We start from the raw sequence: 188,079 nt of genomic DNA, 5'->3' as shown, positions 1-188,079 counted from the left end.
TAGTTTAGTTGTTATTAGTACAAAGCTGACGCGCGCGATCTCTATTATTCCAATATCCCTCTCACATTACCACCCTCACAACTCCCACTATCCCTTATCAATAAATATCACTCCAATACTTGTAATTCAGCCTAACAGATATTAGATTACATAATTTTATTTAAATGGAACATAATTAACAGTGAACAAATAATACTTATATAAACACCTCTCAATCATTTAACAATGATTATAATCTTTCAAAAATTTCTCAATCCTTCGATTAACATGCAAATAATCATGCTTATCTTTATCATAGATAATATAACCTCCTACAAGGCCAATAAACTCTTTTAAAACACCAAAATTTACCCTTACCTGTTGGGGGGGGACTACTAGCACCTCTTAGGGTGTCTAAACCTTTATCTATTTTTCAAACACACCCCTTGCACTACTCAATCCATCTTCTTCCTTTAATATATCACTCTTCATATTAGCTATTACACCCTCTAATCTACCAAGATGGTTATTATATAAACCTTTGAAATATATCTACTCTCTTTAATCTTCTTAATTAATTGATTCGCAATTTGCTATACACCACAATTATACAAACTTCCTGTCTTGACAGAACCAAATTCTTTTCCAAAACCATTAATTAATTTATATACCACACCTCTCACTTCTTTTTTAATCACCTTCTCCATCATAGACTTTTCATCATTAATCCTAGATTCTACAAAATCCAATGTTGACAATGCGTCGGCGAAACTCTTATTGAATTCATTAAGCTGTGCTAAAGTAGATTCTATTTCACACTCTTAATTTTATTAATCTCGAACTCTTGCTCAGAAAACCCCTTCTCTTGATCTTGACCCATTGCATATAAAAATGGGTTAATAAGAATCTGCTTTGTCTGTGCTTCGTTTACAATGTAATCCTTACTAGATTGTATTTTTGTACTTACACATTTTATTGCTTCTATAAAATGTGTATTTATAGTTTTGTATTTATATGACATATTTATTAACAATGAATTTTCTTAAATATATTATACTTGACTGTTAACTTATTATCAAAGGTCTAAATATTAGATTTAACAGTATCAATTTGGTTATCAAGGTCTATACTTTTACAAAAGAAAGGTATTGAGCTAGTTGTTATAAGGAATATATCCGAAAGTATGACAGAGTTACAGTTTGTGTTTCGAGATAATGCAGTATTAACTCAAGAGCAAAAGGAAACTTTTGTTGTTCTAGAGGTTGTTGAGTCTGATGTTTCAAATTCAGAGTCTGATTTGGAAAGTGTAAAAAATTCTTCTGAAGGTGGTATTTCTACAACGGTTAATTAGCAACCTTTGGAACAGCAGACTGAAGATGGTAGTAAAAGTATTGAAATGGGACAACAAAAGAATGAGGAGACAAGACCTATAAGTGAGATAGAGTTACGGTCTGATGAATCTCAATCTAATGCGTTAACACAAGAGCAAGATCCTACTGATCATTTAGTTGTTCAAGTTAAAGCTACAGCCGATATTCCTGATCAAAATGGAATGAAAGTCGACTACATTCTTTATCCGAAAGAAGATAGAGAGCCTACTTATTTTAATAGAAGTTAAATATCATAAGAATAGGGAAAAAATTGAAAATTATTTTAAGCAATTAAAACTTAAATTGAAAAAGTTGAAACGAAATTGTATACAGGATTTAAAGAAGGGTTTACTAGAGATATCAATAATATTGGTAATCATGGTAATGGAAATATTCAGATTTTTTGCACATTAGATTCTAAAATTCAAGAAATTAAAAATCTTATTAAAATAAGCTATGACAATAAATTCCAAAAATATAAAAAATAACTTTCATAATCACTAATTTTAATAAATCAATATAATTTAATGATTACAAGGTAATATATTAAATATATCAATGAAGTTATGACCTACACTCAATGTAATGATGAATAAATGGATTGATTTCAATATCCTCCCCATTAACTTCTAGCCTAAGAATCCAAATTTATTCTCAAATGCTTATTTTAAGCTATCTCTCCAAATTATTTTAATTTATCCCCCAACACTACATTATGCTCAAAATCAAATAATTTTTATTTTAAAATAAAAATTATTTATTATATGATATCAAACTATTGTCATTATTTAAATTATTAAATATAATAACTCAAGTGAGATATACTAGATTAATATCAAATACATGTCTATTCATTCTTCTACTTACATTTACAGCTTGTGTATCTATAAATCAAGATCCACAAAAAGCACAATTAAGAGTAAAAAAATGGGAAGATGAACTTAATCAGTTAAAGGCCGATCCAAAATTTTTAAAAGAAGTTGAGCGAGTTAAATCTTTACCTGAAAGGTTTGTATCTGCATATGATGAAGATTATGAGCCAACTTTTAGATCCTACTCTGAAGTCACCTTTGTTACAGGGCTCTGCCATAGTCCAGGCGATTCTTTTGGAAGTCTTGAGCCTTTATTTGAAAAAACATATGCTTTTTTTAAAACCCTTAAGAATAAAGATCCAGCAAGAGTAGTACATCTCATACAAAAAATGAAAAAACTAACTTCATCCTTTGCACAAGTGGGTGAGTTTAATGATATATTGTCGCATAGGTACGAAAGAAAAACTTATTATAGATACAAAGATGCTCTTAACAAACTTTACGAATTAAATAACAAAAATAAAGAAGCATACTTCACGGCAATCAAAATGTTTGATCCTAATGATATAGATAATAGTATTTATGAATTAGAAGATATCCAATCTTCATCTGAAGCTACACACAAAAAACAAAAAGATATATACCACAAATACGTAAATCCAGAATATACAAAGAAAGAAACTAAATGGCAAGAAAATTTTAAATACTTACAAAAATATTCATATTTTTTAGAAGAAATAAACTTAATCAAATCCTTAAGTAAGGATGAACTTAAATCCTATATGAGGAAAACCTTTGTTAAAGATAACATTTACCCATTAAAGCCATCTTTAGAAGAAGACTTATTTAAAAATTTATATCCATTTATTGATGCTCTTAGAGATAAAAACCCAGACCAAGCAGCATATCTTGTACATGAAATGGTAGAGATATCTTCTCTATTTCCTGAAACACAAAATTTTACACAAGATCTTGAAGAACAATTAAGTAACAACACTTTTTACAACCATTTGAAAGAAAAGGAAGAGATACACAATAAATACAAAAATATGGTTGAACAATTTATAAAATCACATGATTCAATCAAAAAAGACTACCTAAAAGCAATAAAGGCATTAGAGCCTAATAATATAGATGAAAATTTTTCCAAATTCATGAATAAATTCATAAAAATTCGCAGTTCAATTCTCAATACAAGCAAGGAAGCATTCAAATCAAATAAAGATTACAAACGCGAAATATTTCGTGCAAATCAAGCCTATATTCAAAACTTATCTGATAATGATTTTAAATCTTACTTTAAACAAGTGTTCATTACAAAAAATGCCAATCCATCAAATTCTTTAGAAAAAGATCCTTTATTTCAAAAAGCATATAAAGCTATCAATGCCATGAAAGATAAAAACCCAAATCTAGCATGCTCATTCGTAAACAAAATGACAGATATGGTTTTTTCCTTAATTAAGGCACAAAAATTTATAGAAGAGTTTACTGATATATTAAATAATAAAAATTTCCATCTTAACCCTCTAGCAAAGCGCAAACTTTATACAAAATACAAAAACACACCAGAAATAATTAAAAACTTATATCAATCAATAGAAAAAAAATATTTAGCAATACTAAACAAATTGAATCCTAATGATGCAGATGATAGCCATCGAACACTGAGTTTCAATCTTTCGGATCTTCACCATTCAATTGACGACATCAATATCGATATAAATTGCATAAAGAGATCATATAAAAGAGATATATATAAATTACACAAATCCATGGACATTTAAAATAATGTTATTACATTATCTACCTTAACTAAATTACTACCCTTTATAGTATTACTAGTACTATCCAAAATGATATCATACTTGTGCTATTTACTTATAACCTAGATGATTTATACTATTAAAATCACTCACATAAGTTACAACAATAAAAACAATTGACACAGACCTATCTTGTACAAACTGATAGCTAAAAATTACAAAAATTCATAACTCAATTATCAGTATATAAAATCAAATCATGGTTTTTAGATAACAAATCTAACCAAATATTAAATCCCACAAATTTTCATAAACTCATAGCTGCCTCATATATCTCATCAACAGTAGGATAACTAAACGCCTCTTTTAACCGCAAGTCATACTCAGAAGGAGAATTGTTGTCTACTGTTTTTGTTGAAACAGAAAGCAAATGGTTTATTATCTCATCAAGCTTAGCAGCACCCAACTGGCTTAATAAAATATAAAATTCCTCAAGAGAATAGGTTTTAGAATTTTCCATATCAATAGGATTAGTTAATACCGAAATGAAACGTCCATATATCGCTTCGTCTTGAAATTCAACCAACCTACTTTTTAATGCTCCTTCTAAAGTTTCACCTTTTAAAACATTAAGAACCCGGTTGCGTAGCTCAGTAATCTTACCGATATAATCAACACTATAAAATATATCGGTATAAACCGTATACAACGCTTCTCGTAAATTTGTTGCATAATCATTATAGCAATGATCAAACTCAATCCTGAAATTTTCCTTTAAGCTTTCTGTAGAAATATTATTAAATGCTTCTTTAAATTTTTTTATCTCTTCTAAAAATCTGCAACTAATATGCATAATTCTCATAACTTCACGTAAATATGAATTATTTAACCAAATAAAAACTGTATCATCAGACCCAACATGATCATTAGATTCAATATTATTAATACCATTTGATACCTTGAGCATAAATCTCAATGCTTCTAACTCTTCAGCTGATAAATCCTTATATATCTTGATAAATTTTAAAAATTCAGCAATCTTTTTATCCACACCAGCCAAATATTTTTCAAATTCAGCTATTTGCTCATCACTGGTAAGGCTATCATACACACCTTGAGAATCGGCAGCATTAAATGAGTTTTTTAAAAAAAATAAATATGTCTTGCTACAAAAATCAAGAGAATTTTGCAATACTTCTCTTGCAATTGTATTCTCAATATTATCAATAATAACTTGTCTTTCTTTTTGTTTGCCAATAAAATCTAAACAAAGTCGTACTATCTTATAAAAACTCAATGCCCCCAGGTCACTTAGCAACTTATAAAAAGCATTATGAAAATACTCCTTATACTGACTCTCAAAAGAAGAATCTGTTACTAAATTCCTTATAGAATCAAACTCTACAACTTCATCACTTGATAAGTTTGAATAAAGTTTATCAAACTCTACACCCCAAATAAGATCTACTTTAAGCTTATTAAACTCATCTGCATATTTACTATTATGAAAATCATAACTCATAATGTTAGCATATACATCATCAGGTTCAGAGAGAGAGAAAAGTTTCTTTAAAATCAATTTATATTCTCTCATCAGAGAGTCAAACCGCACTTGCAAACCTAATACTGGGTTATCATTAGGATCATGTTCAATTAAAGAAGCAAATCGAGCTTGCAAATCTAATACTTTGCGACGATTCATATCATAAAATATATTTTCAATTGCAAATATTGGGTTTAAGATATCTGCAAAATGTTCTAAAATTTCTTTAACCCTTAAATCACCCAATTTCACTAGCAGCAGATTAAAATCATCAGGCAAATACGTCCTACAATCATTATCCCCAATACTAAGATCAGTTACTATCCTTTTAAGATACCCAATTATTGCTCTCTCATTATCAGATAAAGTTTTATGTAAACCTTTACCATCCAAATCTAATGCGTCATCAATATCTTCCTTAAGTTTATTAAGCCTAGACTTATGAACCTTATCATAAGCTGTAACTTGATTATAGATCTCATCGACATTAGTACTACTAAATCTTTTCTTTAAATCCAAGCTATAATCTAATATTATAGAATAAAACTTCATTCCGAATTCATATTCTGATCTAAATTTCTCAACATCTTTAATAGCCAATTCAACCTCTGATAGTAGTTTAAAAATCTCTAAATGAACCTTTACAATTTCTTTAACCCTATCATATCCTAAATCACTCAATAAGTTCCTAAATTCATCAACAGAATACGCTCTATAACCTTGCTCAAAACCAATAATCAAATTACATACCACAAGTTGCATTAAATTAATTACTTCCCTTACCCCACCAATACCTGAATGCTCTAATTTATATATCATATCACCAAATGTTAAAGTCCTATTAATTCCTTTAGGTGTACTAGAACTACCCTCTAGTTTCTTAAACCTAATAAAATTGCTGAAAGCTTTGCTAAAAGGCTTTCCCCTAATCATATTATCTTGTTGCGGAGATTTTAAATTGCAACTTATAATTAATAACCAATGAATTATCACAAATAAAATTAATAACAAATTCTTCATATTTACATTCACACCCAATAATATTTTTTCAATCACAATTTAAATTGAAAATATTATTTCATTATACAATAATATATGATCCTTTTTATAAAAATTATTATTAATTATTAATATTTATTATAATTTAAACGATTTTTAACCTTTCGCTTGACACTACTCTTATTCTTGGCAAATTCTATACGATCACTATTATTCTTTAAGCTTGACATCAACACCAACTATTTAAGCTTAAATTATTAGCTCCTTACTAAACAATAGCCTACGCATACTTTCTTCTTTTTGCACTCTGACTTTTTTTTTAAGTTCATCAACAATATCCACCCTATCTTTTTATTACAATTAAAGACATTAGTTATAGTAAAAGTCTTAATTTACTTCAATTCATTATTATTTTTATCTTCATAACTCATATTTAATGAAATATAGATCGGGTAAAATAAAATACTTATGATAAATAATTCAATTATGTCAATGTTATTTCGAGTTTTATTAAGTTTAAATAACAATAACTATTTATTTTTTAAAACATATTAAGTCTTCTTAATATACGGTTATTGCTACATAAACTTATTTTAAAGAGAATTTAAAACATTTTTTTTATTTTTCTAGAATTAATTAATAAGATGCTATATATTTATGCAATAAAAATAAAATAAGGAGACTGAATACAATGAATAAGACAAAGTATTTAAGCTTAAGTTTGCTTTTAAGTTTCATCAGTTGTGATTTAATACTTAATGACGAACTTAAAGATAAATCCGTGGATTTACTTGATCAAATACATACTGTACTGGATGCCAAAAATGATAATAATATTCAGAAAAATGGTGTCCTTAAAAAATTTAAAAAAATAATATATATAAAAACAGACCAATTAAAACAAGAAATAAAAAATGAAATTAATTCAAGTTTTATTAGCAGCAATCAAACTGAAACTCAAGCAGGCTCTAACAATCAAAATGAGATTCCAATTCCTGCAGGAGGATATAGTATAAGTGGTTTCGCTGGAGGTGGACCTCTTAAAGGAGAAGAGGGAGAAACACGCTACACAAGTCTTACTGGAACAGACTCAACTCCAATAGTATCAGGCTCATATTCTGACATTACTACAGTAATAGAAGAAAACTCATTTACACCAATCGTATTAGGTGCTCACTCAGAACCTAATACAATAATAGAAGAAGAGCAAGTAGTACCAGATCCACAATCTGAGATTGCAAAAGAAACAGAAGACGAAAAATATAAAAAATTATTATCTTCTGTTATATATGATATGCAAGACACATTTCATTGGATCAAGAAAATAAAAGAATCTCCATCAAAATTCTATACAGAAAGGTTTATACTCCAAAGTAGCGCTATTAGTGTACAAATAAATTACAACAAATATTACAACGCTACTCATCAAGATTCCCAAAATAATGATGATGCTAATAAAGCAAAAGAATACTTAGAAGAAGCTTCCGTAAAAGTAAGAAAGATGGGTCGCTCATATAAATATGATGCAAATGATCTATCAACATTGGAAGAAAATTTCCAAAAAACAAAAGAATTACTAGAAAAACTTATGGCTAGTCACTCAAAAAGGTAACATTAATCAAATAGGCTACAATATTGTAGTCTATTTTTATAAGCTATTTCCTAGTTTATATCCCAATTTAAAACACACAAACAATATTCCTGTGTATCTTACATCTGCTCTTTCACCAAATAGTTTTAAAGCTTCCTCTTTTGTCTTTACATGTCTTGGTATTCCTTTTATATTACTGATTTTACATAATACATACCCCTACTAGCATCAATCATATATTGCCACAAAGCATAAAGCAAGACTCACCCAATAACCCTTTTATACAAAATAAGTAACATTTAATATCAACACCAAAAATCATAAATTATTAGAGCTTTACAACTAAATATCTCCTTATTCAAATTACACTATATAGTAATCATCAAATTAACATATTTATTCAACTTATTAATATTTTAATATCAATGTTAAACTTAAATATTTCTTTAAAGATGATCTGCAAGACAACTAATTGATAACTAATTACCAATCTTCAACAGACAACTCTTGTAAGTGACCTTATGAGTACAAACTTTCAAACTTGACAATACTCTTAGCACTGTTTTTAAGAATACCAAAATTATAAGCATCCCCCATATGCATAGCATAATAATAAGCAATATCAGGAATAGGACTATTGAATTTCAATTTTAAATAATATGGATAACCCAATATCTCGTACTGATTAAAATTACGCTTAAGTGTCTCTCTTAGTGAAGCTCTCTTAATCTTATTTATAGCATCACGTGCTTCTGGCAAATCCTCATGCCTGGCTCTAAGATCATTGAAATAAACTTCTATAATATCCCTTAACTTAAACTTACCTAAAGCACAAATCAAGTCATAAAACTCAAGATCAGTATATGTATTAATACCCTCACCACTCCCAATATAAGGACTAGTTACTATATTTCGCATATCCATAACTGCTTCCCTATCCTCATTAAATATCTCAAATACGTCCAATAAATTATTAAATTTATAATCCATATCCTCTTTTGAATTTCTCCTTATACCTTTGCTCATTCCACTTTCAGATACTTCTCCCTTTCCAGCCAAGCCCCTTACAAGTTCTTCTGAGGATTTAAAATTATAACTTATTAGTAGCAATATTAGTAGCAATAATAATATTAACACCATTAACAAACTCAAACGCTTCATTTTAACAAATCAGTATCTCCCCTTTTAAGCAAACATTATGAAATTTAATTAATATTATTTAAATAAAATTTTTAAATAAATTTGACTGTATATTTAATTGATCTGATTAAAATTTAATCCTTAAACTTAAATATTTAAGGATTAATATTTTTTAAGTATTCCTAAAATTACCCAAAAGACTACCTATCATAACTGCTCTATTTCCAAATGGAAGAAGCATCACTTGTGATCTTCTCAAAACGAGCTGAATAATCAAGACTCATAACAGCTCTATAAACATCATTAGGAGTAAGTTTAAAAAAGGCCTCTTTTAGCGCACGTGAGTAAGAAGTAAGTTCCGAACTTAACCCATCCTTCAAGTCCCTTTGCAACTTTGCAAATCTAACACTCTCTATAGCCACTTTAGCAGCATCAATTGCCATAAAAGTTTTTTGAGCATTAATTACAATTTCCCTTACCTTATCAACTCCTAATCTGCTCAAAAAGTCATAAAACTTAATATAATTATATGTTGCTTTATCCTTATCATCAACAAGAGGACCAGTTACTGCAAGTCGTATACTATCAAGTACTTCAAGCTCAGAAGAAGATAAATGGGCTGAATATTGATCTTCACCTAATTTAACAGCTAAAGCCTCATCTCTAATATCAGTAAAATTCTTAGCATAATCACTATCCATAATATTACGATAAACATCATCAAGAGTAGCCCCACCAAATAAGCCCTTCAAATAAGAAGGATACTCATTATCATAAGCATACAGTTCTTTCATTAAAGGTTTTTTTGCCTCTTCTCTTTTAATGTCCATTATAGCTGTTAGGGCCTCTCTTCTTGTTTGAAAAGTCATTAAAGAAACGTTTATAATATCTTTTAATTTGTCATGACCTAATTGCCTTAATAAGTCATAAAACTCAATTTTACTATACTCTTTGTAAACTGTACCACTAAGAATATTAGGATTAGTTAATACATTACGCATATATGCAACTATGTCAAGCTCCTTTTCTGATAACTTTCCGGCATAAAGCGTCCCGTCTTCTATAATACCAATAACTTCATTTTTGATCCCAATAAAATTACTATCACTACTCTTTATAAATTTATTATAAACATCCTTAGACCTAGGAGCATCAAATAACGATTTCAAATAAACTGAATAATATTTTTCGTAATTAATAAAAGCCTTCTTAACACGTTGCCTTAAACCTTCATTAATTCCTGAAAGCATTTTGGAAACTTCTGCTCGAGCATCTTCTTTTAAATTAATAATTTTTAAATGAAATGCTATAATTTCCCTCAACCTATTACTACCTAAATCTGTCAATAAAGTATAAAATTTATCATCATCATATGTTGCATAACCCTCCTTTTTACCAATAGATTCATCAGCTAATACAAGCCGTATATACTGAACCGCTTCGATCTCTTGCTCAGACAACTCAAATGTACTTAACAGAGTATCAATTTTAATATCAATATCAATATCAATATCATCACTCACATCCATTTGAGAAGAACTATGTATAACACTACCGTCTGGGATTACTACAGGAATACTTACAACAGGTTTTTCAATCCCCTTTTTAACCAAATTCCCTCCAACCGAAGTATCTCTCTTGGATTCTACATCACAACATATTATTAAACATAATGGTAGTATTAAAAACGAACTAATATAACTTACCTGCACACCACTTAACATCTCCTTTAAAAATTAAATGAATCCATCATCATTTACATAAATATATTATTACAACCTCTACACACTATCACGTGAATATTTATCAATAATTTTTAATCCACCTGCATACCTACCCACACAAATCAACAGCCTTAGATATGTGGAGGTTAAGGTATGTTTTTATGCAAATATGTTTGCTATTTTACTAATAACTAATGTTATAAATTGAATAATCGGTGGGAGCATCACAGGACTTAAGATGGCCACCATTATTCCAAAAATCCACATACCAAATTTTACTGTCAAATCAAATTTTGATAATAAAACATCAAATTTGGAAAATATCTCATCTCTTGTACGTTCAAGTTTATCATTAAATCGTTCCTCAGACTTAATAAGTCTCTCATCAACAGATTTAATATATTTAGAAAGTTCAGGTGGTGTTGTATTATTAAGTCTATCGCTAAAACATTTGTCTATAGCTTCAAGCTTATCGTTAAATCGCTTCTCAGATTCAACAGACTTAACATCGCTTAATTCTATATTCTTATTGATGCTATATTCTAATTCCTTAAGCCTAGCTATTAACTTATCTTCCAAAGACTTAATATCATCCGCATTAAGAGTGGTCTTATAAATATTTGTAAGGTAAGATGAAATATCGCTCTTCATACCAAGTCTCAATAGTTCATCTAAAACCTGTTTATAAGTAATACTAGGCAAATGCTTGACTTTAACTATTTGCATAAATTTCTCTTAAATCAATTATATATTAATTTAAATTAAATTAATATATAATTGATTGTCTTCAATTTACTTATTATGATCAACTACTCTAAAAATAATAAGTTAAATAAAAAAAACAATAAAATTAATGAATTACGATATCTAATCATTAGCTAAGAAGTAAAGCTTTGTATAAATATATATATAGCTTACTCCTATCTCCTTATACTGATTTTCTTTAAATGTGCTTTAAATTTTTAAATTCCAGTGCTTATAACTAATACCAATACCATTAAGTACTAACTTCGGTATTAACAACTGCTTCTTTTTCAGAAACGGCTTTAGCAGCATCTTTAATAGACATAAAACTCTCTAAATGATCAATACCTATAATTGATTTATAAATTTCATCAAAATTTAACTTATTGATTGTTGATTTTAAAGCCAATACATAAGAACACTGCTTATCTTTCAACCTAAATAAAAATTCTTTTCTTAATTTTTCGTCTTTAATACCATTTATAGCTGCTAAAGCATCACTTTGGACTTTAAGAGTTATCTTAACATGGTTTATAACTTTATCCAACTTAGCCTTACCTAAGTTAGAAAGCAATTTATAAAACTCATTATCACTATATGTTCTGTAACTTTCAGGACTACCAATACCAGAATCAGTTACTACACGATGCACATATTCAATTACAGATCTTTTATCACTAGGTAACCTTGCATATAAATCTTTACCCCTTATAACACTGTTAATTTCATCTCTCAGCTCAATAAACCTAGCTACAGATGGACTATTCATAAACCTATCATATATCTCATCAGAAGTAACCCCGCTGAATAATTTTTTCACATGCAATGGATAAAAATTTTTGTACTTATTAAACCTAATAAGCGAGTCCTTTTTTAATTTCTCTTCCTTAATACCCTCTATAACTGCTAAAACATCCTTTTGAGCTTTAATACTTTTTAAATGAATTTCCATAATTTTTTTCAACTTAAGAGCACCTAGACTAACAAGCAAGTTATAAAAGTCATTACCATTATAAGTTATATAATCCTTAGAACGACCAATACTAGAATCAGTTAATATGCCTTGCATATAAGCAACTATTGCCCTCTCATTATCTGATAAACCAAATTTTAAAATAAGCTTATCAAGCTTGATATTAAGATTTTCACCTGAACTACCCACTTCAGCATCACTCTTAACATTACTCTTGCCTAATTCTTTAACATCGCCTTTTACCACATCCGTTTTAGATGGTGATTTATAAGACAAATCGTCGCTTTTAGCCGAATTTCCTAATGATTTATTTTTAAGAGCTTTCTTTCTAAGCGTCTTATTTCTAAATGAACTACTTCTAAACGAAGAACTACTTCCCAAAGAACTATAACTACTTCCAAAAGAGCTATAACTATCGCCAAGAGAACTAGTTCCCAAAAAACTATAACTATCTCCAAAAGAACTATTTGTCAATTTGGAATTTGCTTGAGAGTTAACATCACAACTTATTACTAGCAATATAAAAATTAAGAATAGTACTAAAAACGAATTAGCATATCTTACCTTAACCATTAAATTCTCCTTTAAGACTAAATCGATTAACTAATCATATTAAATACATCATTAAATTATGACATGTTACTCTATCACTATATTATCAATATACATTTTTTATACATACATCTTATTATAACCATCTAACATCATTATTGAAATATTTATTAGCAAATTTTATTGACTTTAGTAAACTAAAAACCTTAGCTTAAAAAGCTAATCACATACCTAAGGCTTAACTTCAAGGTAGGATCTTACTGATGACGCTCTGCATTTAAGACAGCCTTCTCAAGATCTTCTAACCTAATTAAAAGCTCAGTATGCTCAATAGCTGCATACACATCATCAGGAACATAAAAATCAAACATTGACTTTATAACAACTCTAAACCTACGCTCTTCAGCATTAAATTTACTCTCTAACTCTCATCTTAATCTCTTATCAACAACATCATTAATAAGCCCTGGCAGACTTCTTATTATGGTGCGAATCTTACCAAAAAACTTTATAATTTCACTAAGCTGATGACGATTGAAACGAGCAAATAAAAGATTAAACTCATAACGCTCATACGTTTTATAATGTGTATTACTATCTCTGTCATAAATATTAGGATCTTTTAATATATGGTATAAATAATCAATGACTATCTTCTGCACACCAGATAATTCTGCAAGTACTTGTTGAAAATTTACAAAATATTCAGCTTCAGTCAAAATTCTCCCAAGCCTAAGGATAATTCTCTTATGACTCTTAAGAAGATCAAATCTAATATCAGGATAAGGATAAGACGCATCAAATAAACGTTGCAAAAATAATGCAAAAGAATTTCTGTGATCATAAAGCTCACTTCTTAATTTAAGCCTAAAGTCCCTATCATTAATCTTGGCAATACAATTTGCTGTCTTTTTTTGCATGTCCACAAACTCCAATACAGGCAAATCAAGAACTTGTCCCAACCTAGAGACACCCAAATGACCTAGCACAAGATCAAACATATAATATTTACAGGTCCCATGATTATAGCTATAATCTAAAATTAAATTTCTAAAACCCTTAAGATATTCGTTAGTACCACTTAAATTTGCGAATTGCTCCTCACCTCTTATAATGTCCTCAACCATATCTCTAATCATAGGAAGGTATAAAATAATTATTATTCTTCATAACCCGTCTATACAAATAATCAGAAGACTTACTAAAGAAACTCTTTAACCTTGCTTGATATCGGGACTTGTAGGGAAAGAAAACATTTCTCAATTGGTTTCTTGATTCCTCTTTCTTGACTTTCTCAATCAGTACTTCAATTTCTGGCATTATTGCATTAGTAGATAAATGAAATTTAATAATGTCTCTAATCTTATGAATGTCTAAACCACCCAACAAGAGATCAAACTGACGGGCATTAATAGTTCCCCTGTGTCTGCCAATATCGGGATTAGTTACTATAAGTCGTATATTATCAATTATTTCAGACTCATCTTCTGAAAGCTCATCATTGTATAAGAGTTCAATATTTTCAAAATTTCTAGCAGTATCTTTAAGTCTAATAAAATTACTAGAATAAATATCACCTATAGCTTGAACATAAACCCTATTAAGCTTTTCCTCATCAAATTCCCCAAGTATATTAAATCTTGCCTTTATTCCAGAATAATAATCATCATAATATTTATCAAATTCCTTTTGCAATGTCTCTCTTTCGTCGTAGTTTTTAACATCTTGAATAGCTAATTGGGCTTCATTTAGTCTGTTCAGAATGTCTAAATGGACTTTAATCATTTCCTTAACCCTATCACACCCCAAACCAACTAACAACTTATCAAATTCGTAACTATTATAAGTTCTATAAGGAATATCACCAGTATCAAGAGCAGTTGCTGAACTTCTAAGTTTATCAATTATGCTCTTCTCTTCGGGTAACAACCCTGTCAACAGATTTTCAACATCTAAAACTCTTATAGCCCTATTTTTAACCTTCATAAAATCTGGCTCATAGTCTTTCTGACGAGCTGCTATGTTAACACCAGTAAGATCGTTAATATACTCATCCTTAAAGAGATATTTTAAACTCTCTTTATACCTAAAAGACACAGATTCAAACTCATTTATCAATTCTTCTCTGAATTTATTTAACCTAATTTTCTCAATAATCGATTGAATCTCTGCTTGCATCATGATATTTACCTGAATATTGCTTATAACAATCTTCAAATGGAAAAGGCTAGTGCTATTCAACAAATTATAAAATTCAGAATCATTATATGTTTTACTACGTGCAGGCTCGAGAGTAGGATCGGTTAAAAACCCTAACATATATACAACTACTTTCTTCTCATCATCAAGTAACCCAAAGTCCTCAAGTAACTTTTTAAGTTTAACATCCATGCCCTCACCTGTAAGCATTTTAAAAAACTATCAGATACACCTTGTTTTCCTGAAAGAATGTCAACTGTAGATTTAAGACTACTTATAGAAGATTTTGACCCCAACTGATTTTCTTTGCTCTTTCTAAGTAGATTGGCTTTAAACTGGTCTACACTACCAACCTTAGGTTTAAGTACAGGCTCTTTTTGTGGATTACAACTCATTACTAGCAATAATAATATTAAGATCAATGCTAGTAAAGAACTGATATATCTTACCTTAACCATCAAATCCTACTTCAATTTTAAAACTAATTCATGATCATATTAAATACGCTACTATAACAGTCAGAAAGTATTACTTATATGTTTAGTACTCGGTTATTTATTTTTTAAATTTAACTATATTATTTATTATAACTATCAAATATCATTAATTATATATTTATAAGTATTTAATTATTTATTTTTTAATTTAACTATTATTAACTATACAAAATAAAAGCCTTAGATGCTAGCATCTAAGGCTCAATTTAATTAACTAATTTGTAGTATGGCACGCATCTCTTTTAATGTCTTGAAAATGCGTTGATCAATCATTACAATTAATCCATAAAACCACACTAGAATCAGTATGCTCAAATAGTGATGTTACATAATATCCACATAGTCATAAACCTTACTATCCAAACGATACCTTAAGTTTTTTTGCCATTCCTTATTCTTAAGAGAATTAATGTCTCTTAAAATTTTATCTTGGCATGATAAAACCCCTCTAATAGTCTTTATCATTTGCTCAAGCCGATCAGCCATTAAAACACCTAACTATTTCAAAGCAATAATCAGTGTGCCTTATATCAGCCATAAATTTGTCACGAAAATCACGATCAACTAACATAGAGCATAAATAATGCATAATCCTATTACCATTAAGATCTAGGGTTTTCATCACTTGATTCATTATGCTCTCCCACCAGCTTTAACAGCGGCTTCTATTATTTTAAGAAACTCTTTTACAACGTCTTCATTATTAACATCTGCAATAATATCATTGCCGCTTTTCTTATCACCACGAATATAGTCACTTGCATGATTTGTAAGCAATTCTCTTATTAACTTAGCAGAACCAAGCTTACAATCTTTCAACCTATCTTCCAACTTTTGTCTTTTTTCAGAATCAGAAACACTTGCAACAGCCGCTTGGGCTTGTTCTCTTACATCGAAAAAGTTTTTTAAATTCACTGTTCTAAGTTTTTTCATACGCTCAAGACCGTAATTACCCAAGACATAATCATAATAATAATGGTCGTCAAAAGGATCAGCAGGATCATCAAGAGCCTTATCAACTATTAAATCTCGAACATCATCAATCAGTCTTTTATCATTACCGCTTAATCCCTCGTATATAGTTTCACCTTGTACAACCTTTTGAGCCGTACTTAAAGTATTACCAAACCCGTCTTTTACTTCCTCAAGAACCCTTTTATAGCGCTCAAACTCAGTAGCATTATTGCAAAGATTCTTTAAAGCGTTTGGATATAGCTCATTGCGACTCCTATTAAATAAACCCTGAATCTCCTCTCGTGAAATATCTAACTTAATCTTGCCAATCTCTACTGATGTGTCATTTTTCATAGATTTGACCGCCCTATAAATTTTAACAACTTCGCCAAGCTGATGAGAATCTAAACCTTGCCAAAAGATAGCAAAACCAACATCACTAAGCACAGGAAGGCTAGGATCACCAAGATCGGACCTAATTACTATTTCTTTAATCGCATTAAGTGCTTCACGGGTATCTGCATCAAGATCCTCTATTCTTATATTTGACGTGCTAGCTAGATCTCTAATACTAATAAAATTACCCGTATAACGATCTTTAAGAAGATTAAGACTTCCAAGGAAATCCTCAGCAAAAGAAGGAATACCTACTTGAAGTTTCAAGTCCTTTTTAAATCGGAGTTCTACATCATTAAACTCATTTCTGAAGCTATCTTTTAATTTAGGTCGACTCACTCCATTAATAGCCTGATCAGCTGCTGTTTGTGTTCCTAAAACTGCCCTAACAGTATCTATCATGCCCCTCAAATCATTACTATTAGCCCTCTCAAGTTGCTCCAAATAGGCAGTCTCTGCACGTGAATCAACACCATCAACCTTTAAATCACTGTCATCTTCTACAATACTCAACACATATGTAATTATCCCCCCATCTTCTTCAGGTAATTTCAATGTGCTCATTAACCTTGAAATTCTCTCATTAATACTTAGAGATCCTGTAAGACTACTATCTTGAGACTCTGTACCCCCATCTTTAGATCGACTCCCTGCATGATCTGTAACTTCAAGACCTCCTTCAGGCCTTACTACAACAGGAGGTTCTTCTTCAGGCGCTGCAGGCTTTACTACAACAGGAGTTGCGGGCACTGCAGGCCTTCCTGGAAGGCTATTAAAACCAAATGCAAAACCTCTGCTATCATCCCTCCTATTCCTAATGAGAGTTGATGTTCCAGGTGGTTTACGACTACCAACATGAGGATCTCGTTTTGAATCACAACTTATTACTGGTAACATCAACATTAACAATAATAATACTAATAATGCATTTAATGCATTGGCATATTTTCCTATCATAAAATATCTCCTTTTTTAAAATAAATTAATCTATTAAATAGATTATAAAATTACAATTCTAAACAAATAATTACTAAACACTTTTATTTGCAAATTGCATTTACATAACTTACCAAGTATTTACTTGCATAAATTAAAAACTTTAGATGCTTGAGGGTACTAAGGTATACATTTTAAGTACCAAATGTTCTTCTTAAACGTAACAAAGCTCACTTGCAATAAATGCAACATTATAATGAATAACCTTATCAACAACATCATAAGTAGGCTCATTTAATGAGTCTATTAAATGCCATCTCTTTAGACTATCAAAAAACTATCAAAAGCAAGCAGCAACACTAACCTTGCTTGAGTTGTTTACTTAATTCATCATAATTGCTTGTGCTTCGTGTACATCTAAAACACTCAAAGGAATTTTTATAATCTTCTTCAACCTAAAACTACCTAAGCCACCAAACAAATTACAAGTCCATGATTATCATAAGTCTTAAAACTTACATAAATCAGAGGTAGCAAATCAATGCATGCACCTCTCGCATCCATCAATTTATTTGCTTTATATTTTATCAAGCATCCCAAATATGCAAAAAAACTTTAACCATAATAAATCATCTCAACGCTCCTCCCTATTTTAAACATTTTAAAAATACTGCTTATATTCTTAACTCCTTTTCACCACTTTTATTAAGCTCACTTAAAGCAAATCTGCCCTAAAGGCTATAATCTTTAGGCTTGTAAATTACAGCCTATTACTAAAAATAATAGACATACCGACATAAAAGTAATACCAGTAATAAACTGGTATCTCTATCTACTACCAGACATCAGCCCCCTATGAAACTTAATCTATTATCAAACCATTACATTTAAATAAAATTATTATTTTGTAATGAGATAATCAATGTAATACATTAGCACAATCTTAAAGACTATGCAATATTTACTAAAACATACTTTTTTATTGAATAAATATTTAAAAGCATATCTATGCGCATAGATATCAATTACGAGCCTTAAATCTTCTGATCTAAGGCTTAAATTTATTTACTATTTTAAACTATTCTTAATTTAAAGCCTAACTTCAAAGCTTCTTCAAAGCAAAGCTTAAATATAGCACTACCTTAGGTACTGCTTACTGCAGTACCCCTTGGCAATACTTAAATTTTTTTGCCATTCCTTATTCTTAAGAGAATTAATGTCTCTTAGAATTTTATCTTGGAATGATAAAACCCCTCTAATAGTCTTTATCATTTGCTCAAGCCGATCAGCCATCAAAACACCCAACATGATTTTAAAGCAATAATCAGTGTGCCTTATATCAGTCATAAATTTGTCATGAAAATCACGATCAACTAACATAGAGCATAGATAATACACAATCCTATTACCATTAAGATCTAGGGTTTTCATCACTTGATTCATTATGCTCCCCCACCAGCTTTATCAGCGGCTTCTTTGAGTTTATAAAATTCTGCTATAACTTTTCTACCAGAATCAGTTGCAACCATACCATTATTCTTCAAACGGAAATCAAAATAGGGATTATCCCTTCGAACTTCCTCTCTCATAAACAATGCAGCATCAGACTCAAGAGTTCTCAACTTATCCTCCAACTTGAGTCTTTTTTTAGAATCAGAAACTCTTTCAACAGCTTTTTGGGCTTGTTCTCTTATATCGAAAAAGTCTTTTAAATTCACTGTTCTAAGTTTTTTCATATGCTCAAGACCGTAATGACCCAATAGAAGATCATACTCATAATGCTCGTCAAATCTTACACGAGGAACATCATACTTCCTAAGCACTATGAAATCCCGCACATCATCAACCAATTTTCTATCCGCATAGTTTAATTCGCTGTATATCTTTTCACCCTTTACAACAATCTCAGGTATCATTTCAAAACCTTTAAACTGTGATAAGAACTTATTGATCTTTTCTTGAGCCTCATCAAAATTAGTAGAATTATTGCAGATCTCCTTTAAAACCGATGGATATAGATTATCAGAAGCCCTTTTAAATTCTTTGTCAATATCAATTCGTGACATATATCCCCTAACTTGATCAATCTGTCCTGGCATTCGTGCTTTTATAGCTTGGATCTCCTCATGGAACCTAACAAGCTCGCTAAGCTCATGAGAACTTAATCCTTTCCAAAATGTATCAAAACTAACATCATCAAGCGTAGGAAGAATACGAGCACCAGCATTAGGATTAGTTACTAAAACTTTAATCGCTCCAAGTGCTCTACTGATCCTTCCATCAAGATGATTTATATTCGTATCTGAATTATCAGCTAGGTTTTTAATAATAATAAAACCACTCTTATAATGTTGTTCACGGACATCCTTAGAAAAGGGATTACCACCTACTTTAAGTTTCAACTCCTTTTTAAATTGGAGTTCTACACTATTAAGATCATCTCTGAAGTTCTTTTTTAATTCAGGTTGACTAACTCTATTAACAGATTCATTAGCTTCTGCTTTTGCTCCTAAAACTCTACTAACACTAGCTATCATATCCTTCACATCATCACTATTAGCCCTCTCAAGTATATCCAAAGAGGCAGACACGTCACTTGAATCATCACCTTCAAACCTTAAATCACTATTATTTGTTAAAGCAGCCAATACATATCTGATAGTCACATTATGCTCAGATAAGCTCAATTTGTTAAGTAAACTTGAAATTCTCTCATCAATACTTAGAGCTTCTTTAGCACCATCACCTTTATTTGCAGGTTTCCCATCACGCGTTATATCTGCAGGCGCCCCAATAACATCACCTACAAAATCATGTACATCTCTTCTATGCCTCCCTTTAGCTTCTGCTTGTAATGTTTCAACATGACCAACACGGGGATCCCGTTTTGAATCACAACCTATTACTGGTAACATCAACATTAACAACAATAATACTAATAATGCATTTAATGCATTGGTATATTTTCCTATCATAAAATATCTCCTTTTTTAAAATAAATTAATCTATTAAATAGATCATTAAATTACAATCTTAAATAAATAATTATTAAATAATTTTATTTGCAAATTTCATTTACGTAATTTACCAAGTATTTACTTGAATAAATTAGAAACTTTAGACGCTTGAGGGTACTAAGGTATACATTTTAAGTACTAAATGTTCTTCTTAAACGTAACAAAACTCACTTGCAATAAATGCAACATTATAATGAATACCCTTATCAACAACATCATAAGTAGGCCCATTAAATGAGTCTATTAAATGCCATCTCTTTAAACTATCAAAAGCAAGTAGCAATACTAACCTTGCTTGAGTTGTTTACTTAATTCATCATAATTGCTTGTGCTTCGTATACATCTAAAACACTTAAAGGAACTTTTATAATCTTCTTCAACCTAAAACCACCTAAGCCACCAAACAAATCATTAAATCCATGATTATCATAAGTCTTAAAACTTACATAAATCAGAGATAGTAAATTAATGAATAAAGCTCTCACCCATCAATTATTTGCTTTATATTTCATCAAGCATCTCAAATATGCAAAAAACCTTTAACCATAATAAATCATCTCAACTCTCCTCCCTGTTTTAAACATTTTAAAAATACTGCTTATATTCTTCACTCCTCCTTACTACTTTTATTAAGCTCACTTAAAGCAAATCTGATCCAAAGGCTATATATCCTTAGGCTTGTAAATTACAGCCTATTACTAAAAATAATAGCCATACCGACATAAAAGTAATACCAGTAATAAACCAGTATCTCTACTTACCATCAAACATCAGCTTCTCCATAAAACTTAATCTAATATTAGACCATTACATTTAAATAAAATTATTATTTTATAATGGTATAATTAATATGACACATTATCACAATCTTAAAAATTATGCAATAATTAAAAAATATTTTTTATTGAATAAATGTTTGAAAGTACATCTATTTATGCGCATAGATATCAATTACAAGCCTTAAATCTTATGATTTAAAGCTTAAATTTATATTTACTATTTTAAATTATTCTTAATTTTAAGCTTAACTTTAAAGCTTTCTTCAAAGCAAAGCTTAAATATAGCACTACCTTAGGTACTGCTTACTGCAGTACCCTTGGCAATACTTAAGTTTTTTTGCCACCCCTTATTCTTAAGAGAATTAATATCAATTAATATCTCTTAGAATTTCATCTTGGTATGACAAAACCCCTATTAATAACCTTTATCAGCGGCTTCTGTTTTGATTGCAAGAAACTCTTTTACAACGTCTTCATTAGAAATATTTGCAATCATATTATTAGTATTCTCAAGGGAATCAAAATAGGTACTACCCCTTTCAACTGCCTTTCTCATAAACGATACAGCACGAGGCTCAAGATCTTTCAACCTACCTTCCAACTTCTGTCTTTTTTCAGAATCAGAAACACTTGCAACAGCGATTTGGGCTTGTTTTCGTACATCGAAAAACTCTCTTAAAGCATCTGTTCTAAGTTTTTTCATCACCTCAAGACCGTAAAAACCTAACAGAAAATCATATTCATAATGGAATTTAAAAGGCTTATCAGGATCATCATAAACATCATACTTCACATTCACTATGAAATCCCGCACATCATCAATCAGTCTTCTATCATCATCTCTTAATTCGCGGTATATAGTTTCACCGCTTACAACAGCCTTAAATATATTTAAAACACCATTGAACTTTGCTTTAGACTCTGCAAGCTCATTTTTATAGTACTCAAAATTAATGAAATTACTGCATAGCTTTTTTAAACCGATTGGATATAGCTCGTTGCGCACCCTATCAAATAAACCATTAAGCTCCTTTAGTGAAATCTTTTCATTAACCTGGTTAACCACTACTGGCATTCCCAATATTATAGATTCAATCTCATGACATAATGCAACAACTTCGCTAAGCTGATGAGCATTTAATCTTTTCCAAAAAATATCAAAACTAACATCACTAAGCACAGGCAGATTAGGCCCACCATCATTAGGCTTAGTTACTATATCTCTAATCGAACGAAGTACTTTACCGATCGTTCCATCAAGATCTTCTATGTTCCTATTTGCATTACTAGCTTGGCTTTTAATACTAGCAAAATCATCCATATAACTCTTTTTAAGCAAATCAAGCTTTGCAAGGAAATCCTCAGGCCAAGAAAGCGGACCTACTTGAAGTTTCAATTCCCTTTTAAATTGGAGCTCTCTACGATTAAGATCATCTCTGAAGCTCTTTTTTAACTCAGGTTGACTAACTCCATTAATAGCCCCATCAGCTTCTGTTTTTGCTACTAAAACTGCCCTAACAGTATCTATCATGCCCCTCAAATCATTGCTCTTAGCACTCTCAAGTTGCTCCAAAGAGGAAATCTCGTCACGCACCTCAGCACCTATAGACATTAAATCACGATCATCTGTTAAAACATCCAATACATATATAATGAGCGACACATCATGATCAGGTAAGCCCAAGCTGTGAACTAATCTTGAAATTCTCTCTTCAATAATTGGAGCTTTTTTAGGCCTTTTATTTGGAGTCTCTGTATGAATTACATCTGTAGTCCCTCCTTTAAGGACATTAAAACCAACTACACCGTTGACTGGCTCCCTCCTCCTATTCCTAATGAGAGTTGATGTTCCAGGTGGTTTACGACCACCAACATGGGGATCCCGTTTTGAATCGCAACTTATTACTGGTAACATCAACATTAACAATAATAATACTAATAATGCATTTAATGCATTGGTATATTTTCCTATCATAAAATATCTCCTTTTTCAAAATAAATTAATCTATTAAATAGATCATCAAATTACAACCTTAAATAAATAATTATTAAATAATTTTATTTAATAATTGTATTTAAATAATATATCAAATATTCATTTGCATAAATTAAAAACTTTAGATGCTTGAGGGTACCCAAGGTATACATTTCAAGAACGAAATGTTCTTCTTAAACGTAACAAAAATCACTAGCAATAAATGCAACATTATAATGAATACCCTTAAATTCAACAACATCATAAGTAGACTCATTACATGAGTCTATTAATGCCATCTCTTTAAACTATCAAAAAACTATCAAAAGCAAGTAGCAATACTAAACTTTCTTACTCTTTTTACTTAATTCATCATAATTGCTTGTGCTTCGTCTACATCTAAAACACTTAAAGGAATTTTTATAATCTTCTTCAACCTAAGCCACCAAACAAATTATTAAACCTATGATCATCATAAGTCTTCAAACTTACATAAATCAGAGATAGTAAATTAATGAATAAAGCTCTTATCCATCAATTATTTACTTTATGCTTCTCCAAGCATCTCAAATATGCAAAAAAACCTTTAACCATAATAAATCATCTCAACGCTCCTCCCTGTTTTAAACATTTTAAAAATACTGCTTATATTCTTAACTCCTTTTCACCACTTTTATTAAGCTCACTTAAAGCAAACCTGCCCTAAAGGCTATAATCTTTAGGCTTGTAAATTACAGCCTATTACTAAAAATAATAGCCAAACCAAACATACAGCGACATAAAAGTAATACCAATAATAAACTAGCATCTCTTATTACTACCAGACAGCAGCCCACCTCTGCAACTTAATATATTATTAGACCATTACATGGTAATACGATTATTATTTTATAATGGGATAATCAATGTAATACATTAGCACAATCTTAAAGACTATGCAATATTGACTAAAATATACTTTTTTATTGAATAAATATTTAAAAGCATATCTATGCGTATACACAAATATCAATTACAAGCCTTAGATCATAAGATCTAAGGCTTAAATTTATTTACTATTTTAAACTATATTAATATATTTAATTTAAAGCTTAACTTAAATATAGCACTACCTTAGGTACTACCTACTGCAGTACCCTTGGCAATATATTCAGCACTACATTCAGTACCATATTCATAGTACCCTCAGTACTCTCCCCCGCATTCTCTAAAGAACTACCTTCAACACTATCTTCTATATCATCTTCAATGCCACCCTCACCACTATCTGCATCACTATCTACAGTACTAGATTCAATACCATCTTCACCACTATCTACATAACTATCCATTCCATTTGCTAGCCTAGGATCTAAAGCAGTTTTTCTAATGCTATTAAATTCTTTAACATACTTAATATCAGTCAATTGCTCATAAAACACATCAGGATCCATACTCTCAAAGCACTCTTTTGAATACTCAATATAATGATTATTAAGCTCTATAAACTGATTTTGCAAATCTTGTTTTTTAGTAGAATCAGAAACTGACTTTAAAGCTTCACTCGCATTTCTTATTGCTTTAAGCACATTTAAATACGAAGTTATAATGTTTTTAATCTTAGAAACATCCAAGTAACTTAACAAGATCTTAAAATCTAACTCAGAACATTTTATCAAATTATCTTGTATATCATTAAGTACAACCATTTCCTCAGGCAATAACAAGCCAGATAATTCTTCGAACTTTTGAATTTCTCTAATACAATCTCTTACAAAAACCAACATAAGCGGATCAGCTTGTACAAGGTGTTGATACACAGAATCAGGATCAGACTTACTGAAAAACTCTTTTAAATTTACCTTATAAAAATTATATTCCTCATCAAGTTTTACTTGCAATGCTGACCTCAAGCTTTCAGTCTTAATACTTTTAATATCTATTGCAACATTTGCGTAATCTGCCTCACGAAGCTGCACATTTACTAAATAAGACTCTATCATTTCTTTAACCTTAAGAGCACCTAAGGTATCTAATAAATCATAAAAAGCAAGATCAGTATATGTATTATAACCTTCAGCAACACCAATATTAGGATTAGTTACTATAGCTCTAATCCCATCAATTACCTTTTTCTCAGCATCATTGAGCTGTAAATATACATCTTTTTCACTTACAACATCTTCCGTTTTAACTTTAACCTCAGCTCCATCTTCAGCTTCTCCTTCAACTTTAACTTGAGGTTCAACTTCTACTTCAGCTTCTCCTTCAACTTTAACTTGAGGTTCAACTTCTACTTCAGCTTCAACTTCTACTTCAGCTTTAACTTTAACCTCAGCCTCTGTTTCAGCTTTAAGTTGAGTTAATTTATCAGTTACTTGAACCGTCATCTGACGAACATAATTCTCATCAGCAATTTTACCAGCAACACCCTTATTAAATAATTCCTTTAAATTTAAAACATAAATAACTTTATTAGCATTAAATTTATTCTGCAATTGCTCTTTTACGTAAGGGTTACTAACACCATTTAAAGCCTTCTCAACACCTCTTTGAGCCTCATTGAATTTTAAATAACTCTTTACAACGCCTTTAACCTTTAAAGCCCCTAGAGTATTTAATAAATTATAAAACTCAAGATCGCTATACGTTTTATAACCTTCTACCTTACCAATATTAGGATTAGCCAATATCCCTTTGATCTCATCAATTGCACCTCTCTCATCGTCACTCAATCCAAATTTACGCAAAATCTCATTAATCTTAACCTCTATGTTTTCTCTACCACCAGTCTCAAAGTCAACACCTGATGCCCCTTGTGTAATACCTCCATTTGATGAATTACTCTGATCACAACTCATAACTAAGAATAACAATGACTCTAATAACAACAATAAATGAAAATGTTTTGTTCGCATCATAATCAAATATCCCCTTTTGCAAACTAAATTAAACTCATTATTAAATAAACCTATAAAATAATTAAGTTATAATATTATAAGACAATTATGTGCCTTCAATGTCACAATTTCCTAGCGCTATTATTTACACACATTAATTATACATTATTTATCTATTATAAATAGATAAATAATTTGTTTATACAATTTAATAAAAAATAATTAACATCTATAAAAAATAGAAACCTTAAATCTATTGATCTAAGGCTTAGCTAAAGTTAATTTATTTATATTCTTATTTATATTCTTAATTTAAGCATCACTAAAAGCACTTCCTAAATGCCTTACGCATTATAATACCTACTTACTTGGAACGTGACTTAAGATGTCTGCTTGAAGCTTATCAAACTTCTTAACATAGTCAGTACTACCCTTTAATTGGACAAAATTAGTATACATTGTATACCCACTAACCTTATCGAAACATTTTTTTAAACTTGCATTGTATTCTTTTTTATAGTCCTCAAAATCATTTTTAAACTGCTCTATTACAGATCCTGCAACATTATGATCCTCAGCTCTCTTAATAGCATCTGCAACACGAGTGCGTGCTTCTTTAACATTTCTACAAAAATCTGCAATTTCTATAATAATCTTAACACCCAAAACACTTAGCTGTTGCTTAAAATCTATATCAGAGTACGTTAACACACTATGTATACCATCAATAGCAGAGCGCTGCTCAAGTGACAGTACTCTGTATATAGCCTCAAAACTTAAAAGACAGTCAATTGAGAAACCAACTTCCTCAAAGTCAACAATATGGAAGTCATCACCTATCATGTTTTCATACACTTCATCAGGAGGGGGAAAACCATTAGGCATACCTCTAAGGAGCCCCTCTCTAACACTCTCCGGCTTACTAGGATTAATCTTGGTGAATGACCCCTTTATATCAACCCTGTAATCATTATATTCCTTATCAACTTCTGCTCTCATTGCGGATTGAAAACGTTCACTATCAAAACGATCAATCTTCTTCTCCCATTTTACACGCTCACTATTTCGAATTTTCCTACGCTCTATTTCCTTTTTTAGCATTTTTTTAACCTTAACTTGTCCCAAAGTCTCTAACAAATTAATAAACTCAGCCTCAGTATATACCTTGTAGTGACCCTCAGCCTTACCAATATCAGGATCAGTTACTATCCCTTTAATATCATTAATTATAGCTTGCTCATCGTCTTGTAACCCAAACTTGTTAAAAAGGTCACCAAGTCTAGAGCCTGTCTTAGCTTCTGTATTATTTGGATTATCTGTTTCTAATGAATTCATGAATCTACAACTCATTATCAATGATAATATTAACACAATTAATAAACTGCAATATTTTACTAACATAATATATATATCTCCTTTACTTAAAATAAGTTAAAAATTTATTAAACTAATTCAATTATTGAGTGATAATGTTATATTATTATAATAAGTATATTACCATAATAATATACTTATCTAGCACTATTTTTACATATTTATTAATGCATTTATAAAAATAAAATCTTCATTATAAGCACTTGTAAACATCTAAGTAGATATCTATAGATTAAAATTAAAATCATTAAATTTTAAGATACTAAGCTTAAATATATTAAGTATAATTTAAACTTAAATTTAATATTTATTTTTTATTGACTATTCTTAATTACAGTGGTAACTAAATTATCACTTAGGGCATTTGCTTAAATATTTCCTGAGATATTGGCTTTAGTATTGATTTAGATATAACCCGTTTTTTTTGATTAGCAAGCCTTAAATACTTATATCTAAGGCTTGCTTAACTTATGTTTAAACTAATACCTAATAAACTAAATATCTAATAAAATATTAATAAATTAATTTTAATACTTGTTTTATTTATCTATCCCTAATTCAAATAATACTACGTACTACCTGCGCCATTGCCTGGAGGAGCAGCTGAGGGAGTAGCCGGGAAATCAACTGGGGTACTACTACTTGGGGTACTGCCTGAAGGAGCAGCTGAGGGAGTAGCCGGGAAATCAACTGAGGTAGTACTACTTGGGGTACTGCCTGCTTTTCGTGCTGGAGTAAGAATTGTTAAAGCAGTTCTCTTAAGCCCATTAAGCTGCATAAGATAAGACTCTCCATCTTTTTTGAATTTTTTATAAATCTCTTTAGAATCATCACCAGCAAGAAATATTTTTAATTTAGGATCATAACCCTCCACATAATTATTAAACAACCTGCTAATACGTTCTTTTGCCTTATCATCAAGAGAATTATCTAAAGTGTCACTAATAAATTTTTTTGTTTCCATAAACCTAACATGAATATCCATAATCTCGCCAACTTCAAGAGCTTTTAATCCACCTAATAAAAGCTTAAACTTAAACTCAGAAGATTTATCATGAGTTTGTATATATAAAACTTGCATATAAAGAAGTGCTTCTCTTTGAGCCGGTGAAAGATCTTTCTCTATACGTTCAAAATTTATAATATCTTGGACTGCTTTTTCAACACTACCAAAAACAGGTTCGTATACATCATTTGCAACTTGCTGATATATAGCATCAGAATCAGGCTCAGGAATATCAATAAATTTAGAGGCACTAAAATACCCTTTTAACTTCTCATTTATAAAGTCCAAGACACTCTTAAGCCTTTTCTTCAATTCCTCTTTTAAACTCAAAGTAGCAACCTTAGTATCAATCAAGCCCTCAACACGCGCGTAATCATTATCCTTAAGTTTTCTGCGTTTCAGCTCACCTGATATCATTTGTTTAACCTTATCAATACCTAAAGTACCTAGTAAATCATTAAACTGAGAAACAGTATATGTCTTATAACCTTTACCCAAAGCAATAGAAGAATTAGTTACTATATTTTTAATCTCATCAATTACCTTTCTACCCTCATCATCAAGCTGCAAGTATACATTCCTAACATCTCCAGTAGCATCTATAGCACTGCCAGTAGCTGTGACACCTGTAGCTTTAAGCTCATCTAACAAAGCTTCTGCCTCACTAACAGCCTTATCAACATACTTACCACTAGTAATTGCATCATAAACAACATTAGCATTATCATGACTGAAGCACTTCTTTAACTTCAATGCATAACTAGAAATGTAAGCATCAAGCTTTTTTTGTAATCGCTCTTTTAAAGAAGCTTCAGTGGCATTATTTATAGCTTGATTAAATGCACTTGTAACCTCATTTTGACGTTTATCAACTTTTAAATAATTCCTTATAATTTCCTTAACCTTAAGAGTTCCTAAAGTGCTTAGTAAATTATCAAAAGCAGAATCACTATATGTTTTATAACCTTCAGACTTACCAATATTAGGATTAGTTAATATTTTTTTTATACTATCAATTACAGCTTGTTCATCAGCAAGTAACTTTAATTGACCAATAAGCTCCTTGCCTTCATTTCCTACAGGTTCTTCTGAAGCGCCTGGAGCACAACTTATTAATAGTAGTAATGATACTAATACTATTAATAAACTACGAGGTTTAACTCTTCTCATATAACTATCTCCTTTTTCAAACTAATTTAAACACATTAATAAATAAACGTCATTATCAAATGAATATTATTATTAAATAATTCTGATTATTATATAAATACAATTATTAAATAATAACATTATAACATTGTTATGTAATAATGTTACCATAAATTTTTTAACACCTACAGACATAAACTGTAAGCCTTAGATTTTATGATCTAAGGCTTAACTTATATTTAAACTAATATTTAAATCTATTTTTAATTTAAAACACTATTTAAGGGTAGTACTTGGGGAACTACCTGGTTTAGAACCTGCTCCATTTTTTAAAGAAAGATCTAAAACCTCTTTTTTAATAGCATCAAATGAGTCAGCATAATCCTTAGTATCCATCATGTGACGAATAAATTTAGAATCACCCCTACCATAATTAAAGCTCTCTTTTAAATGATCATAGTAACTTTTAAGAGTATCATCAAACTCTGTTTTCAAATCTTGTTTTTCAGGAAAATCGGAAGACTCTTCTAAAACTTTACTAATAGCACCTATTGCCTGACTAATCCTAACCTGAAATTTTACAACATATTCAAAATCATCAGTATACAAGCCTCCCAATATGGGATATATGGAAAACCCAGTATTTTTTTCAGCCTTAGTGTCTATATCTCTTAATGCTTCCTTTAATACTTCCCTTTTATCTTCTGTTAAATCTTTTATTAAATCTTCTAAATTCCTTTCATAAATCAACATGAAATAGCTATCCATTCTAATATTCCCCAAAGCAGAATCATAAACAGATCGTACCATTCCTGCATGCACATAATTAGGATCAGGAAGAGCAGCAAGATCAGCAATACCATCAGCACCAAATTTAGTAAAGAACTTTCTTCTCTCAAGCTTTAAACTTTCTTTAGCACTCTCAAGCCTTTTTTCAAATTCAGACTTGTATTTGGTATCCTTAAGTTTCTCAATATCACGCTTCATTATTTCGTAGTCTTCTGCATATGTATTATAAGCTCTTACTATTTCCTTAACCCTCACAACACCCAAAGCACTTATTAAAGAATCAAAATCTTTAACAGTATATGTTTTATAATCTTGACTAGGAGAAGTTACTAGATCTCTAAGTTCACCAATTACCTTGCTTTCCCCATCATCAAGTTTTAAGTATATAGCTACTGCATTCTCAATATGTTTCAAAACTCCAGAATGCCCATAATCTATCCTTACAAATCTATTTAACTGATCATCTATCTCACGAGTAGCTTCGGCAACATAATTCTTAATAATTGCATCATAAACATAATTAGCATTATCATTACTGAAGTACTTCTTTAACTCCAACACATACTTATAATTATAAGTACCAAGATCACTTTGTAATCGCTCTTTTAAATAAGGTGCAGGAACATTATTTATAGCTTGATTGAACTCTTCTTTACCACTCTCTTGATGATTATCAACTTTTAAACACTCTACTATAATTTCCTTAACCTTAAGAGCACCTAAATCTTTTAATAAATTATAAAATTTAAGATCATCATATGTCTTATAGCCCCCAGCCTTACCAATATCAGGATTAGTTACTACTTCTTGTATCTTATGCACTATTTGCCTCTCTGCATCTGATAACTTAAATTTTATAAGAAGATCCTTAAGTTTGACCTTTAAATCTCCCTTATTATCCTGATCACCTACATTTGTCAGTACAGGGTCATCTTTTCCCCCACCTGTGCCACCACTTTTTGCATTACTGCCTTGATTACAGTTTGTTAATGCTAATATTATCATTAACAAACTGCACCGTTTTATTCTTATCATATTAAATATCTCCTTTTTCAAACTAATTTAAACACATTACAAATTAAATATCATTATTAAATAAAAATAATTACTCTATTACAATAATATTACCATAAATCTTCTAACACCCACAGACATAAACTGTAAGCCTTAGATTTTATGATCTAAGGCTTGGTTTATATTTAAACTGACTTTAAAACTATTTTTCACTTAAAATAATACTTAGGGAGTACTTGGGGTACTACCTGGTTTAGAAACTGCTTCATTTTCTCTAGCTATCTTATAAGCTTCGTGTGCAAGATAAGACAATTTCTCAGCATATCTCTCTCTTCTAACCCCCATCATTGCCTCATAAAAATTACTAAGATGCTCATGCCTAGAGCTTGCTTTTAAACCATTATGGTAATCTTCAATATAACCATCAAACTCTGTTTTAAACTTTTCCTTGTCCTCTACACCATCAGGGATCTTATTTATAGCTACAAAAGCAACGCCTTTTTCTTGAAGAATCCTAGCATTAAATTCTGCAATCTCTTTAAACCGAATATCACTTAAGCTCCCCAAAAAGGAATACACATCAAACAAAAGATCTTCTTCAACCTGAGCGGTTACATATTTTAATGCCATCTTCTCATCAGGGTCTTTTAAAGATTTTTCCTTATCTCTATAAGCTTTCATGATGTCAATATTCCTTCTTAAATCTGCAAAAACAGACTTATCAAAAGGCTCCCTCATTGAGAAATAAATACTATCAGAGACAGGAAGAGCAGAAGGATCAGCAACATCAGATTTAATAAAAAGAATTCTTATATAATTATCTCTAAAATTTTTATCATCATCAAACTGTATTTGCAATTGATCCCTACATCTCTCATCCTCAATTTGACTAATATCTGTCTGTATTGCTTTGTACTCTTCTAAACGTTGATTATAAACTCTTGCTATTTCCCTAACTTTCACGACACCCAAATCACTCATTAAAGAATCAAATTCCTGCATATCATATGTTTTACGATTTGGACTTGGACTAGAATCAATTACTAGCTCTTTAAGTTTATCAATTGCCCCTTTTTCCTCATCATCAAGCTTTAAGTATATATCTGCAACACTCTTAGGAGCACCTCCAGAATCTGTAAAAACTCTAAAACCTACAAAATCCCCAGAATCTGTAAAAACTCCAGTACCTGTAGAACCACCCTTAGGGACACCACCAGCTTCTATCATTCTAATTTCATTTAACTGAGCATCTATCGCACTAATAGCTTGGGCAACATAATTCTTAGTAATTGCATTATAAACATCATTAGGATTATCACCTTTAAATGACTCCTTTAACCGCAATACATAACTAGACCAGCAAGCATCAAGCTCACTTTGTAATCGCTCTTTTAAAGGAGCTTCAGTGGCATTATCTATAGCTTGATTAAATGCACTTGCAACATTCGCATGACGCGAATCGACTATTAAATAATTTTTTATAATATCCTTAACCTTAAGTCCACCTACATTTTCTAAGAACTTATAAAATTTAAGATCATCATATGTATCGTAACCCTCAACTTTGCCAATATCAGGATTAGTTACTACTTCTTGTATCTTATAAACTATTTGCTTCTCTTCATCTGATAACCCAAATTTTAAAAGAAGATCATTAAGTTTTCTCTTTAAATCTCCATTATCCTGACTACCGGTACTTGTCATTGTATGGGCACCTTTTTTTCCAACAGTACCACCGCTCTTTATATCACTGCTCTGATTACAACCTATTACTAATAACAGTGCTATTAATACTATCATTAATAAAGCACACCATTTTATTCTTATCATATTAAATATCTCCTTTTTCAAACCGATTTAAACACATTATTAAATAAATTACATTATCAAATACATATAATTACTTTGTTATAAAGGTATAACAAAGTAATTAAGTAAATATTAACATAAGTTTTCTAACACATACAAGTGCTAAATTTAAAAGTCTTAAATATAAATATTTAAGGCCTGGGCTACATTTAATGTTAACGCTTTTTATTTACTATTTTTAACCTAGGTACTACGTTTCGTAGCACCTAGGTTAATATCTAATAAAATCTGAGCTAAAACCTGCTCTATTTCCTCTAGCAAGCGTTGAAACTAAGTCTTTAATATTATTTATTTAATATCATCAAAACTACAAGCATATCTTTAAATAAACATCATGTGATTATAAAGTTTAGAACTATCCCTATACCTGCAGGACCTCCAATATATTCAGGAACTACAACAGCAGTAGAACTTTTCCAATATATTTAGGACCTGCAGGGCCTTCTCCTCTAGAACCCCGCAGCACCTACAGTATATTTAGGCCTTGGCAGGACTTCTAGCTACAACCAGCACCTTCAGTACCTGGATCATCACTACCTGCATCATCACCTTTAGTATCTTGAGAACCTACAGGAACATCAGGCTTTTTAAGTGTACCAAAACGCCCAAAACTTATAGCACCATCCATTCTAAACTCCTGTAACTTAGTACCTATTGCACTAGTAGCGTACTCAAGATAACCACCCTTCTTACTAGTCATTACACTATGAACCAAAAGAGGACTAACATGAGCAAAGGCCTTCTTTACATGAAACACATAACTATAATCATAATCTTCAAGCTCCTTTTGTAATCGCTTTTTTGAAGAATCTTCAGTAGCATTTCTAATAGCTTCATCAAACAAATCTTTACCATACCTGTAATACTGATCAACTATTAAATAGTTCTTTATAATATCCTTAACCTTAAGAGCACTTAAATTTTCTAAGAACTTATAAAATGTACGATCATTATATGTCTTGTAATTCTCATACTTAGCAATATCAGGATTATATACTACTTCTTGTATCTCACGAACTACTTGCTTCTCTTCATCTGATAACTCAAATGCTACAAGAATATTATTAATCTTGACCTTTAAATCTGCATTACCATCTCCCTTAGTGAGATCTTCTTTCCCAACAGTACCCGTATCACGAGGCTTTCTAATAAGCCCTGCACTTTCTACTGTATGGTCGCCTGTTGCCCTATCTGTGCCATCCCTCTTTGCAGATCTGTCTTGATTACAACTTATCACTAATAATAGTGCTATTAATGATAATATTATCATGAACAAACTGCACTGTTTTATTTTTATCATATTAAATATCTCCTTTTTCAAAATAAATTAAACGCATTATCAAATGAATCCAATTATTAAATGAATTTCATTATCAAATGCACATAATTACTTTATTATAATATTATTATATAATAATAACATAAGTCCTCTAACACATACAAGCATAAACTTTAAATGCCTTAAATATTAATATCTAAAGCTCGTTTATATTTAATATTTTTTTTACTATTCCTAACTTAACACTACCTAGGTGGTAACTGGACTAATCTCCGGTTTAGAACCTGCTCCATTTTTTGAAGATAGATTTAAAACTTTTTCTTTGATACTATTAAAATTATTAACATATGCTCTAACCATCATATAAGCATAAAATGCATGAGAAGATTTGCTTTTGTAATGAGAGTTTTTTAAATAACGATGGTAATTTTCAAGCTCACCAACAAACTGAGATTCGAAAAATCTCTTTGTCTTAACATTGGGAGCATCAACTAAAGCTTTGCTAGTAGCGTCTTTTGCTTGAATAGTCTCCTGATGCAAGTTTGCAACCTCTGCAAGCTTAGCAAAACTTAAACCACCTAACAAGAAATATATACAAAACCCAGGCTCTGTAATTCTATCGTTTATATATCGGAACGTGCTCTTTTGAGACTCCGTTAACTTCCCTTCCATCTCTTTATACTTTACGCTGTTTGCAAGATACTGCTCAACACGTTTAAAATTACAAAAACGACCCAGATTTAACATGTCGTGATATACACTATCAGAATTAGGAAGAGCATGAAGGTCATGCCTATCAGTAGAATAATTAAATTGACTAAAGGACATTCTTATATAACTCTCTGAACAAATTTTCGTGCTTTTAAACTCGTTTTGCAATTTGGGCCAGCAGTAGATATCATTAATTTTTGAACTAAGCTTACTTTTCATTGTTTCACACTCTGCTACATGTTCATTATAAATTTTTACCACTTCCTTAGTATTCAAAACACCCCAAGCACCGATTAAACCATCAAACTCAGAATCATTATATGTTTTATAATCTTGACTAGGGGAAGTTACTAACTTTCTAATTGCACTAATTCCCCTCTTCTCCTCATCATCAAACTCTAAGCGTACAACTTGAGTCTCGGCAAAATTTTCAGAACCTTCAGAATTTTCAGGGCTATTAGAACCACCAGTATCCGCAATATCTGCAGGATTTTTAGGGATTACAGCAACACCAACACCATTAGAACCAACAGTAACTAAAATACCTTCTGCAGACTCAGTAACTGTAGCACCTGTAGCAGCACCTATAGATCCACCGACACCTAAAGCTTTAAATTCATTTATAAGTTCATTTAACTGAACATCTATCTCACGAATAGCTTTCACAACATAATTATTAGCAGTAAATGCACCATAAACAGCATTAGAATCATCATCCTTAAATAACTCCTTTAGTTGCAATGCATAACCATCTTGATAAGAAGAAAGCTCACTTTGCAATCGCTCTTTTAAAGAACCCTCCTCAGGGGCATTATTTATAGCTTGACTAAATGCATTTTTAACCTCATTTTGACGCTTATCAACCTTTAAATAATTTCCTACAATTTCTTTAACCTTACGTTCACCTAAATCTTTTAATAAATTATAAAATTTAAGATCATCATATGTCTTGTAACCTTCAGTATTCCCAATATTAGGATTAGTTACTATTTTTTGCATCTTATAAACTATTTGTTTCTCTTCATCTGATAACCTAAATTTTACAAGAAGCTCTTTAAGATTGACCTTTAAAGCCCCATTATAAACACCCTTAGTGGGCTCTTCTTGCACACGGGCACCTTCTCCTGTTCCATTACGCTTTGAATCACTGCTTTGACGACAACTTATTACTAATAATAGTGCTATTAATGATAATATTATCATTAACAAACCGCACCGTTTTATTCTCATCATATTAAATATCTCCTTTTAAAAAACAAATTAAATACATTATTAAATGAATTTAATTATCAAATACATATAATTACTTCATTATAATGATATTGCATAATATTACAATTACAACATTAGTCCCTAACAACATTGTAATAAGTCTTTTAACACCTACAAATATAAACTTTAAGCCTTAAATTTTTTGATCTAAGGCTTGGTTTATTATTTAATATCTATGTTTATTATGTACTATTTTTAACTTAAACACTACCTAAGGTAGTACCTGGGTTATGACATACTTCCTTTTTCTAGGAAGATTGGAAGCTTGATATTCAATCCCACGAAAACTATCAATAAAACTATTTACATGTTCTCCCTTCACCATGTGATCATAAAATTGCTTAGGATTAGCACGTTTATACTTAGATGCATTTAAATAATTATGATAATCTAAAAGCTCAAGACTAAACCGTGTTTCACAATCTTTCTTTCCCTTAACATCAAGAGCCTCTGCTAAAGCTTTACTAGCAGCATCTTGTGCTTCAATAATCCTAGAATGCAAGTTTGCAATCTCTTTAAGCTGAGTAACATTTAAAATACCTAACAAGAAATATATACAAAACTTAGGATCTGTCATTTTATCGTTTATATATCGGAACGTGCCCTTTTGAGACTCCGTTAACTCCCCCTCCATCTCTTTATACTTTACACTGTTTGCAAGATACTCTTTAAAACGTGCAAAAAAATATTCACTATTCAAATATAGCATGCTTGCATACACACGATTAGGATCAGGAATAACATCAAGAGCAGTACCATCACCATTAAATTTAGTAAAGGCCGATCTTATAGCAAATTCTGCACGTTTTTTAGCATCATCAAGCTCTGCTTGCAATTTAGGACTGATTTCAACATCATTAATTTTTGCATCAAGTTCTTCCTGCAATCTTTTCCGCTCTGCTGCATATGCATTATAAGCTATTGCAATTTTCTTAGCCTTCAAAACACCCAAATCACTTATTAAACCATCAAACTCAGAATCATTATATGTTTTATAATCTTGACTAGGAGAAGTTACTAGCTTCCTAAGTTCACCAATTCCCTCTATTTCTTCAGCCTCAAGCTTTAGGTGTATACTTCCAAAACCTGCAGGACCTCCAATATATTCAGTAACTACAACATCGGTAGAATCTCCAATATATTTAGGACCTGCAGGGTCTCTAGCATCATCGACACCTACAGTACCTGCCAGACTTACATTAACCTCCTCAACACCACCAGCAGAACCATCAGTACCTAAAGTACCTTCTGCAGGTTCAGTAACTGGAGCATCTCTATCAACTCTAGTAACTTGAGAACTTGCAGGAATTGCAGGCTCTTTAATAACCTCAGAATTTGCAGGAACTTCAGCACCAGCAGAACCATCAGTACCTAAAGTACCTTCTGCAGGTTCAGTAACTGGAGCATTTTCATCAACTCTAGTCGCTTGAGAACTTGCAGGAACTGTAGGCTCTTTAATAACCTCAGAATTTGCAGGAACTTCAGCACCAGCAGAACCACCAGCACCTAAAGTACCTTCTGCAGGTTCAGTAACTGGAGCATTTTCATCAACTCTAGTCGCTTGAGAACTTGCAGGAACTGTAGGCTCTTTAATAACCTCAGAATTTGCAGGAACTTCAGCACCAGCAGAACCACCAGCACCTAAAGTACCTTCTGCAGGTTCAGTAACTGGAGCATTTTCATCAACTCTAGTCGCTTGAGAACTTGCAGGAACTGTAGGCTCTTTAATAACCTCAGAATTTGCAGGAACTTCAGCACCAGCAGAACCACCAGCACCTTTAGTACCTCCTGAACCTTCAGCAACCATCCTTCTAACTTTAGATAAATGCTCATCTATCTTACTAATAGCTTCCTTAATATAACCCTTAGTGACTACACCATAAACAGCAGAAGGATTAACATGACCGAAAAACTGCTTTAACCTAAACAAATAATTATAATTATAAGCATCAAGCTCACTTTGCAATCGCTTTTTTAAAGGACCATCAAGGGCAGAATCATTCATAAATTGACTAAATACCTTTTTACCATCCTCGTAATGCTCATAAACTTTTAAATAATCTCTTATAATCTCCCTAATTTTAAAGTCGTCTAAACTTCCTAAGAAAGTATAAAATTTAAGATCATTATATGTACTATAACCCTCAGCCTTACCAATATCAGGATTAGTTACTATTTCTTGTATCTTACGAATTATTTGAACCTCTTTATCTGATAATCTAAACTTTAAAAGACGCTCATCAATCTTGACCTTTAAATCTTCATTATCATCGCCCTTAGTGGGATCTTGTTTCACACCGACACCTTTGCCCACATCTGTGTCACTACTCTTTGCAGAACGACCTTGATTACAACTTATGACCAATAATAGCGCTATTGATAATATTATTACTATGAATAAACCATACTGTTTGATTCTTATCATATTAAATATCCCCTTTTTCACAATAAATTAAACAAATTATTAAATAAATGTAATTATCAAATTAATATGATTATTATATTGTAAAAATTATAACATTATATTGAAATAATATTATAATAAGTCTTTTGACACATACAGATATAAATTTTAAAAGCCTTAAATATTGCTATCTAAGGCTAAGTTTACATTTAATATTTTTTTATTTACTATTCTTAACTTAAACACTACCTAGGTAGTACTACCTGGCTTAACATCTGAGTTAATATCTGGGTTAGTAGTACCCGATTCAGTTTTTGGAGATAACTTAGAAGCTCTTTTTATAATGTCATTAAAGTTATCAACATAAGTACTTGTCATGATGATTTTAGCATAAAATTGCTGAGGGTCATTAGTTTCATAACCAGATGCTAGTACATACTTCTCGTAAGCGTGCTTACAATCCTCAAACTGCTTTCTTAAATCTTCCTTCCCAGCAACACCATCACTGATCTGCTCTACAGCTTCATCAGCAGCATTTCTAACGTCAATAACTTGGACATACAATTTTACAAACTCTGTAAGCTGAGTCAACTCTAAGCCACCTAAAAAGAAAGATGCACAAACACTAGGATCTGACAGGACAACTGCAGAGTCGAAAATAGCCACTGCTGACCATTGAAAGTCTCTTAAATTCTTCATCATCTCTTTATACTTTATACTGTTTGCAAGATACTGTCCAACAAGTTTAAAATCAGAAAAATTCCCTAAATTTAACATGTCGCGATACAAATCATCAGGAGCAGGAGGAACATCAGGATCAATAGTACCAGTAGAGTCATTAATTACAGTAAAGCAGCTTCTTATATAATTATCTAAATCTTCTTTAGCATTAGAAAGTTTTGTGATCAATGAACCCAAGCAGGAGACATCAGATCTTGACTTAAAATCTCCATCAAGTCTTTCGTACTCTGCCACAACTTCATTATAAGCTCTTACCATTTGCTTAACCTTCAAATCACCCAAAGCCTCCAATAAACCATTAAACTCAGAATCAGTATATGTTTTATAACCTTGACTAGGAGAAGTTACTATATTTCTAAGTTCAATAATTCTCTTGCTGTGATTACTCTCTAAGTACATAGCTAGTTCATTTAAATAAGGTTCTGTCTCACGAGTAACTTGGTCAACATAATCATTAGCAATAAATGCAGCATAAACAGCATTAGCATCAGCATCCTTAAATAACCTCTTTAACTGCAATGCATAACTAGACTTGTAATTATCAAAATTATTTTGTAATTTCCCTTTAAAATAAAAAACAATGGCATTCTTTATAGCTTGACTGAATTCATTTTTAGCACTCTCGTAAAGCTCATCAACTTTTAAATAATTTTCTACAATTTCTTTAACCCTACGATCACCTAAATCTTTTAATAAATTATAAAACTCAAGATCACCATATGTCTTAACATCCTCACCACTCCCAATATCAGGATCATATAATACTTCTTGTATCTTATAAACTATTTGTTTCTCTTTATCTGATAACCCAAATTTTAAAATAAGCTCATTAAGCTTGACATTTAAATCTCTATTATCAGGGCCCTTAGTAGGATCTTCTTTCACACGGGCACCTTTTCCCACATCTGCACCACCACTCTTTACAGAACGACCTTGATTACAACTTATTACTAATAATAGTGCTATTAATGCTAATATTATCATTAATAAACTGCACTTTTTGATTCTTATCATATTAAATATCCCCTTTTTCACACTAAATTAAACAAATTATTAAATAAATGTAATTATTAATTAATAATATTGTACTAAGTATTCTAACACATACAGATATAAATTTTAAAAGCCTTAAATATCGCTATCCAAGGCTAAGTTTACATTTAATATTTTTTTTATTTACTATTCTTAACTTAAACACTACCTAGGTAGTACTACCTGGCTTAACATCTGAGTTAATATCTGGGTTAGTAGTACCCGATTCAGTTTTTGGAGATAACCCAGAAGCTTTTTCTGTAATACGATTAAAGTCATTAGCATAAGTACCTGTAACGATTGCATTATAAAATGTCTGAGAATCCTTATGCTTAAAGCATGCGACTAAATGTTTATGATACTCCTCAACAGTATCTCTAAAGGCCTCCATCAAAGGTTCTTTTTCCCTATCGTCAGTAACATTCATTCTAGCTTCTTGAGCAGCAGATTTTGCTTTAAGAATCTTGGCATGAAATTGTACAATAGCTTTAACCTGAGCAGCATCCAACTTGCCTAACAAGACAACAAAATCAAAATCAGACTTACCACCCTTACCTTGTATATACGAAAGTACTTGCCTTTCTTCTCTTAAAAGACTGCCCTCTATATTTTTATACCTTACAATGGACTCCGTATACTCTTTAATATCTGTAAAAAGAGACCTATAAACAGCATGTGTCATTTTTTCATACACATACTCAGGTTCAGGAATAACAGAAAGGGCCTTGCCATCATCATATTTAGTAAATATATCCCTTATATTATTACGATATGAACTATAAGTCATAACAGCCATATCTTCCAACGCTGCTTTGAAGGTTTCATCCTTAACCTCTTCTTTAATCATTGTAATAATTTCATTATAATCTGCTTCCTGGAGTGCCTCATATTTTTGGTAAATATCTACAATTTTTATAACCCTAAAGAATCCCAACCTATTTAATAAATCATAAAACTCATCATAAGTATATATCCTACCATGATCAATCTCACTATCAACTAATATTTCTCCAATTTGCGCAATTGCGCAGCCCTCAGCACCATCAAGATGTAAGAAAATATCTTGATCTCCTACAACTCCTTCTATCTCAGGTTCAAGTTTAGCTATCTGATCATTTGTCTTAACAGTTGTTTGAACAACATAATCATCATAAGAAAGTTTAGCCGAAACAACATCATTAAATAGCTCCTTTAACGCAAACCCATAGCTAGAATTACAAACCTTAAGTTTACTTTGTAGGCGATCCTTTAAATCAGTATCACTAACAGTATTTATAGTTCTCTCAACATTATTTTGGAATTTGGCAAACTCTAAATAATTTTTTATAATTCCTTTAACCCTAAGAGCACCTAAAGTTTTAAGTAAATCATAAAATTCAAGACTACCATATGTCTTATAACCTTCAGTATTACCAATATCAGGATTAGTAACTATTTTTTGTAACTTGCCAATTGCCTCTTGCTCATAAGAGAGTAACCCAAATGCATTTAAAAGCTTATTAAGTTTGGCATTAATATTCTCCGCATTACTTCCCCCAACACCACCTGATGTACTATATGTCCCATCATGTCCTGATGAATCGCTTGAATTACAACTTATTACTAATAATAACAGCAATATTAATACCAATATTATTAAGAAAATGCGATATTTCACTTTTATCATATACATATCTCCTTATTCAAACCAACTTAAACGCATTACCAAATAAATCTGGTTATTAAATAATTTATATTATTAAATAATAATATTGTAATATTGTAACATAATAATATTATTATAAACCTTATCACCATTATTTGCACATTTATTAATACATGTATTCAATAATATGTTTATTACTTATAATTATTTATTATATTTGCAAATCATCTCAAATGGCTATGATATACAAACTTTAAGCCTTAAATATTGATACCTAAGGCTTAAATCTATATTTAAATTTATATTTAAGATTTTCAATATTAATTTAAAATCTTAATACCTATCTTAACTTGTTTGAACATTTGTTTTCATTTACTACTCCTAACTTAAATACTACCTAAACAGCTACCTAGGTATACCTGGTTTAGAACCTGCCTTATTTTCTTCGATGATCTTTAAAGCTGCTTTTCTAAGCATCTTAAAGTTCTCAGCATATGTACCTGTCATGATTTGATCATAAAATGTCTTAGGATCTTTATGCTTAGCACAAGATATTAAATGTCCATGATACCCTCTAACATAACTATCAAACTGATGTTGCACAGCTTTCTTGTCCTCAATACCATCACGGATATTATTTATAACTTTAAGAGTAGCCTCTTTTTCTTCAATAACACTAGAATTAAAAGTTGAAATGGCTTTGAACTGCTCCTTATTTAACTTACCTAGCAAAACCACAAAGTTAAATACCAATCCTCCATCACTATCTTCCATACCACTTTCATCTTTAATATATGAAAATGGATACCTCTCTTGAGATGAAAGATCAACAACCATTATATTTACATAATTCATAATGGAAACAACATCCCCTCGAGCACCTTTAAAAATAGAGCTATCAACTTGCCTCATGCTCTGATACACATAATTAGGATCAGGAAGAGCAGCAAGGTCAGCAGTACCATCATCATTAAATTTAGTAAAGAACTTTCTTATAGCAATCTTTAAACTTTCTTCTGCATCACTAAGGCTGATGCTTAACATTTCTTGTACATAGTCCCAAGGAATATTCCTATCAATCAACCCCTTAATTCCGTTGTACTCTGATTCATATGCACCATAAGTTTTTACCATATCTTTAACCTTAGAATCACCCAAAGCTCTTATTAAACCATCAAATTCCTGCACAGTATATGTCTTATAATATTCACTAGGAATAACTACCAACTTTCTAAGTTTATCAATTACCCTTTTCGCCTCATCATTAAACTCTAAGTATATACCCTCAATATCTTCAGTACCGTCAGGCTCCTTAACAACTACAAGACCCAAAGCACCTGTAGTATCCTCAGCACCACCATCGCCCCCAGAACCACCAATACCTAAAGTGCCTTTCGCAGGTTCAGTAACTGTAACATCCTCATCAACTCTAGTACCTTCAACTCTAGTAAATTGAGAACTTGCAGGAATTTCAGCACCAGCAGAACCATCAACATCTCCAGGACCTACAGCACTTCCAGAACCCCCATCAACTCTAGTACCTTCAGGATTTTTAAAGACTTCAGCAACTACAAGACTCATAACTTTAAGTTCATTTAAATGAGATTCTATCTCACTAATAGCTGGAACAATATAATCATCAGCAGTAAATGCAGCATAAACAGCATTAGCATTATCATCCTTAAATAACTTCTTTAACCGTAATGCATAACCATCTTGATAATCATCAAGCTTATTTTGTAACCTCTCTTTTAAAGGACCTTCAGCGGCATTATTTATAGCTTGACTAAATGCATTTTTAACCTCATTTTGACGCCTATCAACCTTTAAATAATGCCCTACAATTTCTTTAACCTTAAGAGCACCTAAAGTGTCTAATAAATTATAAAATTTAAGATCATCATATGTCTTGTAACCCCCAGCCTTATCATCCTTACCAATATCAGGATTAGTTACTATTTTTTGTATCTTATAAACTATTTGCTTCCCTTCATCTGATAACCCAAATTTTACAAGAAGTTCTTTAATCTTGACTTTTAAATCTCCCTTATCATGCCGCCTAGTGACAGCTGTTTTCACAGGAGCACCTGCCCCTTGACTGCCATCACTCTTTGTATCACTGATTTGATTACAACTTATTACTGATAATAGCAGTAACATTAATACTAATCTCATTAATAAACTGCACCGTTTTATTCTTATCATATTCAATATCTCCTTGTTCAAACTGAACTAAACACATTATTAAATGAACTTCATTATCAAATGGATATAATTATTGCATTATAATATTTAGTATATGGTAATGCAATAATATTAACATAGACTCTTATAAAATATATGAGAATAAAATTTAAGCCTTAGATTTTTTGATTTAAGGCTTAGTTTACATTTAAGTTTAATTTAATATTTATTTACTATTCTTAACTTAATTACTACCTAAAGTTAAACACTACCCAAGGTCTACCTAGGTAGTACCGGAGTTAATACCTGGAGCGTACTGGTTGCTTTGCTCCAACAAGACTTAAAGCCTTGTTTTCAATCCAAGCAAAGTCCTTATCATATGTACAACTCATAATTTCATCATAAAACGCATAAGGATCGCCATGCAAGAAGCATAATTTTAAATGCTTATGATAAGCTGCAACACACTCATCAAATCGACTTTGTAAACCTGCCTTTTCCCTAACATCATTAACATTATTTAAAGCAACAGCTGCATTTAAAGCAGCTGTTGCTGCCTCTTTTGCCTTAATAATCCGAAAATGAATTTCTACAATCCCTTTAACCTTATTATTATCTAGGGAACCCAACATAAGCTGCATATTAAAATCAGACTGCTCAGCATGCTCTTGTATATAAGCAAGTGTTTGCATATAAACTTTTAAAAACTTGCTTTTTATCTTTTCATAATTCACAATCTTTGCAACTTCGTCTTTAATAGAATTAAATATAACAGTATAAACAGCATGAATTACATTGTCATACACATAATCAGGATCAGGCAAGTCATCAAGAATATTATCATTATCATCAAATTTGGTAAAAGCCTTTTTTATCTGAAACTCGTAGCTTCCACGAGCATTAGCAAGCTTAATTTGCAATATTAGTTTTGAATTGAAATCAGTAATACCTTTAATGCTTTTACCAATTTCCACATACTTTGACTCTTTAAATACCTTGTATTTACTATAAACTCTTATTATCTCCTTAACCCTAACAACACCTAAAGCAAACAGTAAATCATTAAACTCTTCCTCGGTACGCAACTTATAATCAGAACTTGGCACAACAAAAGAACGTTTAGTTACTATATTTCTAATTTCCTCAATTATATTTTGTTCCTCAGAGTCAAATAGTGAGTAGAAATCCTTATTATCTGTAGTATCTGTAATCTCAGTCTTAAGTATAGTACTATAATTATGTGCCTGAGCAATTGTTTGAGTAACATAATCATCATAACTAATTTTGCCAGAAACAACTTCATTAAATAACTTCTTCATACCCAACATATAATCAATTTTATAATTATTAAGTCTACGATACAATTCCACTTTTAAATTGGAGTTCAAAACAAAACCTATGGATTTGTCAAAATCTTTTTGAAGGACATCAACTTCTAAATGATTTTTTATAATTTCTTTAATATCAAGAAGACCTAGTCTAATTACTAAATCATCAAACTCCTGCTTAGTATATGTCTCATAATCTTTAGGATCACCAATATTAGGATTAGTTACTATTTCTTTAATGTGATCAATTATGTTTCTCTCCCCAGAATCAAGCTGTAAATATATACTCTTAGCATCTCCAATATCTAAAACAACACCTAAAGATGCAAGTTCATCCATCTGTTCCGTTACCTGAGTAGTTGTCCGTATAATGTAATCATTAATAACATTCCCATAAATAACATCATCATTATCATAATTAAATAAGCTCTTTAACTGTAATGCATAACTAGAGTTATAATTATTAAGCTTAGTTTGTAATTGCTTTTTCAAATCAGAATCAGCAATATTCTTTATAGCTTTCTTAAATGTTCTTTGAGCATCAAATTGAATTTTACAAGCTTGTAAATAATTTTTTATAATTTCCTTAACTTTAACATCACCTAAAGTTTCTAATAAATTATAAAATTGAAGCTCACTATATGTCTTGTAAGATTCAGTATCACCAATATTAGGATCAGTTACTATTCTTTTTATCTTATCAATTGCTTGTAGCTGCTTATTTAGCAATCCAAATTTACTAAGAAGCTCTTTAAGCTTGAATTTAACATCCTTTTTCATATGATTACGGGGTCTTGCTATCCCATGGGCTTTTTTCACCCTAGGTGTGCCCCCAAATTTTGACATACTATTTAGATCACAACTTATTACTAATAGTATTATTACTAATAATAGCGATACTAATATTATTAATAAACTGCGATGTTTTACTCTTATCATATAAATATCTCCTTATTCAAATTACTTAAACAACTTAAATAAATCACTAAATGAACATTATTATAAGAATTGCAATATTGTGATGAGATAATATTATCATAAATATTTTAAAATCTATAGGTATAGCCTTAAAGGCTTTAATTTCAAAATTCAAGGCTTAAATATTATTTTAAGTGATATTCAAAATAATATTTAATATTTTTAATTTAAATTAAAATCTAGGTATTACATAAGACATTGCCCAAGATATTGCATACACTATCTTTAACACGCATTAACCACAACTCCAAATACCACAAACAAGTAACAAAGTTTACTCTAAAATCACTTCCCAAATACAGTCTTTTTGCAAGATGAAAATAAAAACCGTTTTTAAAGCTAACTTGATCATTTCTTATGCTTTAATCACATTATAATGAAAGTCTAAAACCCCTTTACCATCATAGTAACAAATTTATTTATTATTATTTATTAAATTAATAAATACCCCTTAATATACAACTTATACTTAAGAGGCAATCTAATAAAGTTCTCAGAATACCCTAATACTCATAATTACCAATTTTATCAATTAAAGCCCTCTCAACCTTATCAAGCTTTAGCCTTCATACATCTATAAAAATACCAGTACTTGGTCCATTGTAGCCCAAAGCTTAGATATACTCAAATATGTCTGACAAAATATCCGGTCAATAAGTGTAGAAACTGACATCCCTGCAGAATCAAAGGAAATAAATAAGTCCTTTAATACCAACTCATAATCATTTTTAGTAGACTTAAACCTAGAAAGAAGCATTTCTCGAAAATCAGCATCGTTAATCTTATCCTTCACAATACTATAAACTCTTCTGTATGTACTATAAAAGTTTGCAATTTTTGTTGTAACTGCTCTAACGCGGTTATAACACAAATCTCTCATTATATCAAGAGCATCAGAATCAGTATATATTTTATACTTATCACGCTTACCAATATTAGGATTAGTTAAAATATTACAAATCCTACGTACCCTACGTGAATTCAAATAATAGTTCTCAACAACATCATCTTCAACATTAACAAACTCATCATAAATGGTGTCATAAGTGTAAGCTTGATCACCAGCTGGTAAATCCAACACATTAACAAACTTATCAGCAGGCCCTGTTGCGCTCTCTGTGCCATCATCCTTTGATGAACCACTTGAATCACAACTTATTACTGATAATAGCAGTAACATTAATACTAATATCATTAATAAAATTGCAATATTTTATTCTTGCCATATAAAAATCCCCCTTTATTTCAAAAATATTAAATTAATTAATTTGTATAAAGATAAATAAATTATTTAATTGTCTCAAATTAATTATCAAATGAACATAATAAATTAAATTATAATATTATACTGTGATTCAATTGCTAATAAACATAATATTAGCATAAATCTTATAAGGTATATAGGAATAAATTTAAAGCCTTAAATATTAATATCTAAGGCTTAGTTTATATTTAATATTCTTAATTTAATTACTACCTAAGATTAATTACCACCTAAAGTAGTATCCGAGTCAACACCTGAATCAGTACCTGCTTCATTTTTTTAAGAAAGATCCAAAGCCTTGCTCTTAATACTATTAAAGCGAGCAGAATATGCACCACTCATAATTTTATTATAAAATGTAGTAAAATCCGCTTTTCCCTGCTTAAAGCACAATTCTAAATAATCATGATAATCCTTAACACACTGCTCAAAGAGAACTTGTAAAGCTTCCTTTTTCTTAATATCAGCAACACTTGCTAAAGCCTTTTTAGCAGTGTCTTCTGATTCAATAATCTCAGTATGAAAGTTTGCAATCTCTTTAAGTTTAGGAACATCTAAATTACTTAATAGGATCTTAGCATATAACTCAGACTGCCTAATATTACTGATCATATACGCAAGTGCTCGCACCTGAAAATTTTTTAACTCTCTTGCCATAGCATCGTAATTCAGAATAGCTTGAATTTCTTTTTTAATATTATCAAATATAGAAGTATATGAAGCCTGCTTCACACTTTCATATACATCATCAGCATTAGGTGAACCATCAGTAACTTTACCCCCCATAACCTTCGTAAAGGCACCTCTTATATCAACTTCGTAAGTTTCATGGCTATACTTAAGATCCTGTTGCAATACGCTTCTTAAACCTGCACCATCAACACGTTCAATGCTTTTACTAATTTCTTTATACCCTTCCTCTCTAAAGACTTCATAGGCCCTATAAACACTTGCTATTTCTTTAACCTTAGAAACACCCAACTGATTTAATAAATAAAAAAACTCCTGCACAGTACGCAACTTATAAGGCTTCCTTATCTTAGCAACAGAAGATGGAGTTACTAACTTTCTAATTCTATCAATTACCCCTCTCTCCTCAGGATCAAGACCGAAGTATAGATCCATCATATCTCTAAGTTCATTTAAATGGTCTTTTGTCTCACGAGTAACTTGAGCAACATAATTACCATTAGTAACTGCATCATAAACAACATTAGCATTATCATCCTTAAATAACTTCTTTAACTGCAATGCATAACCATCTTGATAAGAAGCAAGCTTACTTTGAAAGTACGCTTTTAAATCAGGATCAGCAATATTATTGATAGCTTGATTGAATGCATTTTTAACCTCATTTTGAAGGTCACTAACTTTTAAATAATTATCTACAATCCCTTTAATCTTAAGAGCACCTAACTTTTCTAATAACTTATAAAACTCAGGATCAGTATATGTCTTAATATCCTCACCACTCCCAATATCAGGATTAGTTAATACTTCTTGTATCTTATAAACTATTTGCTTCTCTTCATCTGATAACCCAAATCCAATAAGAAGCGCCTTAAGTTTGCCCTTTAAAGCGTCCTTATCATTCTGAGCAGCTCTCTCTCTTTTCACACCAATGCCTGCCCCACGCATGCCATTATCCTTTAACTTACTGGTTGGATTACAACTAATTACTAATAATAGTGACATTAATACTAATATTATTAATAAACTGTAATGTCGTATTTTGATCATATAAATATCTCCTTTTTTTCACACTACTAAACAAATTTTTAAATTAATATAATTATCAAATTATAACATTTGTATGTAATAATACAATAATATTAGCATAAATCTTATAAGGTATATAGGAATAAATTTAAAGCCTTAAATATTAATATCTAAGGCTTAGTTTATACTCTTACTTTCTTTAGTTTCTATTTAAATTTAATATGTTTAAATTTATTGCTTCTGCAATTTAAAAATTGCCCAAAATAGCCCCTAGGGTAGTACTTAAGCTAGTACCTGCTCTACATACTCCTACATACTCCATTTACTTAAGCAATGCTAATGTGTCTGCTTTAACCTTCTTAAAGTTCTTCATATGCATCTCCTCTATAACCTGATCATAAAACCTATCAGGATCATTATACGCTAAGCACAATCTTAAATGCTTATGGTAATCCTCAACATACTGATCAAATTGCGCTTGCAAAGCTTCTTTTTTCTTAACATCTTTCACACTATTTAAAGTTTTCCTAGCTTGGTCTTCTGCTGTAATAACCTTGACATGAAAATCTAAAATCTCTCTAGCCTTAGAAAAACCTAAGCGACCTAACATCCACTTCAAATTAAACTCAGAATGCCCAGAATTATCTGACATATATGCAAGTGCCACCATTTGAGAAATTGATAAATTTCCCTCTATCTCTTCATACTTTCTAATATCTTGAACTTGATATTTAACAAAATCAAATATAGACCTATAAACAGGCTGCGTCATACCCTCATAAACATCATTAGGCTCAGGCAAATCATCAAGAATATTATTCTCATCATCAAATTTAGTAAAAACCCTTTTTATATGGAAATCATAAAATAAATGCGCATTATCAAGCTCTTTACCCAATTCTTCTTTTGACTCTACCTCAGTAACAAGTTCAATGCTTTTATTAATTTCTTCGTACTCTGCATCTTTAAAGTCTTCATACTCCTTATAAGATTTTACTATTTCCTTAACCTTATCAACATCCAAAGTATTTAATAAACCATAAAACTCCTGCACAGTACGCAACTTATATGTGGAATCTGATATAAACTTAGAAGGTGTAGTTACTATTGTTCTAACTTGATCAATTATCCTTTGCTCTCCAGAATCAAGCTGTAAGTATACATTCCCAGCTTTAAGTTTATCTAACCGAGCATTCGTCTTAATAACAGCTTGATCAACATAATTACCATTAGTAATTGCACCATAAACAAAATTAGCATCACTGTAACTAAATAATCCCTTTAACTGTACCTCATGACTAGAGTTATAAGCATTAAGCTTGTCATCTACCCGCTCTTTTAAAGCCACGCTACTACCACTAGTTAAAGCTTGCTTGAATACCTCTTGAACATTATCTTTAAGATCATCAACCCTCAAATAATTTTCTACAATTTTTTTAACCCTGAAAGAACCTAAAGTTTTAAGTAAATTATAAAACTCAAGATCATTATATGTCCTGTAACCCTCATCTTTACCAATATTAGGATTAGTTACTATGCTCTTTATCTTATCAACTACTTGTTTCTCTTCATCTGATAACTCAAATTCGACAAAAAGATCTTTAAGTTTGACCTTTATATCACGATCACTTCGCTGATCACTAACCCTTATTGACCTAGGAGTGCCACCACTCTTTAACTCGCGCTTTAACTCACTGTTTGGATCACAACTTATTACTAATAATATTAACAATATTAATAAACTGTGATACTTAAATCTCATCATATAAATATCTCCTTATTCAAAAAACTAAATAAATTAAACAAATTACTAAATAAACATGGTTATAAAAAAATATATTGCTATGAAATAATATTATCTCAATTTTGCTAAGAATCTAGAGATATAAATTTAAAGCCTTAAATATTTATATTTAATTCATATCTAAGGCTTAGATCACATTTAAACTTATATTTAATATTTTTAACATTAATTTTAAATATTAATATTTGTTTTATTTACTACTCTTAATTTAAGTACGACCTTGCACAGTACCTACATCGGTACCTGGATTAGTGGTACCGCCTTTTTGTGATTGAGTAGGATTTAAAGCTTCTTGTTCAATTCTATTAAAATAATTAATATACTGAGCATCAATCATTTTATCATAAACCCTATCAGCATCTGTAGGTTTAAAGGCATCTGCTAAATATTGATCATAACCTATGACATAACGCTTAAACCGCATATCTAAATCTTTTTTTCTCTCAAGGTCAGTAATATTATTTATAGCTCTACTAGCCCTTCCCTTTGCACTACAAACATCCAAATAAAAATGTATTATGCGCCTAACCCTTTGTTCACCCAATTCACCTAATAAAACATTAAATCTAAAACTAGTACGGGTTGTATCACACATTTGCATATAAGCAACCGCATCTAACTCATGCTGCAAAAGACCCTTAAATAGCTCTATAAATATTTTAATAAATTGCGTATCCCTTTGAACATCAGCAAATACAGAAACATACTTATTATGTACAGCTCTTTTATACACAACATCAGGATCAGGATTATCAATAGAGTTGTGAAATAATTCCTTCAATTCCTCCTTATAAAGACCATTTTTATAATTTAAAGATTGTTGCAATGCTTGTTTTAAGCCTAAATCCGTAACTTCTTCAATGCTTGCATTAGTATTTGCATAATCTAAATCCCTAAATTCTTTGCGGTCTAGAATACCTCGTACCATTTCTTTAACCTTAAGATCACCTAAAGTGTTAAGTAAATTATAAAACTCAAGATCATTATATGTCTTGCCACCTCTATGTGCACCAATAGTAGGATTCGTTACTATTGCTTTAACTTCATTAATTACTTGTCTTTCAGTCTCTGATAATCCAAATATGCTACAAAGCTTATCAAGCCTAACAAGTATATTCTCCTCACTAATATCCTCCTCAATGATTGTCAAATTCTTCCCCGAATTTCGATCGTATGCGGCAAACAATTTACAACTTATTACTAAAAATAATAATGACAATAATATAAGTAACATTAATAAACTACGATGTTTTATTTTTATCATATAAACATTTTTTTTATTCAAAAAATTTCCCTTTTTCAAAATAAACTAAACACCTTATTAAATAAATAATAATAAATACACATTAATTAAATAATGATATTATAGTATTCAAACACAATTACAATACCACAATATCATCATAGATATAAATTAAAACCTTAAATTATAAAAACTTAAGATCTACCCCTCATATCTTTATATTATAAATAATTATTATTTAATTATTCATTTAAATTAATTTAAAGATTACCTGAAACCTTATTACCTGTAAATGTTTAATCAACCTTTAGCTTACTCACCTTTTTGGGTAAAGTTTTAGTGAGGCTTCCGCTTGCACTTGTATAAAACTCTTCATATATTTATCATCAAACATCCTATTATAAACATCTTGATAACTAACAGCATTGTAAAAGCACTGTTTTAAATACGAATCATAACCAAGCACAAGCTTATCAAAATGTTTTTCTATAATCTGTTTTACCTCGCTTACAGGGACTTGCATAAGTATTGAGCGAGCAGTGTCTCTTGCCTGTAATGTTTTTAAATGAACATCAAGAATCTCTTTAACCTTAGACAAACCTAAGCCACCTAACACAATTTTAAAGCTTATATTACAAGGTCTTGACCCAATATTTTGACGATAGTTAAGATTAATATTTTGCATATATCTAACTGCGTTTTTTTCAATAATTGATAATTTCTTGTATATCTCTTCAAATACTTTAACATACTCAATACAATTATAAATATCAACAAACACAGAATCACGATTTTCCTTTAACACCTTAAACACAAGGTCAAGATTAAAATCACTGAATGCCCCTTTTAAAGATACCTGGTAAATACGCGATACATAAGCAAGATGTTGTTGTAATTCTGACCTAATATCTAAGTCCTCAATGCTCTCTAGCTCTGCTTTAATATCTGAATAATCTATAGCCCTAATTCTTAAATACCTTTCATAAAGTATTATAAGTTCAGTAACATTGGAAATGCCCATGGTATTTAATAAATCATAAAACTGAGACTCAGTATATGTCTTATAACCATCATAACTAGCAATATAAGGATTAGTTACTATGCCTTTAATTTCATCAATTACATTTTGCTCATGAAATGAAAGCCGTAAATATACATCTCCATCCTCAACAACACCTCTAACCTGAGATCTAAGTTTAGCTAAACCAACAGCTGTATGCTCAACTGCCTGCTTAACATAATTATCATCAGCAATTTTAACATATACACTATAAACATCCTCATCACTAAATAACTGCTTTAATCGCAACGAACAACTATTTTTTTGCTCATCAAGCTGTATTTGCAATTGCTCTCTTTTATCTAAATCATAAATACTATATAAAGACTCCTCAAATGCATCTTGAAGCTCGCGTTGTCTTTTATCAACTTTTAAATAATTCCTAATAACTTTCTTAGCATCCAAAACTCCAAGAGTCTTTAAAAAATCATAAAATTCAAAGACACTATATGTCTTATAACCTTTAGAAGCACCAATCTCAGGACTAGTTACTATGCTTCGTATCTTATCCAAAGCAGCTTGCTCTTCATTCATTAACGCAAATGTGTTAATAAGCATCTTAAGCTGAAGCTCATTATAATCCTCGCCAACGTTTACTCCCATTTCGTTTAAATTACCCCTCAACTCACTATTTGGATTACAACTTATTAATAACAATAACAATAACAATGATATAAATATTAATGCTACTAATAAATTGAAACGTTTAAACCCTAACATATAAATGTCTCCTTTTTAAAATCAATTAAATAAATTATCAAAAAAACTAATTATAAGAAAAAAACTAATTACAAGGCTGAGATGCTACAACACAATCATACTACCATAATATCATAAATGATAAAGCATTATTAGCGACACATACATTCATATATTTAACCTATACATATTTTTTATCAATTTAATTATTTATAAATATATCTAAGGCTAGATATTAGACCTAAATTAACTCATTAACTTATAAGATCTAAAACTTATCTTGACAAATCCTCAAGGCTACATTACTTAATACTATACTTTAAAAGTATCCACAAAACTTACCTAAAGAAGTCTGAATTTACTTGAATTACTTTAATAAAGATTTAAAACGGTTTCTTCAATTTTATTAAAGTCACGAATATATTTACTACTAGCAGTTAGCTTATCAATCTCATTAGCATAACCAGCACCTTGAAAACACTTTTTTAAATACAAATGATAATCATACTCAAGTTCATTAAACTGCTTTTCTAAGGCTATTTTTGACGGAAAAGAAGAAGTATTTGCTAAAGCTGCTTTAGCACTTTCTTTTGCTAGAAAAACTTCTGCATGAAAGCTCATAATCTCTTTAACCTTAAGAGCACCTAAATTAGCTACAATGATCTTAAAATTTAAAATAAGAGAAGATGGTAGACCAATATTTTGAATATATTCAAGTACCGATTTTTGATCATCTAAGAGATTTTCGAATATAGCTTCAAATCTATTAACAGTACGAGCAATGTTAATAGCATTAATAAACTTAGCATCATAGTTAAGATCCAATAATTTTTGACATATAGATTCACTATTTTCCTTACTATCATTAAATATCGATTTTATAACCACCTTGTAATGATCATAAAAATGCTTCATAATTACTAACAATCTTTGCCTAACCTCTACACTCTCAAGACTCTCAACAGCTGCCTTAGCTACTGCATAATCTGAATCTAGAATTTTTACCTGCCTCACATAAGCTTTGATCATTCTCTTCACCTTAAAGATATCTAACAAATTTAATAAATCATAAAATTCAGAATCAGTATATGTCTTGTAATTATATCCATCAGCAACAGAACGGTCAGTTACTATTCTCTTAATAGCATCAATTGCATCTTGCTCACTAACCGAGAGCTGTAAATATACATCATTAGCATCAGCATCACCTCTAATATAAAGTCTAAGTCTAGATATCTGAACAGTTGCCCGCTCAATCATCCGAGCAATATTATCCTCATCAACAATTTGAGCATAAACATCATCAGCACTAAAGTAATTAAATAACTTCTTTACTTGCAACAAATAATTATCTATATTAGTATTAAGCACAGCCTGTAATTGTCCTACTTTTTTGATATTAATCATATTATTTAAAACTCGCTCAAATGCATCTTGAAGCTCACGTTGTCTTTTATCAACTTCACAATAATTTTCAATCATTTCTTTAAGCCTAATAGGTCCTAAAACATTGAGCAAATTATAAAATTCAAGATCATTATATGTCCTATAACCCTCATCAACGCCAATATTAGGATCAGTCACTATTTTTTTTATATTATCAACTACAACTTGATCATCAAGTGGTAAGCCAAACTTGTCAAAAAGCTCCTTAAACTTAAATTCATGACCATCCTCCTTTCCAAGGCCCAATAAATCCTTGCTTTTGTTATCATGCATCGATGAAATGTTTGGATTACAACTTATTAGTAGCAGCAATAACATTAATATTAATGCTATTAATAAACTGAAACGTTTTGCTCCTAACATATAAACATCTCCCTTTTTAAAATGAATAAAAAATTAACATATTATTAAATTATTAAATAATTGGACAACACTATGATACCATTATATTATCATATAATCATGATCTTAAAAAACTATTATTTACATATGTATGTTAATATATTTACTTTGTATTTATTTGTTATTTGATGTTTTTAAATTTTTATTTAATTTTTATCAATAAACACCTATCAAAATACCTTTAGACATTTGTATATAAATACTAAGCCTTAAATCTTATGATCCAAGGCTTAACTTATATTAATTTATATTTAGTCTTTTAACTTAAGGATTACTGGTAGTAGTAGCATCTGGAGTTGCACTTGGCATACTTGATGCATTACCTGCTTGGTTTCCCGCAGCAGGACTATCAGATTTTCTAAGCATCTTAAAATTATCAGCATATTTACTATTTATAAATTTATTGTAAATTTCATCAACATCAGCACCCTTAAAGCACGATTCTAGATGTGGAATATAATCATTAACATAATCTGCAAATTGTGACTTCAAATCGTCTTTTTTATCCCCTTTAGGCAAATCTTTTAAGAACTTCTCAGTACTCTTTTGTTCTTTAAGAACATCTAAATGAATCTCTACAATTTTTTTAAGCCTATCAACACCTAACTCACCTAACAAAATTTTGAAATCCAACTCACCAGCCTCTTGAACCTCTTCTTCCATATATCTAATTACATCCTGCTCATACTCTAAGAGATCTGCGAATGTCTCTTCAAACCTTATAAATCCTTGGACTCCTTTTAAAAGCAAATTAAAGTAATGAGGATAATAAATCCGCCTTACAACTCCTTGATATATAGAATCAGTATTAGGAGCATGAAACAAGGCTTTTAAAGCCAACGTATACTTATTATTTATGTCATCAAGCTCTTGTTGAAATCTTTCCTTGAATACTAAATCTTCAATATCTTTAATAGCCTTACTAACTTTTGCATAATCTACAGCTCTAAGTTGCTCATATCTTAGATAAGCCTCTATCATTGTCTTTAATTTAACATCACCTAAAGTTCCCAGTAACTTATAAAAGATCTCCAAAGTATATTTATCATAACCTTTATACTTACCAATTTTAGGATCAAGTAATATATCTTTAATCTCATTAAGTGCTAATTGCTCCTCTAATGCAAAATGTAAATATATATATTTATCTTGCAGAACACCTTTAATTTCTCTTTCAAGTAAAGCTATCTGATCATCTACCTGCTTAGCCATTCCAGAAATATAATCATCACTTATAACGCTACCCGGAGCACTCTTACTAAATAACTTTTTCAAATACAACGCATAACTAGCTCTATTATCATTAAGCTTCTTACGCAATTGATCCTTTTCATTAGCGTCATGAAACTCATCTATAGATTTCTCAAAATTTTTCTGAACATTACTAACTCTTAAATAATTCTCTACAATTTTTTTAACTCTAAGAGCACCTAAAGTTTTAAGTAAATCAAAAAACCCCTGCACGGTATATATCTTATAACCTTCAGACTTACCAATATTAGGATCAAGTAATATACCTTGAATCTCGCCAACTGCTACTTGCTCATCAGCTAATAAATTAAATGTATCAAGAAACTGCTTAAGCTCTACACCCTCATCTTTCATATCTTTAACATCAGGCTTTGACACATCAGGCTCTGGCATAGTGGCGTCTGAACTGCAGCCTATTAGTAATAATAATGACATTAACATTAATACCACCAATAAACTGAAATGTTTAACTCTCATCATATAAATATCTCCTTTTTAAACTCAATTAAATCATTAAATACATCATTCAATTAAATAACATTATAAAATTACTATTATAATGTTACTATATTAAAGTAATATCTAACCATTTTAAAAACCACTACTTACGCATCCATTGAGATAATTAACATATTTAATGATTATCTATTTTTAATTTAATAATCAGCAAACAACACATATATTCAATGTAATCCACGGATATACATAAGTAGGAGTCAAGCCTTATACTCTTAACTCCTAAGGCTTACTTTAAAAGGCTTAACCTAATCGATTACCTTATTTTAATATTTATTTTTATTTATTATCCTTAATATGAAGATCACCATCAGCATTACCCACCTCATTTACTGGGGTGAGTTTTAAAGCCTCTTCTTTAATCTTAGTAAAATTACTAGCATATTTACTATTCTTGATTCTATTATAAGGATTACTATCCTGAAAGCACCATTCTAAATGGAGGTCATAATTATAAACATATCTTTCAAATTGCTGTACCAAATCTTCCTTTTCATCCCCTTTAGGAACATTGCCTAAAACTGATTTAGCAGCTTCTTTTTCTTGAAGAACATTTAAATGAAAGGCTATAATCTCGCTAATCGCCTTGGAACCCAAACGACCCAACAATGCCTTAAATTTTAACTTAGAGCGCTCTGTATCATTACTTCTTATATCCTCAATTAAAGCTTGCTCGTCACTTGAAAGCCCTTTATATATATCTTCAAAATTTTTAATGCCTGCAATATCGTCTCTAAAATCACCAAAAAGAGGAATATAATCACCATGCACAACTTCTTGATATATAAAATCAGAGTTAGAGCTATTGAAGATCCTCTTTAAAGTTACCTTGTAAAGGTCATGCTTATCATCAAGTAGTTTTTGCAATTTTTCTCTTAAAACACTATCTTCAATACTATCAATAATGCTCTTAACCTCTGCGTACTTCTCAGCTCTCTTTCTTGCTTCTCTTAGATAAGCTTCTATCATTTCCCTAACTTTAAGAATATCTAGAGTATTTAATAAATCATAAAACTTAGAATCAGTAGATGTCTCATAATCGTAATCCTTAGCAACAGCAGGATTAGTTACTATGCCTTTAATATCATCAATTACATCTTGCTCATTGGCTGAAAGTTGCAGATATACATCCTTATCATTAGCAACACCTCTAACATGCGATCTAAGCTGAGATAGCTGAGCATTTGCATTAGCTATTACTTGAGACATATAAGTATTATTTGCAATCTTAGCATACACATCATCAACACTACGCTCATTAAATAATTCTTTTAAATTCAAATTATAACCATCTTTAATATCATTAAGCTTACTCTGCAAGCTCAATTTTTTCTTATCATCATAAATATTATTTAAAGCTTTCTCAAATGCCTTCTGGACATTACTTTGAATTTTAGAAGCTTCTAAATAACTTTTTATAATGCTTTTAACCCTAAGCTCACCTAAAATATTGATTAAATCATAAAACTGAGAATCAGTATATGTCTTATAATTTTTATCCTTCCCAATATTAGGATTAGTTACTACTCCTTGTATCTTAAGCATTACCTGTCTATCATCATATGATAAACCAAATATATCGAAAACATTATGAAACTTAACTTCACGCTTTTCACTATAAGCCTGCATTCTAATGTTTGATACCATGTCTACGGTATCTTTCTTTAAGTCAGTACTTGAATTACAACTTATTAGTAGCAATAATAATGGCATTAATATTAATACTATTAATAAACTGAGATGTTTAACCTTCATCATATAAATATCTCCTTTTTCAGAATTAAATAAAACATATTATTAAATTAAACCTAATATTAAACTAAATTAATTATTAAATTGACATAGTATTACTTTGTAATATATATTAATATTAACACAAGATCATAAACTTGCTAGCATTATCTAGCATAATTATTAAAGATATTAATAAAATCGATCTTGCTAATAAATTCTTATTATTATGTATGCTTAATACATGTTATTAAATAATAAATTTTATTTATCAAATACTAATCAGTATCTCCTTATACCTTTTGGTATAAAATAAAAGCCTTAAATCCTAAGATTTAAGGCTTACTTTATCTTTGCCATTATTTTCTTTATTATTTCTTTATTATTATTAAGCTTAAGGCTTACACATGGATATCACCTGTGGTATTACCTACTCTATCATTTGGAATGTACCTGTTGAGATTTAATTTCAATATTCCTAATTTAATGCTGCACAAGGCATCAATATGAATTGCAAAGCTTTTACTTGAATCTCACCAAAGTTATTAACATATTTATCATTTATAAATTTACGATATGCATCATCATGACTAAAAGCCCCAAAGCACTCTTTTAAATACGGCTTATACCCTTTATCAAATTGATCAAACCGGGTATTGCAAACCTCTTACATAATTCTCACAATCTGGATGCTTTAAAACTTCTACAATAACTTTAATAGCATTTTCTCTTGCCCTTAGAACATTCAAATGCAAATTTATAATTTCTTTGACCTTAAAATCTTCTAGCTTATTTAATAAATAATAAAACTCAAGATCAGTAGATGTCTTATAATTTTTATCCCCAGCAATACTAGCATCAGTTAATACACCTTTAATCTCATTAATTAGAGCTTGCTAATTACCTACAAGCTGCAAATATACATAATCCTTACCTAAAATATCTCCAAGTTGAGATAGCTAAGTAGTAGCACAAGAGATATAATCACCGCTCATCACCTTTTCATAAATAGAATTTTCATAAATAGAATTAGCAACGCCACCACTAAATAACCCTTTTAAATATAAATCATAATTATCTCCATTGCCATAAAACTTAACTCTTAATCGTTCTCTTTTCTCACCATCATTAACACTATCTATAACCCCATTAAAAGCTTTTTGGAAATTATCAACTTTGAAACAATGTTTTATAATATCCTTAATCTTAAAATTACCTAAAATTTTAAGTAACTTAAAAAACTCTTCTACCTTATATGTTTTGTAACCCTCAGCCTTACCAATATCAGGATTAGTTACTACTTCTTGTATATAATCAACCACTTGCCTCTCACTATCTGTTCAAGCAAATTGCTCAAGTAGCTTATCAATCTGAACCTTTATACTATCTGGTTTAATACCTACCACTTCCTGCATAATATTAGGTTTGTCTTTAAGCTTTTTTGCAACTTCTAAGTTACAACTTATTAATAGAAATAATAATGACTCCAATAATATTAATAATGTTAATAAAGTTAAATATTGTACTCGCATCATACCAAACAATTCTCCTTTTAAAAATCAAAACATTATTTATTATTAAATGATACTTAATATAAAATGATCACATTCTTATATTAAAAGATTATCATTATATCACAATAACCAAAGTCAACATAAAATAAGCCTTAATATATTGCTTTAAGGCTTATTTTTAATAAATATTATTTAACAGTATTATTTAATACTATTAATATTTCTTATCTCTATTATCTCTATTTTTAAATCTTAAAGGTGCCTAAAATTCATCTATAATATCGGCTATGGTACTACTTGGGTCACTTATTGGAATGAGCTTTAAAGCGGCTTCTTGAATATTAGTAAAATTGTCAGCATACCTACTATTAATGACTCTATTATATACTCTATTAGAATCATTACCTTTAAAACACCATCTCAAATGCGCATTGTATTTAATCGCAAAATCATTGAACTTTTCTCGCAATTCTTCTTTGTCATTTCCAGAAGGAAGATTAGATATAACTTCCCTAGCATCTTTGCTTGCCCTTAGAACATTTAAATGAAAATTTATAATGTCTTGAACATCACTAGCACCTAAGTCACCTAACAAAGAGTTAAAACTAAAATCAGAATGCTCTACGATATTATTTCGTATATCATTAAGTAAATTTTGATCACGCTTTGAGAGATTTGCGTACATCTTTTCATAATTTAAAATATTTTGAGCATTTCTTTGGGCACTTTCAAATACAAAACGATATTTACTATGTGCAACTTTGCGATACACATGCTCAGGATCAGAATCAAGATCAGAATCAAGATCAGAATCAAGATCAGAATCAAGATCAGATTTATGGAATAACTCTTTTAAATATACATTGTAGGCATCCTGTGCATTACTTAGCAATTTTTGCAATTCTTCTTCTAATCTTCGATCCTTAACTTTTCCAATCATATCTCTAGTCTTAATATAATCTGCATCCCTAAGTTTTTTACGTTCTAGATGTGCCCGTATCATTTCCTTAACCTTAAGAGTTCCTAGAGAATTTAATAAATCATAAAACTCAAAAGCAGTATAAGTCTTATAACCTGTAGAAGCACCAATAGCAGCATTAGTTATTATTCCTTGTATCTCATCAATTGCTGCTTTCTCACCACCTGCAAGCTGCAAGTATATATACTCCCTACCTAAAGCACTTCTGATCTTCTCTTCAAGTTGAGCTATTTGAATACCCTCCCGAGCAATCATCTGAGCAACATAATTATCAAGCATCATCTCACCAAAAGCACTATTACTAAATAATTTTTTTAAATACAACGCATAACTAGCTCTATTATCATTAAGCTTACTTTGCAAGTCTCCTCTTTCATCCTCACTAAGAATATTATTTAACGAATTCTCAAAATCTTCTTGGAAATTATTAACTTTTAAATAACTCTTTGCAATTTTTTTAACCCTAGACGCACCCAAATTATTTAGTAAGTCATAAAACTCAAGATCAGTATATGTCTTATACCCTGTAGAAGCGCCAATCTCAGGATTAATTAATACACTTCTAATCTCATCAATTACCCTTAGATCCTTATCTGGTAATCCAAACTCGATAAGAAGATTATTAAGTTTAAAATCTATACTCTGACTAGGCTCCTCTACAATATTTACTTCCATATTTTTAACATCACGCTTTCGTGGAATGTTTGGATTACAACTTATTAATATCAATAATAATATTAACGATAGTAACACTAAGACTATTAATAAATTAAACTTTTTTTCCCTTAACATATAAATGTCTCTCCCTTTTAAAACTAAAGTCGACAAATTATTCAATAAATATAATTAATTTATTATTAAGTTATGATCTTAAAAATAATTATATTGCTAAAATATTTTAAAACACGTAAAATACGAAGTTAAGCCCTAAATATTAGATATTTAAGGCTTTATTTATATTTATTATTTCTTTATTTACTATTTTTAAATTTAAAGACTAATCTTAAATATCCCCTGCTACAACAACAAGAGCACCAGTACCACCTTCAGTATCACCATCTACATGTGTAGTAACACTTTGAGTGCCATCACCCCTAGCAGCATCAGTGCCACCTTCAGTATCGCCATCTACAGGAGCAGTAACACGTTGAGTATCATCATCCTTAGCAGCATCATCACCACTTCCAGCAGCATCAGTAATTTCAACTACAGGAGCACCAGTACCACCTTCAGTATCACCATCTACATGTGTAGTAACACCTTGAGTACCATCACCCCTAGCAGCATCAGTGCCACCTTCAGTATCACCATCTACAAGAGCAGTAACACGTTGAGTATCATCATCCTTAGCAGCATCATCACCACTTCCAGCAGCATCAGTACTTTCAACTACAGGAGCACCAGTACCACCTTCAGTATCACCATCTACATGTGTAGTAACACCTTGAGTACCATCACCCCTAGCAGCATCAGTGCCACCTTCAGTATCACCATCTACAGGAGCAGTAACACGTTGAGTATCATCATCCTTAGCAGCATCATCACCACTTCCAGCAGCATCAGTACTTTCAACTACAGGAGCACCAGTACCACCTTCAGTATCACCATCTACATGTGTAGTAACACTTTGAGTACCATCACCCCTAGCAGCATCAGTGCCACCTTCAGTATCACCATCTACAGGAGCAGTAACACTTTGAGTACCATCACCCCTAGCAGCATCAGTACCACGTTCTTTTTCTTCTTGACGTTTTGCCTCTTCTGCTTTACGTTCTGCCTCTTCTTCTGCTGCTTTAAGTCTTGCTTCTTCTGCTTGACGATTTGCTTCTTCTTCAAGTTCTTCTGCCGCACGTTTTGCCGCTGCTTTAAGTCTTGCTTCTTTTGCTTGACGATTTGCTTCTTCTTCAAGTTCTTCTGCCGCACGTTTTGCCGCTGCTTTAAGTCTTGCTTCTTTTGCTTGACGATTTGCTTCTTCTTCAAGTTCTTCTGCCGCACGTTTTGCCGCTGATTCAAGTTCTTTTTCATATAGGCATTTTAAAGCTCTCTCTTTTATATTAACTAATTCATTAATATATTCACTGTTCTTAAAGTTCTCATAAACCTTTTCAGGAGTCTCAGCGCTTAGGTAATCTGTTAAAGTTTTATGATAATTAATGCTACGAAACTCGGTTGACAACTGATTACGTTCCTTCTCGTCTAAGATCTTACTTATAGCTGCTTCTGTAGCCTTCATTTCATCCTCGAAACTTAAATGGAAATTTGCAATGCATTCAATCTGCCTATAAGATAAGTTACTGAGGAAAATAGCAAAATCCACACTCTTATCTTGCGTAGTAGATTGAGATAAAGGCTCAAATATAAAACGTATATAGTTAAGTGCACCTCTTTGCGCAGCTGAGAGACCTTGCTTCATCCCGTCAAACCTAACAATATCCTTAACTCTCTTTTTAATATCAGCAAACATATCCCGATGAACAGTCTCCATCATTTTTTCATACACATACTCAGGATCAGGAATATCATCAAGAACATCGCCATTATCACTAAACTTAGTAAAGACCTGTTTTATCTCTAAACAATCCTCACATTTTTCATCAAATTGTGCTTGTAACTTCCATCTTAAGCCTGTATCACCAATCTTGTTAATAAGATCCTCAATTTCCGTGCAGTGTACCTGACGATTTGCTATGTATTCTCGATAAGTTGTTATAATTTCCTTCAATTTATCATTACCTAAAGCAACCAGTAAACCATCAAACTCTCTATTAGTGTATGTCTTATAATCTTTGACCTTACCAATAGGAGGCTCATCTAATAACATATCCTTAATTTCACTAACTGTTACTTGATCTTGGTCTGAGAGTTGTAAGCCTACATTCACAGGCCTCATAAGATCACTAGATAAATCCTCTCTAAGTTTAGCTATCTGCCCATTTGACTTAGCAATCATTTGAGAAACAAAAGTATCAATTGTAGTTTTACCCTCAATACGATCATTAAATAATTTCTTTACATCCAACAAATAAACAACAATATTAGCATCAAGGTTACTCTTAAGTAGCACTCTATCAGCAACACTTGAAACATTATTTATCTTTTTTGCAAAATCTTTGCGGACATTAGTAAACCTTAAATAACTTCCTATAACTTTCTTAGCCCTAAAATCACCCAAAGCATTTAATAAATCATAAAACTTAGAACCATTATATGTACTATAACCTTTATCTCTTCCAATATCAGGATCGGTTATTACTTTGTACATCTCATTAGTTACATTTATCTCATCACGTGATAATCTAAATTTATTAAAAAGCTCAGCAAGCTTAGCTTGTATAATATCGTTTTCATTCCCGTCTGTAAAGCCTGGCACCTTCTGCGTGATGCCTTCTTTTGATACATTGCTCTGATCGCAACTCGTTACTAACAACAATAGCGACTTCAACAATACTAAAAAGCTATGTCTTTTGACTTTTGCCATATCATATTCTCCTTTTTAAAACTAAGTTACATTTTTAAATTAACATACAATTAACATACATATTTAACAAGTATGTCTTTCTAATTTAATCATCATACTAATCATAAATATTTTATAATTGAATAATTATACTATCACAATACCTTAAAAATCTCCTAATTTTAAAACACGATTACCTACACATAAGCCTACAGACAAGCTAATACATTATAGCTTATATATTATATCTACTTAAATACATCTTGTTTATTTATAAGTATTTGTAAGCACATCCATAGATACAAATATAATATCACAATATTTTAACATCACTTATTTAACATATTTATATACTTATTAATGATATATATATATATATTCTTACTCAAGGAGTACTTCTTGAACATATCAATAGATAGTCATAAAAATAAACTAATAACTTTAAATTTTAATTGAAGGCTTAACTGACATGTAAACTTACATTTGATCATATTTAATATCCATCTTAATCCACAATACCTAATTTGATTATACCTAATTTGAAATTAACTAAAGCATACATAAACATTTCATGTAAAAATTACATGTAGGGAGCATCAAAAATACGTGTTTCAGTTAATGCAAGACGTAAAGCACCATTTTTAATCCAAGTAAACCTTTTAACATACGTACTCTTCATAACTCTATTATATGCCTCATAAGGCTCAAACCCATCAAAACACCATTTTAAATGCAACTCATAACCACGATCAGAATCATTAAATTGTGTTTGCAAATCTCTTTTTGCCATAACATCAGGAGCATTCTCTAAAGCCACTCTAGCAGCTTCTCTTTCTTTAAGAACATTTAAATGAAACGTTATAATATCTTTAAGTTGAGCAACATTTAACCAACTCAACAAAAATCTAAAATTCAAATCCGAATGTCCTACACCACTCTTTTGTATATCTATAATTGCGTCTTTCTGAACATCTGTAAGATTCTTATATAACTCCTCAAACCTTATAATGCCTTTAGCAATTTTGTTAATATTAATAAATCTAGCCGTATAAGGGCCATAACCAACACCTTGACATACATAATTAAGATCAGACTTACTAAGTAATAGCTTGAAGCGTAACTTATAGTCATGCTCTATAGCATCAAGTTGTGCTTGAAGTTCCTCTCTTAATGCTAAATCCTCAACAGTATCAATAACTACCTTTATCTCTTCACAACATTCTTCTCTAAATTCTTTATGATCCAGATAATTTGCCACCATCTCTTTAGTTCTATCAGCACCTAAATCATTCAATAACCCATAAAAATCATAATCAGTATATGTCTTGTAATCCCTTTCACTACCAATATCGGGATCAATTAATATACTCCTAATCTCATCAATTACAGCTTTCTCTTCATCTAATAACCCAAAGCTGTCAAGAAGTTCACTAAATCTAACTTCAATATTCTCCTCAAATTTATCTGAAGTGGGACTTGGGCTACAACTTACTACTAGCAATAATAACAATAATATTAATACTATTAATAAACTGAGATGCCTCCCTATTGTCATATTAATATCTCCTTTTGCAAGTTAAATTGAACCTATTATTAAATAATTTTAATTATAAAATAATTAAAGTATGATCTTGTAATTTAAACTATTATCATAATATTATAACCTTAAAGAATTATTATTTACAGACAATGAATATACCTATTATACATAAGCAATTAGTACATAATTAACTAAAAACTGATAAGTACCTACAATATACTCACAAGGTTTACAAACATAAATTAAAAGTTTTAAATCTTTTAATGTAAGACTTATTCTTATCACTTGTTTTCAAACATTACTTAATACACATATTACTTTCATATATTACTATTAACTAAAGGATTACCAGGAATTAATACATCACAAATTTACATATTTACTTTCTTATCTGAATGCATCACATGATTGCATGATATTTTATTGAATGATATTCAATCATTTGGTTATAAAAATTTAAATAATAATATTTATACTTACATATCTATCTTAATGCTAGCTTAATTCACATTTCTCACACTTTAGATAATCACCAGATAAATCATTAAATAAAATTTATTATCTTAATCTCTACTCTCTTACCCAAAGCTCATTATAATCTTAAACTTATGTTAAACTCATCTATTTTGGGCCAGACATCTTGGATAAACATAATGTAGCTACACAAACTATACATAATGTAATTAATGCCTGATAGATGATTGATATATGTATAATATACACATTATATATAATATAATTAAAGATTAGTTAATTTTAAAATTAAGGAGATATTTTGAAAGCAAACTTATATATCAAATCCATATCTACTATATTTATAACCTTAGGTTTTCTTGCTTGTAATCTACATCGCAAAAAATCTCAAGATGATCAAAGCTTAGATATTAGAAATGACATATGCTCTCCCCTAAATCCAAAACATTACAAAGTTCCTAGAAAACTAAAATACGGATTATTCGATGATTTATTAATACTTAAAGGCGATGAGGGTAAACAGGAAAACTATCATTCAAAGTACTATGTTAAAGAATATGATGTTAATTTCGATCTATTAATGACTCACAAATTTTATAAGATAATAAAACCCAACACGGTTAGTCGAGGGTATCAACACTCTGGAAAATTAAAAAAAATTAAACTATTATTCCCCCAAGAGCTCATGGTTGGTCCTAGAGCCAATAATTTATCTGAACTTGAGGATCATTATGTAGAATGTATAAGCTTGTGCCTACAATTTGAAAGCCAAAATGGGGATATTATAGATATAGTCTTTAGAGCCATTAGAGATGATATAAAGGCATTTGCAAAATCACTAGAGGAAGGTGCAGAAGACATAAAGCAAAAATTCTCAATCGAATTATTCATAAATAAAAAATCTGCATCAGACAAGGGCTATTACTTTTATCAAACAAAAGTACATGATGACTCTCAAGATTTCATAAACAATGAAAGCTCTTATCAAAGCTCTGATGAAATCTTGAGGCTTACAAATAAAACGGGAATAGAAAAGCTTAAAAAAATTGTTAACAAACTATCAAGCTTAGAACATTTAAGAAAATTTATTACAAGCAAGCATTTTTGCGAAAAAGAAATTAAAATAGATTAAATATCAATTAAAAAAATTGAATTTTCTCTAAATTAATCGAATTGTCAAATGCCTATATGGTGTTTGACTTTTATTTTTAATTTTATAACTTACATTATAACTACACATTAATTTATCACAAAAAACACTCTTAAAAAGGCTAAATATACAAAATAATAAATCATAAATAGGGTACTAAATTAAAGAAATTAAAGCCAAGATGTTAAATACATAAAATAATAAAGAGAAGTTCTAAACTTAAAACTCTAGACTTTCAAAATATATTTTGATAATATTGAATCATACTGAGTATAAAAATATATTTAGTATAATTTTAAGATAAAGGATAAAAGATGAAAAAATACATTTTTATGTTTCTACTAACAATGATGATGATTTCTTGTGAATCTTTAGATGAAGAAACTGAGCAGAACGACTATTACCAGGATGGATACAAACGAGACAGCAAATGGTAAAAATTTATGTAAAGATTTACACAGGAAAGCAAAAATACAGCTTAAAAGCTTTAATAGCTCTTAAAAAAGATCACTCTTTTTTATAGATATTATTCTTAAAAGCTTTACACATTGATATAGCCATTAGCAAATAGCTAGTGGTTTAAATTTATTTAAGCAAAATTAATCATAAAAAAATCTCTTAAAATAGTTTTTTAGATCATTATATTACTAATTAGTTGTAAACAAATCTTTTATAGGCCAGATAACTACTTATCTTATCTAAAGATAAGAACAAATTTCTTATAAATCAAAAATTCACAAGATAAAAATTTCAAACATTTAGGGCTTATAAAGAATAAAAAATTATTTTTTAAAAAACTATCAAATTTTTATACTTTTATTATTGCAGATCATTAATTAAAAATGTATAATACAAATACGAAATGGAAATACGAGTATAAGGTTAAAGTGTCGTAAAGTGTATAAAACAATATTATCTTCATTTATTCTCTTAAGGTTCTCACAAGGTACCCTTATAAAACTAGGGTACCCCAGGGAATCTAAATTTAAAAAAATTAAAAAGGCCAAGTATATATTAAAAGACAAGGGATAACTTAAAGTCTAAGTATAACTTGTTCGAGTTTAAAAAGTTAAAGTAATGAAAGATGGAATTTTATTTAAAAATACCAACGAATCTCATTTTTATATTCTTCTCACCTTGGAGACTCTTTAAATTAAAGAGTCTCTTTTTTACTATAGAAAAAAACTAAAATCTAGTATCTTGTTAATATAAACAAAGTTAAACATAAAAATAAGATTAGAAATTTTATAAAAAAAGATTGACTTTTATATTAAAAAATATTTAAATAATGTAAAGGCAAATAAATATTTCGAGACTATACGAAAAAGATGATACTATGAGACCCAAGTTTTAACTTGAGTCTTTTTCTTTATTAGACAAATAATAAAACAACATTATTTTAAATTTTTAACAAAAATGATATAAAAACGTATTATTTTTGCTAAATATGCTATAATCAATTCCTAAGGCAGTTAAAAATGGATATTAAAATAGATAATGAATTTAATCTAATTTTTGATAACGATTTAAAAATAGCAGAAGGCATTGACGAGCAAAAACAAAAATTATTCTTATACCTCAAAACACCCGTTGGTAAGCTTTTTAATAAAGATTATGGGCTTAATTCCAATTTTCTACTAAAACTTTTAAAGATGCAAAAGGAAGAAGATATTAAAACCTTTTTTGCCAATACTTTAAAAAGCCTAAACATCGACATACTAAACATCAAAACAAAAAAAGAAAATAAAAAAATAATATTACAATTCTTCCTAGCCGGAGATACATTAAGCATGGAATACAATTTATGAAAATAATATTTGATCAAGAACTTGGAATTCTTACAAAATCAATAGAAGATATACAAAACGCAAAAAAAGAAATACTTAAAAAAGAATATAATATTTTAATAAAAGAAAATTCAATATTTGACATAATAAATTACCCAAGTTCTGCTATCGATATGGAAATCATTCAAGTTGTAAACGAATTATTTGAGACCCTTAAAGAGGAGGGCACATACTTTAAAAGTTTACAAAAATCTTTAAGCATACCTAAAAGTTCAACTTATGAAGCTATAAAACAAACACTATTAGCAATTCCACATGTAGAGTATGCAAACATCATAAGTTCATCAGGAATAATTAAAATTTATATAATATTTACACCTGAATACATTAAAGATGGAATTATTGATAATGAAACACAAAAAAATATTTGGCAAGCAATATACTATACTGCTCCAAGTGGAACAAAATTCCAAGGAAAAATACAACTTGATTTTTTAAACAACAATGGACAAAAAAAGATATACAAGTTTAGCCTAGGAACAACCAAATACGCATATTTAAAAATATTATACGAAACTGAATCAGAAACACCATACAAAGAAGTAGACGGACAAATAAGAGAAATTTACACAAAAATGATACAAAATAAATACAAAGACATGGGTATTTCGTTTAGGCACCAAGATTTCTTAAATCCTGTAAGTCTAATTCAAGGAATCAAAAAAATGCGAATTGGTATTTGCATAAAAGATGACTTAGAAACCAAAATAACACAAATTAAAGAAAATGAGTTTAATTTTAATACCGATGTTGAAATTCAAGAAAATGCACTGATCTCTTTTGATACAAATTTAAGACTAATAATTGACAGAGAATAAGGTAATGAAAACACTACCACAATTTTTACAAAATACACAGATTGCAAAGATCACACAAAGCGAAATTAGTTTTAAAAAACAACTACTAGGAGAACTTAAAGACCTACGTAACAACTTTAAGACAATTGATATAGAAGAAAATATCAATTCAAGATACATTGCATTGATGATGCTATCACTATTTAATGCATTTCACCTAAAAAAAGGACTAAAAAAAGATCTCATTAATTCGCTTAAAGCATTAATATTTGCAATAAAATCAATAGGCACAGATGAGAGTTTTCATTTACTATTTAAAGCATTTTTGCATGCAAGAGTTGAGGTAAACGTTAATCCAGAAATACCTGGTGAGATTATTATCAAATTGATTGACAATATTAGATCACCTATTAAATTTAAAATAGCTGGTAAAAATAATGGGAAATTAAAAATTATTATAGTTAAACACAAAGGAAAATTTAGAAAACTTGCATCCAATTATATCCCAAAAGACTTTACAAACTCAGTATATGGATTTATTAAATCTTTAATTCCTGCTGGAAGAACTATTAAAATTTTTGACACTTATGATAAAGAAATAAAATAAATTTTTATAGCTGTAGATTAAAATAATAGATTAAAAATAAGGAGGTTATATGGACTATGAAGATGCAACTACAGAAGAAACCATACAAATAAAAGATTTTAACAGAAAAATTAAAGTCAATGCAAACGATCTAATCCCCATTGATGATATTGTGGAAGAAACTTACGCAATTACATATAAAAACTTACTTGAGCAAATTAAAAAAGACACATTCTACGAGGGATTTGATTATTTTAAAAAAGTTATAAGGGAAATAATATCAAAAGAGCTGATAGAATATGAATCTTACATAGAAAAAATGTATTTAAAGATAATCTCCAGGCTAATAGAAGTAAACCCAGAATCACAAAATATTAATTTAAATACTTTAATGCAAAAACTTAAGATAAAAGCACTGGAAGATTTAAATAGAGACGCACTTACTACTAAAGGACACAAAATATCAATCTACAATGAAAGCAAAAAAGAATTCGAATTAATTGAATTTGACACATTAATAAATGACTTAAAAGACTCTTTTATACAAAACGCCCAATTAGAACAAGCTAAAGAGAGCGCAAACAGAACTTTTGTACAAATAGATGATTTTGAGAGAATCTATAAATCAATAAGTAATACTTATCTAAAAAAGAGTAATATCATACAAGAATTCGAAGCAAATGTACCACTTATTACGCAACAACTTCACGATTCTACAGATTATGAACTTCTTGCATACAAGCCATCTCAAAACTTACTAATCAGATTAGCAACAATCTCTTACCTACAAGGAATTCCTGATAATTTTCAATTCTGGGGAGTAAACCCATTATCTGATTCTTTTTACTCTTACAGTGAATTTGCTACAAAAACGTTAATAACAAACATTGTGGGTGGTAGAGTAGAATTAAAATTCCCAAGAAACTTAAAAGGCACTGATCTTTACCTTAACATAATCCTTCATATAAGAGGTACTAGAAAGTCCAGTTATATTGGGACAAAAGATATTGTACTTAGATTTTCAGAAAATCAAAATAAAGAACAAGGTTCACTTTTATATTTTTATAGCGGTTACGAACACAATGTAGTACACCCACTGCTTCAAGGGTGGTATAAATTAGTGTCTGCCATAGAAGACGGTGATTCAAAAAAGGATATTCCAATTCTTCTAAAATTATAGTTTTTGCACATTTTATTTTTGATAAATTTATGTTACCATATAAATATAACAAAAACAAACGGTTTATCTTTCAAATATAAAATAATACATCTAATATACATTTAAAATGGAGGACAACATGAATACAATATTTGACTTCTTAGCAAATATTGCAGAGATAAAACTTATAATAATTGGAGGTATTGTATTGCTCATACTCATACCTTTAACGCTACTCTTAAGACCTGTTATCAATGAAGTAATTAAAATAATTAAGCATTTTCTTGACAAAGAAAATTAAAAATTTAAGGAATAATTTATGTTAAACAAAAACAATATTCATCTAGGAATCATCTTTCTTCAAAATCTAGTAGAATTTTTAGGATATAGTAAAACTCCAAATGATGAAATTTTCAAAACAGGAATACAAAAAGCAATTGACATTTACAAATACATGAATAAGCTTTACCTAGCTTCACTTAAAAAAATGGAACATAAAGAATGCAAACAAATTATCCTAGAACTTGAAACCATACTTAACAAGATCACAAACCTTATTAATGCAATCAAAAGTGATGCTGATCCTGCTTTAATTGAAGAATTACGACTTGAACGCAATACTCTTATGCAAGATAAGACCAAATTTTTTAAAGAAGAACTAGATAAAGAGGATCAAAAATGAACAAAAAATTAATTTTAAGTCTAACTATTTTATTGCAACTCATTATTAGTTGCACCTCCATAGCCTCAGTGCCATCAGAGCCTCAAGAACCTATTGAGGTTACACTTAAGGACTTAAGTATATATGAAGCACAGCTTACAAGCTATGCATTGTACCTCGAAACATTTTTAATAAGAACTAAGCATAAGTTTAAACATCCCAATTTTCCACCATTTACGCTACTAGATCCCAATATTTTAAAATCAGAGCATACAATAGAAGCAATGCAAGACAATATCAAGCACTTAAAACGTTACATAAATAAAACAAAACCTATAGTCATTGATGTATACAAAAAATACAGCAAATTAAAAAAGTAAATTTAAAAAAGTAACCAACATCTTCACCACTTTATAAAAAAGTCCCTATTTGGGACTTTTAAGTTTGTTTAAACTTCCTTAAATTTCTAGCTTTATCATATATCTTGATAAAAAGACACATTTTAGGAAAATTTCAACAAAAAATAAAAAACAAACAAAAAATATTGCAAGACTAAAAAAGAGTCACATGACTTGCCTTAACAAGGCTCGTCCATTTCTAATTAATTTTAAATAAAATTAGTAGCACTTACTTGCTCTTAATATAAGTGTTTATTTTTATAATATAGCAAAAACATAAGTTTGTAAAGTATCTAGACTAGAAATAAAACATAAGAAAAAACGCAATATTTAACCCTATAAAACAACAAATTAATATTTTAATATTTATTTTCATATTTGCTAAAACAAGTATTTACTTTTAAGATGAATTGTATTATTAATTAACTTAAGATTTATAAATACTTATATTAGGAGTAAACAGTGAAAATCAAAAGTATAAAGGGTAAGACCAATAGATACCAATACAACTTAATTGTGCTTATATCCACAATTAATTTCATGAATTTAAAACTCAAGCAATACACACAAAATAACATTTTATATTTTTTCAATGGCAACTTAAGAAGAAACGAGCAAAAAACAGTCAAGATCAAAACATTGCAGAATTATCTGTACGCACTTGAAAAAAAGTTTAAAATTACACTTAACTACTGCAAACACTTAGGTAAAAAGTGCGGAAGTGAAGTTTATTATACTCTACAATATCCAAAGAAAGAATGTCATGCAAAGATAAACTCATATTTCAAGAGCACAAAGCAAGAAAAGATAGACAAGTTTAAAGAAAGAGTTGCTACTTATGAGAGAGAAAATGGGAGTCCAAAATGGGAGTGTATTAATAATATTAATAATAAAAAAGAAGAAGAAATACTCAGCAAATACATAAACAAATGCAATTTCAAAATAGATCTTCCCTTCATCCTATTGAGATCAAACATAGAAAAAGCAGTAAAGATAGAACTTATAAAAGAGATTAAGAAGCACGAGAGGGACCTTGAGGTATTACCAAGCAAGGATTTAGCTTTAATAGGCATAGAACTTGAAAAAGGAAAAATAGGATGCGTTAAGAACTTCTTAGAGAAAAATGGATATTTAAATCAAAAGCTTAAGATCAAAAGTAGTAAGCAAGAGAATAAGATATACAAACTTAAAGAAATATTGTCGACAAAAGAGACAGAACTTAAAAAACAAAATTACGATGAAGCAGTGTTAAAAGAGAAGATTAGTAAAATATATGAAACTTACAAGAAAAAACCTCACTTTATAATAGAACAAGACAAATATGAGGATTTAGATCGTTTAATTAGAAGAATAAAAATCAATACCAAAATTTGCAAAAAGTCGGAAAGCAATGCAAATGATATAAAAAACAACATTTTTAGTATATTATTAGAACAGTTGAGGCATAAAGTAGACATAGGTATATTAATACCGGCTCTGAAAAAGCTTGTCAACACCAAAGATGAATTAAGGTATAGCAAGGTGGTTGATAATACGTATTACTACGAACTGCTTAAGATGATAAAGTGATAACTTAAGCTATACCAAGGAAAAGGAAGGAAGGTGGCTTTACTAGAGTTATTGAAGCAAAAGAAAAAGGAAATATATCCTAAGAATAGAAAAAAGGGTAAAAGCAATATCTTCTCTAAAGTAGAGGAGATTAATAACCGTAAGATATATCATACTAAGATATTCAATGATTTTTATACTTTTGGAATAAGCAAGAACGAGCCAACCAAGTTTTTCATTTCCCTTAGAGGAATTTTTAACATAGAAGATATAAGCATGTTTCATTTATTCTCTATAAGAGATAATGATGATTTTTTGGGTATTTATTATGGTATTAAAAAATTAGATAAAGCGTTTTTAGTAAAGAACTTTAATAAGAGAGAGACTTATACTTTAAGAAAATGCGAGTACATAGAATTTAGATTTAAAAAAGGTGGGGTTTTTTGTTATTTAAGTGGGCTGCATAATTTATTAAAAAAAGATAAGGTTGGAAGTTCCTATTATCAAACTTTACTAAGTATACTCCTAGAATTAGAAAGGGAACTTTATGCATTTTATGGAAAAAAATTACCGGAAGGGGGTATTATTCCAAGATGGATACAAAAGAGACAAAGGTAATTACAGTAGCATCAATCAAGGGAGGAGTTGGTAAGAGTACTACAAGCTTAATATTTGCAACACTTTTATCACAATCTTTTAAAGTATTAATTATAGATATAGATACTCAAGCATCAACAACAAGTTATTATTTTAAGTTTATAAAAGAGAGTGGAGTAGATTTATTTACTAGGAATATATATGAAGTTTTAATATCCAATCTGCATATTGATAGTGCTGTTGTAAAGATTAATAGCAATTTAGATTTGATACCAAGTTATTTAACTTTACACAAATTTAATTCAGAAGCCATCCCATATAAGGAATTTAGATTAAAAGAACAGCTTAGGTTATTAAGTTTTGAGTATGATTACATAATACTTGATACTAACCCTAGCTTAGATTTTACTCTAACTAATGCTTTGGTGTGTAGTGATTATATTATAGTGCCAATTACGGCAGAGAAATGGGCAGTAGAAAGCTTAGATTTATTTAATTTTTTTATAGAAAAATTATCTATAAAAGCTCCTATTTATTTGCTTAATACTAAGTTTAAAAAAAATAATACGCACAGGGAATTACTGAGTATCTTAAAAGAGAATGATAATTTTTTAGGTACAATCTCTGAGAGAGAAGATTTGAATAGAAAGATAGCAAGAAACGATGTTTTTGATTTAAATAAGGATTATATAAAAGAGTATCAAGATACACTGTTAACTTTGATGAATAAGATAAGCATGATGGCTTAAGCTGAGATTATAATTTACGTACACTAAGTGTATGTAAAGATCAAAGGAGGGTTAGAAATGGGAATAGAGGTTAATAAGAGGAATTTAAATAAAGAACTTACACCTGATGAACAGATATCTATTCACTATAATAAGCTTAAGGAAAGATTAAAGATTAATTTTCAAAAAGAGATTTTTTGTAAAATTGAAGCAATGAAAGTGTTAAAAGAAATTAAAGATAATGAATATTACAAACTTGATAATTATGCTACTTTCGATGATTTTGCTAAAGATTACAGACTTGCAAGGACCCAGACTTATAAGTATTTAAAGATCGCTACTGCTATTGAAGAGGGAATTGTTGAAGAGAAGTATGTTATTAATAATGGGATTAATAATACCATGTTCTTGCTTAGAAATAAAGAGGGTGTTAATATAAAAAAATCAAAGCAAAACCCATTAAGACCTTTAAGGTTTCAGCTTAAATGTCCAGATGCTTATGCATTTTATAAGGGAAATGCCAAGCTTACAAGCTTTCTTTTAGAGAAGGTTTTCTCTGATGAAAAAGATTTTTTAACAAAAATAATAACTCAATTTGAGTCTTTAAAAAGGGGGAAGAGATAAGGTAGTAAGTTTATGCTTTAGATTGATTTCTAAGTATTTTTTGTACATAAGCTCATCATATGGAGAGGTCAAAGATTTTAGAAATGAACCTAATACAAGTTAAGCAAAAACTTTAATATTTAGATCATGGTATTTTTGTATAATTATAAATGTTTGTTTAAAATTATCTAGTTTTTGTTTGTTTTGATAAGTTGGTAGGCTTTAAGATAAACAATCATAGATAGCAAAATAACTGATTTTGTAATTTTTTCTAAAAATTTTCTAATTTTTTTCAAAAAAGTTTAGAAAAAATTTGCAAAATGTTTGAAATTGTTATATATTATAGTTAGTACAGATTGACATGCAATGTGTCACTCTTAATATAAGGACCTGTTACCTTAAAGGGTTTATTAGGGATTTTGGGGCCAGAGTTCCTAATAAACCCTTTAGTTTTAGTAGGCTAATAGCAGTATTTTTTCATAAATTCTCTTTTTAGGGCATAAGGCCCTAGCTTGGAAGGGTAGAGATATAGAAATTTTAAAGTATTTGTTTAATTTTGATGTTTTACTTGTTAATTTAAGCTATAAAATTATGAATTTTTATAAGATAATGGGAATTATTATTTATAATATTATGTTTGATTTATCTGTTTTAAACTTATTTTTTATGTTAAAATCATAATTAATATTAAAGTTTATAGGTTTACACGTAAGGCTTAATTTTAAATAATTTTTTAATGATACTTTTCTCCTTTTTGTAGATATTGGGTTTCATCCAATATCTATTTATATTAGATAAATTTACTTTCAAATAAGTTGGTTGTATTTTTATGGTAATTTAATTAATTTGTGTCAATTTCAATATTGAATTTTTGTAAAAACTCATTTACAATTTAAATAAATGATATTTAAAAATAGAAAATCCAGATATAATATCTTGTTTAAATCAAATCTAAGTACAGCCGATATCGCAAAGGTTTTAGGCGTTAGAGAATCTACTGTTTTAAGAGTTAAGTCTAGTTTTTTAGGTGAGCTTGCAAGTGATTTGGATACTGATACTGTTTTTAAGTCTTGTAATAATGTTGATCTGGATGCTCTTGCCAGAGATGTAACATGTGATGCTTATAAGCTTGAGCAAGAGCGTGACAGCTTTTATAAGGCATTTTATAGGATTGCAAATTCTTATGTAAATTCTCATTTTAAAAATAAAAAACTTACTTTGCAATCTGCTTTTAGAAAACTAATTGATGTTAATGAAGATATTTTAAGCTTAGAGAGAGAGATTGTTAATAGTGATGATAAGAATTTGTGCAAAAAACTTAAGTTAAATTTAAAGCACAAAATTTATAAGAGGGATAGAATATCTAGAGAGATTGTTATGAATGGGATGAGAGAAGATCATGAGTGTTTAATTAGATTAAAAGAGATTTTTGATAAAAGTCTTAAATTGGAGTAATCTTGGAATTACATGGTTTGTCAGTTTTTATTAAATTGCAGAAAAGATTTAAACAAAAATTTAATATTGATATTGCTAGATTTTCACAAAATAAGAAAAGAGAAATTGATTTTAATTTATTTGAAAAAAGATATTTAACTTTTAAGCAGAAAAAAGTATTAGAAGAGCTAGATAATAATTTTTGTTCCAAAATAATTTTTAATGGTGGAATATCTAGTGGTAAGACATTCTTAGCATCATATTTGCTTATTAAATTTTTAATTCAAAATAAACATTATTATTGCAAGGATACTAATAATTTTATTGTGGGAAGTTCAATTGGGGCATTGCTTACCAATACGCTTAAGCAGATAGAAAAGATATGTAATCTTTTAAATGTGGAGTATGTTTTAAAGGTTTCTCGTAGTGTTTCATGTACTATTGCAGGACTTACACTTAATGTTTATGGTGGTAAGAATAGTGATTCTTTTTTTAAGATTAGAGGTAGTAATTCTGCTTTGGTATATGTAAATGAAGCAACTTTAATGCATAAAGAGACTTTGCTTGAGATAATGAAAAGGCTTAGACAAAAACCAGCCATCATTATTTTTGATACTAATCCTGATCATCCTGCACATTATTTTAAGACTGATTATATTGATAGGGAGGAGGTTTATAGGACCTATAATTTTAGTATTTATGATAATCCTTTAAATTCGCAAAATTTTATTGAAACTCAAGAGCTAATTTACAAAGATTTGCATGCTTACAAGGCTAGGGTACTTCTTGGGGAATGGACTGCTAGTGCTGATACGTGTTTTAATGAGGTTGTTTTAAATGAAGATTATGAATTTAAAAGTCCAATCATGTATGTTGATCCTGCATTTTCTGTTGGTATGGATAATACCGCCATTTGTGTCCTTGAGAGACTGGGTGATAAGTATTATTCTTATATCTACCAAGATAGAAAACCTATAAGTCATGCATCTATGCTTAATGCAATCAGTGTTCTTGCCGAGAACTTTAATATCAATACTCTTTATATTGAAGATCGGGATAATACAAATGGGTATGGATTTTTAACTAAAACTATGATATCTATTAGGCAAAGTATAAATCATTATTTTAAGATATTAGCAGTTAAGCCTTTAAGTAATAAGTTTGTAAGGATATGTACTTTAATTCCTCTATTTAATGCTCGCAAGATAGAGTTTTTAAAAATTACAAATAAAAATGTTATTAATGATATTTATAGTTATAGCGGTGTTTTTAAAGGCCAAGATGATGCTCTTGATGCTTTGAGTGCTTGTTATTTGCTCTTAAGTCTTGAACATAGATCTCAGCTTAAATATTTTGTCAAAAGTCAATATATATAAGCTGAGTGGATTTAATAAAGGAGATTGTAAATGGGAAGCCACAGTTTCAAAACTGCAGCTTACTCAATTCTTCAAGTCCATTTAATGGTTCAACCATTATAAATGTGACTATAAGCAAGTATAGTGCAATTTTTCAGTATACACATATATTTCTTAAAAATTGTGTCTAAATTTGACTGTTTATTTTTAACGGTTTAAAGTTGTACTTTCGAGTTTGAAAATACTTTCAAAAAAAATTTAAATAAAAATGATTTTGCTTTAAATTGTGCATTCCTATTACATGCAGTATTATTTTTGTATGTTTTTAGATTTAAGAGTGTTATTTATGAGATTTAAAGGTATAAGCATTGAGTGAGTGGCAATCTTTAATAAGCGCACCTATATACTTAATTTTTATTGTATGATATTTATCTGCAAATAAATAGCTTGCAATAATCTTGCAACTTTTGATTTTGTAAAGGGAGTAATTCTATTTTTAAATAGAAGTTTGTTAATTATATTTTGGGTATATTATTAGCGCAAATAGCTTGTGTATACCTTTTTTTTATATATTATTATAATAAGTAATTTTTAAGATATGAGGAGAGGATATTAAAAAATGTTGATATTTAAAAATTTTAAGGTCCTGTCAGTTTTTTTATTATTTTTATATCTTCAAGTTTGCTTTTCTAGCTTTGCTATGTGGCAGGATTGGGTTTTAGATTTTCAAACTGATCAAGCAGGAAGGTTTGTATTTTATAAAGAGGATGCTAATGCGGATTTAGTAGGTATGAGCAGTAAATTGGCAACCTTAAATTTGGATTTTGCAAGTAGTGGGGTAAGAAACTTTGAAAATACATTTGGAGATGTTGATTTCAATATGAGTCATGGTCATTCTTTTAAGAATCGGAAAGAATGGCCAGAAGATATAATGGAACAATTAAAAGGTCCAGCCGTTTCATTTGATGTAGAGAAATTGTTAGATCCTTTTAACAACTTGGATGTATATTTTAGTTTTTTCAAAATACTTTTTACTCATAATGTTAAAGATGGACAAATAGAACCTGGCAGTGATAAAAGTAAAGTTATAACAAAAATAGTAGATGCAAAATTGAAGAGAATAACTATTTTAATTTCAGATGCTGTTAAAGAGATCCTTGGTGCAGATTATTTGCCTGACATTTTACGTGGGATGAGGATGAGAGGATTTAGACCAAGACATTTATTGGTAATACTTTTAGGATTTAAAACTAAGACTGGGGAAGAGGTTAATTTGGAGATGAATTTTGATCACTTCAATATTTTAGAACAGGCTTTAGCGAACAAAGATAAGTTGATTAATGTTGTCAATAAGAATGTTAATGCATTAAAAATAAATTTTGTATTTAAGTCTGGCAAACGTGATAAATTATTTTTGCCAGGAGAAGTTAAATACGATAGTTCTACTTCTAAAATGATATTTCGAAATGAAGGTGAGCAAGATTACAATCAAAATTCTTCAGCAGTAATGCAAAAAGTTGAGGTTATTAGGCTTTCTGTAGGTTATTTTGATGTACTAAAAAATCTTATGACTGTAAATAAGTTAAGAGATTTCCTTGATAGGAATAGGGATGCTATTTTAAAATTGGCAAAACAATGATTAGTTTTTAAATTTAATATATGAAGATTATAATATGTGGGTTTAGTCAAATTTTAATTTTAATCGGTGATATTCATCATTGCTATTAATTCATTTGTGAATCTAAGGATGATAAGTGTGGACTTGTAAGAAAATAGTCTAGATTAACATTGTGATTTTTAAGTATTAAAGATTGTATCTTTGATATTGTCTTTTTCTTGAAATATTGTTTCAAGTATTACTGATTTGAAGTTGTAGTGATAATGAGTATAACAAAAAAATGCGCTTGTATTAAAGCGCATTTTTATTAATCATTTACAGTGATCTAGTCTGATTGTAAAGGTTAAATAACTTGATTTAACACCTTACAATCTTCCCTTAAGAGAAGGACTTATTGTACTAGAGCGTCCATGAAAGTTTTTCTAACTTTGGCATAAGAACCATCTTTGTTCTCGTCACCTTCTGCGAAGCCTAAGTCTTTTAGTACTTGTAAGAACTCTTTTTCAATTTCAGCTGGATTTGCATTTTTATTTTCTTTAGCAGTTTCCATACTCTTTCTTGCATTTAGTGCTTTTAAGAATTTAGTTTCATCAGCATTAATAGCTTGGAATGCAGCGTCAAGTTTAGTCTCTGTGTATGTCTTGCCTGTTGGTGCTGCAGGTAAAAGCTTTCTAATATCATCAAAATTCTTAGTAAGAGGTTTGAGATTTGCGACATCCTTAACAACTTTTATATAATTGGTTCCGCTTCCTGTTCCGGCCAATGATGGGTCATTTTTATCAGTATCGCCACAGCTTAATAAGGTGAATAGTGCCACCATAGTAAATAAAATAATTTTTTTCATTAAACATTCTCCTTCTTATCGTATATCCTTTACACGATAACATAATATATTTATTACAATCATGTTATCATTTTTATTTAAAAAGTACAAGAGCATTATATATTAGTATGAGTTATTAAGTGATAAAATAATTTATTTATGATATTAAAATGATAACTTTAAAATTGTAAGTATTGAGTGATATTCTTTTAATAAGCTTTAATTTTGCTTCTTAAGCTTAAGTTTATTTATTTTAATTTATATATTTATATTTTAATTGTTTTAAATTTTACCTATTTTTAATAGGTATTATTAATTTTGATTGAGACTTAATTTATAATTTATTTTTGTTTAGTTTGTTAAATAATATTGTGTCAATTTATGTATTGATATGTTTATTATTAACAGTAATGATAGCAATTAGGTATTATACTATTTTAATAAAAATATTAAGATATGAAATTTGTTTTATTTTTTGCTATCTTTTTTGTATTTTTTATAGAGTGTAAATAAAAAAACTGAATTACTAAAAGAGATAGAATAATTTTAAGTTATAAAAGTTATAATTGGCATTGTTGTAGTTAGGTCTATTAAACTACATAATAATTGTCTTTTTTGAGAGTTTTTATGAGCTTTAATTTTGCTTCTTAAGCTTTGATTATCCAATGGTAGGTGGTATACCTTTAATAGGTATATTATTGAATATTGTTTTTATTTGTAAAATGTTTAATATTATATATGAACTATATATTAACTTTAAGTATGTCATTATTATTGAAGCTTTTTATTGCTTTACTTAATGATATATATAATTAATATAGTTTTTAGTCTCTTAGGTATATAAAGAACGTCTAAGTGGCAGCTGTGCTTAATTGCTAAGCGAGCGTTGTTATGATACAAGATCCTACACCATAACCTTTAAAGATATGGTGTAGAATTTTATGTTTTTGATATGCATTTATCAAGCTTAATAAAGCTTGAAGTCAGTTGCTGTTTCTTTGATTTCTGGGTATCTGAGTAGTGTGTCTTTTATTAATTTAATCAAATATGAGCTATCAAGTAATATATTGTATGTAGTAATAGTTTGATTTTTGTGGTTTTTAACCTGTATTTGAGCTTCTATGTGTGAAAAATGTGTGAGTGCTGGTATTACTTCTTTATTTTGACCTGGTATCCAAAATGGGTTTGCAGTATCATATCCATCTTCGCCTGATTTTTCTGTTTTATCTGGAGTATATTTTATACCTAGAAATAGGTAGTATGCTCTTGTATTGAAATCTAATTTAGGCTTTCTTGGTAGATTAAAACTTATGACTTCCAGGTGAGAACCAAGATCTTTGACTGTCTCAAATAGTACAATGGGCATAGTGTATGCATTGAACTTATCGTCTTTTTTAATAGGGGATATTGAATAAGAATATCTAAGTTTGTCTTTAAGTGCCTCTATAGGTTTGTTATCTAGATCTTTAATACTTATTGCTGCATTTTTAACCCATGTAACAGTAGACTGAGGAAATGATAGTTTCTTAGAACCTTCTAACACGTTGTATGGTTCGTTTAATTTTGGTTTAAATAGGCTTGCTAGTTCCTCATAAGAGTCATCTGTTCTATTTGTTGGCATTATGTAATTATCAAATTTCATTGAATCTTGTTCAAAGCCTGTCTCCCCAGTTCCTTTATTATTGCATTGTGTGTAAAATATTGCTCCAGGTATTAATAATAAAATCTTCATATCCATAAAATATTACTCCTTAAATTGTTTCATGCTTTTTATTTTAAATACACTTAAGTTGTATTTTGCATGAATCTTAATTATCTCATAAGTTTAAAATTTTATCATCTTAATTAATATTTTAATATTAAAATTAAACTTATTTAATATTAAATCTAATTTTTAATATATTGCTTTTTAAGAATAGTTGTTTATTTGCTTATTTAGTGAGTAGCAATAGGTATAAAATATTACATAAATTATTATATAAATATTGTAAAAGTGTGAGTGATGTCTTAAACTTAATACTTAAGTGATTATGTTATTAAATATTATTTTGATATCAACGTTTTTAATTTTTAGTTGTTCACGTCCATCTTTACCTTTAGAAGATGTTGAGCTTTATCATGATGTTAATGAAGGCGAGCTTAGTGTAAAGAGGATTTTAAGAAATGATTCAGGTTATGTTCGTATGACTTACCCCTTTAATGGTAAGGATAATAAATATTTTGTTTTAGATTTTAATATTGCTACTAAGACTCCTCTTAATCTTTTAAAGGTTTCTTTAAATGGTATTGAAGTTCCTCATGAACAGTTGTATTCGTATTTTGAGCAACCTTTAGAATTGAAAGGGCAAGAGTATATTTTGGATTTTGATGATTCAATAGACTTGTCAGGATTTTATATTTACTTAAATTCCGATTTGGGTGAACATTTAAAATTAATGGAAATTGCAAAAAATGAAGGTCTTAAACTTGAAGTGGAATGTGTTGAGCGTAACAGTGGTGTTAATCGGAAACTTTCTTTTAATTTAAATGTAAATGATGCACAGCAATTATTTGATTTTATTGATCTTATTGATAAGTCTAAAACTCGTTAAAGTTTTTGCTTGGCATTTTTAATAAGATGTGTTTGGTGGAGCATGCATGAGTAAGATTAAGTCACTTTTATTTAAAATATATATTTTGTTTCTTGTATGTTTTTGTACATTTATAATATTGTTTCTTGTTATGTATTTGAAAGACATACGTTTTGATGATGTGTTTGATTTAAAAGAGCGTTACAATACAAATATGTATGATGGTATGATACATCGTCATACTTATTTTAAAGAATTTGACTTGAATAGTAAGATAGAAAATATTTTTTTTAAAGCATCGCATGTTGATCTAAGCTCTGAAGTTTTTAATTCTTTAGACGAGCTAAAGAGAGAAAATATAATCGCGTCTTATCCGTCTTTTACTCTGCGTTTTACAATAGTTGATAAAGGCCGTTTAATGACATTTAAAGATGTGATATTTGATGGAGTTAATGCTAAATTTTATAATTATAAAATAACTAAGCCCGAGTTTACCACATCGGATGAGCCGTATTTCCAAATTATTACTAATGATGCTTTGGATCAGAAATACTTAGGAGAATATCCAGTTAGGGTTGTTAATAAATTTGTCATTACATTTAATGAGGCATTATTTAAGGTTTTACGTGAGCAAGTGAAATTAAAAATTACTCTAGTTGCTCATGATGATGTTGAATATGTGCTTGAGACTTCTAACTTCTTATCTGAAAAGCATTTTAATATTTCACATTAGATTAAAATATCTCTACGTTTTTATTTTTAAAACCCTCTATCTTTTAATTTAATCTTTAGTTATATACTCTTCTTTTTTAAGATTTTTAATAAAAGTTTAAAAATTAAAAGAATTTTTTTGTTTTTTTAATATATTGCTATATATTAGCTTAATATTCAAAAATGAATGATCAAAATTAAACTTTAAATATCAAGAGTTTAAAATTAGATGTTTAAATTTATAGGAATAGGAGATAAAAAATAAAAGAATACTTATGAAAAATTTTTATATTGTTGTTTTATTTTTAGCTATATTAATGTTTAGCTGTAATTTTAGTGATGACATTCTTAAAAATGCTAAGTCATCTAATTTTTCTATGCGCCTAGGTACTGATGTGGGCTTAAATAATATGTTGTCTGATGATATGTTTTATTTGTTTTTTAATGGAATTGCTTCTATTAGTGACAAGATAAAATCAATAGGAAAATCTGATAATCCAGGAATAAAAGACGTTTTTGATGTTAAAAATTCAGAGGCAGTTGTTAGTTCTGGTCTTACTGCTAGTGAGAGCTTAGTAGATAAAGTTACTGAGACTTTTAATGAGATTAAGAATCCAAAGGTAGAGGGTATTGCCTTTAAAGATATGGAAGCTGGTAACTTTAAGCTCCAAGGGCAAATAACAACTACAACAAGTACAAAGTATAGTGTTTTAAATACTAGTAATTTAAACGATGCTAAATTCTTTGAAATACTGTTAGATGATAATTTTAAGGCATTCTTTCAATGGTTAAACAGAAATCAAGATAAGAAAAAATTGATTGATTTGATGAAGAAGTTAGATGAGAGGATAGAGAAGAGTAAGCATAATGATCATTTATTAATGGATAATCTTCAAAAATGGTCAAATTTAAATATTCTTAACATAGATTGCAATACGGAAAATGATATTGTAAGCAGTGATGAGAATGCTCGTCATACTGGTGATGGAGCAGCTTTTGTATACGAATATCTTAAAGACTCTAAAACTAAGAGATATTCTTTAATTTTGTTATTAGAAGGATTATTTAAATCGTTAGATTATTTGGGTCATATTAATGCTTTAAGTGTTAATGTTGGTGAACGTGATGGGGTTAATAAAAAAATCGTAGAGTGGGTGACAAATTGCTTTAGCTCGCTTATTAATGAAATAGACAAAGTAGAAAAAATAAAAGATCCTGTTGTGAAGCCACGCTAAGCATTAATGTGTTAATTGATATACCCTAAAGTTTCCAGGAACTTTAGGGTATTTTATTTAGTTTAAGTTTGTTTAGTTTAGTTACTCCATTTACTCTTAGTAGTTGTCATAAGTTTATATAGATTGTGTAGAGAAGTGATGTTTATATTCGAATATGATTTTTGATTTTTTTAAGAGGTTTTTCTTTAAATTTGAATTTTTTGCTATACACTTTGATTTCAATATTTTAGTTTATGGATTTTGTAAGGAAAATGAATGTGAAGAGTTTTAGTGTTTTCATTTTATTTTTAAGTACCTTTACATTAAGTTGCAAATTCTATGATACTGCTAATGCAAGTGATTTGCAGGCGGATGGAGATAAATTTAGTCAGGGATTTAGTTCTTTTAATGATATACTGCCATTTAGTGATTTAAAAATAAACAAAGATGTTTCTACAGGTTCTCTTAAGGCCCAAGGGACTTCTAGCATCAAAGGTGATGAAAAGAAAGGCAAGGGGACTTCTAAAGATCCTATTAAAGACCAAGAGGCTTCTGGTCTTAAAGGGGTAGGAGTTGCTGGTGCTGGTGCAAAATCATTTGGTGATGATGGAAAAAAAGAGGAAGTTGTTTCTAAAGATTCTCTTAAAAATGAAGGGACTTCTGGTACTGCTGAAGTATTAAAAGTTTCTAAAGAGGTGGAAGTTGCTGGTGTTGATACTGCAAAACCAGCTGGTGGTAATGGAGAGGAAGTAGCTTCTATTTCTGAAAATTATCTTCAAAATCAAGAGACTCTTGTTGCCCAAGGTGCAGGAGTTGGTTCTGTTGGTGATGCAATTGGTGATAGAAGTTTATTTTTTAAGAATACAGATTCTAATAATGCAGAACAAGTAGTTGCTACAGAAGATCTTTTAGTAGGTGCTAGTGAGGGAGTCAATACTTCTGATTTAGGTTTGAAAGTTGCCATACCTACTGATCATGTAAGAGGAGATGTTGTTGCTACTGAAACACAAAATGCGGAAAAAAAGGGTGATAAAACACAAAATACTGAGCTTGCTTCTCTAGATATTAAAGATAATATTACAGTTAATGTTGTTGATGGAACTAAAATTAATATTAATAAGAATAGTAGTAATACTAATGAAAGTATTAATGTAACTAAGGATGGAGTTAATACTGTCATTAAAGGCGTAGAAACTTCTATTAAAACTGCTGATGGGAAAGTTGTAGTAAAAAAACGTACATTGAAGAAAGGTTTAAAAAAGAAAAATTCCAAAAAGCAAGCTTCTAAAAGTAAAACTCCAGAAGCTGCTGTTGTAGGTAACAAGAAAAATGTGGACACTAATATGTCTTCTGTTATAGGCTTGGATTCTGAAGCTTTAGGTAAAGATAAGAATATAGATTTAGATTCAAAATCTGATGAGACTTATGTAATTGAGCGTGTTGAAAAATTAGCAAAATATCTTCAAAGTGCTATTAAGATTAATGGTAAGAAGGTTGAAGAGCAAGACAAATTAGAAGCTGGACGTCAAAAGTTTTTTGAATGGCTCAGTAAGAATGATACTGATCTCTTGAAAAGGAAAGCATTAGTGCAAGATCTTCAAAAGATATATGATCTAATGAAAGATAAAATTGCAGATTCAACAGAGTTGCAGGATTGGTTTCAAATTGTTTCAGATGACATTGGCGATGAAGAGACTAACATTATTGATGTTGAGAGCTATTATGAGCTAAGTAGTGATACAGAGATAGACTTTTTATTGGAACGTACTCTTGAGGATGAGAATTATAGTGGGTTTTCTATAAGCTTATTTATGCAAGCATTGGCAGATACTCTTTATGATATTCAAAATGATAGTCATAAAAGTGGTGAGGAAATATTACAAGAGCTAAAGAGAGTATTTGATGATACTTTTTATAAAATTAGAGGGTTTGAGGAGTTTAAATCTCAAATTGCAGCTGAAGATTAAAAATAATGATGTTAGGAATTTACCCTAGTTTTATAAAAGCTTGAAGGTAAGTTTTTATTTATTTAATAATTGTTTAGGTTTGTTATATTTATGAATGATAGTGGATTTTAAAAATTGTTATTGTGTGCAAGTTGACTTGTACGTTCATTTATATCGTCTTTTATCTTACTATGCTTTGTTTTGATAAAAGCTTGAATTATTACATTAAGTTTAAATTTTATGATGTATATTGGTTTTGATATTTAAAAATAATGATATTTAAAAATGTGAATAAATAATATTTAGGATTGAATAAGGAGGGGAGATATGAAACTTTTTAAAGTTTTATCTATATTCCTAAGTGTCTTGGTATTTAGTTGTAATTTAAGTGATTTCTTTAATAAGGATGATCTTGATGGTAATGCGCAAGGTATGAGAGCGCTTCTTCAAAATGGTTTAAGGGCTCTTATTAATGGTGCGAATTCTTTAGAAGATGAGTTTGAAGATGATGAGGATTATGAGTATTATATTGATGAAGATGGTAATATCGTCTATGTAGAGTATGAGACTGTTGAAGATGATGAGCTATCTGTTATAGAGACTCAGGGTGGAGCTGATGTAGCAGCTGCTAGTGGAGTAGTTATTGCTGGTGCAAGCCAAGGTGCTGTTACTACTCAAGTTGCAGGAGCTATTAATGAAGCTACTAAATTAGAGATTGGGAAAGTTGGGCCTGCTCTGCAACCTGTTGCTCAAACTATGACTGCTTCTGTTGTTGCTCAACCTGCTTTTAAGCCTGTTATAAAATCTGTTCCTGAGCCTGTTTCTAAACCTGCTGTTACTAAGGTTGTTGCTCAACCTTCTGTTCAAAATAATTATAGATCTTCTTATCAATATATTCCTCGTAGATCTGTTAGTCAGCCTCAACACAAAGCAGCTGAGAGAAAAGTTATTAGACAGACTGTTGTTTGCATGGCACACAATAAACGTAGAGGAGATGGAGAGCAAGTAGTAATCAGTGATGATGAGAAAAGAAAACTCGATCGCCTAGAGGAGTACCTTAAAGATGTTATTAAGGTTAGTGGTAAACAAAGTAAATGTGAGACTGCACACCAAAAATTCTTTACTTGGTTGAGAACAAAAGACATTGCTTGTGGTGCTAGAAGAATATTCTTAGCAAGAGATATGAAAAAGGTATATGATCTTATAAAATTAAATGCCAGTCGTTCTTCAGAAATTCAAACTTTGGTTTCTTATGGTGTTAATGGCAATAGTGAGATTTTAAGAGAAGCTGGGATTAGGTCTGCTAGTGACATTAAGAGCGATGCTCATGTAGAAGCTTTGATTAAATGTGCTGTTAGTTCTAAAGAGTGTGCTGGGACTGCTCTAAGTTTATTTTTCCAAAGTCTAGCAAATTCTTTTGACAATTGCTATGATGACAGTGATAGTTCTTTTGAGCGTATACATAAAAAGCTTGAAAATTTATTTAATAAGACTTCTTATACATCAGGTGGTTTTGAGGAGTTACAGTCTAAGATTAGTAATTAAAATTAATAAGAAATCAATAAAATCTATTTAAATACCAATTCATGTTTTACCCTAAAGTTTTACAAACTTTAGGGTAAATTTATTTTTACCCATTTTGTTTAATTTATTTAGTTTTACAAGACAACTTTTGATGCTTGATTTGCATATTTAAAGTTTAGATTAAATAGTTTTTGAGGTTTTATTATTCTAAAGGTTGATTAATACTTGCTTTAGGTATAGACTTTGAGATATATTAATACGCTTAATATGTTTAAGAAATTAATTAATAATTAATCTATTAAATCGATAAAAAATTTCAATGGGAGAGTATTTAACTTATGTTAGACAGGAAACTCTTTTTAAAATTATTAAAACTATTATTTGTGGTTAGTTTGTTTATATTTTTTAATTCTTGTACTAAAGAATCTCAAGATTTGAGGGTATCTTATCATAGCAATAAACCTGATGAAGGTGGCATAATGACGTTGAGTTTAACTAATAGCGATAATTTGTTTGAAATCAACTACCACTTTTCTAGCAACCTTTGTGGTTTACACCTTATGCTTAAAAATGATAGTGACATTACAATTAAGAATGTTAAATTAAAAGAAGATGATATCTGTATGTATGACAGTATTACTGATGAGAAGTTACTTAATAGGTCTGATGATGAGAAATGGCATGCTTATTATGATGTTGATTTTGATAGTTGCAAGGCTAAGTGGAAAGAATTGATTGAGGGTGCTAAAGGTGGAGACTTAAAATTTAGTGTTATTGCCTCAGAAGTAGAGAGTGGTCATGAGAAGACTTACGAATTTAGGGTTAGTGAGGCAAATATGCGTCAATTAGTTGCTTTAATAGAACAGACTTTAGTAGAACGGATATCTTCTATATTACAGCAGCAATAGTTATTTATTTAAGTGTTTTGTTCTTAAGGAGGCATAATTTGTATATAAGGTTTATTTCAGTAATACGTAGTGTGTTTTTATTTTGTGTGTTATGTGTATTTTTGTTATCATTCAAATTTGAAACTTATTGTGAACAGAATGTTTTCTGTTATAGGAAGTATTCTGAAGAATTTGGGTCTGGAGATGTAAGTAGTATTTCTTTTTGGGAGCAGGATTTGACGCCTGATGCTAGAGAAAATGTAAATGCAATACCTGATGATGAGGAAGGGGGTGTTACTACTTACAAAAGTTCAATACAATATGGTTTTCCAGCCTATTTTTTAGAGTTTGTAATAGCCAGTGAGCCTAGAGGAATGAATTTTAAAGATGTCATTTTTGATGGCGTAGAAGCAGAGGTCTCAATATTTGACCTTTATGAACCTAGTGCGCAGCTTGTAGAGATTAAAGATTTCCAGATAGGTCCTCCTGATGTTAATGCAGAATTTAGAGAACGTATGTTTCCAATGCCAGTGCATAATATTTTTACTATTAGTCTTAGAAGAGGACTTGTTGATAAACTTAAAGGTCAGAAGCGAATTAAGATTACTTTAATATCTACTGATGGTAAGGAATTTGTTTTAGATACTGAAAATTTTATAAGTAAGTATGATTTTTAAGGTTTCCTTTAAACTTAATAAGTTTAAGAAGACATTAGTATTTGATTAATGCATATCAATTTAAATGTAATTTTGGAATGTGTTCACTTTATTAGGAAAGGAAACCCTTTTTAAAATTATGTTTTGTACCTAGTTTAATTGTATTTGTGATTTTTTTGCTAAAGAGCTTGTAGTGTCTAGTTTAAGCAAGTACTATTATTTGATAATAATTAAATTGCTTTTGATTAATGACTATAATTTGCTTGCAAGCTAGTATGGCCCTTATAGCGCTCTTTTGTTATATATCTTGTTTTTAAATGTTGCCTTTAAAGGTAAACGTTTAATTGATTTTTAAGACGATTTAATAGAGTCTCTTTAAGAGCATATCTATATAATAAAGATTTAAGCTATATTGATTGCAATTTTTGTGGTAGGTCAAATAAGTTTTTCCTTTTGGAATTAAAACGAAGGGGTATTGTCCATTTTAGTTTTAATCTTTGATACTCAGAGTGATAAGAGTCTGTTGGTAACAAGTGTAGACTTAAAATTTAGGGTTTTTTGCATATAAGTAGACGGTAGTCTTTAGTAAAACTTATAAGGTTAAAGTTAGTGCAGGCAGATTTTAAGTCTTTAAGTTGGTATTTTCAATCTATTATATAGTGGTTATTGGTGTTTGTTGTTTTTAAGTAAACCTTAAAGCATGTTATGTTCGTATTATAAAAGGGTGTATTATATATTGATAAGGGTTAAGGAGGTATGATATGTGTATAAGGTCTATTTTAATCAGATGTCGTGTATTCGTATTTTGTGGATTAGGTGTCTTTTTGCTCTCAGCAAAATTTGAGTCTTATTGTGACAAGATGTATTTTTGTTATAAAAAGTATACTTGCGAATTTAAGTCTGGCAGTATAGCTAGTATTTCTCTTAAGAGAGAGGATATGACAGATTTTTATAGGGATTCTTTGTTAGGTTACGGTGGTAAGAGTTATGTAAAATCAGCTGAAGCAGATTATCCAGATTATACTTTAAGTTTTGTAATATTGAATCCTAGAGCTATTAATATTAAAAATGTAATTTTTGATGGAGTAGAAGCAGAGCCATCAATATTTGAGCTTGATTATTTTACTAAGCGACTTTTAGGAGTTAAGGATTTTCAGATGGAGCCTCCTCATGTCAATTTAAAGTTTACAGAAATTGTCTTTCCAGTGCCAGTGCGTAGTGTTTTTACTATGAAGTTTAGAAAGCCATTTGTTGATAAACTTAAGGCTAAAGATAAACTTAAAGTTACTCTAATATCTACTTATGATGAAGAGTTTGTTGTATCGACAGATAATTTTATAAAGAAATATGATTTCTAGACAATTTTAATAAAGGGACTAGTAAATAGATTATTAATAAGTATCAGTAGATATTGATTAAAATTTAATTTTTAGGAGTATTTAATTTGTGGGGGAAGGAGGTTAGATTTAAAATTATTTTTTCTAGCTAGTTTACTTATATGAAATTAACTTATATGGAATTAACTTTAATAATTGCACAATTAGGTGGGTAAAATTGAGCGATTATGTTAGGGTGTATTTAAATTTAGGATTTTTAGTACGCAAAGACTGACATTGAAAAGAATTATAGGTTTAGTTTGTGCTGTAAATTTAAGTTTGTTAGCTAAGGCTATAGTTGGTCTTTAAAGAGATGGTAATTTTATATTAAGGTGTTTTTTAGGAGGTATGATGTGTGTATAAGGTTTATTTTAGTAATACGTAGTGTATTTTTATTTTGTGTGTTGGGTGTATTTTTGCTCTCAGCAGATTTTAAGGTTTATTCTGATCCAGATGGGTTTTTTTATAAAAAGTATACTTGCGAATTTGATTCTGGTAGTATAGCTAGTATTTCCTTTAAAAAGGAAGAGATGACTGATGTTTATAAGAAGAAGTTGGCAAAGAGCAAGGATGATAAGTATGTAAATGCATTTGCGGCAGGTTTTCCAAATTATACTTTAAGTTTTGTAATAGTTGGTGAGCATAGAGGTGTGAATATTAAGGAAGTCATTTTTGATGGCGTAGAAGCAAAGCCATCAATATTCCATTTGGGTAAAAAATCTGATCTTAGGTTTAAAGACATTAAAGATTTTCATATAGGTCTTCCTGATTCCAATGCAAAATTTATAGAACTTGTCTTTCCAGTGCCAGTGCATAATGTTTTTAATATAACGCTTAGGAAACGGTTTGTTGATAAACTTAAGGCTCAAGATAAGCTTAAAATTACTCTAATATCTACTTATGGTAAAGAGTTTGTCTTAGAGACTGAGAATTTTATAAGAAAATATGATTTTTAAAATTTGCTTTAGTTAATAGACTAATTATCCCTTAATAAAGGGAGTAAATAAATAGATTATTATAAGTATCAATGGATATTGATTAAAATTTGATTTTAGGGAGTATTTGATTTATGGGAGGAAAGCGATTAATTTTAAGCTTATTTTTTGTAGCTATTTTTTTTATATTGTCTGAGAGTTGTAATGCTAGCCAGTCACAGGAATTTGCAACGGATGTGTATATAGGCAATGATGTATCCTCAGGTGCCGGTTTTAGGTTGCGTTTGAAGAATAGTGATAGAGAACTTGGAATTTATTGTCGTGCTTCTAATAACATGCCTATATATCTATATTTTATACTGAATTCTGAGCATCGAGTTAAAATAAAGAGTATTAAATTAAATGGAGAGGATGTTTGTATAAATGGTTCGCTTTCTACCCCAACGTATCTTGGCGATCGTTTCGGGTATGGTCTTAAGTTTAATGATTGCAAGACTAAGTGGAAAGAATTGATTCGGGACGCTAAGGGTGGGGACTTAACATTTACTCTGCTTGTTATGCAATCAGAGACTAGAGTTGAAGAGACTTATGAATTTATAGTTAGTGCAGAAAATTTAAGTTTGTTAATTGATCTAATAGAGAAGGTATATGTAGGGAAATGGTAATCTTTTATATTAGGGTTTAAAGGGGGTTTGATATGTGTACAAGGTTTATTTTAAGAATGCGCCGAGTATTTTTATTATGTGTGTTAGGTGTCTTTTTGCTCTCAGCAGAATTTAAGACTTATTCTGATAATGGGCATTACTTTTATAAAAAGTATACTTGCGAGTTTAAGTCTGGGAGTATAACTAGTATTTCTTTTACAAAAAAGGAGATGACAGATGTTGCTATTGAGAGGTTGTCAAGATACTATAGTAATGCTGAGCATATAAAAAGAGTTGAAGCAGTTTATCCAGATTATACTTTAAGTTTTGTAATAGATGGTGAGCATAGAGTTGTTAATATTAAGAGTGTAATTTTTGATGGTATTGAGGCAAAGCCATCAATATTTGAGATTCATTATTCTGAATTGCAACTTGGAGAGATTCGAGATTTTCAGATAGACCCTCCGTATGTCAATTTAAAGCTTGCAGAAATTATCTTTCCAATGCCAGTGCGTAGTGTTTTTAATGTGAGACTTAGGAAGGGACTTGTTGATAAGCTTAAGGCTAAAGATAAGATTAAAATTACTTTAATATCTATTTATGATAAAGAATTTGTTTTAGAAACTGATAATTTTATAAAGAAATATGATTTTTAGATAATTTTGATAAAGGGTTTTTAAAGTTTGCTTTAATTTGATTTTAACTTAGTAAATATTGATGTTGTAATTACTTATTAAAATTTAATTTTAGGGAGTGTTTGATTGATGAGAGTTAGGATGTTATTTTTTAGATTATTTTTTGTAGCTATTTTTTTTATATTGTCTGAGAGTTGTAATGCTAGCCAGTCACAGGAATTTACAACGGACACCTATGTAGGCAATTATGAACCCTCAGGTGGTTTTGGGTTACATTTGAGGAATGGTGATAGAGAATTTGTAATTCATTATGGTGCTTCTCATTACAGTCCTGTAAGTCTATATTTTGTACTGAATTCTGAGCATCAAGTTAAAATAAATAGTGTTAAATTAAATGGAGAGAATGCTTGTGTGTCTGGTTTTAGTAGGTATGAGCTAATGCTTGTAGAGCGTAACAGTTATGGGATTAAATTTAATGAGTGCAAGGCAATATGGAAGAAATTGATTCGGGATGCTAAGGGTGGGGACTTAACATTTAGTCTTCTTGGTGTACAAAAAGAGACTGGGATTAAGGAGACTTATGAATTTAGGGTTAGTGCAGAAAATTTAAGTTTGTTAGTTGATCTAATAGAGAAGGTATATGTAGGGAAGTAGTAATCTTTTATATTAGGGTTTAAAGGGAGTTTGATATGTGTACAAGGTTTATTTTAATAATACGTAGTTTGTTTTTATTTTGTGTGTTAGGTGTTTTTTTGCTCTCAGCAGAATTTAAGACTTATTGTGATAAGAAGCATTACTGTTATAAAAAGTATACTTGCGAGTTTAAGTCTGGGAGTATAACTAGTATTTCTTTTACAAAAAAGGAGATGACAGATGTTGCTATTGAGAGGTTGGCAAGAGGCCGTGATTTTAATGCGGAATATGCAAAAAAAGTTGAAGCATTTTATCCAGATTACTCTTTAAGTTTTGTAATAGATGGTGAGCATAGAGCTGTTAATATTAAAAATGTAATTTTTGATGGTATTGAGGCAAAGCCATCAATATCTGTGTTTCATTATCCTGGTAAGCAACTTGGAGAGATTAAAGATTTTCAGATAGAGCCTCCGTATGTCAATTTAAAACTTGCAGAGATTATCTTTCCAATGCCAGTGCGTAGTGTTTTTAATATGAAACTTAGTAAGGGACTTGTTGATAAGCTTAAGGCTAAAGATAAGATTAAAATTACTTTAATATCTATTTATGATAAAGAGTTTGTTGTAGAGACAGATAATTTTATAAAGAAATATGATTTTTAGATAATTTTGATAAGGGATTTTTAAAGTTTGTTTTAAGTTGATTTTAACTTAATAAATATTAATTTAGTCATTACTTATTAAAATTTGATTTTAGGGGGATTGTTTGATTTATGGAAGTGAGAGAGTTAATTTTAAAATTATGTTTTTTATTTGGTTTGCTTATATCTTTTGAGTGTTGTAAGGCTCGAGAATCAGAGGAAGTAGTAGTAAGTACTTATTTTAGCAATAATTGGGGTTCAGGCCATTTTATGTTGTATTTGAAAAATAATGATGATAGTTTCTCAATTGGTTATGGTTCATACCATCGGCACGAGCCTGTAACCATATATCTTACACTTAAAAATGAACATAAAGTTGTAATAAAAAATATTAAGTTAAATGACGAAGAGCTCTATTTCTATAATGATGAGTTTTCAAATCGTCCATTAAATGAGGTGAAGGATATTGAATATAGGCTTGATGTTAAGAATTACACTTATAAATGGAAAAAGTTGATTGAGGATGCTAAGGGTGGAGACTTAAAATTTAGGGTTACTTGCATGAGAGTAGAGACTGACGTTGATAAGACTTATGAATTTAGAGTTAGTGCAAAAAATTTAAGTTTATTAGCTGAGATGATAGATGATTATCATCTAAAATTTATAAGATAGTGTTTAGATAGGTGGTAATTTTTTGTATCTTAAGGTCCTTTTAAAGGGGTATGATATGTGTATAAGGACTGTTTTAGTAATGTGTCGTGTATTTTTATTGTGTGTGTTAGATGTATTTTTGTTATCAGCAAAATTTGAGTCTTATTGTGATAAGCAGCATTACTGTTATAAAAAGTATACTTTCGACTTTAAGTCTGGTAGTATATCTAGTATTTCTATTAAGAGAGAGGATATAACAGATATTCATAGGGAAGATGCGTTAGACTTCACTTATGGGGGGGATTATTTAAAATTAGTTGAGAAAGCTTATCCAGACTACTCTTTAAGTTTTGTAATAGATGGTGAGCATAGAGCTATTGATATTAAAAGTGTAGTTTTTGATGGTCTGGGAGTAGAGCCATTAATATTTGAGGTTCGTGGCCAGCCATGGGAACTTGCAGAGATTAAAGATTTCCAGATGGAGCCTCCTGATGTCAATTTAAAGTTTACAGAAGTTATCTTTCCAGTTTCAGTGCGTAATGTTGTTAATATGAGGCTTAAAAAGCTTTTTGTTGATAAACTTAAGGCTAATGGTAAGATTAAAATTACTTTAATATCTGCTTATAATACTACTTATGCTAAAGAGTTTGTTTTAGCGCCTTCTAATTTTAAAAGGCAATATGTTATGAGGCAATATGATTTTGATAAAGGATTAATTTTTTAGAGTTTTTCTTTAATTTTAATTTAATAAGTAGTGATGTTGTAATTAGTTATAAAAATTTAATTTTAGGGGAGTATTTGATTTATGAGAGTGAGGCGGTTAATTTTTAAATTATGTTTTGTTGTTGGGTTATTTATACTTGTTGCAAGTTGTAAGGCTCGAGAATCTGAAGTATTAACAGTGGACACTTATTTTAGTAATTATATGCATTCAGGCAGTTTTACATTGCGTTTGAATAATGATTATGGTAGTTTTGTGATTTTGTATTGTATGTCTCCTTATCAGGTAAAGGTACATCTTAAACTTAAAAATCAAGATAATATTACAATAAAGAACATTAAATTCAATGGAGAAGATATTTGTATATATGGCGATTTTGATGAGCCATTCATCATGGAAGAAGGTCATTTTGAGTATGAGCTTGATATTGAAGATTGTAATACTAGGTGGAAAAAATTGATTGAGGAGGCTAATGGAGGCGAGTTAAAATTTAGTATTCTTGCCTCAGAAACAGATAGTGGTCTTGATAAGATTTATGAATTTAAAATTAGTAAAACAAATATGAGTTTGTTAGCTGAGCTTATAGATGATAGTGTTTAGAGAAGTGGTAATTTTTGATCTTTTTGTATCTTAGGTTATATCTTAAGATGTTTTTAAAGGAGTGTGATATGTGTATAAGGACTATTTTAGTAATGTGTCGTGTATTTGTATTTTGTGTGTTGGGTGCATTTTTACTCTCAGCACAGTTTGAGACTTATTGTAGTGGTAAGTTTTGTGCTAAGAAGTATGCTTGCGAATTCAAGTCGGGTCCTATAATTAGTGTTTTTTTTAAAAAGCGCTATATGACTGGTCTTTCTGAAGCGGATATATTAAAGGCCAAGGCAAGGGGGACTTTTAACATAGAAAGTGGTGAGCCAGATTATACGCTAAGGTTTGTAATAGTTGGTGAGCATAGAGCTGTTAATATTAGGGAGGTCATTTTTGATGGAGTAGAAGCAGAACCATCAATCTTTCATCTTGATGAACCTGATGTAGAACTTGGATTTATTAAAGATTTTCAGATGGGATTTCCTGATGCTAATTTAGAGTTTTCAAAACTTATCTTTCCCGTGCCGGTTTATAATGTTTTTACTATGAGGCTTAGGAGACCATTTGTTGAGAGGCTTAAAACTCAAGATAAGTTTAAAATTACTCTAGTATCTACTTATGATAAAGAGTTTGTCTTAGAGACAGATAATTTTATAAGAGAATATGATTTTTAAAGCTTTCTTTAATTTAATTTTAACTTAATAAATTAATTAATAAATTCATTATTTGTGAATAAAGAGACTAATATTATTAGTAAATATTTAATATGTATAGTAAATATTGATGTTGTAATTAATTATAAAAATTTAATTTTAGGGAGTATTTGATTTATGAGAGTAGTTAGGTTGTTTTTAAAATTATGCTTTATAGCTTGTTTATTGATACTTGTTGCAAGTTGCAAGACTCGTGAATCTGAATCATTAAGAGTGGGCACTTATCTAAGCAATTATGGCCGTTCAGGCGATTTTACAGTGAGTTTGGATAATGATTATGGTAGTTTTGCACTTTTGTATGATCAATATTTTTTCCAGGTAAAGGTGCATCTTAGACTTAAAAATCAAGATAATATTACAATAAAGAATATTAAATTCAATGGAGAAGATGTTTGTGTAGCTGATGATTTTTATAGGCCGTCAATTATGGAAGAAGGTCATTTTGAGTATGAGCTTGATCCTTATCATTGCAAGACTAGATGGAAAAAATTGATTGAGGAGTCTAATGGGGGCGATTTAAAATTTAGTGTTATTGTCTCAGAAACGGATAGTGGTCTTGAGAAGATTTATGAATTTCAAATTAGTAAAACAAATATGAGTTTGTTAGCTGAGATTATGGATATAGATAATGTTTAAAGAGTCGTGTAATTTTTTTGATCTTTTTTATATCTTAGGTTATATCTTAAGATGTTTTTTAAGGGGTGTGATATGTGTATAAGGTCTATTTTAGTTGTGTGTCGTGTATTTGTATTTTGTGTATTGGGTGTATTTTTACTCTCAGCACAGTTTGATTCTTATTGTAGTGGTAATTTTTGTGAGAAAAAGTATGCTTGCGAATTTAAGTCGGGTCCTATAATTAGTGTTTTTTTTAAAAAACGCTATAAAGTTGGTCTTTCTGAAGCGGATATTTTAAAGGCCAAAAAAGAAGTGGGATATGCAGGGTATACAGGATTAGAGAGTGGTGAGCCAGATTATACGCTAAGGTTTGTAATAGTTGGTGAGCATAGAGGTGTTAATATTAAGAAGGCCACTTTTGATGGCGTAGAAGCAGAGCCATCAATATTTTATCTTTATGAACCTAGTGTGGAACTTGGATTGATTAAGGATTTTCAAATGGGACCTTCTGATTTTAAATTAAGATTTGCAAAACTTATCTTTCCAGTTCCGGTTTATAATGTTTTTGAGATGAGGCTTAGGAAGCCATTTGTTGAAAGGCTTAAAGCTCAAGATAAATTTAAAATTACTCTAATATCTACTTATGATAAAGAGTTTGTCTTAGAGACAGATAATTTTATAAGAGAATATGATTTTTAAAGCTTTTTTATTATTTAATTTAAGAGATTAATAATATTCCATAAAGGGAGTAGTAAATATTTAATATGTATAGTAAATATTGATGTTGTAATTACTTATAAAAATTTAATTTTAGGGAGTGTTTGATTTATGAGAGTAGTTAAGTTGTTTTTAAAATTATGCTTTATAGCTTGTTTATTTATAATTTTTGTTAGTTGCAAGACTCGCGAATCACAGGAATTTAAAGCGAAAACTTATATAAGCAATAGTAGAGGCTCAGGAGGTTTTGGATTGTATTTGAAGAATGGTGGTAGTGAGCTTGAAATTTCTTCTCCTTTCTCTTATGGCATGTTTGTAAGGTTTGCTCTTACACTTGAGCGTGAGAGACCAATTATAATAAGGAGTATTAAGTTAAATGGAGAGGATGTTTATGTGTATGATGGGTTTGTTAATTCAGTAAATTTTGATAATTCTTTTAAGCCTGGGAAATGGCACGTTGATTATACGCTTCAGTTTGATCGTTGCAAACCTAAGTGGAGAGAATTAATTCGTGAAAGTAAAGGGAGTGATTTAAAATTTAGTGTTATTGCCATGGAAGTAGAGAGTAGGAATGAGAAGTTTTATGAATTTAGAGTGAGTGCAGAAAATTTAAGTTTGTTAATTAACATGCTAGAGAAGATATATCATGTATATGCGGAATAATGTTTGATCTTTGTGTATCTTAAGTTTTATTTTAAGATTTTTTTAAAGGGAGTATTGTATGTGTATGAGGTTGATTGCAGTAATTTTTTGTGTATTTTTGCTCTCAGCAAATTTTAGAACTGGTTGTGATGATTACAATTATTGTCATAAAGAGTATAGTGATGAATTTAAGTCTGGTAGCATAAGTAGTATTCATTTGTTAAAGCGCTACCTTACTGGTCTTTCTGAGGCGGATATTTTAAAGGCCAAAAAAGAAGGGGGGCATACAGGACTAGAGAGTGGTGAGCCAGATTATTCTTTAACTTTTGTAATAGTTGGTGAGCATAGAGCTGTTAATATTAAGGAAGTTATTTTTGATTGCGTAGAAGCAAAACCATCAATCTTTCATTTTTTTGAGCCTAGTGCACAACTTGAATGGATTAAGGATTTTCAGATGGGACCTCCTGATGTTAATGAAAAATTTAGAAAACTTGTATTTCCAATGCCAGTGCATAATGTTTTTTCTATGAGGCTTAGGAGACCATTTGTTGAGAGACTTAAAGCTCAAGATAAGTTTAAAATTACTCTAATATCTACTTATGATAAAGAATTTGTTTTAGAGACAGATAATTTTATAAAGAAATATGATTTTTAAAGCTTCTTTAAATTTAGTTTAACTTAATAAATTCATTATCTTTTAATAAATGTATTGATAAATGGTTTAGAGTATTGGTAGATATTGATATTGTAATTATTTGTAAAAATTTAATTTTAGGGGGTATTTGATTTATGAGAGTAAGGAAGTCATTTTTAAAGCTGTTCTTTTTATTTGCTTTACTTATACCATTTAAAGGGTGCAAGACTTTAGAATCAGAGGAATTAACAGTAGGCTCTTATTTCAGTAATTATAACCGTTCAGGCGATTTGACGTTGCGTTTGAAAAATAATGATAATGAGTTTGTAATCTTTTATGTTCAATATCCTCACGAGGTTGTAAACATATATCTTACCCTTAAAAATGAACGTAAAATTGTAGTAAAGAGTATTAAATTAAATGGGGATGATGTCCACTTATATTCTGGATATCTTTCTGTTTTATTAAATGATGTAGAGAATGTTGAATATCAGCTTGATCTTAAGAATTACAAAACCAGGTGGAAAAAATTGATTGAGGAGGCCAAGGGGGGACCTTTAAAATTTAGTGTTCTTATTATGCAAACAGAAACTGGCATTGAGAAGACTTATGAATTTAAAGCTAGTGCGGCAAATTTAAGTTTGTTAGCTGAGATGATAGATATTGTTTAGAGAAGTAGTAATTTTTTGTATGAAGGTATTTTTTTAAAGGAGTTATATTATGTATGTAAGGTCTGTTTTAGTTGTGTGTCGTGTATTTGTATTTTGTGTGTTGGGTGTATTCCTGCTTTCAGGAAGGTTTGATATCTATTGTGATAGGGAGAATAGCTTTTGTTATAAAAATTATGCTGAGAATTTTAAATCGGGTAGCATACTTAGTATCTATTTTGAAAAGAGAGATATGACGGATTTTTATGTGAAAAATTTGGTAAAGCGATTGAAAGTTCAAAATGAGGAGTATTTAAAATTAATTGAAGCAGGTTTTCCAGAGTATATGCTAAAGTTTGTAATAGTTGGTGAGCATAGGGCTGTTAATATTAAAAAGGTAATTTTTGATGGAGTAGAAGGAGAGGTATCAATCTTTCATCTTTTTGAACCTAGTGCGCAACTTGCATTGATTAAAGATTTTCAGATGGGACCTCCTGATGCCAATGCAGCATTTATAGAACTTATCTTTCCAGTGCCGGTGCATAATGTTTTTGAGATGCGGCTTAAAAAGCCATTTGTTGAGAAGCTTAAAGCTAAGGATAAGATTAAAATTACTCTAATATCTACTTATGATAAAGAGTTTGTTGTAGAGACAGATAATTTTATAAAGAAATATGATTTTTAATGATTATCCCTTAATGCAGGGAGTAGTAAATAGATTATCAATAGATAATGGTTACTTATAAAAATTTAATTTTAGGGAGTGTTTGATTTATGGGAGTAAGGCTATTAATTTTAAGATTATGCTTTGTAGTTGGTTTATTTATAATACCTTTTTTAAGTTGCAAGGCTCGTGAATCACAAGAATTTACAACATCAACTTATTTAAGCAATTATATTGGTGCAGGTGGTTTTGGATTGAGTTTGAGAAATGATGATAATAGTTTTGTAATTTATTATAGTGAGTCTTATGACACCTCTGTAAAGCTATATATTACAATTAAAGATGAAGATGCAATTATAATAAAGGATATTAAATTAAATAAATATGATGTTTGTTTATATGACAATTTAAGTAATCGAGAATTATCATTGGATAACTCTAGCTTGATTAAAAAATGGAATATTGATTATGATGTTGATTTTAATAGGTGCAAGGCTAAGTGGAAAGAATTGATTGAGGATGCTAAAGGTGGAGACTTAAAATTTAAGGTTACTGTCTCAAAATTAGATGATAAGAATGAGAAGACTTATGAGTTTAGGGTTAGTGCGGCAAATTTAGGTTTGTTAGTTGGGCTAATAGAAAAGGTATATCAAGTATATACGGAATAATGTTTGATCTTTTTATGCCTTAAGATATGGCTCTTATTTCTTTTAAAAGAGAAGAGATGGTAGATATTTTTAGAGAGAGGTTGTTAAGTGTGAGGAGAATATAAAAAGACCTTAAGCAGTTTATCTAGATTGTACTTTAGTTTTTGTTACAATTTGTAAGCATAAAGTTGGTTAATATTAAAAGAGTTATTTTGATAAATTAGAAGCTTTATTTATTAAAAGCAAAGCCATTAATATTTAAGCTTCATAATTTTATTAATCAACTTGCAGAGGAGAGGTTGAAAGTTTTCAGATGAACTTATTTTGATTTTAATTTAAAATTTATAGAACTTTTTTTTAAGTACTCATTGTAAGGAGTTGGTAAACAGGTTATTGATGAATATCAATAGTTACTTATAAAAATTTAATTCTAGGAAGTATTTGGTTTATGGGAGTAAGTAAGTTAATTTTAAAATTATGTTTTGTTGTTGTTTTTCTTGTATTTTATCAGAGTTGCAAAACCCGAGAATCACAGGAATTAAGAGTGAAAACTTATACTAGCAATAGTAGAGGCTCAGGAGGTTTTGGACTGTATTTGAAGCATGGTGGTAGTGAGCTTGAAATTTCTGCTCCTTCGTCTGTTGGCATGTTTGTAAATTTCGTGCTTACACTTGAGCGTGAGAGACCAATTATAATAAGTAGTGTGAATTTAAATGGAGAGACTATTTATGTGCATGATGGGTTTGTTAAGATGGTAAACTTTGATAATGTTTTTAATCGTGGGAAATGGCGCGTTGATTATACGCTTCAGTTTGATCGTTGCAAGAATAAGTGGAGGAAATTAATTCGGGAAAATAGAGGGAGTGACTTAAAATTTAGTGTTATTGCCATGGAAGTAGAGAGTAGGAATGAGAAGATTTATGAATTTAGAGTTAGTGCAGAAAATTTAAGTTTGTTAATTGATATGCTAGAGAAGATACAGCGTTAAATACATAATAATTATTATGGATTTAAGGCATTTGTAGTGTATGTCTTTTTTAAGTTTTATTCTTAGGCTTTCATATTAGTTTTGTTTTATTTATTAAAATTAATTGTTATTATTACGTTATATTAAATGAAATTTAATTTACAATATTAAATATTATTGATACAATATAATATATGATATTTAAAAAAGGTATGAGTAATTTTGAAAGTATATTATTTAAAAAATATGCAATTGATCCATTAAAACTTTATAGATATTCATTATTTTTCAGGAATTACATAGAAAACTCAGCAGAAGATGCATTAAAGCCAGGGATTAAATTAGAATTTTTAAATTCTCCCGTACTTGACTTTAATGATTTGCAACCTTTAAGCCTAGAACTTAGAGAAGCGCTGCTTGAGGCCATGATAAGCTATAGGTTTAATGGGGCAGGGTATATTTTAATTAAGCCTAAGGTTTTAGATGAAGATTTAAGCAAGAGTGTTAATGATGAATTACCCGTTGGATTTAGGTATTTAGATTATAGGAGAATAAGAGATGATCACAGTAGTGATTATTTAGAGTACTTGCAAGACGATGGTACATCTATTGTTTTGCACAAGAGTCGGGTTATAATTCATGAAAATTTTGATTATGTACTAGGTGAGCATATTCCGGTTTATACTCAAAGCTTGCTTTTAAGTATTTGTCTTTTAGAACAAATATATTCAGAGATTGAAAAACGAATTGGACAATATAATTTTTTGTTTTATAAAGATGAACAGTTAGTTGGGCTTATGGAAGCTTTGCAAGAGGCTAAGAATCAGATTAGTCATTTTAGTACTAAGGGTAATGGATTATTTTCTACGTTTTTTAAAAGTAATGATAGTGTGAGTAAGGGCTTGAGCAATTTTGGTTCTGAGCTTGACCTTGTATTTGATAGACTAAAGGGTGGTTTGAGTAATGATGGAATATTTTACAGTGCTGATGAGAATGCGAGTTTGCAAGTTATAAAGTATGATCTCTCATTTTTAAAGGATGCATTTGAACTTGTAAAAGCCAAAATAGGAGCTGATACAAAAGAGCCACTAACTAGAAGTTTTAATGAACAGGTAAAGGGCTTGGGAAGTGATGGCAAGGGCGACCGAGCTAATTATATTGATTTTTTGCATACCGTTCAAGAAGCAGCATCACTTGCAGTCAATCTTAAGCTTAATAAACATTACAGACTTAATATGCGTTTTAATGATCTGGTAATGTTAAGTGATGAGCAAAAATTAGATAGGGACATGAGATTACTTGATGTGTATTTAAAATATTTAGAGATTATAAAGTCGCATTCTTTAAGTGATTATGAGATAGAGAGATTGAGAAGTAAGTTACATTTTGATTTTGGGTTTTATTAGATTTTAGTTTAGGGGGTTTGGTTAATGGTTAAAGCTGATGTAGACGTTTTAGATGAACTTAAAAGAGATGCCAGTGTTAATGAAAATTTAAGTAGTGCTAATAGTACTGCTAAAAGCACCACTAATGGTGATATCAATATTAGTGATGCTAAAGCTAGTGATTCTGACTTATTAGCTAAAGCTGTTTGGATAACTAGGCTTGCTGATGATAATTTAAGTTTAAGTTATAATACGCAAGAGCTTTTAAGTGCCGGGCATTCATTGGTTAAGGTTTTAGATATTCAAGTATGTGAGCTTATAAAAAAATATGTTGATGAGAAGCAGATATTAGCCGTTGCAGGTAGTCTTGATGTTTTAAATCTAAGCAGTAACGTTAAAGATATACTATTAAGACTTGCAAATGCCAATATTGATTCATTTAAAAACAGTAATAATTCATATAGTTTAATGACATTTAATAAGGGTAATTTAAAGGAGGTATTAAATCTTAGAAATACAAATAGTGTAATTAGAGATTATAAAGATTTAAGACAAGCAATGATTAATGAGTGGACACAAATTAGGAAAGAATTTTATAGTGCTTAAGTCTTAAGTTTGGTAATTATCTAATTAATATTGATTGAGATTTAGAATTAATTGGGATAATTGGTATTTAAAAATTTATTGAAAATTGAAATTTAAAAATTTTAGGGAGAGTATTTATGCCAGAGAAAAGCGGGGTAGCTGCAGCTAAGCTACCAGATGCAAGTAATAAGCAAGTATCAGTATTAGCAAAACTTAAAAGTTATAGCACATATCCAGCTGTGTTTGATAAGAGCAGTCAGTTTGGAGCATCTAATATTTATTTTGCTCATAGGGGAGGGTTGCAATATTCCATAGCAGATAAATTAGAAAATTATCAGGCTGTTGATTTTTGCTATAAATGTGGGGTCAAGCTGGTCGTTGATGATTATATGTCGCTTCGTGTAGCACTTGGTGGTGGTAGCGAGCTTTATGGGGTTTGCGTAGATTATGATGATTTTAGCAAAACTGCAACTGTTATATCACGTACTAGTAGTTTTGAATGCATTTTAATGTCAACTGCTAGTGTTAAGTTAGGCGATAAGCTGGTTTTTGATGATAAGGGAATACTTACAAAGATCAAGTCTGATGCTACTTATATGCATGCAATAGCTTTAAGCGATGCTTTGGAATTTAGCGATAAACCTGGAGCTTATGGTGCAAAGGTTATGCTTATAAGTAAGCCTGTCGTGTAGATTTAATTTGCGCAATTAACAGTTTAATAAGATTTGAATTAAAAAAATTAGTTAAAAATTTAAGGAGAAACTAAACATTGAGTGAAAGTCTATTTAATAATGAAGAATTTATAAATACTATTAGAGATGCCCTATTGCTTGATAAGCCAATTCCTGAATACTATCATTTTTTTGATAATGAACAGATAGAGAGTAGCGATGTATCACTTGCAAGTGAAAGGGTTATAAAGTGGAATTCAAGTATAGTAGATCTACCAACGCTTAAGGTAAATGATTTTAGCAGTGTATCTACTATCAAATTTAAAAGGCAGATAGTGCTTGTTAATTATTTACCGTTTCAGTATGCATTTACGTATTATGCTCCTGATGGAAAATTGGATATTCAGGCAGTTAATAATATTAATATGAGAGAAGGGCTTAGATATTCATTATCAGAGATACATAAACTTTTAAGTTCACATTACTTAAGAGGCGGTTTATCTTTTTCTAGCAAGCAAAAGACTCATCGTACTCTGCTTGTTGATGATGATAATAGGGAGACTATGTATGGTCTGCTTAATCTTCCAGGGCAAATAGATAAGTCTGTTACTATTATGCATGCCTCAGATCTCATAAAGGCTTGCAATGCTGAGTTAGGTAAGATCAATTTAGAAGACGAGAGAAGAGTTCCTTTTAAAGTATTAACAACTCCCAAAGTTAAAGCATTATTGCTTGAGAGATTACGTAATAATAATTATTCATACAAGGATATGTTATTTGACTCTCTAAGGTCCATAAATAATGATGCTGATATTGAACTTGAGACTACAAATTTATTAGATGATGAGATGATAATTTATCCAAGAAGTCCTAAGCTTTTGGTGTTAAAAGATGGTCATCCTCCGATTTTAAATGCATATACACAGATGTCAAGTAGTAATTTTAGAACTAGTTTTCTAGATTTTTCTATTGGTAGTATTATTGCAACTCAAGATTCAATACTTAGACTTAAGATAACTTGGGCATGATTAATGGATAATGTGGATTTAGATAAAATTTATGCTAGGGTACTAGATTTACTGATGCTTAAGTCTGAGGATCTCAAGCTTAGAGAATTTAATTTATATGTTGAATTGCTTGAGGATGTTTTGCTTAGCAATGGTTTAGGACTTAGGGATTTAAGTGTGAGCAAGGTATTTTTGCTTATCTATTATTTTCTTGGTTGTGAACTTAAAAAAAGGGACAGACTTTTGCATTTTGATTTTAATAAGGTTAAGGCTGAGAGATTAAATGAGATATCTGTGGAATATTCAGATTATTGTTTAAATCATGAAGCTTTAAATAAGGATTTTTGTGTTGCTTTTAATAATCTTTTAGAAGATATTAAGGCTTGCAAAAGAATATCAATAGGAGTTGTCTAATGATTGGTCTTGGTTTAGCTATAACTGATAACATTAAGAGGTATTCAATGCCTATGTTTTTATTTAAAAAAAATTTACTTAAGAATAGAGCTAATGCTTTTTATGATAAAAAAATTAATAAAGGGTCTTCTATTAGATTCGATGGTGTGTTTTTACTAAAAGAAGGCGAGGATGTTGAAATTTTAGATTCAAATGTATTTACAAAAGAAATTCCTGCTAAGGTTTATACTTTGGATGATGTTGATTTTAGAGTAGAAGAGCAGGTGTTAGTAGAGGATGATTTTTTTGAGATTGTAAGTATAAATAAGTATTACAATTCATATGTACAAAAAAAGGTTGGATATATTGTTTTAGTTCTCAAGAAACTTTAATTATCCCCTTAAGGAGAATATTTGTGTTGATCAGTTTATATGAGTCACAAAATTTTTTAATAAAGATATTCATTTCTTTTAAGAATTACTTAAAACAATATTCTCTAAGGGCAGAGATTATAAATTCTTATAATCGTTTGTATTTAAGTGATTTAGATGGCAATCATTCTTACCTTATAGTAATAGAACCTAAAGGTTTTGATTGCTTAGAGCCACGTGTTTTAAGGAGTGGAAGTTTTTACTCTAGTGTGAATGAATTTGGGTTAAAGTTTAATCTGTTTTTTTGGGGATTTGTGGGAGATTTGGATGAACATAAGATATATGTTCATCTGTATAAAATTTATGAATATTTTTTAGATTTTTTACATGATAATTCCTACAAATTTAAGTTTTTAAAGCCATTAGAAGGTAAATATAATTTGTCTTTAAATTATTATCTAAAGTCCACAGGTGATTTGGTAGATAGCGGTATTTCTAATATTTCTTGGAATGCTAAAAGAGCAATTTGGGGGTTAAGTCAGCCTTACAGAGCAGAAATACAAGCTATTGAAGTTGAAAGTTAGTAAGGTTAATTAAAGTTAAAGAAAAATTTAATCAAAGTTATAACAAAAAATTAAATTTAAAAATAGGAGATTATATGCCACAAGATACAATTAATGTCAATTTAATTGAAGATACAATGAGATTGGATAGCATTGGTTATTATAATCCTTTGCTTATTTATAAAAGCGAGGTTTTAAATGAGGAACATTTTGTTTTAAATGTTTCAAATTTTAGAGAAACTTTAAGTTCTCTTGAGATTAAGAGAGAATTTGCGTCTGATGATGAGAAGCTTAGAACAGCTGCTATTGATAGGAAGTTGTTAGCAGATGGTTTTATTGATTTTTTTAATGAAGAAGGACTTAAGTCTTGTAGTTTTTACGTTTATAAAGACATAAAGAAGATAGTTGACTTTTTAAAGAAGAATATACATCCATTTGTGGTTTTTGTAGGAGTTGTAAAAGAAATTTGGAAAAGGGATTATGATGCTATTAAAGGGCTAGTTAAGTTTGTGGTATTCTCAACTCATCGCAAAGAGTTGCCTGAGTTTTTAGAGGTTCTGCCTGTAAGCCAGAGGGATGGATTCATTTTGATTTATGATAGCGGTGATGATCATTTACATCTTAAGTTTACAGCTAAATATTTGCATGAGGCTAGTGTTTTTCATGCAACAAATCCTTATGGCATGACACTTAAAGCTCAGCCCATTTATGATGCGACTTTAATTAATTTTTTAAGACGTAGTAATATTAATTTTTATACTCTTTTAAACGAGACTGGTAGAGATGGCGTTTTGGCTTTCAAAGAAGGGGTAGACTGTTCAGGTAAGCCAATTGATGAGGCATTTACATATTATTTTTTAAAAAATGAATCAACACGTGAGCTTATTCGTATTTGGAACAAGAACAATAGACAAAATAGTAAGCTTAGCCAGTTAAAATTTTCTGATGGAAAGCCTAATGCTTATACTGCGGGGCTTGAATGTTTATTTAAAGAATTTAAAGAAAGAGGACTTATTGTATCTTTTGGAGATATTAAATTTAAACTTCAAGCAGAGAATATTTTAGGTTTAAGCTTGTCTATTCGTATTAAATATAATGACAGCTTTAAGAGTGTGGTTTTAAACATAAGTAGTGATGATATTAATGATTATTTAAGAAGGGAGGCTGATTAATGAAAGATTATTATTCATTGGACTTGGTATTTTTTAGTTTTGCAGGTGTTTTAATAGAAGGGGGTAAGTTACAGTATTCAACCTCTCCAAATGTTATGGCAACTGCTAGTACTGAGGAGAGAAATATTCCCATTCCAAGCTTCAGGGATCCTAGAACTATTACTCATATATTTAATCTAGAGATTACCAAGGGTTCATTTGACTATAAGGTTTTAACTAGACTTAGTAATGAGCAGTTTTACTATGCTGCTACTAAAAAGGATAAGCTTAAATCATTGGTATTTAATGACCAGATGGGGCTTAAGATTATTTCTAATAGTGCATTTTTCTCTGAAGTTCCAAGCCGCAGCTATACAAGTACTAGTGATGCTGTTAATTTTATAATTCATGCAATCAATTGTGAGATTGAGAGGACTTAGGTTATGAGATATAAATTAAAGATTTTAACTGCTCTTAAGACTTATGAATATATGTTAAGGGATATTCCTATGTATGATTGGGATTCTATTTTAGGATTTGATTCAAGTCAAGAGACTTTAAGACGAGAACTTAATAGTTTGCCTGTACTTAAGAGAATAAGTTCTTTAATGATCTCACAGTCTTTTTTTGATGAATTTTATGAAATTCTTAGTGCTAATAGGGAGCATTCATTTTTATATAAATATCAGCTTCCTACCATTCTTTTTGCTGTTCAGTATTCTTTGGTAGAAAAGCTAGCAGGACTTAAGGAACCCAGTCTGGTATATATTGAGAGTTTTCAAGATTCTAGTGGGACTTTTGTTAAGTATCCTCATATTGATGATAGGTGGAATTACGATGATTTGGTATCACGTAAGGAGTAGTATTTTAGTACTTAAATTTTGGGAATTAATGATCAATAATAATTGACATTAATATTTAATAATTAGTGAATTTAATAATACAAAAATTTAAAAGGACAGTTTATGAGTCGTAAAGCTATTTTAAATGAGTATTTTAATTATTTAAAATATTTAAGAAGCGAGGATTGCAAGTATTATTTTCCCGTTTTAATGGGGGTTTGTACTTTTGATGAGGTTAAGCGATTTAGGTATTCTGAGCTTTTAGAAATTAATAAGATTGCCAATTTTAAGCTTAAGAAGGAAATGTATGAAAACTTTTTGATTACAAGTTTATAGGAGATTTTGTTTATGCGTTTAGGTAAACTGGCAGGTATGGATAGGGTAAATTCCGATTTAAATAATAGTTTAGATTACAATTTAAGGTTTGCAAGTAGTAATAAATTTCTAGCAGAGCAGATAGCGTCTGTTTTAGTTGATCCTAATGTGGTTAGTGATGTTAATTTAAAAGGCATTGCAGATGATGATTTTGAAAGTGATAATTTTTTAGTTGATTTGCCAAGTATTGATATTGAGCTGCAAAAGAGTAAAATTTCTAAAGCTTTAGATGAAGCTTTAAATTTTAAAAGAGACTTTGTAGGGGGGTTGGGGATTGATGGCAGTTTAATTAAGAGTAGTAATTTGAGGCAGCATTCTAATTATGGTGAGCATCTATTTGCAGATTTAATGTCTTCTCTTATGATTAGGCCTAAAGACATGTTAAATTCCCCTTTCTTTGGCAATGGTTTAGATGGTAATGGTTTAAATGGTAGTTCACGTTTAAGTTCGGATTTAAGTTCAAATTTAAATTCGCGTTTGAGTTCAGACTTAAGTTCAAAGTTAAATTTAGATTCAAATATTTTTAAATTACTAAGCAAGTTAAATTCAAAGTCTTTATCATCATCTAGCAATTTTAAATTACGAGATAGTGGTGTTGCAAGCCGAATTAATGATGTAACTTATGATGATTTTGAGAAACTTAAGATTGAAAGGGAGCTTGCAAGTACTGGTAAGTTTGATACCCAAGTTGATATTAATGATTTTATTCGCAAGACTTCTGGTTTTAAATCATTATTATCCAAGGTTGAACCAGAGAGTACGCCTGCTGCACTCTTTGATGCAGTTAAACTTGCAAGTCACTTAAAGGGGAGTACCAGGCAGCTTGAAGATAATGATGATGCTGTATCTGTTGTTTATGATTTATTTCAAAAAGGAGGCGAAGAGTTATCTTCTATCATTAGTGATTTAAGCCATTTAAAAGAAAGCCTTTCTGGATTTTTAGATACAGGCGTTAGTCTTGATGAGCGATTAAAGCAACTTCTTTGTGATGCACTCTTAAGTTTAGAGAATGCAGACTTAAATTCAAAGCTAAAACCTAGCATAAATTCAAGGGCAGATTTAAGAACAGATTTAAGTGCAAGAGTAGATTCAACTTTAAGTGATACGCGTTTAGGATCAGTTGCAGGTAATTTGCGTACAGAAAATTTGGAATTGGTTAATGGTTTAAGAGGTGATGATATGCATATGCTTTTAGAGGAGTTAAGGGAATTTTTAAGTTGGGCGTGTGGTCTGGATTTGGAGAGAAATATTATAGATCCTTTGGGTACTTATTTTACTAATGTGGAGAATGCCATTAATTCTTTAAGAGACACTATGATGTTTAATATGCAAGGTGTTTTTTTGCAAAATAATATGAATGACTATAAGATGGGTAGTGAAATTTCACGAATGCCTTAGGGGATTTTTTTTAGATATTTAGAGGATATTTAATATGTTAAATACTTTAACAGAACGGATTAAAAAGTCAATGGGTGTAAAAGAGTTGACTGAGAAGGTGGAGGGTGAAAAAGAACGGGTTCAAACAGCAGAAGACGTAACAGCATTAATTAAAAAGGTTGTAGATCACGTTTTGAGTCTTTCAAATTCATCTAATTTTATTGCGCTTTTTCCACGTCCTGATTTTAAGGGGCTTGTGTATGTGCCGCAAGTATTTTTTGTATTTCCAAAATTGGGAGCTATTGAAGAGAATTTAAGTAGCATTAGTAGTCAGCGAGCTGTTATTAATCTTAGTACCAGGAATAGTGAATTTGTAAGTTATAATGTTACTGCAAATCCTACTATGATTACCATTTCTAATGCGGTTTTGTCTTCTATTTATGATAAAAAATTAGCTGAAAACTTAAAGACAACACCTTTTGCAAACAGTGCTTTAGAGTTTGATTCTAATTTTATAAAAATGCAGTTTAGGGAAAAATTTAAAAGTGGTATTTATTATACCGTTTATGGTCCTTCTATAGGATTTCATGAAACGGCTATTATTAATTCTTTAAAAATTAAAGGTACTTCATTTGTTGATGAGATTGATATTAGTTTGCAAATTAAATTAGTAAAAACTTTTAATTTTTTGACTTATAAAGGTTAGAATATAACTATATAGTACTTTTTTATTTAGGAGAATGTTTATGGTTAAATTTAATTATATTGTGTTATTATTGTTATTTTTATTTTTTAATCTTCATGCAGCAACTTTTAGGCCTTTTGATTTTAACAATTGGAATTTTGAGAGAGAAGTTGAAGAAGCTTATGAGGCAAGTTATGAGGTTGTAGATGGTGTTTTAGTAAATGTTGATGATCAAAGTAAGAATCTGAAAGCAAAAAAAATTTTAAAAAGGATATCAGAGCTTGAAGGTTATTATAGGTGTCTTGTAAATATGATACGGGATAATATTTTTTTGCAGGTAGAAGATGAATTTTTAAGAGAATATGGTCAGTATTTTGATGATGATGTTTTTACAGAGACTGATAATAGGTTTAGACAAGCAATAGAGATTCCTATGGAAGAAGCTTTTGGCAAGTATAGACATAGAGTATTAGCTTTTAGCAATAAGACTTGGATTAAAAATCCTGATTATACCAAATTATTCATTAAACTGCAGCTTAGAGAAATTGAGTTTGTTGAAAATTATATTAGACAAAAACTTGGTATAAATTTGGGTTCAAAAAATGGCAATTCAAATGCTTCAAAACAATCAGGCCAAAGACAGCCAAGTTCAAGAGAGCCAAGAGAGTCAAGTCCTTCAGGTAACCAAAGATATAGTTCTCCAAGATCTGGCATGAGAAGTGATTATTTTAGACGGGCAGGTCAAAGACCAGCAAGACCAAGTGACATGTTTGAAGAAGATGATGATGAGAGATCTGTAGTTGAGGATGATGATGAGAGACTGTCATCTATGGGCTCTATGAGTAGAGGCTATGATGAGGGTTTAAAACGTCCAAGAAAGTCAAGTCCAATGCAATCAGGAAGACAGCCAAGTCTAAGACAGTCAAGTCCAAGACAGGCAGGGCAAAGACAACCAAGTCCAATGCAAGCAAGTCCAAGACAGGCTGGACAAAGACAGCCAAGTCCAATGCAAGCAAGTCCAAGGTTAAGAAATATAAGACCAAGTGGGATTAAACAAGGAAATATAAGACCAAGCAGTACTAGACCAAGTCGTAAAAGACCAGGAAGTGATATACGTCCAAATTTTGTAAGGCCTATTGTTAGACCGCTTGGTGAAAAACCTGTGAATTTTAAATCGGAGTATACAGAGGAGTGAAGTTAATATTATTGATTTTAAGGTGAGTGGTAAGTTCAATTGGTATTGATCTTTGAAGTTGGGTAAGGGAGCTTATGTTATTATTTCAATATGATTTTAAACTGGAGTTTTATGCTGCTGGTGCTGATATTAAAAATCAGAAGCCTAAGTTTATAATAGAGACACAAAATGGGGCACCCGTTGTTAATATTGTAATTGATAATGAACGTTCTCTTGTAAGTTTGTTGCAATGCAAGAAGGCACGGTTGCAATTGTTTAATATGCCTTTAAATTTTAATAAGTCTTTAAGGCATGGGGATATTGTTAGGATATTTTATAAGAAATTTGCTTATGAGGGTGATTCGTCTTATAAATTTGTGATGGCTGGATATTTGGGTGCACCTATTGATTTTGATTTTGAAAATGGCGATTTTATTGTTCAGTATGAAGTTTATCTCTTATCACAAGATACGTTTTTAAATAAAAAACTTGATGTTAAAAATTATATTGGCAAGTCTTTAGAAGATGCCATAAATTTGGCATTTCCAGGCCAAGCCGTTATTTACATGAGCATGCAAGATCGAGAGAGAGTAATAAATGAGAGTTTTTATGCCCCTACTTTAAGAGAATTTATAGACAGATTTATTAGAAAATATGTACATTTAATTTTTGTTGATTTTGGTGAGTTGGACTTTAGAGTTGATACCAAATTTATTTTTATTAATTTCGGTAGTCTCTTTAAGCGTAAAGGTTACAAGAGACTTGAGGATTTTGCACTTTTGTTTATTCCACAAAGGGAAGTGAGGTTTGTGGGCAAATCTGCAGTTAATTTTTGGAATACTACACTTCTCTTTACAGATAACATTAAGGTTGGTGATGGGGTTGAGTTTAGAGATAGGTATGGGGAGATTGTTAAGGCTTTTGTGCAAGAGACTAGTGCAGTTTTAAACAATGTGGGTGATTGCACATTAAGATTAAGACTTTATGATGAATCTAATGTTTTGTAGGTAGGGTAAGTTTATGACAGAAATTTATGAGGTTTCAAGAAGGCTTGGGACTTTAAGTGATGATTTAGTGCTTGAGACTGTTAAGCAATATTTATGTGATAATATATTTATTTGTCGCATTGGTATCATTAAGGAATTTGATTTAAAGACTCAAGAAGGAATTGTTGTAATTGAAGAGTATGAGGATTTAAGTATTAAGACTCGCAATATTTCAAATTTAAGACTTGACTTAAGAGAAGATGACAGGGTAATTTTGCTTCAAAGTAGCATTAATATTTTTAATGAAAAGGATAATAATTATTTCGATAAACATTATTTTTATATCTTAAATGGAGTAAGTCCTAAGTATGCAGGCATTGATGTAGCTAAGATTAGCATAAGTTCAAAAGAATTTGAGTTAGTTTGTGAGGATGCTTCTTTTAATTCTAAGAAGGTGATGTGTGAGGGAGAGAATACCAAGATGATTTTAAAGTCTTTAGTTGTTGAGGCAGATAACATTGAGTTTAAGGGCAATGTGTATATTAATGGCAAACTGTTTGAAACTCATACACATGGTGTTGGTAGCATAACTTATGTTAATGCCAGTGGAGCTCCTACTCTTGCTACTGGTAATACCTCGGGTGTATCATAAGTTTAAATTTTTATTCAAATATACTATATAAAAATACGTTTTAAATTAGTATTAATTTTTTATCTAAATTTAACCTTTCTTTTTAATTAATCATTTAATGAGATATTCTTTCAATTTATAAGGAGATATTAAAAAAGGAGATATTGAAATATGCAATTTTTTAAACTTTTACTTTTGTTCATTGTGTTATTTTGTTGTTGTGAGAATAAAAAACATATACATGATTTGGGGTTAGATTATGATTTTAGGGATTTCTCTAATAGTGATGCTGATATTGGGTTTGCATCCGATTATTTCTCATTGGAAAATTTACTTGCAAACTTTGATCTCTCACAAGAAGAGAGAATGGCGGTTAGATTTTTAAGAAATGCATTAACAGATCCTACAATTGAAGATGATGTGCCAGATATACATACTTATAGTGATGATGAGTTTTATGAATTTTTGGTTGTTCTTAATGCATCTAAGACTCGGGAGGCAATTGCTGATATAGTTTTGACATTGAAGGTACGAGATGAAATACTTGATATTATACATGAATTTGCAGATGGACATCCTAAAAAGGACAGTTTTGAATTGCAACTTGCTGCTAAGCAAAGAGAATATGCAAAGATTTTGAAAATTGCTTGTAGTAGTAATAGTGATTACAGGGGAGCATATTTGGCACTTAAGTTGTCTGATTGTTCAGAAATGTTCTTGCCATTAAGAAAGCAAGTATATGATATTTTGCATAAGTATTAAATTTAAATTAAGCTTCAATTCTATATTGATTTTATGTTGATTATGTCTTTTTAAGATAAATCTTACGATCTAAAAGTTTATTTTTAATTATATAGGGTTTTAATATTGCCTAAATTTTATTTTAAGTCGTAACTTTTAAAGTAGGCTTTAAGTAGTTAACTGCTTAAAGCCCTATGATTTATCCTCAACAGGAACTTTGAATGTGGGATTTACATTTTTTATACCTTGATGTTTTGAGAGAACTGTTTTTATAAATTCATTGAATAATCTACCATTAAGTAGTATTTTGTAGGTTTGCTCTTGATTGCTTGCTTTATCTTGAATGGTAATTTCTGCTTCTAGGTTTTTCCATTGTTGATTTTTGAAAAGATTGGCAAAAATAGATATTAACTCATCACTGCCAGTTACCTTAGCTTTGTTAAGTGTGGGCAGGTTTAGTTCGCCATAAAGGTATACATTTTTCCCCCCATGATCTTGAATTTTGCTTTTTGCTCTGTTTAGGATTGAATTTTTAATTTTTTTATGCAGTGGTTTTAATAGTATAGAAGAATTATTAAGATGTGCATCTTTACTTAGATCTAATTCTAGGTTAGGGTAATGTGTTAGTTTAAATGATATGACCTCAATATTTTCATCTACGACCTCAAGTAATATGAAAGGTGTAATATTTGCATTGTATCCACCATTATACTTAATGGGTGCTACTGCGTATGAGTATTTAAGTTTATTTTTTAATTCTTCTATTGGAGTTTGATTTATGTCCATAATGTTTTTACTTTCAATTTTCATCCAAGTAATGCCACAGATTTCAACTCCGCATATTCGTTTTAGATGGAATGGTTGCAGACAAACATCATTTAAGTGATCTTCATGTATCTTAAATGAATGGTCTTGGGTTGTTACTAGAGGTATTGGTGGAGGAGGATCGTTTTTAGGCTTAGGAATTAGGCTGTGTTCATACTCATTATCAGGTTTATTGCCTTTAGTGCTTGTGTCATGTTTTTGGGATAAGTTACAAGTTAGAAACAAAGGCAATAAGATCATTATTCTTATTTTTAGCATTTATACATCCTTTTAATTTAAATTCTGATCGTCCTTGATATTTCATATTCTCCTTAATTTTTTATTTAAATGTTAAAATATTTAGGTAAATCTTAAGATTAGTACATTAAATAGATCATACAGTTAAATAATTTTTACTGCAAGTAATTTTTAATTTTTGGCATTGTTGTTAGCTATTGTTCAAATTTGCCTTGAATTTAGGGATTTACTGTAATTGGTACTGTTAATTAACAGGTATTCTAAATCCCGCATTTTTTTTGGTTGTGTCTGGATGTTTTTTTATTATTTGTTTTAGGAAATCATTGAATAATTTAGAGTCTAGAAGTATTGTGTAAGTTTTTTTTGTGCGATCTAGTGAGTCCTCAATAGTGATCTCTCCTTCCATGAAGTACCAATTACCATTTTGGTAAAGGTCAGCAAAAGCAGATATTATTTCAGCACCACCATTTGGTTGGCTTGGATATAGTATTCCACAAAGGTATACATATTTATATCCCATTTTTTGGGCTGATTGTTCTACCTTATTGGCAACTCTGTCCCTTAAAAATTGCATGAATCCTTTACGAAAATCTAGATTTAGTTGTGGGTATTCCTTAAGTTTAAATGAAATTACTTTAATATATTCGACTTTGCTTGCAAATAATATTAAAGGCATAACGTATTTGCTGTAATTTGCATTGTTTTTGATGGGTGCTACTGCATATGAGTATTCAAGTTTACCTTGTAATTCTCTTGATGGATTTGTATCTTCTCCAATAATTTCTTGTGAATTGCTTTTAGCCCAAGTTATTGTGCATGTATCTGATGCCCAGTCCCAGTAGTGGTTTAAACATACCTTTAAAATCCCTTCAGATATTTTAAGTGGCTCTTCTTGTTGTGATTGTGTGTTTTCATTTGTGTTGGTATGATGTTTATTGATTATTCTACTAGAGCGTCTTAAAGATGGATATTTTGGAGCATGTTCTATGTGACATGTTATGAAGATTGGTAATAAGATAATTATTCTCTTCATATTGACCCCCTTTAATTTTTATTTTAATTATTATAGTTAATTATTTTAAATTAGGTTTTGTTTTTTTATTTATTTTTTATAATATAAAATATTTTTCTTTATAAAACAAATTTATTTGAATAAACTTAAGTAAGCAAAGATCAATTTTACTTAAAATGGTGTTTAAAATTCTTGAGAAGCTTAATAGAGATTTTATTGATTTGTAAAAATTATTATATGTTCATTACTTAAGGTTGATTTTAAGCAATGTGTTTAAGCTTGTTTCAACCTTAAGTAATGGTTTGATTTTACCGTTATTTTTGATTAATTTAATTGTTAACTGGAACTCTAAATTTGGTATTTGCAGTTGTGGTGCCTTGATATTTTGATACAACTGACTTTATAAATTCATTAAATAATTTACCATTAAGTAGTATTTTGTGGGTTTCTTCGTTGTTAGTGTTTTTATTTTTAACTTTTATCTCTGCTTCCATAGAGTTCCATTTGCCATTTTGGTAAAGAGCAGCAAAAGCAGATAGTATCTCATCCCCACCATTTGGATTTATATTTACTATTCCATAAGGGTACACATTTTTGTATCCGTCTTCAGATGATTTCTCTTCCTGAGGTATGCCTTGTATACCTAAAATTTTTTTGTTATTGAAATCTAGATTGATGTGATTTGTTAGCTTAAATGAAGTTACCTCAAGATTCTCATCTAAGCTTTCAAATAATATTAAAGGCATAACATACTTACTGTATTTATCATTATATTTTATAGGTGATACTGAATATGAGTATCTAAGTTTACCCTTTAAATCTTCGAGTGGTTTGTGATTTTCACCAATGATGTTTTTGGCTTTAATTTTCATCCAAGTGATGTGACATTTTTTTTGGCATCCACACCACCAAGTGCAAAATAGGCACAAACATTTTTCTTTAGTACCTTCAAGTATTTCAAAATTAAGGTACTCTTTTGTTAATGCCACATGATCATCATCTTCGCCATTTTCTTGCTCTGCTTTTTCTTTTAGAATTTTTTCTATTTTTTCCTCAAGAAGTGCATCTAGTGATTGTTGAACCTGAGACTTGAGATTTAGAAAGTCATCATTTAAGATACAACATGTTATCAATAACGGTAATAAAATAATTATTTTTTTCAATTTCACCCTCCCAAGCCTTGAAATGTATTGCTAAAAAGCATATTTGCCATTTATTGTTTAGGTTTTTTCAATTTATTTATGTGTAGCTGTATAAATATTGCCAAAAATGCTGGTTCAATATTGAGTAGTTTTGTGTTAACATTTATTTTACTAACTTATTTTAATTCTTGTTTCAATTTTTATTGAGAAGAATTTAAGTTGATGTAAAGGATAGGTTGTTTGGGTATGGTTATGATGATATTGGTAATATAAATATTTATAGAGATTGTACTTAGAGTCGTTGAGTTTATTGATGGTTTGTTGATGACCTATTAAGCCGCTTGAAAGCTTGGGTGGTTTTTCATTTTAAATAAAAATTTTAATTAATTAAGGCGGGCATATGCATGAGCATGTAAGAGCAGCAGAAGAAATATTGGACAAGGAATATAAAGTTTTAGATAAAGGATTTTTAAGACTTGTTGATTATATGGGTAGTGATGAGCGCATAGTAAGTGCTGCTAGGGTTTCTTATAGAGATTCTAAAGCTAAAAGAGATAATGCTGGTCTTATTGATTATTTGATCAGAAATGAACATACAAGCCCGCTTGAGCAAGTGGTTTTTACTTTTCATGTCAAAGCACCAATCTTTGTGGCAAGGCAGTGGATGAGACACAGAACATCAAGGATTAATGAAGTATCGGGGCGTTATAGCTTGATGAGAGAGGAGTTTTATGTACCTTGTAGAGACGATATTAAGAAGCAAAGTGTTACTAATAAACAGGGGCGTTCAGATGAGGAGGTTGATGTTGCTGCTGCTTTGTCTTTTTTGAAGGGTTTAGATGAGAGTTATAAGACAGCTTATAAAGTTTATGATGATATGATCAAAAGTGATGTCTCTAGGGAACTTGCAAGAATAACCTTGCCTTTAAGCTTATATACTGAATGGTATTGGCAAATTGATCTTAATAATTTATTTCGATTTATTAAACTTAGAGCATCAGAGCACGCACAAAAAGAGATCAGAGAATATGCTAATGTCCTATTAGGCATTATTGAATTAGTAGTTCCAATTGCAACTGCTAGTTTTAAGAGACATATTTTGGGGGGAGTTATGCTCTCAAGTGAAGAGGCATGTGCGATTCGCAAGGTATTGGATTTAGATAAGTTGGATTTGCCCGATAAGATTTTGAATCGGTTAAAAGTAAAATTTAATTTATAGTTTTTTAATAAAGGAGTTAAGTATATTTTAGTAGTTTATGCTTCAAAAACGGGGAATATAGAGCGTTTTATTGCAAAGACAGGACTTAGCGATGTTTTTCGCATAGTTACAGGTGATGAGATTGTAAATAGGCCTTATGTATTGCTTACTTATACATTTGCTTTTGGAAAAGTTCCGCCTGAGGTAGAGAAATTTTTAAAGCATAATTTTGAACTTATGGTTGGAGTTGCTGGGAGTGGAAATAGGAATTGGGGTGATTCATTTTGCAATGCTGTTAATTTGATAAAAAATGAATATAATGTTGAAGAAATATTAAAATTTGAGCTTTCAGGAACATCACATGATGTTGAGAATTTTATAGGAAGGATTGAGAATGAGACACTTAGAGTTAAATAATGAAATGATGGTTTTAAAAGATGGGTTTTACAGATTAGAAAAAGATCTTGAGGCTTTGAGTGTTTTTTTAGAAGAGGTCAAGAGTAAGTCTTTAAAATTTAGTGATCCAAATGAAAGAATGCATTATTTAATTGATAATAATTTATATGAGGATTTTTATAAAAACTATTCTGAAGAGCAAATACGTAAGATATATAAGCATGTTTTAGGTGAGAATTTCAAATTTAAGTCTTATATGAGTGCTTCAAAGTTTTATAAAGATTATGCACTTAAGATGCATGATGGGGAGACTTATCTTGAATCTTATGAGGATCGAATAATTGCAGTTAGTCTGTTTCTTGCTGATGGATGTTTTGATTTTGCTTTAAAGCTTGCTTTAGAGATGATAAAACAGAGATATCAGCCTGCAACTCCTACATTTTTAAATGCTGGGAAAAGGATAAGAGGTGAGCTTGTATCATGTTTTCTCTTAGAAGTGGGAGATTCCCTTAATAGTATTACCTTTAATATCTCATCTGCCATGCAGCTTTCAAAGATTGGTGGAGGAGTGGCTTTAAATCTTTCAAATGTTAGGGCTAGGGGTGAGGAGATACGAGGAATTTGTAATATTGCAAAAGGTATTATTCCCGTTATGAAGCTTTTAGAAGATGGGTTTAATTATGCAGATCAGATGGGACAGCGAAAAGGTGCTGGTGCTGTATATTTAAATATTTTTCATTATGATATAGAAGATTTCTTAGATACTAAAAAGATTAATGCTGATGAGAAGAGTCGTGTTCAGACATTATCATTAGGGGTAATAATTCCAGATAAATTTTTTGATATTGCAAAACAAGGACAAAATTATTATGCTTTTGCTCCTTATTCGCTTTATAAGGCGACTGGTCGTTTGATGAATGAGATTGATTTTGATAAGGAATATGACTTGCTTGCAAGTAATCCTAATATTTTGAAAAAAGAGATTGGTGCTAGGGATATGTTGATTCGTATTGCTAAGCTGCAGTTTGAGTCCGGGTATCCTTATATAATGTATCAAACATCCTGTAATGTAAACAATCCACTAAAGGGTCTTGGGAAAATTAAGATGTCTAATCTTTGTACAGAAATTTTTCAAATCCAAACCCCATCAGTTATTGGTGATTATGGTGAGGGTGATACGATTGGGTATGATATCTGTTGTATCTTAGGTTCGCTAAATCTTGTGAATGTAGTTAATAGTGAACTTGAGTATACTATTGATATTGCCATGAGGGCATTAACATCTGTTGTTGATAAGACTTATATTAAAAATGCTCCAAGCATAAGCAAAGCAAATAAAGATTATCGTTCTGTTGGTCTTGGGGTTATGAATTTACATGGATTTTTAATTAAAAACAAGATCCCTTATGAGAGTGCTGAGGCTTTAGATTTTATTCGTACTTTTTTTATGTTATTAAATTTTTATTCTCTAAAGAGTAGTATGAATATTGCAAAAACTAGGGGTAAGGCCTTTAAAGACTTTGAAAAAAGTGAATATTATAATGGCAATTACTTTGATATGTACTTTAATGAAGATTTCTCTCCCAGAACAGAAGTTGTAAAGCAGATATTTAGTGGCATAAATATTCCTTTAAAAAGTGATTGGGAGCATCTTAAGCTTGATGTTCAAAAATATGGACTTTATCATTCTTATCGCCTAGCTGTAGCGCCAACTCAGAGTATATCTTATATTCAAAATTCAACAACATCTCTTATGCCTATTGTTGAACCTGTTGAGGCTAGGGTTTATGGTAATTCTACAACGTATTATCCAATGCCTTATCTTAGCAAAGAGAATGCTTTACTTTTTAAATCAGCATATTATATGGACATGAGAAAATTGATTGATCTTGTAAGTGAGGCTCAGCGACATGTTGATCAGGGGATTAGTACATTGCTTTATGTTACAAATGAGACTAGTACTAGAGAACTTGTAAAACTTTACATTTATGCTAAAAATAAAGGACTTAAAAGCTTATATTATACACGAAATAAAAACCTTTCAGTAGATGAGTGTATTCTTTGTGCCATATAGTTTGAAATTTAGGAGAATTTTTAATGGATAAAAATAGAGAAGCTATAAATTGGAATAGATTAAATAATGGTTATACCAAGATGTTTTGGGATCAAAATATAAGACAATTTTGGGTTGATGAAGAGATTCCAATCTCTGATGATAAATTGGTATGGAATGCCTTGGATATCGAGGAGAGGGATGTTTATGAAAAAGTTTTAGGTGGGCTTACATTATTAGATACAGAACAAGGTTCTGTTGGTATGCCACGTATAGCTTTGGCAATAGACAACCTTGATTATAAGCCAGTTCTTGGGTTTATGGGCGCCATGGAGCATATGCATGCTAAGAGTTATAGTAGCATATTCTCAAGTCTGTCAAATATAGATAGAATAGATCATATATTTGGTTGGGTAAAGACTTATAGCAATTTCCAAGATAAGTTAGATTTGATCTTAGGTAAGTATAATAACATACATGATAGGATGAGTTTATATAAGGCTTTGTGTACTTCTGTGTTTCTTGAAACGTTTTTGTTTTATTCTGGATTTTTTTATCCTCTTTACTTAGCAGGTCAAGGTAAGATGATTAATAGTGGTGAGATTATCAATTTAATATTGCGTGATGAATCTGTGCATGGAGTGTTTGTTGGTCTTTTGGCACAAGAAGAGTTTAATAAGATGACTGATAAAGAACAAGTATTGGCTTACAAGGAGGTTAAATTGATTTTAGAGAGACTTTATGATTTGGAGAGAGAGTATACTAAAGATTTGTATTCAGCTATTGGTCTTGATATTGCTGTTGATGTTTTTGTAAGGTATAATGCTGATAAGGCATTAATGAATTTGGGTTTTGATGCTGCATTTAACATTCAAGATATAGATGTTAATCCTTTAGTGTTAAATGGCCTTAGAACTAATACTAAGACACATGATTTTTTCTCTACTAAAGGTAATGGCTATATAAAGCCTATGAGAGTTGAGCCTTTGCAGGATGATGATTTTGCGTAAACTTATATCATTTTTATTATTTTCATTATTTTTTTCTATTTTATTACTTTTACTTGTGCATTTTATTTGTGGTCCTGAGTGTGTTAAATTTATTTTAAGTTTTGTTGTGGATTTCATAAAGGCCTTTTTAAGTGTGATTGTTAATATTTTACAGGCCCTTTTAAGTTTGATTATGAATTTGATTCATGGCATTTTAAGTTTAATTATTAATTTTATTCAAGGTGTTTTAGGAGTTATTGTGAATTTCATTCAAGGAGTTTTGAGTTTAATTATTAATTTTATTCAAGGTGTTTTAGGCTTTGTTGTTAATTTTATTCAAGGTGTTTTAGGCTTTGTTGTTAATTTAGTTCAAGGCTTTTATGGTTTTATTGTTAATTTGTTTTTATGTTTTTTTAAAGATTGTTTGTAGTTTTAACCCTTCTTTTAAAATTTTTTGTGAATTTTTTAATTTAATTTGATTTTTAGTTTGATTAACTTGATTTCAAACAATTTTTCAAATGATTTGATCTTGGGTAGTACTTAATTTCACACTTTTGCCCTGGAAGCTTTTTTAGCCCATTATTCCCCCTTTTTTAAAAAGATTAAAGAAGTATAATAATTTATATTATTTTTAATATTATTTTTAAATTAAACTGTTTCATAAATGGAATTTTATTATATAATAATAAGTATCAAGATATATTGTGTACTTTACATCTAGTGGGAGTAGTGCGTTGTGTGAATTTTCAAAGAGGAGTGTTTTGTGAAAAAAATATGGGTGGTGCTTAGTGTGTTTGTTATAGCACTCATTCTAGCCATATTGTCTTGTGAGCCTACAAGTATGTCCCAGGCAGATATTGCTGCAAGAAATAAAGCTTATGGTGAGCTTAAAGAGATAGTAAAGACATATAGAGATGATTTTAATAATAAAGTTGCTAATTTTAAAAAAGATAATCCTGAATTTAATATTCCTTTTGATAGATTTGGGCCAGTCTTTGAGCGTATGGAGGCTAAGGTTAGTGTTTATGCTTCAGTGGGGTATGATCTTAGAGCCATAGAAAGATTGGAAGGGATTTTTAAAAATTTGGATTTAAAAGCTGATTATACAATTGGGGATACAAAGGTCGTTTATGATATATTGTATCTTTTAAAAGAAATTACAGAACCAATTGATGAAATCCTTAATGTGTATTTAAGTGATACACATTTAAGTGAAATTGGAACCAGCAAAGATGCAGGTACTATTTCTATAATTACTTTTAATTTAAAGAGAGCGAAGACTAGCGAGAGAGATTTAGTTTTGCAAATGATGGATCGAATATTAGCAATAGATTTAACTAGTAGTAAGCAAGTGGTTTTACAAAAATTAAAAGAAATTATTGATGATGGACTGCTTAATGCAGGCGTGCGTTTCGTAAGAGAAATAGCTAGGAGGATTTCAAAGATAGTTAAATAATGTTTAAGTAAGAATAGGGTTTGATCCCTGGTGTTTTATTTCGTCCTTTTAAACACGTTAGATATGTTTTAAAGTACTTTGTCCTTTACTTTGTTATTCTCCTTTAGTTTATATATACCTAAAAGTATGCTAATAATTTGTGTCTTTTAGGTATTTTTTTAAACAATATTTTTACATGGAAATATTGTAAAAATATTACTTGATTGTATATTATTTAACATCAAAATATATTTATATTTTTTTTAAATAATTATTTATTTTGATGAGGAGACAAATATATGAAAAAATTTAATTTTGTATTTTGCATGTTGGTATTATTTGTAGTGTCTTGTGAGTCAAGTTCATATTCACAGTTTGGCTTTGTGCCTCAATTTTCAAGTACAGGTCTTTCAGAGCGGATTGCTTTGTACCAAGCAAGCGATGGCTCTGAATCAAAAGAGGCACTTTTTAATAGCTTAAAGGTGATATTACGGGGATATAAAGATAGCTTTGCAAATGCAAAAATTAAATTTAAAAACGTTAATCATAAATTAAAGATTCCTTCCGAGCAATTACAGAAGTATTTAAATGAGTATCCAAATAGGTATGGAGATGAACGGATGAAAGAGTATTTAAATAAATATGTATCAAGGCCTTATAAAATTCAGGAAGATTATGTTTATGCTGGTATTAATTATGATGAATCAGTGATTGAAAGATTAAATGTGATTATGGACAAGTTAAATGTCAATTCTCTTTCTAATGATAGTGAAAATGTTGTTTTTGGTTTGCTAAGTAATTTGTGTAATAGTGTGATGTTGCTTGAAAGTATTATAGATAAGGCTTTAAGTAATGACAATTTTGCCCAAACAAAACAAAAAAGTGAAATTGGTCAGCTTTGTTGGCTTATAGATGATTTTTTAAAATCAAGAGATCGTTTTGTATTAAATCTTAGAGATAAGCTATTGTCAATGAATGTACTTGCTGGGAGTCAATTTATTATGAGTGAGCTTAAGCGTTTCTTTAGCAAAGACGGTGAGCTTACAGCTATGGTTAAGCATCTATTAGATAAGGCATATATATTGCAAGATTTAATGAAGTAAGAAATCTTGCGATCTTGAGAATTGCTAGATATGTATTTATCTAGTATTATTTGTATTGTGTGATACTTATTGGTATGCATTTGTTTAAAAGAGGAGAATAAATTTATAAAAATAATTTTTATTGTTTGTTTATTACTAGGCATGATTTCTTGTGAATTAGAAAAGAACAAGCAAATCATGCATTCAACAGAAGCTGAGGATAGGTCAAGATATGTGGCAAGAGATATGGCTTATACTAAGTTATCAGATAAAATAAGTGAATATAGAATGTTATTGGTTAATTCAGAAATGGATTTTAAGAGAGCCGATTATCAATTTAATATTCCTTTTTTTAAAATATCACCTGTTTTAGATGATATCACTGGTGGTGCACAAGATAGTGTTTATGCAAGTCTTGGGTATAATTTAGATGTTATTAAGAAATTAGAGATGTTTTTTAGTAAATTAGATCTACAAGATCCCCCTGCTGCTAATGAGGATACTGCTGTTGCTATGAAGCTATTAGTTTTTCTAAAAGAGATTACAGATTTAGTTAAAGTAACCTTAAATAAGCATTTAAGTGAAGAACGTTTAGCTGAAGCTGTAGCAAATAATGGTAGGGGTGTTATCCTCAAGATCGATTCTCTTGTAGATAAGATTATGAATATGAGAGACAATTTAATTGTAAAGATTATAGAAGAGATAGAAAGAGTGAATATAAAAAGAGAGGAGGAGCAAAATATATTGGATAAATTGAGTAATATATTTGCTAATAATGATGAGATAAAACGTTTGGTTGAGTGTATAAAGAACTTAGCAGATCAAATTGAATCATTAACTTTGAGTCAATAACTTAAGTTATTAACTTAAGCAGTTTGCTTAAGCGGTCTTATATTGAAATACTATTAAATTTAGTTATGATAAGATATGCTTAAGCAATATTTTTAAGTTTAAATTTTGATCATATTTAATAGAGATATTTAATTAAATCTATTACAAATAGTTGCAATTTATATTGGTTTTAAATTAGTATAGATATACAAAAGAATATGACTATATTTTAGTACTGAGTATAATAATTTAATTTTTTAAATTACTTAAATTAAATGTAAAACATAGTAACAAATGCATTATTCACTTTAGATTAACTTATTGATTTTATATAGTACGTGAATTTTTAATTAAAGGAGGGTGTATGAAAAAGTTTAATATAGTATTTTTTTTGTTTGGTATATTTCTGAGTTTATTTGTTATAACTTGTAAGCCATCAGCAACGCATCAGACAACAACAGAGCGAACAAGCAAACCAAAAGTCAAGGGAGAAGTAGTAGGTTCATTAGTAGGTTTGCTTGATAAAGCTACTCCACCAGGGGAAGTAACAGGCAAAGGGGATAATGTAGTACCAGCGGGTGAACAGGTTAATGTTGATACATTATGTCCAGGAGAAGTTTTAGCGCCATTTCCATCACCACTACCAGAAAGTGAGCTAGAAGAGAGGGATAAAGCTTACAAGCAATTTTCAAACAATGTAGCACGCTACACAGAGCAGCTTGCAAATGAAACTAAAAAATTTGAATCTTTAATTAGTCAAGGTAAAGTTCAAATAATTACAGGAAGTGGTGATGGAGGTTCTGATCAGAAGGAATTGTTAAAGACTCATTTTCATAAAGTATCTACAGAATTTATTAACCCAGCTTTAGTGCAAAATATTCGTGCGTCTTTGGGATATGATATTCAAGCTATTCGCAGGTTAGAAGAGATAATTGATTCATTGCGCTTAGATGAGATATCTGTAGGAGGTGATCAAGCTTCTAAGAAAGTGATTAGGGATCAATTATTGGATTTAAGTTATAATTTATTGTTTTTATTGAGTCAAATTACGCTTTCAGCTGTTAGGTTAACCGGTGAATATTTGCATGAGTCACGCTTAGCTAAGCTTGCAAGAAGTAAGTTTACGCAGAAACTTGTTGAGCTTAATAATCATCTAAATGAGTTTATTCAAGTCAGGGAGCAATTTATAGAAAAAATTAAAAAATTAATATTGGATGTCAAGATAGGTGATGTACAAAACATGTTGACTCTTTTAAAAAACATTACAGATGAAAAAAGTGATATTGTAGCGGCAGCTAACTTTACAGAAAGGAAGGCTACTATAATTCGATGTGCAGTTGATAATTTACGGAGGGTTGTTGATCTTTAATTATCTTTAGTATTTTGTATCTCTTGATTTTATATTACAGTTAATTTGAGCAGAATCAATATTTAAGTTATACATATTGATTTTGTTATTTGCCTTGTATATTGATTTTGGGGAGCGCTTTAAAAAAAGTGTTCAAGTTATAATACTTATTATTATATAATAAGTATTATGTAATATAATATATTAAGTTGTATTTAATGATTGATAGGGTATGGTCATTGTGCTATGGCTTAAATCATTTTAGTATCTTAAGTATTAATGGTATGGAATTGATGTATGGTGCTTAATATTAAAACAGGGGGTTTTTGAAAAAAGTTAGTTTTTTTCTATATTGTTTGTGTTATGTGTGGTTGGTTTTAAGCAATCAGTCAAAATTTAAAGGAGAGTATGCCTTAAAAGTAGTGTTTAAAAGTATTGCTTAAAGGTATTACTTGAGAAGATTATTTAAAGTTTATGTTCATATTCTTATATAATGGGTATCCTTATATGATTTTGATTGTTGCTATTTAAAGCCTTAAGGTGAGGTTTTATAACTTTTAAAGTAGAATGTAAATTTTACTAAGGTTATATAAGTAGTTAAATAAGCCACATTTAGGAATATTTGAGCTTTCTTAAAACAACTTAAAACCATTGATTATATATTTATGTTTTGCAGGTTGTGCAATAGGTTAATCTATTTATGGATCAATATTCTGTGTATAAGTATTCTAATAGATTGATTGTAGGTGGTATGTAATTTAAGATATGTTTATTTTTTCTAATCATATTACTTGTAAGTAATATTTGTTTTATTTGAGCATATAAAGGATATAATGCAGATTTTTTGGGGAATTTAGGTGTTTATATTTTTGAGCACATAAAAGTATTTTATTAAAAAGATTTATTCAAATGGTTAAGGTAAATATTAATATTTATTTATTTTTGATTATCAATATAAAATTACTTTTCTTAATAAATAGGATTGCAATATATCATTATGAATGTTTAGGCTGTGTATTGGTTATATAGCGATAATTAATAGAATTAATTTTAAAAATAGGAGAATTTATGAAACATTTTGGTGTAATTTTATTATTCATATTATTTGTTGTATTTATAGTATTTTATTGGAAGCAAGATTCAAAATATGGTGCAGACCTTCAAGAAAATTTAGCACTCTCAGACGCGCAAGTAGTTTTACCAGAGGAAGCTGAGCTTGCAGGAGACGAGCTAGTTGGAGATACTAACTTGATGCCACAAGGTGATGGATATGAAATTGCTGAGGAAGATTTATCAGTTTCACTGCAAACTAAACAAGAAGCTTATGATAAGCTTGACCTTAGAGTTAAAGAGCTAAAGAGTAAATTTTTAGAAGCAAGTTTTGAGTTTATTCAAGGTAAGCATCAGTTTAGTTTTCCTTATTTTGAACGCTTTGCCAAATTTGATGGTGAGGATAAAAAAGACATAGTCTACGCCTCATTAGGGTATGATGTTAATGTTATTAAAACATTAGAAACGATGATAAATAAGGTAGACCCAAATGTTCCCTCTTATTTGAGTGGGTTAGATAAGGGTATTGCCTCTAATTTATTGGACATTTTATATAATGTTACGTATTACGTTAGAGAAGTCGCTTTGAATAATCATTTAAATTTTTTTAATCTAGATAAAATTAAAAATAATGATGCAATAACGGTTGAGAATATTGTTGCTATTAATGTTTATCTAGAAACGTTAATTAAGCTAAGAGAGAACTTGATATTGAAATTGAAGCAACATATCTCATTAGCAGGATCAAAATCTGATAGAGGAGCTATGGAAGTTGAATTGAGAAAAATTCTTGACTTAAAAGGGGATATTAGACTTACACTTGGGAAGATAATGGTCATGACAAAGTCGATTGAAGATTTGATTAATGTGCAATTTAGTAATGTACAATCAGAGTCAAAGTAGATGAGATTTGTGGTCTTTAAGTAATGGTTCTTGATGAATTGTTCTTTGTATTAAGTTTTACTTGAGTATTTGGCAATCACTAATGTATGGGTAAATGTTGATTATCTTAATTATTATGTGTGTGACTTAGATATGATTTAGTGCATATTGTGAGATGCCTGGCTTGAGATAAAAAAGAGGGATGGCTTTAAATGAAGAAATGAAAAAATATGTAACTATTAGATGTAAGGGAAATTAGGACGGCTCAGTTTGAATTTAGACAAGGTCAGTATCATTTTAAGTACCTTTTATTGGTAGGTTTTCTGACAAGTTGGTAGATTGGCATTACCATAACGTGGTTTATGATTGTGTGGGTTATCGTGTTAGCTCTTACTTACAAAACTTGAAGTTATTATGAGATGCATAAGCCTTACAATAGATCCTAAGTTGTCTACAGCTCTAGAATATGTTGTTGGCTAAATTGTTACCTAGAGAGATTTAGAAAAACCAGGTCTTAAGAAGAGCTTACTGGGATTTATGATGCTTTTAAAGAATTGTCTAATTTAAGGCTCCATATGATGTCTTTCATTAAGAAAGCTATAGAATCAGCAAAGCCATTATCTTTGATAGTAGGGCACTTATGGCAAATGAGCTTAAGAAAGTTACTGGTGATGAGAGTAAAATTCAAAATTTAAAGGAAAAGATTGGAAAGATAGGAGTTGCAATTAAATATTAGGCTAACTTAGGATTGTATCAGTAATAAATATAGGTAGTATGTGTGTTTCTGTCTTTTATTTTGACATGTAAATTTTTGAATTCCTTATGATAACAGAATAGTTTTTTTAAATCGAAGATTTTTAAATTGATACTTGGTAAGCCGATATTGTTATTGGCTTATCTTTGTTATTTTAATTAGAGCATTTTTTGAAAGTGATATAAAAAAGATAATAAAATTGAGTATGATATTATATTTAGTTTATAATTATTTTTAGTCCTAAATTATTTGCGGTAGTGTTTAATGATGACCGTAATTTTATAAAAAGGTCTGCAAAAAGGAGGAGAGTTTATGAAAAGAATTAGTTTGGTATTATGCATAAGTAGTATCTTGATTTTGCTTTTAGTGATGTTTATTTCTTGTGGATTAGGGTGTGAGCCATTATTGAGCTCAAGAGCACAAAAAGCTTATAATGTGCTTAAAAGTAAAGTTGATCGTTACAGGGACGGACTTGCAGTTGAGCTTTATTCAGCTAATATAATGAGTAATGTAATATTTAAGGATAACTCTTATCCATCAGCACTATTGAGATTTGAAGAAGAGAATACCAGGCGTGTTTTTGCTACTACGCTGGGGCATGATTCTGGAGTTATTAGAAGACTTACTGAGATAATGAATACATTGTCTTTAAAAGGGGATCATGCTGAAGATCTTGATATTGCTATTGGCTTTTTCAAGCAATTAACCACTGTTACAGATTTAGCAATTAGGTTGTTACATAGGCATTTAAGTCAGATAAATTTGGCTAGACTAAGGAACAGTCTTATGCTTGAATTAGATTTTGTAAATATTATTAATAGCATCGTTCTATATCTAGATAGATTTATGAAAGCAAGGGTTGATATAATCTCTAAGATTAAAAGTCTTATAAAAACAGCAGCAGCTAAAAGAGGTGATAAGCGTGCTATGATCAATGATTTAAAGGCTCTTAGTAGTGTGGAAGGAGAAATTTCAAAATTAATTTTAGATAAGCTTGTAGATAATGCATTTAAAATTGAGCATAGACTATCAATCACATTTAAGTGGGATAATTAATTTTTTGTAATTTGTTTTAATCTAATGTTTAGAAGACGATTATCTTTTTAAGATTAAAGTAAAAATAATCATTATATTATATAATATTTACATTCTAAATATATGGTATGTATGTGTAAAAGGAGAAATATATGGCCAGAGATCAAGTTTTTGATGAGCTTCAAAAAATATTAGTCGAGTTCAGAGAAGAGCTTGAAGATGAGCGTGCTGCATTTATTTCCAAAGAGGCTCAATTAAATATTAATTTTAAGGGTGTATTAGAAAATCTTGTTTATTATCACTCAGATCGGGACAAAATTTATACAATGTTGGGGTATGATGTTGAAATTATTGGTAAATTGGGCATGATATTTGATAAGTTAAACTTCAGGCATGTAAGTGATAGGGATACAAGGGTTGTTACCAATTTGTTAAATGCTTTAATGCGCATTGCGTATTCGATTCAAACACTCTTTAGCGAAGTTTTAAATGAAACGAAATTGGAAATGCTTAAACTTAGAGATGATTTTGACTTTGAGAGAGTTATTCAGCATTTAGTTAACTTTATAGAAACTGTAAAAGATTTGATGATGCGAGTTAAAGCTGCTATAGTATCGGCTGCAGCAAAGACAAATGAAGATGATATATTAAAAGAGTTAAATAAAGTGATTTCAAGACCAGATGCAAAGCTTAATAAAGGAATGCGAACCATTCATCATCTTTTATTTGATATCATGGAGTTAGTTGATCTTTTGTAATAAGTTGCAGTAGAGCATTTTTTATTTAATATCTAAGTTAGAGTTTCGTGTTTATGTTTTTTAAATTAAAGGTTTATTATTATTAATAATAAAATTATGTATTAGATTTTTTATTAGATGTGTATTATCCTAGCTTTAATTATATAATAATAATTAATAAATACTTAAAATATGTGATAAGTATATGCACGTTACAATATAGTAAGTGGTATGTATAAAAAGGAGAAATATATGAATGAAGTAAATATTGCCTTTGATAGTCTTAATAATGTATTGATGAAATTTAAAAAAGAACTTGAAAATGAACGAATCGCATTTTCTCCCAAAGAGTTGAATATTAGTTTTAAAGGGGCATTAAATGAACTGTATTTCCCTTCAGACTTAGAAGAAGTTTATGCTGCATTAGGTTATGATGCTGAAGTGATTTGTAGCTTGAGTAAAGTGTTTGCCAACTTGAATTTTAAGTACATAGGAGATAGAGATACACGGGTTATTACTAATTTATTAAATGGTTTGATGCATATTGCACATTCAATTCAGATTCTCTTTGAGGACGTTTTAAATAGGACAAAATTGGAAATTCTTAAGTTTAGAGATGCATCTGATCTTGAAAAGATTACTAAGTATTTAGTTCAATTTATAGATGCTATTAAAGATTTAATGCCTCATATTGAAGCTGTGATAGTATCGGCTGCAACAAAGACAAATGAAGATGATATATTAAAAGAGTTAAATAGAGTCATCTCAAGTCCACAGGCCAAACTTAATAGGGGGATGCGAAATATTCATTATATTTTATTTGATGTAATAGAATTAGTTGATCTTTTATAACGAGTAGCATGGAAGCATTGGTGTTCTATTGATGATTTTATAATTGCAAATTAATTTTGTAATTAGGGGGTTAAGTGTTGATGCCTATTAGAATTAGATAATAAATATTGAGATTTTACATATGTACGTGTTACGAGTTTGTATGTAAAAGGAGACATGTATGCATGCAATAAGTCCAGTTTTTAATGAACTTAGTGGGGTATTAGTGTTGTTTAAACGTAAACTTGAAAATCAACGAGTGGCATTTCCTTCTTGCGAATTGAATATGAATTTAAAGGGGGCATTAAGTGAAATTTATTATCCTTCAGACTTAGAAAAAGTTTATGATGCATTGGGGTATGATGTTGAAATAGTTCGTACCTTAGGTCAAATATTTGATAAATTGGATTTCAGTAGTCTTTATGATAGAGATACAAGAACTGTGGTTAATTTGTTAAATAGTTTTATTCGTATTGGACATTCAATTCGTATCCTTTTTGATAATGTTTTAAATAAGACAAAATTAGACATGCTTAAGTTTAGAGATGCAGGTGATCTTAAAAGGATTACTAATTATTTAGTTCAGTTTATAGATGCAGTTAAAGATTTAATAAGCCGAATTAAGAATGGTATGGTATTAGCTGCATCAAAGACTGATGCAGAGGGTGTGATACGAGCATTAAATGGGAGTATTCTTGCAAGTCATGATGTGAGGCTTAGGAGCATGCTTCGCAATATTCATGGTCTTTTACTTAATATGATGGAGTTGATTGAGCTTAATATGGCTATTATTTAGGAGCAGAGTGAATATATGTTTTGCCTTAGTGCTTTAAAGTTTATTTAGAATGTAGATCTTTATTTAAGATATAATATAATAATGAATCTTATTATGTAATATAATATATTTTATGTTGTATTTGTGTGGACATGATAGTTAAAAGGAAGTGTGTATGAAAAAGTTTAGAATAATATTCTGCGTGATTAGCTTAAGTTTTGGGTGTACTGCTACTGATCGTCCTGATTCATTAATGGGTGCTAGTGGATCAAAAGCATTCTCAACACCTGATTTAGTACCGTTTATACAAAATACATTAAGTAAAGCTTGTGATGATTTGAAGTCATTAATTATCTATTTTCATCAGCAACTTTTAGTAGAACAAAAAGATATTTTCAATAGTGTTCCTGCTATGATTAATATTATTGACAAAGTTGTTGCTCCAGAATTATCAGATTATAGTGTTAGAGGTCATGCTAGGAATTACAACATTTATGTAGCTTTGGGTCATGATTTGCAACTTATGTATTTATTAAAGGGCGTACTTGCTGAATTAAACTTAAGACCAATTTTAAATGGTCCTTCTGTTTTGTTATTCGGTAGAGATGTTAAGGTTGCTGCTATGTTGTTATTCAATTTGGAGCAGGTTGCTTATTATATCTCTTCTCTAACTGATGTCTTGACTGAAGATAATTTAAGAAAGATTAAGATTAACAGGGCAACAACAGTAGAAGATGTGTCTCATATTACGTCGTGTTTATTCTTGTTTATGCAGGCAAGAGATGAGCTAATTAAAGATTTTAGACACATTATAGGTGGTGCTGCAATGGTAAAAGGCGAAAGACGATTAATGGAATCTGAGCTTAAGAAGATTGTTAATGATGGAGAGATTAAGAGAAAGATTAGTTATATTGGTGATTTGGCAAAAGATATTCAAGATATGGTTATTCAACTTACAAAAGTTACGCGTTAGATTGAATTATTGAAGTAGAAGTTGGCAAGAGGTGCAAGCATGGTTGAGTCATTAAAGTTTAATTGAGCTTGTGTTTTGTGTATGTGCTTAGCTATATCTTAAGTATTATTGTTATTTTAATTTATGTGTGAATTTATATATTAAATATTATATATAAGGATATATTAAATGGGGGGGATATTTATGAGAAAGGTTTGCATGGTGTTATGTGTACTTAGTATGCTTGCTTGTAATCGAGTAGATCCAAACGGATTGGGAATGGAATTAGGTCCAATGGGATTGAAAACAGAAGCAGATACATGTGATCGAAAAATGGTTATAAAACCTGTAAGGATTGATACCAGACATGTTGCCTTTTATAAGCTTGATAAAATAGTAAGAGAGGCTAAAGATGCTCTTAATAATCAAACATTTGTGGATCTAGGCAAAAAGCCTGTGTTTGATTTTTCTGTAGCAAAGTTATTTCCGGTTTATAAAAATGAAGATTTTATTTATGCGGGTTTAAATTATAATATTGAGGCTATTGAGAGTTTAGAGTGGATATTTAATACATTAGACTTAAAATCTAAGTCTGCTAATACTAAAGATGTATTAATTATTAATCCATTATTAGAATATATATCAGATGGTACAGTTGTACTTAGGAAATTTTTAAATAATCAATTGGATGAGGATGCCTTAGAACGACTTAAGGTTAATAAGACTGCTGAGGAGCTTACTAAAATTTATTTTTATTTAAGGTTAGCTATAGAGAGTAGGGCACACTTTATAGATAGACTTTCAGAGTTATTAATCGACATAGCCTCGAATAATCTTGATAGAGACACTATTGTATCAAGCATTATTACTAATGTTTTGGCGCCAACTGATCTGCGTGGTCACAGTATTGCACTTGAATTTAATTCGTTTAGTAGCGGGGAGATTTATCAATATTATGTCAGTATGCAAGCAATGATTCAGATACTATCATGTTTTGTTAAGCCTTAAATATTTGACTTTAAGAAAAAGATTAACATAAGAGATCTCATCTGTTTATTTGGTATTTATTGGTTGTTGCTCTTTTGTTCTTTAGTTTTTGAGTATTTTAGATTAATTAGGTTTAAGTAAAATTTATGATGTAGTTTAGCATATTTTATTTTACTAATTTGATTGAATTATATTATAATAATATATATTAAGATATATTAGGTATGAATAAATATTAGATCATTAAGAATGTAAGCTTAATAGAGGAGAAGAATATGAAAATATTAGGTTTGGTATTTTATTTGTGGTGCACAATATTTTGTGCATTAGTCTTGGGTGCTTGTAGAAATTGGACTTTGCAAAACGCATACAGACTTGAAGGCTTTCCATCAGGATGAAGGTTATAGTTTTATTGATGAGATTAGGTAATAGCTTAAAATTTTTAGGTCTAGGCTTACAAGATGAGGCTAATCGGTGTTTTGTAGCAGACTTTTCAAGGGGTTATTCCAGAAATTAAGAGGCATTCAATTAAAACCGAAGACCTAGTGAGAGTTGATTATAGATAAGTGTGAGAATCAAGTTAAGCTTTAAGCGACAGATAAGGAAACTTGAAAACGTGGGGATTTAAGAGAGGAGAATAGACACAAGTGGGGGTGATAATAGCTGTCTTAAGATTAAAGGCATTAGGTGTAAGCTTGATATTTTAAGAGGTTTAGCATAGTAGTTACGAATTTTATTCAGACAAATTGCTCTAAAAATTAAAATGTAGAACTTAAAAGTTAAATAGATTGTATTTATCTATTTTCTTTTTTATAGTACAGTTATTCGTAATAAAAGTTTTTGGAGGATTTGTTTAATTTCTTTGCAATTAAACTTGTGCATTTTTTTAAGTTTTAGTTAAAGTTATGGGTTAATTTAATTAGAGGTAGATATTATATTTAGTATAAATATATATTACATATTATGTGGTATTAGCTACATATGTAATATGTAGACTGTAATGGAGAGTCGTATATGAGAATATTTAATTTAGTTATGGGCGTTATGTCTTGTAATTTGGATGGGGTTGCAAGGAGTGATTCAGTTAAAAAAGTGTTTGATTCAAACGATCGCAATAATTCATTTTTACAACAATCTTTAAATATAAGTGCCAAAGATCGAGCTTTTTATGCATTAAAGACAAAAGTAATGTCTTATAGAGAAGAGCTTCAAGATGCATATGATAGTTTTGATTTAAGTGAGCTTTTATTAAATATTCCTTTCAAGAAAATTTCACCAGATTTCATTGCATCAGATAAGCAAGATAAGGTTTATGCTGGACTTGGGTATGATGTTGAGGTTATTAAGCAATTGGGAAGAGTACTTAGTAAATTGGATTTAAACGGTCCTCATTTCATAAATATCGATGCAGGTGTTGCTAAGAGTTTATTAGTAATTTTAAATAATATGACGGATTGTATTAGAACGGTTGTAAATTTTTATTTAAATGATGAAAAATTGTCTCAGATTCGAGCTAACAAGGATGAAGTTAGGATTAATGAGATTAATACCAATCTAGAAGAATTTATTAATATAAGCAAGCATTGTATGTCTACAGTTAAATCTCAGCTAATGGTTTTAGATTCAAAAATTACTAGAGAATCTGTGTTATCAGGACTAAAAGAAATTATTGATTATGAGGGAGATTTTGGATCTTCAGTTAGTTTAATGGGTGTAATTGCGGTTACGATTTGGAGTCTTGTTTGAAGAAATTTTTGAAGAAATTTAAGTTGGAGAAAATTAGTGTGTTTTAGGGTGTATTTTAAATTTAGTATAAGTTATTAATTAATAATTAATTTATTAATGTGTGCTCGTCCAAGATAGGCTAGTAAATTATCTTGGGTTTAGAGATAAGAGTTATTTCTAGATAATTTTAGAGTTGAAAATCTTTACCTTAAGGAGGTTGGAGGGGTATGTTAGTATATTTGAGATAAGTATTTATTATTCAATTTTTATTATAATTTTGACATTAAATTAGAATGTAGGTGTAGGTTTTGTTTAATATAATGTTATATTATTTTAATGTCTAAGATATGGTTTACTAAATTATATCTTACTTGACTTTAAAAAAGGAGAAATATATGAAACGATTTAGTATGGTATTTTGTGTATCGTGTTGCTTAATTGTAATGTCTTGTAAACAAGGTGCGTCGGCCCCTTTACAAGAACGTTTAAGAGATTTAAGTGACGTTGAGAGTGTTCAGTTTAATTTTGGCAGATGGGATATGAAACCTCTAAGCGACAGGTCTAGTTTGGATAGAGCGGGTAGGAAGATTAGGAGTTTGAAAGGGGGGGATATTGAAACAAATCTTCCAGTATTGCAAGGGAAAGTTCTAACAAAAGGCTTAGAAGTAGGTTCAGTAAATCCTGCACCAATAAAGTCCTCACCAGTAAGTCCTCCATCACAGAGTGCTTCACCAAAAAGTTCCCAGGCAAGAATTCCAACTTCAGTAGAGGATGCTTATGATAAGCTTGAGAGACGTTTGATGCATTACAGAGCAGATGCTCTATCTCGACGTGATCATTTGTATTTGGAGATTAATCCAATCAAGGCGTCTTTTGAAAATGTAAGTAAAAAGTTTATGTCTCAAGGTCAAACACCAGATTTTTATAATGCTTTAGCGGATGTTTATAATGCTTTAGGATATAACTTTGCTGCTGTTAAAAATTTGTTAAAGGCACTAGAGAAATTAGACATTAAAGATCTATATTATTCATCTACTGATAATAGGTCCCCTGTTATGGTAGCTTGTGAGAACTTGTTTGTTCTTATGAGGCAGTTTGGTAACTATACCAATAAAATTATTGATATTCATTTAAGTAGTTCTAATCTTGGGCGCATTAAGGCTAAGGGCAGTGAAGATGATATTAAGGCTCTTTCTGCTTGTTTAGATGAATTTATTCAAGCTAGAGAGGATGCATCACTTAAAATTCAAAGTAGTATAGAATCATTATTAATGTCAAAGGATAAACAAGATGCGTTAAAACGGATAAGGGAAATTGTTGGTTTAGAGAAAGGTGTTCATGGTGAAGTTCAGAATGCATCTTACTTGATTGTAAATTTTGAAGCACGGATAAAAGATTTACTTTATAAAATTTAATTGATTAATTATTTTGTAATTTAATTTGGGAGTTAATTTTAACTCCCTTTTTTGTATATATACAATTTATATTGTAATTTTTATTTAAAATAAAAAACTATGGGAATTAAAATTTTTTATTAGATTTTTACATAAATTTTCCGGTAAAAGGTATTTTATTGAGTTATATTGATACTAAGCGTTCATTATATAGATCTTTAAAAGCTTAAAAAAAGGAGAAGTTTATGAAGCGGTTGGGTGTAATATTTTTATATGCCTTAACTATCATGTCTTGTAAACAGGGTGAGTTGGCAAGTGGAGCTGCTGCTGAATTTTCAATTATGGATCAAGCGGAAGGTTTTTTAAATCGTTATTCTGATCCAAGTCAAGCAGATTTATCTTCTAATAAAAAGTCTTCAATTTCAGATAAGTCAAAAATTTTAGATAAGTCAAAGGGGGATGCAAAAGTTAAAGATTTGCCCAAACCCTCAGACGGAGATCTGAAGGTTGAAGATAAAAAGGGAGATGGTGAGAAGGCTGAGGGTAAAAAGGGTCAAGATAAACAGGAGCAAGATAAACAAGGTAAGGGTGAGAAGCTTGAGGATGGAGGAGATAAGGGGAAGGAACATGAAGATATAAAGGGCAAGGGTGATGCAAATATTGAAAAGGGAGGCAAAGATAATAAGGCTCATGAGAAAAAGGATGAGTTGCAACCAAAGATTAAATTAGCAGAACCAGCACAACCACCCCCCCCACCAGTTGTTAAAAAAACAGCACAAGAAGCTTATGCTGAATTTGAGGATAGAGTAATAAAGTATAAGTCACAACTTATAAATGAGCGTAAACGATTTGATCCAAAGTATTATGCATTAAATATTCCTTTTAAAATGGTCTCACCATTTTTTGTATCTGCAGAGCAGCAGTCAGACATTTATGCTGCTTTAGGAAGTGATTTGGGAGTTGTTTTGGAATTGGAGAGAATATTTAACAATTTAGATTTAAAATATCCACCTTCTTATACCTACGGTGATACTAAAGTAGCTGATCATTTGTTTAATCTTTTATTGAAGATTTCAGATTATACAAGGAATCTTGTTAATATTCATTTAAGTAGTTCTAATCTTGAGCGGATTAAGCATACCAAGAGTGTAGAGGATATTATTGCACTGGATGCTCTTTTAGAAAACTTTATAAGGGTGAGAGATAAGGCAGTAAAGACAGTGCAAGATCAAATAACATTATTAGCATCAAAAAATAAGGGCGAGATGTTAGATGGGCTTTGTAAAACTATTGGTTTAAAGAGTGGTTCTGATAGAGAGATTCAGCATGCGGCTTACTCTATTATAGCAATGGTAGCTCGAATAGCATATTTAGTTAAGTAGTTTGTGGTTAAGAAGGGTATGGATAGGGAGGGGGGCTTGTAGATCCTCCCCTTTTTTTAGTATTTCTTTAATCTAGTGTTCAGGCAATGAGTGCATTCCAGTCCAGGTTATTTAAGTCATTATTTTAAAATAAGGTTTTTAAAGGAAATTAATTAATAATCTATGATTTTCTTTGGGTATAGAGATGTTTCAAATTTTTTTGATTTTCTGGTTTCTTTTTAAAGATAAATTAATTATGTTAAATATACCTTTAAAAAAGGTATTTAACGTATTTTTTAGATTTAAATCATTTTTAACGATTAAATTAATCTCTATTAAATTTTAATTATTTTTATTTTAAATTATTGTATAACTGAAATCATGCTTTATATTGGTTAATAGTAAAATGCGTTAACTAATATATTTTGTTATGTTAGTTTGTTAGATAGTAAATAAAAGGAGAATTATATGGGAAAAATCAGTACTTTAATTAATACTTTATTATGTATATTATGTTTCTTAAGTGTGTTGACTTGTAAACAATACGAGCCTAAGCCAACGAATAAAAAAAAGGACATTATCCAATCAAATAATAAAGTAGCTAAGGCATCCTCTAAAGTGGCATCTGCTGAAGAGAATAAAAAGAATGATCAGGAAAATCGGTTGCCCCCGCCAGCACCACCATTAGTAATAGGACTTAAGGGTGATGGTGGGAATGAGATTCAAGAGATAATAGTTGAGAGCAGTTCTGATCCCCCTCCACCTGTTTTAAAAAGGTCTGATGTAAAGACAGCCGAGGAGGCTTACAAACTATTAAAGGATAAAATAATTGAATGTGAAACTAAGCTTGAGGATGAGCGTGTTAAGTTTGATGATGAGAAATATTTATATGGTCTCTTTTATGATGCAATATCGCCAGACTTTGAAGATCCTGATAAAAGAGATGTAGTTTTTGCTGCTCTTGGGTATGATGTTGAAGTTCTTAGGGCACTGGATAATGTATTAGATGTAGTAACGTCTGATACAGACGAACATAATCCTGTTCTTTATATGTTGTTTAAAAATTTTACTGAGATTACGGAATTGACTGAGGAAGTCTTGGGTGATATCTTGATTAATGAAAATTTAGAGGCAATTAAAACCAGAGGTATGGATTCTATTCTTAAAATATATTCTAGGTTAAAAAAATTCATGTCAGAGAGAAGAAAATTGATAAATAAAATGAAAAGGCAAATCATGTTAGCAGAGTCAAGTACTGATATTAAAGTGATTGAACAGCGATTCTTTGAGATTATTAATTATAAGACGGAAATTAATGATAAATTAGTGGCTATGAGGAATTTGAAGTTTGAAATATTAAATCTACTTCATAGTTTAAAATAATTAAGTAATTTAAGAGAAAATTTAGTTAAAATTAGTTAGGGCTAGCTATAGGCCCTATTTTTTTGTATTTTAGACATTTAACTTTAGTTAAAGATTTTATTTATATGGCATTTGGGTATGTGCATTTTAATTATTATAGTTATCATCATAATATGATATGATAATTAATATAGATAAATATTGTTTATTATATTGGTATGGATATTATTAATGTTGATTTAGGAATATTTATATGTGGTGTGTTTATTTTATATGGGAAAAGTGTAATTTAGTAGGAGTTTTTTTAATGGTACGATCATGTATGGTAATGTACTTTATAATGTCCTTAGGGTTTATTATGATTGGATGTTCTATTTCAGCAAGTCTAGCAGATTCATTAGGTTTATCTGGGTCAAGGGGACTTACAGGTCCAGTAGGTCCTACAGGGGCTTTGGGACTTAGGGGAGATGCAGGAAAGGAATTGGGACGGGGTGATATTGCAATATTAGGGGCAGACTTAACAAGACTTAAGCATTCATATAATAGCAATATTGAGAGATTTGATTTACAAAAGGGTGATATCGATACTAAGGCGCTCTTTGAGCATAGTGCATTTGGGGATAAATTTAATCTAAATAATCCGAATAACCAAAGAAATGCTTTTTATGCAAGTTTAAAGTATGACATTGCAGATATTAAGATAGTAGAAGGAATTGTAAAGATATTAACAAATCAGAGTGATGATATAGTTAAGTTTGAGGCTATGTCTTTATTGTCAGCTTTAAGTGACAGTGCACAGTTTGTTAGTCAGATTATATCTTTCTTAGAGGTTGAGTTAGATTTAATAAAACAAAGTAAGAACATAGCAGGTGTTAGTGAACTTAATTTTCTCTTAATGATGGTTTTCAGGCAAAGGGAAGATGTATTAACTAGTGTTAAAGAGATACTAATAGAGGTAGAGCCTTATTTAAGTCAAGATCCTATTGATGTTCCAAAAATTAGAAGTGTATTAAAGCCAATTATCAGTTTGGATGGAAGAGTTCGTACAAAAATTTATAAAAGAGGTATTGGGATTAATAATGAGTCCTTACAAACTTTAAGAGCACTAATTGAGAGCAAAGTTAATGAATTAAGATCGGCATTAGTGCCATAGTATTGTGTAAGAGCTGGTAAAAGGAGTTTTTTAATGAAAAGAGTATGTATGGTAATATGCCTCTTAAGCACCTTTTTGGGTTGTTCAGGTCCTGCTGGACCACGGGGGTTTATGGGGGATAGAGGCCCTGATGGCAATCGTGGTGATATTGGTCATGGTTTGCGTGGTGATTTTGAATTGCTAGAGGCAAGTGTTTTTCTTCTTAAGTCGTCTTATGATTATAACTATAAGATATTAGAGCCAAATAAGGCAGGTTTTGATACAAGCATTCCATTTGGACTTGATATATTTCAAAATGAGTTTAGCACACAAGAGAGTAAAGATTATGTTTACGTTGCTTTAAATAATGATGAGAGATATATTAATATATTAAAACAAATTATAGAAAAATTAACAAAGCCCCCTGCTAATAGTCGTGATAAGGATGCTGCTAAGAAGCTTTTGTTGGCTTTAAGAGATAGTGCAGAGTGTATTCATCAGGTTATAAATTTATTTTTAACGAGTTCTGGTACAGTTAAGTTCGTTAATAATGATAGGTCTTTTATTACTGAACTTAATGTCTTTTTAATGATGATATTTAGGCAGAGGAAAAATGTGGTAGATGATATTAAGAAGATATTAAGCAAGGTCGAGCCATCTTTAACTATGGGTAATATTCCAAACTTTAGAAATGAATTTAAGTCAATTACTGAGCCTGATGGAGAAATTTATAAAAAGATTTATATTGGTGCTGATAGCTTGAGGGGGTTGAGAGGCATTATTAAAAATAGAATTGATGCATCTAAGTGATTATGAGCTTCGTAAAGTAGTTTATAGGATAGTTAAAGGAGTTTTTAATGAAAAAGATATGTATGGTAGTATGCATCTTAGTCGCCTTAGGATTTGTAGGGTGTGTTGGTCCTGATGGCCTGATTGGACCATGTGGTCCTAAAGGAGCTGATGGGAAGAGGGGATTGCCAGGTCATGATGGACGGAGTGATATTGATTTGTTGCGGGTCAATTATTATCATCTTTTAAGAATTTATGATATTAACTATAAGGCATTTAGTGCAAGAAAGGCCGATTTTGATAGAGATATTCCATTTATTAGTATTGAGTTTGGGAATGAATTTAGGACAGAAGAACAGAGAAATAGTGTTTATGCTGGTTTAGGATATAGCATTGAATATATTGAGATAGTAAAACAAATAATCATTGCATTAAAAAAGATTGTTAGTGATGCTAATAGAGAGCATGCTAGGGGCTTGTTGTTGGCTTTAAAAAATAGCTCAGAGTACTTTCATGACGTTATAGAGATTATGAATTCAGAAGATATGATAAGAAGTGATGTTAATTTGTCTAGACTTAAGAGGGGTAATAATATGGAAGATGTTAATGAACTTAATGCTATGTTAATGGAGCTTTTATACAAAAGGGAGTGTGTGATAAGTGATATTAAAGAAATTTTAGATTCAACAAAATTATTTTTAGTTGACCCGTCTATTATACATCATATTGCAAATATTAAATTTAAATTGAAAGCAATTGTCTCTTTAAATGGAAAAGTTTATAAGAAAATTTATACAGGTGAGGAGAGTTTAAAAGGTTTAAGAGATGCGATTGAGAAAAAAATGCTACTCTTAAAACAAACATTAGTACCGTAGTGGTGCATTAGGGGGTTAGATATAGTAAATATATTATAAATAATTAGTACTAATTGTTATAATAATATTTATGTATTTATTATCAGTAAGGTTTTTATGTGTAAATAACTTTATATGTAAACAGAAAATATAATAAATCTAAAGGAGGTATTTAATGCAAAAGAGGTGTATGGTGATGTACGTTATAATGTCTTTGGGGTTTTTAATTGTGGGATGTTCTGATCTCTTAAGTCCGCAAGTTGGTCCATCAGAGAAGAGTTATGATGTTAATGCTGCTGTTGCATTGTTAAAGATAAAATACAAGAATTTTAAAGGTTCATATTTTGCTAATAAGCCTATCTTTGATCCCCAAAAAGTAAAGATTCCATTTAACCATGTTCATAATAATGTTCCTACATTTCCTGATTTTAATGATGAGGTTAAGGATCATCTTTATGCTGGTATAGGTTATGATCAAGATTATGCTTCAAAATTGGAAAATATAGTAGGTAAGTTATTGAATGCTGTTGATAATGCTGGTGAATATCTTGCTGCTGCTAAGGCTTTATGTGATGTTTTAAGTAATGTTGGGCAGTATTTTTATGACGTTATAAGTAAAATTGGGCCTGGGGATATTTTAGACAGGGATAATTTAGACAAAATTGTGGCTAGCAAAGATGAATATGATCTTGTTGAGCTTGTTGCTCTTTTAGATAGGATGTTATTTCTCAGATATAATGTGATAGACAAAATTGGAGATATATTAGTTTTAGCAGATAAGGCTCAAGGTATTGCAAATATTAAAGATTGTTTGTTACCGATTATTGATAATAATGCTAATCTTTATAGGAGCATTAATGGTAATACTACAGGAAGCCTTAAAGGCTTAAGAGATGCAATTGAGAGAAGGGTTGATCAGATATTGGGAAATTAAAGTATTTGTATTAAAGCGATATTATAGATTGATATTATATATTGATTTGGTATTGAGAATAACCTATGTTCACAGTTAACTTAAAACCCTCTACATAAGTGTTGAGTAGAGGAGAGGGGAATATTTAATGAAAAAAATGTCTATGTTAGTTTGTATATTTGGTATTTTAGGCTGTGGAGTCAGCAGAGAATCTTCAGTTAACGTAAGTATGTCTACTGGATTTAGAAGAGATGTTGGATCTTTAGTTCCATCAATACCCCCACCACCTAGAACAAGATACCCACAGGTGGTAGTAGCTTATGATGCATTAATGGTGAGTTTGTCTGCTCTTAAAGCTTCTTATAATGAAAATCGTGATTCTTTTTTGCCCAGAAAGTCTTCCTTTGATGATAATATATTTAATCAGTTTGAGGCAGATTTGGGTAGTGATGAGGCGAGGGATGATGTTTATGCTAGCTTAAAGCATGAAGTTGTGTCCCTTGAAAACTTAGAACTAGTTATAAATATTTTGACATCTTTTGGTGAGAATCAGTTAAATAGGGAGTTTGCTTTGCGTTTATTGTACCGTTTAAGGGCTAGTGCAATGTACATCAGGGAAGTTATTGATGAGGATGAGGGGATTTTAAATCAGGATAATTTAAATGTACTGTTACTTAGTAATGATTTAAAAGGTATAACTTTACTTAAGTCTTATTTAGATGAGATGCTTAATTTAAGAAATGTTGTAGTAGATATGGCAAAAGGTATGCTTTTGAGTGCAGCAGGAGCAGTAGATGATGTTGAAGTTTTATCTTTACTTGCATCTATTATTAATTCTCAAGGTGCTCTTAAAGAGAGCATTAATTCTTCTGCAAAACAAAGCTTAAGGGATTTACGTACTAAGATTGAACATTCGGTTAATGATTTAGTGTTAGGGGTTGTAAGGGCAAAGTTTTAGCATATTTAATTTTAAGTCAAGTATTTACTGTTTAAGTGTAGGTGATATTGACTTTTAATATTTATTTTTTTATATATTAAGCTTTCTGTGTATAGTGGCATGGATTGCTTTTTTTGATATACGTTTTACTGTATTTTAATTTAAACTTAAATATTAATTACAATATTGTTAATTTAATGAAGTGAACTACACTAGAAGAAATAAAGCTGAAAATAATAAATTCTATTAATCAATAATATATTAAATCTATTAATTAATCATTATATTGGGCAATCATTGATTAATGATTATTCAATGTAAGAGTTAAGGTTAATTTAAAATAGTTTAATATATTATGTACCTCTTAGTATTATTACTGTTTGGTATGTATGTGCGAAAAGAGAGGCTATTTAATGAAAAAAATATATATGATAATTTGTGTCTTTGGTTTTTTATGTCTAATGTTAGGGTGTCCAGTGGATTTTGGATTGATGAGAGGCACTTTGCCAAGCACTAAAAAGAGTCATAAAGGAGGCTATAAGGGAAGTGTTAAAAAAAATCATAATTTGTTGCCAAAGCCTAGTAAAGCATTTTTAAGCGAACTAGTAATTAGGGAATCTAAAAATGGAGATTCTTTAGGTGAGAATGTAAAATTAAAAATACCAGTAAAGATATCAGTAGATCCAGCTTATGTCGCATTACTTGAAAGTTTGGGCAAGCTTAAATCTTCGCTGAATTATGAGATTGAAGGATTTGATGCCTCTCGGTTTGATAGTATATTTAGCGTTTGGGATAATAAAGGAGTTGAGTCTAGAGATGGTGATTCTGATATAGAAAGGGATAAAAATAACGTTTATGCTAGTTTAATGCAAGACGTTGATGCATTAAATAATTTAAAAATAGTGGTAGACAACTTAGTAAGTGATGATGGGCATGATGAGGACTTTAATACTGCTGTTAAATTATTAAGTAATCTAAAGAGTAGTGCTGAGTATGTAAGTGATGTTACTAGTGGTGATTCTGCAATTTTGAGTGAAAATAATTTGGCTTTACTTAGCGGTATAAATAATACAGAAGCTATAGGAGATATTAAGAATATATTAGATATTATGTTGTTGGTACGCAACAATATAATAGAAAGGGTTAAGATATTGCTTAGAGGAGCAGCAGGATTGGCTAATATGCGAGTAGCAGCACGGTCTAATATTCGAGGGTTAAACTTGCATCTTGATAAGATTATTAAGGAGAATGAATTTATTTATGAGAGTATTTTTTCTACTAAGGAAATTTTGGGGTTAAAAGGGTTAAGGGATCTAATTAGAGATAAAGTAGATAAGTTGATATAAGTAAGATTAATATTAGTTAAAGGTGAGTTAGGCTACTTGACCTTAATTTGATTTGTACTTTTAAATTAAAGTTTGAATTAAAGTTAAATTTCGATTGCAGATTTTATATTATTTAAGTATAATAAATATTACAGGTTAAGCCACCACCTGATCCAGCTTGCGTGCTTTAAGGCGTAAATTAAAGACGTAGGCTGGCTTTTTATTGATAGTAAATGATAACTCATATGTTAATCAAACGAGTTAATTTTTTTATGTTGTCATGTAATTTTACAGATAGGTATTGTATTTAGAATTTTTTTTTGTATAAGATGAATGTTTCAAGTAGTTTCCATTTATTATTGATATTATTAGTGATAAAAAGATATTATAAAAAAAAGGAGAATATATGATAAAAATAGGTGTGATTATAATTGGTATTTTGGGGTTAATGCTGCTAAGTTGTGTAGCTAGTGCTCCAGTTCCATTTACTACGCCCACTAATCGTCTTACAGGAGGTTTGAGTGCTCCTGGTTTATCTTACCTAAGTGTATACGAAGAATCAGTGCCACAAACGCCTTATACCATATTGCTTGAAAGCTTAAAATTGTTTAGGGATTCAGTAAAGAAGCCTGCAGAATTTGATCAAACTATGTTTAATAGTATGTTTAGTGGTTTTGATTTGTACTTTAAGAGAGATGATTTTTACTCAAGGAATTGTGTTTACCTTGGCTTAAATTATGATATTTCTTGTCTTGATGTAGTAAAAAAAATTATATATGCATTGTTAAAAGACTCTGATATTTCTGATGGTAAGGATTTGGCTGAGAATTTGTTGATACTCTTAAGAGATAATGGAAGCTGCATTAGTGATGTTGTTGAAGATGATGGTGAGATTTTGAGTAATGTCAATTTAGATATGTTGCAAGAGAGCAGTAATGTAGAGCTTATCAATTCTATTAATTTTGATCTAGATAAATTTTTTGAACAAAGGAAGCGTGTGCTTGAATTATTGAAGGAAAAACTAAAGGATATGGAAGGTTTAGAAGGGGGCGAATCAATTAAGAATGCAGTGGATATTATTTTAGATAAGAATGGAGAGATTGTAAGGGTAATTGAGGTTGGTAATGATAGTCTGTTAGGTCTAAGGAAGAGTATTAAGAAGAAGATTGATGATTTCAAAGAGCAGCAGGCGCGTTTGAAGAAGAAAGGTAAGAATAAAGAGATAAAGAGAGGGAAAGATATAAAATAGGCTAGAGATATAATGCCATGAATTTGCACAATACTTTTGTATTTAAAGTTTGTGTCTTTAAGCACTTTGTATTTAGGGTAAGTTAAGTACATATAAGTATATATAAATAAATGTTAAGATAGATGTTAATAAATATTAAGTTAATTAATATTAAGCCTACATACTGATGTAGGCTGTATTTTTGTTTATCTTAGCTTTAGAGAGAAAATTTAATGTAATTTGTGATTTAAATTTAGTTATTTAATATTATTAATTAATGTCATTATGTTATAATAAGCGTAAAGATATATTTAAAAATGTACTGCGTAACATCAAGTTTAGGGTTTAATTCAATAGAGTATGAAGGGGAATATTAATGTGAAAAGAATATGTATGGTATGTTTACTGGATGTGTTAATGTTAGGATGTGGATTTGGGAAGAATTTTTTTTCTTCTGCATCTCATGATAAATTAGAAAGTCACACAGGTATGAATAGGTCAATAGAAGAGCAAGAAGAGAGAGCTTATGCTGAATTACTTGCGAGTTTAAGATTGCTTCAAGAGTCATTAAATTATAAGCTTGAAGTGCCTAATGATTTTGATCTTGAAGAACTTGTTGATGAAATTATTGCTATGAATCAGTATGAAGAGGTTAGTTCTGTAAATTTTAGCAAAAATATCCAAATTGCTCTAAATTATGACAGAGAAACTTTAAATAACTTAAAATCAATAATAAAGGATTTAAGTCATGATAATCATAAATTTGCTTTGGAGTTAATGAATAATTTAAGTGTGTTTGGAGATAATTTAATTAATGCTTTAGATAGGATTGATTCTGATAATTTTTTGAGCATGCTTAAAGAATCACAGGATGTCTTAGGTTTAATTTCAATAAAAGTTATACTAGATGATATGCTTGAAAAAGGCCAGGAAATGGTAAGCTTGCTTCAAGGCATAATAAATAATTCAGTGTTATTTAGTGATGAAAATGAGATTAAAAAATCGTTAGAATTGATTGATGCTTTTCAATGTGCTTCTAGTAGAGTTTGTGTTTTATGTACAGAATTTAGAATAATGAGTTTTAAATTTGTAGATAGTGTATATTCTCTTGATAAGCGACATTAATTGCAACCTAGTTGCAGGTCTTATATTATTAATTGTAATAAATATTACAGGTTGAGCCACCACCTAATTCAGTTTACATATTTTAAAGTTTAATTTAGATATGTAAACTGTTTTTTTATTGTATCAACGTACCATGTTAAATTATTTTAATTGTTTATAAATTGTATTTATTTGTTACTAATTTGGGATATATATTAAGTTTTAAAATAAATAATTTATTTTTAATAAATATAATTTATTTTTATTGTTATATGTAATTAATGGATATATATTGTAGTTTACAACCTATTATTCCTAGATTTTATCTATATCTATATGTTTAGAGTATAGATAAAAGTATGGTTTAGAGATAAAAAGAGATAGAGATCAAAAATGATAAGGAGAATATTAATGATAAAAATATCTTTTCACATATTTATATTGAGTGTCTTGGGTCTTGTGATGTTTGGATGTGCGCCTGATCGTATACCCGTAAGTAGTAGTGCTGTTGTTTCTGTAAAGCCTACACCGATCGAAATAGGTAGCATAGTGCATCATAGCGATGAGAATAGCGATGAGAGGGATGGATCATTAGTAGAAGAGGAGCCTGAGAAGGTACAAGTAGTTAAGGCTGTTAATATTTTAAGAGAAAAGATAGCCAAGTTTAATGAATCATTGAGAAATGCTTACTATAAGTTTGAGAAAGGTGAGAAAAATTCTGCTTATTTTAATGCACAAATTACATTTGTGCATGATCATTTTACAAATGATTGGTATGATGCTCGTCCAAATGAAGATTCTTTTAAGATTCACCAAGATAGGAACATGATTTACCCTGCTTTAGGGTATGACGTTCGTGCTATTAGTCATGTACAGTTAATAGTAAATGAATTAACAGGACCTAATGCTATAAGGTTAGACGCCATGTATGCTGAGGAATTACTTGACTGTATACATGATATGTTCGTGCATGTCCGTAGCGTTGTGGATGAGGGTATTGGTATTTTAAGACCTGACCATTTAGATGTACTAGAAAATAAAGCCTCTCTACAAGATATTGCTTATCTGCAAGAGAAGCTGGATTGCTTATTTAAAAAAAGGCTTGAGTTGATTGAAGATATTAAAATATTACTAGCAGCAACAGTAACAAAACTGGGTGATAATCAAAAGATGCGTAATAAATTTTCTGAGACAATTGTTGGGAGTAGTGCACCTATTTATCTTAAAATTTATTCTTATGCAGTTGATGGTAAGCCTTCAAACATTATTGATATGCAAGGTTTAAGCAATGATATTAAGTATAAAGTTATAAATATAGCACCAGAGTTGGAATTTTATCATTGAGTATAGAGTTTATATGGAACCATCCTTATAAGAAGGATGTGTTCTTTTCAGTTGTAATCTTAGTTGGATTTAAAGGGGTTTGAAGCTTTTGTTAGTCCGCATACTAAAGTTGTATGTGAGCTTGCAAGATGTTTATATAGATGGCAATATCAGAGCTAATTAGTTGTGAGAGTTAATTAGTAAAGATAATTTGTAAAACAACGAATTAAAAATTTTTACATTAGTTGTGATTAATAATGATTCGTATATAATAACAAATACAAAGATATAATATATTATAATATATCTTGTATTTTTAAAAGAATAGAGTTTGGTAACAAAAATACCAGTTTACATTTTTTAAAGAGGTAGTCTGGATTAGGTGGTGGCTTGGCTTTGGAAATTTAAATTTTTAATTTTACGTAAAAGCAATAGGAAGCACAATGAGAGATTTTATGGAATTATTCACATAAGTTTACTAATGTGTTTTTTAGTGGAAGTGGGTTTACGATCTTTATAGTTTCTTTCTTCTGTATATTTGCTTTTAGCCTTTGTGGTAGAGTTGCCCCATCTTTTTATGCATTGATCTTTAAATATAGTGGTATGTATATGGTTTTAAATGTTGTTATACATTATGGATTAAGTATTGATAATGTTATTGATACAGGATGAAGAAAGGAGAACTATGTATGATAAAGTTTGGAATTGGTTTTTATATATTTGCTGTTGGCATTGTCTCTTGCAAGCAAGACGTAAGTGATACTTCGAGCAGTACGGGTCAAACTAGAGTAGTATTACCAGAGGTTGTTGTACCTACAAATTCTTTAGGTAAAGGTAATGAAGTATTAAAGCCTGAAGGTCCTCTAGCTTCCCAATCTTCTAAGACAAGAGATGCAGCTTACATTGAATTTAGACAAGTCGTGGATAAATATAAGAAACAATTTGAACGTGAAATTAAGAAAGTTAATCTTAATGATGAGCTTGAAGAGAGAATGAATTTCCTTTTAAACGTGTTAGCAGAGTATGAGACCCCAGATGAGCAAAACTATGTGTACACGGCTCTTGAGCATGACGTTGATCTGATTGAGAAATTAAGTGTAATACTTGACGCTTTATACAATGCTAGTGTTTCTGTTTCTCAGGATGATCAGTCAAATTTGGGAGTATTGGCAAAATTGGCAAATTACGTTTATGCAAATTTTATATTTATTGAAAAGGGATCTATTGCTTTTGATTTATGTCTAGTTTTATTTGAGCTTACACATTATGCTTATCAGGTTTTATATAATTGTTTTGATGAGGCTAATTTAACAGACATTCAGTCTGCAGATGAGTTTATTGCAATGTCTGCTCAGTTAGATACAATAATGATGGCAAGGGCTGATGCTATTTCTAAGGTTAAGGACCAAATAGTAGTAGCAGCAGCAAGTGTGAGTGATATAGATAAGCTTATAGAGGAAATTGAAAAGATCACTAAGGATGGAGAAGCTGCTTCTGCATTTATGCATATGAAGGAGTCTACTGGAGGATTTTGGGAGCTTAAGTATAAGAGGGGTTTGGATGCTTTTGATGTAATATCTAAGAGGCCTTTATATTTGTAAATTACATTTTCTCAATCCGTGTCTTCTTATTTAAGAAAGTGTTAATTTAAAAATGATAAAATTTTACTGGTAAATTTAAAAATGTTGGTTATTCATTATTAGAGTTAATTTTATTTAATTTCAAACGTTTCACTTATTTGCGTATTTTTACGTGACTTTTTTTAAGTAAAAAATAATTATTTTTGTAGACATACTTGTAATTGTAACTTATAAATAGAGGCTTTTAAGTCATTTATGTTGTTATTACAAGTTTATTTGCTTATATTTCATAAATTATTTAATAATATTATTTTTATAAATTGATTTAATTATAAGTTGATTTATTAATTATATTAATTGCAAATTTATTTATGTATTATTTTTTGATAATTATTAAGGAGAAGTGAGTGAAAACATGTAGTGTGTTAATCTGTTTAATTAGTATTATAATCATGACGATGGCATGTAAGCCTGATGTATTTAATCAAAAGCCGAATGTAGATTTAGATAGGATGATTACTAAAAATACGGTAGATCGGTCAACAAATACAGTAGATCGGTCAATAAGTGCAACTTTAAATAAGTTAGTTAAGCCATCCCCTCCATTATTTAAATCAACTATAGAAAGTACAGTTGGAATGCCTATAAGAGTAGATAATCAAGAGGAAGATGGTGATAGTGAGGATAATGGTAGTGCAGTAGGTAATAGAAAGAGTGAGGTTAATAAAGGTAGTGAAGTAGATTATAAGGGGAGTCAAATAGATAATAGGGGGAGTATTATAAGTCAGGCTGAAAAAACGGAACAAGAACAAGCTTACAGAGCATTCCTTATGAGAGTAGAGTATTATAAGGAGTTGCTTAATCCTGTATTAGATTCAGCTTTGGCTGAGAGGGTAGGATTTGATCCTAGTGTTTCTTTCTTTGATGGCCAGAAGGTTTCTAGAGACTTAGAACAATATGTTGAGCATTCAAAAAGAAAGAATATGATTTATGTCACTTTGGATAATGATGTTGGGGATATTCAAATTGTAAAAAAGCTAGTTAAAGAGTTAGACGTATCAATACCTGAGAGTGATCACAGATATTTGGGTAGTGAGACTCAGCTTGTCTTAAATATATTTACTATATTGTGTAGTGTTACAGCTTATGCCTTTGAGAACTTAAATATTAATTTGACTGATGAAAACTTAGCTTTAATTGGTAAAAAATCTGCTTCAAGTATTCGTATGCTTGATGTTAAGTTAGATAATTTTATTATCTTAAGGAAAGAAATTATAGGTTTAATACGCAATAAGTTATATGCTGCAATAGATCATAAAGAGAATAATCGTTCTAAAGAGCGGATGATGGCTCCATTGAGATCAATGGTTAATACAGGCAATGGACGCTTAGAGCCGATAATTATGAAAGTGGACTATTTGCGAAAAAATTTACTTGAAATGAGGTTTTTAATTGGTTATCTAAAGTGAGGTGATTTAAATGAAATGGGTAATATTTTTATCAATATTAAGTTATTATGCATTATTTTTTTAATCTAAAATTGATGAGATATAAACATGAACATTTAAAAAACTAGTTTAGATAGGAGCTTAGATAAGATGCGCTTAGGATTTTTGTTTGGTTTTCAATATTATTTTAGGCTTAAAGATGTGTTTATAATTGTATCATTAGTTAGTAAGGGTGTGTTTGTAGTTAATTTTTTAAAAGATATAATCAATATAAACAAAAGGTTAAGCCACCTATCAGCTTGAGGAATCAAGCTGATATTTAAACATTGTTTGTTATGAATGGACGAAACAAAATTGTGATAACTTTAAATTATATATAATGTATTTATTATTATAATGTAATTTGTATTATATAAGATTAATTATTATTTGTATAGTGTAAAAGCTTGAAAAGGAGATATTTTTATGAAAAAATTTAGCATATCATTTTGTATATTGACTTTGATCGTGTCTTGTGGTTTGGATAAAAAATTGGTTGGTAAATTAAGTGAAAATAGAGACCATATAATACCTGATGGCTTAATAACTCCCAAATTAAACGGTGGCAAAGAAATATTTGAGAACCCAAGCTTGTTAGAGGGTAGAACAGACTTACCTGTTGACCGGGTGAATATAGATAGTATTAATCAGTCAGATAAAGATAATATTAATTCGGTATGTGCACCTTATGAGATATTGGTGGCAGAAGTGAGGCAATTTAGTGATTCACTTAAAAATTTAAGAGTCAACTTTGAGCAAAGTGGTCATTCATTCAAGATTCCTTTCAATGAATTTTTAGGATATTTGGTCGATCCAAATACACATTATGATGTTTACGAGAGTTTAGAGTATGATGCTAATCGTATTAAGCATTTGGAGAATATATTAGATTCATTAGGTTTAATTATAGAAGAGGGTAAAGTTTTTAATTGGGATTATGATAAATTCAATTATAAAATAGTTATGGGCGATGTACTGCGCGTTTTGAGTAAGGTTGCAATTGTTTCTAGAGGAGATGGTCAGATGTATTTAAGTAATGATGTTTTGGGAAAACTTAAAGAATTGTCAACTGAAGATGAAATAAAAAATATTACATTGCAATTACGTACATTGATTAATGCTCGGGCAAGCATATTACTTAATATTAAAAAGCATATAGAAGACGCGGCTAGTACAAATGATATACCAACAATATTGTTGCATTTGCAAAATATCTATCATGAGAGTAAAGGGATTAATCCGTTGCTTAAACAGTTTGACCAAGCTTTAGATAGGCTTAAGAATTTGATTAAGAGAATAATAAGTAATTAAAAATTAATAAAAAAGGAGGCACAATAAGTGCCTCTCTAATTTCTTATTTATTTGTAAAGGCTTAGTTTAAAGCTTTGTCAATATTTTTAACTAATAGTTTACTTTTAAAGTATCTGCAATGTTTTTAGCTAAGCTTTCAAGTTTAGGAATTTCATTTTTCAATTCTGTATCATACTTAGATTTTGTATACTTGATCAATTCTTGATTGCTGTTTTTTATGTTATTAGTATTATGATCATACGCATGAATAATGTTAGTAATAGTAGTTATCCATTTGTTTCTTAATTCATAAACTTCATAAAGATTTTGTTTGATATCTTTTAATTCTTGAAGTTTTAAATTCTTAAGATTATCTTTTTTGTCTTGTATTAGATTAATTATCCACTTAAAGTCTGAGTAAGGGTAATTTATTCCTGTTAATACGATTGTTTTTGTCAAATTGAGATTGTTGCCGTGTATTGCTAGTTTATTAAGGATTTCACCAATTGTTTTAAGTTTGTCTTCTTTCCATTCTAATGATGAATAAAATATTTCTCTTATCTCTTTATTTTCAGGAGATTGTAAGTTTTTATTATTTTGAGTATTGGTTAAGTATTTAAATACTCCGGATTGCATTCCATATTGGTTAACGTTTTCAGTATTATTTTTATAGTCTTTTATTGAATTTATCCCTTCTTGGGTTTTTTGTATTATCTGCTCTATTAGTTCTTTTTTTTCTCTGTTTTCTTCTGATTCTACTGTATTTTCTTCTTTTGAACTTTCTTGTGATTGTCTTTGTTCTTGAGCTTGTTGTGTTTGAGTTGAGCTTTCATTTTGTGTAGGTAGCATGTCTTCTTTTTCAAGTGCTGTTTGTTCATCTTGTGTTTCTTCTGGTGTTATATTTTCATCTTTTATTTCTTGTTTTTTATTTTTTGCTTCTTCTTGTGTTTTATTTTCATCTTTTACTTCTATTGCTTTTATTGCTTCATCTTTTGCTGTTTGTTTATTATGTTTTATTTCCATTGGTTGTTCATTTTTTAATTTTTTTATCAATGTAATATTGATATTAGGCAATTGTGTACTTAGAGTTAGGCTTTTTGCATCATCGCCTTGAGCTATTTGTGGTTTTCTAAGAGTGTTTGGCTTTCCCATCTTCTTTAAGTCACAGCTTGTGAACATAACTACTGTTAAAGCAAATGTAATGAAAATATTATTTAAAATGTTGGATCTCATCAGAGATTCTCCTCCCTTGTATTATATTAATACGATCATCAATTAAGAATGATTCCTATATAAAAATGTATAGCATATAATTTAAAAACCAATTTTATTAAAGAAAAAATATTATTTTTTATTATAAGATTAGTTTGTAATATTAGTTTTGTAGTATCAATTGGTGTGTTGGTTGGCCTTATGTCTTTTATTTGTGGTATTTATATAAAAAAGGAGGCACAATAAGTGCCCCTCTAATTCTTTATTTATTTTTAAAATCTTAATTTAAAATCTTTGCAATATCTTTAGCTAGTACCTCAATTTTAGGAATTTCATTTATTAATATTGTCTCATAGTTAAAATTTATGTGAGTTATTAAATTTTGAGTATTATTTTGTATGTTATTAGTATCATATGCAGCAATGATTTTATCAATAGTATCTATCCATTTGTATCTTAATTCATAAATTTCTTCAAGGTTTGATTTAATGTTTTTTAATTCTTGAAGTTCTAAGTTCTCAAGACTATCTTTTTTGTTGTATATAGTGTTAATTGTTCTAGCAAAATGTAATTGAGGGTAATTTGCTCCTATTGATACGAGTGTTTTTGCCAAATGATTATTGGTGTCAGATTGTGCTATTTTGTTAAGGATTGTTCCGAATTTTTTAAGTGTGTCTTCTTTCCAATTTAGAGATAAATAAAATATTTGTCTTGCTTTTGTGTTTTCATTAGATTGTAGTTTTTTTTCATTTTTAGTATTAACTAATATGTTAAATACTCCCTCTTTCATTCCATATTGGTCATCATTTTCAGTGTTCTTGCTATATTCGTTTATTGAGTTTATACCTTCTTGAGTTTTTTGTATTATCTCCTCTATTAGTGTTGTTTTTTCTCTGTCTTCTGTTGGTTTTACTATTTCCTCTTCTGTTGGGTTGTCTTGTAATTGTTTTTGTTCTTGATCTTGGTGTGTTTTAGCTGGGATTTCATCTTGTATAGGTAGTATAATCTCTTTTTCTTGTGTTGTTTGTTCATTTTCTGTTGTTGCTGGGGTTTTATCTTCTTTTTCTTGTTCTTTTTGTTCATCTTGTGTTGCTTCTGGTTTTTTATGTTCTTTTGCTTCTAGTTTTTCATCTTTTATTTCTGTTGCTTTTGTTGCTTCATCTTTTGCTGGTTGTTCATCTTTGACTTCTGTTACTAATTCGGCGTTGGTATTAGGTAATTGTGTACTTAAAGTTAGTATTTTTGTATTATCACCTTGATCTATTTGTGGATTTGTAAGAAAAGCTTGTAGCTTGCCCATGTCTTTTAAGTCACAGCCTGTGAGTGTAAGTGCTGTTAAAGTGAATGTAATGAAAATGTTATTTAAAATATTGGATCTCATAGAGATTCTCCTCCCTTGTATTATATTAATACGATCATCAATTAAGAATGATTCTTATATAAAAATGTAATGCATATAATTTAAAAACCAATTTTATTAAAGAAAAATATTGTTTTTTATTATGAGATTAGTTTGTAATATTAGTTGATGTATTATTTGGATTTATATCTTTTGATTTATGGTAGTTATATAAAAAAGAAGGAGAACGATGAGTTCTCCCTGATGTTTTAGTTATTTGTAATATATTGTTTTAGAATATTTTTAATATCTTGAGCTGACACTTGAATCATAGGAATTTCTTTTTCTAGTGTTGTGTGGTATTTAGAGAATATATGATTTATTAGTTTTTGATCATTATTTTGTATGTCATTATAATTAGCGTCATGTTGAGCAATGAGCTCAATAATCATTTCTTGCCATTTATGTCTTATGTTATCAATTTGATCAAGGGCGGCTTTAATTTTTTTTAATTCTTGATTTGTGAATTTATGTAAATTGTCTTTTTCATTATAGATTGTATCTGTTATATTTTCAAATGTTGCTTGAACATGTTCTGTGCCTGCTGCAAAAATCATTTTTGTCAGATGGTGCTTGGCGTTATTATTGGTTTGATGTGTACCTTCATATTGTTCTATTTTGTTAAAGATGGTTCCAAATTTTATAAGTATGTCTTTTTGCCAATCTAGTGATGAATATAATAGTCTTCTTAGTGGTTTATTTTCAATAGAATTTAGATTTTTATTATTGTGAGCGTTCTTTAAAAATTTAAACGCTTTCCATTCCATGCCATATTGTCCGTCTTCTTCAGTATTATTTTTATGTTTTACTATTAAATGCATATTATTTTGGACTTTAGTCCTTATCTCTATCTCATTTATTAGTGGTTCTATTAATTGAAAATTGTTCTTGGCTGAGAGCAGCCTTTGCATGATAGTGCTATTGTATATATCATCTTGCGTGTCAATTTCTGGATTTAGGAAATCGTTTTGGGTGTCTTCAGGTTTAGTAGTAAAACTAGGAGTTTGGTCACAACCGATTAATGTAAATGTTATTAAAGTAAATATAATTAAAATTTTATTTAAAATATTGAATTTCATAAAAAATTTTCTCCCCTTAATATTATGTTAATTATTTAATAATTCTCTCATTATATAAGAATTGTTATAATTTAACAACAAGTATTATTAGATAATCATTATTGTTTTTATTTTATTTGTTTGGAATGTAATTATTTAAGTTGTAAATGCGTTTGTTAAAAAAAAAGAAGGGAAGATGTCCTCCCTTCTTTAGGTTTTTAATAAGTATGTTTAAATTTAATATGAATCTCTTTAGATTTCATCTAGTATTTTTTTAATGCTAGCATTTGCATCTTTAACTTTTTGTAGCTCAGGTTTGATGCCTGGATCGTATTTTTTCTTTATATGATATACTAATTTTTCCTTATTATCTTTAATGCTGTCTTTATTATCTTTATGATCTTTTATGATATCAGTTACAAATTTTGACCAAGTATTTTTTGATAATTCAATCTGATCGATTGTCTCTTTAAGTTCTTTTAGTTTTTCATCACTTAATGAGTCGAGCTTGTCTTTTTTACTATTTATTTGGTTGATTGCCTTATCGAATTCTTCTTGGATGATTTGTCCTGCGTCTATTAGATCTTTAGGCCAAGTACCTTTAAAGAAAACAGATGTTTCGATTTGAGCAATAATTTTGCCGAAGTCTTCAATTGTTGTCTTGTCCCAATTCAAAGATCCATAGAAATTATTTCTCAAAGATTTGTTTTCATCGTCACTGTACTTTTTTTTATTTTTAGTGTTAGTTAATTTATCAAATACTCCAGTTTGCATTCCATATTGACTCGCTTCTTCCTTTTTGTCTGATTTTTGAGTTATGTAGTCTTTATATTTTTTATTAAGAGCATCAATTGTGTCTTTTGTTGTTTCTTGTTTTTCTGCTTTTATTTCTGTTTGTGCTAGTGGTAGATTTTCTTGGATAAGCGCATTTCCCTGTGCTAATAGGTCTTCTATGTTTGTGTTAATTTGTGATGGAGCATCTCCTACTGCTACTGGTGGTTTTGGACCGCCTTTAGTAGTAAGATTTGAGTTTTGGTCACAAGCGGTAAGCATAGATGCCATTAAAATAAATGTAATAAAAGTGTTGTTTAAGATATTTTTTCTCATAAAAATATTCTCCTTTGTTAATTTTTGATTATCAAATAATAATCATTATTGTTTGATACTATAATACTATTGGATTTAAATGTCAAGTCAGTTCAATAGATATAATAAAAGTTTTGATCATATTATTTGTTTGTAAATATAGCAATTATTTATGGTAAGTACTGTAGAGGGTATTTTGTGTCATTTTAAATTTATGTAAATTTATTGAAATTTGTTTGAAGTGTAAGGATTAAATGTATATTTACTAATTTGACCGATTAAAAAGACATGTCTTAAGGATATTATTCTTATTTTGAGAGAATTTGTTTATTAATGAAGTAGTGATGCTTGATTGATTTTAAAATTTTTTTAATCTTGTGAGCTATGTCTTTGATGTCATTAATTTTATCTTTTATTTTGTTGTATTTAGTAATTGTGTGTTCTATTAATTTTATATTGTTATTTTGAATCTCAGCATTATTTCTATAATCGTTAATGATATCATCCACAAATCCTATCCAAATTTGTCTTAGGTTTTCAATTGTGTCAAGATTGTTTGTGATGTCTATTAGTTGGTCTTCATTTAAAAGATTGAGTTTATTTTTTGTTGTATTGATTTCATTTATGAGTTCTTCAAATGATTTTTGATAATATTCTCTTCCTGTGTTTAAGATTGATTTGTAAAGTGCATTACCTTTTTTGGTTTGAGGAGCTTGGATTTGAATTAAAATTTCCCCTAGCCATTTTAATCGTATTATATTGTAGTCTATAGATGCGTAGAATAATTTTATTTTGTTTTTGTCTATGGGGTATGTTGCATTTGGTTTGTGTAACACATTATTATAGTGGATTTCATCAAAGATTGCACATTGTATTCCAAGTTGTTTTGCAGGCTCTCTTATAATATCTGTTTCATGTTCTTTGATTAGAGCTAGGTCGGTTTCGACTTTGTATTGTATTTGCTCTATTAAATAATTTTTTATCTTTGAAATATTTGTTTCAGTAGGTCTTATTATGAATATGTCCCTTGGATGATTATTTATTATGTCATTTGATTTAGTGGAATTGTGGGAGCTTGAGTTACAATCAGTTAATGCTAATAGTGTTAAAGCAAAAATAATAGACAAAATGTGTTTCAAAATATTCTCCTCTTTTATTATCGACACTTAATATTAATAAATATTATATATTTATATTAATTTAAATATCAATATAATTATTGAGGTAATAATGATTATAGGGAAAACGTATTTTAATCTAAAAAGATATGAGCAGAGCTTATAAAGCATTTGTACTCATATATTCAAGAGCGTAATGGAAGTTGTATTGAAATTTAATCTTGTTTCTAATAAAGTTATTAAGTTTACTAGAAGCAAATGCTTTAGATTTTATCTAAAATTGTTTTAATTTCCCCAGCTAGTGTTTTTACTTTTTCTAGTGAGTTTTTAAATTTTTGCTTGTAGTTGTTTATGTAATAATCCTTGAGTTTGGCAGGATTAGTTTTTATGTCTCCTTTATTAGAGTTGAAATCATTGTAAATTGTTTTTGCATCTTGTATGTGCATTTCCCTTTCTGCTTTAAGATTATAAAATTTTTTACGAAGTGTTTGCAATTCATTAGTAGTGAGTGTATCAAGTTTATTTTGTTTTTCAATTAGTGTGTTAAATGCAACTATAAAGTAATCTTGAGCATATGCTCTTAAATCGTCAGCGAGCTTTTGAAGTAAATTATTGTATTCATTTGGATTATTTGTGTCAGTTGAAGCAGAAGCTGCTAGCGTGTTTACTACTTCTGCAAACTTTCTAATGAGGTTGTCTTCATGTTCAAATACCAAGTAAATTTTTGATCTAGATGCTTTGCCATAATAATCATTATATTTGTATGAATTATCTTCAGGATTTTTAATTACATCGAATGCTTTGTTGTCTCCACGCATGCCATATTGGTTGTTTCCTCGGCCATAATTCTCTCCTACCTCTCCCACCGCACCATCCTCAATCCAAGCATAATTGATGTGATCATTTAATACCTTTGTGTATCTTTCAGCTATGATTTTTAGTTCCATGATTATGTATTTTGAGTCATTCGGTTTGAGTTGTGCTTGCATTGCTTGCAAATCTGCATTATGTTCTTGTATTTGAGAATCCTTTTTAGGGTCACAGGCAATTAGTATTAATAGTGTTAAAATAAAAATAATAGAAATGTATTTCAAAATATTCTCCTTGTGTTTAGAATCAAAAATTGATCAACAGTGCTAATTAAGTAATTGACGACTGGTTTATTGATATGAATTACTATTTCATATCAATAACTACTTCATAATTAGTACTAATAAATATTATATATTTATACTTGTTTAAATATCAATATAGGGGTAATGAACTTTTATATAAGAAGGAGCAAGAAGAGTTTTTATTCCTGCTCCTAATAGAGTTATTAAAGTTATTTTAAGCGTATAGTGCTTTATAGTTTATCTAAGATTGTTTTGATTTCTCCAGTAGTGTTTTTATTTTTGTAAAAGAGGTTTGAAATTCTTGCCGTTTTGAATTTATGTGACTTATTAACTGAGATTGTTGATCTATACTATGATCCTTGAATTTGTTTTGCATTTCATCTGAGAGATTTCTAATAGTGGATTTTGTATTTTCAAGCTCATTAAGTTTTTGTACAAGTAAGTTTAGAGCATTTAAACTTAAGTCTTTAAGTTTGTTTTTTTTATTACACAGTGGTCTTAAAGCGGTTTCGAAGTAATCTGTGGCAAAATTACTTACCCCTTCTACAATATGTTTAAGAATTGTGTATTGTTGATTTGGCTGTGGATTAGTTGTTGCATTTTCTGCTAATTTATTGAGAATCAGGCCAAGTGAGGTAATAGAAGGACCGTGATATCCTAATGATAGGTAAATTTTTCTTCTTTCATTTTTATTATCAGCGTGACTGTATGGTTTGGCATCTTTTTGAAGTATGTCAAATGCCTTATTTTTAGACTTGTCGTCATGCATTCCAAATTGCGTTATTATCTTCATTCCAATTTTGATCGTCATGTATATTAAATATCGTTTGAGCATTTTCTGCTTTTTGATCGAACAACGGTAGCATATCATCTATTCTTTGAGCATTTGCTTGATCTGTTGTGGTATCTCGTTTGGGATCACAAGCAATTAACCCTAGTAGTGGTAAAATAAAAATGATAGAAATAATTTTTTTCATGATATTCTCCTTATTTTTGGCATTACAAATTGATTAATACTAATGCATTACACAATATTGAATAAATTTATAAACTACAAATTAATAATTATTATTGGTTTATATTATATCTTTGTTTTGATTTGAATATCAAGAGTCAAGAGACAAATTTATTATATTAATTAATAATAAGCCCTTTAGATAAAGGTTTTTATTTTATTTTTATGAAGTCACATTGCATAAATGCTAAATCAATGTGTTTGTATCTTATTTAGGATTTGGCTAATATAGTAAGCTGGTTTTTCTGTTTCTTTGAACAATGCTTTGAATTTGTACTTATAGTGATTTTTGTTTATGTAGTTTCTTAAGTGTAAAACAACACCTGTTCTAATTTTGTCTTTATCATTTTTGAAGTCATTATAAATTGTTTCTGCGTATGTTTTGCAAGTATCTCTTATCTTTTGAAGTTCATCAAATTTGTCTTTAAGTTCTCTTAGATCATCTAAACTTAGAGAGTTAAGCTTATCTTGTTTGTCATAGAGTGGTATTAATGCCCTTTCAAAGTAATTGTGTGCATATTTGCGAGCTTCGGCTAAAATATTTTCTATTAAAGTATTATATTCTGTTTTGATATCATGTTCATTTTGTGCATAATTGACATTAGAATCGGCACCTTCTGCTAGTTTGTTTAGTATTTCATTAAAATTTGTAATTGTTGATATACGATGCTCAAGGGCTAAATAAATTTGTTTTCTGGCATTTTTATTAGTATCAGTTGCATATACCTCATTATTATCTCTATTCTTAGCTACATGAAATGCTGAACTTTGAGTGTTCATTCCATATAGTTCACTCTTTTCCATATTTTCTATCCACATATCATTTTTGTGTATCTTTAATGTATATTTGGCCATTATAGTTTTGCTTTTTAATATGGCGATTATAAGCTGTTTTTGCTTCTTTTCGGCTTCATCTGTTTTTGAGAGCTGCGGTTCTAAGACTATTTGTCTTGCATCTTCTGCTCTTATTAGTTCTTCTTCTAATTCTTCAGTGACGTCAAACTCTGATTCGCAAGTTGTGGTAATTAGTGCGATTAAAATAAGCTTTACAGATAATTTGTGCTTCAAAATATTCCCCTTTTTTTAGATAAACTTTATTAATTTTGATTATTTTATAATACTTACCAAGCAGTATTATACATATTATTGAGATTAAATATCAAGATTGCTATTAAATCTTGTTACTTAAATATTATTTTATGGCTATTTTGATATTGAGTTTGTATATATGGGTTAAAATCCATTTAGTCCAGAGTTAATTGATATTGGATAAAAATTTATGCTGATTTGTATATGATGTTGTCAATTTGAGTGGCTAGTATTTTGATTTGTTCAATTGTGTCTTTAAATTTTTTTCTATATGAATTATTAGTTATGTATTCTTCTAATTTGTCAATACTACCGGTTCTAATTTCATCTTTATTGTTTTTAAAGTCATTGTAAATTATTTTTGCATATATTTTACAAGTATTTCTTATTTTTTGAAGTTCGGAAAATTTGCTTGCAAGTATTTTTAAATCGCTAAGATTTAGAGAGTCAATTTTATTTTGTTTCTCATCCGATATTTTAAATGCAATCTCAAAATAGTGATGGCTATGTTCGTTGATGTTTTCTATGATCTCTTGTAGTAAGGGTTTTGCCTGAGGTTTTGTAGAAGTTTTGTCGTTTGCCTGGTTAAATTTAGGCGATTCATAATCTTGTGCAATTTTGTTAAGAATTTCTCCAAGGGCCCTAATGTAACTGTCTTTGTATTCAAAAGCTAAGTAAATTTTTTCTCTAATTTTTTTATTATCATCGTGATGATATGGCTTTAGGTCTTTTTTTAATATGTCAAATGCTTTATTTAGGAAATTGTTATCGTGCATTCCAAATTGATCAGAAGGCTCATTCCAATAATCATTGTCTTTTATAATGAGCAATCTTTCAGCATCTTGAGTTTGTTGTCTTATTGCAATTTTTATTTTATTAATTTCAAGTTGTGTTTGGTTTTGTGCCCATTTTTTTTGGTATTCTACTTCTAATTGTTTTGCCTTTTCTTCTATTCTTTTTCTTTCTATTTGATCTCTTTTTGATTTTTCTTCTTTTATTGCTGTTGCTGATGACATTATTCTCTCTAGTGCTTTTTCTGTTGTTGCTTTTGCTATTTCATCTTCAGTATGTGTTGCTTCAGTTTTTGTTTTTTTTGTTGCTTCTATTATTTCTATTTCTTGTTCTATTAATGATTTTTTTAATTCTACAGTCTTGCTAAGATCTGTTTTGCATGTTGCAATTAAAGTAATTAGAATAAGCGTAGCAAGTAATTTGTGTTTCAAAATATTCTCCTTATTCTAAAAATAAACCACACAATTATTTATTATTTTTTGATATTGGTTACTAAAAAATATTATACATTTATTTGGTTTGAATATCAAGATTGATAATATAACTATTTTGATATTGAGTTTTAATGAGTTTAAATGCAGTTGCTATATAAATGTTAAAATCATGTTAATTAATGTATTGTGTATCTAAATATTTGTTGATCTTTTCATTTGTGTTGAGCATTATTTTTATTGAATTGTAAAATTTTTGTTCGTATTCTTTATTATGCATGTAGTTTATTATGTCTTGGTCATTGCCATATTTAATATTATGCTGATTGTTGTGGTAATCATCAAAAAGCATTGTTAAATAATTCTCAAAAATTTGCTTTTCAGCTTCAAGATTATCAAATTCTTTATCAAGCTTGTTTAGAGTTTCTAAAGTTAAAGAGTTAAGGTAGTTTTGTTTTGCATTTAATCTATTTAATGCACTTTCAAAGTAAATTTCAGCATAGTCAATTATTGCATTAACTATGTCCTTAGCATTGTTATTTAAATTAGCTCGTATTAAGTGATTGAAAATTTCGCCATATTTTTGAATTTTGGTTTTATTGTATTTGAAAATTAAGTAGATTTTTTTTCTGTCACTGGCGGATTGTTCGTCATTTAAAAGATATGTTTTGAATTGGTGACTATGTTTATATTCTCTATTTACTACATCAAATATTCTTGTATCTTTGTTTGGGTTTGACTTAGATGTCATTCCAAAATGATCGTTAGGCTCTGGCCAATTGGAATCTGTATGTATTTTTAGTATTGTTTCTGTAGCTTGAGCTTTAAGCTTTAATTTAGCGATTATTAATTGTTTGAGATTTTGTGTCATTTCTATTATTTGTTTTTTTGTTTCTACTATTTTGTCATTTGGTTTTTGTAATTCTTCTTTTGTGATTTGGATTTCTACTTCTGTTGAGTTACTGATTTTTTGTTTTTCTTCTCTTATTGCTTCGGCTATTGTTGCTTCAGCTTCTGCAATTTTTTGTGCTTCCTTTTCTGCTTGTGTTTCTATTTCTTTTATTTTTGCCTCAACTTCTGCATTTGTTTTGACTATTTGTGCTTCTACGATTATTTGTTTTTCGCTTTCTATTTCTCTTAAAGTTTTGTCTAATCTTTGATCATTGCTAGGGGCTACTTTGCAATTGGTAATGGTAATTAAAGAGATAACAGAGATAAGGAAAGAAAAGTTATGATTCAAAATATTCTCCTTATTCTTTAAAGTAATCAAATTTATAATTTGTTTTATTTTATAAGTTAATAACTTATGCTCAATATTAATTAATAATAATTATATCTTTATTAAATATTAATATCAAGATTGTTTGTCAAGCTAATGGATAATGCAATATGTATATGATAGTTAGCTTTGATTTTAAGCTTTTATATTTTGTTGTTTGTATTATTATTGTTATTATATCAGGTTATGTATTTATTTGTTTAATATGTGCTTGAAGGTGTTACAAGGTGAATAGAGCGGCATAATAATATTGTAGTATGCTCCCTTTTTTTTAGATAAAATAGGAGAAAAACAGATGTTTTTCTCCTTATATAAAGTATTTATATCTTTTGTATTTTTATTTTATTTAAGATTATTTGAGCAATTTATTAACTTCGTTAACTGCTTTTATGAGATTATTAAGGTCATTTTCAAATTGATCTTTTTTGCCTACAAAGTAATCTGCTGTTTCAGTAGCAGTAGCATTAGTTTTAAGTCTATGTCTAGCTGCTGCTCCTCCTGCTCCTCCTGCTCCTCCTGCTGGTACAGTTCCAACTTCTATGTCATCATCGTAATCTTGTTTGATTGCCATTACTGCATGCTGAAGATTTCGGTGTGATGTTTCAATTGTATCAAGATTAGTTTTCAGTTTTTTTAGATCGTCAAGAGAAAGTTCAGAAAGTTTATTAGCATCTTCTTCGTTTAATTTTCTGATTCTTTCTAATACTGTTGATTTGTAGTAAGCTCTAGCATATTCGCTCATTTTATTCACGATAGTAGTTAAAGCAGTATTTATGCTATTATCGTTTACTGCTGCCATTCTGTTAGCAAGTACAGCAAAATCATTAATTAGGCGTTCGCTATACTCAAGTGCTAAGTATACTTCTTTTCTGTTTTTTTTACTCTCATCATCATTGGCATTGTATAGTGTATCTGCACCTGCTTTATTCTTATACTTGGTCACACCAAATAGTCCGTTTGCTTCCAGAAGACTAGGCATTTCAGCCTTTGTAGCATCATTATGTATTTCCATTATTTTTGTTATTGGAGATAGTTGTTCGCTTACATGGTTTATTATGCATTGTTTGCTGGCCTCTTCTTGGGTGAGCTTTGCTTGATCACCATCAGTCTTAGTTGTTCCTTGTGAACATGCGAGTAGGATTAAACTTGTTAAAATAAAAAATATGAAAATTTTGTGTTTCAAAATATTCTCCTTGTGATAAAAATTAAACTAATTTATTAAAAATATTTTTAAAAAATTATTAGTTAATATTCAATTATTAATTGATATTATATTTAAAATGATCTTTATTATCAAGATAATTTTGGTTAAAAATAATAATATTTATATTATTGTATATGATATTATATCTATAATTGTTTTAGGTTTAAGTAATTAGATATTGTTTCAATTATATTAAAGAATATAGATTAATTTATAATTTAAGTACACAATATTATTGTTAAGAAGGAAAAAATCTCCTTTTTTCCTTCATTATTGGTAATGTAATAATATAGGTAATGTTTATATTTTACTTAAAATTGAGTTAATTTCTTTACATGCATCTTTGATTGTATTAGATGCATTTTCAAATGTGTCGAGATAATTGTGAATTAGATAATTGATTAAATTTGAGATATTACCAGTTTTAATATTGTTGTGATCCTTATTGAAGTCTTCTTTAATTTTAATCAAACCATTTTTAAGTATTTGTTTATTTTGTTCAATTATTTGAAATTGATTTGTAAGAGTTTTTAACTCACTAAGATTTAAAGAAGCCAGTTCATCTTTTTTATTAATTAGCGGTGTTGATGCAGTTAAAAAATAGTTTTTGGCATATTGTCTTATTTCTTTTATGACATCTTTTAGAATTTGGATGTCTTGAGCACTACCTTTTAAAGCTCCATCTGCTAATTTGTTAGCAATGATTCCAAACTCTTTAATGGCGTCTTTGTGATATTCAAAAGCTAAATAAACTTCTCTTCTTGCAGATTTATTGTCTTTGTATTTTGTGTTATCATCAGTAGTAATGACATCAAATAATTGATTTGTTCCTTGCATTCCAAATTGAGTGCTATCTTCGACCCATTGATCATTGTTGTGTGTATTTAGTATAAGATTAGTGTGATCATGTTTGTTTATTAGATTGTTTATTAAATCGTGAGGAGCTTCGTCGTTAGTTGGTTTGGAATTTGGATTGCATGCGATTAAAATAAAGCTTATGAAAGTTAATGAGATAAAAAAATAATTTTTCAAAATATTCTCCTTGTTTTTTTAAAGGCAAATGGATTATAGACCAATATTATGCTACATCATTGGTAATGATTTGTCGTTGATTGATACTATGTTTATATATTTTATTATATTGATTTGATTTTGAATATCAATAGTAAAAATTAAATAGTCAAGTTTTGCTTTAATATTATGCATTCTTAAATGCTAGTTTAGTTAGTTAAGATATTTATAATATTATTACTTATGTCTTGAATCTTATTGATTTGGGATACAAGTTTGAATTGATAGTAACGCTTGATGTGAGGTATGATTTTGGTTTTATCAGTTTTAATATTATTTTTGTCTTGAATGTAATCATTGATAATATTATCTATAGTTTGGTGCCAAAAGTATCTTATATTTTCAAGTTTATTAAGTTCGTTTGTTAGATATTGTAGAGCAGTAGGATTTAAAGCTTCAAGTTGATCTTTTTTATTCATAAGTGTTGCAAATACAATTTCAAAGTAATGCATAGAATATGTTATTGCTGTGTTTAGGATGTTTGTAAGCAGGATGTTGTTTTGATGCATTCCGGCTATTGCTATTTGGTTAAGAACTTTTGCGAAATTTCTAATTTTTGTCTTATCATATTCTAAAGCCAAATAAAATTTCTTTCTAACATGTTTATTTATATCATCACTTATTGTTTGATTGTTTGTATGATTGTTCATCATATCAAAAACACGATTTTGTCCCTTAAGTCCAAATTGGTCACTATCTTCGATCCAAGAATTATTGTTATGTAGATCTAATATCTGCTTGATATTATAAGCTTTATTTTGTAAGTTATTTATTAAATTTTCTTTGGACTGTTTGATTGCTTGTGGTTCTATGCTATCAAGGAATTTGCGTAAACTTTTTATTCCTCCTTTTGGAAATAATGCGAGATCTGCGTTGCAATTGGTTAGAGTAGAAATGATTATAGAATACGTTATAAAGAAATAATTTTTTAGCATATTTTCCTTTTTCTTAAAATTTGAGCGATATTTTACTCGATATTAATTATCTATAATAGTAGAACATTTAGTTATGTAATACCATTATTATTATGTTTTTTTTATTAAAAATATTAAAAATATAAAGTAATAAATAAAAAAGAGACATAGTCTCTTTTTTTATAGTTTATAAATTTATTATCATAATAATTATGATACTTAATATTTAATTATAAATTTATGATTACTGATTTATTTTTTTTAAGATCTTGTTAATCTCACTAGCTAGTAGGCTAATTTTGGGAATTTCTTTTTGAAGTATATTCCCATATTTTTCTCTTATGTGTTTAATTAATTTTTGGCTATCAGTTTTAATTTCTATATTATTATCGTAGTCCTTGATAATATTATCAGCAGTGTTTTGCCACAATGATCTTAGTTTTACAATTGCGTTAAGTTGAATTTTGATCATTCTTAATTCTTTAAATTGCAGAGAATCTAATTTATCTTGAACTTCTCTTATTTTATTGATTACTAGTTCAAATATAGCTTGAGAGTAAACTCTTCCTGCATTTGTGATGTCTATGTGTAATTGTCTCCTGTTTGCATGGTCAAGTGTTATTTGATTAAGAATGGTTCCAAGTTTTCTGATTTTTTCCTTATTGTAGTTTAGAGATGAATAAAATTGTCTTCTGTTATTTTGACTTTCAGGATCATTGTAGGCTTTTTGGCTGGGATTGCCTATTATGATTTTAAATGCACCATTTTTCATTCCAAATTGATCTGCAGGTTCATTTTTTTGAATATTCTCTTGATCTCGTTCTATTGAAGCCATAATGTTTTGAATCTCTTTTTTTAAAGCGTTGATAAACATTCTTTTTACTTTTCTTTCTATTTCTGCTTTATATTTTTTTTGTGATGGTATGTCGTCTTGATTGATTGATAGTGTCCAGTTTTCCCAATCCTGTTGATTTGCGTCATTAAATGTTTGAGGTCTTTTTTCGTTAAGGTCTGATTTGCAAGAGGTTAGAGTAACAATTATTATAAAAGATAGTATAAAAAGATATTTTTTCAAAATATTCTCCTTGCTTGTAAACTTTAACAAATATTAATTAATTTATTATCAAATAATATTATGTATTATTTGATAATTATAAATGATTTAGTTTAAATATCAAGAGGGTAGATAGAAAAATTGTAGTATGTCTATTAAATAGTTGATATTGAGTAGAATTTAACATTTAATTGTTTTCCTATATCTTTATATGTGTTGATTGTTATAGTATCTCTTTGATAATAATTATACCCCATAAATCTGATATTACTTATATATTATTTTGTAATTTATTTATGTTGCTTGTTTTAAGAAGTGGGCTTTAAGTCTAATATTAACTTGGGTGTTTTGTGTATTAATTACGTATTTATTTTATACAGATCAAGTTGGTTAAATTTAAATGCAATAGCAATTTATTTGTGCTTTAGGAAATAGTTGGTGCATTAGGTTTTAAAAAAAACCTCTTCACAGAAGAGGCTTTGTAAAATGTATAAAATATTGTGAGTAAACAATCTTCCTTTTGAAAAATTAAAGTATTTGGTAATCAATTATTAGTGCAGAAATGGTTTATTTTCAATTTTTTTAGAAAAAATTTTAAACTTTTCAGTTTTTTTATAAATAATTTTTAAGCTTAATTACATGCTAGATGCAGTTAGGAGAGATTAACAAGAATATGTGATAATTTAGAGTTGGAACTTTAAACCCATTATTATATAATAACTTATAACACATAATGTATTTATACTCAGTAGCATGTATGAGTGTAAAATGGAGAATATTTGTGAAATTAAGTAGTATTAAATTGATGTTAATACTATTAACATCAATACTGATTAGTTGTAATGTATCTGAAGAATCTACAACTGGTGCACGGGATGTATTTGGTAGTAATTCGCATGACCAACAAGATGATCCGATCAGTAAATTGCTTAACAGTTTTGGTTTAACAAGTAGAGAGAGAAAAGCTATAGGTTCTTTAAAAGATGCATTAATTAATTTGAAAGCTGTTTCATTTATGACAAATGAAGAACTTAAGATGTATACTTACGATCAATTTTATAATTTGCTAACTGGTTTCGGTAAAGTTTTTACTAAAAAAATTGCTGGGGATATAGCGACGATTTTTGAAACAATTGATAGAGTTATCAAGTTGATTCCTATAATAAAATATGATTATGAAAGAGATAAGCTTAGTGGATTGGATTTATTTAAAGATGCTAAGATATCATTAAAAATGCTATGTGATGTTCCTGAAGATGCACATGATAATTTTAATGATCATATTGCAGATGTAAAATCCGGTTTTGAGGAGTTGTATTACTGTGTAAACAAAAGTATTACAATCTTTAATTCTGATCTTTTTACTAAAGAGGAGCAAAGGGCTATAGATTGCTTAAGATATATGTTAGACACTAATTACTTGGCGCTAAAATCTTTAGATATAAGGAATGGAGTTTATGGTTTTTTTCGTAGAGCTGTTTTAGACTTATTATTATCTTATCCTGGTGGTTTAACTGGCCTTAAGGGTGATTTAAGCCCGCTTGTGGATACTGTTGATAAATTTTTTGAAGCTCAAGCAGCTATTGAGGCGATTAAAACTGATGATGCTAAGAGAAAAAACTTACAAGTGAAATTGAATTCGGAGAGTGTAGATTATATCTTCAGGTCAAAAGATTTGTTTATAGAACCTTCTTCAGGGGTTGTTAAGTTTACTCGTAATGAGTTTACTAGTAAAGCATTTGTCGATCTGTGCCGTGAGTTTGCAGTTAAATTTACTCAAATTAAACAAAAAGCAAGCGGTGATAAGTCTTAATACAAAAATAATAACTCCTTTAGGGGTTATATCTTGTATTTTTTGTGAATAGGGTATTTTATGTAGTGGTTATTAATAAATTAAATTTAAGTTTCATTGGGTTCAATTTAACTTAAAATAAAACTAAATGTTATGAGGAATGTAATGAGTGTTAAGATCAATAGGTCTAAGTTATTATTAAGTTTGTTGTTAAGTGGGTGTAGTTTGAATAAAAATGGTTATGTAACTTATTCCTCGGGTGTTTATGCAAGTGTGAATTTAAAGATTAAATATGAGATTAAAGAAAAGAGAGGTGAAGTTAATTTAAAGTCTGAAGATCACAGAGTTATAAATTATTTAAAAGATATGTTAATGAATTTTGAGCATTTTATGCTTGGTATGCATCAAAAGTTTTTTAAGTCTTATACCAGTGATGAGTTTAATAGTTTGTTAGCTGGTTTTGCAAAAGATGGAATTGGAAGTGGCTAGAAAAGATATTTTAACTGTTTTAAAGGCAATAATCTTAGTTGATGAAGCTATTGGTAGTAAAGAGATATAACTGAACAATTTTACGAACAAACAACTTAAGCACAATTTACATTTAAAGGGTTAAGGGTTGCATCAAGGTGCGTATAAAGGCTATTAAAAGTTGCATGCAATGATCCTCTTTGTTGGCATATATTGAGCTTATTAAATGAAATGATCAGGAACTAGAAGTATTTAAAGGAAATAAGAAAAGTTCATAATTAGTTGCTCAAATATACGATATGTTTAATTTAGTTTGAGCATAAGGAGTTGTTAAAAATTTTTATGGGAGGGGTATTTATTGATTTAAAAAAATTTTGAAAAAGACAAGGGAAGGATAAAATATGGGTGTAAATAAGCCTAAGATATTATTATTTTTATTATTCATTGGTTGTGGTTTTGGAAAAAAGGATGGTGTAGTTCATTCTTTAGATCCTAAAGGTGGGCTTAGTCTGATGTCTGGAAAGATGAGTGATTTGGTTACTTTAACGCCTGAGGAGCAGAATGCTATATCTTTTTTAAAAGATATGTTAGTGGATTTTAAACATTTTGAATTTGTTCCGGGTGGACCAATTTACAATAGATACACCAGTGATGAGTTTGATAATTTGCTATTTAGCTTTGGTGAGAACGGAATTACAACGATTTCTGGGAGTATTATAAAATTTTTAGATGAATTTGAGAAAGCTAAAGTAGCTATTGATAAGATAAAATATGATCCTGAAAAAAGTAGATTACATAAAAATGTCAGTCAAGTTTTTAATAAACATTTTTTAAATGTTGCATTTAATAGACCTGTGAAGTCACATAGTGTATTGACTGATGCGATTGCTAGTGCAAAAAATGATCTTGAAAATGTTACCAAAATTGCAGGTTTCTCCAATTTAGTATTTAAAGATATAGGTTTAACTCCTAAAGAGAAAAGGGCTCTATATTACTTAAGAGAGGCATTAACTTCTCCTAATCCTTCATCTCAAAAAAGCGAATATAATGATGAACAAGTTTATAATACATTATCATCCGCTCCTTTTGATGATATTAATATTAAAAAAGGTGCTTTGGCTAATATTTTAAACATGTTTGTATCTATGGATACAGCTATTGGGGCTGTTGATAAGGTGCAAGATGAAACTAGAAAAGGTAGTTTATTCAAAGAGATTGAGGAGTATGATAATGTGTATAGAAGGGAGTTAAGAAGTCGTTTTAGAGACCCTAAAAAATTATATGCTGAGCTTGTTAGTCCTGGATTTAATGGTATGACTGCTGATACTATAAGCTGTTTCAATAGTGTTGTGAAAAAAGCAAATAAATCTAGTTCATAAGAGCAGACATTAAGATTATTATTTATTAGTATTTAATAAAGACATAAAAAGGAATAGGTATGAAGCAGAGTAAAGTGTTACTAGTATTTTTATTAATTAATTGTAATGTGGATAAAGAAGGCATGTTACATGATCATCGTACTGCTGGTGTTCCAATAAATATAGATTTAAGTAATATTTATGAGCATGGTTATATTGATTTTGATGAATTATTTTCTCAATTTGATCTGACTAATGCGCAGATAAACATCATTTTGTATTTAAAGAGTGTATTGGCTGATTCTGAGTTTGTTGTACGTGATGCAGATGGAGTTAGAGTCAACATATATGATGATCATGGGTTTTATGAGCTATTATTTACGATTTTAGGTGATGTTAGAACTAAAACAGTTGCTGAAATCATTTCAGGTAGTTATAATGCGAAACTTGCAGCTGAAGCAGCTATTGAAAAGGTAAAAGAAGGTGCTGAGAGAGATGCATTAAATGATCGGTTTGCAAGTATTAATGATTATTATAGAAAGGAGTTGAAACTTGCATTCGATTGTCCTGAGCAGGTATATACTAGAATTACTAGTAATAATTTTGATAAATTGAATTTAGATGTACAGAACGAATTTAATTTAATTGAGTACGATGCTGTGTTAATTGCTAAAATATTCGATCAATTGAATTTGAATGTTGAGGAAAAAGGAGCCATTTATTATTTAAGAGATGTACTGATTGGTTCTAAGTTTAGTACATATTATCCAGGGGTTCATAAATCTATGAAGCCATTTTATTTGTCAATGAATACACCTAAGTTGAAAGTGGAGGAATATACTAACAGTAATTTTAATTCTTTGATTTCTAAGTTAATTGTTGATATTGATAAATTTAAAGTGGTTATTACAAATATTGTGGAAACTCTTAAGGCAAAAGATGAGGCTTTAGCATTTGTAAACATGGTAAGTGATATTACTAAGAGAAATGAGCTAAGTAATAAGTATTTTGAAGTTGATAATGACTATAAAGAGGCATTAAGATTGGCATGTTATGATTTTGATGAGGTGTATGATAAGCTTTGTATATTAAGTTATGCGAAAAAATTTGAAGCAATTAAGACCTAGGTACATTCAGCTTGTGGTCTTGAAGTATTAACTTGTAAGTTAATGTTACATCTATGAATAGTGCTGATATTAAAGCTATATAACTTAAGCTCCTAAGCTAAAATAGGAGCTTAAAGCTTATATAATTATATAAACTTTAATTTATAAATTGTTTTTAAAAATCATTAAATGATTTCTTGTTAATACAAAAAAATCATCTGCAGTTTGGAGATCATTGATGTAGAAATAGTACTGCACATATAATTCTTTTTTGACCGAGCTTAGAGCTTCTGCTTTTTTTGCTTCCAAAGTTGTATTATAGTCTTTGAAAGATGATGAATCGTGAAAGGCCCTAAGCGTACCATCTTTAATCGCCTGTAGCATTTTATGTAAGTTGTCAAGGAATTGTTTAGTCTTTTCATATCCAAGTTCACTAAATAATTGATTTAATTGATTCTCATTATACTCAGAGCTTAGTGTTCCCTTAAGTTTTTCTTGCAGATGAGGTTGTTCGATTCCGTCGTCTTCTGTGAAGTTTGTTAGCATTTTTGCTTGTTCACTCTTTAAATACTCTAAATGACTTTTATCTTGGAGTAAATTTTTAAATGTCACTAGTGCTTCTTTTTTGTTATTATCAAGCGTATTTAGTAAATGAGATGTTAAAATTTTGTTTTTACTTAGTAAATCACAATTGATAAGACTTAATAAAAGAACCGCTAGTAAATATTTTTTTGTTAATTTCATTTTCTCTCCTTTGAAGGAAGTATAGTGCAATTTATTTTAAAAACTTTAAGCAAGTTAATATTTTTTTAGAGGAATTTTCAAAATAACTGACGATCCTTAAGTAACAGTTGGGGGCATATTGGAGGCTTATTGCAAAATCTCAAGAACTTTTGAAAATTTGCGGTATTGATGATCTTTAAAGCTTATCTTTTGCTAAAGATGCATTATGTGATAGGCAAAAATATTGAGAGTGAAACTACTGTTTATTATGCTTATAATAGGTTACATGCTACATAACTGATTATGATAAACAGATTGTTTTGAGTTTTAAATTTATGTTATTAGATTATTGAGTTAGCAGATTGTATTAGGTATGTATTAAATTCTAAGAGATCGTATAATAAGGCATTATATTCAGATTTGACCTCACTTAGTACTCTAAATATTGGTTCTGTTTTTGAACCACGTAGCCATAAACTAGCAATTATTTCTTGCTTGTTATTTTTAAATAATACTTTAAGACCGCCTGATGAGTCACCCGTTCTAGAGGTATTTTGTTTTATGCCTTCATAATTGATAATTTCATAATTATGTATTGGTAGTTTATGTAAGACTGTATTATTATTGTTAAACTCTTTTTCTAATAATCTTTCGTAGTTGGTTTTTAGTATCTCTTGATTTTTTACATTTATTTTAAGTATTGCTTTTGGAGATGATACTTCTACATTGCTATAAAAATTGATTGTTTTTAATATGTCTTCAAGGTTGTATTGTTCATTGTATGAATTATTAGATAGTTCACACCAGATTTTGAAAAGATTTTTGATTTTAAGCAGTTTTATGATGCTAAAGAGAGTTGTTAGTGGATCTCTTACTTTTGAAGGGTGTATAATATTTCCCCCATTTGATCCTTCTCCTAAGATTTTTACTGTTAATCCTTGATTTCTTAAAAGGTCAGCCATTTCTGTTAAGTTAGCCTCACCAACTTCAACTCTATAAACTTTTGTATTAAATAGTGTTGCTATTTTTTCAATGTTTAGTGAAGTTGCATCATTAACAACAATGGCCAAATTGTCTTTAATGCCTGTATAGTAAAGATAACTAAGCTCAGATAGTACTGAGAGAGCAAATATTTTTTGTGGAGTAATAATGCTTGCTTGTCCTTTTTTTGAAATCGCTACCAAATTACCTCTATCTCCGTCGCAATCAGGGACGTAACCTAATTGAAAAGAATTGTCACTTTTAAATTTTTGTTCCAATATTTTTTTGCACATGTTTAAAGATTCTCCTTCAGGAGTCATTCCATGTTTAAAGATGCCAATTTCTGTGTTATGAAGTTCTAATTTTATCCCTAATGCTTCAATCATTTCTCTGTCAATTGAATTAATGCGAGAACTACCATTCATTTCCCCTATTATCCCTATAGGCTCTTTTTTGATAATTTCTTTTAGTATGTCAATATTTTCTTGATTATGTTTATCTGAATATATTATTTCTTGCATTAAGCATTTATATGCATTATAAGATTGTGTTTTATTTGTAGGCTTTGCATTGATAATTGTTTCGTATGTTTTTGAGTTTAGTGCATTAGTATTAAACTTTTGTAAGTTTGTGATTATGTTATGTATTAAATTTTCATTTTTAATGTTGGATTTGATTTGACATATTATTTTTTTTATTTCATTTGAATTTAGCACACCTCCATCATCTAGTCCAATTTTAATTCCATTGTATCCTGGAGGATTATGGCTGGCAGAGATGTATATAAATCCTTTTGAATTGTTACTTTTTTTTGTATAAGCTAGGATTTCTGGTATTGGAAGTATTCCAAGGAAATTTATACTGTCATTGTTTAAGATTAGGGTTTTTATTGTTATCTCTGAGATTATGTTTCCAGTTGTTCTTGAGTCTAATCCGATATTAATGTATTTTTTTGGTTTATATTTAAAATAATTTGATATTGTAAGTATTATAAGAGCAGTCAATATTTTATCATCATCATTTATTTCATAGTCTGTTGAGTTTTCATCTTTTGATTTTGCAAATATTTTTCTAAATCCTGAAGGAGAAAGTATCATTTCATTAATAGCGTTTCTTAAGTTTATCATGTTTAGCATATATCCCTTTAGCATATTTTCTCCTTTATCAGTATGTTTTAAGCATATTCTTAATTTGTCTTTATTTTAGTACTATGATTATAGTAACATATTCTATTATAATAAGCATTACTTATTTATTTCTTATAATATATTAATTATTGTTTAGCTTATGTTTAAATGAGGCTTTAGTATGTATGAAGTAATAGATGAGATTTTTTCTAAAAAAATGCTTGATATGCTTAATATGCACAAACTTAAAACTTTAAGCATGTCTTTTAAAAATTTTCCAGATGAAAGTCATAGCAATATTTTAAGACTTGCTGATCATTCTTTTAGATTAAAGTTTAAAAAGGAACTGGTTGAGAATAATTTAAAAAAATATATTGATGATTGTACAAAATTTGTGTTTTCATCAGAAGGTGATTTTTATGTTTTTACTGGTGATGATCTAGAAAGATTGGGATTGTTGCTTTATCCTTATCTTTCATTTGGTATTTTAAATGGGGGATCTGCAACCAGTTATTTTGATATACTTAAAAATTCCAAATTTAATGAGGAATTGTATGGTGTATATGCAAATAAGATACTTGAAGCTAAAGAGTCTTTTGGACATTTACCTAAGGGAATAACACCTGCATATGTGAATGAAGATGGAAGTTATGGGTTTTCATTTTTGGCATTAAAGCTACGCCATCTTTTAATGCTTTCTTTGAGATATTATGATCTTTATGGAAAGCATATTAAGCCTTCCGTTTTTCAGATGACAAGTTATAAAACTGATCAATTAATTTCTAATTGTTTATCCAATATTTTTGATGATAATTTGATTAAAGAGTTAAATCATTGTGGATTTTTAAAAAAAGATATTTTAACAGCTATTCAACCTCTGGTTTATTGTTATAATAAGTTAGATGATGGACAATATGAGTATTTTAAGTATAAGACTAATGGTAATCTGAATCTTTTAGCTTTGCCTGCTGGGCATGGTCAGAGCTTTAAGGTTTTAAGGGATATTTATTTTAAACTTTATAATTCCGGAAAAAAATTTGTATATATTGGTAATGTTGATAATATTGGTTTTACTGTTAACTTAAAGGCTCTTGCTATAATGGCTGTAACTAATAGTTCTTCTGGATTTGAATTTAGTGTAAAGACCTCATTGGATACAAAGGGAGGTATTTTGGTTTTGGATGAAAATGAGCATTTAACATGTGTTGATATTGGTAGTGGTATTTCTAGTGAAACTGTACTGAAAGCTGAAAGTGGAGGTTTTAAGATTTTGTTTAATTGTGCTACAGGTCTTTTTAATTTAGAATATTTGATAGAAAATATAGATAGAATAATATCAGATATGCCTATAAGAGTTATTGAGCAAGCTAAAGATTTTGGGCAATATACTGCAATTGAGCAAGTAACTTGGGAGGTTATGAGAATAGTAGATAATCCATTGATTTTTGAGGTCAATAGAGAGGATAGGTTTTTACCTGCAAAGTTATTTGTTGACACTCTCATTATGAGTAATTACAGGAATGATAAATTTTCAGGGGATCTTTTAGAACTTGCTAGGTATGTGAGTAATGCTCTTAATAATGCACTTAAAAATAAATATGGTTTGGTATTTAGGCAGGGTAAATGGGATGTTTAAATTTGTTTTATGTGGACTTTTATTGTTTAGTTTGGTTTTACTAGAAGCCGTTCCTGAGATAGATTATGATTATTTTGAAAAAGATAAATTTGATCTTATCAATATTGATGAATTTTTAGGTAAGCTTGACTTTAAAAACATTTTAAAGGACCGTTATTTATTTGTTGGCATTAGGAATGTTGCTAATCCTAGTGCTGTGCAAAAACTTAGTAAAGAAGAGCTTGAAAAAATAAAGGGGATAAATCCAGTAGGAATTATTTTATTTAGGGAAAATTTTAAGGATGCACAACAAACTAAAGATTTGATTGACAAAATAAAAAGCTATCTTGGTTCTGATATTTTGATTGCTGTTGATGAAGAAGGGGGAATAGTTAGCAGAGCTAGTGAGAATAAAAAATTGGGTGTTTATCATTTTCCTGCGATGGAATCTGTTGGTCTTACTGGAGATGCTCATCTTGCATATAAGATTGGTGAGATTCTTGGAAAACAACTTAGGCGTCTTGGCATTAATGTAAATATGGCACCTGTAGCAGATGCCAAAGTTGCTTCAAATACTCCTTTAGGTAGTAGGACTTTTGGGGATTCATCTTATAATATTGGTCTTATGGTAGAAGCATTTATTGATGGAATGCAAAGAGAAGGTGTTTTTGCTGTAGTTAAGCACTTTCCTGGACTTGGAGGCACTAAAGTAGATACTCATAAAGATTTGGCTTTATTGCCTTATAGTAAAAACTTTTTGATGGTAAATAATTTTGTACCATTTCTTTTTGGGAAGGAAGCAAAATTTATTATGCTTGGACATGTACTTGTTCCTAAAATTTCAGGAGATGTGAGTAGTATGTCAAGAGATATTGTGGATATTATAAGATATAACCTAAATATTTGTAGTATTATAATTACAGATGCATATGATATGGGTGCGATTGTAAATAATTTTAGTTTAGAGAATGCAATTAAAAAATCGTTAAATTCTGGTGTTAATATTGTGCTTATTCCAGAAGGTTTTGAGGGATTTAGTGCAGGAGAATGAGTGTTTTATTAAAAATAATATGTTATGCAGTAGTAATATTATGTAAGGGTAACTTTATAACGTCAATGTTGAATGGAAGAGAGCAAGTTTTTATATGTATTTATATGCGATTTGTTGTTATTTTTTGTTGCTAATGATTATTGCAAGTGAAAATAGAAGAGACAAGCGATAAGCTAGACATTAAAAGGAAGAATTACTAACTCTACCAAGTATTGTAGGCCTAACAAAAATATTAACTTCTCCAGTCAAAGTACAAAAGGACAAACCAGTATTAAAAATATAAACTTGTATATAAACATGATTATGAAAATGCAAGAATGATACTTTTGGTGGTGACGGCGGGGAGATATACATTCGACTTATTTAATATATGAATCTTATTTTATTTGCAGAAATAGGAAAAGCATGATTTGTATTTAGTAATCTTAAATTAGGGTTTTAGGTGTTGATATTATGTATGGTGATAATTATTAAATTTTGAGATACATGATGAATATATTTATATAGCTTGTAGATTTGTAATGTAAATAGAATTTATTCATTAGTATTTGGATTATGAGATATGATTAATAATAACGAAATAGGACTAAATAGGAAATGTAATAGCCATATCAACTAGGAAATATTCACGTAGAGAAAAGGAAAATATAGAGAGGATAGAAAATAAATTAGTAATTGGAATAGTGAATTTAATAGAGACGAAAGGGAAGACAGGGAAAAGGAAGGCAGAGATGTTATTACCAGTGATAATGGCAGTTCTAATAGCTATAGGCAATTGAGTACCTATGAGTATCTTAACAGGGAAGGGGTTTATTTGTATTTGATATTTTAATATATAAAGGGAAAGAGATAGAGTAAAATAGGCATTTGAGAATAAGGTTGGATTCTTAGGATAGAAGTTAATGGGGAGTATATTGAAATCAATCCATTCATTGTAAGTCATAGTTATTCCAATGAAAGCGCAATATTTATGATGTTGATTAAAGGGAGTTAAGTTTATATAGTTGTTTTGAATGATGCCGATTTGTAGTGGTATTGTAGCTGTAAGATTTGCATTATTAGATTTTTCGCTCTGGGCATAGGCATATATTGTTAATAAATGTAGTGTGATAAGTATTAAATTTTTCATTATGCGTGTTAAATTAATTTTAACATTTTTATTGTATTATTGTAAGTAAAGGATTTAAGAAGGGCAAGATAACAATTGAGTAGAGTTGATGCCATTATGATTTAAGTTAATTTTTGAATTTCAGACTGTAAATTTGCTTCTATCTTTTGAATTTCGGCTTGTGTTAGTGTTTCAATCTTTTCGAGTTTAAGGTTAAAATTAGTTTCTAGATATTCAAGATCTTTATAAGTAAGTTCATTACGATAATATCTGTAAGATAGATCGTCGGCTACATCTCTATTAATGCCAGCTTTAATAAGTTCATTTAAGACCATTTGTCTTGTAATTCCTATTGTTTGTGGAAGAGCCCCATGATAATCTCATTAATATAGTATACAGTAAAAAATAGTAAATTGGAAATATGACTAATGATCGTTATTCTGTAGCAAATACCAAGTTATTGGAATAATAACCATTAGTACAAAAGTGTTTAGTACAATAGTGTGATAAGGAAAATATTTTTTGCGGCTATTTTTAGATCTTTTGAAAAGTAGTAAATAATTTATTTAAATTAAATTAAATTAAATTAAATTAGATAAAGGTATATTAATAATAATTTTTGAGATCAATTAGAGAATATTGTGAGGGTTTCAAATTATTATTTAATTTGCCTATGCCTTGTAAAGAATGTTATCTGTTGTAAAGTTAGAGATAGTAAAAATTTTGTTATTGAGTTTTGTATTATTTGATATTAAGAAGTAGTTTTTATCGAAAGGGATGATTTATTTCAAATAAGTCAGCAGTATTATTTGTTTGTAATAGCAAAATGTCAATTTTGGTATATTTTAGGTTCAACTATTGTATATTTTTATGGAAACTTTGCTCATTTTCATGACAACTCGTAAAAATAAAAAATCTTAAGACAACTTTGTTCATTTTTGTGACAACTATGTATATTTATGTATCAACTTTGTGTTTATTTGAGGCAACTATGTTCATTATTATTGTCCAAACACTCATGTACTAATAACAATTTATATA

General features: G+C 29.6%; 169 protein-coding genes and 1 pseudogene. 101 read left to right on the top strand and 69 right to left on the bottom strand.

The window, feature by feature from the left end:
* Nucleotides 1-572: 572 nt before the first annotated feature.
* Both bcCo53_RS06395 and bcCo53_RS06390 read right to left on the bottom strand, forming a co-directional pair.
* A complete protein-coding gene (locus bcCo53_RS06395) occupies nt 573-728 on the bottom strand; it encodes a hypothetical protein (RefSeq protein WP_246938425.1) in 156 nt (51 codons plus the stop codon).
* Nucleotides 729-787: 59 nt separating this feature from the next.
* Complete coding sequence (locus tag bcCo53_RS06390; protein WP_172641931.1) at nt 788-1,000, bottom strand: hypothetical protein; 213 nt, start codon at nt 998-1,000, stop codon at nt 788-790.
* Between the two features lie 180 nt (nt 1,001-1,180).
* On the opposite strand from bcCo53_RS06390, the gene bcCo53_RS06385 reads away from it, so the two are divergent.
* The 4 genes from bcCo53_RS06385 (at nt 1,181) to bcCo53_RS06370 (ending at nt 3,948) form a co-directional block, all read left to right on the top strand.
* Nucleotides 1,181-1,330 (top strand): hypothetical protein, encoded by a 150-nt coding sequence (locus tag bcCo53_RS06385; RefSeq protein ID WP_246938424.1) that lies wholly within the window; start codon nt 1,181-1,183, stop codon nt 1,328-1,330.
* Nucleotides 1,331-1,336: 6 nt separating this feature from the next.
* Nucleotides 1,337-1,597: a hypothetical protein gene (locus bcCo53_RS06380; RefSeq protein WP_025408567.1), complete on the top strand. Its 261-nt coding sequence runs from the start codon at nt 1,337-1,339 to the stop codon at nt 1,595-1,597.
* 75 nt (nt 1,598-1,672) lie between these two features.
* Nucleotides 1,673-1,837: a hypothetical protein gene (locus bcCo53_RS06375; RefSeq protein ID WP_155806424.1), complete on the top strand. Its 165-nt coding sequence runs from the start codon at nt 1,673-1,675 to the stop codon at nt 1,835-1,837.
* A gap of 290 nt (nt 1,838-2,127) precedes the next feature.
* Nucleotides 2,128-3,948, top strand: coding sequence for a hypothetical protein (locus bcCo53_RS06370; RefSeq protein WP_025408566.1), 1,821 nt, complete (start codon nt 2,128-2,130; stop codon nt 3,946-3,948).
* Nucleotides 3,949-4,234: 286 nt separating this feature from the next.
* On the opposite strand, the gene bcCo53_RS06365 is transcribed toward bcCo53_RS06370, so the two are convergent.
* Complete coding sequence (locus tag bcCo53_RS06365) at nt 4,235-6,403, bottom strand: BTA121 domain-containing protein surface lipoprotein (protein ID WP_155806845.1); 2,169 nt, start codon at nt 6,401-6,403, stop codon at nt 4,235-4,237.
* A gap of 757 nt (nt 6,404-7,160) precedes the next feature.
* On the opposite strand from bcCo53_RS06365, the gene bcCo53_RS06360 reads away from it, so the two are divergent.
* On the top strand, nt 7,161-8,081 hold the full coding sequence (locus tag bcCo53_RS06360) for a hypothetical protein (protein ID WP_028328194.1): 921 nt from the start codon (nt 7,161-7,163) through the stop codon (nt 8,079-8,081).
* A 498-nt stretch (nt 8,082-8,579) separates the two neighbouring features.
* Here bcCo53_RS06360 and bcCo53_RS06355 read toward each other — a convergent pair whose 3' ends face one another.
* The 41 genes and pseudogenes from bcCo53_RS06355 to bcCo53_RS06165 form a co-directional block, all read right to left on the bottom strand.
* Nucleotides 8,580-9,182: a BTA121 domain-containing protein surface lipoprotein gene (locus bcCo53_RS06355; RefSeq protein ID WP_246938423.1), complete on the bottom strand. Its 603-nt coding sequence runs from the start codon at nt 9,180-9,182 to the stop codon at nt 8,580-8,582.
* A gap of 236 nt (nt 9,183-9,418) precedes the next feature.
* A complete protein-coding gene (locus tag bcCo53_RS06350) occupies nt 9,419-10,912 on the bottom strand; it encodes a BTA121 domain-containing protein surface lipoprotein (RefSeq protein ID WP_155806427.1) in 1,494 nt (497 codons plus the stop codon).
* 171 nt (nt 10,913-11,083) lie between these two features.
* Nucleotides 11,084-11,650, bottom strand: a complete 567-nt coding sequence (locus bcCo53_RS06345) for a hypothetical protein (protein WP_025408560.1) — start codon at nt 11,648-11,650, stop codon at nt 11,084-11,086.
* A 271-nt stretch (nt 11,651-11,921) separates the two neighbouring features.
* Complete coding sequence (locus tag bcCo53_RS06340; RefSeq protein WP_025408559.1) at nt 11,922-13,214, bottom strand: BTA121 domain-containing protein surface lipoprotein; 1,293 nt, start codon at nt 13,212-13,214, stop codon at nt 11,922-11,924.
* Nucleotides 13,215-13,621: 407 nt separating this feature from the next.
* Nucleotides 13,622-14,332, bottom strand: coding sequence for a BTA121 domain-containing protein surface lipoprotein (locus bcCo53_RS06335; protein ID WP_025408558.1), 711 nt, complete (start codon nt 14,330-14,332; stop codon nt 13,622-13,624).
* Nucleotides 14,325-15,584, bottom strand: a complete 1,260-nt coding sequence (locus tag bcCo53_RS06330) for a BTA121 domain-containing protein surface lipoprotein (protein ID WP_025408557.1) — start codon at nt 15,582-15,584, stop codon at nt 14,325-14,327. The genes bcCo53_RS06335 and bcCo53_RS06330 overlap by 8 nt, the downstream gene beginning before the upstream one ends.
* The gene (locus bcCo53_RS06325) at nt 15,521-15,850 is read right to left on the bottom strand and encodes a hypothetical protein (RefSeq protein WP_025408556.1); all 330 of its coding nucleotides are present in this window, start codon (nt 15,848-15,850) and stop codon (nt 15,521-15,523) included. The genes bcCo53_RS06330 and bcCo53_RS06325 overlap by 64 nt, the downstream gene beginning before the upstream one ends.
* A 363-nt stretch (nt 15,851-16,213) precedes the next feature.
* Nucleotides 16,214-16,375: a hypothetical protein gene (locus bcCo53_RS06320; protein WP_155806430.1), complete on the bottom strand. Its 162-nt coding sequence runs from the start codon at nt 16,373-16,375 to the stop codon at nt 16,214-16,216.
* Nucleotides 16,368-16,523: a hypothetical protein gene (locus bcCo53_RS06315; protein WP_155806844.1), complete on the bottom strand. Its 156-nt coding sequence runs from the start codon at nt 16,521-16,523 to the stop codon at nt 16,368-16,370. The genes bcCo53_RS06320 and bcCo53_RS06315 overlap by 8 nt, the downstream gene beginning before the upstream one ends.
* Nucleotides 16,523-18,196, bottom strand: coding sequence for a BTA121 domain-containing protein surface lipoprotein (locus bcCo53_RS06310; protein ID WP_025408555.1), 1,674 nt, complete (start codon nt 18,194-18,196; stop codon nt 16,523-16,525). The genes bcCo53_RS06315 and bcCo53_RS06310 overlap by 1 nt, the downstream gene beginning before the upstream one ends.
* Nucleotides 18,197-19,312: 1,116 nt before the next feature.
* Entirely contained in the window at nt 19,313-19,618 is a 306-nt protein-coding gene (locus bcCo53_RS06305) for a hypothetical protein (RefSeq protein ID WP_025408554.1), read from the bottom strand.
* A complete protein-coding gene (locus bcCo53_RS06300) occupies nt 19,618-21,150 on the bottom strand; it encodes a BTA121 domain-containing protein surface lipoprotein (RefSeq protein ID WP_025408553.1) in 1,533 nt (510 codons plus the stop codon). Before bcCo53_RS06300 ends, bcCo53_RS06305 begins: the two co-directional genes overlap by 1 nt.
* A 193-nt stretch (nt 21,151-21,343) precedes the next feature.
* The gene (locus bcCo53_RS08745; RefSeq protein WP_277813758.1) at nt 21,344-21,475 is read right to left on the bottom strand and encodes a hypothetical protein; all 132 of its coding nucleotides are present in this window, start codon (nt 21,473-21,475) and stop codon (nt 21,344-21,346) included.
* 25 nt (nt 21,476-21,500) lie between these two features.
* Nucleotides 21,501-21,677, bottom strand: coding sequence for a hypothetical protein (locus tag bcCo53_RS06295; protein WP_155806432.1), 177 nt, complete (start codon nt 21,675-21,677; stop codon nt 21,501-21,503).
* A gap of 709 nt (nt 21,678-22,386) precedes the next feature.
* Complete coding sequence (locus bcCo53_RS06290; RefSeq protein ID WP_025408552.1) at nt 22,387-23,946, bottom strand: BTA121 domain-containing protein surface lipoprotein; 1,560 nt, start codon at nt 23,944-23,946, stop codon at nt 22,387-22,389.
* 1,124 nt (nt 23,947-25,070) lie between these two features.
* Nucleotides 25,071-26,846, bottom strand: a complete 1,776-nt coding sequence (locus tag bcCo53_RS06285) for a BTA121 domain-containing protein surface lipoprotein (protein ID WP_025408551.1) — start codon at nt 26,844-26,846, stop codon at nt 25,071-25,073.
* 339 nt (nt 26,847-27,185) lie between these two features.
* Nucleotides 27,186-28,226 carry a BTA121 domain-containing protein surface lipoprotein gene (locus bcCo53_RS06280; RefSeq protein ID WP_025408550.1) on the bottom strand — a complete coding sequence of 347 codons (1,041 nt, stop codon included), beginning with the start codon at nt 28,224-28,226 and terminating at the stop codon, nt 27,186-27,188.
* Nucleotides 28,227-28,767: 541 nt separating this feature from the next.
* Entirely contained in the window at nt 28,768-30,375 is a 1,608-nt protein-coding gene (locus bcCo53_RS06275) for a BTA121 domain-containing protein surface lipoprotein (RefSeq protein ID WP_025408549.1), read from the bottom strand.
* Between the two features lie 255 nt (nt 30,376-30,630).
* Nucleotides 30,631-32,178 carry a BTA121 domain-containing protein surface lipoprotein gene (locus tag bcCo53_RS06270; protein ID WP_025408548.1) on the bottom strand — a complete coding sequence of 516 codons (1,548 nt, stop codon included), beginning with the start codon at nt 32,176-32,178 and terminating at the stop codon, nt 30,631-30,633.
* A 204-nt stretch (nt 32,179-32,382) separates the two neighbouring features.
* Complete coding sequence (locus bcCo53_RS06265) at nt 32,383-33,987, bottom strand: BTA121 domain-containing protein surface lipoprotein (protein ID WP_025408547.1); 1,605 nt, start codon at nt 33,985-33,987, stop codon at nt 32,383-32,385.
* Nucleotides 33,988-34,522: 535 nt separating this feature from the next.
* Nucleotides 34,523-35,326 carry a BTA121 domain-containing protein surface lipoprotein gene (locus tag bcCo53_RS06260; protein WP_025408546.1) on the bottom strand — a complete coding sequence of 268 codons (804 nt, stop codon included), beginning with the start codon at nt 35,324-35,326 and terminating at the stop codon, nt 34,523-34,525.
* A 228-nt stretch (nt 35,327-35,554) separates the two neighbouring features.
* On the bottom strand, nt 35,555-37,249 hold the full coding sequence (locus bcCo53_RS06255; RefSeq protein WP_025408545.1) for a BTA121 domain-containing protein surface lipoprotein: 1,695 nt from the start codon (nt 37,247-37,249) through the stop codon (nt 35,555-35,557).
* 250 nt (nt 37,250-37,499) lie between these two features.
* Nucleotides 37,500-39,713 (bottom strand): BTA121 domain-containing protein surface lipoprotein, encoded by a 2,214-nt coding sequence (locus tag bcCo53_RS06250; protein ID WP_246938422.1) that lies wholly within the window; start codon nt 39,711-39,713, stop codon nt 37,500-37,502.
* A 228-nt stretch (nt 39,714-39,941) separates the two neighbouring features.
* The gene (locus bcCo53_RS06245; protein ID WP_025408543.1) at nt 39,942-41,447 is read right to left on the bottom strand and encodes a BTA121 domain-containing protein surface lipoprotein; all 1,506 of its coding nucleotides are present in this window, start codon (nt 41,445-41,447) and stop codon (nt 39,942-39,944) included.
* Nucleotides 41,448-41,634: 187 nt separating this feature from the next.
* Nucleotides 41,635-43,131 (bottom strand): BTA121 domain-containing protein surface lipoprotein, encoded by a 1,497-nt coding sequence (locus bcCo53_RS06240; RefSeq protein ID WP_025408542.1) that lies wholly within the window; start codon nt 43,129-43,131, stop codon nt 41,635-41,637.
* A gap of 384 nt (nt 43,132-43,515) precedes the next feature.
* The gene (locus bcCo53_RS06235) at nt 43,516-45,315 is read right to left on the bottom strand and encodes a BTA121 domain-containing protein surface lipoprotein (RefSeq protein ID WP_025408541.1); all 1,800 of its coding nucleotides are present in this window, start codon (nt 45,313-45,315) and stop codon (nt 43,516-43,518) included.
* 278 nt (nt 45,316-45,593) lie between these two features.
* Entirely contained in the window at nt 45,594-47,561 is a 1,968-nt protein-coding gene (locus bcCo53_RS06230; protein WP_025408540.1) for a BTA121 domain-containing protein surface lipoprotein, read from the bottom strand.
* Between the two features lie 613 nt (nt 47,562-48,174).
* Nucleotides 48,175-48,780 carry a BTA121 domain-containing protein surface lipoprotein gene (locus tag bcCo53_RS06225; RefSeq protein WP_025408539.1) on the bottom strand — a complete coding sequence of 202 codons (606 nt, stop codon included), beginning with the start codon at nt 48,778-48,780 and terminating at the stop codon, nt 48,175-48,177.
* A 363-nt stretch (nt 48,781-49,143) separates the two neighbouring features.
* On the bottom strand, nt 49,144-50,604 hold the full coding sequence (locus tag bcCo53_RS06220; protein ID WP_025408538.1) for a BTA121 domain-containing protein surface lipoprotein: 1,461 nt from the start codon (nt 50,602-50,604) through the stop codon (nt 49,144-49,146).
* A 301-nt stretch (nt 50,605-50,905) separates the two neighbouring features.
* Complete coding sequence (locus bcCo53_RS06215; RefSeq protein WP_025408537.1) at nt 50,906-52,348, bottom strand: BTA121 domain-containing protein surface lipoprotein; 1,443 nt, start codon at nt 52,346-52,348, stop codon at nt 50,906-50,908.
* 247 nt (nt 52,349-52,595) lie between these two features.
* Nucleotides 52,596-53,690 (bottom strand): BTA121 domain-containing protein surface lipoprotein, encoded by a 1,095-nt coding sequence (locus tag bcCo53_RS06210; RefSeq protein ID WP_025408536.1) that lies wholly within the window; start codon nt 53,688-53,690, stop codon nt 52,596-52,598.
* 256 nt (nt 53,691-53,946) lie between these two features.
* Entirely contained in the window at nt 53,947-55,410 is a 1,464-nt protein-coding gene (locus bcCo53_RS06205; RefSeq protein ID WP_025408535.1) for a BTA121 domain-containing protein surface lipoprotein, read from the bottom strand.
* A gap of 351 nt (nt 55,411-55,761) precedes the next feature.
* Nucleotides 55,762-57,198: a BTA121 domain-containing protein surface lipoprotein gene (locus bcCo53_RS06200; RefSeq protein ID WP_025408534.1), complete on the bottom strand. Its 1,437-nt coding sequence runs from the start codon at nt 57,196-57,198 to the stop codon at nt 55,762-55,764.
* A 303-nt stretch (nt 57,199-57,501) separates the two neighbouring features.
* On the bottom strand, nt 57,502-58,968 hold the full coding sequence (locus bcCo53_RS06195; protein WP_025408533.1) for a BTA121 domain-containing protein surface lipoprotein: 1,467 nt from the start codon (nt 58,966-58,968) through the stop codon (nt 57,502-57,504).
* Between the two features lie 315 nt (nt 58,969-59,283).
* A complete protein-coding gene (locus bcCo53_RS06190; protein ID WP_155806445.1) occupies nt 59,284-60,762 on the bottom strand; it encodes a BTA121 domain-containing protein surface lipoprotein in 1,479 nt (492 codons plus the stop codon).
* Nucleotides 60,763-61,379: 617 nt separating this feature from the next.
* Complete coding sequence (locus bcCo53_RS08900) at nt 61,380-61,622, bottom strand: BTA121 domain-containing protein surface lipoprotein (RefSeq protein WP_425387122.1); 243 nt, start codon at nt 61,620-61,622, stop codon at nt 61,380-61,382.
* A 72-nt stretch (nt 61,623-61,694) separates the two neighbouring features.
* Nucleotides 61,695-62,060, bottom strand: a pseudogene (locus bcCo53_RS06185) (BTA121 domain-containing protein surface lipoprotein); the annotation flags it as partial.
* Between the two features lie 15 nt (nt 62,061-62,075).
* Entirely contained in the window at nt 62,076-62,270 is a 195-nt protein-coding gene (locus tag bcCo53_RS06180; protein ID WP_025408412.1) for a hypothetical protein, read from the bottom strand.
* 241 nt (nt 62,271-62,511) lie between these two features.
* Nucleotides 62,512-63,903 (bottom strand): BTA121 domain-containing protein surface lipoprotein, encoded by a 1,392-nt coding sequence (locus bcCo53_RS06175; RefSeq protein WP_155806444.1) that lies wholly within the window; start codon nt 63,901-63,903, stop codon nt 62,512-62,514.
* A 328-nt stretch (nt 63,904-64,231) separates the two neighbouring features.
* Complete coding sequence (locus bcCo53_RS06170; RefSeq protein ID WP_246938421.1) at nt 64,232-66,706, bottom strand: BTA121 domain-containing protein surface lipoprotein; 2,475 nt, start codon at nt 66,704-66,706, stop codon at nt 64,232-64,234.
* Nucleotides 66,707-67,265: 559 nt separating this feature from the next.
* Complete coding sequence (locus tag bcCo53_RS06165) at nt 67,266-68,240, bottom strand: BTA121 domain-containing protein surface lipoprotein (protein WP_025408415.1); 975 nt, start codon at nt 68,238-68,240, stop codon at nt 67,266-67,268.
* A 760-nt stretch (nt 68,241-69,000) separates the two neighbouring features.
* Here bcCo53_RS06165 and bcCo53_RS06160 point away from each other — a divergent pair.
* The 15 genes from bcCo53_RS06160 to bcCo53_RS06090 all read left to right on the top strand — a co-directional run bounded on the left by bcCo53_RS06160 (nt 69,001) and on the right by bcCo53_RS06090 (nt 83,201).
* A complete protein-coding gene (locus bcCo53_RS06160; protein WP_025408416.1) occupies nt 69,001-69,831 on the top strand; it encodes a hypothetical protein in 831 nt (276 codons plus the stop codon).
* 1,496 nt (nt 69,832-71,327) lie between these two features.
* Nucleotides 71,328-71,657: a contractile injection system sheath initiator gene (locus bcCo53_RS06155; RefSeq protein ID WP_025408417.1), complete on the top strand. Its 330-nt coding sequence runs from the start codon at nt 71,328-71,330 to the stop codon at nt 71,655-71,657.
* Entirely contained in the window at nt 71,654-72,514 is an 861-nt protein-coding gene (locus bcCo53_RS06150) for a DUF276 domain-containing protein (protein WP_025408418.1), read from the top strand. Before bcCo53_RS06155 ends, bcCo53_RS06150 begins: the two co-directional genes overlap by 4 nt.
* Nucleotides 72,501-73,100 (top strand): DUF735 family protein, encoded by a 600-nt coding sequence (locus bcCo53_RS06145; RefSeq protein ID WP_241766568.1) that lies wholly within the window; start codon nt 72,501-72,503, stop codon nt 73,098-73,100. Before bcCo53_RS06150 ends, bcCo53_RS06145 begins: the two co-directional genes overlap by 14 nt.
* A 49-nt stretch (nt 73,101-73,149) precedes the next feature.
* Nucleotides 73,150-74,259 carry a DUF685 domain-containing protein gene (locus bcCo53_RS06140; protein WP_025408420.1) on the top strand — a complete coding sequence of 370 codons (1,110 nt, stop codon included), beginning with the start codon at nt 73,150-73,152 and terminating at the stop codon, nt 74,257-74,259.
* A 118-nt stretch (nt 74,260-74,377) separates the two neighbouring features.
* Nucleotides 74,378-74,539, top strand: a complete 162-nt coding sequence (locus bcCo53_RS06135) for a BlyA family holin (protein ID WP_081725084.1) — start codon at nt 74,378-74,380, stop codon at nt 74,537-74,539.
* 18 nt (nt 74,540-74,557) lie between these two features.
* A complete protein-coding gene (locus bcCo53_RS06130; protein ID WP_025408421.1) occupies nt 74,558-74,920 on the top strand; it encodes a BlyB family putative holin accessory protein in 363 nt (120 codons plus the stop codon).
* Nucleotides 74,917-75,279, top strand: a complete 363-nt coding sequence (locus bcCo53_RS06125; RefSeq protein WP_025408422.1) for a BBA14 family lipoprotein — start codon at nt 74,917-74,919, stop codon at nt 75,277-75,279. Before bcCo53_RS06130 ends, bcCo53_RS06125 begins: the two co-directional genes overlap by 4 nt.
* A gap of 480 nt (nt 75,280-75,759) precedes the next feature.
* Complete coding sequence (locus bcCo53_RS06120; RefSeq protein ID WP_025408423.1) at nt 75,760-76,866, top strand: plasmid maintenance protein; 1,107 nt, start codon at nt 75,760-75,762, stop codon at nt 76,864-76,866.
* A gap of 33 nt (nt 76,867-76,899) precedes the next feature.
* Complete coding sequence (locus bcCo53_RS06115; RefSeq protein WP_025408424.1) at nt 76,900-77,463, top strand: DUF226 domain-containing protein; 564 nt, start codon at nt 76,900-76,902, stop codon at nt 77,461-77,463.
* Nucleotides 77,439-78,191 carry a ParA family protein gene (locus bcCo53_RS06110; protein WP_025408425.1) on the top strand — a complete coding sequence of 251 codons (753 nt, stop codon included), beginning with the start codon at nt 77,439-77,441 and terminating at the stop codon, nt 78,189-78,191. The genes bcCo53_RS06115 and bcCo53_RS06110 overlap by 25 nt, the downstream gene beginning before the upstream one ends.
* A gap of 57 nt (nt 78,192-78,248) precedes the next feature.
* Entirely contained in the window at nt 78,249-78,794 is a 546-nt protein-coding gene (locus tag bcCo53_RS06105; RefSeq protein WP_025408426.1) for a chromosome replication/partitioning protein, read from the top strand.
* Nucleotides 78,795-79,709: 915 nt separating this feature from the next.
* Entirely contained in the window at nt 79,710-80,228 is a 519-nt protein-coding gene (locus tag bcCo53_RS06100) for a hypothetical protein (protein ID WP_241766569.1), read from the top strand.
* Between the two features lie 2 nt (nt 80,229-80,230).
* Nucleotides 80,231-81,583, top strand: coding sequence for a PBSX family phage terminase large subunit (locus bcCo53_RS06095; protein ID WP_025408428.1), 1,353 nt, complete (start codon nt 80,231-80,233; stop codon nt 81,581-81,583).
* Nucleotides 81,584-82,181: 598 nt separating this feature from the next.
* Nucleotides 82,182-83,201 (top strand): hypothetical protein, encoded by a 1,020-nt coding sequence (locus bcCo53_RS06090; protein WP_025408429.1) that lies wholly within the window; start codon nt 82,182-82,184, stop codon nt 83,199-83,201.
* A 370-nt stretch (nt 83,202-83,571) separates the two neighbouring features.
* On the opposite strand, the gene bcCo53_RS06085 is transcribed toward bcCo53_RS06090, so the two are convergent.
* The gene (locus bcCo53_RS06085; RefSeq protein WP_246938420.1) at nt 83,572-84,000 is read right to left on the bottom strand and encodes a hypothetical protein; all 429 of its coding nucleotides are present in this window, start codon (nt 83,998-84,000) and stop codon (nt 83,572-83,574) included.
* Nucleotides 84,001-84,970: 970 nt separating this feature from the next.
* Complete coding sequence (locus tag bcCo53_RS06080; protein ID WP_025408430.1) at nt 84,971-85,741, bottom strand: BB0158 famile outer surface lipoprotein; 771 nt, start codon at nt 85,739-85,741, stop codon at nt 84,971-84,973.
* A 292-nt stretch (nt 85,742-86,033) separates the two neighbouring features.
* On the opposite strand from bcCo53_RS06080, the gene bcCo53_RS06075 reads away from it, so the two are divergent.
* The 42 genes from bcCo53_RS06075 (at nt 86,034) to bcCo53_RS05870 (ending at nt 119,538) form a co-directional block, all read left to right on the top strand.
* The gene (locus bcCo53_RS06075; protein ID WP_025408431.1) at nt 86,034-86,594 is read left to right on the top strand and encodes a hypothetical protein; all 561 of its coding nucleotides are present in this window, start codon (nt 86,034-86,036) and stop codon (nt 86,592-86,594) included.
* Between the two features lie 136 nt (nt 86,595-86,730).
* On the top strand, nt 86,731-87,306 hold the full coding sequence (locus tag bcCo53_RS06070) for a hypothetical protein (RefSeq protein ID WP_172641928.1): 576 nt from the start codon (nt 86,731-86,733) through the stop codon (nt 87,304-87,306).
* 253 nt (nt 87,307-87,559) lie between these two features.
* Nucleotides 87,560-88,519, top strand: a complete 960-nt coding sequence (locus bcCo53_RS06065) for a hypothetical protein (protein WP_025408433.1) — start codon at nt 87,560-87,562, stop codon at nt 88,517-88,519.
* Between the two features lie 251 nt (nt 88,520-88,770).
* Nucleotides 88,771-90,465 (top strand): hypothetical protein, encoded by a 1,695-nt coding sequence (locus tag bcCo53_RS06060; RefSeq protein ID WP_211228811.1) that lies wholly within the window; start codon nt 88,771-88,773, stop codon nt 90,463-90,465.
* A gap of 306 nt (nt 90,466-90,771) precedes the next feature.
* A complete protein-coding gene (locus bcCo53_RS06055) occupies nt 90,772-91,989 on the top strand; it encodes a hypothetical protein (RefSeq protein ID WP_025408435.1) in 1,218 nt (405 codons plus the stop codon).
* A gap of 317 nt (nt 91,990-92,306) precedes the next feature.
* Nucleotides 92,307-92,876 (top strand): hypothetical protein, encoded by a 570-nt coding sequence (locus bcCo53_RS06050; protein WP_025408436.1) that lies wholly within the window; start codon nt 92,307-92,309, stop codon nt 92,874-92,876.
* A 38-nt stretch (nt 92,877-92,914) separates the two neighbouring features.
* Nucleotides 92,915-93,532, top strand: a complete 618-nt coding sequence (locus tag bcCo53_RS06045) for a hypothetical protein (protein ID WP_025408437.1) — start codon at nt 92,915-92,917, stop codon at nt 93,530-93,532.
* 740 nt (nt 93,533-94,272) lie between these two features.
* Nucleotides 94,273-94,869: a hypothetical protein gene (locus bcCo53_RS06040; protein WP_025408438.1), complete on the top strand. Its 597-nt coding sequence runs from the start codon at nt 94,273-94,275 to the stop codon at nt 94,867-94,869.
* A 371-nt stretch (nt 94,870-95,240) separates the two neighbouring features.
* Nucleotides 95,241-95,843, top strand: a complete 603-nt coding sequence (locus bcCo53_RS06035) for a hypothetical protein (RefSeq protein WP_025408439.1) — start codon at nt 95,241-95,243, stop codon at nt 95,841-95,843.
* A 113-nt stretch (nt 95,844-95,956) separates the two neighbouring features.
* Nucleotides 95,957-96,487 (top strand): hypothetical protein, encoded by a 531-nt coding sequence (locus tag bcCo53_RS06030; RefSeq protein ID WP_025408440.1) that lies wholly within the window; start codon nt 95,957-95,959, stop codon nt 96,485-96,487.
* 32 nt (nt 96,488-96,519) lie between these two features.
* Entirely contained in the window at nt 96,520-97,122 is a 603-nt protein-coding gene (locus tag bcCo53_RS06025; RefSeq protein ID WP_025408441.1) for a hypothetical protein, read from the top strand.
* A gap of 108 nt (nt 97,123-97,230) precedes the next feature.
* Nucleotides 97,231-97,755, top strand: coding sequence for a hypothetical protein (locus bcCo53_RS06020; protein WP_025408442.1), 525 nt, complete (start codon nt 97,231-97,233; stop codon nt 97,753-97,755).
* Nucleotides 97,756-97,790: 35 nt separating this feature from the next.
* Nucleotides 97,791-98,396 carry a hypothetical protein gene (locus bcCo53_RS06015; protein ID WP_025408443.1) on the top strand — a complete coding sequence of 202 codons (606 nt, stop codon included), beginning with the start codon at nt 97,791-97,793 and terminating at the stop codon, nt 98,394-98,396.
* Nucleotides 98,397-98,506: 110 nt separating this feature from the next.
* Complete coding sequence (locus bcCo53_RS06010) at nt 98,507-99,046, top strand: hypothetical protein (RefSeq protein ID WP_025408444.1); 540 nt, start codon at nt 98,507-98,509, stop codon at nt 99,044-99,046.
* Between the two features lie 55 nt (nt 99,047-99,101).
* The gene (locus tag bcCo53_RS06005; protein WP_025408445.1) at nt 99,102-99,749 is read left to right on the top strand and encodes a hypothetical protein; all 648 of its coding nucleotides are present in this window, start codon (nt 99,102-99,104) and stop codon (nt 99,747-99,749) included.
* 81 nt (nt 99,750-99,830) lie between these two features.
* Complete coding sequence (locus bcCo53_RS06000; protein WP_025408446.1) at nt 99,831-100,346, top strand: hypothetical protein; 516 nt, start codon at nt 99,831-99,833, stop codon at nt 100,344-100,346.
* A gap of 68 nt (nt 100,347-100,414) precedes the next feature.
* A complete protein-coding gene (locus bcCo53_RS05995) occupies nt 100,415-101,008 on the top strand; it encodes a hypothetical protein (RefSeq protein WP_025408447.1) in 594 nt (197 codons plus the stop codon).
* A 156-nt stretch (nt 101,009-101,164) separates the two neighbouring features.
* Nucleotides 101,165-101,683, top strand: coding sequence for a hypothetical protein (locus bcCo53_RS05990; RefSeq protein WP_025408448.1), 519 nt, complete (start codon nt 101,165-101,167; stop codon nt 101,681-101,683).
* Between the two features lie 72 nt (nt 101,684-101,755).
* Nucleotides 101,756-102,361 carry a hypothetical protein gene (locus tag bcCo53_RS05985; RefSeq protein WP_025408449.1) on the top strand — a complete coding sequence of 202 codons (606 nt, stop codon included), beginning with the start codon at nt 101,756-101,758 and terminating at the stop codon, nt 102,359-102,361.
* A 129-nt stretch (nt 102,362-102,490) separates the two neighbouring features.
* Nucleotides 102,491-103,042: a hypothetical protein gene (locus bcCo53_RS05980; protein WP_025408450.1), complete on the top strand. Its 552-nt coding sequence runs from the start codon at nt 102,491-102,493 to the stop codon at nt 103,040-103,042.
* A 58-nt stretch (nt 103,043-103,100) separates the two neighbouring features.
* Nucleotides 103,101-103,676 carry a hypothetical protein gene (locus bcCo53_RS05975; RefSeq protein ID WP_025408451.1) on the top strand — a complete coding sequence of 192 codons (576 nt, stop codon included), beginning with the start codon at nt 103,101-103,103 and terminating at the stop codon, nt 103,674-103,676.
* A gap of 134 nt (nt 103,677-103,810) precedes the next feature.
* On the top strand, nt 103,811-104,326 hold the full coding sequence (locus bcCo53_RS05970; protein WP_025408452.1) for a hypothetical protein: 516 nt from the start codon (nt 103,811-103,813) through the stop codon (nt 104,324-104,326).
* A gap of 49 nt (nt 104,327-104,375) precedes the next feature.
* Nucleotides 104,376-104,987 (top strand): hypothetical protein, encoded by a 612-nt coding sequence (locus bcCo53_RS05965; protein ID WP_025408453.1) that lies wholly within the window; start codon nt 104,376-104,378, stop codon nt 104,985-104,987.
* A gap of 89 nt (nt 104,988-105,076) precedes the next feature.
* Complete coding sequence (locus tag bcCo53_RS05960; protein WP_025408454.1) at nt 105,077-105,634, top strand: hypothetical protein; 558 nt, start codon at nt 105,077-105,079, stop codon at nt 105,632-105,634.
* 427 nt (nt 105,635-106,061) lie between these two features.
* Complete coding sequence (locus bcCo53_RS05955; RefSeq protein ID WP_025408455.1) at nt 106,062-106,601, top strand: hypothetical protein; 540 nt, start codon at nt 106,062-106,064, stop codon at nt 106,599-106,601.
* Between the two features lie 173 nt (nt 106,602-106,774).
* Entirely contained in the window at nt 106,775-107,986 is a 1,212-nt protein-coding gene (locus bcCo53_RS05950; protein ID WP_038364839.1) for an anti-CBASS protein Acb1 family protein, read from the top strand.
* A gap of 24 nt (nt 107,987-108,010) precedes the next feature.
* Complete coding sequence (locus bcCo53_RS05945) at nt 108,011-108,571, top strand: DUF1357 family protein (protein WP_025408457.1); 561 nt, start codon at nt 108,011-108,013, stop codon at nt 108,569-108,571.
* A gap of 116 nt (nt 108,572-108,687) precedes the next feature.
* Nucleotides 108,688-109,242, top strand: coding sequence for a DUF228 domain-containing protein (locus bcCo53_RS05940; protein ID WP_025408458.1), 555 nt, complete (start codon nt 108,688-108,690; stop codon nt 109,240-109,242).
* 77 nt (nt 109,243-109,319) lie between these two features.
* Nucleotides 109,320-110,249: a hypothetical protein gene (locus bcCo53_RS05935; RefSeq protein WP_025408459.1), complete on the top strand. Its 930-nt coding sequence runs from the start codon at nt 109,320-109,322 to the stop codon at nt 110,247-110,249.
* A 3-nt stretch (nt 110,250-110,252) separates the two neighbouring features.
* The gene (locus bcCo53_RS05930; RefSeq protein ID WP_025408460.1) at nt 110,253-110,642 is read left to right on the top strand and encodes a DUF3890 domain-containing protein; all 390 of its coding nucleotides are present in this window, start codon (nt 110,253-110,255) and stop codon (nt 110,640-110,642) included.
* Nucleotides 110,642-111,013 (top strand): hypothetical protein, encoded by a 372-nt coding sequence (locus bcCo53_RS05925; protein WP_025408461.1) that lies wholly within the window; start codon nt 110,642-110,644, stop codon nt 111,011-111,013. The genes bcCo53_RS05930 and bcCo53_RS05925 overlap by 1 nt, the downstream gene beginning before the upstream one ends.
* 23 nt (nt 111,014-111,036) lie before the next feature.
* On the top strand, nt 111,037-111,576 hold the full coding sequence (locus bcCo53_RS05920; protein ID WP_025408462.1) for a DUF764 family protein: 540 nt from the start codon (nt 111,037-111,039) through the stop codon (nt 111,574-111,576).
* Nucleotides 111,577-111,650: 74 nt separating this feature from the next.
* Entirely contained in the window at nt 111,651-112,727 is a 1,077-nt protein-coding gene (locus bcCo53_RS05915; RefSeq protein WP_025408463.1) for a DUF787 family protein, read from the top strand.
* Complete coding sequence (locus bcCo53_RS05910; protein ID WP_025408464.1) at nt 112,727-113,146, top strand: DUF1463 family protein; 420 nt, start codon at nt 112,727-112,729, stop codon at nt 113,144-113,146. The genes bcCo53_RS05915 and bcCo53_RS05910 overlap by 1 nt, the downstream gene beginning before the upstream one ends.
* Before the next feature lie 3 nt (nt 113,147-113,149).
* A complete protein-coding gene (locus bcCo53_RS05905; RefSeq protein ID WP_025408465.1) occupies nt 113,150-113,569 on the top strand; it encodes a DUF1473 family protein in 420 nt (139 codons plus the stop codon).
* Nucleotides 113,570-113,671: 102 nt separating this feature from the next.
* Nucleotides 113,672-113,884: a DUF1322 family protein gene (locus tag bcCo53_RS05900; RefSeq protein ID WP_025408466.1), complete on the top strand. Its 213-nt coding sequence runs from the start codon at nt 113,672-113,674 to the stop codon at nt 113,882-113,884.
* A gap of 12 nt (nt 113,885-113,896) precedes the next feature.
* Complete coding sequence (locus tag bcCo53_RS05895; protein ID WP_025408467.1) at nt 113,897-115,321, top strand: hypothetical protein; 1,425 nt, start codon at nt 113,897-113,899, stop codon at nt 115,319-115,321.
* 34 nt (nt 115,322-115,355) lie between these two features.
* Entirely contained in the window at nt 115,356-116,006 is a 651-nt protein-coding gene (locus bcCo53_RS05890; RefSeq protein ID WP_025408468.1) for a DUF792 family protein, read from the top strand.
* Between the two features lie 40 nt (nt 116,007-116,046).
* Nucleotides 116,047-117,180, top strand: a complete 1,134-nt coding sequence (locus bcCo53_RS05885) for a hypothetical protein (protein ID WP_241766570.1) — start codon at nt 116,047-116,049, stop codon at nt 117,178-117,180.
* A gap of 74 nt (nt 117,181-117,254) precedes the next feature.
* Nucleotides 117,255-118,166 (top strand): DUF693 family protein, encoded by a 912-nt coding sequence (locus bcCo53_RS05880; RefSeq protein ID WP_028328174.1) that lies wholly within the window; start codon nt 117,255-117,257, stop codon nt 118,164-118,166.
* A gap of 13 nt (nt 118,167-118,179) precedes the next feature.
* On the top strand, nt 118,180-118,797 hold the full coding sequence (locus tag bcCo53_RS05875; RefSeq protein WP_025408470.1) for a DUF777 family protein: 618 nt from the start codon (nt 118,180-118,182) through the stop codon (nt 118,795-118,797).
* Between the two features lie 150 nt (nt 118,798-118,947).
* Entirely contained in the window at nt 118,948-119,538 is a 591-nt protein-coding gene (locus bcCo53_RS05870; RefSeq protein WP_241766571.1) for a BTA121 domain-containing protein surface lipoprotein, read from the top strand.
* 171 nt (nt 119,539-119,709) lie between these two features.
* Here bcCo53_RS05870 and bcCo53_RS05865 read toward each other — a convergent pair whose 3' ends face one another.
* The 3 genes from bcCo53_RS05865 to bcCo53_RS05855 form a co-directional block, all read right to left on the bottom strand.
* Entirely contained in the window at nt 119,710-120,600 is an 891-nt protein-coding gene (locus tag bcCo53_RS05865; RefSeq protein ID WP_025408471.1) for a BB0158 famile outer surface lipoprotein, read from the bottom strand.
* Between the two features lie 223 nt (nt 120,601-120,823).
* The gene (locus bcCo53_RS05860) at nt 120,824-121,612 is read right to left on the bottom strand and encodes a S2/P23 family protein (protein ID WP_025408472.1); all 789 of its coding nucleotides are present in this window, start codon (nt 121,610-121,612) and stop codon (nt 120,824-120,826) included.
* Nucleotides 121,613-121,920: 308 nt separating this feature from the next.
* Complete coding sequence (locus tag bcCo53_RS05855) at nt 121,921-122,760, bottom strand: S2/P23 family protein (RefSeq protein ID WP_155806408.1); 840 nt, start codon at nt 122,758-122,760, stop codon at nt 121,921-121,923.
* Nucleotides 122,761-123,133: 373 nt separating this feature from the next.
* Here bcCo53_RS05855 and thyX point away from each other — a divergent pair, with 373 nt between their 5' ends.
* The 33 genes from thyX (at nt 123,134) to bcCo53_RS05695 (ending at nt 159,893) form a co-directional block, all read left to right on the top strand.
* Complete coding sequence (thyX, locus tag bcCo53_RS05850) at nt 123,134-123,952, top strand: FAD-dependent thymidylate synthase (protein ID WP_025408474.1); 819 nt, start codon at nt 123,134-123,136, stop codon at nt 123,950-123,952.
* Nucleotides 123,953-123,976: 24 nt separating this feature from the next.
* A complete protein-coding gene (nrdI, locus tag bcCo53_RS05845; RefSeq protein WP_025408475.1) occupies nt 123,977-124,348 on the top strand; it encodes a class Ib ribonucleoside-diphosphate reductase assembly flavoprotein NrdI in 372 nt (123 codons plus the stop codon).
* The gene (nrdE, locus tag bcCo53_RS05840) at nt 124,326-126,401 is read left to right on the top strand and encodes a class 1b ribonucleoside-diphosphate reductase subunit alpha (RefSeq protein ID WP_025408476.1); all 2,076 of its coding nucleotides are present in this window, start codon (nt 124,326-124,328) and stop codon (nt 126,399-126,401) included. The genes nrdI and nrdE overlap by 23 nt, the downstream gene beginning before the upstream one ends.
* A 23-nt stretch (nt 126,402-126,424) precedes the next feature.
* A complete protein-coding gene (gene nrdF / locus bcCo53_RS05835) occupies nt 126,425-127,390 on the top strand; it encodes a class 1b ribonucleoside-diphosphate reductase subunit beta (protein ID WP_025408477.1) in 966 nt (321 codons plus the stop codon).
* Nucleotides 127,383-127,799, top strand: a complete 417-nt coding sequence (locus bcCo53_RS05830; RefSeq protein ID WP_155806407.1) for a phage tail protein — start codon at nt 127,383-127,385, stop codon at nt 127,797-127,799. Before nrdF ends, bcCo53_RS05830 begins: the two co-directional genes overlap by 8 nt.
* Nucleotides 127,800-128,132: 333 nt before the next feature.
* Nucleotides 128,133-128,825: a hypothetical protein gene (locus bcCo53_RS05825; RefSeq protein WP_025408479.1), complete on the top strand. Its 693-nt coding sequence runs from the start codon at nt 128,133-128,135 to the stop codon at nt 128,823-128,825.
* A 278-nt stretch (nt 128,826-129,103) separates the two neighbouring features.
* On the top strand, nt 129,104-129,907 hold the full coding sequence (locus bcCo53_RS05820; RefSeq protein WP_025408480.1) for a hypothetical protein: 804 nt from the start codon (nt 129,104-129,106) through the stop codon (nt 129,905-129,907).
* A gap of 177 nt (nt 129,908-130,084) precedes the next feature.
* A complete protein-coding gene (locus tag bcCo53_RS05815) occupies nt 130,085-130,738 on the top strand; it encodes a hypothetical protein (protein ID WP_246938419.1) in 654 nt (217 codons plus the stop codon).
* 343 nt (nt 130,739-131,081) lie between these two features.
* Nucleotides 131,082-132,086 (top strand): hypothetical protein, encoded by a 1,005-nt coding sequence (locus bcCo53_RS05810; protein WP_025408482.1) that lies wholly within the window; start codon nt 131,082-131,084, stop codon nt 132,084-132,086.
* A 1,047-nt stretch (nt 132,087-133,133) separates the two neighbouring features.
* Nucleotides 133,134-134,018, top strand: a complete 885-nt coding sequence (locus tag bcCo53_RS05805) for a hypothetical protein (protein WP_025408483.1) — start codon at nt 133,134-133,136, stop codon at nt 134,016-134,018.
* Nucleotides 134,019-135,063: 1,045 nt separating this feature from the next.
* Entirely contained in the window at nt 135,064-135,807 is a 744-nt protein-coding gene (locus tag bcCo53_RS05800; RefSeq protein WP_025408484.1) for a hypothetical protein, read from the top strand.
* 131 nt (nt 135,808-135,938) lie between these two features.
* Entirely contained in the window at nt 135,939-136,544 is a 606-nt protein-coding gene (locus bcCo53_RS05795) for a hypothetical protein (RefSeq protein ID WP_025408485.1), read from the top strand.
* Between the two features lie 231 nt (nt 136,545-136,775).
* The gene (locus bcCo53_RS05790) at nt 136,776-137,375 is read left to right on the top strand and encodes a hypothetical protein (protein WP_025408486.1); all 600 of its coding nucleotides are present in this window, start codon (nt 136,776-136,778) and stop codon (nt 137,373-137,375) included.
* 160 nt (nt 137,376-137,535) lie between these two features.
* On the top strand, nt 137,536-138,150 hold the full coding sequence (locus tag bcCo53_RS05785) for a hypothetical protein (RefSeq protein WP_025408487.1): 615 nt from the start codon (nt 137,536-137,538) through the stop codon (nt 138,148-138,150).
* 154 nt (nt 138,151-138,304) lie between these two features.
* On the top strand, nt 138,305-139,102 hold the full coding sequence (locus bcCo53_RS05780) for a hypothetical protein (RefSeq protein WP_025408488.1): 798 nt from the start codon (nt 138,305-138,307) through the stop codon (nt 139,100-139,102).
* 183 nt (nt 139,103-139,285) lie between these two features.
* A complete protein-coding gene (locus tag bcCo53_RS05775) occupies nt 139,286-140,089 on the top strand; it encodes a hypothetical protein (RefSeq protein ID WP_155806406.1) in 804 nt (267 codons plus the stop codon).
* Between the two features lie 254 nt (nt 140,090-140,343).
* A complete protein-coding gene (locus bcCo53_RS08740; protein WP_277813757.1) occupies nt 140,344-140,466 on the top strand; it encodes a hypothetical protein in 123 nt (40 codons plus the stop codon).
* A 616-nt stretch (nt 140,467-141,082) separates the two neighbouring features.
* On the top strand, nt 141,083-141,814 hold the full coding sequence (locus tag bcCo53_RS05770) for a hypothetical protein (RefSeq protein ID WP_025408490.1): 732 nt from the start codon (nt 141,083-141,085) through the stop codon (nt 141,812-141,814).
* A gap of 374 nt (nt 141,815-142,188) precedes the next feature.
* Nucleotides 142,189-143,208: a hypothetical protein gene (locus tag bcCo53_RS05765; protein ID WP_025408491.1), complete on the top strand. Its 1,020-nt coding sequence runs from the start codon at nt 142,189-142,191 to the stop codon at nt 143,206-143,208.
* 224 nt (nt 143,209-143,432) lie between these two features.
* Entirely contained in the window at nt 143,433-144,569 is a 1,137-nt protein-coding gene (locus bcCo53_RS05760; protein ID WP_025408492.1) for a hypothetical protein, read from the top strand.
* A gap of 447 nt (nt 144,570-145,016) precedes the next feature.
* The gene (locus bcCo53_RS05755; RefSeq protein WP_025408493.1) at nt 145,017-145,931 is read left to right on the top strand and encodes a hypothetical protein; all 915 of its coding nucleotides are present in this window, start codon (nt 145,017-145,019) and stop codon (nt 145,929-145,931) included.
* A 286-nt stretch (nt 145,932-146,217) separates the two neighbouring features.
* A complete protein-coding gene (locus bcCo53_RS05750; RefSeq protein ID WP_155806405.1) occupies nt 146,218-147,063 on the top strand; it encodes a hypothetical protein in 846 nt (281 codons plus the stop codon).
* Between the two features lie 33 nt (nt 147,064-147,096).
* Nucleotides 147,097-147,852 (top strand): collagen-like protein, encoded by a 756-nt coding sequence (locus bcCo53_RS05745; RefSeq protein ID WP_025408495.1) that lies wholly within the window; start codon nt 147,097-147,099, stop codon nt 147,850-147,852.
* A gap of 47 nt (nt 147,853-147,899) precedes the next feature.
* Nucleotides 147,900-148,706: a collagen-like protein gene (locus tag bcCo53_RS05740; RefSeq protein WP_025408496.1), complete on the top strand. Its 807-nt coding sequence runs from the start codon at nt 147,900-147,902 to the stop codon at nt 148,704-148,706.
* 154 nt (nt 148,707-148,860) lie between these two features.
* Nucleotides 148,861-149,619 carry a hypothetical protein gene (locus bcCo53_RS05735; RefSeq protein WP_025408497.1) on the top strand — a complete coding sequence of 253 codons (759 nt, stop codon included), beginning with the start codon at nt 148,861-148,863 and terminating at the stop codon, nt 149,617-149,619.
* 127 nt (nt 149,620-149,746) lie between these two features.
* The gene (locus tag bcCo53_RS05730; protein WP_025408498.1) at nt 149,747-150,556 is read left to right on the top strand and encodes a hypothetical protein; all 810 of its coding nucleotides are present in this window, start codon (nt 149,747-149,749) and stop codon (nt 150,554-150,556) included.
* Nucleotides 150,557-151,011: 455 nt separating this feature from the next.
* On the top strand, nt 151,012-151,881 hold the full coding sequence (locus bcCo53_RS05725; protein ID WP_155806843.1) for a hypothetical protein: 870 nt from the start codon (nt 151,012-151,014) through the stop codon (nt 151,879-151,881).
* A gap of 385 nt (nt 151,882-152,266) precedes the next feature.
* Nucleotides 152,267-153,109, top strand: a complete 843-nt coding sequence (locus bcCo53_RS05720; RefSeq protein WP_028328172.1) for a hypothetical protein — start codon at nt 152,267-152,269, stop codon at nt 153,107-153,109.
* Nucleotides 153,110-153,466: 357 nt separating this feature from the next.
* A complete protein-coding gene (locus bcCo53_RS05715; protein ID WP_155806404.1) occupies nt 153,467-154,213 on the top strand; it encodes a hypothetical protein in 747 nt (248 codons plus the stop codon).
* A 390-nt stretch (nt 154,214-154,603) separates the two neighbouring features.
* Nucleotides 154,604-155,536 (top strand): hypothetical protein, encoded by a 933-nt coding sequence (locus tag bcCo53_RS05710; protein ID WP_025408503.1) that lies wholly within the window; start codon nt 154,604-154,606, stop codon nt 155,534-155,536.
* 668 nt (nt 155,537-156,204) lie between these two features.
* On the top strand, nt 156,205-157,116 hold the full coding sequence (locus tag bcCo53_RS05705; protein WP_025408505.1) for a hypothetical protein: 912 nt from the start codon (nt 156,205-156,207) through the stop codon (nt 157,114-157,116).
* A 386-nt stretch (nt 157,117-157,502) separates the two neighbouring features.
* Nucleotides 157,503-158,564: a hypothetical protein gene (locus tag bcCo53_RS05700; protein WP_025408506.1), complete on the top strand. Its 1,062-nt coding sequence runs from the start codon at nt 157,503-157,505 to the stop codon at nt 158,562-158,564.
* A gap of 444 nt (nt 158,565-159,008) precedes the next feature.
* Nucleotides 159,009-159,893: a hypothetical protein gene (locus bcCo53_RS05695; RefSeq protein ID WP_025408507.1), complete on the top strand. Its 885-nt coding sequence runs from the start codon at nt 159,009-159,011 to the stop codon at nt 159,891-159,893.
* Nucleotides 159,894-159,983: 90 nt separating this feature from the next.
* Here bcCo53_RS05695 and bcCo53_RS05690 read toward each other — a convergent pair whose 3' ends face one another.
* The 16 genes from bcCo53_RS05690 to bcCo53_RS05620 form a co-directional block, all read right to left on the bottom strand.
* Entirely contained in the window at nt 159,984-161,105 is a 1,122-nt protein-coding gene (locus bcCo53_RS05690; protein WP_025408508.1) for a complement regulator-acquiring protein, read from the bottom strand.
* Nucleotides 161,106-161,364: 259 nt separating this feature from the next.
* Nucleotides 161,365-162,465 carry a complement regulator-acquiring protein gene (locus tag bcCo53_RS05685; protein WP_025408509.1) on the bottom strand — a complete coding sequence of 367 codons (1,101 nt, stop codon included), beginning with the start codon at nt 162,463-162,465 and terminating at the stop codon, nt 161,365-161,367.
* A 227-nt stretch (nt 162,466-162,692) separates the two neighbouring features.
* The gene (locus tag bcCo53_RS05680; protein ID WP_025408510.1) at nt 162,693-163,562 is read right to left on the bottom strand and encodes a complement regulator-acquiring protein; all 870 of its coding nucleotides are present in this window, start codon (nt 163,560-163,562) and stop codon (nt 162,693-162,695) included.
* A gap of 231 nt (nt 163,563-163,793) precedes the next feature.
* Entirely contained in the window at nt 163,794-164,648 is an 855-nt protein-coding gene (locus tag bcCo53_RS05675) for a complement regulator-acquiring protein (RefSeq protein ID WP_025408511.1), read from the bottom strand.
* Between the two features lie 287 nt (nt 164,649-164,935).
* Nucleotides 164,936-165,766 (bottom strand): complement regulator-acquiring protein, encoded by an 831-nt coding sequence (locus tag bcCo53_RS05670; RefSeq protein WP_025408512.1) that lies wholly within the window; start codon nt 165,764-165,766, stop codon nt 164,936-164,938.
* Nucleotides 165,767-166,008: 242 nt separating this feature from the next.
* On the bottom strand, nt 166,009-166,839 hold the full coding sequence (locus tag bcCo53_RS05665) for a virulence associated lipoprotein (RefSeq protein ID WP_025408513.1): 831 nt from the start codon (nt 166,837-166,839) through the stop codon (nt 166,009-166,011).
* A gap of 262 nt (nt 166,840-167,101) precedes the next feature.
* Entirely contained in the window at nt 167,102-167,671 is a 570-nt protein-coding gene (locus bcCo53_RS05660) for a CRASP family complement regulator-acquiring lipoprotein (RefSeq protein ID WP_172641930.1), read from the bottom strand.
* Nucleotides 167,622-167,837, bottom strand: coding sequence for a hypothetical protein (locus bcCo53_RS05655; protein ID WP_025408515.1), 216 nt, complete (start codon nt 167,835-167,837; stop codon nt 167,622-167,624). The genes bcCo53_RS05660 and bcCo53_RS05655 overlap by 50 nt, the downstream gene beginning before the upstream one ends.
* Before the next feature lie 230 nt (nt 167,838-168,067).
* Nucleotides 168,068-168,943, bottom strand: a complete 876-nt coding sequence (locus bcCo53_RS05650) for a virulence associated lipoprotein (RefSeq protein ID WP_025408516.1) — start codon at nt 168,941-168,943, stop codon at nt 168,068-168,070.
* A 209-nt stretch (nt 168,944-169,152) separates the two neighbouring features.
* The gene (locus tag bcCo53_RS05645; protein ID WP_025408517.1) at nt 169,153-170,187 is read right to left on the bottom strand and encodes a virulence associated lipoprotein; all 1,035 of its coding nucleotides are present in this window, start codon (nt 170,185-170,187) and stop codon (nt 169,153-169,155) included.
* 175 nt (nt 170,188-170,362) lie between these two features.
* A complete protein-coding gene (locus bcCo53_RS05640) occupies nt 170,363-171,427 on the bottom strand; it encodes a CRASP family complement regulator-acquiring lipoprotein (protein ID WP_025408518.1) in 1,065 nt (354 codons plus the stop codon).
* Between the two features lie 391 nt (nt 171,428-171,818).
* Nucleotides 171,819-172,649, bottom strand: a complete 831-nt coding sequence (locus tag bcCo53_RS05635; RefSeq protein ID WP_025408519.1) for a CRASP family complement regulator-acquiring lipoprotein — start codon at nt 172,647-172,649, stop codon at nt 171,819-171,821.
* A 321-nt stretch (nt 172,650-172,970) separates the two neighbouring features.
* Complete coding sequence (locus bcCo53_RS05630; RefSeq protein WP_025408520.1) at nt 172,971-173,702, bottom strand: virulence associated lipoprotein; 732 nt, start codon at nt 173,700-173,702, stop codon at nt 172,971-172,973.
* Between the two features lie 51 nt (nt 173,703-173,753).
* A complete protein-coding gene (locus bcCo53_RS08735) occupies nt 173,754-173,876 on the bottom strand; it encodes a hypothetical protein (RefSeq protein WP_281507457.1) in 123 nt (40 codons plus the stop codon).
* Nucleotides 173,877-173,890: 14 nt separating this feature from the next.
* On the bottom strand, nt 173,891-174,676 hold the full coding sequence (locus bcCo53_RS05625; protein WP_025408521.1) for a complement regulator-acquiring protein: 786 nt from the start codon (nt 174,674-174,676) through the stop codon (nt 173,891-173,893).
* Nucleotides 174,677-174,899: 223 nt separating this feature from the next.
* On the bottom strand, nt 174,900-175,730 hold the full coding sequence (locus bcCo53_RS05620) for a complement regulator-acquiring protein (RefSeq protein WP_028328171.1): 831 nt from the start codon (nt 175,728-175,730) through the stop codon (nt 174,900-174,902).
* Between the two features lie 760 nt (nt 175,731-176,490).
* Between bcCo53_RS05620 and bcCo53_RS05615 the strand changes: the two genes are divergently transcribed.
* From bcCo53_RS05615 to bcCo53_RS05600, 4 genes are all read left to right on the top strand, one after another.
* The gene (locus bcCo53_RS05615; protein WP_025408523.1) at nt 176,491-177,522 is read left to right on the top strand and encodes a BTA121 domain-containing protein surface lipoprotein; all 1,032 of its coding nucleotides are present in this window, start codon (nt 176,491-176,493) and stop codon (nt 177,520-177,522) included.
* Between the two features lie 144 nt (nt 177,523-177,666).
* The gene (locus bcCo53_RS05610) at nt 177,667-177,990 is read left to right on the top strand and encodes a hypothetical protein (RefSeq protein ID WP_025408524.1); all 324 of its coding nucleotides are present in this window, start codon (nt 177,667-177,669) and stop codon (nt 177,988-177,990) included.
* Nucleotides 177,991-178,370: 380 nt separating this feature from the next.
* Nucleotides 178,371-179,348, top strand: coding sequence for a BTA121 domain-containing protein surface lipoprotein (locus tag bcCo53_RS05605; protein ID WP_025408525.1), 978 nt, complete (start codon nt 178,371-178,373; stop codon nt 179,346-179,348).
* A 59-nt stretch (nt 179,349-179,407) separates the two neighbouring features.
* The gene (locus bcCo53_RS05600; RefSeq protein WP_025408526.1) at nt 179,408-180,454 is read left to right on the top strand and encodes a BTA121 domain-containing protein surface lipoprotein; all 1,047 of its coding nucleotides are present in this window, start codon (nt 179,408-179,410) and stop codon (nt 180,452-180,454) included.
* Between the two features lie 141 nt (nt 180,455-180,595).
* On the opposite strand, the gene bcCo53_RS05595 is transcribed toward bcCo53_RS05600, so the two are convergent.
* Nucleotides 180,596-181,177: a hypothetical protein gene (locus bcCo53_RS05595; protein WP_025408527.1), complete on the bottom strand. Its 582-nt coding sequence runs from the start codon at nt 181,175-181,177 to the stop codon at nt 180,596-180,598.
* Between the two features lie 320 nt (nt 181,178-181,497).
* Nucleotides 181,498-183,288 (bottom strand): phosphoglucomutase, encoded by a 1,791-nt coding sequence (locus bcCo53_RS05590; RefSeq protein WP_025408528.1) that lies wholly within the window; start codon nt 183,286-183,288, stop codon nt 181,498-181,500.
* 157 nt (nt 183,289-183,445) lie between these two features.
* Here bcCo53_RS05590 and bcCo53_RS05585 point away from each other — a divergent pair, with 157 nt between their 5' ends.
* Both bcCo53_RS05585 and bcCo53_RS05580 read left to right on the top strand, forming a co-directional pair.
* Nucleotides 183,446-184,900, top strand: a complete 1,455-nt coding sequence (locus bcCo53_RS05585) for a UTP--glucose-1-phosphate uridylyltransferase (RefSeq protein ID WP_025408529.1) — start codon at nt 183,446-183,448, stop codon at nt 184,898-184,900.
* Nucleotides 184,893-185,930 (top strand): glycoside hydrolase family 3 N-terminal domain-containing protein, encoded by a 1,038-nt coding sequence (locus bcCo53_RS05580; protein WP_025408530.1) that lies wholly within the window; start codon nt 184,893-184,895, stop codon nt 185,928-185,930. Before bcCo53_RS05585 ends, bcCo53_RS05580 begins: the two co-directional genes overlap by 8 nt.
* A 586-nt stretch (nt 185,931-186,516) precedes the next feature.
* Here the strand turns inward: bcCo53_RS05580 and bcCo53_RS05575 are convergent.
* A complete protein-coding gene (locus tag bcCo53_RS05575; protein ID WP_081725081.1) occupies nt 186,517-187,059 on the bottom strand; it encodes a hypothetical protein in 543 nt (180 codons plus the stop codon).
* Nucleotides 187,060-187,160: 101 nt separating this feature from the next.
* On the bottom strand, nt 187,161-187,373 hold the full coding sequence (gene bdr, locus bcCo53_RS05570; protein ID WP_025408531.1) for a Bdr family repetitive protein: 213 nt from the start codon (nt 187,371-187,373) through the stop codon (nt 187,161-187,163).
* Nucleotides 187,374-188,079 lie beyond the last annotated feature (706 nt).

It is taken from the genome of Borrelia coriaceae (assembly GCF_023035295.1).
Classification (GTDB): domain Bacteria; phylum Spirochaetota; class Spirochaetia; order Borreliales; family Borreliaceae; genus Borrelia; species Borrelia coriaceae.
The sequence above is the reverse complement of the archived record's forward strand: the minus strand, read 5'-3'. Positions and strand labels throughout refer to the sequence as shown.

Coding starts and splice junctions, on each gene's coding strand:
- bcCo53_RS06390 (WP_172641931.1), bottom strand. CDS start 1,000: ATGTCATATAAATACAAAACTATAAATACACATTTTATAGAAGCAATA.
- bcCo53_RS06365 (WP_155806845.1), bottom strand. CDS start 6,403: ATGATTAGGGGAAAGCCTTTTAGCAAAGCTTTCAGCAATTTTATTAGG.
- bcCo53_RS06360 (WP_028328194.1), top strand. CDS start 7,161: ATGAATAAGACAAAGTATTTAAGCTTAAGTTTGCTTTTAAGTTTCATC.
- bcCo53_RS06345 (WP_025408560.1), bottom strand. CDS start 11,650: ATGCAAATAGTTAAAGTCAAGCATTTGCCTAGTATTACTTATAAACAG.
- bcCo53_RS06340 (WP_025408559.1), bottom strand. CDS start 13,214: ATGGTTAAGGTAAGATATGCTAATTCGTTTTTAGTACTATTCTTAATT.
- bcCo53_RS06335 (WP_025408558.1), bottom strand. CDS start 14,332: ATGATTAGAGATATGGTTGAGGACATTATAAGAGGTGAGGAGCAATTC.
- bcCo53_RS06330 (WP_025408557.1), bottom strand. CDS start 15,584: ATGGATGTTAAACTTAAAAAGTTACTTGAGGACTTTGGGTTACTTGAT.
- bcCo53_RS06325 (WP_025408556.1), bottom strand. CDS start 15,850: ATGGTTAAGGTAAGATATATCAGTTCTTTACTAGCATTGATCTTAATA.
- bcCo53_RS06320 (WP_155806430.1), bottom strand. CDS start 16,375: ATGGCTGATCGGCTTGAGCAAATGATAAAGACTATTAGAGGGGTTTTA.
- bcCo53_RS06315 (WP_155806844.1), bottom strand. CDS start 16,523: ATGAATCAAGTGATGAAAACCCTAGATCTTAATGGTAATAGGATTATG.
- bcCo53_RS06310 (WP_025408555.1), bottom strand. CDS start 18,196: ATGATAGGAAAATATGCCAATGCATTAAATGCATTATTAGTATTATTA.
- bcCo53_RS06305 (WP_025408554.1), bottom strand. CDS start 19,618: ATGAATCAAGTGATGAAAACCCTAGATCTTAATGGTAATAGGATTGTG.
- bcCo53_RS06300 (WP_025408553.1), bottom strand. CDS start 21,150: ATGATAGGAAAATATACCAATGCATTAAATGCATTATTAGTATTATTG.
- bcCo53_RS06290 (WP_025408552.1), bottom strand. CDS start 23,946: ATGATAGGAAAATATACCAATGCATTAAATGCATTATTAGTATTATTA.
- bcCo53_RS06285 (WP_025408551.1), bottom strand. CDS start 26,846: ATGATGCGAACAAAACATTTTCATTTATTGTTGTTATTAGAGTCATTG.
- bcCo53_RS06280 (WP_025408550.1), bottom strand. CDS start 28,226: ATGTTAGTAAAATATTGCAGTTTATTAATTGTGTTAATATTATCATTG.
- bcCo53_RS06275 (WP_025408549.1), bottom strand. CDS start 30,375: ATGAGAAGAGTTAAACCTCGTAGTTTATTAATAGTATTAGTATCATTA.
- bcCo53_RS06270 (WP_025408548.1), bottom strand. CDS start 32,178: ATGATAAGAATAAAACGGTGCAGTTTGTTAATGATAATATTAGCATTA.
- bcCo53_RS06265 (WP_025408547.1), bottom strand. CDS start 33,987: ATGATAAGAATAAAATGGTGTGCTTTATTAATGATAGTATTAATAGCA.
- bcCo53_RS06260 (WP_025408546.1), bottom strand. CDS start 35,326: ATGATAAAAATAAAACAGTGCAGTTTGTTCATGATAATATTATCATTA.
- bcCo53_RS06255 (WP_025408545.1), bottom strand. CDS start 37,249: ATGATGAGAATAAAACGGTGCGGTTTGTTAATGATAATATTATCATTA.
- bcCo53_RS06250 (WP_246938422.1), bottom strand. CDS start 39,713: ATGATAAGAATCAAACAGTATGGTTTATTCATAGTAATAATATTATCA.
- bcCo53_RS06245 (WP_025408543.1), bottom strand. CDS start 41,447: ATGATAAGAATCAAAAAGTGCAGTTTATTAATGATAATATTAGCATTA.
- bcCo53_RS06240 (WP_025408542.1), bottom strand. CDS start 43,131: ATGATAAAAGTGAAATATCGCATTTTCTTAATAATATTGGTATTAATA.
- bcCo53_RS06235 (WP_025408541.1), bottom strand. CDS start 45,315: ATGATAAGAATAAAACGGTGCAGTTTATTAATGAGATTAGTATTAATG.
- bcCo53_RS06230 (WP_025408540.1), bottom strand. CDS start 47,561: ATGATAAGAGTAAAACATCGCAGTTTATTAATAATATTAGTATCGCTA.
- bcCo53_RS06225 (WP_025408539.1), bottom strand. CDS start 48,780: ATGTTACTGCTATTATCAGTAATAAGTTGTGATTCAAGTGGTTCATCA.
- bcCo53_RS06220 (WP_025408538.1), bottom strand. CDS start 50,604: ATGATCAAAATACGACATTACAGTTTATTAATAATATTAGTATTAATG.
- bcCo53_RS06215 (WP_025408537.1), bottom strand. CDS start 52,348: ATGATGAGATTTAAGTATCACAGTTTATTAATATTGTTAATATTATTA.
- bcCo53_RS06205 (WP_025408535.1), bottom strand. CDS start 55,410: ATGTTAGGGTTTAAACGTTTCAATTTATTAGTAGCATTAATATTTATA.
- bcCo53_RS06200 (WP_025408534.1), bottom strand. CDS start 57,198: ATGTTAGGAGCAAAACGTTTCAGTTTATTAATAGCATTAATATTAATG.
- bcCo53_RS06195 (WP_025408533.1), bottom strand. CDS start 58,968: ATGATGAGAGTTAAACATTTCAGTTTATTGGTGGTATTAATGTTAATG.
- bcCo53_RS06190 (WP_155806445.1), bottom strand. CDS start 60,762: ATGATGAAGGTTAAACATCTCAGTTTATTAATAGTATTAATATTAATG.
- bcCo53_RS06180 (WP_025408412.1), bottom strand. CDS start 62,270: ATGATGCGAGTACAATATTTAACTTTATTAACATTATTAATATTATTG.
- bcCo53_RS06175 (WP_155806444.1), bottom strand. CDS start 63,903: ATGGAAGTAAATATTGTAGAGGAGCCTAGTCAGAGTATAGATTTTAAA.
- bcCo53_RS06170 (WP_246938421.1), bottom strand. CDS start 66,706: ATGGCAAAAGTCAAAAGACATAGCTTTTTAGTATTGTTGAAGTCGCTA.
- bcCo53_RS06165 (WP_025408415.1), bottom strand. CDS start 68,240: ATGACAATAGGGAGGCATCTCAGTTTATTAATAGTATTAATATTATTG.
- bcCo53_RS06155 (WP_025408417.1), top strand. CDS start 71,328: ATGGATATTAAAATAGATAATGAATTTAATCTAATTTTTGATAACGAT.
- bcCo53_RS06150 (WP_025408418.1), top strand. CDS start 71,654: ATGAAAATAATATTTGATCAAGAACTTGGAATTCTTACAAAATCAATA.
- bcCo53_RS06140 (WP_025408420.1), top strand. CDS start 73,150: ATGGACTATGAAGATGCAACTACAGAAGAAACCATACAAATAAAAGAT.
- bcCo53_RS06135 (WP_081725084.1), top strand. CDS start 74,378: ATGAATACAATATTTGACTTCTTAGCAAATATTGCAGAGATAAAACTT.
- bcCo53_RS06130 (WP_025408421.1), top strand. CDS start 74,558: ATGTTAAACAAAAACAATATTCATCTAGGAATCATCTTTCTTCAAAAT.
- bcCo53_RS06125 (WP_025408422.1), top strand. CDS start 74,917: ATGAACAAAAAATTAATTTTAAGTCTAACTATTTTATTGCAACTCATT.
- bcCo53_RS06110 (WP_025408425.1), top strand. CDS start 77,439: ATGGATACAAAAGAGACAAAGGTAATTACAGTAGCATCAATCAAGGGA.
- bcCo53_RS06105 (WP_025408426.1), top strand. CDS start 78,249: ATGGGAATAGAGGTTAATAAGAGGAATTTAAATAAAGAACTTACACCT.
- bcCo53_RS06090 (WP_025408429.1), top strand. CDS start 82,182: ATGTTGATATTTAAAAATTTTAAGGTCCTGTCAGTTTTTTTATTATTT.
- bcCo53_RS06085 (WP_246938420.1), bottom strand. CDS start 84,000: ATGGTGGCACTATTCACCTTATTAAGCTGTGGCGATACTGATAAAAAT.
- bcCo53_RS06080 (WP_025408430.1), bottom strand. CDS start 85,741: ATGGATATGAAGATTTTATTATTAATACCTGGAGCAATATTTTACACA.
- bcCo53_RS06075 (WP_025408431.1), top strand. CDS start 86,034: ATGTTATTAAATATTATTTTGATATCAACGTTTTTAATTTTTAGTTGT.
- bcCo53_RS06065 (WP_025408433.1), top strand. CDS start 87,560: ATGAAAAATTTTTATATTGTTGTTTTATTTTTAGCTATATTAATGTTT.
- bcCo53_RS06060 (WP_211228811.1), top strand. CDS start 88,771: ATGAATGTGAAGAGTTTTAGTGTTTTCATTTTATTTTTAAGTACCTTT.
- bcCo53_RS06055 (WP_025408435.1), top strand. CDS start 90,772: ATGAAACTTTTTAAAGTTTTATCTATATTCCTAAGTGTCTTGGTATTT.
- bcCo53_RS06050 (WP_025408436.1), top strand. CDS start 92,307: ATGTTAGACAGGAAACTCTTTTTAAAATTATTAAAACTATTATTTGTG.
- bcCo53_RS06040 (WP_025408438.1), top strand. CDS start 94,273: ATGTGTATAAGGTCTATTTTAATCAGATGTCGTGTATTCGTATTTTGT.
- bcCo53_RS06030 (WP_025408440.1), top strand. CDS start 95,957: ATGGGAGGAAAGCGATTAATTTTAAGCTTATTTTTTGTAGCTATTTTT.
- bcCo53_RS06025 (WP_025408441.1), top strand. CDS start 96,520: ATGTGTACAAGGTTTATTTTAAGAATGCGCCGAGTATTTTTATTATGT.
- bcCo53_RS06020 (WP_025408442.1), top strand. CDS start 97,231: ATGAGAGTTAGGATGTTATTTTTTAGATTATTTTTTGTAGCTATTTTT.
- bcCo53_RS06015 (WP_025408443.1), top strand. CDS start 97,791: ATGTGTACAAGGTTTATTTTAATAATACGTAGTTTGTTTTTATTTTGT.
- bcCo53_RS06010 (WP_025408444.1), top strand. CDS start 98,507: ATGGAAGTGAGAGAGTTAATTTTAAAATTATGTTTTTTATTTGGTTTG.
- bcCo53_RS06005 (WP_025408445.1), top strand. CDS start 99,102: ATGTGTATAAGGACTGTTTTAGTAATGTGTCGTGTATTTTTATTGTGT.
- bcCo53_RS06000 (WP_025408446.1), top strand. CDS start 99,831: ATGAGAGTGAGGCGGTTAATTTTTAAATTATGTTTTGTTGTTGGGTTA.
- bcCo53_RS05995 (WP_025408447.1), top strand. CDS start 100,415: ATGTGTATAAGGACTATTTTAGTAATGTGTCGTGTATTTGTATTTTGT.
- bcCo53_RS05990 (WP_025408448.1), top strand. CDS start 101,165: ATGAGAGTAGTTAGGTTGTTTTTAAAATTATGCTTTATAGCTTGTTTA.
- bcCo53_RS05985 (WP_025408449.1), top strand. CDS start 101,756: ATGTGTATAAGGTCTATTTTAGTTGTGTGTCGTGTATTTGTATTTTGT.
- bcCo53_RS05980 (WP_025408450.1), top strand. CDS start 102,491: ATGAGAGTAGTTAAGTTGTTTTTAAAATTATGCTTTATAGCTTGTTTA.
- bcCo53_RS05975 (WP_025408451.1), top strand. CDS start 103,101: ATGTGTATGAGGTTGATTGCAGTAATTTTTTGTGTATTTTTGCTCTCA.
- bcCo53_RS05970 (WP_025408452.1), top strand. CDS start 103,811: ATGAGAGTAAGGAAGTCATTTTTAAAGCTGTTCTTTTTATTTGCTTTA.
- bcCo53_RS05965 (WP_025408453.1), top strand. CDS start 104,376: ATGTATGTAAGGTCTGTTTTAGTTGTGTGTCGTGTATTTGTATTTTGT.
- bcCo53_RS05960 (WP_025408454.1), top strand. CDS start 105,077: ATGGGAGTAAGGCTATTAATTTTAAGATTATGCTTTGTAGTTGGTTTA.
- bcCo53_RS05955 (WP_025408455.1), top strand. CDS start 106,062: ATGGGAGTAAGTAAGTTAATTTTAAAATTATGTTTTGTTGTTGTTTTT.
- bcCo53_RS05950 (WP_038364839.1), top strand. CDS start 106,775: ATGATATTTAAAAAAGGTATGAGTAATTTTGAAAGTATATTATTTAAA.
- bcCo53_RS05945 (WP_025408457.1), top strand. CDS start 108,011: ATGGTTAAAGCTGATGTAGACGTTTTAGATGAACTTAAAAGAGATGCC.
- bcCo53_RS05940 (WP_025408458.1), top strand. CDS start 108,688: ATGCCAGAGAAAAGCGGGGTAGCTGCAGCTAAGCTACCAGATGCAAGT.
- bcCo53_RS05930 (WP_025408460.1), top strand. CDS start 110,253: ATGGATAATGTGGATTTAGATAAAATTTATGCTAGGGTACTAGATTTA.
- bcCo53_RS05925 (WP_025408461.1), top strand. CDS start 110,642: ATGATTGGTCTTGGTTTAGCTATAACTGATAACATTAAGAGGTATTCA.
- bcCo53_RS05915 (WP_025408463.1), top strand. CDS start 111,651: ATGCCACAAGATACAATTAATGTCAATTTAATTGAAGATACAATGAGA.
- bcCo53_RS05910 (WP_025408464.1), top strand. CDS start 112,727: ATGAAAGATTATTATTCATTGGACTTGGTATTTTTTAGTTTTGCAGGT.
- bcCo53_RS05905 (WP_025408465.1), top strand. CDS start 113,150: ATGAGATATAAATTAAAGATTTTAACTGCTCTTAAGACTTATGAATAT.
- bcCo53_RS05900 (WP_025408466.1), top strand. CDS start 113,672: ATGAGTCGTAAAGCTATTTTAAATGAGTATTTTAATTATTTAAAATAT.
- bcCo53_RS05895 (WP_025408467.1), top strand. CDS start 113,897: ATGCGTTTAGGTAAACTGGCAGGTATGGATAGGGTAAATTCCGATTTA.
- bcCo53_RS05890 (WP_025408468.1), top strand. CDS start 115,356: ATGTTAAATACTTTAACAGAACGGATTAAAAAGTCAATGGGTGTAAAA.
- bcCo53_RS05885 (WP_241766570.1), top strand. CDS start 116,047: ATGGTTAAATTTAATTATATTGTGTTATTATTGTTATTTTTATTTTTT.
- bcCo53_RS05880 (WP_028328174.1), top strand. CDS start 117,255: ATGTTATTATTTCAATATGATTTTAAACTGGAGTTTTATGCTGCTGGT.
- bcCo53_RS05875 (WP_025408470.1), top strand. CDS start 118,180: ATGACAGAAATTTATGAGGTTTCAAGAAGGCTTGGGACTTTAAGTGAT.
- bcCo53_RS05870 (WP_241766571.1), top strand. CDS start 118,948: ATGCAATTTTTTAAACTTTTACTTTTGTTCATTGTGTTATTTTGTTGT.
- bcCo53_RS05865 (WP_025408471.1), bottom strand. CDS start 120,600: ATGCTAAAAATAAGAATAATGATCTTATTGCCTTTGTTTCTAACTTGT.
- bcCo53_RS05860 (WP_025408472.1), bottom strand. CDS start 121,612: ATGAAGAGAATAATTATCTTATTACCAATCTTCATAACATGTCACATA.
- thyX (WP_025408474.1), top strand. CDS start 123,134: ATGCATGAGCATGTAAGAGCAGCAGAAGAAATATTGGACAAGGAATAT.
- nrdE (WP_025408476.1), top strand. CDS start 124,326: ATGAGACACTTAGAGTTAAATAATGAAATGATGGTTTTAAAAGATGGG.
- nrdF (WP_025408477.1), top strand. CDS start 126,425: ATGGATAAAAATAGAGAAGCTATAAATTGGAATAGATTAAATAATGGT.
- bcCo53_RS05820 (WP_025408480.1), top strand. CDS start 129,104: ATGAAAAAATTTAATTTTGTATTTTGCATGTTGGTATTATTTGTAGTG.
- bcCo53_RS05815 (WP_246938419.1), top strand. CDS start 130,085: ATGCATTCAACAGAAGCTGAGGATAGGTCAAGATATGTGGCAAGAGAT.
- bcCo53_RS05810 (WP_025408482.1), top strand. CDS start 131,082: ATGAAAAAGTTTAATATAGTATTTTTTTTGTTTGGTATATTTCTGAGT.
- bcCo53_RS05805 (WP_025408483.1), top strand. CDS start 133,134: ATGAAACATTTTGGTGTAATTTTATTATTCATATTATTTGTTGTATTT.
- bcCo53_RS05800 (WP_025408484.1), top strand. CDS start 135,064: ATGAAAAGAATTAGTTTGGTATTATGCATAAGTAGTATCTTGATTTTG.
- bcCo53_RS05795 (WP_025408485.1), top strand. CDS start 135,939: ATGGCCAGAGATCAAGTTTTTGATGAGCTTCAAAAAATATTAGTCGAG.
- bcCo53_RS05790 (WP_025408486.1), top strand. CDS start 136,776: ATGAATGAAGTAAATATTGCCTTTGATAGTCTTAATAATGTATTGATG.
- bcCo53_RS05785 (WP_025408487.1), top strand. CDS start 137,536: ATGCATGCAATAAGTCCAGTTTTTAATGAACTTAGTGGGGTATTAGTG.
- bcCo53_RS05780 (WP_025408488.1), top strand. CDS start 138,305: ATGAAAAAGTTTAGAATAATATTCTGCGTGATTAGCTTAAGTTTTGGG.
- bcCo53_RS05775 (WP_155806406.1), top strand. CDS start 139,286: ATGAGAAAGGTTTGCATGGTGTTATGTGTACTTAGTATGCTTGCTTGT.
- bcCo53_RS08740 (WP_277813757.1), top strand. CDS start 140,344: ATGAAAATATTAGGTTTGGTATTTTATTTGTGGTGCACAATATTTTGT.
- bcCo53_RS05770 (WP_025408490.1), top strand. CDS start 141,083: ATGAGAATATTTAATTTAGTTATGGGCGTTATGTCTTGTAATTTGGAT.
- bcCo53_RS05765 (WP_025408491.1), top strand. CDS start 142,189: ATGAAACGATTTAGTATGGTATTTTGTGTATCGTGTTGCTTAATTGTA.
- bcCo53_RS05760 (WP_025408492.1), top strand. CDS start 143,433: ATGAAGCGGTTGGGTGTAATATTTTTATATGCCTTAACTATCATGTCT.
- bcCo53_RS05755 (WP_025408493.1), top strand. CDS start 145,017: ATGGGAAAAATCAGTACTTTAATTAATACTTTATTATGTATATTATGT.
- bcCo53_RS05750 (WP_155806405.1), top strand. CDS start 146,218: ATGGTACGATCATGTATGGTAATGTACTTTATAATGTCCTTAGGGTTT.
- bcCo53_RS05745 (WP_025408495.1), top strand. CDS start 147,097: ATGAAAAGAGTATGTATGGTAATATGCCTCTTAAGCACCTTTTTGGGT.
- bcCo53_RS05740 (WP_025408496.1), top strand. CDS start 147,900: ATGAAAAAGATATGTATGGTAGTATGCATCTTAGTCGCCTTAGGATTT.
- bcCo53_RS05735 (WP_025408497.1), top strand. CDS start 148,861: ATGCAAAAGAGGTGTATGGTGATGTACGTTATAATGTCTTTGGGGTTT.
- bcCo53_RS05730 (WP_025408498.1), top strand. CDS start 149,747: ATGAAAAAAATGTCTATGTTAGTTTGTATATTTGGTATTTTAGGCTGT.
- bcCo53_RS05720 (WP_028328172.1), top strand. CDS start 152,267: ATGATAAAAATAGGTGTGATTATAATTGGTATTTTGGGGTTAATGCTG.
- bcCo53_RS05710 (WP_025408503.1), top strand. CDS start 154,604: ATGATAAAAATATCTTTTCACATATTTATATTGAGTGTCTTGGGTCTT.
- bcCo53_RS05705 (WP_025408505.1), top strand. CDS start 156,205: ATGATAAAGTTTGGAATTGGTTTTTATATATTTGCTGTTGGCATTGTC.
- bcCo53_RS05695 (WP_025408507.1), top strand. CDS start 159,009: ATGAAAAAATTTAGCATATCATTTTGTATATTGACTTTGATCGTGTCT.
- bcCo53_RS05690 (WP_025408508.1), bottom strand. CDS start 161,105: ATGAGATCCAACATTTTAAATAATATTTTCATTACATTTGCTTTAACA.
- bcCo53_RS05685 (WP_025408509.1), bottom strand. CDS start 162,465: ATGAGATCCAATATTTTAAATAACATTTTCATTACATTCACTTTAACA.
- bcCo53_RS05680 (WP_025408510.1), bottom strand. CDS start 163,562: ATGAAATTCAATATTTTAAATAAAATTTTAATTATATTTACTTTAATA.
- bcCo53_RS05675 (WP_025408511.1), bottom strand. CDS start 164,648: ATGAGAAAAAATATCTTAAACAACACTTTTATTACATTTATTTTAATG.
- bcCo53_RS05660 (WP_172641930.1), bottom strand. CDS start 167,671: ATGACGATCAAAATTGGAATGAAGATAATAACGCAATTTGGAATGCAT.
- bcCo53_RS05655 (WP_025408515.1), bottom strand. CDS start 167,837: ATGAAAAAAATTATTTCTATCATTTTTATTTTACCACTACTAGGGTTA.
- bcCo53_RS08735 (WP_281507457.1), bottom strand. CDS start 173,876: ATGCATAATATTAAAGCAAAACTTGACTATTTAATTTTTACTATTGAT.
- bcCo53_RS05625 (WP_025408521.1), bottom strand. CDS start 174,676: ATGCTAAAAAATTATTTCTTTATAACGTATTCTATAATCATTTCTACT.
- bcCo53_RS05610 (WP_025408524.1), top strand. CDS start 177,667: ATGAGTGTTAAGATCAATAGGTCTAAGTTATTATTAAGTTTGTTGTTA.
- bcCo53_RS05605 (WP_025408525.1), top strand. CDS start 178,371: ATGGGTGTAAATAAGCCTAAGATATTATTATTTTTATTATTCATTGGT.
- bcCo53_RS05600 (WP_025408526.1), top strand. CDS start 179,408: ATGAAGCAGAGTAAAGTGTTACTAGTATTTTTATTAATTAATTGTAAT.
- bcCo53_RS05595 (WP_025408527.1), bottom strand. CDS start 181,177: ATGAAATTAACAAAAAAATATTTACTAGCGGTTCTTTTATTAAGTCTT.
- bcCo53_RS05590 (WP_025408528.1), bottom strand. CDS start 183,288: ATGCTAAAGGGATATATGCTAAACATGATAAACTTAAGAAACGCTATT.
- bcCo53_RS05585 (WP_025408529.1), top strand. CDS start 183,446: ATGTATGAAGTAATAGATGAGATTTTTTCTAAAAAAATGCTTGATATG.
- bcCo53_RS05580 (WP_025408530.1), top strand. CDS start 184,893: ATGTTTAAATTTGTTTTATGTGGACTTTTATTGTTTAGTTTGGTTTTA.
- bcCo53_RS05575 (WP_081725081.1), bottom strand. CDS start 187,059: ATGAAAAATTTAATACTTATCACACTACATTTATTAACAATATATGCC.
- bdr (WP_025408531.1), bottom strand. CDS start 187,373: ATGGTCTTAAATGAACTTATTAAAGCTGGCATTAATAGAGATGTAGCC.